The sequence below is a fragment of the Variovorax sp. SRS16 genome (assembly GCF_901827165.1).
Lineage (GTDB): Bacteria > Pseudomonadota > Gammaproteobacteria > Burkholderiales > Burkholderiaceae_C > Variovorax.
The window spans coordinates 2,684,186-2,909,843 of record NZ_LR594666.1; the positions used below are offsets into that span (position 1 = coordinate 2,684,186).

At 66.8% G+C, this 225,658-nt stretch carries 216 protein-coding genes and 1 tRNA gene (1 of these 217 only partly in view); 89 read left to right on the forward strand and 128 right to left on the reverse strand.

What is annotated here, in order from left to right:
* Nucleotides 1–304: 304 nt before the first annotated feature.
* The 11 genes from E5P2_RS13040 to argA form a co-directional block, all read right to left on the reverse strand.
* Nucleotides 305–1,207: a LysR family transcriptional regulator gene (locus E5P2_RS13040; protein WP_162567579.1), complete on the reverse strand. Its 903-nt coding sequence runs from the start codon at nt 1,205–1,207 to the stop codon at nt 305–307.
* A gap of 100 nt (nt 1,208–1,307) precedes the next feature.
* Complete coding sequence (locus tag E5P2_RS37730; protein ID WP_232080683.1) at nt 1,308–1,532, reverse strand: hypothetical protein; 225 nt, start codon at nt 1,530–1,532, stop codon at nt 1,308–1,310.
* A 186-nt stretch (nt 1,533–1,718) separates the two neighbouring features.
* A complete protein-coding gene (locus tag E5P2_RS13050) occupies nt 1,719–2,291 on the reverse strand; it encodes a hypothetical protein (protein WP_232080684.1) in 573 nt (190 codons plus the stop codon).
* 28 nt (nt 2,292–2,319) lie between these two features.
* Entirely contained in the window at nt 2,320–4,350 is a 2,031-nt protein-coding gene (locus E5P2_RS13055; RefSeq protein WP_162567581.1) for an ABC-F family ATP-binding cassette domain-containing protein, read from the reverse strand.
* On the reverse strand, nt 4,347–6,101 hold the full coding sequence (locus E5P2_RS13060; RefSeq protein ID WP_162567582.1) for a peptidase M14: 1,755 nt from the start codon (nt 6,099–6,101) through the stop codon (nt 4,347–4,349). Before E5P2_RS13060 ends, E5P2_RS13055 begins: the two co-directional genes overlap by 4 nt.
* A 48-nt stretch (nt 6,102–6,149) precedes the next feature.
* Complete coding sequence (gene prmB, locus E5P2_RS13065; RefSeq protein WP_162567583.1) at nt 6,150–7,025, reverse strand: 50S ribosomal protein L3 N(5)-glutamine methyltransferase; 876 nt, start codon at nt 7,023–7,025, stop codon at nt 6,150–6,152.
* Complete coding sequence (gene dapE, locus E5P2_RS13070; protein ID WP_162567584.1) at nt 7,022–8,200, reverse strand: succinyl-diaminopimelate desuccinylase; 1,179 nt, start codon at nt 8,198–8,200, stop codon at nt 7,022–7,024. The genes prmB and dapE overlap by 4 nt, the downstream gene beginning before the upstream one ends.
* Nucleotides 8,201–8,213: 13 nt before the next feature.
* On the reverse strand, nt 8,214–9,362 hold the full coding sequence (locus E5P2_RS13075; RefSeq protein ID WP_162567585.1) for a PilT/PilU family type 4a pilus ATPase: 1,149 nt from the start codon (nt 9,360–9,362) through the stop codon (nt 8,214–8,216).
* Between the two features lie 29 nt (nt 9,363–9,391).
* The gene (gene dapD / locus E5P2_RS13080) at nt 9,392–10,216 is read right to left on the reverse strand and encodes a 2,3,4,5-tetrahydropyridine-2,6-dicarboxylate N-succinyltransferase (RefSeq protein ID WP_162567586.1); all 825 of its coding nucleotides are present in this window, start codon (nt 10,214–10,216) and stop codon (nt 9,392–9,394) included.
* Nucleotides 10,213–11,424: a succinyldiaminopimelate transaminase gene (gene dapC, locus E5P2_RS13085; protein ID WP_162567587.1), complete on the reverse strand. Its 1,212-nt coding sequence runs from the start codon at nt 11,422–11,424 to the stop codon at nt 10,213–10,215. The genes dapD and dapC overlap by 4 nt, the downstream gene beginning before the upstream one ends.
* 28 nt (nt 11,425–11,452) lie before the next feature.
* Complete coding sequence (gene argA, locus E5P2_RS13090) at nt 11,453–12,799, reverse strand: amino-acid N-acetyltransferase (protein ID WP_162567588.1); 1,347 nt, start codon at nt 12,797–12,799, stop codon at nt 11,453–11,455.
* 135 nt (nt 12,800–12,934) lie between these two features.
* Here argA and hrpA point away from each other — a divergent pair, with 135 nt between their 5' ends.
* Together hrpA and E5P2_RS13100 are read left to right on the forward strand one after the other, a co-directional pair.
* Entirely contained in the window at nt 12,935–16,792 is a 3,858-nt protein-coding gene (gene hrpA / locus E5P2_RS13095; RefSeq protein ID WP_232080909.1) for an ATP-dependent RNA helicase HrpA, read from the forward strand.
* Nucleotides 16,793–16,916: 124 nt separating this feature from the next.
* Entirely contained in the window at nt 16,917–17,987 is a 1,071-nt protein-coding gene (locus tag E5P2_RS13100) for an acyltransferase family protein (protein WP_162567590.1), read from the forward strand.
* A gap of 84 nt (nt 17,988–18,071) precedes the next feature.
* Here the strand turns inward: E5P2_RS13100 and E5P2_RS13105 are convergent, their stop codons facing one another.
* The 6 genes from E5P2_RS13105 to lptF form a co-directional block, all read right to left on the reverse strand.
* A complete protein-coding gene (locus tag E5P2_RS13105; protein WP_162567591.1) occupies nt 18,072–18,230 on the reverse strand; it encodes a DUF3309 family protein in 159 nt (52 codons plus the stop codon).
* A 110-nt stretch (nt 18,231–18,340) separates the two neighbouring features.
* A complete protein-coding gene (locus E5P2_RS13110; RefSeq protein ID WP_162567592.1) occupies nt 18,341–19,507 on the reverse strand; it encodes a pyridoxal phosphate-dependent aminotransferase in 1,167 nt (388 codons plus the stop codon).
* Entirely contained in the window at nt 19,504–20,445 is a 942-nt protein-coding gene (locus tag E5P2_RS13115) for a CysB family HTH-type transcriptional regulator (protein WP_162567593.1), read from the reverse strand. The genes E5P2_RS13110 and E5P2_RS13115 overlap by 4 nt, the downstream gene beginning before the upstream one ends.
* A 64-nt stretch (nt 20,446–20,509) precedes the next feature.
* A complete protein-coding gene (locus E5P2_RS13120; protein WP_162567594.1) occupies nt 20,510–20,878 on the reverse strand; it encodes a sirohydrochlorin chelatase in 369 nt (122 codons plus the stop codon).
* A gap of 5 nt (nt 20,879–20,883) precedes the next feature.
* A complete protein-coding gene (gene lptG / locus E5P2_RS13125) occupies nt 20,884–21,993 on the reverse strand; it encodes an LPS export ABC transporter permease LptG (RefSeq protein ID WP_162567595.1) in 1,110 nt (369 codons plus the stop codon).
* Nucleotides 21,990–23,099: an LPS export ABC transporter permease LptF gene (lptF, locus tag E5P2_RS13130; protein ID WP_162567596.1), complete on the reverse strand. Its 1,110-nt coding sequence runs from the start codon at nt 23,097–23,099 to the stop codon at nt 21,990–21,992. Before lptF ends, lptG begins: the two co-directional genes overlap by 4 nt.
* Nucleotides 23,100–23,120: 21 nt before the next feature.
* Between lptF and E5P2_RS13135 the strand changes: the two genes are divergently transcribed.
* From E5P2_RS13135 to E5P2_RS13150, 4 genes are all read left to right on the forward strand, one after another.
* Nucleotides 23,121–24,623: a leucyl aminopeptidase gene (locus tag E5P2_RS13135; protein WP_162567597.1), complete on the forward strand. Its 1,503-nt coding sequence runs from the start codon at nt 23,121–23,123 to the stop codon at nt 24,621–24,623.
* On the forward strand, nt 24,620–25,060 hold the full coding sequence (locus E5P2_RS13140; RefSeq protein ID WP_162567598.1) for a DNA polymerase III subunit chi: 441 nt from the start codon (nt 24,620–24,622) through the stop codon (nt 25,058–25,060). The genes E5P2_RS13135 and E5P2_RS13140 overlap by 4 nt, the downstream gene beginning before the upstream one ends.
* A complete protein-coding gene (locus tag E5P2_RS13145) occupies nt 25,060–25,482 on the forward strand; it encodes a hypothetical protein (protein WP_162567599.1) in 423 nt (140 codons plus the stop codon). The genes E5P2_RS13140 and E5P2_RS13145 overlap by 1 nt, the downstream gene beginning before the upstream one ends.
* 122 nt (nt 25,483–25,604) lie before the next feature.
* Nucleotides 25,605–26,813 (forward strand): branched-chain amino acid ABC transporter substrate-binding protein, encoded by a 1,209-nt coding sequence (locus E5P2_RS13150; protein ID WP_162567600.1) that lies wholly within the window; start codon nt 25,605–25,607, stop codon nt 26,811–26,813.
* A 44-nt stretch (nt 26,814–26,857) separates the two neighbouring features.
* Here E5P2_RS13150 and E5P2_RS13155 read toward each other — a convergent pair whose 3' ends face one another.
* From E5P2_RS13155 to E5P2_RS13180, 6 genes are all read right to left on the reverse strand, one after another.
* Nucleotides 26,858–27,244, reverse strand: a complete 387-nt coding sequence (locus E5P2_RS13155; protein ID WP_162567601.1) for a response regulator — start codon at nt 27,242–27,244, stop codon at nt 26,858–26,860.
* Nucleotides 27,245–27,351: 107 nt separating this feature from the next.
* Nucleotides 27,352–27,720: a hypothetical protein gene (locus tag E5P2_RS13160; RefSeq protein WP_162567602.1), complete on the reverse strand. Its 369-nt coding sequence runs from the start codon at nt 27,718–27,720 to the stop codon at nt 27,352–27,354.
* A 151-nt stretch (nt 27,721–27,871) separates the two neighbouring features.
* Nucleotides 27,872–28,555 carry a class I SAM-dependent methyltransferase gene (locus tag E5P2_RS13165; RefSeq protein ID WP_162570474.1) on the reverse strand — a complete coding sequence of 228 codons (684 nt, stop codon included), beginning with the start codon at nt 28,553–28,555 and terminating at the stop codon, nt 27,872–27,874.
* 342 nt (nt 28,556–28,897) lie between these two features.
* Nucleotides 28,898–28,988, reverse strand: a tRNA-Ser gene (locus tag E5P2_RS13170).
* Nucleotides 28,989–29,022: 34 nt separating this feature from the next.
* Complete coding sequence (locus E5P2_RS13175) at nt 29,023–29,946, reverse strand: SPFH domain-containing protein (RefSeq protein ID WP_162567603.1); 924 nt, start codon at nt 29,944–29,946, stop codon at nt 29,023–29,025.
* Nucleotides 29,947–29,975: 29 nt separating this feature from the next.
* Nucleotides 29,976–30,401 carry an NfeD family protein gene (locus tag E5P2_RS13180; RefSeq protein WP_162567604.1) on the reverse strand — a complete coding sequence of 142 codons (426 nt, stop codon included), beginning with the start codon at nt 30,399–30,401 and terminating at the stop codon, nt 29,976–29,978.
* Between the two features lie 110 nt (nt 30,402–30,511).
* Between E5P2_RS13180 and E5P2_RS13185 the strand changes: the two genes are divergently transcribed.
* Complete coding sequence (locus E5P2_RS13185; RefSeq protein WP_162567605.1) at nt 30,512–32,800, forward strand: arginine/lysine/ornithine decarboxylase; 2,289 nt, start codon at nt 30,512–30,514, stop codon at nt 32,798–32,800.
* A 13-nt stretch (nt 32,801–32,813) separates the two neighbouring features.
* On the opposite strand, the gene E5P2_RS13190 is transcribed toward E5P2_RS13185, so the two are convergent.
* Nucleotides 32,814–33,719 carry a DNA ligase gene (locus E5P2_RS13190; RefSeq protein ID WP_162567606.1) on the reverse strand — a complete coding sequence of 302 codons (906 nt, stop codon included), beginning with the start codon at nt 33,717–33,719 and terminating at the stop codon, nt 32,814–32,816.
* An 83-nt stretch (nt 33,720–33,802) separates the two neighbouring features.
* Nucleotides 33,803–34,594, reverse strand: a complete 792-nt coding sequence (fabI, locus tag E5P2_RS13195; protein WP_162567607.1) for an enoyl-ACP reductase FabI — start codon at nt 34,592–34,594, stop codon at nt 33,803–33,805.
* 37 nt (nt 34,595–34,631) lie between these two features.
* Between fabI and E5P2_RS13200 the strand changes: the two genes are divergently transcribed.
* From E5P2_RS13200 to E5P2_RS13255, 12 genes are all read left to right on the forward strand, one after another.
* A complete protein-coding gene (locus E5P2_RS13200) occupies nt 34,632–36,431 on the forward strand; it encodes an extracellular solute-binding protein (protein WP_162567608.1) in 1,800 nt (599 codons plus the stop codon).
* A 9-nt stretch (nt 36,432–36,440) separates the two neighbouring features.
* Complete coding sequence (locus tag E5P2_RS13205; RefSeq protein ID WP_162567609.1) at nt 36,441–37,469, forward strand: microcin C ABC transporter permease YejB; 1,029 nt, start codon at nt 36,441–36,443, stop codon at nt 37,467–37,469.
* A 19-nt stretch (nt 37,470–37,488) separates the two neighbouring features.
* Nucleotides 37,489–38,514: an ABC transporter permease gene (locus tag E5P2_RS13210; protein ID WP_162567610.1), complete on the forward strand. Its 1,026-nt coding sequence runs from the start codon at nt 37,489–37,491 to the stop codon at nt 38,512–38,514.
* Complete coding sequence (locus E5P2_RS13215) at nt 38,511–40,127, forward strand: ABC transporter ATP-binding protein (protein WP_162567611.1); 1,617 nt, start codon at nt 38,511–38,513, stop codon at nt 40,125–40,127. Before E5P2_RS13210 ends, E5P2_RS13215 begins: the two co-directional genes overlap by 4 nt.
* A gap of 18 nt (nt 40,128–40,145) precedes the next feature.
* Entirely contained in the window at nt 40,146–41,348 is a 1,203-nt protein-coding gene (locus E5P2_RS13220; protein ID WP_162567612.1) for a YbfB/YjiJ family MFS transporter, read from the forward strand.
* Nucleotides 41,349–41,554: 206 nt separating this feature from the next.
* Nucleotides 41,555–42,166 carry a ribosome maturation factor RimP gene (rimP, locus tag E5P2_RS13225; protein ID WP_162570475.1) on the forward strand — a complete coding sequence of 204 codons (612 nt, stop codon included), beginning with the start codon at nt 41,555–41,557 and terminating at the stop codon, nt 42,164–42,166.
* A gap of 17 nt (nt 42,167–42,183) precedes the next feature.
* Nucleotides 42,184–43,668 carry a transcription termination factor NusA gene (gene nusA / locus E5P2_RS13230; RefSeq protein WP_162567613.1) on the forward strand — a complete coding sequence of 495 codons (1,485 nt, stop codon included), beginning with the start codon at nt 42,184–42,186 and terminating at the stop codon, nt 43,666–43,668.
* Between the two features lie 24 nt (nt 43,669–43,692).
* Entirely contained in the window at nt 43,693–46,602 is a 2,910-nt protein-coding gene (gene infB, locus E5P2_RS13235) for a translation initiation factor IF-2 (RefSeq protein ID WP_162567614.1), read from the forward strand.
* A 20-nt stretch (nt 46,603–46,622) separates the two neighbouring features.
* On the forward strand, nt 46,623–46,994 hold the full coding sequence (gene rbfA, locus E5P2_RS13240) for a 30S ribosome-binding factor RbfA (RefSeq protein WP_162567615.1): 372 nt from the start codon (nt 46,623–46,625) through the stop codon (nt 46,992–46,994).
* A gap of 2 nt (nt 46,995–46,996) precedes the next feature.
* Nucleotides 46,997–47,941 (forward strand): tRNA pseudouridine(55) synthase TruB, encoded by a 945-nt coding sequence (gene truB / locus E5P2_RS13245; protein WP_162567616.1) that lies wholly within the window; start codon nt 46,997–46,999, stop codon nt 47,939–47,941.
* Nucleotides 47,938–49,770, forward strand: a complete 1,833-nt coding sequence (typA, locus tag E5P2_RS13250) for a translational GTPase TypA (protein WP_162567617.1) — start codon at nt 47,938–47,940, stop codon at nt 49,768–49,770. Before truB ends, typA begins: the two co-directional genes overlap by 4 nt.
* Nucleotides 49,736–50,638 carry a DMT family transporter gene (locus tag E5P2_RS13255; RefSeq protein WP_232080685.1) on the forward strand — a complete coding sequence of 301 codons (903 nt, stop codon included), beginning with the start codon at nt 49,736–49,738 and terminating at the stop codon, nt 50,636–50,638. Before typA ends, E5P2_RS13255 begins: the two co-directional genes overlap by 35 nt.
* 64 nt (nt 50,639–50,702) lie before the next feature.
* Here the strand turns inward: E5P2_RS13255 and E5P2_RS13260 are convergent, their stop codons facing one another.
* From E5P2_RS13260 to smpB, 5 genes are all read right to left on the reverse strand, one after another.
* On the reverse strand, nt 50,703–51,089 hold the full coding sequence (locus E5P2_RS13260) for a COG4315 family predicted lipoprotein (RefSeq protein ID WP_162567618.1): 387 nt from the start codon (nt 51,087–51,089) through the stop codon (nt 50,703–50,705).
* A gap of 49 nt (nt 51,090–51,138) precedes the next feature.
* Complete coding sequence (locus E5P2_RS13265) at nt 51,139–51,870, reverse strand: anti-sigma factor family protein (RefSeq protein WP_162567619.1); 732 nt, start codon at nt 51,868–51,870, stop codon at nt 51,139–51,141.
* A 15-nt stretch (nt 51,871–51,885) separates the two neighbouring features.
* Nucleotides 51,886–52,395 (reverse strand): RNA polymerase sigma factor, encoded by a 510-nt coding sequence (locus tag E5P2_RS13270; RefSeq protein ID WP_162567620.1) that lies wholly within the window; start codon nt 52,393–52,395, stop codon nt 51,886–51,888.
* A 229-nt stretch (nt 52,396–52,624) separates the two neighbouring features.
* Nucleotides 52,625–53,224, reverse strand: a complete 600-nt coding sequence (locus E5P2_RS13275; RefSeq protein WP_162567621.1) for a putative colanic acid biosynthesis acetyltransferase — start codon at nt 53,222–53,224, stop codon at nt 52,625–52,627.
* Between the two features lie 11 nt (nt 53,225–53,235).
* A complete protein-coding gene (gene smpB, locus E5P2_RS13280; RefSeq protein ID WP_162567622.1) occupies nt 53,236–53,712 on the reverse strand; it encodes an SsrA-binding protein SmpB in 477 nt (158 codons plus the stop codon).
* Nucleotides 53,713–53,773: 61 nt separating this feature from the next.
* Between smpB and E5P2_RS13285 the strand changes: the two genes are divergently transcribed.
* Together E5P2_RS13285 and E5P2_RS13290 are read left to right on the forward strand one after the other, a co-directional pair.
* Nucleotides 53,774–54,220, forward strand: a complete 447-nt coding sequence (locus E5P2_RS13285) for a type II toxin-antitoxin system RatA family toxin (RefSeq protein WP_162567623.1) — start codon at nt 53,774–53,776, stop codon at nt 54,218–54,220.
* Nucleotides 54,220–54,552 (forward strand): RnfH family protein, encoded by a 333-nt coding sequence (locus E5P2_RS13290; protein WP_162567624.1) that lies wholly within the window; start codon nt 54,220–54,222, stop codon nt 54,550–54,552. Before E5P2_RS13285 ends, E5P2_RS13290 begins: the two co-directional genes overlap by 1 nt.
* 134 nt (nt 54,553–54,686) lie before the next feature.
* Here the strand turns inward: E5P2_RS13290 and E5P2_RS13295 are convergent, their stop codons facing one another.
* Nucleotides 54,687–55,196: a DUF4124 domain-containing protein gene (locus E5P2_RS13295; protein ID WP_162567625.1), complete on the reverse strand. Its 510-nt coding sequence runs from the start codon at nt 55,194–55,196 to the stop codon at nt 54,687–54,689.
* A 164-nt stretch (nt 55,197–55,360) separates the two neighbouring features.
* On the opposite strand from E5P2_RS13295, the gene guaB reads away from it, so the two are divergent.
* Complete coding sequence (gene guaB, locus E5P2_RS13300) at nt 55,361–56,830, forward strand: IMP dehydrogenase (RefSeq protein ID WP_162567626.1); 1,470 nt, start codon at nt 55,361–55,363, stop codon at nt 56,828–56,830.
* A 9-nt stretch (nt 56,831–56,839) separates the two neighbouring features.
* Nucleotides 56,840–58,453: a glutamine-hydrolyzing GMP synthase gene (gene guaA, locus E5P2_RS13305; protein WP_162567627.1), complete on the forward strand. Its 1,614-nt coding sequence runs from the start codon at nt 56,840–56,842 to the stop codon at nt 58,451–58,453.
* A 195-nt stretch (nt 58,454–58,648) separates the two neighbouring features.
* Here guaA and E5P2_RS13310 read toward each other — a convergent pair whose 3' ends face one another.
* The gene (locus tag E5P2_RS13310) at nt 58,649–59,848 is read right to left on the reverse strand and encodes an IS256 family transposase (protein ID WP_162566345.1); all 1,200 of its coding nucleotides are present in this window, start codon (nt 59,846–59,848) and stop codon (nt 58,649–58,651) included.
* A 303-nt stretch (nt 59,849–60,151) separates the two neighbouring features.
* Nucleotides 60,152–62,401: an arylsulfatase gene (locus E5P2_RS13315; RefSeq protein ID WP_162567628.1), complete on the reverse strand. Its 2,250-nt coding sequence runs from the start codon at nt 62,399–62,401 to the stop codon at nt 60,152–60,154.
* 83 nt (nt 62,402–62,484) lie between these two features.
* On the opposite strand from E5P2_RS13315, the gene E5P2_RS13320 reads away from it, so the two are divergent.
* The 7 genes from E5P2_RS13320 to E5P2_RS13350 all read left to right on the forward strand — a co-directional run bounded on the left by E5P2_RS13320 (nt 62,485) and on the right by E5P2_RS13350 (nt 70,897).
* Entirely contained in the window at nt 62,485–63,183 is a 699-nt protein-coding gene (locus E5P2_RS13320; RefSeq protein WP_162567629.1) for a Crp/Fnr family transcriptional regulator, read from the forward strand.
* Between the two features lie 109 nt (nt 63,184–63,292).
* Entirely contained in the window at nt 63,293–64,306 is a 1,014-nt protein-coding gene (locus E5P2_RS13325; RefSeq protein ID WP_162567630.1) for a tripartite tricarboxylate transporter substrate binding protein, read from the forward strand.
* Between the two features lie 313 nt (nt 64,307–64,619).
* A complete protein-coding gene (locus tag E5P2_RS13330) occupies nt 64,620–65,918 on the forward strand; it encodes a Rieske 2Fe-2S domain-containing protein (protein ID WP_197908495.1) in 1,299 nt (432 codons plus the stop codon).
* Nucleotides 65,915–66,685 (forward strand): SDR family NAD(P)-dependent oxidoreductase, encoded by a 771-nt coding sequence (locus E5P2_RS13335; RefSeq protein WP_162567631.1) that lies wholly within the window; start codon nt 65,915–65,917, stop codon nt 66,683–66,685. Before E5P2_RS13330 ends, E5P2_RS13335 begins: the two co-directional genes overlap by 4 nt.
* Before the next feature lie 98 nt (nt 66,686–66,783).
* Nucleotides 66,784–68,433, forward strand: a complete 1,650-nt coding sequence (locus tag E5P2_RS13340) for a GMC family oxidoreductase (RefSeq protein WP_162567632.1) — start codon at nt 66,784–66,786, stop codon at nt 68,431–68,433.
* Nucleotides 68,434–68,481: 48 nt separating this feature from the next.
* Entirely contained in the window at nt 68,482–69,960 is a 1,479-nt protein-coding gene (locus tag E5P2_RS13345; RefSeq protein WP_162567633.1) for an aldehyde dehydrogenase family protein, read from the forward strand.
* Between the two features lie 193 nt (nt 69,961–70,153).
* On the forward strand, nt 70,154–70,897 hold the full coding sequence (locus tag E5P2_RS13350; RefSeq protein ID WP_162567634.1) for a FadR/GntR family transcriptional regulator: 744 nt from the start codon (nt 70,154–70,156) through the stop codon (nt 70,895–70,897).
* A gap of 104 nt (nt 70,898–71,001) precedes the next feature.
* Here E5P2_RS13350 and E5P2_RS13355 read toward each other — a convergent pair whose 3' ends face one another.
* Both E5P2_RS13355 and E5P2_RS13360 read right to left on the reverse strand, forming a co-directional pair.
* Nucleotides 71,002–71,253, reverse strand: coding sequence for a hypothetical protein (locus E5P2_RS13355; RefSeq protein WP_162567635.1), 252 nt, complete (start codon nt 71,251–71,253; stop codon nt 71,002–71,004).
* Nucleotides 71,237–71,398, reverse strand: coding sequence for a hypothetical protein (locus E5P2_RS13360; RefSeq protein ID WP_162567636.1), 162 nt, complete (start codon nt 71,396–71,398; stop codon nt 71,237–71,239). Before E5P2_RS13360 ends, E5P2_RS13355 begins: the two co-directional genes overlap by 17 nt.
* A 147-nt stretch (nt 71,399–71,545) precedes the next feature.
* Between E5P2_RS13360 and E5P2_RS13365 the strand changes: the two genes are divergently transcribed.
* The 9 genes from E5P2_RS13365 to E5P2_RS13405 all read left to right on the forward strand — a co-directional run bounded on the left by E5P2_RS13365 (nt 71,546) and on the right by E5P2_RS13405 (nt 81,071).
* Nucleotides 71,546–72,838, forward strand: a complete 1,293-nt coding sequence (locus E5P2_RS13365) for a Rieske 2Fe-2S domain-containing protein (RefSeq protein WP_162567637.1) — start codon at nt 71,546–71,548, stop codon at nt 72,836–72,838.
* Nucleotides 72,835–73,791 carry a PDR/VanB family oxidoreductase gene (locus E5P2_RS13370; RefSeq protein WP_232080686.1) on the forward strand — a complete coding sequence of 319 codons (957 nt, stop codon included), beginning with the start codon at nt 72,835–72,837 and terminating at the stop codon, nt 73,789–73,791. Before E5P2_RS13365 ends, E5P2_RS13370 begins: the two co-directional genes overlap by 4 nt.
* Nucleotides 73,792–73,804: 13 nt before the next feature.
* Nucleotides 73,805–75,073 carry a CaiB/BaiF CoA transferase family protein gene (locus tag E5P2_RS13375; protein WP_162567638.1) on the forward strand — a complete coding sequence of 423 codons (1,269 nt, stop codon included), beginning with the start codon at nt 73,805–73,807 and terminating at the stop codon, nt 75,071–75,073.
* 56 nt (nt 75,074–75,129) lie between these two features.
* A complete protein-coding gene (locus E5P2_RS13380) occupies nt 75,130–76,119 on the forward strand; it encodes a Bug family tripartite tricarboxylate transporter substrate binding protein (RefSeq protein ID WP_232080687.1) in 990 nt (329 codons plus the stop codon).
* Nucleotides 76,120–76,180: 61 nt separating this feature from the next.
* Nucleotides 76,181–77,347, forward strand: a complete 1,167-nt coding sequence (locus E5P2_RS13385; RefSeq protein WP_232080688.1) for a thiolase C-terminal domain-containing protein — start codon at nt 76,181–76,183, stop codon at nt 77,345–77,347.
* A complete protein-coding gene (locus E5P2_RS13390) occupies nt 77,344–77,793 on the forward strand; it encodes a Zn-ribbon domain-containing OB-fold protein (RefSeq protein WP_162567639.1) in 450 nt (149 codons plus the stop codon). The genes E5P2_RS13385 and E5P2_RS13390 overlap by 4 nt, the downstream gene beginning before the upstream one ends.
* Nucleotides 77,790–79,511 carry an FAD-dependent oxidoreductase gene (locus tag E5P2_RS13395; RefSeq protein WP_162567640.1) on the forward strand — a complete coding sequence of 574 codons (1,722 nt, stop codon included), beginning with the start codon at nt 77,790–77,792 and terminating at the stop codon, nt 79,509–79,511. The genes E5P2_RS13390 and E5P2_RS13395 overlap by 4 nt, the downstream gene beginning before the upstream one ends.
* Before the next feature lies 1 nt (nt 79,512).
* Nucleotides 79,513–79,956, forward strand: a complete 444-nt coding sequence (locus tag E5P2_RS13400; protein ID WP_232080689.1) for a hemerythrin domain-containing protein — start codon at nt 79,513–79,515, stop codon at nt 79,954–79,956.
* On the forward strand, nt 79,953–81,071 hold the full coding sequence (locus E5P2_RS13405) for a CaiB/BaiF CoA transferase family protein (protein WP_162567641.1): 1,119 nt from the start codon (nt 79,953–79,955) through the stop codon (nt 81,069–81,071). Before E5P2_RS13400 ends, E5P2_RS13405 begins: the two co-directional genes overlap by 4 nt.
* A gap of 77 nt (nt 81,072–81,148) precedes the next feature.
* On the opposite strand, the gene E5P2_RS13410 is transcribed toward E5P2_RS13405, so the two are convergent.
* Genes E5P2_RS13410 through E5P2_RS13420 form a run of 3 tightly spaced genes read right to left on the reverse strand, consistent with a single transcriptional unit; the run spans nt 81,149 to nt 83,153 of the window.
* Complete coding sequence (locus E5P2_RS13410; RefSeq protein WP_162567642.1) at nt 81,149–81,910, reverse strand: molybdopterin-dependent oxidoreductase; 762 nt, start codon at nt 81,908–81,910, stop codon at nt 81,149–81,151.
* Entirely contained in the window at nt 81,907–82,521 is a 615-nt protein-coding gene (locus E5P2_RS13415; protein ID WP_162567643.1) for a cytochrome b/b6 domain-containing protein, read from the reverse strand. Before E5P2_RS13415 ends, E5P2_RS13410 begins: the two co-directional genes overlap by 4 nt.
* Nucleotides 82,522–82,523: 2 nt before the next feature.
* The gene (locus tag E5P2_RS13420) at nt 82,524–83,153 is read right to left on the reverse strand and encodes a hypothetical protein (protein WP_162567644.1); all 630 of its coding nucleotides are present in this window, start codon (nt 83,151–83,153) and stop codon (nt 82,524–82,526) included.
* 133 nt (nt 83,154–83,286) lie between these two features.
* On the opposite strand from E5P2_RS13420, the gene E5P2_RS13425 reads away from it, so the two are divergent.
* Together E5P2_RS13425 and E5P2_RS13430 are read left to right on the forward strand one after the other, a co-directional pair.
* Nucleotides 83,287–83,958: a heavy metal response regulator transcription factor gene (locus tag E5P2_RS13425; protein WP_162567645.1), complete on the forward strand. Its 672-nt coding sequence runs from the start codon at nt 83,287–83,289 to the stop codon at nt 83,956–83,958.
* On the forward strand, nt 83,955–85,364 hold the full coding sequence (locus E5P2_RS13430; RefSeq protein ID WP_162567646.1) for a heavy metal sensor histidine kinase: 1,410 nt from the start codon (nt 83,955–83,957) through the stop codon (nt 85,362–85,364). Before E5P2_RS13425 ends, E5P2_RS13430 begins: the two co-directional genes overlap by 4 nt.
* A 53-nt stretch (nt 85,365–85,417) precedes the next feature.
* On the opposite strand, the gene E5P2_RS13435 is transcribed toward E5P2_RS13430, so the two are convergent.
* On the reverse strand, nt 85,418–86,494 hold the full coding sequence (locus E5P2_RS13435; protein WP_162567647.1) for a DUF72 domain-containing protein: 1,077 nt from the start codon (nt 86,492–86,494) through the stop codon (nt 85,418–85,420).
* A 48-nt stretch (nt 86,495–86,542) separates the two neighbouring features.
* A complete protein-coding gene (gene bglX / locus E5P2_RS13440) occupies nt 86,543–88,813 on the reverse strand; it encodes a beta-glucosidase BglX (protein ID WP_162567648.1) in 2,271 nt (756 codons plus the stop codon).
* 68 nt (nt 88,814–88,881) lie between these two features.
* Here bglX and E5P2_RS13445 point away from each other — a divergent pair, with 68 nt between their 5' ends.
* Genes E5P2_RS13445 through E5P2_RS13460 form a run of 4 tightly spaced genes read left to right on the forward strand, consistent with a single transcriptional unit; the run spans nt 88,882 to nt 91,779 of the window.
* The gene (locus tag E5P2_RS13445) at nt 88,882–89,529 is read left to right on the forward strand and encodes an FMN-binding negative transcriptional regulator (protein ID WP_162567649.1); all 648 of its coding nucleotides are present in this window, start codon (nt 88,882–88,884) and stop codon (nt 89,527–89,529) included.
* 7 nt (nt 89,530–89,536) lie between these two features.
* A complete protein-coding gene (locus tag E5P2_RS13450) occupies nt 89,537–89,758 on the forward strand; it encodes a hypothetical protein (protein ID WP_332107544.1) in 222 nt (73 codons plus the stop codon).
* An 18-nt stretch (nt 89,759–89,776) separates the two neighbouring features.
* Nucleotides 89,777–90,853, forward strand: a complete 1,077-nt coding sequence (gene tadA, locus E5P2_RS13455; RefSeq protein WP_162567651.1) for a tRNA adenosine(34) deaminase TadA — start codon at nt 89,777–89,779, stop codon at nt 90,851–90,853.
* Nucleotides 90,850–91,779: an LD-carboxypeptidase gene (locus E5P2_RS13460; protein WP_162567652.1), complete on the forward strand. Its 930-nt coding sequence runs from the start codon at nt 90,850–90,852 to the stop codon at nt 91,777–91,779. Before tadA ends, E5P2_RS13460 begins: the two co-directional genes overlap by 4 nt.
* Nucleotides 91,780–91,821: 42 nt before the next feature.
* Here E5P2_RS13460 and E5P2_RS37735 read toward each other — a convergent pair whose 3' ends face one another.
* Entirely contained in the window at nt 91,822–92,079 is a 258-nt protein-coding gene (locus tag E5P2_RS37735) for a hypothetical protein (protein ID WP_232077055.1), read from the reverse strand.
* A 372-nt stretch (nt 92,080–92,451) separates the two neighbouring features.
* Between E5P2_RS37735 and E5P2_RS13470 the strand changes: the two genes are divergently transcribed.
* A complete protein-coding gene (locus E5P2_RS13470) occupies nt 92,452–93,402 on the forward strand; it encodes an adenylate/guanylate cyclase domain-containing protein (protein ID WP_162567654.1) in 951 nt (316 codons plus the stop codon).
* Between the two features lie 32 nt (nt 93,403–93,434).
* Here the strand turns inward: E5P2_RS13470 and E5P2_RS13475 are convergent, their stop codons facing one another.
* Together E5P2_RS13475 and E5P2_RS38285 are read right to left on the reverse strand one after the other, a co-directional pair.
* A complete protein-coding gene (locus tag E5P2_RS13475; RefSeq protein WP_162567655.1) occupies nt 93,435–93,659 on the reverse strand; it encodes a TOBE domain-containing protein in 225 nt (74 codons plus the stop codon).
* Nucleotides 93,660–93,731: 72 nt separating this feature from the next.
* Nucleotides 93,732–94,130 carry a substrate-binding domain-containing protein gene (locus tag E5P2_RS38285; RefSeq protein ID WP_162567656.1) on the reverse strand — a complete coding sequence of 133 codons (399 nt, stop codon included), beginning with the start codon at nt 94,128–94,130 and terminating at the stop codon, nt 93,732–93,734.
* Nucleotides 94,131–94,472: 342 nt separating this feature from the next.
* Between E5P2_RS38285 and E5P2_RS13485 the strand changes: the two genes are divergently transcribed.
* Nucleotides 94,473–96,398 (forward strand): potassium transporter Kup, encoded by a 1,926-nt coding sequence (locus tag E5P2_RS13485; RefSeq protein WP_162567657.1) that lies wholly within the window; start codon nt 94,473–94,475, stop codon nt 96,396–96,398.
* Here E5P2_RS13485 and E5P2_RS13490 read toward each other — a convergent pair.
* The 5 genes from E5P2_RS13490 to E5P2_RS13510 form a co-directional block, all read right to left on the reverse strand.
* Complete coding sequence (locus E5P2_RS13490; RefSeq protein WP_162567658.1) at nt 96,395–97,378, reverse strand: Bug family tripartite tricarboxylate transporter substrate binding protein; 984 nt, start codon at nt 97,376–97,378, stop codon at nt 96,395–96,397. The genes E5P2_RS13485 and E5P2_RS13490 overlap by 4 nt on opposite strands.
* Before the next feature lie 37 nt (nt 97,379–97,415).
* Nucleotides 97,416–99,671 carry a DUF3604 domain-containing protein gene (locus E5P2_RS13495; protein ID WP_162567659.1) on the reverse strand — a complete coding sequence of 752 codons (2,256 nt, stop codon included), beginning with the start codon at nt 99,669–99,671 and terminating at the stop codon, nt 97,416–97,418.
* An 11-nt stretch (nt 99,672–99,682) separates the two neighbouring features.
* On the reverse strand, nt 99,683–100,471 hold the full coding sequence (locus tag E5P2_RS13500) for a GntR family transcriptional regulator (RefSeq protein WP_162567660.1): 789 nt from the start codon (nt 100,469–100,471) through the stop codon (nt 99,683–99,685).
* A gap of 156 nt (nt 100,472–100,627) precedes the next feature.
* Entirely contained in the window at nt 100,628–101,023 is a 396-nt protein-coding gene (locus E5P2_RS13505; protein WP_162567661.1) for a DUF3693 domain-containing protein, read from the reverse strand.
* A 2-nt stretch (nt 101,024–101,025) separates the two neighbouring features.
* Nucleotides 101,026–101,373 carry a hypothetical protein gene (locus E5P2_RS13510; RefSeq protein WP_232080690.1) on the reverse strand — a complete coding sequence of 116 codons (348 nt, stop codon included), beginning with the start codon at nt 101,371–101,373 and terminating at the stop codon, nt 101,026–101,028.
* 358 nt (nt 101,374–101,731) lie between these two features.
* Here E5P2_RS13510 and E5P2_RS13515 point away from each other — a divergent pair, with 358 nt between their 5' ends.
* The 15 genes from E5P2_RS13515 (at nt 101,732) to E5P2_RS13585 (ending at nt 111,118) form a co-directional block, all read left to right on the forward strand.
* Nucleotides 101,732–101,932 (forward strand): hypothetical protein, encoded by a 201-nt coding sequence (locus E5P2_RS13515; RefSeq protein WP_162567663.1) that lies wholly within the window; start codon nt 101,732–101,734, stop codon nt 101,930–101,932.
* A 34-nt stretch (nt 101,933–101,966) separates the two neighbouring features.
* Nucleotides 101,967–104,234 carry a replication endonuclease gene (locus tag E5P2_RS13520; RefSeq protein ID WP_162567664.1) on the forward strand — a complete coding sequence of 756 codons (2,268 nt, stop codon included), beginning with the start codon at nt 101,967–101,969 and terminating at the stop codon, nt 104,232–104,234.
* Nucleotides 104,206–104,367 carry a hypothetical protein gene (locus tag E5P2_RS13525; protein ID WP_162567665.1) on the forward strand — a complete coding sequence of 54 codons (162 nt, stop codon included), beginning with the start codon at nt 104,206–104,208 and terminating at the stop codon, nt 104,365–104,367. Before E5P2_RS13520 ends, E5P2_RS13525 begins: the two co-directional genes overlap by 29 nt.
* 280 nt (nt 104,368–104,647) lie before the next feature.
* A complete protein-coding gene (locus E5P2_RS13530; RefSeq protein ID WP_162567666.1) occupies nt 104,648–105,139 on the forward strand; it encodes a hypothetical protein in 492 nt (163 codons plus the stop codon).
* Nucleotides 105,123–105,767: a hypothetical protein gene (locus E5P2_RS13535; RefSeq protein WP_162567667.1), complete on the forward strand. Its 645-nt coding sequence runs from the start codon at nt 105,123–105,125 to the stop codon at nt 105,765–105,767. Before E5P2_RS13530 ends, E5P2_RS13535 begins: the two co-directional genes overlap by 17 nt.
* Nucleotides 105,768–106,022: 255 nt before the next feature.
* Nucleotides 106,023–106,865 carry a major capsid protein P2 gene (locus E5P2_RS13540; RefSeq protein WP_162567668.1) on the forward strand — a complete coding sequence of 281 codons (843 nt, stop codon included), beginning with the start codon at nt 106,023–106,025 and terminating at the stop codon, nt 106,863–106,865.
* Between the two features lie 78 nt (nt 106,866–106,943).
* The gene (locus tag E5P2_RS13545) at nt 106,944–107,336 is read left to right on the forward strand and encodes a hypothetical protein (RefSeq protein ID WP_162567669.1); all 393 of its coding nucleotides are present in this window, start codon (nt 106,944–106,946) and stop codon (nt 107,334–107,336) included.
* Nucleotides 107,337–107,343: 7 nt separating this feature from the next.
* A complete protein-coding gene (locus E5P2_RS13550; protein ID WP_197908499.1) occupies nt 107,344–107,796 on the forward strand; it encodes a hypothetical protein in 453 nt (150 codons plus the stop codon).
* Complete coding sequence (locus E5P2_RS13555) at nt 107,769–108,152, forward strand: hypothetical protein (protein WP_162567670.1); 384 nt, start codon at nt 107,769–107,771, stop codon at nt 108,150–108,152. The genes E5P2_RS13550 and E5P2_RS13555 overlap by 28 nt, the downstream gene beginning before the upstream one ends.
* Nucleotides 108,149–108,685, forward strand: a complete 537-nt coding sequence (locus tag E5P2_RS13560; RefSeq protein WP_162567671.1) for a hypothetical protein — start codon at nt 108,149–108,151, stop codon at nt 108,683–108,685. Before E5P2_RS13555 ends, E5P2_RS13560 begins: the two co-directional genes overlap by 4 nt.
* Entirely contained in the window at nt 108,682–109,428 is a 747-nt protein-coding gene (locus E5P2_RS13565; RefSeq protein WP_162567672.1) for a hypothetical protein, read from the forward strand. Before E5P2_RS13560 ends, E5P2_RS13565 begins: the two co-directional genes overlap by 4 nt.
* Nucleotides 109,428–110,150, forward strand: coding sequence for a glycoside hydrolase family 24 protein (locus E5P2_RS13570; protein WP_162567673.1), 723 nt, complete (start codon nt 109,428–109,430; stop codon nt 110,148–110,150). Before E5P2_RS13565 ends, E5P2_RS13570 begins: the two co-directional genes overlap by 1 nt.
* The gene (locus E5P2_RS13575; RefSeq protein ID WP_232080691.1) at nt 110,147–110,599 is read left to right on the forward strand and encodes a hypothetical protein; all 453 of its coding nucleotides are present in this window, start codon (nt 110,147–110,149) and stop codon (nt 110,597–110,599) included. The genes E5P2_RS13570 and E5P2_RS13575 overlap by 4 nt, the downstream gene beginning before the upstream one ends.
* An 11-nt stretch (nt 110,600–110,610) precedes the next feature.
* Nucleotides 110,611–110,784: a hypothetical protein gene (locus tag E5P2_RS13580; RefSeq protein ID WP_174262666.1), complete on the forward strand. Its 174-nt coding sequence runs from the start codon at nt 110,611–110,613 to the stop codon at nt 110,782–110,784.
* 163 nt (nt 110,785–110,947) lie between these two features.
* Nucleotides 110,948–111,118 (forward strand): hypothetical protein, encoded by a 171-nt coding sequence (locus E5P2_RS13585; RefSeq protein ID WP_174262667.1) that lies wholly within the window; start codon nt 110,948–110,950, stop codon nt 111,116–111,118.
* Here E5P2_RS13585 and E5P2_RS13590 read toward each other — a convergent pair.
* The 7 genes from E5P2_RS13590 to mltG form a co-directional block, all read right to left on the reverse strand.
* Complete coding sequence (locus tag E5P2_RS13590; RefSeq protein ID WP_162567675.1) at nt 111,105–111,455, reverse strand: hypothetical protein; 351 nt, start codon at nt 111,453–111,455, stop codon at nt 111,105–111,107. The two genes, E5P2_RS13585 and E5P2_RS13590, sit on opposite strands and share 14 nt — an antisense overlap.
* Before the next feature lie 219 nt (nt 111,456–111,674).
* Entirely contained in the window at nt 111,675–112,340 is a 666-nt protein-coding gene (locus E5P2_RS13595) for an ankyrin repeat domain-containing protein (RefSeq protein ID WP_162567676.1), read from the reverse strand.
* Nucleotides 112,337–113,143, reverse strand: coding sequence for a TatD family hydrolase (locus E5P2_RS13600; protein WP_162567677.1), 807 nt, complete (start codon nt 113,141–113,143; stop codon nt 112,337–112,339). Before E5P2_RS13600 ends, E5P2_RS13595 begins: the two co-directional genes overlap by 4 nt.
* A gap of 118 nt (nt 113,144–113,261) precedes the next feature.
* Nucleotides 113,262–113,636: a PilZ domain-containing protein gene (locus tag E5P2_RS13605; protein WP_162567678.1), complete on the reverse strand. Its 375-nt coding sequence runs from the start codon at nt 113,634–113,636 to the stop codon at nt 113,262–113,264.
* The gene (locus tag E5P2_RS13610; RefSeq protein WP_162567679.1) at nt 113,633–114,652 is read right to left on the reverse strand and encodes a DNA polymerase III subunit delta'; all 1,020 of its coding nucleotides are present in this window, start codon (nt 114,650–114,652) and stop codon (nt 113,633–113,635) included. The genes E5P2_RS13605 and E5P2_RS13610 overlap by 4 nt, the downstream gene beginning before the upstream one ends.
* Nucleotides 114,649–115,311 carry a dTMP kinase gene (gene tmk, locus E5P2_RS13615; protein WP_162567680.1) on the reverse strand — a complete coding sequence of 221 codons (663 nt, stop codon included), beginning with the start codon at nt 115,309–115,311 and terminating at the stop codon, nt 114,649–114,651. Before tmk ends, E5P2_RS13610 begins: the two co-directional genes overlap by 4 nt.
* Nucleotides 115,308–116,327, reverse strand: coding sequence for an endolytic transglycosylase MltG (gene mltG, locus E5P2_RS13620; protein ID WP_162567681.1), 1,020 nt, complete (start codon nt 116,325–116,327; stop codon nt 115,308–115,310). The genes tmk and mltG overlap by 4 nt, the downstream gene beginning before the upstream one ends.
* 83 nt (nt 116,328–116,410) lie before the next feature.
* Here mltG and ygfZ point away from each other — a divergent pair, with 83 nt between their 5' ends.
* Nucleotides 116,411–117,334: a CAF17-like 4Fe-4S cluster assembly/insertion protein YgfZ gene (gene ygfZ / locus E5P2_RS13625; RefSeq protein WP_162567682.1), complete on the forward strand. Its 924-nt coding sequence runs from the start codon at nt 116,411–116,413 to the stop codon at nt 117,332–117,334.
* A 4-nt stretch (nt 117,335–117,338) separates the two neighbouring features.
* Here ygfZ and E5P2_RS13630 read toward each other — a convergent pair whose 3' ends face one another.
* From E5P2_RS13630 to E5P2_RS13640, 3 genes are read right to left on the reverse strand one after another with little or no spacing between them, the layout of a single operon-like run.
* A complete protein-coding gene (locus E5P2_RS13630; protein WP_162567683.1) occupies nt 117,339–118,220 on the reverse strand; it encodes a YbgC/FadM family acyl-CoA thioesterase in 882 nt (293 codons plus the stop codon).
* Nucleotides 118,217–119,194, reverse strand: a complete 978-nt coding sequence (locus E5P2_RS13635; protein ID WP_162567684.1) for an alpha/beta hydrolase — start codon at nt 119,192–119,194, stop codon at nt 118,217–118,219. The genes E5P2_RS13630 and E5P2_RS13635 overlap by 4 nt, the downstream gene beginning before the upstream one ends.
* 50 nt (nt 119,195–119,244) lie before the next feature.
* Entirely contained in the window at nt 119,245–120,141 is an 897-nt protein-coding gene (locus E5P2_RS13640) for a LysR family transcriptional regulator (protein WP_162567685.1), read from the reverse strand.
* Between the two features lie 98 nt (nt 120,142–120,239).
* Between E5P2_RS13640 and bla the strand changes: the two genes are divergently transcribed.
* Nucleotides 120,240–121,106, forward strand: a complete 867-nt coding sequence (bla, locus tag E5P2_RS13645) for a class A beta-lactamase (protein WP_162567686.1) — start codon at nt 120,240–120,242, stop codon at nt 121,104–121,106.
* 13 nt (nt 121,107–121,119) lie between these two features.
* On the opposite strand, the gene E5P2_RS13650 is transcribed toward bla, so the two are convergent.
* The 3 genes from E5P2_RS13650 to E5P2_RS13660 are packed head-to-tail and all read right to left on the reverse strand — an operon-like array spanning nt 121,120 to nt 124,822.
* Nucleotides 121,120–121,341, reverse strand: coding sequence for a hypothetical protein (locus tag E5P2_RS13650; RefSeq protein WP_162567687.1), 222 nt, complete (start codon nt 121,339–121,341; stop codon nt 121,120–121,122).
* 46 nt (nt 121,342–121,387) lie between these two features.
* A complete protein-coding gene (locus E5P2_RS13655; RefSeq protein ID WP_162567688.1) occupies nt 121,388–122,458 on the reverse strand; it encodes a phospholipase in 1,071 nt (356 codons plus the stop codon).
* Nucleotides 122,459–122,467: 9 nt separating this feature from the next.
* Entirely contained in the window at nt 122,468–124,822 is a 2,355-nt protein-coding gene (locus tag E5P2_RS13660) for a Tex family protein (protein ID WP_162567689.1), read from the reverse strand.
* A 108-nt stretch (nt 124,823–124,930) separates the two neighbouring features.
* Here E5P2_RS13660 and E5P2_RS13665 point away from each other — a divergent pair, with 108 nt between their 5' ends.
* From E5P2_RS13665 to E5P2_RS13675, 3 genes are all read left to right on the forward strand, one after another.
* Nucleotides 124,931–125,422, forward strand: a complete 492-nt coding sequence (locus E5P2_RS13665) for a hypothetical protein (RefSeq protein ID WP_232080692.1) — start codon at nt 124,931–124,933, stop codon at nt 125,420–125,422.
* Between the two features lie 62 nt (nt 125,423–125,484).
* The gene (locus E5P2_RS13670; RefSeq protein WP_162567691.1) at nt 125,485–126,063 is read left to right on the forward strand and encodes a DUF2239 family protein; all 579 of its coding nucleotides are present in this window, start codon (nt 125,485–125,487) and stop codon (nt 126,061–126,063) included.
* 146 nt (nt 126,064–126,209) lie between these two features.
* Entirely contained in the window at nt 126,210–127,559 is a 1,350-nt protein-coding gene (locus E5P2_RS13675; protein WP_162570482.1) for an MATE family efflux transporter, read from the forward strand.
* 7 nt (nt 127,560–127,566) lie between these two features.
* On the opposite strand, the gene E5P2_RS13680 is transcribed toward E5P2_RS13675, so the two are convergent.
* The 14 genes from E5P2_RS13680 to E5P2_RS13745 form a co-directional block, all read right to left on the reverse strand.
* On the reverse strand, nt 127,567–128,874 hold the full coding sequence (locus tag E5P2_RS13680; protein WP_174262623.1) for a DUF3443 domain-containing protein: 1,308 nt from the start codon (nt 128,872–128,874) through the stop codon (nt 127,567–127,569).
* Nucleotides 128,858–129,313: a DUF2844 domain-containing protein gene (locus E5P2_RS13685; RefSeq protein ID WP_162567693.1), complete on the reverse strand. Its 456-nt coding sequence runs from the start codon at nt 129,311–129,313 to the stop codon at nt 128,858–128,860. Before E5P2_RS13685 ends, E5P2_RS13680 begins: the two co-directional genes overlap by 17 nt.
* 84 nt (nt 129,314–129,397) lie before the next feature.
* Complete coding sequence (locus tag E5P2_RS13690) at nt 129,398–130,048, reverse strand: DUF3299 domain-containing protein (RefSeq protein ID WP_232080693.1); 651 nt, start codon at nt 130,046–130,048, stop codon at nt 129,398–129,400.
* A 49-nt stretch (nt 130,049–130,097) separates the two neighbouring features.
* Nucleotides 130,098–131,327: a hypothetical protein gene (locus E5P2_RS13695; RefSeq protein ID WP_197908501.1), complete on the reverse strand. Its 1,230-nt coding sequence runs from the start codon at nt 131,325–131,327 to the stop codon at nt 130,098–130,100.
* Nucleotides 131,324–132,823, reverse strand: coding sequence for a Dyp-type peroxidase (locus E5P2_RS13700; RefSeq protein WP_162567694.1), 1,500 nt, complete (start codon nt 132,821–132,823; stop codon nt 131,324–131,326). The genes E5P2_RS13695 and E5P2_RS13700 overlap by 4 nt, the downstream gene beginning before the upstream one ends.
* Nucleotides 132,820–134,142, reverse strand: a complete 1,323-nt coding sequence (locus E5P2_RS13705) for a hypothetical protein (RefSeq protein ID WP_162567695.1) — start codon at nt 134,140–134,142, stop codon at nt 132,820–132,822. Before E5P2_RS13705 ends, E5P2_RS13700 begins: the two co-directional genes overlap by 4 nt.
* A gap of 4 nt (nt 134,143–134,146) precedes the next feature.
* Nucleotides 134,147–134,578: a hypothetical protein gene (locus tag E5P2_RS13710; protein ID WP_162567696.1), complete on the reverse strand. Its 432-nt coding sequence runs from the start codon at nt 134,576–134,578 to the stop codon at nt 134,147–134,149.
* A 61-nt stretch (nt 134,579–134,639) separates the two neighbouring features.
* Nucleotides 134,640–136,535, reverse strand: a complete 1,896-nt coding sequence (locus tag E5P2_RS13715; RefSeq protein WP_232080694.1) for a GMC family oxidoreductase — start codon at nt 136,533–136,535, stop codon at nt 134,640–134,642.
* Nucleotides 136,532–139,057 (reverse strand): hypothetical protein, encoded by a 2,526-nt coding sequence (locus tag E5P2_RS13720; protein ID WP_162567697.1) that lies wholly within the window; start codon nt 139,055–139,057, stop codon nt 136,532–136,534. Before E5P2_RS13720 ends, E5P2_RS13715 begins: the two co-directional genes overlap by 4 nt.
* Before the next feature lie 92 nt (nt 139,058–139,149).
* The gene (locus tag E5P2_RS13725) at nt 139,150–139,362 is read right to left on the reverse strand and encodes a hypothetical protein (RefSeq protein ID WP_232080695.1); all 213 of its coding nucleotides are present in this window, start codon (nt 139,360–139,362) and stop codon (nt 139,150–139,152) included.
* Entirely contained in the window at nt 139,359–140,597 is a 1,239-nt protein-coding gene (locus E5P2_RS13730) for an O-succinylhomoserine sulfhydrylase (RefSeq protein ID WP_162570486.1), read from the reverse strand. The genes E5P2_RS13725 and E5P2_RS13730 overlap by 4 nt, the downstream gene beginning before the upstream one ends.
* Nucleotides 140,598–140,616: 19 nt before the next feature.
* Entirely contained in the window at nt 140,617–141,861 is a 1,245-nt protein-coding gene (locus E5P2_RS13735) for an MFS transporter (protein ID WP_162567699.1), read from the reverse strand.
* 2 nt (nt 141,862–141,863) lie between these two features.
* Entirely contained in the window at nt 141,864–142,589 is a 726-nt protein-coding gene (locus E5P2_RS13740) for a TenA family transcriptional regulator (protein ID WP_162567700.1), read from the reverse strand.
* Nucleotides 142,582–143,175: a GNAT family N-acetyltransferase gene (locus E5P2_RS13745; protein ID WP_162567701.1), complete on the reverse strand. Its 594-nt coding sequence runs from the start codon at nt 143,173–143,175 to the stop codon at nt 142,582–142,584. Before E5P2_RS13745 ends, E5P2_RS13740 begins: the two co-directional genes overlap by 8 nt.
* A gap of 229 nt (nt 143,176–143,404) precedes the next feature.
* On the opposite strand from E5P2_RS13745, the gene E5P2_RS13750 reads away from it, so the two are divergent.
* A complete protein-coding gene (locus E5P2_RS13750) occupies nt 143,405–144,382 on the forward strand; it encodes a GlxA family transcriptional regulator (RefSeq protein ID WP_162567702.1) in 978 nt (325 codons plus the stop codon).
* Between the two features lie 22 nt (nt 144,383–144,404).
* Here E5P2_RS13750 and E5P2_RS13755 read toward each other — a convergent pair whose 3' ends face one another.
* The 3 genes from E5P2_RS13755 to E5P2_RS13765 all read right to left on the reverse strand — a co-directional run bounded on the left by E5P2_RS13755 (nt 144,405) and on the right by E5P2_RS13765 (nt 148,722).
* Nucleotides 144,405–146,018, reverse strand: coding sequence for an MFS transporter (locus tag E5P2_RS13755; RefSeq protein ID WP_162567703.1), 1,614 nt, complete (start codon nt 146,016–146,018; stop codon nt 144,405–144,407).
* A gap of 65 nt (nt 146,019–146,083) precedes the next feature.
* The gene (locus E5P2_RS13760) at nt 146,084–147,439 is read right to left on the reverse strand and encodes an MFS transporter (RefSeq protein WP_162570487.1); all 1,356 of its coding nucleotides are present in this window, start codon (nt 147,437–147,439) and stop codon (nt 146,084–146,086) included.
* A 65-nt stretch (nt 147,440–147,504) separates the two neighbouring features.
* On the reverse strand, nt 147,505–148,722 hold the full coding sequence (locus E5P2_RS13765; RefSeq protein WP_162567704.1) for a multidrug effflux MFS transporter: 1,218 nt from the start codon (nt 148,720–148,722) through the stop codon (nt 147,505–147,507).
* Nucleotides 148,723–148,815: 93 nt separating this feature from the next.
* Between E5P2_RS13765 and E5P2_RS13770 the strand changes: the two genes are divergently transcribed.
* The 4 genes from E5P2_RS13770 to E5P2_RS38290 all read left to right on the forward strand — a co-directional run bounded on the left by E5P2_RS13770 (nt 148,816) and on the right by E5P2_RS38290 (nt 151,296).
* On the forward strand, nt 148,816–149,748 hold the full coding sequence (locus E5P2_RS13770; protein WP_162567705.1) for a LysR family transcriptional regulator: 933 nt from the start codon (nt 148,816–148,818) through the stop codon (nt 149,746–149,748).
* Nucleotides 149,749–149,901: 153 nt separating this feature from the next.
* Nucleotides 149,902–150,213 (forward strand): serine hydrolase domain-containing protein, encoded by a 312-nt coding sequence (locus E5P2_RS37740; RefSeq protein ID WP_232080696.1) that lies wholly within the window; start codon nt 149,902–149,904, stop codon nt 150,211–150,213.
* 29 nt (nt 150,214–150,242) lie between these two features.
* Nucleotides 150,243–150,419: a serine hydrolase gene (locus E5P2_RS37745; protein WP_232080697.1), complete on the forward strand. Its 177-nt coding sequence runs from the start codon at nt 150,243–150,245 to the stop codon at nt 150,417–150,419.
* Nucleotides 150,420–150,465: 46 nt separating this feature from the next.
* Nucleotides 150,466–151,296, forward strand: a complete 831-nt coding sequence (locus E5P2_RS38290) for a hypothetical protein (RefSeq protein ID WP_332107545.1) — start codon at nt 150,466–150,468, stop codon at nt 151,294–151,296.
* Here E5P2_RS38290 and E5P2_RS13785 read toward each other — a convergent pair.
* The 4 genes from E5P2_RS13785 to E5P2_RS13800 are packed head-to-tail and all read right to left on the reverse strand — an operon-like array spanning nt 151,191 to nt 155,815.
* Nucleotides 151,191–152,570 carry an MmgE/PrpD family protein gene (locus E5P2_RS13785; RefSeq protein WP_162567707.1) on the reverse strand — a complete coding sequence of 460 codons (1,380 nt, stop codon included), beginning with the start codon at nt 152,568–152,570 and terminating at the stop codon, nt 151,191–151,193. The two genes, E5P2_RS38290 and E5P2_RS13785, sit on opposite strands and share 106 nt — an antisense overlap.
* A gap of 1 nt (nt 152,571) precedes the next feature.
* Nucleotides 152,572–153,750: a CaiB/BaiF CoA transferase family protein gene (locus tag E5P2_RS13790; protein ID WP_162567708.1), complete on the reverse strand. Its 1,179-nt coding sequence runs from the start codon at nt 153,748–153,750 to the stop codon at nt 152,572–152,574.
* A gap of 6 nt (nt 153,751–153,756) precedes the next feature.
* Complete coding sequence (locus E5P2_RS13795) at nt 153,757–154,923, reverse strand: acyl-CoA dehydrogenase family protein (RefSeq protein ID WP_162567709.1); 1,167 nt, start codon at nt 154,921–154,923, stop codon at nt 153,757–153,759.
* Nucleotides 154,924–154,942: 19 nt separating this feature from the next.
* Nucleotides 154,943–155,815: an FAS1-like dehydratase domain-containing protein gene (locus tag E5P2_RS13800; RefSeq protein WP_162567710.1), complete on the reverse strand. Its 873-nt coding sequence runs from the start codon at nt 155,813–155,815 to the stop codon at nt 154,943–154,945.
* A gap of 185 nt (nt 155,816–156,000) precedes the next feature.
* Here E5P2_RS13800 and E5P2_RS13805 point away from each other — a divergent pair, with 185 nt between their 5' ends.
* From E5P2_RS13805 to E5P2_RS13820, 4 genes are read left to right on the forward strand one after another with little or no spacing between them, the layout of a single operon-like run.
* A complete protein-coding gene (locus E5P2_RS13805; protein WP_162567711.1) occupies nt 156,001–157,302 on the forward strand; it encodes an aromatic ring-hydroxylating dioxygenase subunit alpha in 1,302 nt (433 codons plus the stop codon).
* Nucleotides 157,299–157,784, forward strand: coding sequence for an aromatic-ring-hydroxylating dioxygenase subunit beta (locus tag E5P2_RS13810; RefSeq protein ID WP_162567712.1), 486 nt, complete (start codon nt 157,299–157,301; stop codon nt 157,782–157,784). The genes E5P2_RS13805 and E5P2_RS13810 overlap by 4 nt, the downstream gene beginning before the upstream one ends.
* A complete protein-coding gene (locus E5P2_RS13815) occupies nt 157,781–158,374 on the forward strand; it encodes a cysteine hydrolase family protein (RefSeq protein ID WP_162567713.1) in 594 nt (197 codons plus the stop codon). The genes E5P2_RS13810 and E5P2_RS13815 overlap by 4 nt, the downstream gene beginning before the upstream one ends.
* Complete coding sequence (locus tag E5P2_RS13820) at nt 158,371–159,153, forward strand: SDR family oxidoreductase (RefSeq protein ID WP_162567714.1); 783 nt, start codon at nt 158,371–158,373, stop codon at nt 159,151–159,153. The genes E5P2_RS13815 and E5P2_RS13820 overlap by 4 nt, the downstream gene beginning before the upstream one ends.
* Nucleotides 159,154–159,191: 38 nt before the next feature.
* Here the strand turns inward: E5P2_RS13820 and E5P2_RS13825 are convergent, their stop codons facing one another.
* From E5P2_RS13825 to E5P2_RS13935, 23 genes are all read right to left on the reverse strand, one after another.
* A complete protein-coding gene (locus E5P2_RS13825) occupies nt 159,192–159,764 on the reverse strand; it encodes a methylated-DNA--[protein]-cysteine S-methyltransferase (protein WP_162567715.1) in 573 nt (190 codons plus the stop codon).
* Nucleotides 159,752–160,381: a PqiC family protein gene (locus E5P2_RS13830; RefSeq protein WP_162567716.1), complete on the reverse strand. Its 630-nt coding sequence runs from the start codon at nt 160,379–160,381 to the stop codon at nt 159,752–159,754. Before E5P2_RS13830 ends, E5P2_RS13825 begins: the two co-directional genes overlap by 13 nt.
* Nucleotides 160,378–162,039, reverse strand: coding sequence for a PqiB family protein (locus E5P2_RS13835; protein ID WP_162567717.1), 1,662 nt, complete (start codon nt 162,037–162,039; stop codon nt 160,378–160,380). The genes E5P2_RS13830 and E5P2_RS13835 overlap by 4 nt, the downstream gene beginning before the upstream one ends.
* Nucleotides 162,036–162,713 carry a paraquat-inducible protein A gene (locus E5P2_RS13840; protein ID WP_162567718.1) on the reverse strand — a complete coding sequence of 226 codons (678 nt, stop codon included), beginning with the start codon at nt 162,711–162,713 and terminating at the stop codon, nt 162,036–162,038. Before E5P2_RS13840 ends, E5P2_RS13835 begins: the two co-directional genes overlap by 4 nt.
* A complete protein-coding gene (locus E5P2_RS13845) occupies nt 162,710–163,333 on the reverse strand; it encodes a paraquat-inducible protein A (RefSeq protein WP_162567719.1) in 624 nt (207 codons plus the stop codon). Before E5P2_RS13845 ends, E5P2_RS13840 begins: the two co-directional genes overlap by 4 nt.
* A 259-nt stretch (nt 163,334–163,592) precedes the next feature.
* Nucleotides 163,593–164,072, reverse strand: a complete 480-nt coding sequence (locus tag E5P2_RS13850; RefSeq protein WP_174262668.1) for a nuclear transport factor 2 family protein — start codon at nt 164,070–164,072, stop codon at nt 163,593–163,595.
* A 104-nt stretch (nt 164,073–164,176) separates the two neighbouring features.
* A complete protein-coding gene (locus E5P2_RS13855; RefSeq protein ID WP_162567720.1) occupies nt 164,177–164,536 on the reverse strand; it encodes a DUF1428 domain-containing protein in 360 nt (119 codons plus the stop codon).
* A gap of 99 nt (nt 164,537–164,635) precedes the next feature.
* Nucleotides 164,636–165,541 carry an SDR family oxidoreductase gene (locus tag E5P2_RS13860; RefSeq protein ID WP_162567721.1) on the reverse strand — a complete coding sequence of 302 codons (906 nt, stop codon included), beginning with the start codon at nt 165,539–165,541 and terminating at the stop codon, nt 164,636–164,638.
* 88 nt (nt 165,542–165,629) lie between these two features.
* Nucleotides 165,630–166,568: a glutathione S-transferase family protein gene (locus E5P2_RS13865; RefSeq protein ID WP_162567722.1), complete on the reverse strand. Its 939-nt coding sequence runs from the start codon at nt 166,566–166,568 to the stop codon at nt 165,630–165,632.
* Nucleotides 166,569–166,593: 25 nt separating this feature from the next.
* On the reverse strand, nt 166,594–168,270 hold the full coding sequence (locus tag E5P2_RS13870; protein WP_162567723.1) for an isovaleryl-CoA dehydrogenase: 1,677 nt from the start codon (nt 168,268–168,270) through the stop codon (nt 166,594–166,596).
* A gap of 21 nt (nt 168,271–168,291) precedes the next feature.
* Nucleotides 168,292–169,308: an NADP-dependent oxidoreductase gene (locus tag E5P2_RS13875; RefSeq protein ID WP_162567724.1), complete on the reverse strand. Its 1,017-nt coding sequence runs from the start codon at nt 169,306–169,308 to the stop codon at nt 168,292–168,294.
* A gap of 26 nt (nt 169,309–169,334) precedes the next feature.
* Nucleotides 169,335–169,784, reverse strand: a complete 450-nt coding sequence (locus E5P2_RS13880) for a PaaI family thioesterase (protein ID WP_162567725.1) — start codon at nt 169,782–169,784, stop codon at nt 169,335–169,337.
* 1 nt (nt 169,785) lies between these two features.
* Nucleotides 169,786–170,580, reverse strand: a complete 795-nt coding sequence (locus tag E5P2_RS13885) for an SDR family oxidoreductase (RefSeq protein WP_162567726.1) — start codon at nt 170,578–170,580, stop codon at nt 169,786–169,788.
* Nucleotides 170,577–170,783, reverse strand: a complete 207-nt coding sequence (locus E5P2_RS13890) for a hypothetical protein (protein ID WP_162567727.1) — start codon at nt 170,781–170,783, stop codon at nt 170,577–170,579. The genes E5P2_RS13885 and E5P2_RS13890 overlap by 4 nt, the downstream gene beginning before the upstream one ends.
* The gene (locus E5P2_RS13895; RefSeq protein ID WP_162567728.1) at nt 170,783–172,669 is read right to left on the reverse strand and encodes an acyl-CoA dehydrogenase; all 1,887 of its coding nucleotides are present in this window, start codon (nt 172,667–172,669) and stop codon (nt 170,783–170,785) included. The genes E5P2_RS13890 and E5P2_RS13895 overlap by 1 nt, the downstream gene beginning before the upstream one ends.
* A 25-nt stretch (nt 172,670–172,694) precedes the next feature.
* Nucleotides 172,695–173,870, reverse strand: coding sequence for an acetyl-CoA C-acyltransferase (locus E5P2_RS13900; RefSeq protein WP_162567729.1), 1,176 nt, complete (start codon nt 173,868–173,870; stop codon nt 172,695–172,697).
* Nucleotides 173,871–173,903: 33 nt separating this feature from the next.
* Nucleotides 173,904–175,373 carry a M20 family peptidase gene (locus tag E5P2_RS13905; protein ID WP_232080698.1) on the reverse strand — a complete coding sequence of 490 codons (1,470 nt, stop codon included), beginning with the start codon at nt 175,371–175,373 and terminating at the stop codon, nt 173,904–173,906.
* Between the two features lie 19 nt (nt 175,374–175,392).
* Nucleotides 175,393–177,498 carry a 3-hydroxyacyl-CoA dehydrogenase NAD-binding domain-containing protein gene (locus E5P2_RS13910; protein ID WP_162567731.1) on the reverse strand — a complete coding sequence of 702 codons (2,106 nt, stop codon included), beginning with the start codon at nt 177,496–177,498 and terminating at the stop codon, nt 175,393–175,395.
* Nucleotides 177,499–177,644: 146 nt separating this feature from the next.
* On the reverse strand, nt 177,645–178,340 hold the full coding sequence (locus E5P2_RS13915; RefSeq protein ID WP_162567732.1) for an ABC transporter ATP-binding protein: 696 nt from the start codon (nt 178,338–178,340) through the stop codon (nt 177,645–177,647).
* 4 nt (nt 178,341–178,344) lie between these two features.
* Entirely contained in the window at nt 178,345–179,115 is a 771-nt protein-coding gene (locus E5P2_RS13920; RefSeq protein ID WP_162567733.1) for an ABC transporter ATP-binding protein, read from the reverse strand.
* Entirely contained in the window at nt 179,112–180,407 is a 1,296-nt protein-coding gene (locus tag E5P2_RS13925; protein WP_162567734.1) for a branched-chain amino acid ABC transporter permease, read from the reverse strand. The genes E5P2_RS13920 and E5P2_RS13925 overlap by 4 nt, the downstream gene beginning before the upstream one ends.
* Nucleotides 180,408–180,410: 3 nt before the next feature.
* A complete protein-coding gene (locus tag E5P2_RS13930) occupies nt 180,411–181,364 on the reverse strand; it encodes a branched-chain amino acid ABC transporter permease (protein WP_162567735.1) in 954 nt (317 codons plus the stop codon).
* Between the two features lie 72 nt (nt 181,365–181,436).
* On the reverse strand, nt 181,437–182,672 hold the full coding sequence (locus E5P2_RS13935) for a branched-chain amino acid ABC transporter substrate-binding protein (protein WP_162567736.1): 1,236 nt from the start codon (nt 182,670–182,672) through the stop codon (nt 181,437–181,439).
* A 263-nt stretch (nt 182,673–182,935) separates the two neighbouring features.
* Here E5P2_RS13935 and E5P2_RS13940 point away from each other — a divergent pair, with 263 nt between their 5' ends.
* On the forward strand, nt 182,936–188,785 hold the full coding sequence (locus E5P2_RS13940) for a CHAT domain-containing protein (protein ID WP_162567737.1): 5,850 nt from the start codon (nt 182,936–182,938) through the stop codon (nt 188,783–188,785).
* Between the two features lie 18 nt (nt 188,786–188,803).
* Here E5P2_RS13940 and E5P2_RS13945 read toward each other — a convergent pair whose 3' ends face one another.
* Nucleotides 188,804–190,447 carry a 3-(methylthio)propionyl-CoA ligase gene (locus E5P2_RS13945; RefSeq protein ID WP_162567738.1) on the reverse strand — a complete coding sequence of 548 codons (1,644 nt, stop codon included), beginning with the start codon at nt 190,445–190,447 and terminating at the stop codon, nt 188,804–188,806.
* Between the two features lie 117 nt (nt 190,448–190,564).
* Between E5P2_RS13945 and E5P2_RS13950 the strand changes: the two genes are divergently transcribed.
* The 5 genes from E5P2_RS13950 (at nt 190,565) to E5P2_RS13970 (ending at nt 194,155) form a co-directional block, all read left to right on the forward strand.
* Nucleotides 190,565–192,046, forward strand: coding sequence for a protein adenylyltransferase SelO (locus E5P2_RS13950; RefSeq protein WP_162567739.1), 1,482 nt, complete (start codon nt 190,565–190,567; stop codon nt 192,044–192,046).
* Nucleotides 192,043–192,471 carry a peptide-methionine (R)-S-oxide reductase MsrB gene (gene msrB, locus E5P2_RS13955; RefSeq protein ID WP_162567740.1) on the forward strand — a complete coding sequence of 143 codons (429 nt, stop codon included), beginning with the start codon at nt 192,043–192,045 and terminating at the stop codon, nt 192,469–192,471. Before E5P2_RS13950 ends, msrB begins: the two co-directional genes overlap by 4 nt.
* A complete protein-coding gene (locus E5P2_RS13960; RefSeq protein WP_162567741.1) occupies nt 192,468–193,007 on the forward strand; it encodes a septation protein A in 540 nt (179 codons plus the stop codon). Before msrB ends, E5P2_RS13960 begins: the two co-directional genes overlap by 4 nt.
* On the forward strand, nt 193,007–193,267 hold the full coding sequence (locus E5P2_RS13965) for a BolA family protein (RefSeq protein WP_162570489.1): 261 nt from the start codon (nt 193,007–193,009) through the stop codon (nt 193,265–193,267). Before E5P2_RS13960 ends, E5P2_RS13965 begins: the two co-directional genes overlap by 1 nt.
* Nucleotides 193,268–193,369: 102 nt before the next feature.
* Entirely contained in the window at nt 193,370–194,155 is a 786-nt protein-coding gene (locus E5P2_RS13970; RefSeq protein WP_162567742.1) for a foldase protein PrsA, read from the forward strand.
* A gap of 143 nt (nt 194,156–194,298) precedes the next feature.
* Here E5P2_RS13970 and purL read toward each other — a convergent pair whose 3' ends face one another.
* Nucleotides 194,299–198,408 carry a phosphoribosylformylglycinamidine synthase gene (gene purL / locus E5P2_RS13975; RefSeq protein ID WP_174262723.1) on the reverse strand — a complete coding sequence of 1,370 codons (4,110 nt, stop codon included), beginning with the start codon at nt 198,406–198,408 and terminating at the stop codon, nt 194,299–194,301.
* Between the two features lie 126 nt (nt 198,409–198,534).
* Here purL and map point away from each other — a divergent pair, with 126 nt between their 5' ends.
* Nucleotides 198,535–199,359, forward strand: coding sequence for a type I methionyl aminopeptidase (map, locus tag E5P2_RS13980; protein ID WP_162567743.1), 825 nt, complete (start codon nt 198,535–198,537; stop codon nt 199,357–199,359).
* A 29-nt stretch (nt 199,360–199,388) separates the two neighbouring features.
* On the forward strand, nt 199,389–201,977 hold the full coding sequence (locus tag E5P2_RS13985; protein WP_162570491.1) for a [protein-PII] uridylyltransferase: 2,589 nt from the start codon (nt 199,389–199,391) through the stop codon (nt 201,975–201,977).
* Nucleotides 201,978–201,983: 6 nt separating this feature from the next.
* Here the strand turns inward: E5P2_RS13985 and E5P2_RS13990 are convergent, their stop codons facing one another.
* Genes E5P2_RS13990 through E5P2_RS14000 form a run of 3 tightly spaced genes read right to left on the reverse strand, consistent with a single transcriptional unit; the run spans nt 201,984 to nt 205,074 of the window.
* Nucleotides 201,984–203,042 (reverse strand): amino acid ABC transporter permease, encoded by a 1,059-nt coding sequence (locus tag E5P2_RS13990; RefSeq protein WP_162567744.1) that lies wholly within the window; start codon nt 203,040–203,042, stop codon nt 201,984–201,986.
* A complete protein-coding gene (locus E5P2_RS13995) occupies nt 203,039–204,043 on the reverse strand; it encodes an amino acid ABC transporter permease (protein WP_162567745.1) in 1,005 nt (334 codons plus the stop codon). The genes E5P2_RS13990 and E5P2_RS13995 overlap by 4 nt, the downstream gene beginning before the upstream one ends.
* Nucleotides 204,040–205,074, reverse strand: coding sequence for an amino acid ABC transporter substrate-binding protein (locus E5P2_RS14000; RefSeq protein ID WP_162567746.1), 1,035 nt, complete (start codon nt 205,072–205,074; stop codon nt 204,040–204,042). The genes E5P2_RS13995 and E5P2_RS14000 overlap by 4 nt, the downstream gene beginning before the upstream one ends.
* A 148-nt stretch (nt 205,075–205,222) precedes the next feature.
* On the opposite strand from E5P2_RS14000, the gene E5P2_RS14005 reads away from it, so the two are divergent.
* Nucleotides 205,223–205,627: a DoxX family protein gene (locus tag E5P2_RS14005; protein ID WP_162567747.1), complete on the forward strand. Its 405-nt coding sequence runs from the start codon at nt 205,223–205,225 to the stop codon at nt 205,625–205,627.
* Nucleotides 205,628–205,747: 120 nt separating this feature from the next.
* On the opposite strand, the gene def is transcribed toward E5P2_RS14005, so the two are convergent.
* The 5 genes from def to smc form a co-directional block, all read right to left on the reverse strand.
* Nucleotides 205,748–206,287, reverse strand: coding sequence for a peptide deformylase (gene def, locus E5P2_RS14010; protein ID WP_162567748.1), 540 nt, complete (start codon nt 206,285–206,287; stop codon nt 205,748–205,750).
* Between the two features lie 44 nt (nt 206,288–206,331).
* Nucleotides 206,332–206,757: a hypothetical protein gene (locus tag E5P2_RS14015; protein ID WP_162567749.1), complete on the reverse strand. Its 426-nt coding sequence runs from the start codon at nt 206,755–206,757 to the stop codon at nt 206,332–206,334.
* Between the two features lie 95 nt (nt 206,758–206,852).
* Nucleotides 206,853–208,928 (reverse strand): NAD-dependent DNA ligase LigA, encoded by a 2,076-nt coding sequence (ligA, locus tag E5P2_RS14020; protein ID WP_162567750.1) that lies wholly within the window; start codon nt 208,926–208,928, stop codon nt 206,853–206,855.
* A 27-nt stretch (nt 208,929–208,955) separates the two neighbouring features.
* The gene (locus tag E5P2_RS14025; protein WP_162567751.1) at nt 208,956–210,053 is read right to left on the reverse strand and encodes a cell division protein ZipA C-terminal FtsZ-binding domain-containing protein; all 1,098 of its coding nucleotides are present in this window, start codon (nt 210,051–210,053) and stop codon (nt 208,956–208,958) included.
* A 19-nt stretch (nt 210,054–210,072) separates the two neighbouring features.
* Nucleotides 210,073–213,588 carry a chromosome segregation protein SMC gene (smc, locus tag E5P2_RS14030; RefSeq protein WP_162567752.1) on the reverse strand — a complete coding sequence of 1,172 codons (3,516 nt, stop codon included), beginning with the start codon at nt 213,586–213,588 and terminating at the stop codon, nt 210,073–210,075.
* 115 nt (nt 213,589–213,703) lie between these two features.
* Between smc and E5P2_RS14035 the strand changes: the two genes are divergently transcribed.
* The gene (locus E5P2_RS14035; RefSeq protein WP_162567753.1) at nt 213,704–214,453 is read left to right on the forward strand and encodes a hypothetical protein; all 750 of its coding nucleotides are present in this window, start codon (nt 213,704–213,706) and stop codon (nt 214,451–214,453) included.
* A gap of 65 nt (nt 214,454–214,518) precedes the next feature.
* Nucleotides 214,519–215,211, forward strand: a complete 693-nt coding sequence (locus E5P2_RS14040) for a mobilization protein (RefSeq protein ID WP_162567754.1) — start codon at nt 214,519–214,521, stop codon at nt 215,209–215,211.
* Here the strand turns inward: E5P2_RS14040 and E5P2_RS14045 are convergent.
* The 8 genes from E5P2_RS14045 to E5P2_RS14080 all read right to left on the reverse strand — a co-directional run bounded on the left by E5P2_RS14045 (nt 215,181) and on the right by E5P2_RS14080 (nt 221,866).
* On the reverse strand, nt 215,181–215,705 hold the full coding sequence (locus E5P2_RS14045; RefSeq protein ID WP_162567755.1) for a disulfide bond formation protein B: 525 nt from the start codon (nt 215,703–215,705) through the stop codon (nt 215,181–215,183). The genes E5P2_RS14040 and E5P2_RS14045 overlap by 31 nt on opposite strands.
* Before the next feature lies 1 nt (nt 215,706).
* The gene (locus E5P2_RS14050; RefSeq protein ID WP_162567756.1) at nt 215,707–216,816 is read right to left on the reverse strand and encodes a sulfate/molybdate ABC transporter ATP-binding protein; all 1,110 of its coding nucleotides are present in this window, start codon (nt 216,814–216,816) and stop codon (nt 215,707–215,709) included.
* On the reverse strand, nt 216,813–217,730 hold the full coding sequence (gene cysW, locus E5P2_RS14055; RefSeq protein ID WP_162567757.1) for a sulfate ABC transporter permease subunit CysW: 918 nt from the start codon (nt 217,728–217,730) through the stop codon (nt 216,813–216,815). Before cysW ends, E5P2_RS14050 begins: the two co-directional genes overlap by 4 nt.
* Complete coding sequence (cysT, locus tag E5P2_RS14060) at nt 217,727–218,623, reverse strand: sulfate ABC transporter permease subunit CysT (protein WP_162567758.1); 897 nt, start codon at nt 218,621–218,623, stop codon at nt 217,727–217,729. Before cysT ends, cysW begins: the two co-directional genes overlap by 4 nt.
* Complete coding sequence (locus E5P2_RS14065) at nt 218,624–219,625, reverse strand: sulfate ABC transporter substrate-binding protein (protein WP_162567759.1); 1,002 nt, start codon at nt 219,623–219,625, stop codon at nt 218,624–218,626.
* Nucleotides 219,622–220,200, reverse strand: a complete 579-nt coding sequence (locus E5P2_RS14070; protein ID WP_162567760.1) for an RBBP9/YdeN family alpha/beta hydrolase — start codon at nt 220,198–220,200, stop codon at nt 219,622–219,624. Before E5P2_RS14070 ends, E5P2_RS14065 begins: the two co-directional genes overlap by 4 nt.
* A 6-nt stretch (nt 220,201–220,206) precedes the next feature.
* Nucleotides 220,207–220,848, reverse strand: coding sequence for a peroxiredoxin (locus tag E5P2_RS14075; RefSeq protein WP_162567761.1), 642 nt, complete (start codon nt 220,846–220,848; stop codon nt 220,207–220,209).
* 100 nt (nt 220,849–220,948) lie between these two features.
* Nucleotides 220,949–221,866, reverse strand: a complete 918-nt coding sequence (locus E5P2_RS14080; protein WP_162567762.1) for a LysR family transcriptional regulator — start codon at nt 221,864–221,866, stop codon at nt 220,949–220,951.
* 128 nt (nt 221,867–221,994) lie between these two features.
* On the opposite strand from E5P2_RS14080, the gene E5P2_RS14085 reads away from it, so the two are divergent.
* Nucleotides 221,995–222,642, forward strand: coding sequence for an FMN-dependent NADH-azoreductase (locus E5P2_RS14085; protein ID WP_162567763.1), 648 nt, complete (start codon nt 221,995–221,997; stop codon nt 222,640–222,642).
* A 20-nt stretch (nt 222,643–222,662) separates the two neighbouring features.
* Here the strand turns inward: E5P2_RS14085 and E5P2_RS14090 are convergent, their stop codons facing one another.
* Nucleotides 222,663–223,139: a carboxymuconolactone decarboxylase family protein gene (locus E5P2_RS14090; protein WP_162567764.1), complete on the reverse strand. Its 477-nt coding sequence runs from the start codon at nt 223,137–223,139 to the stop codon at nt 222,663–222,665.
* Nucleotides 223,140–223,201: 62 nt separating this feature from the next.
* On the opposite strand from E5P2_RS14090, the gene E5P2_RS14095 reads away from it, so the two are divergent.
* A complete protein-coding gene (locus tag E5P2_RS14095; RefSeq protein WP_162567765.1) occupies nt 223,202–223,669 on the forward strand; it encodes a MarR family winged helix-turn-helix transcriptional regulator in 468 nt (155 codons plus the stop codon).
* A gap of 17 nt (nt 223,670–223,686) precedes the next feature.
* Here the strand turns inward: E5P2_RS14095 and E5P2_RS14100 are convergent, their stop codons facing one another.
* The 4 genes from E5P2_RS14100 to ssuE form a co-directional block, all read right to left on the reverse strand.
* Entirely contained in the window at nt 223,687–224,238 is a 552-nt protein-coding gene (locus E5P2_RS14100) for an NADPH-dependent FMN reductase (RefSeq protein ID WP_162567766.1), read from the reverse strand.
* A gap of 85 nt (nt 224,239–224,323) precedes the next feature.
* A complete protein-coding gene (epsC, locus tag E5P2_RS14105; protein WP_162567767.1) occupies nt 224,324–225,238 on the reverse strand; it encodes a serine O-acetyltransferase EpsC in 915 nt (304 codons plus the stop codon).
* 76 nt (nt 225,239–225,314) lie between these two features.
* Nucleotides 225,315–225,530, reverse strand: coding sequence for a TOBE domain-containing protein (locus E5P2_RS14110; RefSeq protein WP_162567768.1), 216 nt, complete (start codon nt 225,528–225,530; stop codon nt 225,315–225,317).
* An 80-nt stretch (nt 225,531–225,610) separates the two neighbouring features.
* Nucleotides 225,611–225,658 carry the final stretch of an NADPH-dependent FMN reductase gene (gene ssuE, locus E5P2_RS14115; protein WP_162567769.1) on the reverse strand. 537 nt of this gene lie beyond the right edge of the window, so 48 of the gene's 585 nt are visible here — the last part of the coding sequence; the start codon falls outside the window, past its right edge; it ends in the stop codon at nt 225,611–225,613.

The window sequence follows — 225,658 nt, forward strand, 5'->3', positions numbered from 1 at the left end:
TTCCACGTCACGAAGAAGGCCCCGAAGAGCCTGTGATCATCATCATGCGCTTTTCTTCTCAGCCTTGCGCCCCGCGTGCGCTTGGGCTTCTTGATCGGCTTGCGCGGCTCACCTTCCCTTGAGCTGCTATGACGCGAATCGTGCGGACTACAACATCTTCACGGGCTGGCCGGAAGAGTCATAGATAAAGAGAGGGCGGCGTCGATCACCGGCCCGGCCGAATGCGACCCGGATTCGAAATTGGGCATCGGCGGGTTGCGTCGAATGCGAGGCGTCCCCGGCAGACGACCCGCATCCCTGCGCTTCAGCGCCCTGCGACATCCTTCACGCCGATCCGCGTCTGCAGGAAATCCAGCAGTGCCCGCAAGGCGGCGCTGTTGTGGCGTCGCTGCAGGTAGGCGGCGGAAAGCCACATGTCGTTGCGAACATGGTCCTGCAGCACAGGCACCAGATCGCCATGGTCGATGTGCGATTGCACCATGAGGGCCGGCATATAGACCACGCCGAAGCCCTGCAGCGCCACCTGGACCAATGCGGCGTTCTCGGTCGCATCCATCCGGCTTTTGACAGCCACGTCGAGCGGATGGCCATCGACTTCGAAGCGCCACTGCGGATGCGGGCCGGAACGCGAATGGGTGAGCGCCTCGTGGTCGGACAGCTCGGCAGGATGCAGCGGCGTGCCGTGCTTCTTCCAGTAGGCCGGCGATGCGCAGACGGCCAGCTTGACGAGCGCCAGCTTGCGCACGATCAGGTTGTCGTCCTCGATCGGGCCGAAGCGCAGCGCCAGGTCGATGGCTTCTTCGGCCATGTCGATCGTGCGGCTGCTGAATTGCACGCTGAGGCTGACTTCAGGGTAGTGCCCCATGAATTGCCCGAGCAGCTTGGGCAGATCGCCCTGTCCCATACCGTGCGGTGCCGCGATGCGCAGGCGGCCGGTGGGCCGGCTCGCATGCTCCTGGAGTTCGGCCTGGGTGAGCTCCACCATTTCGAGAACGGGCTTGCTTCGCTCGAGCAGCAGCACGCCGGCATCGGTCAGGCTCACGGAACGTGTCGAGCGATTGAGCAGCCGCACGCCGAAGCGGGTTTCCAGCTCGGCCACGTACTTGCTCACGGAAGCCTTCGACATGTCGAGCTTCTTGGCGGCGCGCGAGAAGCTGCCGTGCGCGGCAACTTCGCAGAAGGTCTTGATCAGGTCGAGGCTGTCCACTGCGGTCGACTCTAGCGCACCGTGTTCGCCAGCGCACCGGCCGGTGCGGGACGAGCCCAATCAGCGTTGCAAGGACTGCTTGCAGGCTTCGGCAGCGGTGTCAGGGGGTTTCGTCGTCCAGGGCGGAAGCGCCGGCGGTGGTGATGGCAGACACCATGCCGACTGCGCTGGCGCGCAGCAGTTCCTGCCTCAGCGCTGCTTCGAGCAGGTGGCGCGCGGTATCCGGCCGATCGTGGTCGTACTCTTCGTCCAATTCGCAGTGCAGGTAGTAGTCGACTCGGGCCATGAGCCTTTCTATCGCTGCTGCAAGGTCTGTCTCATTCATCTTCCGCTCCTCCGATTTCGCCGTGCGGAACGACGTCACCTTGATCTGTCTCGTGTCGTCTTTGCCGGTCGTCTCCGCATCCGTACCCGGAGTTTGGTGATTATGACCCTCTTGGCCAATTGTCCAGGATCGCGTGTCGTGGTAGGCCAACAGCCTGTGGGGGCAAATGGCCTGCGATGGTCGGCCTCATCGCAGCCGCAGGCGATCCCATGTTCGAGTGAGGCGCGAAGGGGTTCGCGGCCTGTCCGGCTCTCCTGCCTCGGGGGGCGGAGGCGAGGGAAGTCTGCGCCCGACGGATTGCGCGACCTTGACGCAATCCCGGATGTGCAGCTCGCCCAGCGTGCGCAGCGCGGCGTAGCCCAGCGAGGCAGACACCACCTGGCCCGCGACCGGGACGTATTTGGCTGCCTGCTGGGCCGTCAGCCGGATCCCGGCATGGCGCGCCAGCCTGAGCAGCAGCTCGCGCGTCACGAATTTGCCGACCAGCAAGGCGCCGACCGCCGATGCCGCTTTCTGGATCCGGTCGCGCTCGTGCGGCGCCAGGCGTTCGATCTGGGTCACCGAGAGGCCGAATTCGGCGCTGATCTGCGGAACCAGCCGCGTGAGCAGGGCAGCGTCGGCGGCCCAGTCGACACCCGGCAGCGGGACCGCGCTCGCCGCGGCAGCGATGAGCGCCTTGCGCCCGAGCAGGCGCCGGCTGCGCCGGATCGCGGCAATGAGCTGGGGATCCCCCTGGGCGAGTTCGATGGCCGAAGGCATGCTGGGTGCAGCCTATCACGCCTATTCGTTATGCGGCGAGCGCCTCCAGCTGATCCGACAGGGCCAGCCAGCGCTCCTCGAGTTCGCCGATCTCGTCGTTCAGGGCCTTGAGCCGCTTGCCGGCCTCGGCAATCTCCGCCGCTGCAAGCGGCGCGGCCAGCCGGGCTTCCAGCGAGGCCTTCTCGGCGCCGGCGCTGGCGAGTCGCTGATCGATCTGCGCGAGCTCGCGCTTGAGCGGCTTGGCCTGGTCGCTGCGCAACTGGCGGTCCTGCGCGTCGGCCTTGCGCTGAGTCCTGCCGGACGCCGCCTCGGGGGCCGTGGGCGCCGGCGTCTTCGCTGCCTGGACGGCAGGCGGCGGCGCTTCGGCCACGGCGACAGCGGCGATCGCGTCGCGTGTGGCCGCCTTGGCCTCTTCGCGCTGGCGCTTGGCCTCGTCCAGCAGGTAGCGCTGGTAATCGTCGAGATCGCCATCGAAGTCGGCGACGACGCCACGTCCGACCAGCCAGAATTCGTCGCAGACCGAGCGCAGCAGCGCCCGATCATGGCTCACCAGCATCAGCGTGCCTTCGAACTCGTTGAGCGCGACGGCCAGGGCCTCGCGCGTCGCCAGGTCCAGGTGGTTGGTCGGCTCGTCGAGCAGCAGCAGGTTGGGGCGCTGCCAGACCATCATGGCCAGCACCAGGCGCGCCTTCTCGCCGCCGCTCATCGTGCCGACCGGCTGCTTGACCATGTCGCCGCTGAAATTGAAGCTGCCGAGGAAGCCGCGCAGGTCCTGCTCGCCGGTGCGCTCCTTGACGCTCGCGCCGAGCTCGCGCGCCATGCGCACCATGTGCTCGAGCGGCGTGTCCTGCGGGCGCAGCACGTCGAGTTCCTGCTGCGCGAAATAGCCGATGTTGAGGCCCTTGCCCTCGGTCACCGTGCCGGCCAGCGCGCCCATTTCGCGCGCGATGGTCTTGACCAGCGTCGACTTGCCCTGTCCGTTCGCGCCCAGGATGCCGATGCGCTGGCCGGCCAGCATCGAGCGGCTCACGCCGCGCAGGATGGTCTTCGGCGGCTCGCCCTCGGCCCGGTAGCCGAAGCTCGCATCGCTGATCGAGAGCATCGGGTTCGGGATGTTGCCCGGCTCCTTGAATTCGAAGGTGAAGTCGGCTTCGGCCAAGAGCGGCGCCACCTTTTCCATCCGCTCCAGCGCCTTGACCCGGCTCTGCGCCTGCTTGGCCTTGCTGGCCTTGGCCTTGAAGCGGTCGATGAATTTCTGCAGGTGCGCGATCTTGTCCTGCTGCTTGGCGAAGGCGGACTGCTGCAACTCCATCTGCTGCGCGCGCAGCGTTTCGAAGGCGCTGTAGTTGCCGCCATAGCGCGTGAGCTTGGCATGCTCGATGTGCAGCGTGACGTCGGTCACGGCGTCGAGGAATTCGCGGTCGTGGCTGATCACGATCATGGTCCCGGCGTATTTCTGCAGCCAGGACTCGAGCCAGACCAGGGCATCCAGGTCCAGGTGATTGGTGGGTTCGTCGAGCAGCAGCAGGTCGCTCGGGCACATCAGCGCGCGCGCCAGTTGCAGACGCATGCGCCAGCCGCCCGAGAAGCTGTTGACCGGCTGGTCGAGCTCGTGCACCTTGAAGCCGAGGCCGAGCACCAGCGCCTGGGCGCGCGGCAGCGCATCGTGCTCGCCCGCATCGGCGAGGTCGGTGTAGGCATGGGCCAGGGCCATGCCCATGTCGTGATCGTCGGGGTCGGTCTCGTGCGCCGCTTCGGCCGCGGCCAGGGCCTGGCGCAGTTCCACCAGCCGCGTGTCGCCGCCGACCACGAAATCGCTGGCGCCTTCCTCGGTTTCGGGCATGTCCTGCGCGACCTGGGCCATGCGCCACTGGCGTGGCAGCGAGAAGTCGCCGCCGTCCTCGTGCAGCGTGCCGTTGAAGAGCGCGAACAAGGTGGACTTGCCGGCGCCGTTGCGTCCCACCAGCCCGACCTTCTCGCCGGGGTTGATGGTGACGCTCGCGCCGTCGAGCAGCACTTTGGCGCTGCGGCGCAGGATGACGTTCTTCAGGGTGATCATGGACTCGGCGAAATCAGGCCTATGGCTTCGACCGCGGCCAGCACGGCGGCGGTCTGGGTGTCGTGGGCAAATACGAAGGAATCACCGTAGATCGTTTCGTCCGGAAACTCGGTGATCAGGGTCAGGGCGGGTCCGGGGCGGTCGACCTCGCTGAGGGAGCAGGCCGTGCCGCGGATGACTTCGAAGGGAAGCGCGCCAGCATGCGTATTGTAGGTGGCGAGCTGGGCCGCGTTGAAGGCCATGAGTTCGGGCCGCTCTGCCAGCCGGCCGCAGACATGCTTGGCGAGCCGCCGCGCCGTGTCCGCCCATCCCTTGCGGTAGCGCAGGACCAGGAAGAAGCCCTTGGGCATCGTCCACAGCGCGAAGCCGCGCGGAATGTAGCCGGTCAGCGGACGCGTCCACTCGTGCGCGGCGTAGCCGTGCAGGTTGATGTGCAATGCGGCGCCCGACAGGCGCAGCGCTTCGTGCCGCGCCTCGCGCTCGTGGAAGGGCGCATGTTCGCGGTATTCGACGTCGTCGCCCAGCGCCGTGTAGCGCGCCGCATGATGCATGTGCTGTGGCGAGTGCGCGCAGAGCTCGCGGTGCAATGCGTAGCCGTCGGGGTTCTCGAGCGCGATCAGCGCGAAGTGCGCGTCCGGCTGCGCGGCCAGATGCCGCGCCGCGCGCAGCGCGCCCACGACGCCCGAGGTCTCGTTGGCATGCTGGCCGCCGCTGACGATCACCGCCGGGCCGGCGCCTGGATGGTAGATGCCGACCACGGCCCGGCCTTGCCGGCTCGTGGCTTCGAAGCGCTCGCCCGGAATCGCTGCAAGTTCCTCCGCGATGCGCGCAAAGCCGAGCGGGGCCGCGATCCTGTCGAGCGGGATGTCGTTCGCGGCCCCCTCATCGGCGATCGGTGCCGGGTATTCGCGCAAGCCGATGCGCAAGCCCACTTTGCCTTCACTCACGCGCACGTCCGGCACGATCTGGCCCGGCTGCAAACGGCGATCGCCGGGCGGCCGTCCGCTGCGCTGCTGGAACAGCTCCAGCAGCGAGAAGTACAGATCCTCGTGCAGCGCCTCGTGAAGATCGACCCAGGGTGCGCCGCTCTCCGCCGTGGCCGCGACGCCCGGCAGATCGACGCGGATGTCGAGCCGTTCGAAATAAGGTTCCGTGACCGGCCAGGGATGCTGGTGCAGCGTGTCCATCGCGAGCCGGAACAGCGCTTCGTAGTCGGAGGGTCGCGCGCCGTCCGTCACCGGCGCTTCGCCTTGCGTGATCTTCATCCAGGCGCAGGGCGACAGCAGGGTGTTGCCGAGCACATCCTGGTGCACCCGGTTGGGTGCGAAGACCGCGTCGGTGCGCTGCCTGCCGTCATGCCAGCGCAGTTCGATTTCGTGGCGCGGCGTGGCCTCGGACGGTGGCTGCGGCACGAGCTGCAGTTCGATGCCCGTAAGCATCTCCGCGAGCGGATAGGCCTCCAGCGCGAAGCGGCGCGCCGATGCCATCGGATGCACCGGGCAGTGAACCGTCACGCTGGCCAGCCCGGCAAGGTCGACCTCTTCCTGGAAGTGATGGACCAATGGCTTGTAGGCGCTGCGAAAGCGTGCCGCGATGCCGGCCTCCGCGAGGCGTTGTTCGGCGGCACGTCGTGCGGCCAGCCCTTCGAACAGCCACGCATCGATGCGAAGGCCGGGGCGGCCGTCGGCCAGCATCGACTGCACCCAGGCGTCGAGCGTGCGCGGCAATCGGGTGTCGAGAAGGACGTTCATTCTTTGCGTCTGCAGGTCGGCGCGAGCACGGTCATGCCGCGCGCCCGTTCAGCCGGCCAGGGTCGCCAGCGCGTCGCGGGTCAGCAGCAGCACCTGGTCTTCGCCGGCCGAGGTTTCGAGCCACACGGCCTCGACCGCGGGGAACGCGGCCTCGAAGTGGGCGCGCTCGTTGCCGATCTCCAGCACCAGCACCGCCGCCTGCGTCATGCATCGGGGTGCATCGTGCAACAGCTGGCGCACGAAGTCCATGCCGTCGGCACCGCCGGCCAGTGCCAGCGCGGGCTCGGCACGGTATTCGGCGGGTAGCGCGGCCATGCTTCGTGTATTGACGTAGGGCGGGTTGCAGAGGATCAGGTCGTAGGGACCGCGCACGCCGGCGAGCCCGTCGGACGCGAGCAGCGTGATGCGCGCATCGAGCTGATGGCGCGTCACGTTGATGGCCGCCACTTCGAGCGCCTCGGCCGACAGATCGGCGGCGTCGACCGCGATCTCCGGATAGGTCAGTGCCGCCAGCACCGCGAGGCTGCCGTTGCCGGTGCACAGGTCGAGCACGCGCCGCGTGTGCTCGCCGAGCCACGGATCGATGCCGCCGTCCGCCAGCAGCTCCGCGATGAAGCTGCGCGGCACGATGGCGCGCTCGTCGATGTAGAAGGGCACCCCCTGAAGCCACGCTTCTTTCGTGAGGTAGGCCGCCGGCTTGCGCGAAGCGATGCGGGCCGCGAGCAGTTCGGCGACGCGCACCGCATCGGCCGGCGAGACCGGGCGATCGGCCACCGCGTCGAGTTCGTGCAGCGGCAGCTGCAGCCGCCACAGCACCAGCCAGGCTGCTTCGTCGAACGCGTTGTCGGTGCCGTGGCCGAAGGCGACGCCGGCGTCGCTCAGCTGCCTTGCGCCGGCTTCGATCAGCTCGATCACGCTGCTCATGTCGGCAGCAGCGCGTCGAGCCGTTCCAGCGTGCGCCGGTAGATGTTCTTCAGCGGTTCGATCTCGGCGACCGCGATGTGCTCGTCGATCTTGTGGATGCTTGCGTTGACCGGGCCCATCTCGATCACCTGCCTGCAGATCCTGGCGATGAAACGCGCGTCGCTGGTGCCGCCGCTGGTCGACAGCTCGGTCTCGATGCCGGTCTCGTCGCGGATCGCCTGCTGCACCGCTTCGACCAGTTCGCCAGGCGTCGTGAGGAAGGGCAGGCCGCCGAGCGTCCATGCGAGCGTGTGGTCGAGCCCATGGCTGTCGAGCACCGCCTGCACGCGCTGTTGCAGCGACTCGGGGGTCGATTCGGTCGAGAAACGGAAATTGAAGTCGACCACCGCCGAGCCCGGAATCACGTTGCTGGCGCCGGTCCCCGCATGGATGTTGCTCACCTGCCAGCTGGTCGGCTGGAAGAACGCGTTGCCGGCATCCCAGCCGCCGGCCTCGTTGATGGCGACCAGCTCGGCCAGCGCCGGCGCCAGCGCGTGCACAGGATTTTTCGCCAGGTGCGGATAGGCGATGTGGCCTTGCACGCCCTTCACGGTCAGCTTGCCGCTCAGCGTGCCGCGCCGGCCGTTCTTGATCATGTCGCCGCAGCGCTCGACCGAGGTCGGTTCGCCGACGATGCAGTAGTCGATGCGTTCGCCGCGCGCGGCCAGCGCGTCGCAGACCACCACCGTGCCGTCGCGCGCGGGGCCTTCCTCGTCGCTGGTGAGCAGCAAGGCGAGCGTGAGGCGCGGGTCGGGCTTGGCGGCGAGGAACTCCTCGATAGCAACGACGAAGGCCGCCAGCGAGGTCTTCATGTCGCAGGCACCGCGGCCGTAGAGCCGGCCGTCGCGATGGGTGGGCGTGAACGGATGGCTGCGCCACTGCTCGATGGGGCCGGTGGGCACCACGTCGGTGTGGCCGGCGAAGGCCGCGGTCCGCGCCGACGTCGCGTCGGCGGTGCCCGGGCGCACGGCCCAGAGATTGGTCACGCGGAAGTCGGCCGGCCCGCCCTCGATGGTTTCGAGCCGGAAGCCGAGGGCCGCCAGGCGCTCGCCGAGGATCTGCTGACAGCCCGCATCCTCGGGCGTGACAGAAGGGCGGGAGATCAGTTGTTCGGCAAGCTGCAGCGTTCGCGACATCGGGGGTTCAGTTCTACAACCGGACGTCGAGCGTGATGTCCGTGAAGGTCGGCTCTTCGACCTGGTCGAGCAGGGCGCGGTCCTCGTTGCGCGCGGGCGGCGCCGTGCGGTTCTGCAGACGCCACATGAGGTTGGTCGGCGAGTCGGCCTGCGACAAGCCTTCCTCACGCGTGACCACGTTGCCCACGACCAGGCGCGCGATGTCCTCCTCGAAGGTCTGCGAGCCTTCGGCCATCGACTGCTCCATGGCCTCCTTCACGGCCGAGAAGTCGCCCTGGCCGATCAGGTCGGCCACCAGGGCCGTGTTCAGCAGCACTTCGAGCGCCGGTACGCGCGTGTTCGCGGGCGTGCGCAGCAGGCGCTGCGCGACGATCGCACGCAGTGCGCCGCCGAGATCGCCCAACAGCGTGGCACGCACCTCGACCGGATAGAAGCTCAGGATGCGGTTCAGCGCGCGGTAGCTGTTGTTGGCATGCAGCGTGGCCACGCACAGATGGCCCGACTGCGCATAGGCGATCGCGGCCGTCATGGTCTCGCGGTCGCGGATCTCGCCGATCTGGATCACGTCGGGCGCCTGTCGCAGGGCGTTCTTGAGCGCGATCTGCAGCGACTGCGTGTCGCTGCCCACGTCGCGCTGGTTCACCATCGACTTCTTGTTGGTGAAGGTGAATTCGATCGGCTCTTCGACCGTCAGGATGTGGCCGGTGGCGTTCTCGTTGCGGTAGTCGAGCATCGACGCCAGCGTGGTGCTCTTGCCGGCGCCGGTGGAACCCACCATCAGGATCAGGCCGCGCTTTTCCATGATGAGCGTCTTGAGGATCTCCGGCAGATTCAGCTCGTCGAAGGACGGAATGATCGATGCGATGTGCCGCACCACGACCGCGTAGCTGCCGCGCTGGCGCATGGCGCTGATGCGGAAATTGCCGGCGCCGGGCAGCGCGATCGCCATGTTCAGTTCGCCGCTGCGTTCGAGTTCGGCGATGCGGCTTTCGTGCACCACCTCGGCCAGCAGGTTGAGCGGCGCCTCGGGCGGCAGCACCTGTGCATTGACCGGCAGGCAGTTGCCGTTGATCCGGATCAGCGCCGGCGAGTTGGCCGAAAGGTAGATGTCGGAGGCCTTGCGCTCGGCCATCAGGCGAAGAATTCGCTCCATCGTGTTCATCGGTCCACTCCTCGGCGTCAGGGTTGAGATCAGTCTCGCAGCAGGTCGTTCAGCGAGGTCTTGGCGCGGGTCTGGGCGTCCACACGCTTCACGATGATCGCCGCGTAAAGGCTGTAGCGTCCATTGTCCTTGGGCAGCGTGCCGCTGATCACCACCGAGCCCGCAGGCACGCGGCCGTAGCTGACTTCGCCGGTCGCGCGGTCGTAGATCGGCGTGCTCTGGCCGATGTACACGCCCATCGACAGCACGGAGTTCTCTTCGACCACCACGCCTTCGACCACTTCGGAGCGCGCGCCGATGAAGCAGTTGTCCTCGATGATGGTCGGGCCGGCCTGCAGCGGCTCCAGCACGCCGCCGATGCCGACGCCGCCCGAGAGATGCACATTGGCGCCGATCTGGGCGCAGGAGCCGACCGTGGCCCAGGTATCGACCATCGTGCCTTCGCCGACGTAGGCGCCGATGTTGACGTAGGAAGGCATCAGGATCGCACCCTTGGCGATGAAGCTGCCGCGGCGTGCCACGGCGGGCGGCACGATGCGCACGCCGGCTTCCTGGAGTTCGTTGGCCGACAGGTGCGAGAACTTGGTCTGCACCTTGTCGTAGAAGCCCAGCGCGCCGGCCTGGATCTGTTCGTTGTCCTTGAGGCGGAACGACAGCAGCACGGCCTTCTTGATCCACTGGTGCACGGTCCACTGGCCTACGCTCTCGCGCGTGGCGACCCGCAGCTTGCCGTTGTTGAGTTCGACGATCACGTGCTCGACGGCATCGCGGATTTCCTTCGGCGCGCTGCTGGGGGAAATGCTGGCGCGGTCTTCCCACGCGGCGTCGATGATCTGCTGAAGTTGTTGGGTCATGAGAAAGCTCGGTTCTGGATGAAGTTCACGATGCGCTGCGCAGCCTCGGTGCATTCGGCGGTATCCGCCACCAGCGCCATGCGGATGCGTCCGCGGCCAGGGTTGATGCCGCCGACCTCGCGGGCGAGATAGCTGCCGGGCAGCACGGTCACATTGTAGTGAGCGTGGAGCGCGCGGGCGAAGGCCTGATCGTCGCCCTGCCATGAAGCCGGGATGCCGGCCCAGAGGTAGAAGCTGGCGTCGGGCAGCCGAACGTCGAGCACCGGTTCGAGCAGCGGCGTCACGGCGGCGAACTTGGCACGGTACTGCGCGCGGTTGTCGACCACGTGCACCTCGTCGTTCCAGGCCGCGATGCTGGCCGCGGCGACCGCGCCGCTCATCGCGCTGCCGTGGTAGGTGCGGTACAGCAGGAAGGACTTGATGATGGCGGCATCGCCCGCCACGAAGCCGCTGCGCAGGCCCGGCACGTTGCTGCGCTTGGACAGCGAGGTGAGGGCGATCAGGTTGCGGAAGTCGTGGCGGCCCAGCTTGGCCGCAGCCTCGAGCCCGCCGAGCGGCGGCTCGTCGCGGAAATAGATCTCGCTGTAGCACTCGTCGGCGGCGATCACGAAGCCATGCCGGTCGGACAGCGCGAACAGCTTGCGCCATTCGTCGAGCGGCATCACGGCGCCGGTCGGGTTGCCGGGCGAGCAGACGAACACCAGCTGCGTGCGGCGCCACACGTCCTCGGGCACGCTGTCCCAGTCGACGGCGAAATTGCGCCCGGGCACGCTCGGCACGTAGTGCGGCTCGGCGCCCGCGAGCAGGGCCGCGCCTTCGTAGATCTGATAGAAGGGATTGGGCGACAGCACCACCGGCGCCGGCACCTTCGTCGCGTCCACCACCGTCTGCGCCAGCGCGAACAACGCCTCGCGCGAGCCGTTCACCGGCAGCACCTGCGTGGCCGGGTCGAGCTGCAGGTCGTAGCGCCGCTTCAGCCAGCCGGTGAAGGCCTCGCGCAGCCTGAGTTCGCCGGCCGTGGCCGGGTACGCGGCCAATGCGCCGAGGCTGGCACACAGGGTGTCCTTGATGAATTGCGGCGTCGCGTGCTTGGGCTCGCCGATGCCGAGGCTGATCGGCTTGAAATCGGCATTGGGCGTCACGCCCGCAAAGAGTTGTCGCAGCCGCTCGAAGGGGTAGGGCTGCAGTTTGGCGAGCAGGGGGTTCATGGCCTGGATTGTCGTGTGTGCGTCAGGGCTACAGCCGCTTGACCAGCACCTGGCTCTTGCGGTCCCAGTTGTACTTGCGCTTGCGCGCTTCGGGCAGCCAGTCGGGGTTGACCTGCTGGAAGCCGCGCTTCAGGAACCAGTGCATGGTGCGCGTGGTCAGCACGAAGATGCTTTCGATGCCCAGCGCCCTGGCGCGCTGTTCGATGCGCTTGAGGATGCGCTCGCCGTCGCCCTGCGACTGCGATTGCGGCGACACGGTCAGCGCCGCCATCTCGGCGGTCTTCGCCTCCGGATAGGGGTACAGCGCGGCGCAGCCGAAGATCACGCCGTCGTGCTCGATCACCGTGTACTGGCCGATGTCGCGTTCGATCTCGGTGCGGCTGCGCTTGACCAGCGTGCCGTCGCGCTCGAAGGGCTCGATCAGCTGCAGGATGCCGCCGATGTCGTCGGCCGTGGCCTCGCGCAGCGATTCGAGCTTCTCGTCGATCACCATCGTGCCGATGCCGTCGTGCACGTAGACCTCGAGCAGCAGCGAGCCGTCGACGGAGAAGGGCAGGATGTGGTTGCGCTCCACGCCCGCCTCGCAGGCCTTGACGCAGTGCTGCAGATAGAACGCGGTGTCGGTCGGCCGCTGCGCCGGCGCGAGCGAGGCCAGCAGCTTCTTCGCGGTGTCGAGCGGCAACTCGGTGTCGATCGGGTTGTCCTCGCCGACGGGCCGGCTGGTGTCGAGGGGGATGCCGGGGATCTCGGTCAGGAAGATCAGCTTGTCGGCCTGGATCGAGATCGCCACGCTGGTCGCGACCTCTTCCATCGTGAGGTTGAAGGCCTCGCCGGTCGGCGAGAAGCCGAAGGGCGACATCAGCACCATGGCGCCGAAATCCAGCCCACGGCGGATGCCCACCGCATCGACCTTGCGCACCAGGCCCGAATGCTGGAAGTCGACGCCGTCGACCACCCCCACGGGCCGCGCCGTGATGAAGTTGCCCGAGATCATGCGCACGGTGGAGCCGGCCATCGGCGTGTTCGGCAGGCCCTGGCTGAATGCGGCCTCGATCTCGTAGCGCAGCTGGCCGGCGGCCTCCTGGGCGCAATCGAGCGCGACCTCGTCGGTGATGCGCATGCCATGCGAGTAGCGCGCCGCATGGCCCTTGGCGCGCAGCTGCTCGTTGACCTGCGGGCGAAAGCCGTGCACCAGCACGACCTTGACGCCCATGCTCTGGATCAGCGCCAGGTCCTGCGCGATGTTCGGCAGCTTGCCCGCCGCGATGGCTTCGCCCGCGATCGCAACCACGAAGGTTTTGCCGCGGTGCATGTGGATGTAGGGCGCCACCGAGCGGAACCAGGGGACGAAGGTGAAGTTGAAAACGGTGGACATGGGGAGGGTGGGAGCGGCGGAAAGGCCGGCGCAAGATAATCGGCGATTTTCCCCGAACTGCCCGCCTTGTCTTCGTCTCCTCTTCGAATCGAGTTTCCCGAGTCCTTGCCGGTGTCGGCCCGGCGCGACGAAATCATGGCCGCCATCGCCGCGAACCAGGTGGTGATCGTCTGCGGCGAGACCGGTTCGGGCAAGACCACGCAGCTGCCCAAGATCGCGCTGGCGCTTGGGCGCGGCAAGCTCAACGCGCCGCCTGGCAAGGGGCGGCTCATCGGCCACACGCAGCCGCGGCGCATCGCGGCGTCCTCTGTCGCCAAGCGCATCGCGGAGGAACTGAAGACGCCGCTGGGCGAAGTGGTCGGGTTCAAGGTGCGCTTCCAGGACCGGCTGTCGCGCGACGCTTCCGTCAAGCTGATGACCGACGGCATCCTGCTGGCCGAGACGCAGACCGATCCGCTGCTCAAGGCCTACGACACGCTGATCATCGACGAGGCGCACGAGCGCTCGCTCAACATCGACTTCCTGCTCGGCTACCTGCGCGAGATATTGCCGCGACGGCCCGATCTGAAGGTGATCGTGACCTCGGCCACGATCGACGCCGATCGCTTCGCGCAGCACTTTGCTTCTGCCAAGGGACCGGCGCCGACGATCATGGTGTCGGGGCGCATGTTCCCGGTCGAGCAGCGCTATCGGCCGTTCGAGGAGTCGCGCGACCACGACCTGAACGATGCCATCGCCGAAGGCGTCGATGAGCTCTGGCGCGATCCGCACCACGCGGGCGACATCCTGGTCTTTCTCCCCGGCGAGCGCGAAATCCGCGAGGCCGCCGATCACCTTCGGCGGCACCTGAGCCATCAGCCGCTGATGCGCAGCGCCGAGGTGCTGCCGCTGTTCGCGCGCCTGTCGCAGGCCGAGCAGGACCGCATCTTCGACGGCCACACCGGCCGCCGCATCGTGCTGGCCACCAACGTCGCCGAAACCTCGCTCACCGTGCCGGGCATCCGCTACGTGATCGACACCGGCACCGCGCGCGTCAAGCGCTACAGCTTCCGCAGCAAGGTCGAGCAGCTGCTGGTCGAGCCGATCAGCCAGGCCGCGGCCAACCAGCGGGCCGGGCGCTGCGGCCGGGTGGCGGACGGGATCTGCATCCGGCTCTACGACGAGAAGGATTTCGAAGGCCGCCCGCGCTTCACCGACCCCGAGATCCTGCGCTCCTCGCTCGCGGGCGTGATCCTGCGCATGAAGTCGCTGCACCTGGGCGACGTGGAGCGATTTCCCTTTCTTGAAGCACCGCAGCGGCGCGCGATTGCCGACGGCTACCAACTGCTCAATGAACTGGGCGCGGTGGACGATGCGAATGAACTCACGCCGACTGGCGTCGAGCTGGCCCGGCTGCCGCTCGATCCGCGCGTCGGCCGCATGATCCTCGAAGCGCGCACGCGCGGCGCGCTCGAGGAAGTGCTGGTGATCGCCAGCGCGCTCAGCGTGCAGGACGTGCGCGACCGGCCGATGGAAGCGCAACAGCAGGCCGACCAGGCGCATTCGCAGTTCGACGACGAGAAGAGCGAGTTCAGCGGCTACCTGCGATTGTGGAAATGGATCCACGATGCGCGCGGCTATTCACCCTCCACCGCTCGGCGGGGAAGGGCGGGGGAGGGGATGCCTCATGCGTCACCCGTGGGTGAGGCCGAAGGCCACATCCACAAGCTCAGCAACCGCCAGTATGAGCAGTTGCTGCGCCAGAACTTCATCAACATCCGCCGCGTGCGCGAATGGCGCGACATCCACTCGCAATTGTTGACCGTCGTCACCGAGCACAAGTGGCGCATCAACGCCGAGCCGGCGGGCTACGAACCATTGCATCTGTCGATGCTGGCCGGTCTGCTCGGCAACATCGGCTGGAAGCCCGAGGATGACGAGGCCTACCTCGGCGCGCGCGGCATCAAGTTCTATCGCCATCCCGGCGCGCATCTGAAGAAGAAGCCGGGCCGCTGGATCGTCGCGGCCGAACTGGTGGAGACCACGCGGCTCTTCGGCCGCGGCATCGCCAACATCGAGCCGCAATGGCTGGAGCAGGTCGGTGGCCATCTGCTGAAGAAGCAGCTGCTCGATCCGCACTGGGAAAAGAAGAGCGCCCAGGTCACGGCGCTGGAACGTGCGACGCTCTACGGGCTGGTGGTGTACAGCGGACGGCGCGTCGACTTCACCAAGGTCGATCCGGTCGCTGCGCGGGACATCTTCATTCGCGAAGCGCTGGTCGGCGGGCAGTGGGAAAGCAGGCTGCCGTTTCTGGCTGCCAACCGCAAGCTGGTGCGCGAGGTCGAGGGGCTCGAACACAAGTCTCGCCGGCAGGACGTGCTGGTCGACGACGAGCTGATCTATGCGTTCTACGATGCCCAGCTGCCGGCCGACGCGGCCAGCGGTGTCATGTTCGAGAACTGGTACCGGCGCTTGTCGAAGGAACAGCCGCGGCTGTTGTATCTCACACGCGACGAATTGATGCGGCACCAGGCGGCCGGCATCACGACCCAGTCCTTCCCGGCGACCGTGCGCCTCGGCGGCGTCGATTGCGCGGCAAGTTATCTGCACGAGCCCGGCGATGCGCGCGACGGGCTCACCGTCACGGTGCCGCTCTTCGTGCTGAACCAGGTCAGCGAGGAGCGTTGCGAGTGGCTGGTCACCGGCATGCTGAAGGACAAGATCCAGGCGCTGCAGAAGAGCCTGCCGCAGAAGCCGCGCGCGCGGCTGGTGCCGTTGCCTGAATCCGCGGCGCGCTACGCCGAACAGCTGTCGGCGCCCGAGGTCTTCGGTGCCGGCTCGTTGACCGATGCCGTGCTCAAGCGCGTGCGCGACGAGACCAGCCTCGACGTGAAGCGCGCCGACTTCAAGCTCGACATGCTGCCGCCGCATCTCTTCATGAACCTGCGCGTGGTCGACGAGCATGGCCGGCAACTCGGCATGGGGCGCAATCTGGGGGCGCTGAAGGCGGAGCTCGGCGCGCAGGCGCGCGGCGCATTCCAGGCACTGGCCGTCCTGAATGTCAGGGCTTCGGTGCCGCCCGCAGGTGCCGGAGGGCCGGAAAGATCGGTCGCCGATGCCGGCGTTGCCCGGTCCGCGGAACCGGCCGCAGCCGCGCCGCCCGCGGGACAGCGCTATACCGCCTGGACCTTCGGCGAACTGCCTGAACTCATGGAAGTCCGGCGCGGCGCGCAATCGCTGATCGGCTTTCCGGCGCTGATCGACGGCGGCGACGCGGTCACGATCGAAGTCTTCGACGAGCCGGCCGTCGCGGCAGCGAAGCATCGCGCGGGCCTGCGGCGGCTTTTCGCGCTGCAGCTCAGGGACGCGCTGAAATACCTCGAGAAGAACATCCCCGATCTGCAGAAGATGGCGGTGCTCTACATGCCGCTCGGCACGCTCGAGGACCTGCGCGCGCAGATCATCGATGTCGCGCTGGAGCGTGCGTTCCTGCAGGATCCCTTGCCGGCCGACGAAGCCGCATTCAAGCGCCGCGTCGAGGAAGGTCGCGGCCGCCTCACGCTGATTGCCAACGAGGTCGCGCGGCTGGCCGGCGTGATCCTCGTCGAGTACGGCACGGCGCTGCGCAAGATCAGGGATTCGAAGGCCTCGCCCGATACCGCGGCGGATGCGTCGCAGCAGCTGCAGCGCCTGATCGGCCGAGACTTCATCATCGGAACGCCGTGGCCGCAGCTGCAGCACTTCGTGCGCTACCTCAAGGCCATCACGTTGCGGCTGGACAAGCTGCGCGCCGATCCCGCGCGCGATACGCAGCGGATGACCGAGCTGCGGCCGCAGGAGCAGCGCTACTGGCGCCTGGTGGCCGAGCGCAAGGGCAAGGTCGACGAGCGCATGAGCGAACTGCGATGGCTGCTGGAGGAGTTGAGGGTCAGCCTGTTCGCCCAGGAGCTGCGCACGCCGCAGCCGGTGAGCGTCAAGCGGCTGGACAAGCTCTGGGCACAGCTATCGATGTAAATATGCCGTTTGGGCGAGAAAATATTCGCATACAAAAGTATGCATTGCGTTACGATTAGGATCCAGCCCGCCTCGCCGTGTGGGGTCGATGAAATTGGGCCCCCCGTCAGCCTAGGAACACGTGATGCAACTGCCGCAGTTCGAGAAATGGAGCCTGTTGGCCGCGCTCAGGTTTCTGCTCGCCTCCATCGTTGCCTTCGACCACCTGCGCGAATACGTTCCCATCGGCGCCTGGAGCCTGATCCCGAAGTTCGGTGCCTTCGAAGCGGTGCTGGGCTTTCTGCTGATCAGTGGCTACTCCATCGGTGCTTCCTTCATCAAGGTGCCGGACGGTTTTCTGATTCGCAGGGTCAAGCGCATCTACCCGGTCTACCTGGCGAGCATCGTCCTTGCGTACGTCGTGTTCGTGATGGAGCACGGATCGCATCCCCCCGTGCTGGCGCTGCTGGCCAACGTGCTGTTCCTCAATCAGATCGTGACCGCGACCTCCTTCGTCGGGCCTGCATGGAGCCTCGCGCTCGAGTTCTGGCTCTACAGCCTCACGCCCCTGTTCTTCACGCTGAAGGACTCGACCTTGCGAAAGCTCGTGTTCGTGTCATTCGGCTGCTACGTGGCGTACACCTGCGGACGCACGTTGTTCCATCTGGACTACTATGCCGGCCTCGGATACGGCGCCAATTTGTTGCTGCTGGCGTTCATCTGGCTGGCCGGGCTGCGGCTGGCGAGGAATTTGCAGAACCCAGTGCCGGTCCTGAAAGACATCGCACTCATCTTCACGGTGCATATCCTGCTCGCGGCGGCCATTCAGTTCGGCTGGCGCTGGAAGCACGGCGGGGTGCCCGATTTCTTCACGCACGACGTCTTCGACAACCTTCTGCAAGCCTGCACCCTCGCGCTGGTGCTCTGGGCCTTCGTGCGCCTGGCGCGCAGGCCGATCCAGAACGCGCGCGCATCCGCAGTCCTGCGTTTGCTGGGTGATATTTCCTACCCGCTCTACCTGGTTCACATGTCGGTCTACTTCCTGCTCAAGCAGACGGGTCTGCGCTCGCCAATTCTTTTCTATGCCTCGGCGGTCGCTGTGTCGTTCGTCATCTATTGGGTGCTGGACTTCTATTCGCAGCGCCGCCATCTGCGGCCCGCCGCGACTGCAGGAGGCAGCCGTCTGGCGACCGGCGTGCCGCGCGGCGAGAGCTGAGCGGGCATCATCGAACCGAGCAGGCAAAGAAAAACCCGCTGAAGCGGGTCTTTCTGCAGGGGTATCGAACGACGCCTGGGGGCTCTATATGCGGCCCATCACGAGCAACACGATCACGATGACCAGCACCAGACCGAGGCCGCCGCTCGGACCATAACCCCAACTGCGGCTGTAGCCCCAGCTCGGCAGCGCGCCGACCAGAAGCAGGATCACGATGATCAGCAGGATCAACGACAGGGACATGGAGTTCTCCTAGGGCGGAATGTTTGGAAGAGCCGATGCTCGACGCCTTCCTTCGGCACCCTCGACGGAAGGCGCGCCTTCCCGCGGTCAGGACTCTCCTACCGCGGATGTCAGAGCCGCGCCAGTCGGTCGATGGCCGCCTGCAGCGTTTCGTCCTTCTTGGCAAAGCAGAAGCGAACCACGCGCTGGTCGAATCCATCGCCGTAGAAGGCCGACAGCGGGATGGCCGCGACGCCGATCTCGCTCGTCAGCCACTGACAGAAGTCGGCTTCGCCCAGGTCGCTGACTTCGCTGATGTCGACGCACTGGAAGTAGGTTCCCGCGCTGGGCAGCAGCTTCAGCCGCGTGCTGGCGAGGCCGGCCGCGAACAGATCGCGCTTGTGCTGGTAGAAGGCCGGGAGTTCGAGGTACGGCGCCGGATCGGCCATGTAGCTCGCCAGCGCATGCTGCATCGGCGTGTTGACCGTGAACACGTTGAACTGGTGCACCTTGCGGAATTCCGCCGACAGCGGCGCCGGCGCGGCCACATAGCCGACTTTCCAGCCCGTCACGTGATAGGTCTTGCCGAAGCTGCTCACGATGAAGCTGCGTGCGGCCAGGTCCGGGAATCGGCTCGCGCTTTCGTGGCGGGCGCCGGCATAAACCATGTGCTCGTACACCTCGTCGCAGATCACCAGCACATCGGTGGGTGCGAGCAGCGACTCGAGCGCGCGCATCTCGGCTTCGGTCCACACCGTGGCGCTCGGGTTGTGCGGCGTGTTGACGATGATCGCGCGCGTGCGCGGCGTGAGGGCGGCCGCGATCTTGTCGAAGTCCGGGCGGAAGGTGCCCGGCGTCAGGGGCACGCGCACCACGCTGCCGCCGGCCAGTTCGATGTTGGGCACGTAGCTGTCGTAGCAGGGTTCCAGCACGATCACTTCGTCGCCCGGCCGCACCACGGCCAGGATGGCGGTGATGATCGCCTGCGTGGCGCCGGCGGTGATGGTGATCTCGGTCTGCGGGTCGTAGCCGTGGCCGTAGAGGGTCTCGATCTTCGAGGCGATCGCCTGGCGCAGCGCCGGGATGCCGGGCATCGGCGGGTACTGGTTGTGGCCGGCCGCCATCGCGCGCGTGACGGCTTCGAGCAGCCTCGGATCGCAATCGAAATCCGGGAAACCCTGGCCGAGATTCACCGCATTCTTCTCGGCGGCCAGTGCCGACATCACGGTGAAGATGGTGGTGCCGACCGCAGGCAGCTTGGTCGTGACGGCGGGCGTGCGGGCAAGGGCGGAGCTCACAGTTCGTAGTCCTGGTTGTGACCGGCCAAGGCCTTGGCGATCAGGTTGCGGTCGAGCCGGTCCGACAGCAACTCGGCGAATTTGAAGACGAAGTTGCGCAGGTAGGCGCTGCGCTTGAACGCGACACGCGCGATGTTGACGCCGAACACGTGGCCCATCGGACGCACGACGAGATCGGCATTGGAATCGTCGCGCACCGCCATCTCAGCCACGATGCCGACGCCGAGGCCGAGCCGCACATAGGTCTTGATCACGTCGGAATCGATGGCTTCGAGCGCGATGCGCGGCGTGAGCTTCTTCTGTGCGAACGCATGGTCGATGCGCGTGCGGCCGGTGAAGGACGGGTGGTAGGTGATGATCGGCTCGTTCGCCAGGTCGTCGAGCGAGATGCGTTCCTTGTCCGCCAGCGGATGGGTCTTGGGCAGCACCAGCACGTGCTGCCACTCGTAGCACGGCATGGTCACGAGCTCGGCGTAGTCGGCCAGCGATTCGGTGGCGATGCCGATCTCCGCGATCTCGTCGATCACCATGCGCGCGACCTGATCGGGCGAGCCTTGGTGCAGGCTCACGTTGACTTTCGGATAGGCCTCGCGCAGCCTGGCCACCGGCACAGGCAGCACGTAGCGCGCCTGCGTGTGCGTGGTGGCGATCGACAGGGTGCCGCTGTCCTGCGCGCTGAACTGCTCGCCGATGCGCTTGAGGTTGCCGACCTCGCGCATGATGAGTTCGATGCTCGCGAGCACGTGCTGGCCCGGCTCGGTCACGCGTTTGAGGCGCTTGCCGTGGCGCGCGAAGATCTCGACACCCAGTTCCTCCTCGAGCTCGATGATGGCCTTGGACACGCCGGGCTGCGAGGTGTGCAGCGCCTTGGCCGCCTCGGTCAGATTGAGGTTGCGCCGCACCGCTTCCTGCACAAACTTGAACTGGTGAAGATTCATAACAAATTCCGTCTTAATTCGGTTTTTATTATGCCTTCGGAGTCTATGTCGGATCGGCGTCCGGTCATCGGCCCAAGGCCTTCAACGCCAGCAGTTCGATCACGTCCGGCTCCTCGCCGACGGCCCTGGCCAGCGAGAACGCCACATTGGGATAAAGGCTGCGCATCTCGTCGACCAGATGTGGCAGGTCTTCGCGCGCGTGCCTTCCCATGCCGAGAAAAAGCGGCACGATGCGAATGGCGGTGGCGCCGCCGGCAGTCAGGCTGGCGGTGGCTTCGCGCAGATCGGGCGCGACCAGTTCGAGGTAGGCGCAGGCCACGCGGACGGACGGGTCCAGCGCCTGAACGCGTCGGGCCACGGCCTCCACCGGCAGGCGCCAGCGCTCGTCGCGCGAACCGTGCGCGAACAGCACGATGCCGGCGATTGCAGCCATCGTCGCTAGCGCCTCAATACCAGCCAGGTGAATGCGGCCAGCGACATCACCGAATAGATCATTCCCGGCGCCGCCGCCGTGAACCACGGCACCCAGTTGCCCAGGTTGCCCAGGTACCCGAACACGTTGTTCAGCAGGAAGAAACTGATGCCGATCATCACGCCGCCGAACACGTAGCTCGCCAGGCCCGCCTGGCGGAAGTGCAGGTAGGCGAAGGGCAGGGCGAGCACGACCATCACGAGGCACGACAGCGGATAGAACACCTTGCGCCAGAACTCGATCTCGTAGCGCTGCGCCGTCTGGCCGTTGGCATCGAGGTGGCGGATGTATTCGAACAGGTCGAGCGTGCGCATGCGGTCCGGGCGCAGCAAGGCGACCGACACCATTTCGCTGGACAGGGAGCTCGGCCAGACGAGGGTCGGCAGCGTGCTCGTGACGACACGCGCCTTGTCACCGGTTCCGCTCGTTTCGTACTGCTGGCGCTCGACGCCGAAGAGCCGCCATTGGCCGTTCTCGATGCGCGCGAGCGATGCCGAGGTCTGTGCGGCGAGAAAGCCCTTGGCATCGAATTCGAAGATGCGCGAGTCCTTGAGGGTGCCGTCGCGGCCCATCGAGATCACGTTGACCGCATAGGACTTGTCGCCTTGCTTCTCCTTCAGCCAGGCGCCGGTATTGCCGGCCAGCGCATAGACGTTCTGATAGCGCGATTTGAGCAGCTGGGCCGTGCGATCCGAAATCGGCGAGACATAGTCGCCCACGGCGAAGGTCAGCACCACGAAGCCGAGACCCAGCAGCAGAAGCGCCCGCAACGCCCGCCAGGGTCCGAGGCCGCTGGTGCGCAGGATCGTGTATTCGGAACTCTGGGCGAACCTCGCCATCACGAAGATGGTGCCGATCAGCACCGTGATCGGCAGCAGCTCGTACAGGTGGCTGGGGATCAGCAGGGTGACGTAGATCAGCGCCTGGCCGGCCCCGTAGCCCAGGCTCGTGGGCTTGCCGATCGATTGCAGCTCGTCGACGAAATCGAAGAAGAAGAACAGGCTCAGGAAGCCGAGCGTGACGAAGGCCACCGCCTTGATCACCTCGACGTAGATCAGTCGACGGATGGTTTTCACGCGTGGGATTCGTTCGCGGGTGACCTGCTGGCGCGACGTGGCAGCAGGCTCCAGTTGTAGTGTCGCTTGGCAAGCCAGGCCAGGCCGATCAGCAGGGTCCCGCCATGCAGCGCAAGCAGGAAGCCGCCCATGCCGTAGCGGCCGGTCGACACCCAGCTCTGGCCGAGGTTGATCATGTTGTAGTAGATGACGAACGCGAACAGCGCGAAGAGCAGGTTGCCGCTGCGGCCGACCCGGGGATTCACGCTGGACAGCGCAAGCGCCAGCAGCACGAAATTGGCCCCCGCCAGCACCATGCCGAAGCGCCATGCCAGCTCGCCGAGGTTCATCAGGGTCGGCTTCCGCAGCAGCGAGAGCGTGGTGAGCGAGCGGGCCGGCTCGGCGTCGCCCGAATTGCCCGAGTCGCCGCCGGTCCTGGCACCGTAGGTCTGGAATTCGCTGATCTTCAGCTCCGTGCTGGACAACGGCCGCTCGACGCGCTGGCCGTTGCTCAGCAGCAGGTAGCGCGCATCGCCGATGGTCTCGACATGGCCGCTGCGGGCCGAGGTGGTGATCTGCAGGTTGCGCTCGACCGAGGAGATGAAGACGTTCGATGCCGTGGCGCCATCGGGCGTGTCCTTGTCGATGAAGAACACGCGGTTGCGTCCGGCCGACTCGCGGAATTCGCCCGGCGCCACGCGCTCGATGTCGCTGCGGTGCTCGTACTGATTGCGCATGCCCTGGGTCTGCGAATTGGCCCACGGCCAGCCGATCAGCGCGAACATCGCGATCAGCACCAGCACCGGCCATGCGAAGCGGAACACCGGTTCGACGAAATCGGCCAGGCCGCGCCCGCTGGAGAACCAGATCACCATTTCGCTGTCGCTGTACATGCGCGACAGCGTGCCGACGATGGCGATGAACAGGCTGAGGCTGAGGATGGTGGGCATGTAGCCGAGCACCGTGTAGGTCATCACCAGGAAGACCTCGGAGGGATTGACGCTGCCCTTGGACGCCAGGCCCAGCGTGCGGATCAGCATCATCGTCATGACGATGGTGACCAGCACCACGAGCGTGGCGCCGAAGCTGCGCGACAGCTCCTTGCGTAGAGAGGAATGGAATAACATCGTCGAGGGAAAAAAAGGATTATGGACTTTCAACTCAAGACCCTCTCCATCGCTCAGGCCGCGGCCGAGAAAACCGACGCGCTGATCGTCCTCGTGGCGTCCCAGGCCGGCACCTCCAAGGATGCGCTCTCGGCGTTGATCGCCGAAGCCCGCAAGGCCGGCGACCTGCCCGACAAGGCCGGCAAGCTGCTTTCGCTCTACCGCCCGCCAGGGATCGCTGCGCCGCGCGTGCTGCTGGTCGCGGCGGGCGACGGCAAGCCCACGTCGGTGCGAAGCGCAGTGACGGCGGCCGTCAACGCAGCCAAGGCCGCCAACCCCAAGCGCCTCGCGATCGTGTTCGCCAGCGCCATGGACGCTGCCTGTCTGCGCAGCGCTGTGGTGGCGGCGGCCGATGCGAGCTATGTCTACACCACGACCAAGTCGAAGGCCGAGCCCCGCACGATCCGGCAGCTGGTCTTCGGCGTGGCCGATTCGGCCGCGCAGCGCGGCGCCTTCGACCAGGCCGCCGCCACGGTGGCAGGTGTGGAGCTGGCCAAGGAATGGGGCAATCGTCCGGCCAACTACTGCACGCCTTCGCTGTTGGCCGATGCCGCCGGCAAGCTGGCCGCGCTGCCGCGCGTGAAGTGCGAGGTGCTGGGCCCGAAGGAGGTCGCGAAGCTCGGCATGGGCGCTTTCGCTGGCGTGGCCCAGGGGTCCGCCGAGCCGCTGCGCTTCATCGTGCTGCGCTACCAGGGCGCGCCCAAGGACCAGGCCCCCGTGGTGCTGGTCGGCAAGGGCATCACCTTCGACACCGGCGGCGTCTCGCTCAAGCCGGCGGCCGAGATGGACGAGATGAAGTTCGACATGTGCGGCGCAGCCAGCGTGCTGGGCGTGTTCCGCGCGCTCGGCGACATCCAGCCCGCGATCAACGTGATCGGCCTGATCCCGAGCTGCGAGAACATGAACGACGGCCGAGCGCTCAAGCCGGGCGATGTGGTGACGAGCATGAGCGGGCAGACCATCGAGGTGCTCAACACCGACGCCGAAGGCCGCCTGATCCTGTGCGACGCGCTCAACTACGCCAAGCGCTTCGAGCCGGCCGCGGTGATCGACATCGCGACGCTGACCGGTGCCTGCGTGATCGCACTGGGCGGTGTGCGCAGCGGTCTTTTCGCGACCGACGAAGCGCTGGCGAGCGCGTTGCAGGCCGCGGGCGAGGAGTCGCTGGACCGCTGCTGGCGCATGCCGCTCGACGAAGACTATGCGGAGGGCCTCAAGAGCAACTTCGCCGACGTGGCCAACATCGCCGGCCGCGCAGGCGGTGCGATCACCGCGGCCAAGTTCCTGCAACGCTTCACCGCCGACTTCCCCTGGGCGCATCTCGACATCGCGGGCGTGGCGTGGAAGAGCGGGCAGGCCAAGGGATCGACCGGTCGGCCAGTCGGACTGCTGCTGGCCTACCTGCTGGGCCGGGCTTCCTCGGACAACGCGAAGACTGCGTCGCCCAAGGCGCGCAAGGCTCGCAAGACTGCGTCGGCGAAGTGACGGAGATCGACTTCCACTTCAACATGCCGGACAAGCTGGGCTATGCCTGCCGGCTATTGCGCAAGGCGGTCGGCGGCCGCAATGCGCGCGTGGTGGTGGTCGCCGACGGCGCGACGCTGGATGCGCTCGACCAGATGCTGTGGACCTTCTCGCCGCCGGAATTCATCGCCCATTGCCGCAGCACCGCCGAGCCGCAGACCGTGTCGCGCTCGCCGGTCGTTCTGGCGGACAGCGCCGATGCGCCATCGCCCCACCGCCAGGTGCTGCTGAATCTCGGCGCCGAACTGCCCGCAGGCTTCGAGCGCTTCGAACGCTTGATCGACACGGTCAGCGGCGACGACGACGCCGATCGCTCCGCAGCCCGCAAGCGCTGGCGGCACTACGCGGATCGCGGCTATGCCATCCAGCGCCACGACTTTGCAGGAAGCTCCAGCTGATGGCCGGCACGCAGCGCACACCGCCTCGCTTCGTTCCCACCTTGACGACGGTTCTCGAGCTGCCGCCGGAGGCCGCGCCTGTCGCCGAGGCGACCTTGCCTGCGGATGTGCCGCCGCCAGCGGTGAGCGAGCCGTCGCGCGCCATCGCGCTGGACCCACAGGCGCAGCGGTCCGAAGCCGAGATCTTCCGGCTCGAGGAGCAGTTGCTGCATCGCGTGCTGCAGCGCGTCGACCTGTCCCTGGAGGAGCATCTGAGCGACGCGGTGTCAGCTGCCGTTCAGCAGCAACTCGATGCCCTGATCCCCAGATTGCGCAATGAAATCGAGACTGTTTTGCGTGCGTTGGTGAGTGAAGCGCTGGCCCACGAGCTTTCGGACAACACAGGGTCTACGCCAGCGCTGCGCGCGCAAACCTTGGGCTAAACTGCGCGCCGGGTCGAAAGCGCGAGGGCGCTGTGCATCCTCGGCGCGGTACTTGCTCGGCGGCTGTGCCCGGATCGAAAGACCGGTTTTCAACTCTATTCATCAATGTTCTGGAGGTTCCCATGCAATTGAAATGGACTGCGGTCGCACTGGCTGCTGCTATCACCCTCGCGGCCTGCGGCAAGAAGGAAGAAGCTGCTGCGCCCGCGGCGGCTCCCGCACCCACTGCAGCGGCACCTGCGGCTGCGCCTCCCGCCGATGCACTGGTCGTCAAGATCGGACACGTCGCGCCGACCAGCGGCCCCATCGCCCACCTCGGCAAGGACAATGAATTGGGTGCACGCATGGCCATCGAGGATCTGAATGCCTCGGGCGTCAAGATCGGCGACAAGGTTGCCAAGTTCGAGCTGCTGGCCGAAGACGATGCAGCCGATCCGAAGCAGGGCACGGCTGTCGCTCAGAAGCTGGTCGACAGCAAGGTCAACGGCGTGGTGGGTCACCTGAACTCGGGCACCACGATCCCTGCTTCCAAGATCTACAGCGATGCCGGCATTCCGCAGATCTCGCCCTCGGCGACCAACCCCAAGTACACACGCCAGGGCTTCAAGACGACCTTCCGCGTGGTGGCTGACGACACGCAGCTCGGCGGCACGCTGGGCAAGTACGCGGTCGAAACGCTCAAGGGCAAGAACATCGCCGTGATCGACGACCGTACCGCCTACGGCCAGGGTGTCGCAGAAGAATTCGAGAAGTCGGCCAAGGCCGCTGGCGCCACCATCGTCGGCCACGAATTCACGACCGCCAATTCGACCGACTTCAATGCCATCCTGACCAAGCTCAAGGGCGCCAAGCCTGACGTGCTGTTCTTCGGCGGCATGGACGCCGTCGGCGGCCCGATGCTCAAGCAGGTCAAGCAGCTCGGCATGGATGTGAAGTTCATGGGCGGCGACGGCCTGTGCACGGCCGAGCTGGCCAAGCTGGCCGGCGATGCGATCGGCGAAGACAAGGTTGTCTGCGCCGAAGCCGGTGGCGTCGAAGGCGACTTCAAGGCGCCGCTGGAAGCCTGGAAGCAGAAGTTCAAGGAAAAGAACGGCGTCGAAGTCCAGATCTATGCACCGTACGTGTACGACTCCGTGCAAGTCCTGGCCGCCGCGATGGTGAAGGCCGGCTCGGCCGATCCCGAGAAGTACCTGCCTGAAGTCGGCAAGATCCAATACAAGGGCCTGACCGGTCCGATCGCATTCGACGAAAAGGGCGACATCAAGAACGGTGCGCTGACGCTCTACACCTACAAGGGTGGCCAGCGCGTGCAGATCGCCGTCGTGCGCTGAGCACATCGCGCCAAAAGACGAGGGGCCTTCGGGCCCCTTTTTCGTTAGGTGCTGCCGGTCCGCGCGGCGTCGCTGTTGCAATAGTCGAAGAAGGCTTCGAGATCCCTCGACTTGTCGAACACGGCGTCGGCACCCAGTGCCTTGCAGCGCGAACGAATGTCGGCATTGACGTAGTTGCTGAGCACCACCGCGCGCTGTTGCGGTGCGCGCCTGGCACAGCTCCTGAGAACGCCCAGGCCGGAGCCTTCCTTGAGGAAGAGGTCCACGATCAGGAGTTGCCATTCGTCGGCATGGGCGGCGAGCCACTCGGTGGCGGCGGCCTCCGTTTCGGCGCAACCGACGACTTGCACGCCTGCCAGATCTTCCAGTGCGGGGATCAGGTTTTCTCGGATGGTCCTGTTGTCTTCGACAAGGAACGTGAAGAGGGCCATGCGTCTGGATGCCTACGAAACTAGCTGCGCAGCTTAGTCTTTGTGTCCGGGCAGTGCCCAGGAGCCGGCAGCGCGCTATCGCGTAGGAGAAAGCAGACGGCCGTGCGTCAATCCTCGGTCAATGCGCCGCGGGACGATCGGGCTTTGGTATTCAGCTTGTCGATCATGGCCTGGTTTTCGTCGCGCTCGGCCGTGACCTCGACGCGCCGCTCGATCTCCTGGGTCAGGGCGGCATTGACTTCGGCCAGCGTTTCCGCCGACTGCGCCAGCTTCTTTTCGAGCTGCCCGGTATGTTCGATGGCCTGAGCCACCTCGCCCACCTGGATGTCGTCGGGCAACTCCTGCTCCAGCACGGTATTGATGACCGCGAGGTTGTCGGATGCGCGTTGCACATCGGCTGCGACCGCTTCCGTCTTGTCGAGGGTTTGATCGAGCGATGCCGGCGCTCGATCGCGGGATGTGTGAGGTCGGGCCATCCAGGCTCCTGGAAAGATTGAAGAACGACAGGGGGAGGATGGTAAGCCCGGCTGACCTCACTGCGATAGTCCCGCATGAAAAGTCCCTGCGAGAGTCTCCGGCAGCTTCCGGCTCTGGCCGGGGCAGGCCGAAGGCGATCGCTGAGGTTTTTCAGTCCTTGAGCGCTGCGAAGGCAATCGCTGCAGGATACGCAAGCGCATGGATTGAGATTTTCGTGAATCCAGCCTGCATGACATAGGTCCACGCATCCGCACCGAACTCGGTCTGGACCGCATAGTCGTCGGCGGCCGTGGCCGGGCTGCCGTGAAAACTCTTCGACAGGCCGCTGCGATCGCGGCTCATGCGGCCCACGATGATCGGCACCGTGAAGCACAGCGCGCCGCCGCGTTTCAGAACGCGCCGACATTCCGCGAGCGCGTGAACCGGATGGGGAACGTGTTCCAGCGTGTCCGAGTGCACCACGACGTCGAAGGTCTCGTCGGCGAATGGAATCGAGTGCATGTCGACCTCTGGATAGGCGCCGAATGCGTAACCGCCAAACGCGCGGAGGACCGGGCTCAGGTTGCCGGCCTCGTTCAATTCCAGCAGGCGCAGCGCCTGGGCCGCCGCCACTTGGGTTGCTTGGCGCAAGGTGCCGCCGAAGCCGAGGTAGGACAGCAGGGCATCGGACAACGAGATGGAGCGCAGGTTCGAACCGCATCCGTTGCACGTCTCTCCCTGTTGGCGGTCGATGTAGGCAGCTTCGACATCGGAGAGCTGCCACTCATTGATCAGGGCCGGCCAAAGCACTGGGTGCGCGGTGAAAGACTGCCCGCCACAGACACTGCATCGCATGGGGTTCTCGTGGATCTTTTGCAAAGCCGAGAGCGTACTGCATGCAGGGTCGAACGAACGCGCTAGTTGCTGCCGGCACCCTCGCGCTCCCGCGGGAAAGTGCCGGCAGTGATCTCCACCATGCGCTCCACCCGGAGATACTTCCTGAGCACGGCATTCACTGTGTCGGCCGGACATGTGTTCTCCTCTCGGCGCGCAATTTGCACCGGAGGACTGGACCGGCCCGGGTCGCGCATCAAGAGGGTGGACATCCTGTCACGGAAGCCGCACGCGAAAAAGCCCCGACTGGCGGGGCTTTCAAGAGGTTTTTGGATTGACCTGACGCGATCTGAAGCGTCCATCTGGCGGAGCAGGCGGGATTCGAACCCGCGGAGGGCTGTTAACCCTCACACGCTTTCCAGGCGTGCGACTTAAACCGCTCATCCACCGCTCCGAAGCTCGCGATTGTAGCAGCGGGCGCTTCGTCCTCAGCTCGTCGCAGCCGGCTTGCCGGCCTGCACCATCCGCATCGCCGACGCGATGAGCGCGGCAGTCTCGGTCATGTTGCTCGGCACGATCAGCGTGGTCTTGGCATCGGCCGCGACCTTGCCGTAGGCATCGACCGCACGTTCCGCCACCTTGAGCTGGACGGCCTGTTCGCCGCCCGGCTGCCGGATCGCGGCCGCGACGAGTTCGATCGCGCCCGCAGTCGCCTGCGCCACCGCGGTGATCGCGGCGGCCTCGCCCTGGGCGTTGTTGATCTGCGCCTGCTTCTCGCCCTCGGAACGGGCGATGAAGGCTTCGCGCTCGCCGGTGGCAATGTTGATCTGCTCCTGGCGCCGGCCTTCCGACGCGGCGATCAACGCGCGCTTTTCGCGCTCCGCAGTGATCTGGCGCTGCATGGCCTGCAGGATCTCCTTGGGCGGCGTCAGGTCCTTGATCTCGTAGCGCAGCACCTTCACGCCCCAGTTGAGCGCGGCCTCGTCGATCGCGGCCACCACCTGGGCGTTGATGATGTCGCGTTCCTCGAAGGTCTTGTCGAGCTCGAGCTTGCCGATCACGCTGCGCAGCGAGGTCTGCGCGAGCTGCGTGACGGCGACGATGTAGTTGGACGAGCCGTAGCTCGCGCGCATCGGATCGGTCACCTGGAAGTAGAGGATGCCGTCGACCTGCAGCTGCGTGTTGTCGCGCGTGATGCAGATCTGGCTCGGCACGTCGAGCGGAATTTCCTTCAGGCTGTGCTTGTAGGCCACGCGGTCGACGAAGGGGATCAGGAAATTGGCGCCCGGCGTCATGGTCCCGTTGTACTTGCCCAGGCGTTCCCTGACCCAGGCGTGCTGCTGCGGCACGATCTTGATGGTGAGCCAGACGAAGATGACGGCGATGACGAGGATGGCGACTGCGATTTCCATGGAGATCCCTTGTTTCCTGAATGACGGGGTCAGATCTTGTCGACCACCAGGCGGCTGCCGACGACCTCGACCACACGGTAGGCGCCGCGCACCGGCGCGCCGCCCGGACGCTGCAAGACCGTCCATTGCGCGCCACGATACCGCACGCTGGCCGTGCCGTCCGGGTTCCACAGGTCGACGTAGACGGTTTCGCCGATATCGAGGTTGACGTCGCGGTTGGCGCCGGCTTTCGGCTCGGCCGGGCGCCGGCGACGGATCGCATACCAGACCAGCATCGCGCCGACGCCGACGACGGCGGCGACGACAAGCTGCAGCGTGAGGCCGGCACCCGCCGACGCCGCGAGCGCCGCAGCCGCGAAGCCCGCACCCAGCAGCAGCAAATAGACCGTGCCGGACAACAGTTCCAGCACCACGGCAGCCGCCGCGATCAGCCACCAGACGGTGGAATCCGCCATGACGTTTCCTCTCCAAGTTGAAGCCTCGACATTCTGAGTCAAAAGCTGACCGGATCCTTCATCTGAATTCCGTACACTTCGCGCCTATTTGCCCGTCCGGAGCCCTGCTCATGAAATTTCGCTTTCCCATCGTCATCATCGACGAGGATTTCCGCGCCGAGAACACGTCGGGCCTCGGCATCCGCGCGCTGGCGCAGGCCTTCGAGAGCGAGGGCTTCGAGGTGCTCGGCGTCACCAGCTATGGCGACCTGAGCCAGTTCGCGCAGCAGCAAAGCCGCGCCAGCGCCTTCATCCTGTCGATCGACGACGAGGAATTCACCGTCGGGCCCGACCTCGATCCGGCCGTGCTGAACCTGCGCAACTTCATCGGCGAGGTGCGCCGCAAGAATGCCGACGTGCCGATCTACATCTACGGCGAGACCCGCACCTCGCGCCACATCCCGAACGACATCCTGCGCGAGCTGCACGGCTTCATCCACATGTTCGAGGACACGCCGGAATTCGTGGCGCGCCACATCATCCGCGAAGCCAAGAGCTACCTCGAAGGCGTGCAGCCGCCGTTCTTCAAGGCGCTGATCGACTACGCGGAAGACGGTTCGTACTCGTGGCACTGCCCGGGCCACTCGGGCGGCGTCGCCTTCCTCAAGAGCCCGGTCGGCCAGATGTTCCACCAGTTCTTCGGCGAGAACATGCTGCGCGCCGACGTCTGCAACGCGGTCGAGGAACTCGGGCAGCTGCTCGACCACACCGGGCCGGTGGCGGCCAGCGAACGCAACGCGGCGCGCATCTTCAATGCCGACCACTGCTTCTTCGTGACCAACGGCACCAGTACCAGCAACAAGATGGTGTGGCATCACACGGTGGCGCCGGACGACGTCGTGGTGGTCGACCGCAATTGCCACAAGTCGATCCTGCACGCGATCGTGATGACGGGCGCCATTCCGGTCTTCATGAAGCCGACGCGCAATCACTTCGGCATCATCGGCCCGATCCCGAAGAGCGAGTTCGAGCCGGCCGCGATCCGGGCCAAGATCCGCGCCAATCCGCTGCTCTCGCACGTGGACGCCGACAAGGTCAAGCCGCGCGTGATGACGCTCACGCAATCGACCTACGACGGTGTGATCTACAACACCGAGACGATCAAGGGCATGCTGGACGGCTACGTCGACACGCTGCATTTCGACGAGGCCTGGCTGCCGCACGCTGCCTTCCATCCGTTCTACGGCGCCTACCACGCGATGGGCAAGCGCCGCGTGCGGCCCAAGGAATCGCTGGTGTTCGCGACGCAGTCCACCCACAAGCTGCTGGCCGGCATCAGCCAGGCCAGCCACGTGCTGGTGCAGGACTCGCAGAACCGCGCGCTCGATCGCGACCTGTTCAACGAGGCCTACCTGATGCACTCGTCGACCAGCCCGCAGTACGCGATCATCGCCAGCTGCGACGTGGCGGCCGCGATGATGGAGCCGCCCGGCGGCACCGCGCTGGTGGAAGAGAGCATTCTCGAGGCGCTCGACTTCCGTCGTGCGATGCGCAAGGTCGAGGAGGAGTTCGGCAAGGACGAGTGGTGGTTCAAGGTCTGGGGCCCCGAGAAGCTGGTCGACGAGGGCATCGGCCGCGCCGACGACTGGATCATGAAGGGCGAGGGCAGCACCGAGCGCAAGACCAAGCACTCGGCGCGCAACTGGCACGGCTTCGGCAAGCTGGCCGACGGCTTCAACATGCTCGACCCGATCAAGTCGACCATCGTGACGCCCGGCCTCGACCTCAACGGCAAGTTCGCGCCGACGGGTATTCCCGCCAGCATCGTTACCAAGTTCCTGGCCGAGCACGGCGTGATCGTGGAGAAGACCGGCCTCTACAGCTTCTTCATCATGTTCACCATCGGCATCACCAAGGGCCGATGGAACACGCTGCTCACGGCGCTGCAGCAGTTCAAGGACGACTACGCGCGCAACCAGCCGATGTGGCGCATCCTGCCCGAGTTCTGCCAGCAGCATCCGGGCTACGAGCGCCTCGGGCTGCGCGATCTGTGTCAGCACATCCACCAGCTCTATGCCCGCTTCGATGTCGCGCGGCTCACGACCGAGATGTACCTGAGCGACCTGACGCCGGCGATGAAGCCCAGCGATGCCTTCGCCCACATCGCCCACCGCAAGACCGAGCGCGTGGAGATCGACGAGCTCGAGGGCCGCGTCACCACCAGCCTGATCACGCCGTATCCGCCCGGCATCCCGCTGCTGATCCCGGGCGAGGTCTTCAACAAGAAGATCGTCGACTACCTGAAGTTCGCGCGGGAATTCAACACCGAGTGCCCGGGCTTCGAGACCGACATCCACGGGCTGGTCGGACGCGTCGACGAGACCGGCAAGAAGCGCTACTACGCGGACTGCGTGCGCTGAAGCGCGCAGCGGCTCAGGACTCGACGTCGTCGCGCACGCGCATGAAGCGCGCGAACCTCGGCACGCCACCGGGGTTCGTTCCGTTGTAGCGATAGGTGACCCAGCTGCCGATCGCGGGTGGGTCATCACGCTCGGCATCGCTGAAGCCGCTGCCGATCTTGAAGCGCTTGCCGTCCGGCATCTCGAGCAGGAGCGCGCCCAGCCGACCGGCGTACTTGCCCCGGCCGGCGACGTGCGCGACCACGCGCGCCTCGGCATCGTCGTAGGGCTTGAACTTGAGCAGGTCGGCCGTGCGTTCGCCGCGGTAGGGCGAAGCGCCGCGGTGCAGCACCAGGCCTTCGCCACCCATCCGGACCGTCTTGTCGAGCAGCGCCTGCAGCGCTTCGGGCGTGGTCGCGCGTTGCTGCGGAACAAGCACCAGCCAGGGCGCTGCCGTGATCGGCAGCACTTTTCGCAGCACGTCGAGGCGTGTCGTGAAGTCACCGGGTTCGGTGGGCAGATCGAACACCATGAAATGCATCTCGCGCCAGGCCGCATCGACCGGCGTCTCGCTGCGCACCGCGGAGACTGCGTGCGAGAAACGGCCGCGGCCTGCCCAGAGTTCGCCGTCCATCGGCATTGCCGGCAACGCGGCGGTGAACCACGCGGGCGGCGTGACGCGCTCGCCGCCGCGCGTCCACAGTTGCTTGCCGTCCCAGTAGCCGCGCACGCCGTCGTATTTTTCGCTCACCCATTGGTCGTTCAGCGCGAGGCCGGGGCGGTAGACCTCGGGCCGCATGAGAGCAGGGGCCGTGGCGGCATTGCGGGCCTGGGCCTCGGGCAGGGCCGACAGGGTGCAGGCGGCGCCGATGGCGGTGAAGAGAAGGGCCCGGCGAGACACGGGCCGGCTGGCCCCGGGCGAACGGATGCTTGAACTCATGGTCGACTCCCCGACATTTTTTGATATGCCGGAGATTATGAAAGATCGGCGACCGGGTCCGGCCCGCCGCCGCGCGCTTCGCCTCAGGCCGCCGGTTCGGCCATCCCGCCGACGACCTGGCTGAAGCCGCCATCGACATAGGTGATGCCCGCCGTCACGCCGCTGGCGAGGTCGCTCAGCAGGAAGGCGGCCACGTTGCCGACTTCCTCGATGGTCACGTTGCGGCGGATCGGCGACACCTCGGCCACGGCCGCAAGCATCTTGCCGAAGCCCTTGATGCCGCTGGCTGCCAGCGTCTTGATCGGGCCGGCGCTGATCCCGTTGACGCGCATGCCGCGGGGGCCGAGCGACTCGGCCATGTAGCGCACCGACGCTTCGAGCGAGGCCTTGGCCAGGCCCATCGTGTTGTAGTTGGGCAGCGCGCGCAGGGCGCCCAGGTAGGTGAGCGTCAGCAGCGCCGACTTGTCGTTGAGGTAGGGCAGTGCAGCCCGGGCCATGGCGGGGAAGCTGTAGGCGCTGATGTCATGCGCGATCTTGAAGCCTTCGCGCGACAGGCCCTCGAGGAAGTCGCCGGCAATGGCCTCGCGCGGCGCGAAGCCGATGCTGTGGACGAAGCCGTCGAACTTGGGCCAGGTCTGCGCGAGATCGGCGAAGAGCTTGTCGATCTGCGCGTCGTCGCCGACGTCGCAGTCGAAGACCAGCTTCGAATCGAAGTCCGCCGCGAACTCGGTGATGCGGTCCTTGAAGCGCTCGCCGACATAGCTGAAGGCCAGCTCTGCGCCCTGCGCGTGGCAGGCCCTGGCGATGCCGTAGGCGATGGAGCGGTTGCTCAGCACACCCGTGATCAGAAGTTTTTTGCCGGAAAGAAAGCCCATAAGACGACCTCGTGAAAATCTTGTGCAGAATTCTCGCATGCGGGTTCTCTGGGTCTGTTGGCTGATGTGGTGTGCGATGCCCGCCTGGGCCGCGCATGGCTACGCGCTCTGGGACGACCTCAAGTACCCGCCGGGCTTCACCGCCTTCGACTACGTCAATCCCGAGGCGCCCAAGGGTGGTGAACTGCGCCTGGTCAGCAATGAGCGCTATTCGACCTTCGACAAGTACAACCCCTTCACCATCAAGGGCGCGCCGCCGGCCTACCTGGCGACGCTGATGTTCGATACCTTGCTCGCCACATCCATGGACGAGACCGCGTCGGCCTACGGCCTGCTCGCCGAGGACGTGGCCGTCGCGCCCGATCGCCTGAGCGCGACCTTCAGGCTGCGGCCGCAGGCGCGCTTCCACGATGGCACGCCGGTCGAGGCGGGCGACGTCAAGCACAGCTTCGACACGCTGGTCGGTCCCTTTGTCTCGCCGTCGTACAGGACGACGCTCGAGGACGTGAGCGGCGCCGAGGTCATCGATGCCCGGACCATCCGCTTCACCTTCAAGAAGCCGAATCGCGAACTGCCGCTGCTGGTCGGCGCGCTGCCCATCTTCAGCCGCCGATGGGGCATGGAGAACGGCAAGGCCAAGCCTTTCGACCAGGTGGTGATGGACATCCCGATCGGCAGCGGGCCCTACAAGATCGGCCCGGTGCGCTTCGGCAAGGACATCACCTATGTGCGCGATCCGAACTACTGGGCACGCGATCTGGGCGTCAAGCGCGGCAGCGCCAACTTCGATCGGATCACGGTCAAGATCTACCAGGACAACACGGCCCGCCTCGAAGCGCTCAAGGCCGGTGAGTTCGACATGATGAGTTTCTATTCGGCCGGCGATTGGGCGCGGCGCGTGAAAGGCAAGCGCTTCGACACCGGTGAGCTCGTCAAGCACGAGTTCGCCCACAAGCTGCCGTCGGGCTTCCAGAGCTACGTGCTGAACAGCCGCCGTCCCAAGCTGCAGGACCCGCGCGTGCGCGAGGCGCTGGGCCTGGCGCTGGACTACGAGTGGATGAACCGCCAGATGTTCTACGGCGGCTATCCGCGCGTTTCGGACCTGTTCGGCAACACCGATTGCGAGACCCACGGCCTGCCGTCGCCCGAAGAGCTCTCGCTGCTGGCGCCGTGGCGCGGCAAGATCCCCGATGCGACATTCGGTCCGATGTACGTGCCACCGACCACCGAGGGCCCGGGCCAATCCCTGCGCAACAACCTGCGCCGCGCGCGCGATCTGCTGAAGCAGGCCGGCTGGGAATACCGCGACGGCGCATTGCGCAACGCCCAGGGCGAAGCGATGGTGCTCGAATACCTCGACAGCAAGGAAGGCGGCGTGCGCACGGTGTCGCCCTGGCTGCGCAACCTCGACAAGCTCGGCATCCGGCTCAACTTCGCCACGGTCGACTTCGCGCTGTACCAGCAACGCCTGGACAAGTTCGAGTTCGACATCACGAGCATCAATTTTCCGGGCACCAACGATCCGGGGCAGCAGCTGGCGGACATCTTCGGCAGCAAGGCGGCGAAGACGGAAGGCTCCGGCAACTACATGGGCGTGAGCAGTCCGGCGGTCGACGCACTGCTGACCGATATCGCGGGCGCCCACAGCAAGTCCGAACTGCTGCCGGCCTGCCATGCGCTGGACCGCGTGATCATGCACAGCCACTACATCATTCCGCAGTGGACGCTGACGGTGCACCGTGTCGTCTACGACGCGTGGCGCCTCGCCTTCAAGGCGCCGATGCCGCCTTACACCCAGGCCGAGGACTGGGTCATGTCGACCTGGTGGGCCAGATAGGAACGTCCGATGCTGGCCTACATCGTCAAGCGCCTGCTGCTGTTCATCCCGACGCTGCTCGGCGTGCTGCTGGTGACCTTCGTCGTCATCCAGTTCGTGCCGGGCGGCCCGGTGGAGCAGTACCTCGCCGAGGCGAAGAGCGGTGGCCGCGGCGGCTTCGAATCCGGTGGCGCGAACTACCGCGGCAACCAGGGTGTCGATCCGAAGCGCCTGGCCGAGATCAAGGCGCTCTACGGCTTCGACAAGCCGGCGCCCGAGCGGCTGTGGCTGATGCTGCGCCAGTTCGCGCACTTCGACCTGGGCCGCAGCTTCTTCCAGAACAAGGACGTGTGGACGCTGATCCTCGAGAAGCTGCCGGTGTCGATCAGCCTCGGCCTGTGGACCTTCTTCATCAGCTACGGCGTGGCCATTCCGCTCGGCGTGGCCAAGGCGGTGCGCGCCGGCACGCGCTTCGACCTGGTGAGCACGCTGCTGATCCTGGTCGGCTACGCGATTCCGGGCTTCGTGCTCGGCGTGGCGCTGTTGGTGATCTTCGGCGGCCAGCTGCAGTGGTTCCCGCTGCGCGGCCTGACCTCGGCGAACTGGGACGACATGGGCTGGGGTGCGCGCATCGTCGACTACCTCTGGCACATCACGCTGCCGGTGACGGCCATGGTGCTCGGCAGTTTCGCGGTGACGGCCATGCTCACCAAGAACGCCTTCCTCGAGGAGATCCGCAAGCAGTACGTGCTGACCGCGCGGGCCAAGGGGCTGGGCGAGCGGCAGGTGCTGTGGAAGCACGTGTTCCGCAACGCGCTGATCCCGATCATCACCGGCCTGCCGTCGGCTTTCATCGGCGCCTTCTTCACCGGCGCGCTGCTGATCGAGACGCTGTTCTCGCTCGACGGCATGGGCCTCCTGGGCTACGAGAGCGTGATCCGGCGCGACTATCCGGTGGTGCTCGGTACGCTCTACCTCTTCACGCTGATCGGCCTGGTGACCAAGCTGATCTCGGACCTTTGCTATGTCTGGGTCGATCCGAGGGTGAAGTTTGACTAGCGCGCTGCCTGCCGCCCCGATGTCGCTGAGCCCCGGCCGCCGCGCGTGGCTGCGTTTCAAGCGCAACCGGCTGGGTTACTGGAGCCTGGTGCTGTTCGTGCTGATGGTCGTCACGAGCCTGTTTGCCGAAGTGCTGTCGACCGACCGCCCGCTGGTCATGCGCTACGAAGGCAAGCTGTATTTTCCGGTGCTGCACGACTATTCGGAGAAGACCTTCGGTGGCGACTTCGAGACGCCGGCCGACTACCTCGATCCCTTCATACGCGAGCGCATCACCCGGGGCGGCAACTGGGCGGTCTATGCGCCCAATCCCTACGGCCCGACGACGCTGAACTACTTCGCCAAGTCGCCGAGCCCGGCCGCACCCACGCGCGACAACTGGCTGGGCACCGACGACCGCGGCCGCGATCTGCTGGCCCAACTGCTCTACGGCTTTCGGGTCAGCGTGCTGTTCGGGCTGGCGCTCACGGCGATCGGCACGGTGCTCGGCATCGCAGCCGGCGCGGTGCAGGGCTATTTCGCCGGCAAGACCGACCTCGCATTCCAGCGCTTCATCGAGATCTGGGGCTCGATGCCGGAGCTGTACCTGTTGATCATCTTCAGCGCGATCTTCGCGCCCAGCGTCGCGCTGCTGCTGGTCCTGCTGAGCCTGTTCGGCTGGATGGGCCTCGCGGACTATGTGCGCGCGGAGTTCCTGCGCAACCGCCAGATGGACTACGTGCGCGCGGCACGGGCGCTCGGCGTCGGCAACCTGCAGATCATGTGGCGCCACATCCTGCCCAACAGCATGGTGCCGGTCGTGACCTTCCTGCCGTTTCGCATGAGCGCGGCGATCCTCGCGCTGACCTCGCTCGATTTTCTCGGCCTCGGCGTGCCGCCGGGCACGCCCTCGCTCGGCGAGCTGCTGAGCCAGGGCAAGGTCAACATCGATGCCTGGTGGATCTCGCTGTCGACCTTCGGCGTGCTGGTGATCACGCTGATGCTGCTGACCTTCATGGGTGATGCGCTGCGTGACGCGCTCGATCCGCGGAAGGCCGAGCTATGAGCGGCGTGCTGCTGGCCGTCGAGGGACTGCGCGTCGCATTCGGTGGCAAGGAAGTGGTGCACGGCATCGATTTCGCGATTCGCGAGGGCGAAAAGCTGGCGCTGGTCGGCGAGTCGGGCTCGGGCAAGACCGTGACCGCGCTGAGCCTGCTGCGGCTGGTGCAGAACGCCGAGCTCTCGGGGCGCGCGACCTTCGCCGGCGCGCAGGGTACGGGTGCACGCGACCTGCTCGCGATGCCCGAGCGCGCGCTGCGCGGCATCCGCGGCAAGGAGATCGCGATGATCTTCCAGGAGCCGATGACGGCGCTCAACGCGCTCTACACGGTCGGCGACCAGATCGCCGAGGTGCTCGAACTGCACCAGGGCCTGCCGGCGCGCGCGGCGCACGAAGCCGCCGTGCAGCTGCTGGCCGACACCGGCATTCCGGAGCCGGCGCGGCGGGCGAGGGCGTTTCCGCATCAGCTGTCGGGCGGCCAGCGCCAGCGCGCGATGATCGCGATGGCGCTCGCCTGCAGGCCGCGGCTGCTCCTGGCCGACGAGCCGACGACGGCGCTCGATGTGACGGTGCGGGCGCAGATCCTCGATCTGCTCGCCGATCTGCAGCGCAGGTACGGCATGGCCGTGCTGCTGATCACGCACGACCTCAACCTCGTGCGCCGCTTCGCCGACCGCGTGGCCGTGATGGAGAACGGCGACATCGTGGAACACGGCGAGGTCGCGCGCGTGTTCGAGGCGCCGCGGCATGCCTACACGCGCAAGCTGATCGATAGCCGCCCGGCGCGCGACGTGGCGCCGGCCGCGGTCGAGCCGAGTGCGGCGCCGGTGCTCGAGGCCAAGGGCCTGCGCGTGAGCTATCCGATGGCGCGGCCCGGCATGGCCGGCTGGTTCCGCAAGGGCGAGTTCGTGGCGGTGCAGGGCGCCGATTTCCGCATCGCGCCGCGCGAGACCCTGGGCGTGGTCGGCGAGTCGGGCTCGGGCAAATCGACCCTCGCGCTCGCGGCGCTCGGCCTGTTGCCGCACCGGGGCCTGCTGGATGTCACCGGCCGTCAATGGGGTGGCGCGCGCGGTGGCGACCGCGCGTTGCGCCGCGTGATGCAGGTCGTGTTCCAGGATCCGTTTTCCTCGCTCTCGCCGCGCATGACGGTCGAGCAGATCGTGGGCGAAGGCCTCACGGTGCACGCGCCCGAACTCGACACGGCCGCGCGCCGCATGCGCGTGCTCGCGGCGCTGGCCGACGTCGGCCTGGCCGAGGCGCAATTCCCGTCGCTGCTCCAGCGCTATCCGCACGAGTTCTCGGGCGGCCAGCGCCAGCGGCTGGCGATCGCACGGGCATTGATCGTCGATCCGCAGCTGCTGGTGCTCGACGAGCCCACCAGCGCGCTCGACGTCACCATCCAGAAGCAGGTGCTCGGCCTGCTGCAGCGCCTGCAGCGCGAGCGCGGCCTGAGCTATCTGTTGATCACCCATGATGTCGAGGTGATCCGTGCGATGGCGCGCCAGGTCATCGTGATGAAGGACGGCGCCATCCTCGAGTCGGGCCCCGTCGAGCGCGTGCTCGACGCACCCGAGCACCCCTACACGCAAAAGCTGGTGGCCGCAGCGCTGGCCGATTAGAAAAACGTGGAGAGACGAATGTCGCAGATCGGATACGACCCGCGTGGCGCCTGGCGCGCCGCGCTGGCCTGCATGGTGGCCCTGGCCGTCGCGATGGGCCTGGGGCGCTTTGCCTTCACGCCGATGCTGCCGATCATGCTGCACGAGGGCAAGCTGGACCTGCAGGGCGGCGGCGTGCTGGCATCGCTCAACTACCTCGGCTACTTCGTCGGTGCGCTCGTCTGCGCGGCGATCCACATGAAGGCGGCCAGCATGGTGCGCTGCGGCCTGATCGCCACGGCCGCGCTGCTGATCGGCATGGGGCTGGTGCAGGACTTCACGCTGTGGGGCATCCTGCGCACGGCCGCCGGGGTGGTGAGCGCCTGGACTTTCGTCTTCGCTTCCGGATGGGGCCTGCGGCGGCTGGCGGAAACCGGAGCGCCCGCCTTGGGCGGCGTGATCTACGCGGGTCCGGGCATCGGCATCGTGGCGACCGGCGTGCTGGGTGGCGCCGTCGGACGCTGGGGATCGGAGGCGGGCTGGATCGGGTTCGGATTGCTGTCGCTGGTGCTGATCGCGGTGATCTGGCGCATCTTCGGCGACCGCGAACCGGCCGGTGCCGCGAACATCGGGCAAAGCGCGCCGCCGACGGCCGCCGAAGCGGCCGCGGCGCGCAGCGATGCGGGCTGGCTCGTCGCGCTCTACGGATTGGCGGGTTTCGGCTACATCATCACCGCCACCTTCCTGCCCGTGATCGCGCGGCAGGCGCTGCCGGGCTCGCCCTGGCCCGACCTGTTCTGGCCCCTGCTCGGGATCGCGGTCGTGGTGGGCGCGCTGATCGGCGCCCGTGCGCCCGTCGAGTGGGACAACCGCTTGCTGCTGGCCTGCGCCTACATGCTGCAGGCATCCGGCATCCTGCTCTCGATCGTGTGGCCGACGATCGCCGGCTTCGCGCTGGGCAGCCTGCTGGTCGGCCTCCCATTCACCACCATCACCCTGTTCGCCATGCGGGATGCGCGCCGCCTGAGGGGAAATGCATCGGCCGGGCTGATCGGCTATGCGACCGCATCCTATGGGGTCGGGCAGATTCTCGGACCGCTGTTCGCCGCGCCGCTGGCCCAGCGCACCGGTTCGTTCACCGTGCCTTTGCTGGTTGCGGCGGCGACCCTGGGGCTCGGGGCGGCACTGTTCGTGCATGTCTGGAGCCGCTCCAGGCTTGCGCAAGGCCGATTGCCCACGTAGAAACCCCTGCCGGGTAACGCGTTTGGCATATAATTCGAGGCTCACGACCAAACGGGCGGGTACCAACCGCCCGTTTTTTATTGGTCGAAGCATTCTTGGGTATTCTTGATTTCGCAGGCGAATTCAGGCGGGTGGATTCGGGCGGGGCGGAATGCAGCGAGCAGTTCAGGCGGCGGCTGGGCAACATCAAGGGCGCATACAGACACGTGGCATTGCAGCAGACAGTGGAACAAACCGTGGCCGGACTCGGCTACGACCTGATCGAGGTCGAACGCTCGGCCGGGGGACTGCTGCGCGTGACGATTGATTTGCCATGGAATGGCCCCAATTCGGAAGCTGCGGCCGCCGGCGCACCGGAGCCCTTCGTCACTGTCGAAGACTGCGAGAAGGTGACCCGGCAGCTGCAGTTCGCGCTCGAAGTGGACGGCGCCGATTACAAGCGGCTCGAAGTGTCGTCGCCAGGTATTGACCGGCCGTTGCGCAGTGAGCAGGATTTCGAACGTTTTGCGGGCGAGGTGATCGACATCACGCTCAAGGCACCGATGGGTGCGGCGGCCGGCGGCCAGGTGTCCGCCAGCCGCAAGAAGTTTCGCGGCACGCTGGAGCGGGTCGCCGGGGCCGACGGCTCGCAGGGCTGGCAGATCGTCTGGACCGACGAACCGCAGCCGAAGCCGGGTCAGAAGATCAGCAAGAAGCGCGCGCCTGCAACCCTGCAGGCGCTGGGTTTTGCGCTGGACGAGCTGCGCGAAGCGCGGCTGGCCCCGATAGTGGATTTCAAGGGGCGCAGGCCCAAACCTGGCACGGTGGTGTCGGACTGAACGAGGAGCGTAGTGGCATGAATCGCGAAATGTTGATGTTGGTGGATGCGATCTCGCGCGAGAAGAACGTCGAACGCGACGTCGTCTTCGGCGCGGTCGAGTCCGCCCTGGCGCAAGCCACCAAGAAGCTCTATCAGGGCGACGTGGACATCCGCGTCGCGGTCGATCGTGACAGCGGCGACTACGAAACCTTCCGCCGCTGGCACGTGGTGCCCGACGAAGCCGGCCTGCAGCTGCCCGACCAGGAAATCCTCCTGTTCGAAGCCAAGGAAGAAATGCCCGACATCGAGCTCGACGAGTACATCGAGGAATCGGTGGAATCGGTGCCGATCGGCCGCATCGGCGCGATGGCGGCCAAGCAGGTGATCCTGCAGAAGATCCGCGATGCCGAGCGCGAGATGCTGCTCAACGACTTCATGTCGCGCGGCGAGAAGATCTTCACCGGCACCGTCAAGCGCCTGGACAAGGGCGACATCATCGTCGAGGCCGGCCGCGTCGAAGGGCGCCTGCGTCGCAGCGAGATGATCGCCAAGGAAAACCTGCGCAACGGCGACCGCGTGCGGGCCATGATCATGGAGGTCGACCTCACGCTGCGCGGCGCGCCGATCATCCTGTCGCGCTCCGCGCCCGAGTTCATGATCGAGCTGTTCCGCCAGGAAGTGCCCGAGATCGAGCAGGGCCTGCTCGAGATCAAGAGCTGCGCCCGCGACCCTGGCTCGCGTGCCAAGATCGCCGTGCTCTCGCACGACAAGCGCGTCGACCCCATCGGCACCTGCGTCGGCGTGCGCGGCACCCGTGTCAACGCCGTGACCAACGAGCTCGCTGGCGAGCGCGTCGACATCGTGCTGTGGAGCGAAGACCCGGCGCAGTTCGTGATCGGCGCGCTGGCGCCGGCCAACGTGTCGTCGATCGTGGTCGACGAGGAAAAGCATGCGATGGACGTGGTGGTCGACGAGGAAAACCTCGCGATCGCCATCGGCCGCGGCGGCCAGAACGTGCGGCTCGCTTCCGACCTGACCGGCTGGAAGATCAACATCATGGACGCCAACGAGTCGGCCCAGAAGCAGGCGACCGAGACCGATGCCAGCCGCAAGCTGTTCATGGAGAGGCTCGATGTCGACGAGGAGATCGCCGACATCCTGATCTCCGAAGGCTTCACCAGCCTGGAAGAAGTGGCCTACGTGCCGATTTCCGAACTGCTCGAGATCGAGAGCTTCGACGAAGACACGATCAACGAGCTGCGCTCGCGCGCCAAGGATGCGCTGCTGACCATGGAGATCGCCAAGGAAGAGAATGCCGAAGGCGTCTCTCAGAACCTGCGCGACCTCGAAGGGCTCGACCCGGCGCTGATTCCCAAATTGGCCGAGGCGGGTGTCCACACCCGTGACGACCTGGCCGACCTTGCGGTCGATGAACTCACCGAGATCACCGGCCACAGCGCCGATGACGCCAAGAACCTCATCTTGAAAGCCCGCGAACACTGGTTCGCCGGCCAAGAGTGACGGTCATGGAGGCACGAAACCAATATGTCCAGTACCACTGTCGCCGAGTTCGCGAACGAGCTCAAGAAGACTCCCGAAATCCTGCTTGACCAGCTCAAGAGCGCAGGCGTGGCCAAGGCCGCGCCGTCCGATGCGCTCACCGAGGCCGACAAGCAGCGCCTGCTCGGCTTCCTCAAGGCCAGCCACGGCACGATCGAGCCCGAGCGCAAGAAGATCACGCTGACCAAGAAGTCGACCAGCGAGATCAAGCAGGCCGATGCCACCGGCCGCGCGCGCACGATCCAGGTCGAGGTGCGCAAGAAGCGCACCTTCATCCAGCGCGACGAAGGCCATCCCGCCACGCCCGAGCTGGCACCGCAGGCCGAGGCGCCTGCGGCCGCGCCGGCCGCGCCCCGCATCGACGAAGCCGAGCTCGCACGCCGCGAGGAAGAAGCGCGACGCCAGGCCGAGCTGATCCGCCGCCAGGAAGAAGAGCTGGTGGAAAGGCGCCGCGTGCGCGAAGAAACCGAAGCCCGCGAACGCGAACAGGCCGAGCGCGCCGAGAAGGCCGAACAGGAAGCCAGGGCGGCCCGCAAGCAGGCGGCCGAAGCGCCTGCCGTCGTGACCGAAGGCGCGCCGGAGCCCGTCGCCGAAGCGCCGGCCGTGGCCGATCGCAAGGCGGCCGCCGAAGCTGCCGCCACGCAGGCCAAGGACGATGCCAAGGCGGATGCCAAGGCCAAGGCTGCTGCCGAATCGAAGGCCCGTGCCGACGAGGAAGCCGCGCGCGCCAAGGATCTCGACGAGCGCCGCCGCAAGGCACTCGCCGAGGCGGAAGCCATCCGCGCCATGATGAATGCGCCTGCGCGCGTTCTGGTGCCCCACAAGGCGCCGGAAAAGCCGGCACCTGAAGCCAAGGCGGCCGTCAAGGGCACGCTGCACAAGCCGGCCGCGCCCGCGGCCCGCACCGCGGCGCCCGCCGCGCCCGGCAGTACGGCGCCCGGCGCCGGCAAGGAAGTCAAGTCGGCCAAGCTCTCGTCGAGCTGGGCCGGCGACACCGCCAAGAAAAAGGAAATCAAGACCCGTGGCGACGCCAGCGGTGGCGTCGGCCGGGGCAACTGGCGCGGCGGTCCGCGCGGGCGTCGCGGCAACGACCGCGGTGGCCAGGAAGAGCGCGTGCAGGCCGCACCGGTCGAGGCGCGCGTGCTCGAAGTGCACGTGCCCGAAACCATCACGGTCTCGGAGCTCGCGCACAAGATGGCCGTCAAGGCGTCCGAGGTCATCAAGCAACTGATGAAGCTCGGCCAGATGGCGACCATCAACCAGTCGCTAGACCAGGACACCGCGATGATCATCGTGGAGGACATGGGCCATACCGCGGTGGTCGCCGCGTTGGACGATCCGGAAGCCTTCACCGACGAGGACGTGTCGGCGCAGGAAGCCGAGGCGCTGCCGCGCGCACCGGTGGTCACCGTCATGGGTCACGTCGACCATGGCAAGACCTCGCTGCTCGACTACATCCGCCGCGCCAAGGTCGCAGCGGGCGAGGCCGGCGGCATCACGCAGCACATCGGCGCTTACCACGTCGAGACGGCGCGCGGCATGGTGTCCTTCCTCGATACCCCGGGCCACGAGGCGTTCACCGCCATGCGTGCCCGCGGTGCCCAGGCCACCGACATCGTGATCCTGGTGGTCGCGGCGGACGACGGCGTCATGCCGCAGACCAAGGAAGCCATCAAGCACGCGAAGGCGGCCGGCGTGCCGATCGTGGTCGCGATCAACAAGATCGACAAGCCCGATGCCAACCTCGACCGCGTGAAGCAGGAGCTGGTGGCCGAGGAAGTCGTGCCCGAGGAATACGGCGGCGACGTGCCTTTCGTGCCGGTCTCCGCAAAGACCGGAGAGGGCGTGGACAACCTGCTCGAACAGGTGCTGCTGCAAGCCGAAGTGCTGGAGCTCAAGGCGCCGGTGGATGCCGCTGCCAAGGGCCTGGTCATCGAGGCGCAGCTCGACAAGGGCCGCGGCCCGGTTGCCACCGTGCTGGTGCAATCCGGCACGCTCAAGACCGGCGACGTGGTGCTGGCCGGCTCGACCTATGGCCGCGTGCGCGCCATGCTGGACGAGGACGGCAAGACCATCAAGACCGCGGGTCCGTCGATTCCGGTCGAGATCCAGGGCCTGACCGAGGTGCCGCAGGCCGGCGACGAGTTCATGGTGATGGGCGACGAGCGCCGCGCGCGCGAGATCGCGACCTACCGTGCCGGCAAGTTCCGCAACACCAAGCTGGCGAAGGCCCAGGCCGCGAACCTGCAGAACATGTTCACCGACCTGTCGGCGGGCGAAGTGCAGACGCTGCGCATCATCATCAAGGCCGATGTCCAGGGCTCGCAGGAAGCGCTGGCCCAGTCGCTGCTCAAGCTGGCGACGGAGGAGGTCAAGGTGCAGATGGTGTACGCCGGCGTGGGCGGCATCAGCGAAAGCGACATCAACCTCGCCATCGCTTCGAAGGCGATCGTGATCGGCTTCAACGTGCGGGCTGATGCCGGTGCGCGCAAGCTGGCCGAAGGCAACGGCGTGCAGCTGCACTACTACAGCATCATCTACGACGCGGTCGACGAGATCAAGGTCGCGATGTCCGGCATGCTGGCACCCGAGCGGCGCGAAGAGGTCATCGGTTCGGCCGAGATCCGCACCGTGTTCGTGGCCTCCAAGATCGGCACGGTCGCGGGTTGCATGGTCACCGCGGGTTCGGTCAACCGCAGCGCGCATTTCCGCCTGCTGCGCGACAACGTGGTGATCTACACCGGCGAGATCGATTCGATCAAGCGCCTCAAGGATGATGTGCGCGAAGTGCGCGAAGGCTTCGAGTGCGGTATCAAGCTCAAGAACTACAACGACATCAAGGAAGGTGATCAGCTGGAGTTCTTCGAGATCAAGGAAATCGCCAGAACGCTCTGAGCGTCTGCTGAGTCTTTGACATGCCCAAACGCAAAGCCGCCACCCCCAACCGCGCCTTCAAGGTCGCCGATCAGATCCAGCGCGATCTGACGGAGCTGATCGCGCGCGAGTTGAAGGATCCGCGGGTGGGCATGGTCACCATCCAGGCGGTGGAGGTGACGCCGGACTACGCACATGCGAAGGTCTTCTTCAGCCTGATGGTGGGCGATCCAGTGGAAACCACCGAGGCGCTCAACCAGGCTGCAGGCTTCCTGCGCAACGGCCTGTTCAAGCGCCTGCACATCCACACGGTGCCCACGCTGCATTTCCAGTTCGACCGCACGACCGAGCGCGCCGCCGACATGAATGCGCTCATCGCGCAGGCCGTCGCCTCGCGTTCCAAAGACGACTGACGATGAATGCGCCACGCACACGGGTGCAGCGGCGCCCTGTGCACGGGGTGTTGTTGCTCGACAAGCCGCTGGGTCTTTCCAGCAACCAGGCCTTGCAGAAGGCCAAGTGGCTGCTGCGCGCCGAGAAGGCGGGCCATACCGGCACGCTCGATCCGCTCGCGAGCGGCGTGCTGCCGCTGTGCTTCGGCGCGGCCACCAAGTTCAGCCAGCTGCATCTCGATGCCGACAAGACCTACGAAGCCACGGCGCGGCTCGGCGTGAAGACCTCAACCGGCGATGCCGAAGGCGAGGTGATCGACGAGCGGCCGGTCGCGTTCACGCCAAGTGATCTCGCGCGCGTCGCGGCGAAGTTCACCGGGCCGATCCGCCAGGTGCCACCGATGCACAGCGCGCTCAAGAAGGACGGCAAGGCGCTCTACGAATACGCCCGCGAAGGCGTCGAGATCGAGCGCGCGGCGCGCGATGTGGTGATTCACAGGCTCGCGCTCTCGGCCTTGTCAGCGTGCGACATCCGCATCGATGCGACGGTGAGCAAAGGCACCTACATACGCACCCTCGGCGAGGACATCGGCGAAGCGCTCGGCTGCGGCGCCCACCTCACCGGATTGCGGCGCACCGCCACGGGCATGTTCGACATCGCGCAATGCGTGACGCTGGAAGCGCTCGAAGCCATGGACGAAGAGCAGCGCCTCGCGCAACTGCTGCCGACCGAGAGCCTGGTCGCCGGCCACACGAGCGTCACGCTCGACACCGAAGATGCGGCACGCTTTCTTTCGGGTCTGCGCCGCCGCGGCGGCTGGCCCGATACGGCGCAGGTCGCCGTGTTCGGCCGCGAGCCGCACGCCTTTCTCGGCACGGCGCACGTCAGGGCCGGCGAACTGATTCCGGGGCGCTTGCTGAACCCCATCGAAATCCAGCAGACACTTTTGACCGAAGCGACACCATGAGCAACACACAGATCCGCAACATCGCCATCATTGCCCACGTGGACCACGGCAAGACCACGATGGTCGACCAACTGCTGCGGCAGTCCGGCACCTTCGCCGAACACGAGAAGGTGGTCGACACCGTGATGGACAACAACGCGATCGAGAAAGAGCGCGGCATCACGATCCTGGCCAAGAACTGCGCGGTGACCTGGCAAGGCACGCATATCAACATCGTCGACACCCCCGGCCACGCCGACTTCGGCGGCGAAGTGGAGCGCGCCCTCAGCATGGTGGACGGCGTGGTGCTGCTGATCGATGCGCAGGAAGGCCCGATGCCGCAGACCCGCTTCGTGACCAAGAAGGCGCTGGCGCTGGGCCTGAAGCCCATCCTGGTGGTGAACAAGGTCGACAAGCCCGGCGCGCGGCCGGACTACGTGGTCAACGCCGCGTTCGACCTGTTCGACAAGCTTGGCGCCACCGACGAACAGCTGGACTTCCCGGTCGTCTATGCCTCGGGCATCAACGGCTGGTCGTCGCTCGAAGAAGGCGAGCACGGCGAGCAATGGGGTCCCGACATGTCGGCCCTGTTCGACACCATCCTCAAGCACGTGCCGGCCCACGCAGGAGACGCCGACGCGCCGCTGCAGCTGCAGATTTCCGCGCTCGATTTCTCGAGCTTCGTGGGCCGCATCGGCGTCGGCCGTATCAACGCCGGCACCATCCGACCCATGATGGACGTCGTGGTGATGGAAGGGCCGGACGGCAACGCCGTCAAGGGCCGCGTCAATCAGGTGCTGACCTTCCAGGGACTCGAGCGCGTGCAGGCCACCGAGGCCGGCCCGGGCGAGATCGTGCTGATCAACGGCATTGCCGACATCGGCATCGGCGTCACCGTCACCGACCCGGCCAATCCGGCGCCGCTGCCGATGCTCAAGATCGACGAGCCGACGCTGACCATGAACTTCTGCGTCAACACCAGCCCGCTGGCTGGCCGCGAAGGCAAGTTCGTCACCAGCCGCCAGATCTGGGACCGTCTGCAAAAGGAGCTGCAGCACAACGTGGCCTTGCGCGTCAAGGAAACCAGTGAAGAGGGCATCTTCGAAGTCATGGGCCGCGGCGAACTGCACCTGACCATCCTGCTGGAGAACATGCGCCGCGAAGGCTATGAACTCGCGGTGTCCAAGCCGCGCGTGGTGTTCCGCGAGGTCGACGGCGAGCGGCACGAGCCGATCGAGCTGGTGACTGCCGACATCGAGGACCAGCACCAGGGCGGCGTGATGCAGGCCCTGGGCGAGCGCAAGGGCGAACTGGTCAACATGGAGCCGGACGGCCGCGGCCGTGTGCGCCTCGAGTACCGCATTCCGGCGCGCGGCCTGATCGGCTTCACCAACGAATTCCTGAACCTGACGCGCGGCTCGGGCCTGATCTCCAACATCTTCGACAGCTACGAGCCCTACAAGGGCGAGATCGGCAGCCGCAAGAATGGCGTGCTGATCTCGATGGACGACGGCGAGATCTTCACCTACGCGCTGGGCAAGCTGGACGATCGCGGCCGCATGTTCGTGCGCGCGAACGACCCGGTGTACGAAGGCATGATCGTCGGCATCCACAGCCGCGACAACGACCTGGTGGTCAACGCCACGCGCACCAAGCAGCTGACCAACTTCCGCGTCTCGGGCAAGGAAGACGCGATCAAAATCACGCCGCCGATCGAGCTCACGCTGGAGTACGGCGTCGAGTTCATCGAGGACGACGAACTGGTCGAGATCACGCCCAAGAGCGTGCGCCTGCGCAAGCGCCACCTGAAGGAACATGAGCGCAAGCGCGCGAACCGCGAGACCGCCTGAGCCTGCGCTGACCCACGGCCGCGCGGCCTGGCTGATGGTCGTCGTGACCCTGATGTGGGCCACGGCCGGCGTCGTGACGCGCCAGCTCGAGCAGGCGAACAGCTTCGAAGTGACCTTCTGGCGCAGCTTCTTCACCTCGCTGTCGCTGCTCGTGATCCTGCCGCTGTGGCAGGGCCGCGCCGTGTTCTCGAAGATCCGCCGCGGCGGGTGCGAGCTCTGGATCTCCGGCCTGTGTTGGAGCGTGATGTTCACCGCCTTCATGGTCGCGCTCACGCTGACGCGCGTGGCCGACGTGCTGGTCACGATGGCGGTGAGCCCGCTGCTGACGGCGCTGGCCGCGCGGATCGCCATCGGCCACAAGCTGGCACCGCGCACCTGGTTCGCCATCGTGCTGGCCGGGCTGGGCATCGGCTGGATGTACGGCAGCCAGCTGGGCGAGGGTGTCCTGCTGGGCACGCTGGTCGCCCTGTGCGTGCCGCTGGCCAGCGCCGCCAACTGGACCGTCGCCCAGCATGCGCACGCGAAAGGCCGCGAGATCGACCTGGTGCCCGCGGTGCTCATCGGCGCCATGCTCTCCGCGGCGGTCGCACTGCCGCTGGCATGGCCCTTTCAGACGAATGCACACGATCTGGGACTGCTGGCCTTCCTCGGCCTGTTCCAGCTCGCGATCCCGTGCGTGCTCGCCATGGTGTGCGCGCGCGTGCTGAAGGCACCGGAGGTGGCCCTGCTGGCGCTGCTCGAAGTCATCTTCGGCATTGCGCTGGCCTGGGTCGGTGCGGGCGAAGCGCCGACCGCCAGCGTGCTGGCCGGCGGCACGCTCGTCATCGGGGCGCTGGTGCTCAACGCACTGCTCGGTCTGCGCCCATGAAAAAGGCCGGCGCGAGGCCGGCCTTGTCGTGTCGAGGCCCGTCGCATGACGAGCCTTCGCGGGTTCAGGGCCGCGCGAGCTTCCAGATCTTGTTGAAGCCGTCGCCCGTCTTGTCGCCGGCCTTGGCGTCCTTCGAGTAGTAGTAGAGCGGCCAGCCCTTGTAGGCCCACTGCTTCTTGCCGTCGTCGCGCATGAGGATGGTGTAGCCGCCCATCGGCTTGGCGGTGTCGGTGGCCGTGAGCGGTGGCCAGGCCATGGCGCAGGGCCCGTTGCAGGCCGACTTGCCGCTGCCCGCCGCATCGCGGTCGAAGGTGTAGAGCGTCATGCCCGAGGGCCCGATCAGCACGCCGTCGGCGGTGCGGGTCGGGGTGTCCGGAGCCGAAGACATGGACATGCTTCCGCAGCCGGCGAGCAGGGCAGCAGCGAGGATCGAGGCACTGATCAGTTTCATGGTGAAGTTTCTCCTTCGGGTTAAAAAACAGGAACGCGGACGCGGCAGTCTATCCTTCGGCCTTCTCGAGCTGGCGGTACACCGCGGTCGCGAGGCTCATCAATTGATCTCGCGGCAGGGCGCCTGCGAGCGCATAGCCGAAGCCGTGGTCGACCCAGTAGAAGCTCGGCACCGGACCGTCGGACGAGAAGCGGAACGCGGTCTCGCCGGCGCGTGCCGGATCGGCCGCGGCGCCCAGGCTGCCGATGTAGAGCGTGACCCGATCGCCGCCCGCCCGCTCGAACATGAACTGTGCCCGTGCGCCTTCGCTGCCCGGCAGCAGACGACCACCGACCAGCGCGTAGCCCTGCGCCGACAGATCGGGCACCTTGAGCGCCTTGTCGAGCCGTTTCGACAGCCATTGGGCCAGGTGCTGCTGTTCGGCCGCGGCCACCTCGACCGGATGCCGCTTCTCGGGCGCATAGACCACGTGCGCGACCTCCGCCGCATGCACGAATTCGCGCGTGGCCGGCGCGCGCGCCAGCAGCGTGCCGCTTGCCGTCGACCATTGGCCATTGGCCAGCCAGCCGGCGCCGAAGGCGATCGCCACGCTGGCCGCCATGCCGCCCCAGCGCATCCAGCGCGCCTGCCGGGCGTGATGTTCCGCCGCCAGGCCCGCGGCAGCCAGCAGGGCCGGTGGAATCGCTTCGTCGAGGACTTCGCTATGCAGCTGGCGCAAGGCGTCGCGCTGGGCCCGCCAGGCGGGCAGGTCGGTGTCGATGGGCGGCGTGGGATGGTTCATGGCGGCTCGGGTCGGTTACTTGAGGCGGCGCAGGCCGGACTTGCTGGTCATCGACGGCGGCGCGCCTTCCATCAGATCCTGCAGGCGAACGCGCGCGCGGGAAAGGCGCGACATCACGGTGCCCACCGGAATCGCCAGCACCTTCGCGACCTGTGCGTACGAGAGGTCTTCGAGCGCCACCAGCAGCAGCACCGCGCGCTGGTCCTCGGGCAGCAGCAGCAGGCAGCGCTGCAGATCGATGGCCTGGTCGTGATGCCCTTCGACGCTGCGCAGCTCATGCGCGACCTCGTCGACATCGACCGTGCTGCGCGGCCGTGCGCGCCGGAGCTGGCTGGCGAACAGGTTGTGCATGAGGGTGAAGAGCCAGGCCCGCAGGTCGGTGCCCACGATCCACAGGCGCCACTTGCTGCAGGCGCGTTCCAGCGTGTCCTGCACCAGGTCGTCGGCCGACCAGGCGTCGCCCGTCAGCGCGCGGGCATAGCGCCGCAGCGAGGGGATGTGGTCGACGAGCGAGCGGACGTCCATGCCGGATGTGCGCTCAGCGCTGGGGCGCCCTGCAGATCGGCGCCGCGGCCGCGGGATCGCAAATGGCCAGATAGCCGCTCACGAAGGTGAGATAGGCGACCAGCAGGGCGGTGGGCAGATGGACGGACGACATGGAGAAACTCCTCAGGGCTCGTCGCCCTTCATGGGCAACTGCCTGCACAAACGCCGGCGCCCGGGTGTTTATTCCATCCGCGCCCAAAAAAAAGATTCAGGGCCGGTCGCCGGCGGCGCTGCCCGACTCGGCGCGCAGCACGCGCGCCTTGAGCCGCTGGGCCGGATTGCCGCTGTAGACCGTCCACGGATCGAGCGACCGGAATGCGACGCCGCGCGCGCCCAGCACTGCGCCTTCCCCGACCGTCACGCCCGGCCCGACGAAGGCTTCGGCCGCGATCCAGGCCCCGGCGCCGATGGTGATCGGCTGCGCGGTCAGCTGGAAGGCGGCGGACGTGATGTCGTGGCTGCCGGCACACAGGTGGGCGCCCTGCGACACCAGCGCCGCGCGGCCGAGCGTGATCGGCGCCATGTTGTAGCAGATCACGCGTTCGGCCAGCAGCGCGCGATCCTCGAGGTGCAGGTGCGGCGGATACCAGACGCGCGCGCTGCCGCGCACGTCGCTCGACACGCCCAGGCGTGCGCCGAAGAGCTTGAGCAGGAAGCGGCGCCACGCACGCATCTGCGGTGGCGTCCACGAGGCCAGCAGCGCCCAGCTCAGGTTCCATGCCGCACGGTGCAGCCGGTTCGCGAGCGTGAAGCTCGGGCCGCCTTCGAGCGGATTGACACGGGTCGCGTCCAGCGGTTGAAGCGCCATGGTTCTTTCCTTCAGCGACTGCGGCTCTTCATGGCCCGCTCGACTTCGCGTTTGCCTTCGCGATCCTTGATGGTGTCGCGCTTGTCATGCTCGGCCTTGCCCTTGGCCAGCGCGATCTCGCACTTGACCTTGCCGGCCTTCCAGTGCAGGTTGAGCGGGACCAGGGTGTAGCCCTTCTGCTCGACCTTGCCGATCAGCCGCCGGATCTGCTCCTTGTGCAGCAGCAGCTTCTTGGTGCGCACCGAATCGGGCGTGATGTGGGTCGAGGCCGAACGCAGCGGATTGATCTGGCAGCCGATGACGAAGAGCTCGCCGTCGCGGATCACCACGTAGCCGTCGGTCAGTTGCACCTTGCCCTCGCGCAGCGATTTGACTTCCCAGCCCTCCAGCACCATGCCGGCCTCGAAGCGTTCCTCGAAGAAATAGTTGTAGGCGGCCTTCTTGTTGTCGGCGATGCGGGTCGAAGGGTCTTGTTTTTTCGTGGCCATGGTGAATCAGGTGAGGCTGCATGGCTTCAATACAATCCGTCGCGCACGCTGTGTCCATTCTATGAAAACAGTCCACAAGTCCGTCCTGATCTGGTACAGCGCCGAAGAGATGTACGCGCTCGTCACGGATGTGGCGAAGTATCCCGAGTTTCTGCCCTGGTGCGACAAGTCCCGCGTGATCGAGCAGGACGAGGCCGGCATGACGGCCGAAGTCGGCCTCGCATTCAGCGGCTTCCACCAGAGCTTCACCACACGCAACACCCATGTGCCCGGGCGCGAGGTGCACCTGAAGCTGGTCGATGGACCGTTCTCCAACCTCGACGGGGTCTGGAAATTCACCCCCGTCGGCGAGCCCGGCGAACGCGCCTGCCGCGTCGGCCTCGATCTCAGCTACGGCTTCAGCAACTTCGCGCTGCAGGCGCTCGTCGGCCCCGTGTTCGACAAGATCGCCTCCAACCTGGTCGAGGCCTTCGTCAAGCGCGCCGAGCACGTCTACGGCAAGGTCTGATGCTGCGCGTGACGGTGGCGTATTCGCCGGCTCCGCGCGAAGTGTTCGAGGAGACGCTGAGCCTCGCGGCGGGCTCGACGGTGCAGGACGCCGTGGCATCCAGCACCCTGGCGCAGACCTTTGCGCAACTCGACTGGCAGGCACTGACGCCGGGCATCTGGGGCAGGGCGGTCGCATGGGACGAGGTGCTAGCCGATCTGGATCGGGTCGAGCTGTGCCGGCCGCTCGCCGTCGACCCCAAGGTCGCGCGCCGCGAGCGATTCCGCCAACAGGGCGCCAGAGGCACAGGCCTGTTTGCCAACCGCCGCAAGGGCGGTAAAGCCGGTTATTGAGAGCATGCCCCCAAAAGGCGCCGGGGGACCCCCTTCGCGAAACACCGCGGATCCGGCTCAGCCGGTCCGCCAGTGTTGCCCCCGGCAGGGGGTAGGCGCAGCGACACGAAGTGCGCGAAGCCTGGGGGCGAGCCCTATTTACAGTCGGAGTCGATGACCGACTGCAGGCGCTGCTGCTCCGCCGCGCGTGCGCTGTCGTCCATGATCTCGCGTTCGCCCTGCGCATTGAGGCGGGCCACGCGCATGCCGCTGTCGAAGGTGGCCTTGCCCTGGCGTGCGCGGGTGCAGTTCTCGGCCTTGGCCTGCGCGACCTTCTGCGCTTCGGCCGCCTTTTGGGCCTTTTCCGCTTCCTCGGCCTTGCGCGCTCTTTCCGCGAGGTCCTTGTCCACGCCGCTGGGCTTGGCAGGGCTGGCCGCGCTGGCCGCCGACGCGGCGGCATCGGGCGCCGCTGGTGCGGTGCTGAAGCGCACGCGCGGCGTCAATCCGGTGGGCCGGCGCAGGATGTTCTTGTCGGGCACCTCGGGCGGCGGCGCCTGGTCGCTGAAGACTTTCTTGTTGTCCTTGTCGAGCCACTGCCATTGGGCGCTTGCGGCCAATGGCAAGCAGCAGGCCACTCCCAGGACGAGCAGGTGCGCGATTTTCATGGCGGAAGTTTAGCCTGCCCTTACGTTTTGCAACCCGGCGCGGGCACATTTGCGACGCCCGAGCGTGATCCGGAACACATTTCGCCGCGAATGCGCAACGCGATTTCCCTGCGTCCGGGTAAGTACCGAGCCGTCGTTACAATCCGTCTTTTGGAGCTTCACCCATGCGCCTTCTCGGCAAAGCGCTCACCTTCGACGACGTGTTGTTGGTGCCAGCGTTCTCCCAGGTCCTGCCCAAGGACACCTCCCTTGCCACCCGACTCTCGCGCAACATCACGCTGAACCTGCCCCTGGTTTCGGCCGCGATGGACACCGTGACGGAAGCGCGTCTTGCGATCGCCATGGCGCAGGAAGGCGGCATCGGCATCGTGCACAAGAACTTCACCGCGGCCGAGCAGGCGGCGCAGGTCGCCAAGGTGAAGCGCTACGAATCCGGCGTGCTGCGCGATCCCGTGGTCATCACGCCGACCCACACGGTGCGGCAGGTGATGGCACTGTCGGACCAGCTGGGCATCTCGGGCTTTCCGGTCTGCGATGCGGGCAAGGTCGTCGGCATCGTGACCGGACGCGACCTGCGTTTCGAGAACCGCTACGACGTGCCGGTGAGCGAGATCATGACGCCGCGCGAGAAGCTCATCACCGTGCCTGACGGCACCACGCTGGCCGACGCCAAGGCGCTGCTCAACAAGTACAAGCTCGAACGCCTGCTCGTGATCAACGGCGCCTGGGAGCTCAAGGGCCTGATCACCGTCAAGGACATCACCAAGCAGACCAGCTTTCCGAACGCCGCGCGCGATGCCAGCGGCCGCCTGCGCGTGGGCGCCGCAGTGGGCGTGGGCGAGGGCACCGAGGAGCGCGTCGAGGCGCTGGTGAAGGCCGGTGTCGACGCCATCGTCGTCGATACCGCGCATGGCCACAGCGCCGGCGTGATCGAGCGCGTGCGCTGGGTCAAGAAGAACTACCCGCAGGTCGACGTGATCGGCGGCAACATCGCCACCGGCGACGCCGCGCGCGCGCTGGCCGATGTCGGCGCCGACGCGGTCAAGGTCGGCATCGGCCCCGGCTCGATCTGCACCACGCGCATCGTCGCCGGTGTCGGCGTGCCGCAGATCATGGCCGTGGACAGCGTCGCGACCGCGTTGCAGGGCACCGGCATTCCGCTCATCGCCGACGGCGGCATCCGCTATTCCGGCGACATCGCCAAGGCCATCGCGGCGGGCGCCAGCAGCGTGATGATGGGCGGCATGTTCGCCGGCACCGAAGAGGCGCCGGGCGAGATCGTGCTGTTCCAGGGCCGCAGCTACAAGAGCTACCGCGGCATGGGCTCGATCGGCGCCATGCAGCAGGGCAGCGCCGACCGCTACTTTCAGGAATCGACCACCGGCAATCCCAACGCCGACAAGCTGGTGCCCGAGGGCATCGAAGGCCGCGTGCCGTACAAGGGCTCGATGGTGTCGATCGTCTACCAGATGTCGGGCGGCTTGCGTGCCAGCATGGGCTACTGCGGTTGCGCCACCATCGAGGACATGAAGAACAAGGCCGAGTTCGTCGAGATCACCACGGCCGGCATCCGCGAGAGCCATGTGCACGACGTGCAGATCACCAAGGAAGCCCCGAACTATCGGGCGGAGTGATTGGCGTCGATGTCACATCAAAAAATCCTCATCCTCGATTTCGGCTCCCAGGTCACGCAGCTGATCGCGCGTCGCGTGCGCGAGGCGCATGTGCTGTCCGAAGTCCATCCGTGCGACGTTAGCGACGAATGGGTGCGCGAGTACGCCAAGGACGGCACGCTCAAGGGCGTGATCCTGTCGGGCAGCCATGCGAGCGTCTATGAAGACACGACCGACAAGGCGCCGCAGGCCGTGTTCGAACTCGGCGTGCCGGTGCTCGGCATCTGCTATGGCATGCAGACCATGGCGCACCAGCTCGGCGGCAAGGTCGAGGGCGGGCACAAGCGCGAATTCGGATTCGCCGCCGTGCGCGCGCGCGGCCACACCGCACTGCTGAAGGACATCGCCGACTTCACGACCGAGGACGGCCACGGCATGCTCAACGTCTGGATGAGCCACGGCGACAAGGTCACCGAGCTGCCACCGGGCTTCAAGCTGATGGCCTCGACCGACAGCTGTCCGATCGCCGGCATGGCCGATGAAGACCGGCATTTCTACGCCGTGCAGTTCCATCCCGAAGTCACGCACACGCAGCAGGGCAAGGCGATCCTCGAACGCTTCGTGCTCGGCATCTGCGGCGCGAAGCCCGACTGGGTGATGCGCGACCACGTCGCCGAAGCCGTCGCGAAGATCCGCGAGCAGGTCGGCGACGAAGAGGTCATCCTCGGTCTGTCGGGCGGCGTCGATTCGTCGGTTGCCGCGGCGCTGATCCACCGCGCGATCGGCGACCAACTCACCTGCGTCTTCGTCGACCACGGCCTGCTGCGTCTCAACGAAGGCGACATGGTGATGGACATGTTCGTCGGCCAGTTGCACGCCAAGGTGATCCGTGTCGATGCGAGCGAACTGTTCCTCGGCAAGCTCGCCGGCGTGAGCGACCCCGAGGCCAAGCGCAAGATCATCGGCGGCGAGTTCGTGACCGTGTTCAAGCAGGAGGCGGCCAGGCTGACCAGCGCCGGTGCCAAGGGCGCGAAGTGGCTGGCCCAGGGCACCATCTACCCCGACGTCATCGAGTCGGGCGGCGCCAAGAGCAAGAAGGCCGTCACGATCAAGAGCCATCACAACGTCGGCGGCCTGCCCGAGCAACTGGGCCTGAAGCTGCTCGAGCCCTTGCGCGATCTGTTCAAGGACGAGGTGCGCGAACTCGGCGTGGCGCTCGGTTTGCCGCCCGAGATGGTGTATCGGCATCCGTTTCCCGGCCCGGGCCTGGGCGTGCGTATCCTCGGCGAGGTGAAGAAGGACTACGCCGACCTGCTGCGCCGCGCGGACGCGATCTTCATCGAGGAACTGCGCAATTTCAAGGACGAGGCCAGCGGCAAGAGCTGGTACGACCTCACGAGCCAGGCCTTCGCCGTGTTCCTGCCGGTCAAGAGCGTCGGCGTGATGGGCGATGGGCGCACCTACGACTATGTCGTTGCGCTGCGTGCGGTGCAGACCAGCGACTTCATGACGGCGGATTGGGCCGAGTTGCCTTATGCGCTGCTCAAGAAGGTGTCGGGACGGATCATCAACGAGGTGCGCGGGATCAACCGTGTGACCTATGACGTGAGCAGCAAGCCGCCGGCGACGATTGAGTGGGAGTGAGGTGAGGGGTCCTTGGGGGCCTTCAGCATTTCTCATGCTTGCTCTGGCGTGCTCGGAAGGGCCGTGCAGTGTCTCGGTTGCGCGATCAGCCGCGCCAGTTGCAAGCCACCCTTGAACAACACGTACCACTGAGTGGGTCGCGTCCCATTCCGTGGTGTAGGTTCACAGCCCGGAGAAGGCTGAGATACACGGTACTCAGCGAGCCACTGCGGACAGCCGAGTGGGCGCAGTATCGCTCAGGGTCTGCAAGCCCTCCAACTGCATGTAGCGCCGATTGAGCGACCACTCGTCGTTCTGCTCGAGCATCATCGCGCCGACGAGCCGCGTGATCGAGGCGTCGTTGGGGAAGATGCCCACCACGTTCGTGCGTCGCTTGATCTCGGCGTTCAGGCGCTCCAGAGGGTTCGTGCTGTAGATCTGCGTCCAATGCGCTCGTGGGAATGTCATGAAGGCCAGCACGTCGTTCTCCGCGTCGTCCATCAGGGCGCCAAGCTTGGGGAACTTGTCTCTGAGCTGATCGGCGACCGAGCGCCATTGCGCTCGCGCTGCATCGGCCGAGTCCTGCACGAACACCGTGCCGATGGCGGCCGAGACCATGCGCCGTTGCGTCTTGCCGGCGTGCGCCAGGGCGTTGCGCATGAAGTGGACCCGGCAACGCTGCCAGGTGGCCTTCAGCACCTTCGCAGCCGCCGCCTTGATGCCCTCGTGGCTGTCGCTGATCACGAGCTTCACGCCGCGCAAACCCCGGCGGTTCAGGCTGCGCAGGAAGTCGGTCCAGAAGGGCTCGGCCTCGGAGGCTCCGACCTTCAGGCCCAGCACCTCGCGCTGGCCGTCGGTGTTCACCCCCACGGCCACTATGACCGCCACGCTCACGATGCGCCCAGCCTCGCGGGTCTTCACGTAGGTGGCGTCGATCCACAGGTAGGGCCAGTCGCCCTCGATCTGGCGGCCCAGGAACGCGTTGACGCGCTCGTCGAGCTCGCCGCACAGGCGGCTGACCTGGCTCTTGGAGACGCCGCTCATGCCCAGCGACTTGACCAGGTCGTCCACCGAGCGGGTGGAGATGCCTTGCACGTAGGCTTCCTGGATGACGGCGGTGAGCGCCTTCTCGGCGGTGCGCCGGGGCTCCAGGAACTCGGGGAAGTAGCTGCCCTGGCGCAGCTTGGGGATCTTCAGCTCGACGCTGCCGGCACGAGTGTCCCAGGTCCGTTCGCGGTAGCCGTTGCGGCTGTTGAGACGTTCGGCGGGATTCTTCTCGTCGTAGGCGGCGCCGCAGCGGCCCTCGACATCGAGCTCCATGAGGCGCTGGGCCATGAACTGCACCATCTGGCGCAGGACGTCGACGTCGGCTCCCTTTTCGGCGAGCTCGGCCAATGCCATAGTGGCGGTGGTCATTGTGATTTCCTTTGTGGACAGGTTTGGTGGGTCGCACCTCAAACTTATCCGGACTTCACGATGACCACCCCCGAAGAGAGCGGCCGTTGCACGGCAAGCCGCTTCGGGCTACGCCCTACGCGCCTTGCCGTGCAACGAGTGAAAGAAGACTTACACCACTTCCTGGGACATCACCACTGAGTGATGGCCGAGAGCTCTCCTCGGCAGCGGCAGCGGCGACCGATGGCACCGGCGCCGAGGGTATCGGGATCAGCGGCGGATGCCAGGCGGGAGCGATCTCGCCCTCGCCGAAAATCAGAACTCTTACTGTTCAATCTCTGCCGCCCGTCCCGGGAACGTGCTATCCGGTTGCCCGTCAGGAGCGACTTCCATGGTGACCTTGTGGATTTCGCCGGTGAAAGTAAACGGTGATTCGTACTCGGCACTGACCGGTAGACCCGAATCCCGGCCGCATGTCAATCCAGTTTGAACGGCGCGATGAGGCCAGGTACGTTCAACGGAAACGGTGCCGACTATCGCACCGTCAATCGAAAGGCGGCCCACGCCTCGATTGGGTCCTCGCCTCGAAAATTCGTAGCGAATGACACGGCGCCCCGGCTGGATTGCGACTGCCGATGTCGCGACGTACTTTTCGTTCTCGGAGAACACATATTCATGTACCACGTGCTCGTTCTTCAGGTACAGCGTATAGCCTGCAAGAGCAGTGCCGAAGGCCACCAGTACTCCTTCTGCCCCCCGGGGCGGGATATTGACTTCGGCGGTGATCGAATATGAGCGATCGCTCAGATCAGGTGCACTCAGCCGATCGATCCGGCCTTGGCCTGCGTGGTAACGATAAACCTGGGTTACGGTGCGCGGCGCTTCTGTGGGCAGCCGACCCCATTTCCGATCGTCGAGCGGACACACATCGAAGGCGCGCGCTTCGGACCACCAGAGGTCGATCATCTCCTGCAGCTTTTCCGGCTGTCGCGCTGCCAAGTCGTGGCACTCGGAAAAATCGTTGTCCAGGTTGTAGAGCTCCCAACGATCTTCATCGAAATCCGTGCCCTGTTGGTGAAGCGTGACCGCTTTCCAACCGCGGTGCCAGATGGCGCGATCTCCATTGAGCTCGAAATGCTGCGTCACCTTGACAGTCGGCGCGTTCGGCATTGCGAATGTGTATTTGAGGCTTGTGCCTTGAACGGGAACCTGTTCGATACCCTGGTGGACAGCGAGCGGCTCCACACCGAGAACATCAAGTACCGTCGGAAAGAGATCGATGACATGGTGAAACTGCTTGCGCAATCCCGGTGCGTCGATGCCCTTCGGCCAGTGCATGAGAAGCGGCGCCCGTACGCCGCCGCCGTACGAATTCATCTTGTACCACTTGAGCGGCGTATTGCTGACCTGAGCCCAGCCTGCGGCGTAGTGAGGATAGGTGTTTGCGCCGCCCAGCGTGTCGAGCGAAGCTTGTCGCTGCTCCGCCGTCTCGGGTCCATGGTAGATCGCCTTGCGCATGTTGAGCGACACGGATCCGAGGGGGCCGCCTTCCGGGCTGGCGCCGTTGTCGGAAATCAGCACGATCAGCGTGTTGGCGAGCCGGCCCTCGCGGTCGAGGTAGTCGATCAGGCGTCCAATCTCCTGGTCCGTGTGCTCGAGGAATGCGGCGTAGACTTCCTGGGAACGCTCCAGAAATTGCTTGTCCTGATCATCGATCTCGGCCCATGGCCGAACTCCCGGATTGCGCTCGGGCAGCGTCGTGTCCGGCGGAACGACACCCAACGCTTTCTGCCGCGCCAGCCGCTCTTCGCGCACGGCGTCCCAACCTTTTGCATACCGGCCCTTGTACTTGGCGACGATGTCGGCGGGGACGTGGTGAGGAAAATGGCACGCGCCGAATGCCAGATACATGAAATAGGGGCGGGTGTCGCTGGCGACGCGATGGTCGCGCACCATGGCGATGGATTCATCCACGAGGTCGCACGTGAGGTGATAGTCCGGACTCGGCGTCAGATCGACAGGATGGTTGTCGCGAAACAACTCGGGATTCCATTGATCCGTCATTGCACCCTGGAATCCGTACCAATGGTCGAAGCCCCTGCCGAGCGGCCATTGAGTGAAAGGGCCGGCTGCGGAAATTTCCTGCATCGGCGTCAGATGCCACTTGCCGACCGCGAGCGTGCTGTACGCATGTTCGCGAAGATTCTCCGCCAGCGTGGCGGCACGCTTGCTGATGTTGCCCCGATAGGATGGATAGCCGCCAGACCACTCTGCGATAGCCCCCATGCCGATGGAGTGCGCGTTGCGCCCTGTCAGCATGCACGCGCGGGTCGGAGAGCACATCGAAGTCACATGGAAGTTGGTGTACTGGGCGCCGTCGCGTGCCAGCCGATCCATGTTCGGGGTCGTGATCTCCGAGCCGTAACATCCAAGGTCGGAGAAGCCGACATCGTCCAAAACGATGAAGATCACGTCAGGCGCATTGTGCGGCGCGGCTGCGGCCGGTGGCGTCCATGGCGTGGAATCTTTGTAGGTGCGGCCAATCGTGCCGGCAAAATGGGTGTCGTAGTTCATGGTTGGCTGGTGTTTGAAGGAGAACCGGCTTCATTGGAGGCCCGGCTGCCAGATCAGATTTACGCAATGGAGACAATCCAAGGGTGATTACCGATGCCAGCCTTCGTCGTCCCGCAGCAGATGCATTTGCGACAGCAATGGCCCGGTTGCCGGCCTCTACTGCCAACGCGATTCGATCGCTCGGTCAGCTATGCCGCTTTCGTGAGGGCGACTCGATGTTGCGCGGCGGGGTCGCTGTGGGGTCTGTGTTTCTTCTGTTGAACGGGCGTGCACGGCTCGCCGGCATCACGCAGGACGGCGAAGAAGTGCTGCTGCGCTGGTTCTTGCCCTGCGAGTTCGTCGGGCTTGCCTCATTGCTTGGACAGCTTCCTTTTTCCGTCGAAGCGACGGCGTTCGGGGACGTCGAGGCCGTTCAGATCGATGCTCTGGCGCTACGTCATCATCTGGAGACCGATCCTCAGGGAGCGCTGTTCTTTGCGGGCATCGTCAGTGCCTTCGCGTCGGAGTTCGTGGAGCTTTTCATTCACTTTGCAACCGGCCGGCTGGAAACCAGAATCCTGCTGGTGCTCAGGCGCCTGGCGGCGCACGAGTCACCGACGCTCGAATCCGATGGCGTCCGCCTCCAGGTTTCGCAGCAGGAAATTGCCCACGCAGTCGGCGCGTCGCGTCAGCGCGTGAGCGTCGAACTCGGAAAGCTTGAGGCGGAGGGCTTCATTCGTCTTGGCTACCGCCATCTCGTGGTGCTCAAGGCGAATCCGGGCATTGATGGCTCGTCAGCGTGATTGCCGCTGCATGCACGTCTGATGGGGCATACCCGTAGTTTGTCGCAATTGTGGCAAGCGCGAAGGGGCTTTCAAACTTCAATTCGGGTCCCTGCGGATCGGAGCTTGAATGACAACGAAATATCGGTACTCTGGCGCGCGTTCACGCACGCTCGCAACGGCTCTTCGAGCCTTCCATGCGCTGTGGATAGGCGCCAGTCTTGGAGCCGTTTCACCGAGCTTTGCTCAAGGGGCACCGTACCCCGACAAGCCGGTGCGGATCGTCCTGTCCTCCACTGCCGGAGGAACCTTGGATACGTTGGGCCGCACCATCGCCGAACACATGACAAAAGACTGGAAGCAGCCGGTCGTCGTCGAGTCAAAACCTGGAGCGGCCGGCATGCTGGCGGCCACCGCAGTCGCCAAGGCGCCGGCAGACGGCTACACCGTGCTCTTCAGCCTGGCGTCGGTCCTGCAAAACACGGTCCTGCGGCGGACACCACCGTACCGAATGGCGGAATTGAGTCCCGTGTCCTTGGTTGCGACAATGCCGGTCGTGCTGGCGGTCAAGGCCGATAGCCCGGTCAAGAACCTGGCGGATCTGATCCGGCTGTCGAAGTCATCCAAACGCGGCGTCAGCATTGCATCCTGGGGCAACGGCTCGACGGGCCACATCATCAGCGAAGCGATCAATCAGGCTTCCTCCGCCGGATTTGTTCATGTGGCCTACAAAGGCGAAGCGGAGCCGTATTCCGATCTGGTCGGTGGACGCGTGATGGCCGCAACCGGTTCACCGGGCTTCTATCTCAACCACCTGAAAGATGTCCGGATCATCGCCGTCGGTGCGCCGCAGCGCCTTGGCAGAATTCCGGACGTGCCGACGTTCTCGGAAGCAGGCTTTCCACTGGCGAATCTCTCTGGCTGGGGCGGATTTTTCGTTCCCGCGTCTACACCGGCAGCGATCACGGCCAAATTGTCGAGCGAGATACAGCGCATCGTTGCTTTGCCGGATGTCATCGAGCGCATCCGCTCGATGGAATACGAACCGGTCGGCAGCAACAGCGCAGACTTCGCGCGTTTCATCGAAAAGGATTCAGCGCTATGGACGAACGTGGTTACAAAAGGAGGGCTTTCGCTCGAATGATTTCCTCCTTTGCCGACTGACGACGCGACAAGCTGGCGCGCTGGACAGGGTCGACCCGTTTCAACTCAAGCCGCGGCATCCGAGATGTCTTTCTGACCGCATGCGAACTGGAAAGCGTCAGCGCGGCGGCCTTCGAAAGCGGCCCTGCAGGCGCAACAGCGCCGCATCCAGGACTTGCCGGACATGCCGTTCGTCGGTATTGCCAGCGACGGCGCAGTGAACAGGGTGCGAATGGTCCTGGCGCAGATGCAGGAGGCCGAACAGCCTTCAGCCACGACGGCGTAACGCGCCCGCAAAACCAACAGGAAGCATGATGAAGGCTGAAGACAGCATCGACCTCACACGCGTGGGCCCCGGCACAGTGATGGGCGAATACATGCGGCAGCACTGGTTGCCGGCCGCCTTGTCGTCGGAGGTCGCCACAGACGGCGACCCGATGCGGTTGCTGATACTCGGCGAGAAGTTGCTGGCGTTCCGCGACAGCGAGGGGAGGGTGGGCATCCTGGACCACCGGTGCCCGCATCGCTGCGCATCGCTGTTTCTCGGCCGCAATGAAGAGAGCGGCATTCGCTGCGTCTATCACGGCTGGAAATTCGACGTGAACGGCAAGTGCTTGGACATGCCCAACATGCCAGAACAGCGCGACTTCAAGGAGAAGGTACGCGCCAAGGCCTACCAGACCGCGGAGCGCAACGGCTTGATCTGGGTCTACATGGGCGCCGATCAGAAATCACCACCGGCATTGCCCCACATCGAGGCCAACCTCATTGCCGACAGCGAGATCTGGTGCCTGCAGCGCGAGTGCAATTGGCTGCAGGCACTTGAAGGCGACATCGACACGTCCCACGTCGGCTTCCTGCACGTGGGCTCTCTCAAAGCCGAAGACCTGCCCGACGACCATCCCATGCGCCCGACCGTCCTGCACCGCGCGCCGGAGTACGAAGTGCGCGCGACCGATTGGGGCGCGATGTACGGCGGCTACCGCCCCAACGACGACGGGCAGACTTCATGGCGCGTGGCACATTTCATGTTCCCCGTCTGGACCCAGACACCCAACACCAAGTTCGCCAGTCGCGCCATCGCGCGTGCGTGGGTTCCCATGGACGACAACCACAGCATGCTGTTCGATATCTCGGGCGGTACCGACGAAGGAAACCCGGCCTACATCGCCACGCGAAGGACAGGTGAGCCGCTGTTCGAGAAGTTCGAATACGCGCCGCGCACGACAGACTGGTACGGTCGTTGGAAGTGCCGCGACGACGCGCACAACGACTGGGGCATCGACCGCGATTCGCAGCGCAACCATGTCCAGTTCACCGGCATCGCGAACATCACGATCCAGGACCAGGCGGTCACGGAGAGCATGGGGCCCATCACCGACCACGCGCACGAACACCTCTCGCCCAGCGATCAGATGATCGCCCGCACGCGGCGCCTTCTACTCAGCGCCGCCCGCGCATGGCGACAGAACGGCGAGCAGCCGCCCGGATCGAAACGGCCGGAGGTCTATATGGGCGCGCGCTCGGGCTCGTTCCTGGAAGACCGGTCGATCAAGCTCGAGGACGCCTACGACGTGCAACTGAAGAAGGCCACGCGATGGACAGGCGCATGAGCACGGCACTCCCAGCCATCGGGTTCAGGTTCGATGGAAAGACCTGCCTCGTCACCGGTGCCGGGCGTGGCGTGGGCGAGGTGATCGCGCGAGAGTTCCACGCGGCCGGTGCGCGCGTCGCCCTGAGCGACATCGACCCTGACAGCGTGAAACGCGTGGCCGATTCGCTGGGCACGTCGGGCCAGAGCGCCATGGCGCTCGTGCTCGACGTGCGGCGCAAGGAACATTTCGAATCGGCGCGCGACCGCATGACTGCGGCGTGGGGCCGCGTGGACATCGCCATCAACAACGCCGGCCACGCCAAGCGCACGCCGACACAGGACATTTCGCCGGAAGAATTCGACGACATCGTGGCGGTCAACATGCGCAGCGTGTTTCTCAGTTGCCAGATCTTCGGCGAACACATGCGCGCCAACGGCTACGGTCGCATCGTCAACGTGACCTCGCTCGCAGGGCAGAACGGGGGCACGGTGGCCAGCGCGCACTACGCGGCGTCGAAGGCCGGCGCCATCATGCTGAGCAAGTATTTCGCGCTCCAGCTGGCGGGCAGCGGTGTCGTGGTGAACGCCGTTTCGCCAGGGCCGATCTCGACGGCCAAGGGGCGGCTCTCGGCCGAACAGATCGCGAGAGTGGAGTCGCTGGTGCCCGTCAAACGCTTCGCGGAGGCGTCCGAGATCGCGGCCGCTGTTGCGCTACTCGCGTCCGACCAGGGCGGCTTCATCGTCGGCGCGACGCTCGACATGAACGGCGGTCTGCACATGCGATGAGCGAACGTTTAAGGGTTTATATGGACCAACCAAAGTGGTCCTACCAATAATAATGTTGAACGATCAACAAAGAAGAAGATGCGCCTCGCGCACCCCACATGAAAGCATTCGACTACATCATTGTTGGCGGCGGTTCGGCCGGCTGCGTGTTGGCGAATCGTCTGTCGGCCGATCCCGCGATCCGGGTTGCGCTCATTGAAGCGGGCCCGTCCGACCTGACATTCCCGACGAGCGTGAAAGCGGCGTTGCCCATCGGCAATATCTTCTTGCTTCCGCACGCCAAGTACAACTGGCAGTACGAGTTCTCCGGCAATTCCGGCGTCGACGAGCGCATGATTCCTTGTCCACGGGGAAAGATGCTCGGCGGCTGCAGTTCGGTCAACGGCTCGGTCTACATACGCGGCCATCGAAAGGACTACGACGACTGGCGTGCATTGGGCAACGAGGGCTGGTCTTACGACGACGTGCTGCCTGTGTTCAAGCGACACGAGCGGCGCGTGGAAGGCAATGCGGCCTATCACGGGCGCGACGGCGAACTCGATGTCTCGGTCCCTCGCACCACCAACGCGTTGACGCGAGCCTTCGTCGATGCCGCCGTGACGGTCGGCCACGACGCCACTGACGACTTCAACGGCGAACGGCAGGACGGTTTCGGCGTGTGGGATGTCAATCAGCGAAACGGCGTGCGGCTGTCGAGTTCGCGCGCGTTTCTCCATCCCGTCATGTCGCGGCCGAACCTCACGGTTCTTACCGACACCTTCGTGGAGCGCATCGATATTGCATCGGGCGTGGCCAAGGGTGTCACCGTCGTGCGCCAAGGCCGGCGCGCATCCTTGCAGGCCGCGACCGAAGTCGTGCTCAGCGGCGGCGCCATCAATTCGCCGCACCTGTTGATGCTGTCCGGCATCGGCCCGGCCAGCACGCTGGAAAGCCACGGCATCCGGACGCTCGTCGATCTTCACGGGGTGGGTGCCAACCTGCAGGACCACGCGTCGGTGCCCATCGCCATGCCCGATCCCAGTTCGACGGCGTACGCCTTGTCGTGGCGTTCGATGCATCGCGTGATGGCCAGCCCGTTCGAATACCTGCTGTCGCGCCGGGGCATGCTGGCGTCGAACGCGGCGGAAGGCGGCGGCTTCATCCGCACGCGCGCCGACCTCGACCGCCCGGATGTTCAACTGACGCTGTTGGCGGGCCTCAAGGGCACCGCGCGCGCCATTCCGCGCGAGCACGGCATCATGATTCTCGTGTCGCTGTTGAGGCCGGCCAGCCGCGGCTGGCTGACGCTGCGCTCCGGCCGCGCCGACGACAAGCCCGTGCTTCATCCCGAGTTCCTCGCTTCGCGTGCGGACTTGGCGCCGCTGATGGAAGGCGTGCGAGAAACACGGCGCATCCTCGCGGCCTCGCCGATCGGCGAACTACTGGGCCGCGAGCGACTGCCCGGTGCGGATGTTCAATCCGACGCCGAGCTCGAAAAGGCGATCCGCGCGACGCTGACGACCGTCTATCACCCGGTCGGCACTTGCAGGATGGGCCTCCCCAGCGATCACGACGCGGTGGTCGACGCATCGCTTCGCGTGCACGGCGTTGCCCGCCTTCGCGTTGCCGACGCCTCGGTCATGCCGAACATCGTCGGCGGCAACACCAGCGCGCCCGCAATGATGATCGGCGAGCGGGCCTCGGAATTCATCCTCCGGCCGCAACCAGCGCGCACGCAGGCCACGACTCCGGAATTTGCGGTGGCCTAGGTTTCGCCGGCCATTGCCTCCAGCCCCTCCACCATATTTCGGACAACCATGAGCAAACTCGCGCTTCCCGCTTTCCTTCACAACCGCACCAAGGGCCTCTTCATCAACGGCCGCGAAGTGCCGGCCGCTTCGCGCCGCACGTTCAAGACCATCAATCCTGCCACCGGCGAAGTGATCGCCGAAGTCTCCGCGGCGGATGCGGAAGACGTCGACCGTGCCGTGCAGGCGGCGCGCAAGGCCTTCGAGGGCCCGTGGTCGAAGATGAAGCCGTTCGAGCGGCAACAGCTCATGCTGAAACTGGCCACGCTGGTGGACGCCAATTTCGACGAACTCGCGGCCCTCGACACGCTGGACTTGGGCGCGCCGATCGGGCGCACAGTGCTCGGCCGTCGCCGTGCCGTGGGTTTGCTGAGCTTCTACGCCGGTCTTGCGACCAGCGACCATGGCCTCACGATTCCCAACTCAACGCCCGGCGAAGTCTTCACCTACACGCTGCGTGAACCCGTCGGCGTGGTGGCCGCGATCAACCCGTGGAACGGCCCGATCGGCATGGCGATCTGGAAGCTCTGCCCCGTGCTCGCCAGCGGCTGCACACTCGTTCTGAAGCCTGCAGAGGAGACGCCGTTGTCCTCGCTGCGGCTTGCCCAGTTGTGCGTGGAAGCGGGCGTGCCGGAGGGCGTCGTCAACGTAGTGACGGGCGATGGCGCCGTCGGCGCTGCGCTGTCCGCCCATCGCGGCGTCGACAAAGTTTCCTTCACCGGCTCGACCGACGTGGGCCAGAAGATCATCCAGGCCTCGGCGACCAACATCAAGCGTGTCTCGCTCGAACTGGGGGGCAAGTCCGCCAACATCGTGTTCGCGGACGCGGATCTCGACAAGGCGGTGCCAGGCTCTGCGATGGGCGTGTTCCAGAACTCCGGACAGATCTGCAGCGCGGGAACCCGGCTGTTCGTGGAGCGCCGCATCCATGACGAATTCGTGGAGCGTCTTGCGGCCTTCGCGCGTGGCCTGCGCGTGGGCGACCCGGCCGACGAGGAAACGCAACTCGGCCCGGTGGTCTCGCGCAAGCAGATGGACCGGATCCTGGGTTATTTCTCGGCAGGACGGGAGGAGGGCGCGTCGCCGGCTTGCGGTGCGGAACGCCTCGAAGCCGGCGCGCTCAAGAACGGCTATTTCCTCGCGCCCACCGTCTTCACCAACGTGACGGACGACATGCGCATCGCGCGGGAGGAGATCTTCGGCCCCGTCATCTCCGTGCTCCCGTTCGACGATGTCGACGAAGTCGTCCGCCGAGCCAACCAATCCGAGTACGGGCTGGCGGGCGGTGTGTGGACGCGCGACGTGGGCACGGTGCATCGCGTGGCGCACGGACTGCGCACCGGCACGGTGTGGGCCAATTGCTACCAGGTGATGGACCCCGCCGTGCCTTTCGGTGGCTTCAAGATGAGCGGCTACGGCCGCGAGTCGGGCGTGGAACACATGAACGAGTACATGCAGACGAAAGCGGTCTGGATCAATACCCACTGAGCCCGATCTCAAGAAGACGAGGAGGCAAGGAGACGCCCGCTGCAGAGATCCGCGTCAATGACCATCTGCTTGCCGAGCACCTGGGAGTGTGAACCTGCTGCGTGTAGGATGCCGGATACAGCCAATGCCGCGTCGCCAGCGTGAGGTGATTCGCAACCTCTGGGCAGTCCGCGGTACGCTGCGCAAGGACTGAATGAGGACCGAATCCGACACCGCCGAAGTCCGCGAAACCGGCTCTTCCGCCGTCATCGCCGGCATCATCGACTATCTGAAGGAGCGCCGTCTCCAACCCGGCGACCGGCTGCCTTCGGAGCGCGATCTGGCCGAGCGCCTGGGCACCGGCCGCAATGCCGTGCGCGAAGCGCTGGCAACGCTCGTCACGTTGCGCATGATCGAGTCGCGGCCCAACTCCGGCATCTATCTTCGCCATGTCGAGCGCGAAAGCAGTTTCGAGGCCATGGTGATGCTCGCCGACATGGGCGCCACGCCCACGCCGACGGAAGTGGCGGAGACCATGGAAGTCCGCGCGAACCTGGAGGCGCTGGCTGTCCGCCTCGCGTGCGAGCGGCGCGCCGATGAAGATCTTGCGCGCCTCGAAGTGATCCTCCAGCGCACCGATGACGTCCTTGCCGCCAACGGCAACATCGCCAAGGTCGACACCGAGTTTCATATCGCGCTCGTCGATGCAACGCACAACTCGGTGCTTGTGCGGGTGTTGAATGCCTTCTACCGGTTCACCGCCAGGCGGCGCGAGGTGCTGTTCTCGGACCGGGGGCACGGCATGGCCTCCGCGCGCGACCATCGCATGCTCGTGAAGCACATTCGCAACCGCGACGCCGAAAAGGCTGAAGCGCTGATCCTGCGCCACATGAAGCGCGCGCGAAATTACTGGTCGTCGGTGCTTGGCGAAAAAGACAAGGCGCTCAAGTCGCGATAACCGGACTGGGCGTCGTCATCCAACCGTTCGAGGCACACGTCGCTCCAGCGGTTGTAGACGCGAGCTTCCGGCGCCGCAGCGATTCTCGCGGATCGGGGCACCCCTCAGCCGGGACGGCCACCCCGTCGCCGTCGCGCCGGCGCATCCTCGGACATGCCCAGCGCCTGGCGTTCCTGTTTGATGAAGTCTGCCGACGCCGTCTCCACCGCCGGCAGGCTGGCATGGATGCGGCGCAGCAGGTTGCGAAAGAGGTCGACCTCCGCGTCTGAAAGGGCCGAAAGCGCAACGGTCTCGCGCAGCAGCGCGAGCCGGATGATCCGGTCATGCAGCGACCGGCCCTCATCGGTGAACACCACGTAGCGCAGATGCCGGCATGACCATCACGCGCCACGTTTCGATGCCGACCGCGTACAGCGAAAGATAGGCCGCCGACGCGCCGCCGGAGAGGTTGCTGGCGATCAGCGTCAGCCAGGGTGGGTCTTCTGTTTGTGGCGGGGCCAATTCATGATTTTTAAGTTGATATATCAACAATGAAAGTGCGCTCTCATGGGTTAACCACTAGGAAGAGCCCAAAGCAGGCGGTTGCCAAGCATGAAACAGGTCTTCTAAAATTGGTCCCTCCACTTTGGTTATCCACTTCCAGAAATCATGACTTCCCACGACGACAACGAAACTCTGGTGCGAGTCGGCCCCGGCACTGCCATGGGCCAGCTGATGCGGCTGTACTGGATCCCTTTCCTCACTTCGTCCGACGTCGAGCGCGACGGCCAGCCGTACCGGGTGCGCCTGCTCGGTGAAGACTTGGTTGCGTTCCGCGACAGCAGCGGCAAGGTCGGCCTGGTCGACCACGCGTGCCCGCATCGCGGTGCGCCGATGGCCTTCGCCCGCAACGAAGAGGGCGGCATCCGTTGCATCTATCACGGCTGGAAATTCAGCACCGACGGTCAATGTCAGGAAATGCCCGCAGAGCCGCCCAACAGCCCGATGTGCAGCCGCATGGCGATCAAGTCGTATCCGGTGCAGGAGCGCAACGGCGTGCTGTGGGCCTACATGGGCGTCGAACGCGACGCGCCGCCGCTGCCGCAACTCGAGTGGAACATGGTGTCGGAGGAGAACTGCGTGGTGACGCTGCGCGTCCAGGAATGCAACTGGCTGCAGGCGCTGGAAGGCGAGGTCGATTCCGCGCACGCCGCGATCCTGCACGGACGCCGCGATGGCAGCACGATCACGCAATGGCGCCAAGGCCAGGACCTGACGCCCACGTTCGAAATCCAGCAACACGACGCCGGGATCAGCGTGGCGGCGCGGCGCAAGGACGGCACCGAACGCAACTATGTGCGCGTCAACCAGTTCCTCATGCCGTTCTGGACGCTGGTGCCCCCGCAGACGCAATACCCGGAACTCAGCGGCCATGCCTGGGTTCCGATCGACGACCATCACACGCTGGCGGTCATGTTTTCCTATACGCCCGATCAGCCCTTCTACGAGAAGTCGCGCAAGCTTTTCAAGGAAGGCTACAAGGGGCGTGAAACGGGCCACCATTCGGCCGTGGCCTATGAAAAGACGCGGCCCATGACCGATCCGTACCCGACGTACTGGAGCCGCTTCAACCGCGGCAATTCATATGAATACGACTACAAGTCGGGCATGCCGGGTCTCTGGCTCGAGGATGCTGCCTGCCAGTCCGGCGTGGCAGCCATCTACGACCGCACTCAGGAGCATCTGGGAACGACCGATGCCGGCATTGCACGCGTTCGCCGCATGCTGCTGGAGAACACCCGCAAGTTGGCGCAGGGCGCCGCGCCGGTGTCGGCCACGTCGCCTTCGTCGTTCATGAAGCGTGCAATTTCGATCACGATCCCGGCCGGCGCGGACTGGTCCGACATCGGGCGCGACTACCTGACGGCCGAATTGGGCAAAGGCTTCGGATACAAGCCGTGACTGTCGCTCCGATCGAGTTGAGGCTTCGCCAGATCCGGCTGGAAGCCGAGAACATCTGTTCCTTCGAGTTCGTCCCGTCAGGCGGCGGGCGCCTTCCTTCATTCAAGGCTGGCGCACACCTCGAGCTTCATCTGCCGGGTGCGCTCGTCAGAAGCTACTCGCTGGCCAACGCCCCCGGTGATCACGAGCGGTATCTGGTGGCCGTGCAGCGGGAGTCGGATGGCCGCGGCGGCTCGGCGTGGATGCACGACAGCCTGCGTGTGGGCCAGGTCGTGCCGGCCGGCATGCCCGTCAACGACTTCGAGCTCGACGAGTCGGCGGAGCATTCCGTTTTCATTGCGGGCGGCATCGGCATCACGCCGGTTCTCTCGATGGTCGCGCGCCTTGATTCATTGAATCGCTCGTGGCGGCTTCACTATGCAAGTCGCTCACCGGATGTCACCGCGTTCAGGGAGACGCTGTCGGCGCTGGACAGAGGGCGCGGGTGGGTGACGCATCGATTCAATTCCGATGAATCGGAGCGCCTGAACATCGACCGCCTTGTCGGTGGCGCCGACGCGCATACGCACCTCTATTGCTGCGGTCCGACGCGGATGATCGATGCATTCGTCGACGCAGGTCGCACGCGTCCCAAGGGCACGGTGCACTACGAGCGTTTTGCGGCGGCCGAAGCGCCGGCCGTGGAGGGCGGCTACACCGTGGTTCTGCATCGCAGCGACAGGCGTGTCGCAGTCGAAGCCGGCAAGACGCTGCTCGACGCGCTGCTCGACGAAAACGTTTCTGTGCCCTATGCGTGCTCGAACGGCATCTGCGGCACATGCATGACGCGCGTGATCTCGGGCGTTCCCGATCATCGCGACGAGTTCCTCAGCGAAGAAGAAAAGAAGGCGGGCAACTGCATGCTCGTTTGCTGTTCCGGGTCGAAGTCGCCCGAGTTGGTCCTGGATCTTTGACATCGGATAAGAAATGCTTGAAAACTTCGAAACTGAATTTCCGGAACACACGCCTCGCACCGACGGCGCGCCGCATCCGCTGGACGGCACGCTGGTGGTTGATTTCTCCCACTTCATCGCCGGCCCGCTGGCCACGATGATCCTGGCCGATATGGGTGCGCAGGTCGTGAAGGTGGAAGCTCCGGCGCGCGGCGACGACCTGCGGCGCTACCCGCCCATGCATCCGCAACTGGACCAGGGCGCACCGTTCCTCTGGAGCAACCGCAACAAGCAAAGCGTTGCCCTCGATCTCAAATCGCCCGAAGGCATCGAACTCGTGCGCCAGTTGATCCGCAAGGCCGACGTGCTGGTCGAGAACTTTTCATCGGGCGTGATGGGGCGCCTCGGGCTCGACTACGAGACATGCCGGGCCCTGAACCCGCGACTCGTCTATTGCTCGGTTGCTGCCTACAGCCGCGAAGGAAAGTTCGCCGACCGGCTGGGTTTCGATCCCATTGCGCAGGCGGAAAGCGGCTTCGTCTCGATGAACGGCTACGCCGATCGTGACGGTGTGCGCGCACTGTCCCCGGTGATGGACATCAGCACCGCGATGATGGTGAGCAACGCGGTGCTTGGCGCGCTTCTGGCGCGCGAGCGCCTGGGTACGGGCCAACGTGTCGAGGTCTCGCTGTTCGACACCGCCGTGCTGATGACGGGCTACGCGAGCATGCAATCGCTGTTCACGGGCAGCGACCCCAAGCGCAGCGGGAATACGAGTCCGGACACCTGCCCCTCGGGCGCGTTCCACGCCAAGGACCGCACCTTCTACATCAACAGCGGCAACGACAACATCTTCCAGCGCCTCATGATCCAGGTGCTCGAACGCCCGGACCTTGCCGCACACGCCGACTACGCGAGTGGCCCGCTGCGGTCGAAGCACAGGGAGCGCCTGTTCGGCGTGTTGAACGACGCGTTCGGCAAGGAAGAGTGGTCGCTCTGGCAGGGGCGGATGCGCGCTGCGGGTGTTCCTTGCGGGCTGGTGCGAACGGTCGGCGAAGCCATCCGCTCGCCCGAAGCGCGCGACCACGAGCTGGTGACGCGAATTCCGCATCCCGTGCTGGGCTCGGTGCCGAATGTGCGCCTGCCGATCCGCTATGCGACCACGCCCCTGGCCGATCCGGTCGCAGCGCCGTGCGTCGGTCAGCACACGCGCGAAGTACTCAAGACAGTGCTCGGAATGAATGAAAACGTGATCGATGCTGCTGCCAAAGCCGGCGCGTTCGGGCTCGCGCCCACGAACTGATTTTCCCCCGGCGCAGGCCCACGACGAACGGCACGCCTTAACAACAGGAGACGCAGATGAAATCTCTCACACGACGACGCGCCTTGCAGATCTTCGCCGCCGGCGGTGCAGCCGCCACGGTCGCACGCATGCCCGTACTCGCACAGTCCGGCGACGCCTTTCCATCCAAGCTCATCCGGATCATCGTCCCGTACCCGGCAGGCGGCACCACCGATCAGCTGGCGCGCGCCATTGCGCAACCGATGCGCGATATCCTGGGCCAGGCCGTCATCATCGAGAACAAACCCGGTGCCGGCGGCACGCTCGGCGCGGACTACGTCGCTCACCAGCACGGCGACGGCTACACGCTGCTGTTCGGCAACAGCGGGCCGAGCGCGACCGCGTCGATGATGCGCACGCTCCCCTACGACATCCACAAGGACTTCAGGCCACTGTCGGGTGTGGTGAAGGTGCCGCTCATTCTTGCGGTGGCTGCCGACTCACCCCACAAGACCGTGAAGGACTTCGTCGCGTGGGCGCGGCCGCAAGGCACGGCGCTGAACTACGGTTCGACCGGCGTCGGCGGCAGTTCCCATCTGGCCAGCGAGTACTTCAACGAACTTGCGGGCACGAAGCTGCAGCACATCCCCTATTCGGGCGGCGCTCCCCTCGTGACCGCATTCGCCGGCGGCCAGGTCCAGGCGGCCTTCGTGACGGGGATGGACGGCGCGGCCATGGTGCAGGCAGGACGCATCAGATACCTCGCGGTGGCATCGCCCAAGCGCACCGAGGTCTTGCCTGGCCTACCTGCCATCGCCGAAGACGTGCCCGGCTTCAACGCAGTCGTCTGGTTCGGCCTGCTGGCCCCGAAGAACGTGCCCGATGCCATCGCCGACAAACTGAACGCGGCCATCGTGGCGGCGGTGAGGAAACCCGAAGTGCGCAAGTTCTTCATCGACCGCAACGTCGAGCCCTGGGGCAGCACGCCGCAGGAACTCGCAAGCACCATCGATGCCGAAGTCGCGCAGTGGGGGCCGATCATCAAGAAAGCCAACATCACGATGTGATGCGGAGTCCTTCATTGAACGCCGGAACAACACCATGAGCGCACGAACGCTGAAGGGCCGCGTGGCCATCGTCGGCATTGGCGAGACAACGTACTACAAGCACGGACAGTCTCCGGACTCAGAATTCAAGCTCGCCCTGCAAGCGATCCTGAACGCGTGCGGCGATGCCGGAATGGATCCCCGCAAGATCGACGGCTTCGCGTCCTATGGCGACGATCGCAGCGAGGCCACGCGCCTGGCTGCCGCCCTCGGCCTGCCGCGACTTCGCTCCGCCACCATGCAGTGGGGCGGCGGCGGCGGCGGGTGCTGTGCCGCAGTGGCCAATGGTGCCGCGGCGATTGCGACAGGGCAGGCCGATTGCGTCGTGGTGTTCCGCGCGCTCGCGCAGGGCCAGCACGGTCGCTTCGGCCAGAGCACGGCGGCCGGGACCATCTCCGGCGAACGCGCCTATCTGGTGCCCTACGGCGTGATTTCGCCGCCGCAGCGCTTTGCGATGCGTGCTCAGCGCTACATGCACGAACACGGCGTGCGCCAGGAGGCACTGCGAGCCGTTGCGCTCGCCTCGTCATACCATGCGCAGGCCAATCCGCGAGCCGTCATGTACGGCAAGCCGCTGGATGCCGACACGTACGACGCATCGCGCTGGATTGCGGAGCCGTTCCATCTTTTCGACTGCTGCATGGAGAACGACGGCGCGGCGGCGATCGTCATGGTGGACGCCGCACGCGCCGCCGAATTCTCGAAAAAGCCGGTCTATCTGCTGGGAGCGGCCTCGGGGTCGAGCTACCGCTTCGCGACCCACGCGCACAACTCGCCGGCCTACGCGTCTGCCAACTTCCAGACCGTCGCCGAAGACCTGTATCGCATGGCAGGGCTCACGCCAGCAGACGTCGGCGTCGTGCAGAGCTACGAGAACTTCACCGGTGGCGTGGTCATGGCGCTCGCCGAACACGGCTTCTTCCGGCCAGAAGAAGCGAACGATTTCCTCACGCTCGACAACCTCATCGCGCCCACGGGCCGGCTGCCGCTCAACACGAGCGGCGGCAATCTGGCGGAGTGCTACATGCACGGGTTCGAACTGGTGCTGGAAGCCGTGCGCCAGGTACGGGGCGTCTCCACGTCGCAGGCGACACGCAACGACGTGGCATTGGTGATCGGCGGCCCCATGGTGGCCCCGGCAAGCGATTTGCTGCTGGGTTCCGAGGCCGCACTGGGAGCGCGAACATGACAAGCGAGAACGCATCGTACTTGCCACCCGGCCTGCCGACGGCGGTGGCCGAGCCCGACGGTGTGTCGGCACCGTACTGGAGCGGCCTGCGCGAAGGCGTGCTTCGCGTCCAGCGCTGCAGGCATTGCCGGACATGGCAGTTCGGCCCTGAATGGATCTGCCATTCCTGCCTGCAGTTCGATCCCGCCTGGGTGGACGTGGAACCCACCGGGCGCATCTACAGCTGGGAGCGCGTGTGGCATCCGGTGCATCCGGCGCTCAAGGGACACGGCCCTTACATCGCCGTGCTGGTCGAACTGGAACACGCCGGAAACGTGCGCATGGTGGGGAACTTGTTGGGCGATCCGATGCAGGATGTGCGCATTGGCGCGCAAGTGCAGGGCGTGTTCGAGCACCATCCGCAGTCGCCGCACCCCCATTCGCTTCTGCAGTGGCGCTATCGATGAGGCCAACGCGCGACGCCGATGGGCGCAGCGAGACTTTCGATCTGGTCGTCGTCGGTGGCGGCGCGGGCGGCATGACGGCGGCGCTCGTGGCCGCGCTGGAAGGACTGCGCGTCGTGCTGTGCGAGGGATCGGAACAACTCGGCGGCACGACCGCGACATCGGCGGGCACGCTGTGGATTCCCGGCAACCGCCAAGGGCGAGACGCCGGGCATGCCGATTCGATCGAAGCTGCGCAACGCTATCTCGAAAACCTGGCTGGCCCCGACGACGAACGCGGATGCCGGCGCGCGTTCCTCGAGACCGGCGACGCCGCCATTGCCTACCTTGAAGCGCGAACCGACGTTGCGTTCGTCAGTGCCGGCCTGCATCCCGATTACCTCGTGCGACCCGGCGCAGCCACGACGGGGCGGGCACTGGCGCCCAGGCCCTTTGATGGCCGCCTGCTGGGAGAGCGGTTCGACCGCGTGCGCCCGCCAATCCCCGAGTTCCTCCTGCTCGGCGGGATGATGGTGGGCAAGGCGGACATTCAGGCGCTGCTGCAACGCTGGCGCTCGTGGCCTCATTTTCTGCAGAGCGCGCGCCTCGTTGCGCGCTACGCGTTCGACCGCCTTCGTTACCGACGCGGCACACGGCTCGTGATGGGCAATGCGCTGGTGGCGCGCCTCTACACGAGCCTCATCAAGGCAGGCGTCGACGTGCGCTTCGGCTGGGCATTGAAGGAGGTCGACACCCATGGCGGAAGGGTCGTGGGCGCAAGCTTTGGCGTGACCGGAGGAGTCGCGCGTCTCGCCTGCACGCGTGGCGTCGTTCTTGCCACGGGCGGCATCGGCCACAGCGAATCACTGCGCAGGGAATTTGCACCGCAAGGCCCGGCATTCGCGACGCTTGCGTGCGCAAGCGTCGCGGGCGATGGCATTGCGGCAGCGCGTCGCGCAGGCGCGGGCATCGAGCGTCACGCAGCAGGAGATTTCTTCTGGCAGCCCGTGTCCCGCGTGCCACGCAAAGGCGCAGGAGAGGGCCTGTTCCCGCATCTGTTTCTCGACCGCGCAAAACCAGGGCTGGCGGCCGTCGATGCGCGCGGCGAGCGCTTCGTGAATGAGGCAAGTTCGTACCACCACTTTGTCGCCGGCCTTCGGCAGCGCGAAATCCTCATCGGTCAGCGCGGTGCCTGGCTGGTCTGCGACGCTGCATTTGTTCGCCGCTACGGGCTGGGCGTGATCGCGCCGGGGACGAAGAATCTCCGCGCATGGGACCGGCGTGGCTACGTGATGGTGGCCGACTCGCTGCTGGCGCTGGCGACTCGCGCCGGTATCGATCCCGAAGGGTTGTCGCGGACTGTCGAGCGACACAACGCTGACGCCGTGGCCGGCAACGACGCCGAATTCGGCAAGGGCATCGCGCCGCTCGACCGCTTCAACGGGGACTCTTCGCACCGCCCAAACCCCTGCCTCGGCCCCATCAGCAAGCCGCCATTCATCGCCCTGCGAATCGACGCCGCAGACGCCGCGTCCAGCGCAGGCCTGGCGACCGACCGCGACGGGCGCGTCATGAGCCAGGACGGAGACATCGTCCAAGGCCTCTACGCATGCGGCAACGACGCCGCTTCGGTCATGCGCGGCACTTACCCCGGGCCCGGAACGACGCTCGGCCCGGCGGTCGTTTTCGGGTATCGCGTGGCGATGCACGCACGCTCTCAACTCACCTCGCAGGCAGGCTGACGTGAATAGCACGCTCATTTTTCAAGAACCCACTCAGGCAGTCGTCCTCGGCTATGCGCCGATGGACGACGTCCATGCCGAGTTTGCCGACGTCATCGCGCGGGCCGCCGCATGCAATGACGCGGATTTCATGTCCTGTCTCGATGAAGTCATCAGGCACTTGCGTTCTCATTTCGAAGCGGAGGACGCCTGGATGCGGGCGAGTGACTTTCCGCCCAAGGATTGCCACATGCAGGAGCACGCCGCGGTGTTGCGTTCTGCGGATGAAGTCTGCGCATTGCCCGCCGAGCGCCAAGTCGATGTCGGGCGTGCCTTCGTTCGTGAGTTGGCCGACTGGTTTCCCGGCCATGCCGACTATCTCGATTCGGCGCTGGCCGCCTGGATGTGCAAGCGCGCGCACGGCGGCAAGCCGATCGTCTTGCACCGGCGGGAGAAGTCCGAATGAACGAAACGACGAAGAATCAACCAGGCCGCCGCGGTCCGCTGAAAGACCTGCGTGTGGTCGAGTTCGCCGGCATTGGCCCAGGACCGTTCGCCTGCATGCTGCTGTCCGACATGGGCGCCGACGTCGTCACGGTCGATCGGCCCGGTGCGCGCATGGCCGACGCGCGCCAGGTCGTCCAGCGTGGACGGACGGTCGTTCATGCCGACCTGAAGGATGCCGCCGACATCGAACGGGTGCTGACCCTGCTGGAGAACGCAGACGTGCTGGTCGAGGGCTTTCGCCCTGGCGTCATGGAAAGACTCGGGCTGGGGCCGGACGTCGTTGCGCGGCGGAATCCCCGGCTCGTTTACGCCCGGATGACGGGATGGGGGCAGACGGGACCGCTGGCCCTAGCGGCCGGTCACGACATCAACTACATCGCCATCACCGGCGCGCTTCACGCCATCGGCACTGCGGAGCGCCCTGTGCCCCCGCTGAACCTGCTGGGTGACTACGGGGGTGGCAGTCTCTATCTGGTCGTGGGCGTACTCGCGGCCGTGCATGAGGCGCGGCTGTCGGGGCGGGGGCAGGTGGTCGACGCGGCGATCAGCGATGGCGTCGTCAGCCTGATGGCCCAATTCATCAGCCAGGGCCAGCGAGGCACGTTCAAGGAGTCGCGCGAGAGCAATCTGCTCGATGGCGGGACGCCCTGGTACGGCGTATATGAAACGGCGGATGCAGGTCACGTGAGCATCGGGGCACTGGAGCCCCAGTTCTTCGCGCGCTTCTGCGAAGTCGCTGGCGTTGCGCCGGAGTGGCATGCGGTGCAGAAAGAGGAGGGCCGGTGGCCCGCGTTCCGGGACTATCTGTCGGGGCATTTTCGCCAGCGGACGTTGGCGGATTGGCAGTCGATCCTGGAGGGCAGCGACAGCTGTTTCGCTCCCGTTCTGCCACTGAGCGAGGCCATGCGGCATCCTCACATCAAAGCGCGGGAAGCATTTGTTAGCGTCGAAGGCGTCGTGCATCCCGCGCCGGCTCCCAGATTTTCCAGAACACCAAGTGCTGTTCAGTCGCCCCCAGCCTCGACAAAAGCGAACCTCGGGAGCGTCGTTACAAGCTGGCTTCCAACTGATTGAAGGTTGCGGCCGTCGTCGGTGGTGGCTTTATGTTCAGGTCACTGCGTGCCACATCGAGTTGAAGAATCGCCCGGCGCCTACACCCCACTGAACCAGTTGTACCCCTGGTCTTCCCAGTACCCGCCGGGATACTCATTCGTCACGAAGACCGCCGCAATGTGCTTCGGATTCTTGAACCCCAGCTTGGTCGGCACGCGCAGTTTCAACGGAAAGCCCAAGGGCGTCGGCAGCGGCTCGCTCCCGAAGTCCAGCGCGAGCAGCGTCTGCGGATGCAGCGCCGTTGCCATGTCCAGGCTGGAGTAGTAGCGGTCGGCGCATTTGAAGCCGACGTATTTCGCCGTCAGATCGGCACCGATGCGCTCGAGAAAAGTCCGCAACGGCACGCCGCGCCAATTGCCGATCGCGCTCCAGCCTTCGATGCAGATATGGCGCGTGATCTGACCCTGCTGTGGCAGGGCACGCAGTTGCTCGACGGTCCACGGGCTCTTGTTGCGTACGAGTCCCGACACCTCCAGCCGCCAGGTCGAGACATCGATCTCGGGCGCGTCGAACTCGGCATAGAAGGCGTTGAAAGGGAAGGGCTGGGTGATCCGACTGGCCGCATAGGTCGGCGCCAGTTTCGTGCGGCTGAACAGGCGCGCCTGCACGCGATCGTTCCAGCGCGACACGGCCCACAGGACCTTGTCGACCGCATCGTTGTCCTGCAGGTTGCAACCCGACAGCATCGCCAGCGCGCCGAGCGAAAGCGAGGAGCGCAGCAGCAGCCGGCGTTCGAGCTTGACCAGGCCGCTGCGATGGTCGGCCAGCCGGATCGCCGGCTTCTTTTCGCGTGCGCTCATGGCGAGGCGCGCTCGCTGCGCATGGCGCGGCCCGTGAACATCGGCAGCAAGGTCTTCGGCACGATGATCACGAGCAGCAGGTGCACGACGATGAAGGCCACGATCCCGGCCATTGCGAAGAAGTGCACGCGGCGCGCGAAGTCGTAGCCGCCGAACACATCGACCAGCCCATCGAATTGCACCGGCTTCCAGATCGACAGCCCCGACGCCACCACCAACACGCCGAGTGCTAGCACGCCGAGGTACGAGACCCGCTGGACCGCGTTGTACGAACCCATCTTGTGCGGCAGCTTCAACCTCGCCGCGAGCTTCAGGTCATGCGCCACCGCGGCCGGATGCACGGGCAGCAGATGCCGCCGGAAATGCCCGCTGGCCAAGCCATAGGCTATGTATACCAGCCCATTCACCGCCAGCAGCCACATCGCCGCGAAGTGCCATGCGATCGAGCCGCCGAGCCATCCGCCCACCGTGGCCCAGGCCGGGAATCTGAATCCGAACAGCGGCGAGGCGTTGTAGATCGCCCAGCCGCTCATCAGCATGCAGCTCATCGCGAACACGTTGATCCAGTGCGTGGCGCGCACCGCCGGCGGATGAATCACCGCACGCTTCATGCTCACATCGGTGGCGTCACGCCGTTCTTGCCGGCGGAGATGAAGCCTGCGGACAAGCTCGAGTCGGCCTCCTTCTTCGCGAACAACACGACCTTGGTCCCGACGGCAAGCAGCGAGCGATCACCGGGCTCGAGATTGACGATCGGCACGTCGTCCGGCACGACGACCTTCTGCTCGCCGCCCTTGTACTTGAGGGTCAGGGTGCGGCCGTTGGCCATCACCAGGTCGCCCACGGTGCCGTTGGTCATCGAACTCTTGGGGCCGAGATCCCAGGCACGGTGGCCGTCGCCGGTGCCTGCCATCGCGGGCGGGAACACGTGCACTTCCAGCGCCTTCAGCGAGCCGTCGGGCAGCGTGATCGCCGCGGTTCCGATGTAGCTGCCGGGCTTGATGTCGGTGACCTTGGCCAGCGTGACCGCGCGCACCTGGGTGTCCTTGTTGATCTTGATGCTCAGGTCCTCGCCGCGGTTGGTGTGGACCTTGATCGCGTCATCGCTGACCGCGGTGATCGCGCCGCGCACGCCGACCGGCGGTGTCTGCGCCAGCGCGCCGTGGCTGAGACCGAGCAGGCCGACGGCCATCGCGGCAGGGGCGGCGAGGGACCTGAGGAGTTTTCCGAATCCGATGTTCATGCGCATGTGCCAGAGAATGAAGACAAGTCCACTCTAGGCACCGCGCCAGCTCGCAGGCATGACATTCGAATGACAAAAGCGTCATGAAGCGGCACTGCGCTGCGCCACGCGAGAAAATGGTCGCCACATTCCCATGAGCATCCTCGTTATCGAAGACGACCCGAAGACGGGCGACTACCTCAAGAAGGGCCTGAAGGAAAGCGGCTACGCGGTCGACCTCGCGCGCACCGGCACCGACGGCCTTCACATGGCGCTGGAGAACGCGTACGACCTCGTCGTGCTCGACGTGATGCTGCCCGGCATCGATGGCTGGCAGATCATGCAGGCCTTGCGCGACAAGCGCGATCTGCCGGTGCTCTTCCTCACGGCACGCGACGGGCTGGACGATCGCATCCGGGGACTCGAACTCGGCGCCGACGACTATCTGGTCAAGCCGTTTTCCTTCACCGAACTCGTGCTGCGGATCCGCACGCTGCTGCGGCGCGGCATCGTGCGCGAAGCCGAGTTCTACGAGTTCGCCGATCTCAAGCTCGACGTGCTGCGCCGCAAGGTCACGCGCGAGGGCATCGAGATCGTGCTGACGAACAAGGAATTCCTGCTCCTGCAGTTGCTGGTCAAGCGCGAGGGCGAACCGCTCTCGCGCACGCTGATCGCCTCCGAGGTGTGGGACATGAATTTCGACAGCGACACCAACGTCGTCGATGTCGCGATCAAGCGGCTGCGCGTGAAGGTCGACCAGCCCTTCGACAAGAAGCTGATCCACACGGTGCGCAGCATCGGCTATGCGTTCGGGGATGCGCCATGAAATGGCTGCCGCGCTCGCTGGCGGTGCGTGCGACGCTGCTGCTCGGGCTGATCGCGTGCGCGGTCACCGGCGTGCTCGGCGCCTATTTCTTCTACACCGCGCGCACGGCGGTGATGGAACACCTCGACACGCAACTGATCGGCCGCGTCGAGCACTTCCGGCGCCTGGTCGGCAATGTGCAGACCATTGCCGACCTGCACGACCGGCCGCTGCTGTTCGAGACCATGCTTGGCGCCGAGAACGATGTCCTGCTGCTGCGCCGGCCCGGCGAGGCGCCGTTCATCGACGTCAACCCCGCACATTTTCCGGTGCCCGGCGCGCTCGCCGCGGCGGCGCCCGAACGCGAACTGACGGTGGGCGACGTGCTGCGCGTTCCGCCCACCGCAGACATGCCGATGCACTGGGTCGCTGCGCTCGCGCGCTCGGGCCGCGACGGCGACATGGTCGAGGTGGTGGCCGGCCATCCGCTGACCAACGAAGTGAGGATGATCCGCGCCAACCGGGACCGCGTGGTGCTCGGCGCCATCGTCGCGATGCTGGCCTCCACGCTGCTGGCGTACCTGGTGCTGCGGCACGGGCTTCGGCCGCTGCGACGGGTGGCTGCGAAGGCGGCGCTGATCAACCCGATCAACCTCGCCATGCGGCTGCCCGAGCACGATGCACCGCGCGAGGTGCAGCACATGGTCGTCGCCTTCAACGCGATGCTCGATCGCATCGCGACGGGCTACGAGCGCCTGTCGCAATTCTCGGCCGACCTCGCGCACGAGATCCGCACGCCCATCGGTGCGCTGATCGGGCAGACGCAGGTGGCATTGCATCGCGCACGCAGCGTCGACGAATACCAGCACCTGCTCGAGTCGAACCTCGAGGAACTCAACCGATTGCGGCTCATCGCAGAGAACATCCTGTTCCTGGCGCAGGCCGATCATGCGGCGCTGACGATCGAACGCGCGCCGCTCGGGCTGGGCGACGAATTGCAGAAGATTGCCGACTACTTCGAAGGCCCGGCCGAGGAACGCGGCATTCGGTTCGACGTGCAAGCGAGCGGCACTGCGTTCGTCAATGCGACGCTGTGCCGGCGCGCGGTCAACAACCTCGTCGTCAATGCGGTGCGCTACGGTGCAGAGGGAACGAAGGTGCGGCTGATCGGCGTCCAGGATGGCGACACGGCGACCATCGCGGTCGAGAACGAGGGATCTCCCGTGCCGACCGAACAGCTCGCGCGCCTTTTCGATCGCTTCTACCGCGGCGACGCGGCGCGCAGCCGCGATACCGAATCCAACGGCCTGGGCCTCGCGATCGTCAAGGCCATCATGGCGCTGCATGGCGGCGAAGCGTGCGCCACGAGCCCGACGCCGGGCTCGATCCGATTCGAGCTGCGCTTTCCCGCGCCCGCACGCGCGTAGCGCTGCTGCCTGCACGCGATCCCGATTTTCCAGGAGCGGCGAAGCGCACGCAGTCAATCCGGCGCAGGATCGGCCTGCGGATTTCGCAGACGCCGAAGTTCGTCGGCCAGCGCCTGCACGGTCAACGGCGCCGAGCCCTCGGCCTTGTTGTTGACCGTCACGTAGGCATGCTGTCCGGCGCCCGTGGTGCCGGCGATCACGCGGGCCAGCGCGGCGCGCGTCTCCAAGTCCGGATCGACCAGCTTGTCGAAGGGTTCGTAGAGGGTCTTGGCTTCTTCGTAGCCGTAGGCGCCATGCCGGCGGTTCAGGTTCCAGCGGCAAACCAGCGGTCCGGGCCAGAGCGCGCGCAGCAGCGGCAGTTGCTCGGCGATCGGCGGCATCTTCGGATGCAGGCCCAGGCAGTAGGTCGCGCCGGCCTCGCGCAGGACGTCGACAAAGGCGGGGATCAGGAATTCGGGGTTGCGTGTCTCGACCGCGATCACGCCCTCCGGTGCGATGGGACGCAAGGCGGGCAGGGCGCGCAGCATGGCGCCGAGGCGCCGAAGGATGTCGGGCAACTGCGCCAGCATCGGCCCGGGCAGCGGACTGAGCTGGAACACCAGTGCGCCGATCTTGTGCCCGAGGCCGTCGAGCGCGGGCTGCACGAATTCGGCGGCCGCCAGCAGCGGATCGAGGAAGGCCGGGTTGGGCTCCATGGCGCGGCCGTTCTCGCCGCGGACCATCGCATCGGCCACGAGGCTGGGCGCTTTCACGACGAAGCGGAAGTCGTCCGGAACCTGTGCCGCGTACACAGCGAACTGGCTGGCGGACAGCGGCTTGTAGAAACTGCGGTCCACGCTCACGGTGCGAAGGAGCGGATGCTGTGCATAGGCAGCGAGGCCGTGTTTCGAAAGTGCCGAGGATTCGTAGTCGCCGTCCCAGACCATGCCGGCCCAGCCGGGGAAATGCCAGGACGAAGTTCCGAGGTGCAGGGTCCGTGGCAGCGTGTCGGCCAGCGCGTGCTGCGCCGCGCCGGGCTGCGCCGGCTGGACCTTGGCCACGCGCGCGGCCGCGCGCTTGGCTGGCACGGGAGCGCGGGCCGGCGCGGGGCCGTCCGGCTCGTGCGGGTCGTCGAAGAGAGATTCCTGCATGGCGTGTGCGTGCGGGTCCTTGTGAGAGGCGGATCGGCGAGCGCGATCCTATTCCGGCGCGAGGACGAAGCTGGTCTTCAGGCCCTGGGTCGCCGACGGCCCGACCCACAGATCGAAGCGGCCCGATTCGACGGTGGGCTTCATGTCCTGCCCGATGAACATCAGGTCGGTGCGCGAGAGCGTGAAGTCGACGTCGACCGTCTGCCCCGCGCCGATGCGGACCTTCCGGAAAGCCTTGAGTTCGCGCACCGGCCGGGTGACGCTGGCGGCGCGGTTGCCGATGTAGAGCTGTGCCACTTCCTCGGCTTCGCGTTGTCCGGTGTTGCTGATGCGGGTGTGGACCTTGATCGTGCCATCCCATGCCATGCGTGCCGGCGTCGTCTCGAGCGCGTCGTAGTGGATGTGCGCATAACTAAGGCCATAGCCGAAGGGGTAGAGCGCTTCGTTCGTCGCATCCAGATAGCGCGTCTTGTAGGCAAGGTTCGGATTGCCTGCGAGCTCGGGCCGGCCGGTGCGCTTGTGGCTGTAGTAGTAGGGCACCTGGCCCGGCGTCTGCGGGAAACTCACCGGCAAGCGGCCGGACGGATTGACGTCGCCGAACAGCACGTCGGCGATCGCCGGGCCGGTCTCGGAGCCCAGGAACCAAGTGACGAGCAGTGCGCGCGCCTGCCGCACGCCGCCCTTGAGCGCGAGCGCGCGGCCGTTGCGCAGCAGCACGACGACCGACTTGCCCGTGGCGACGACGGCATCCGCAAGCTCCTGTTGCGCGCGGGGAATCTCGATGTCGGAGCGCGATCGGGCTTCGCCGGACATCTGTTCGTTCTCGCCGATCGACAGCACCGCCACATCGGCTGCCCGTGCCGCGGCGACGGCGGCGGCGATGCCGCCGGGGATCGCCGCATCGACGTCCGAACCGCGCACCACCGCGAGCGCATCCGGCGAGGCCAGCGCGTTGCGAAGCGCCTGCTCGATGCCCACGGGCGGCGCCTGATCGGGAAAGATGCGCCATGGTCCGAACAGATCGGAGGTGCCCGCGAACGGGCCGATCAGCGCGATGCGGGTGCCCGACTTCGGCAGCGGCAGCAGGTCGCCGTCGTTCCTGAGCATCACGATGGAGCGGTCGGCCGCCTCGCGCGCCAGCGACTCGTGCGCGGCCAGGTCGAAGCCTGGACCTTCTCTCTTGTCGTCCAGGCCGCTGAAGGGGTGGTCGAACAGGCCGAGCCGCTGCTTGACCCGCAGCACGCGCCGGACGGCATCGTCGAGCCGCGACATCGGCACCTCGCCCGACGCCACGAGCTCCGGCAGGTGGCGCATGTAGAGGCCGCTCTGCATGCTCACATCGGTGCCGGCGAGGAAGGCGCGCTGGGCGGCCTGGCGCTCGTCGGCGGCGAAGCCGTGCGCGATGAGTTCCTCGTCGGCCGTGTAGTCGGAGACGACGAAGCCCTGGAAGCCCCATTCGCCGCGCAGGATGTCCGTCAGCAGTGCGTGGTTGGCGTTCGACGGGATGCCGCCGATCTCGTTGAAGGCGCTCATGATCGACAGCGCGCCGGCATCGATCGCCGCGCGAAAGGGCGGCAGGTAGACTTCGCGCAACGTGCGTTCGGAGAGGTCGACCGTGTTGTAGTCGAGCCCGCCTTCCGCGGCGCCATAGCCGGCGAAGTGCTTGGGCGTGGCCAGCATCGCGTCGGGCCGCGACAGATCGCTGCCCTGGAAGCCGCGCACGCGGGCAGCGGCGAACTGCCGCCCGAGGTAGACGTCCTCGCCAGCGCCTTCGACGCCACGGCCCCAGCGTGCATCGCGTGCGATGTCCACCATCGGCGCGAAGGTCCAGCGAAAGCCGTCGGCGCTGGCCTCTTCGGCCGCGGCGCGCGCAGTGCGCTCGGCCAGCTGCGGCTCCCAGCTGGCCGCCTCGGCGAGCGGCACCGGGAACACGGTGCGAAAGCCGTGGATGATGTCTGCGCCGAAGATCAGCGGAATGCCCAGGCGCGATTCGTTGACCGCCGCCTGCTGCGCGCGGCGCTTGCCTTCGCGACCCTCGTTGTTGAAGAGGCCGGTCACGCGGCCTGCGCGGATGTCGGCCAGCTGTTGCGCCTGGCTCTGGCGCGCGGCCTGCGGATTGGCCACGATGTCGATGCCGGCAGGGGCGTAGAGGCTCAGCTGGCCGACCTTCTCTTCGATCGTCATGCGCCCGATGAGCGACTCGATGCGCGCGGCGGCCACCGGATCGAAGCTGCCCGGTCCGCGACCGGCGACGCAGCCCGCCAGGCCGACGAGGAGCGGAAGGACGAGACCGGGAAGGAACAATCTTCGAGCGCGCATGGGCTGCGATTCTGGCGCGGGACTCAAGGCTCGGGGACAATCGGGCAATCCCTTTGCAGGAAGCACCCATGTACATGCCGCCGCAATTCGACGCCAAGGACCGCACGCTCGCTGCGGAGCTGATGCGTTCGCACCCGTTCGCCAACCTGATCTCGAACGACGACGAGGGCCTGCCTTTCGTGACGCACCTGCCGCTGGTGCTGGAAGAGCGCGGCGAGGGCGCGTTGGCCTTGCTCGGCCATTGCGCCAAGCCCAACCCCCACTGGCGCTATCTGCGAGCGCGGCCCACCGCGGTCGTGAGCTTTCTGGGGCCGCATGCGTATCTGTCGCCGTCGGTCTACCCGGACCTTGCGCGAGTGCCGACGTGGAACTATCTCGCGGTGGACTGCACCGTGCAGGCTCGGCTGATCGAGGAGCCGGCCGAGAAGGACGCGCTGCTCAAGCGGCTGATCGCGCAGCACGAACCGTCCTATGCGCAGCAATGGCGCGAACTCGGTGAGGAGTTTCAGCTCAGGATGCTCCAGGGCATCGTCGGTTTCGAGCTGGAGGTGACGGCGCTGCAATGCAAGCTCAAGCTGAACCAGCATCGCCGCGAGGCGCACGTCGCGATGTACGCGGCCTACAGCCAGGGTACGCCCGACGAGCAGGCACTGGCAGGCTGGATGCAGCGGCTCGGCATGGCCACCACCGACGCCGCGCGCGTGGAAGGAGCCTGAGATGCGCATGGGGGCGCTGATCGGGCTTGTGCTGGCACTGGTCATCGTCGGGCTGCTGGCGAAGCGGCAACTGAGCACGATCGCCGCGCCCGTCGCACCTGCCGGCCAGGCGGCGGCGGGTGCGCAGCCCGGCGACGTTCGCGCGCAGAGCCAGCAGATCCAGCAGCAGTTCAAGAAGTCGCTCGACGCCGCGATGCAGCAGTCGCAACGGGTGCCGGATGATCAGTGAGGCGCGGCGCGGGCCGGGATGACGAGCGACGAGCACTGGATGCAGCTGGCGCTGGCGCAGGCGCGACAGGCGTCCGAAGCGGGCGAGGTGCCGGTCGGCGCGGTGCTGGTGAAGGATGGCGTGCTGATCGCTTCGGGGCGCAATGCACCGATCGGCCAGCGCGATCCCAGCGCCCATGCCGAGATCAATGCGTTGCGCGCCGGCGCGGCAGCACTCGGCAACTACCGTCTCGATGGCTGTGAACTGTTCGTGACGCTCGAACCTTGTGCGATGTGTGCGGGCGCGATGCTCCATGCGCGCCTGGACCGCGTGGTGTTCGGCGCGGCAGACCCGAAGACGGGCGCCGCCGGATCGGTGCTCGATCTGTTTGCGCAAACGCAGCTCAATCACCATACCCGGGTTGTCGCAGGTGTGTCGGCGCAGGCGTGTCAGGATCTGCTCCAGGCATTCTTCCAGCAGCGCCGCAGCGCCGCGCGAGACGTGGCCGAGCCGCTGCGCGACGATGCGTTGCGCACGCCCATCGAGCGCTTCGGCATGCTGGCCGACTATGCGTTCGCACCGCACTGGATGAGTGATCTCCCGAGCCTGAATGGCTGGCGCATGCACTACCTGGATGAAGGCCCGCCAGATGCCGCAGCGGCCTGCCTGTGCCTGCACGGGCCGGGCGAGTGGAGCTACTTCTTTCGCCATCTCGTCGGCGCGAAAGGCATGCGCGTGCTGGCGCCGGACCTGATCGGTTTCGGTCTCAGCGACAAGCCGAAGCGCGAGGCGGTGCACCGGCTCGACTGGCATCGCGACGTGCTGCTCGAATGGCTGGATCGGCTGCAGCCGGGGCCGCTCGTGCTCGTGCACAGCGCGGCCGCTCGGGCGATCGCTTCGCTGCTCGAGGATTCGGCGCCACGTCGATTCGTGGCCGTGCTCGCCGCGCCCGATGGCGGGCAGGATGCGAACGCCGCCTGGCGAGCGCCGTTTCCCGATCGCGGGCATGAAGCCGCGTTGCGGGCCCTGGGGTCGATCCCGAAGGGCGTTTCCGGTCCGACCGCGGCGCAGGCCGCGCAATTGGTCCGGGAGGCAATGGGATACTTCGCTTCGTGACAAAGCACATCTACATCTACTCGCCTTCCAGCGCCGTGCGCGACAAGGCGGCGTTCCGCCGCGGTGTGGCGCGGCTGCGGTCGCTCGGCCACGAGGTCGAAATCGACGAAGCAGCGCTCACCAGCCATCAGCGCTTTGCCGGCGACGATGCCACTCGACTGGCGGCTATCACCCGCGCCGCAGGCAGCGGTGCCGACGTGGCGCTGATTTCGCGCGGTGGCTATGGCTTCACGCGCATCCTCGATGCCGTTCCCTACAAGGCCGTGGCCAAGGCCATCGACCGAGGCACCGATTTCATCGGACTGAGTGACTTCACTGCCTTGCAATGCGCCTTGCTGGCGAAGACGGGCGCAACCACCTGGGCCGGGCCTGCGGTCGGCGAAGACTTCGGCGCTGAATCGGGGGCGGATGACATCATGGAAGCCTGCTTCGACGATCTGCTGAGTGGGCAGGGCGAGGGCACCGGATGGCGCATGCCTGCGCAACGCGGCGCGGCCGTGCCGGCGCTTCGGAGCATCCATGGGGCAACGCTCTGGGGCGGCAATCTTTGCGTGCTGGTGAGCCTGCTAGGTACACCTTACTTTCCTGCGATCGACAAGGGCGTGCTCTTCCTCGAGGACGTGAACGAGCATCCTTATCGCGTCGAGCGGATGCTTGAGCAGTTGCGTCACGCCGGGGTGCTGGCGCGCCAGAAGGCGGTCGTCCTCGGACACTTCACGGGGATCAGGAAAGTACCGCATGACCGCGGCTTCGGCATGCAGACCGTGGTGGCACGGCTGCGCGAGCTGATCAAGGTTCCGGTGCTGACCGGCCTACCGTTCGGTCATGTTCCGACCAAGGTACTGCTGCCTGTCGGCGCGCAAGTCGAACTGGCCGCGGATGGCCGCGATGTCTTCATGGTCTGGGGACATCGGCACGCGCATTGAGCATGCCGCAGACCTGGGACCGATGCAATGGACGCGCCGCGCTCAGGTCGTGATGCGATGATGGTGGCGCGGGCCCATCGCGCCTGGCAGACCGCCTTTGAACAGGCGATTGATCTGCTGCATCTGCTCACGGGCAGCGACTTCGCCATCGACGGCGCTGAGCGCGGTCAGGACGTCCTGGCGCAGGTACCAGAGTGCTTCGAGGTCGCCCGCAAAGCGCACGCGCTGGGCAACCCGCTGAACTGCATGGCCGCCGTGAACCTGCAGCAGCGACAGCATGGCAGCGCGGATCTGGCCCATCTGACGGTCCGACGACCGGCGAAAGCCGCGCATCGAGGAAGACAGAAAGCGAAAGAAACTGCTGGTGGACGCCATGGAGAAAAGCGATTGCCGGAAGCCTGGGTGCCGCTACGTTAAGACGGGGGGTGAGGCGACACAAGCCCGGAAACAAGATTTCATGTTCAAAAACAACATTCTTCACGAAATTCTTCAAGCGCCAAACGAACATTGATACCTTAGTGGTACTTGCTCTGTCTCACTGTGGAGACGCGATGTGTCTGAATGAAAAAGCAACAGCTTTTGTTGTCAGTGAGCCGATTTGAACCCCTTGCGCGGCGCTCTTCTGCCGCTTTGCCATAATCCACGCGAGAGAGCTACCAAAAACTTCACAACATGGCCGCGCAATCCACTGTCGTATTTGCTGATTTGACGGGGAGTACCAGGGTCTTCGAGGCCATGGGCAACGCGCGTGCGACGGAAACCGTCACCCGGCTGATCCAGTGGATCGGCGGCGTGTGCGAGTCACACGGCGGCCGCGTCGTGAAATCGCTGGGCGATGGCGTCTTTGCGATATTCGAGAATGGCACCACGGCGACGCGTGCCGTCCTCGAAATGCAGCGCAATCACCAGAAACGATTGCAAACCTGGCCGGCGCCGCTGCGAATGGAATTGCAGATCGGTGTGGCGAGCGGGGAAGTCGTCGAAGTCGATGGGGACTGCTATGGCGACGCCGTCAACCTGGCTTCCCGCCTGAGCGATCTCGCCGGCCCCAGCCAGATATGGGCCACGGAATCGGTGATCGATCAATTGCACGGCGGCGAGGTTCGCCACCGAAGCCTCGGTCCGATCAACATCCGCGGCAAGAACGAGATGCCGACTGTCCATCGAATCGATTGGCAGGACGAAGTCTCGGAATTTCTCACGATGCCGGCATCGCTCGTCCCAGCGGCTCGAAACGCCGCCGATTCATCGTTCGGGCAGATCGAACTCGCGTGGCTCGATGTCCGGTCGATGTTCCGCGCCGAAGAACTGCCGATCCATCTGGGCCGCGTCGATGAGGCGCAGTTCGTCGTCAACGATCCGAGGGTATCGCGCTTGCACGCGAGGATCGAGGCGCGCCAAGGCAGTTGCGTGCTCGTCGATGTCAGCACCTACGGCACATGGGTGCGCTTTCATGGTACCGCGGGCGCAAGCGGCGAGATTGCGCTGCGGCGCGACGAATGCGTGCTGCACGGCAGCGGCGAGATCGGCCTCGGCGCGCCGCTGAGCGATTTCAGCGCGCCGACGATCTCGTTCAACACCACCGGCGGCAACGTGCTGCTGGCGCGTCGGGACATCCGCTAGAAAGATCGACTCGCGGCCGCACGCGCGACGCGTCAGTCGGCGCCGACCGTCACGCTGGAAGCCTTGATCACCGCGTAGGCCTGCGCACCTTCAGCGAGCTTGAGCGACTCTGCGGAGTGACTGGTGATGGTCGAGACGATCTGCACACCGGGTGCGATCTCCAGGGTGACCTCGGTGGCCACGGGGCCGCGAAAGATCGAGATGATCTTGCCATTGAGGGCATTGCGAGCGCTGATTTTCCTGGGGACCCCCGTCAAAGACCGCAGTCTATCCGGGCCGCCCGCCAGCAACGAAAGCCAGGGCTCCCGAGCGCGTGCCTCAGCCGTGTCTCAGACAGATCGGCGGGGCAGGGCGCTCTCCGCCGCCGTCGCCCTCGGTGGCGAAGGCCGACAGCGCCGCTGCGAAGCATCCCGCGCCGGCATTGCGCAGCGGAAGGTAGGCGATGCGATGCCGTCGACGGGTCCGCTGCGTGCGGGTACCGGGAAGCACAGCGTGTTCTGCGCGAACAGCGCCATGACGCTGGCCCGACCTTCATCGACGAGCTTGCGCGCATGGCCCACGTCTGCCGAAGTGAAGACATCGACTCTCTCACCGGCCTCGATCCGCTCGCGCATGCGTCCCGAGGCGCCGAACTTCGTTGCGCTCGGACCGCGGCAATTCAGAGACTCCCGCGACATCGAGGACGTCGACCAGACGCGTCCCCGCGTAGCTCTCCACCTGCGCGACATGGCGCCCGGTGAAGCAGAGGATCTGTGTCGGCCCGAGCGCCTGCCTCGGCAAGTGTTTGAGAGCCTGCAGACTGAAGCTGCAGGCCATGGGCATGTTGCCTGCCACCTCGAGTGCGACCGTTGCCGGGTGGCGCGGGGCAGGTGGTGGCATGGCCAAAGTCAGGCCTGAATCAGGCTCAAGCACATAGCGAGGCGCGCCACTTCATTGCGGATCGCGTATGGGCACCATCCGGCGGGATTCATGTCTCGCACCTTGTCGGCGCCAGCCCTGCACAAGGCCATTTGAACGGCTCATACTACGCACGAGAGAGTGGTCTTGGCGAGATCAAAAAAGGGCGAGACATGACGACACCTGCAGCCACCCACACGACCGGCGCGACCGCCGGCCACGCATCGCCGCACCGGACGGCCCTGCCAGGGCTGGCGCTGGCCGCCATCGGCGTGGTCTTCGGCGACATCGGAACCAGCCCGCTCTACACCATGAAAACGGTGTTCGATCCGGCGAACGGCCTGTCTCTCAATGCCGCCAATCTGGTCGGAGTGATCTCGCTGATCTTCTGGTCGCTCATGATCGTCGTCTCGCTCAAGTACGTGACGCTGATCATGCGGGCCAACAACCACGGCGAGGGCGGCATCATGGCGCTGCTGGCGCTGGCCTCGTCATCGGTGGCCCACCGGCCGCAGTTGCGCCAGGTCCTGCTGCTGCTCGGCGTGTTCGGCGCCGCGCTGTTCTATGGCGACGGCGTCATCACGCCGGCGATCTCCGTGCTGAGCGCGGTGGAAGGGCTCGAGATCGCCGCTCCCAAGCTCACGCCGTACGTCGTGCCGATCACCCTTGCCGTGCTCGTCGGCTTGTTCGTTGCGCAGAAGTGGGGCACGGCGGGCATCGGCGCGGTGTTCGGCCCGGTCATGGTGGCGTGGTTCGGCGTGCTTGCGGTCGTGGGCTTGATCCACCTGCTGCAGACACCCGCCATCCTGGCCGCGCTCAATCCTTTCGAAGGGCTGGGCTTCTGCATGCGCCACGGCTGGCTTGCCTTCATCGCGCTCGGTTCGGTGGTGCTGGCGCTCACCGGTGCCGAAGCGCTCTACGCGGACATGGGTCATTTCGGCGCGGCGCCGATCCGCCTGTCGTGGTTCATGCTCGTCTTTCCGGCGCTGGCGCTGAACTATCTGGGGCAGGGCGCCTTGCTGCTGCGCGATCCCCCGGCGCTGGATAACCCGTTCTTCCACATGTTCCCGGCATGGGCCCTGGTGCCGATGGTGGTGCTGGCGACGGTGGCCACCGTGATCGCATCGCAGGCCGTCATCTCGGGCGCCTATTCGATGACCAAGCAGGCGATCCAGCTCGGCTTCCTGCCACGCATGAGCGTGACACACACGTCCGACCGGCAGATCGGGCAGATCTACGTGCCCGCCATCAACTGGATGCTGCTGGCCGCCGTGCTGGCGGCGGTGATCGGCTTCGGGTCGTCGACCAATCTGGGCGCGGCCTACGGCATCGCGGTGACCGGGACCATGCTGATCACCACTTGCCTCACCTTCTACGTCATACGCTACGCCTGGCACTACAACTGGCTGCTGTGCGTGCTGGCGACCGGCTTCTTCTTCGTGATCGACCTGACCTTTTTCTCCGCGAATCTTCTGAAGATCGTGCAGGGCGGCTGGTTCCCGCTGCTCATCGGGATGCTGATCTTCACCGTCATGGCGACCTGGGGCCGTGGGCGCCAGATGATGCTGGACGAGGCGCGCGTGCGCGCCGGCACGACACCGCTCAAACCCTTCCTCGAATCCCTGCTCGCGCGCTCGCCGGTGCGCGTCGTCGGCACGGCCATCTTCATGTCGATCGAGGCCGATGCGGTGCCGCACGCGCTGCTGAACAATCTCGAACACAATGCGGTGCTGCACAACCGGGTGCTGTTCGTCACCGTCATGAACCGGGAAATCCCGCGCGTGCCGGTGTCCGATCGGGTGAGCGTGAGGGAGGTGGCGCCCGACTGCTACCAGGTCACGATTACCTACGGATTCAAGGACGAGGTCGACGTGCCGCTGGCGCTCGAGGGCTGCGGCGCGCACGGGATCATGCTCGAGCCGGCACGCAGCTCCTACTTCCTGAGTCGCGCAACGGTGGTGCCCACGCTGGGCGAGGGCATGCCGATATGGCGCGAGAAACTGTTCGCAGCCATGGCCCACAACATCGGCAATGTCGCCGATTACCTCAAGCTGCCCGCCAACCGGGTGATCGAGCTGGGGACGCGGGTCGAGATCTAATCCACCTTGGCGCCCGAGGCCTTGATGATGGGCGGCCACTTGGCGAGGTCATCGTGGATTAACGCCGCGAGACTCGATGGCGGCTGCAGCGGCGCCAGGTCGAAGCCTTGCGCGGCCAGCTTCTCGCGCACGGTCGGTTCGGCGAGGATCTTGCCGATCTGGTCGTGCAGACGGGTAATCACCTCCGGCGGGGTGCCGGCCGGCGCGACGAAGCCGAACCAGGTGTTGACCTCGTAGCCCTTGATCCCGCTGGCATCCAGCGTTGGCAGCTCCGGAAGCAGCGCCGAGCGCTCGAGACTGGTCACGGCCAGTGCCTTCAACTTGTGGTCGCGGATCTGGCTGATCACGGTGGGCGTGTTGTAGAAGCCCATGTCGACTTCGCCGCTCATCACGGCCAGGATGCCCTGCGGCGCGCCTTTATAGGGCACATGAAGCACCTGGGTGCCGGTGAGCTGGCTGAACAGCACGCCCGACAGGTGATGGCTGGTGCCGCTGCCGCCCGAAGAGAAGGTGAGCTTGCCCGGATTTGCCTTGGCTGCCGCGACCACGTCCATCGCGCTCTTCGCGCTGCTGCCGGGTGGCACCACCATGACGTTGGACACGCCGCCCACCAGCACGATGGGCGCGAAATCCTTCTGCGAGTCGTAGCCCGGCTTGGCATAGAGGGAGAGGTTGAACACCAGCGTGCCCTGCGAGGCGAATGCGATGGTGTAGCCGTCCGGTGCCGCGCGCGCAAGCTCGGCCATGGCGATGGTGCCGCCTGCGCCGGCCTTGTTCTCCACCACGACGGCCTGCCCCCAATTCTTGGAGAGCTCGTTGCCGATGGTGCGCGACAGGATATCCGCCGTGCTGCCCGCAGCCAGCGGAACCAGCAGTCGGATCGAGCGCGATGGATAGGTTTCGGCATGAGCGAGGGCGGGCGCTGCGGTCGCCAGGGTGAGGGCGAGCGCGGACAGGAGGCGGGTGCAGCAGGTGTTCAAGCGGACCTCTCGGGGGGTGGGAAATGGGTGCCCGCGCTCAGCGCAGGAGATAAGTCGGGCTGGACCAGATCCGATGGCCGTCCTCCAGCGTGATGCAGACGTAGAGCGCGTCTTCGGCTTCACTGCGCCGGATGCGCCGCGAGAACTGCGCGCTGTGCTGGTCGTTGCGATCGGGAAGCCGGAACACGCGCATCTGTCGCTGGATCCCGCCGCCCGTGGAGAGCACTCGGTCCTGCAACCCGATGTCGCCGATCGCCAACTCGGCCTGCACCAGCGGTGTGTCCAGACGCAGTGTTCCCGCGTTGGCATCGGCCAGCATCAGGTCGGCGCCACCGAAGCCACCGGTGGTCAGGGCCGACCACGCAAGCCGGTCCGGCCGCGGCAGCTGCAGCGGTTTGTCGATGTTCCAAAGATTGATCGGCTTGAACGACTCGAAGCGGTTGCCTTCGAGCGTGGCCGATCCGTCCCATACGCTCTGGCGGCCGCGGCCGCGGTATTCGGAACCTTCCCAGATGATCCGGATGCGGTGGCCCAGGGCATCCTGCGTCCAGGGCCGCCAGGTTTCGAGCACAGTGCTGCGATTACGGATCTCGATGCGCTCGATCGGTGCGCCCGCGGACACGTCGATGTCCAGGGTCACGCTGTCATCCGCACTGCGCAGGATGTCGCCCATGCGAGCCTCGCGCACCCGGCCCGTGATCCGGCCGCCCATGGCGGGATCGTCGCCATAGAGTTCGGCCGGCTGATCGAAGCGCACGCGCGCATCCAGGTGGGCGCGGCAGCCCGTGGTCGCGTAGTGGTGACGCCTGCGCAGCGCGTCGAACAGGCCGTCGCGCGTGAGTTCCGTCGCCAGCAGGCAGGACAGGCCGCCATAAGCGCCGAACAGCGATGCGCCTGGATGGCTGGCACCATGCCGCCCCTTGTGCCCGTCGGAGTTGGCCAACACGCCGACGCGGTAGCCCTGCGCGAAGGCCTCGTCCAGCAGCCACTCGAAGGTGCCCCAGTCGGAGTGGATCTCAACCGAGCGCTCGATGCGTCCGTCGTGTGCCGCCGTGATGTCCGCGTACCGACCGCCGATATGGGCGAACACCACGCAGTTCTCACCGGCCAGCGCCTCGAACAGGTCACGCGCGCTGTGGGCATCGGTCGCCACGTCGCTCAGGTCTTCCACGAGTGCGTGATGCGAACGATGGATCTGCCGGCCCTCGTCGCGGAACATCACGTTGCGGTCGCCGCCCAGACCGGTGTTGCCCGACCACTCGTAGCCCGGAAAGATCACGAACTCGCCGTCGCGGTTGTATTCGGCCGTGAGACGGTTCAGCTCTTGCCAGAACGGCGTGGTGATCTGGAAATCGTTGCCCTGGTGGCTCATGGCGTCGAGAAACGCTCGGTCGCGCGCGAACTCGATCAGCTCACGTGCCGAGTTGGTGCCGATCGTTTCTTCCGACTGGCCGTGCAGGTCGGCCCAGTAGGGCGAGAGTTCGAGCGTCGATACCACGCGCAACGGATTGCTCGCGCACAGCACGCGGCCCGCTTCGTCGCGCACGGTGATGCGCAGCTCGCCTGGCTCGGCCACGCTCAGACCGGACAGCGTCGTGGCCAATGCGCCTTGCTTCAGGTCCAGATGCGTGGGAAGGCCATCGACCGGCATCGACGGTTCGAGCGTGAAACGGCCCTCGACGCGATGACTCGGATTGCCCCATCGATCCTCGCCCTTGAAGCCGAGCGCGAACACCTCGCCGACGCGGCGCTGGGTCGGCAGGATCGCCTTGTAGAGCACCGGTGGACCGGCGACCACCGGGATCGTCGGCTGGATCGGCAGCTCGACGAAGTTGTATGTCGCGAAGGCGTCGACCAGCACCTTGAATTCGAAGGTAGGCTCGGTGAAGGTCTGAATGCGGATGCCGGGCGAGCCCTGGCGGGTATCGCCGATGCGCACTACGATCCGGTCGCCCTCGCGCAGGAAGCCGCGCTGCACGCGGATCGACAGTGTCTTGTCCCAGGGGCGGATGTTGCCCTTCTGGTCATAGCGCAGCTCGAGCACGGCGTTGTTGCTGGCCTCGGCCGTGACGTAATTCGGTGCCGCGGGATCGGTGAACTGCATCTTTCCCATGTCGCTCGCGAAGCGGTGGACGATCTTGAGTCCGCCCGTGTCGTCGATGCCGAAATAGCCGGCCGTATAGGTCAGCGTGAGCGCCGCGAAGGCGCCCGCTTCGAAGGGCGTGACCGGCGTGATCGAGGCATGGCCGGCGCGGTCGTTGAGATAGGTCGAGTGGAAGGCGTTGTTGCGCATGGAGCAATGGATCAGGCAGGAGGGGTTTCGGGCAGCGGCGGGTTGAAGTCCAGCTTCAGCGCGTAGCTCGTCGGCGGCACGCTCATGCGCTGGAAGCTGATCGGCGTCCTGCCGAAGCTGCGGCAGGTGATGTGGACTTGCAGGCCCCAGGTGCCGGGCGCGATGCCGATCAGCATGGCGTCCTCGTGGCTGAGCCGGCCCAGCTGCGCCAGGCCTTCCGAATGCAGTGTGGGGGCCGAGAACTCGCTCGCCAGCACGGCCTTGAGGTTGGTATCGGCGAGCCTTTTTTCTGCCATGCGCACCAGGCGTCCGAAGCGGCTGGCCGGCAGGTAGAGCTGGCTGGCGCAATTGAACTTGCCGCCGATGTCCAGCCTGCGCCGCACCATCACATAACCCTTGGGATCCGGGCCGAGGGCTGCGGACCAGGGACCATCCTGCAGCTCGAGGCGGCGCTCGATGATGGTGGCGAAAACCGGCAGCTCGGGCCCGCCATCTACGGCGGCGAATCGGAAATGCCAGGAACCGGCGATGGGCTGGCGCACGCTCCCGACAAAGGTGCCGTGGCCTTGGCGGCGTACCAGGAAGCCTTCGTCCATTAGGCGGCCCAGCGCCTTCTGCGTGGTGCCCAGGCTCAGCCCAAGTGCTTCGCTGAGTTCGCGCTCGCCGGCCAGCTTGGTACCGGCCGGAAGTTCCCCGGCCTCGATGGCCTCGATGACCGCATGCCGAAGACGGGCGTGCTTGGGCATGGTCGCCGCCGCAGCCTGGAAGCGGATGACGACCGGGGAGGGAGCTGCTCGCATCAGCGCAGTCTAAGGAGCCGGATTTGCACGGTCAATGGCATTAGAGCTATAGAGCTTTACGAATGCTGTCGGCCGTCCGGCCCGTTCATCCGGCGCTCGCTTCGATGGGCAGCAGCAGCGTGCTCAGCTTCTTGGCCATTCGCCGCACATGTAATTTTACATAATATACAGACTGGAACTGTATGAATTTACAGTGCCCAGTGTGCCAGCCTGCGCGCCGTCAGGGGAGGGCGCTAGCGAAATCATAGCAACGCCGATTGTCATCATGACAACGGCGACGGCATGCCGAAGCTGGCTCGCCATGCGCATCCAAAGCGCCCGAACCTCGGGCGTCTTAGCGCGCTCGGCATGCAGCTCGGCAATGACGGAAGAGGGGTCTTGGCCGGCCAGCTCGGCCAGCCGGGCGGCTACAGCGTCGTCGGGGTGCGAGCGGCCGGCGCGGTAGTTCGTCACTGCCGAGTTCACGACACCGAGCACCTGCGCGAGGCGGTAGTCGCTCTCGATGCCCTGGGCCTTTTTGGCTCGATCCAGTAGCTGCTTCGTGGTCTGCATGATCACTCCTTGGGGATGGTGAATTCGAGGGCATGGCCGCTCTGGCGGCGGTACTGGACGCCATCGGGGCGGGTGGCGGTGACGCGTATACACGGCTCTCCGTCAAACATACACCGATCAGGGCCGAAAGAAACGGAGTGGGAGACCCGGTTGTACGGGGTAACGATCACGTCGGCGCCGCCAGCGCCGGTCTGCTTGAAATCGACGATACAGCCGCCGTCATAGATGCGCTCTGCGTCAGCGCTCCATGCTGTGCACATGGCGACCCATCGGGGCGGCAGATCGGCGGCGGCTACGCCTGTCACGTACAGCGCGGCGGCGGCGAGAAAAAGGGCAGTTCTTGAGCGCATTCCCGTAACGTACGGCAAAACCCTTGATGCAACAAGCGTTAGGAGGCTTGCAGCATGCATGGGTCTTGCAGTACATTGCGCCTGCCGGTGCAGGGTTTCAACCTCTTTCCCTCCCACCTCGCTCTGCGCCGGCCTTCGATTGAGGGGCGGGGAGGGTAGAGGTGGGCTCTATGAAAAGTTCGGTAAAGGCTCAGCCCAGCGCGGCGGAGCGAGAGGCCAAAGAGGCCGTACAGCAGGCGATCTACGCTCTCCGACTCGCGAAGAAAGCGGGCGAAAAGGCGGGCTACGGCGATCAGTTCATGGCGGCGCCCACTGAGGCGCAGGCGGCAACGATCCACGTCCTCTCGGCGTACCTCCGATGAAAACGACCGTCAAGCTCGACAACATGCGCGCGCTCGTGATAGAGCCGCAGGGCAAGGGGGTTTCCCTCTCCATCCGCGTCGGCTCCGTCACGGTCGGGACCATGGTCCTCGATCAGGACAAATGCGGCGCCGTCCTCTTCGGCATCGAACAGGCGGCGGAACAGGCCGAAGCGACGGGCAGGAGCCCGCTGCTGTGAACCTCGCCGAGCTGCTGCCGGTGTTCTCGATGTGGTGGGCCTGCGCCTGCGTCGTCGTCTGGCGCGTATCGGAGTCGCGCCGTGGCTGACGCGCTTTTGGCGTTGTTCGCGCGCATCGTCGGCGATCTGCATCCGTGGCCGTGCGACTGATGCGGCAGGCCATCGTCGCTCCGCACCTGGGCGTCTGGTCGGCGCTTCCGCCGTCCACGGACAACCCGGCCGCGCGCCGGCCACCATGCCCGCAGCACCTGCGCGCGCACCTTGCCGTGCTGCGCGCAGAGGCGCATGCGCGCTATGCAGAAGCGGTGCGCCGCGCGCCGCACGTGTGGCACTGGGGCCGATGATGCGCGCCGGCCACGTCAGCCGCTACGCGGCAAAGAATCCGGGCGCGTTCGATCTCTACGAGCGCATCAAGCTCAATTCGGTTGTTGACCGTTTCCCGCTGTCGTGGCGAGAGCGCATGGTGCGCGCCCTCGGCAAGCTCAAGCGCGAGACATTCGACGTGTGGCGCGAGCGCGTTTCGCAGCTGGTGGATGCGGAGCGGGGAGGGCTGCGGCCTGATGCCGGCGATGCGGACATATGCACGGCTGCGGACCTCGCGGCGCGCGACATGGGCGCGCGGCTGAAAGACCTTGAAGCGGTCTGGATCGGGCGCCAGCGTGCGGAAGCGCACGGCCCTGACTACATCGAGGCCATGCAGGCGCTGATGTGCAAGGCGCTGCTGGATGAACGCGGCATGCTCGACCTGTGGCCGGTCGGCGCCAGCGTCACGCGCTCGGGCGCGATCAAGCGGCTGTGCGATGCGCGCTGGTGGCGCCGTACGTTGCGAAAGCTCCACGCCCGTACGGTTGAAGCCTGCGCCATCGGCATCGGCTTGGTCAGCCGGGCGGCGGGCCTGTATGCCAGCAATGAGGCCGTCAAGCGCAGGGCAGGGCAGAACGCGCGCAACGCGGCGGCGCTCGAATCCGTCACGGCGGTCAATGACCTGATGCAGGCGCAGACGCTCGCCGAGCTGGCGGCGAAGGGCACGGCGAACAAGGCAATCCGGCGCATGGAGCTGCTGACGCGCATCGCCGGTTTCGAGCTGATCGCGAAAGACCTCGGGCACATCGGCTTCATGGTCACGATGACGTGCCCGAGCCGCTTCCACAAGATGACTACTCGGGCCGATGGCCGGGTGGTCCCGAATCCTCGATATGACGGGAGCACGCCGCATGACGCGCAAAAGTACCTCTCGGGCCAGTGGGCTAAGTGCCGGGCCGCAGCGGCCCGCGATGGCCTCGGCTGGTACGGGTTCCGGATCGCCGAGCCGCAGCATGACGGAACCCCGCATTGGCACAGTCTTCTCTTCGTGTCCGAAGGCGGGGCGCTGTCCAATGTGGGGCCGGTGTCCTGTGCCTGGGAGCTTCGTAAGCTGGTGCGGCGGTATTTCCTCGACGCCGACAGTCCCGACGAACCCGGCGCACAAAAGCACCGCGTAGATTTCGAGCGCATCGACTGGGCGAAGGGCTCTGCGGTCGGCTACGTCATCAAGTACGTCTCGAAGAACATCGACGGCCACGGCGTGGGCCTCGACCTGTTCGGCAATGACGCGATCACATCGAGCCAGCGCGTGGAAGCCTGGGCCTCGACGTGGCGCATTCGCCAGTTTCAACAGATCGGCGGCGCACCGGTCGGCGTGTGGCGCGAGCTGCGCCGGATCAACGTGGACAACATCGGCGCGCATGTGCCAGAGGCGCTGCGCGTGGCCGTGTCGGCCGTCAACGCGAAGGGCGAGCCGGGCGTCCAGTCCATCGCCTGGAAGCGCTACACCGCTGCGCAAGGCGGCATCGGCACAAAGCGCAAAGACATGGCGTTGAAGCTGATGACAGAGGACCGTGGCGACTTCGCGCAGTCGGGCCGCTACGGCGAGCCGCTCGCGCCCAAGCTGCTCGGCGTGGACGCTGCCGGCGTGCAGCTCTTTCGCAATCACATCCATGTGATGAACCCGGCCGCGCCGGACTTCAAGCGCCCGTCCTTCGCGTCCGTCGAATCGGAGCGCTGCGCCTGGGTCGTCACGCACGGATCGCGCGACGAAGCGGAGCGAGCTGCGCGTGTGGTGTTTGAGCGCAGCGGCGAAGCCGCGAGCACTCGGATTCATGTCAATAACTGTACGGGCCGGGATCTATCGCGAGTCAGCGAATGGGCTCCCGTTCGCACGTACGCACCGAGATTGCGGCGCTTTGTCGCAAGACCGAAGCCACCGGAACCCGTGGCGCCCCTGGAACCTTTATATGGACTCGACGAATACCCCCCTTACTGACGCGCAGTTGGCCGAATCGCATCCGGCCGTGCTCGTGCTCGTCTCGAAGCTCGACGACATCGCGCGCCGCGAGCCGGGCGGCGTCGCGGCCCTCGCCCAAGCGATGGCCGAGTACTTCCGCACTCCGGACTGATGGCGGCGGAAAAGCTCGGCGACGGCCGCTGTCCGCTTTGCGCGGGCAGCGCGCGTGTGTCGCTCTCCAAGAATGGCCTCGCGGTCATGACGTGCAACGCCTGCAACATGCAGCTATTCACACGGTCAGGCCGCTCCGATGAGCTGGTGCGCTCGCGTATCAAGCTCTCAGACGGCCCGGCGCCTGTTGTCGCACCGGAACCCTCAACCGTGCCCGTTGCGCCCGCTGTTGCGGCGCCAGTGCCTGCGCCTGCGCCGAAGCGCGGCTTTGGAATGATGAAATGGTGAAAACTGTTGATGCGCCGGCCGCTGATGCGCCGGCCTCGGGCGCCGCTGCGCCCGAAAGCCTCGCATCGCTCGCGGCCGAAGCGACCCTGCTCGATACCTCGCCGGAACGCGAGGCGCAGGCCGGCCAGATGGCCCAAGCGGCAGAGCTGGTGCAATCGAACGAAGCGGAGCTCTACGGCACGCTGCAAGCCATTCGCGCCATGGCGTTCCCGATGCTCTCGATGGTGGTTGATGCGCAGCGCATGGCGCAGCTCGGCGCCGTGTGGAATGACGGCGTGCTGCAATCGACGGCGAGTGCTGGCGCGGCCGTGCTGGAACGTCACGGGATCACGATGGGGCAGGTGATGGGCCAGTTCGGGCCGTACATCATGCTCGTGGCGGCGGTCGCGCCTCCGGTGATGCTCACGAAAAAGATTCTCTCGGCGCCGAAGGACAAAGCGCCAGGTCAAGCGCCAGAAAAGCTCGCCGATGGACAACAGCAATAAGCCGAATCTCAGGCTGTATTGCGGGGCCACCGGAAGCGGGAAGGGCGTCAGCCTGCGCGAGTACTTGAGCGGGCTGAAGCCGTCGCGCCTGCTGGTGTGGGATCCGCTCGGCGAGTACGGCGATCTTGTGTCGGGTGCGACCTCTCGGCTTGCGGACGTGGCGAAGCTCGCGGCCGGAAAGTCGTTTCGCGTGGCTTTCTATCCGGGGCCGGACGTTGGCACCTACAAAGAGAAATTCGCGATGTTCTGCCGCATCGCGTTCGCGGCCGGAAACCTCGTGATGCTGGTCGAAGAGCTGGCCGATGTGACGTCGCCAACGTATGCGCCGATGGCCTGGAAACAGTGCACGAAAAAGGGCCGGCATGCGGGCTTGCAGATCATCGCGGCGACGCAGCGGCCCGCCGACATCGACAAACATTTTCTCGGCGGCTGCACCTATATCCGATGCTTCACGCAGCGCTTCCCGGCTGACGCGAAGGCCATGGCCGGCGCGATGAAGTTGCCATTCGACACCATCAATGCATTGGAGACGCGCGAAGAGGGCAGCGTCACGGTATTGAGCTGGATCGAGAAAGACTTTCGCACCGGAAAAACAACGCCCGGCAGCAAAAGGATGCAAGGAAAGTGAGCCGGCTACATAGCACCTACGTACGGCCGCAAAGCCTATGCACGTAACGGCGCCGGGGGTGGAATGCAGGCTCTTTCCCTTCCATCATTCACCTCGGAGCAACCATGCAATCCAAGATCAAAGACGCGCTCATCTCGACCGCCGCTGTCCTCGCCACCATCTACGTGTTGAACCAAGTTTCGATCACGCGCGGTCTGGTGCAAAAGGCGCTGGCCGGCTGATCGCTGACCCTTTCGCAACTACAAGGAATCGACCGTGACTCGTAAAGTCCAGCTCAACCAAATTCAAAACGTTGGCCCGAATCAACGTGCCACGGTGCGCCTTCCCCTCGGCGTCACGTACAACAAAATCACGCTCCAGATGGCGGGCAACATCACGGCGGCGCTGCTGTCGGGCATCGTGCTCAAGGTCAACGGCTCGGAGCGCATGCGCTGGAAGACGCAGGCCCACATGCAGGCCCGCAACAGCTACAACCTCGGCGCCTCGGATGCGAACTTCTTGGAGTTCGATTTCCTAGAGCGCAACGGCAAGGACGAAGCGTCGATGACGCTCGGCACCTACGCGGCGACCGCGGAAGCCGGCGTGCAGGACATGACGCTCGAGTTCGACATCGCGAACTACACCATCACGGCAGGCAGCGTCATCAAGGCGATTGCCGAAGTCGATGTGCCGTCGAAAAACCGCCTGATCGTGCGCAACCGCTACTTTCAAAAGACGCTCGCGGGCGCCGTGGAAGAACAGATCATCATCCCGTTCGGCATGAACGGCGAACAGCTCAAGCGCCTGTATGTGTTCGGCACCTTGGCGAGCATCGATTCGATCCGCATCCGCCGTGAGGGCGCCGACGAATACGAAGCGCTGTCGCAGCTGCAAAACGAGTTCTTCCAGAAGACCTACGGCAAGGTGCCGCAAGCGGGCCTGTGGGTGGTCGACTTCACCGAGCACAACCTGATGGGGCATCTGCTGAACACCGCGCAGATCATCGGCGGCGACGGAAAGCCGGTGCCGATCCAAAACCTCGACATCCGCTTGAAGACCAATGCGGCCGGCACCTTCGATGTCTACACCGAATCGATCACGCTGAACGACCGTCCCTGATCGTCGGCACCAACACAAGGAGCCGCTATGGCATGGGGTGATGGCATCACTGGAAATGTTTTCGATGCGGGGGGCGTCATGAGTTTGGGCACTGGCTACAGCGATGGGTTCGGCGGAAACGGCGTGTCGCTCGCGGAGGCGCAAGACCTCTCGAACGGCTCGTACGACTACGCCGGCACGCCGGGCGGAATCGTCAATTGGCAAAACGATGCGCAGGAACAGGGGCGCCTGGGCGCCTTCTATCCGAACACGTCCACCACGCCGTGGTGGGACAGTGCGGCGACTGTTGGCGTCACGCGCGCCATCGACAGCCTCGCGCGCTCCTATGCGACCGTGAAGGGCGCGCAGGCCGCAACCTATGCGGGGCAGAACGGACTCACGTTCACGAACGGGCGGCAAATGCTCGGTGTCGGCGGCAACATGCTGCCGCTGCTGCTGATCGGCGGCGCTCTGCTGCTGCTCATGAAGTAGGCCGGCGATGGCTGGTGAACTGTCAGGCGCAGCGCAAGGCGCGGCCATCGGGACGACGATCATGCCGGGGTGGGGGACAGCCATCGGCGCGGTTGCCGGCGCCTTGATGGGCGGGTCCAGCGTGGCCGGGAGCGCCTCGGGCGGTGGCGCGGCGGCGAACCCTGCGGCCACGCAAGCGGCCGTGTTCGGCTCGGGCCTCGACGGCTCGGGATGGCAAGTCAATTTCGGCGCGGGCGCCACGCAGACGCTCAACAACGCGCAGGACAAGACGATTCGCAGCGAAGGGCCGATCGCATCGGCGAACCCTTCGGCGGGCGCGCAAAGCCCGTACAGCGGATATCTCGCCACGGGCGCGGATCCATTGGGCATGTCCTCTCTTGGCCTGGGCGGCGTGCCGCCCGTGGTCTGGTTGATCCTCTTCGGGGCGGTCGCGTGGAAGCTCTCGAAGTCAAAGAAATAACGGCCGTCGATGCGGCGGCAACGATGCGCGCAGCGGGCCTGCGCGCGCCGCTCGCGTGCGACACGCCGGAAGACATCGCGGCCTATGGGCAGTGCTTCCAGCTGCGCACCGGGACGGGCGTCGGCGTGTTCGTGCTGCGAAAGCAGGGCGGTGTGATGTGGATCGACGGGGCCGGCGCCAGGGTGCGCGGCTCGGGCCTGACGGAATCCGGCTTGGCCCTTTTCGATCACATCGCGCGCCAAGCGGGGTGCACCGAGATTGCCTTTGAAACGAACCGGCCTGGGCTGGTCAGGAAATCGAAACTCGCCGGCTACGTGGTGGCCGGCTACATCATGAAAAAGGCGGTGACTCCGTGAACCTGTTGCGAGAGAAACTTCGCGCCCGTGGCATCCATTGCCCGCACAAGGGCGGCGGTGCGCCGAGCACGAGCGCCACGCTTCAGACGACGACTGTCAATGCCGACAGTCGCGCGGTGCTGCAAGACGCGGTGCAGGTGGGCGCCGGCTCATCGTCCAGCGTCACGATGAACAGCTACACCGAGCAAGCCGATGCGGCCGTGATGCAGGCGCTTGCCTCGAACATCCCCGATGCCATGGTGGCGCTCGGGCAAGCCGGCGCAACCGTCATCAAGGATGCAGGCGGCTCGGTGATCGACTTGAACCGCGACAGCATCGCGGCCAACTCGAAGGCATGGGACGCCACGCTGCAAGCCGGCGCGGCAATCGTTGACAAGGCAATCGATTCGATCAGCGCGGGCTACGGGCTGGCCGGCAAGGCCATCGACAAATTTCAACCAACGGACAACGCGAATGCCGACATCGGCAAATACGCGATGCTCGCGGCGGCTGCGGTCGCGGCGGCGGTCCTGCTCTCGAAGGGCTCGAAATGATCGAAATCATCGGCGGCGCATGGGCCGCAGGCGAGACGAAAACGTTCGTCATCAATGGCGAGTATCTGGAAATTCTCGAAGCGCAGTACCCGTGCGACGTGATGCTGATGGATAAATCGGGCGCGCAGCTCTCGATCATGCGCAGCTCCGAAGCCTCGTTCTTTTCGCGGCCGAAGGAGGGCTTTCAAACCATCCAGATCACGAGCGCGACCGCGCAATCCATCCGCGTCTTCATCGGCTCGGGCGACGCCGGCACGCGGCGCATTTCCTCGACGGTGCAAGTGGTCAACGGGGAGCGCGCGCGTTCGGTGGCGGGCGGCGCCTACGCATGGCGCCCGAATGTGTCGGCGGTGGCGGGGCAAGTGGACATTGCGCAGCTCTGGAATCCGGCCGGATCGGGAAAGCGGCTGATCGTTGACGCGATGCTGCTCTCGACCAGCATCGCGACCGGCCTCGCCTTTTGGCTGAACGCTCTCCCGCTCACCACCGTCGCGACGGGACAACCGCAGAACATGCTGAGCGGTGGCCCTGCCATCGTCGGCACGCAAGCCCGGTATGAGAACGACCCGGCATTGCCGGTGGTGGCGTTTCACGGCGGCTATACGTCGCAAGCGAACGTCGCGTTCGCTGTGCCGATGGTGCGGCCGTTCGTCGTCCTGCCGGGCTGTGGGCTGCTGATCGCAACGGAGCAACAAAATTGCGTGCTCGCGGGGCTCGTGCAGTTCTTTGAAGAGGCGCTCTGATGCTCGGTCGCGCCGTCGCCATCGTCGCAGTCCTGGGCCTGGGCTACTACGCCTGGACTCAGTACGCGAGTGCCGACGAAGCGCCTGCGCCCGTGGTGGGCGCCGACATCACGGACCCGACAACCTGGGGCGCCTACACCGATGACATCGCCGATGCCGTGTACGACCTGGGCCAGGAAGTCGGCCTCACTCAAGCCGATCAATCAACCTTGCAGAACCTCGACATGAACACCAATGTCCGCGCGCTTCTCGAAACGATCAAGCTCTGCGAGGGCACGAAAAACGCCGGCGAGTACTCCTGCCTGTATGGCTCGACGCCGGGCAACCCGCGCACCTTCGCCGGCTTCGCGGACCATCCGCGCATCGCGTCGCGAATCAGTGCGAACGATCAGCGTTGGACCTCGGCGGCGGGCGCATATCAGATGATGGCGGTGAGCCAGATACCGGGCGGTGGCTCGACGCGGGTCAACACCTGGGACACGCTCAAGGCGCGGCTCGGCCTGCCCGACTTCTCGCCGGCATCGCAGGACGCGGCGGCTGTCGAGCTGCTGCGCGAGTGCGGCGCGCTCGGGCGCTTGCAAGTTGGCGACCTCGCCGGGGCAGTTTCTCGAGCCCGCGGAATTTGGGCCAGTCTGCCGGGGGCGAACTACGCAGGGCAGGGCATGCGCTCCATGGATCAAGTGGCGCAGTGGTTCGCTGCGAACGGGGGGGTTACGGCATGAAAAAGTCCACCCATGCCGACATCCGACTGATGGTGGCGCTCGTCGTCGCGGGCGGCGCGGCGCTCTACCTGCTCAAGCAAAACCTGTCGTTCAGCATGCCGAGCCTGGGTGATTACGTGCCGTCGCCTGACACGGTGCGAACCGGCATCGGCGACCTCGGCGGCTATGTCGGCGCGGCCGGTGTCGGCGCCGTGGAAGGCATCGGCCTTGCTGTCGGAATTCCGCGCACGAGCGCATCGCAGTGCGCGGCCGACAAGGCGGCGGGGCGCTGGTGGGATGCGTCTTTCTCGTGCCCGGCCGGCGACTTCATTTCAAGCGGCACCAGCGCTGCATACAACGGCGTCTTCGGCTCGACAACCACCAGCCAGGCGCAACAGGCAGACGTGCGGCGCGTAGACAACGCGCTGGACTTCGCAGCAACCGGGTATGACTCCCGATATCTCATCTGAAAGGAAACAACATGAATGCACTTTTCTCTCGGCTCCGTGAGCCCTCCACGTGGGCCGGCTTCTCGGCGCTGGCCGTCCTGTTCGGCCTGCCGGTGGCGCCTACCACCATCGGCCTCGTGCAACAGGTTGTCGTCGGCGTGGCCGGCCTTGCTGCGGTGTTCGTTCCCGAAAAGCCGGCGTCGTGAACATGTCCCCGGAGCTGCTCCTTGCGATTGGAAGCGTCATCGTGAATGGTGCGGTCACCTGGGGCGTTCTCTCAACCAAGCTCGACTTCCTGCGGCGTGACGTGGACCATGCGCATAAGCGCCTGGACAGCTTGAGCGACCGTATGCACCTCAGGCAACACCAATGAAATCAATCATCCCTTCATGGGGCGAAATCGGCCGTGAGACGGTGATCATCATGGCCGGGGCGCTGCTCGCGGCCGTGATCCTCTCGCGCCTGCCGGCCGTGCGTGACTTCATCCAATCGAACACCGCATTCGGCGGCTGCAACTGCGACGGCACTACGCCACATTGAAGACCGGGGAGTTTGCGGACTCCCATCCCTCGGCGCTTTCCAGCTTGGCGATCACGCCGCGCAGGCGCTCGCATTCCCGTTCCATGGTTGCCACCCACGAGCGCGCGTGCTGAGCCTCGTTGATGGCGTCCGTGTGCAGATGGGCGATGCCCCATTCGCTTTCCCAGTACAGCGCCAGCATGACGGGGCGCGGAGCCTGCTCATCGGCCCGCCAGCGCGCCAACGTCCGTTCGCTGATGCCCAGGTAGCGGGCAATGCTTTGCGGCGTGTTGGCGGAGCTGCGGATGCTCGACAGCAGGTATTCAAGGGGCGGCAGGGAACGCGGGGCACGGAACATGACGGCCGCGATTCTCGCGAATGGTCAGGGTCCGGTCAGGCCGGGACTGAGTACATTCGTTTTCATCGTCGGCAGGGCGCAAGCGCTGCCAGGAACGAAGAAGCCAAGACCGTGCATTACGTCCAATCGAGCGAAGACGCCTGCGTGCTCGATTTAACATAATATACATTGTATTATTTTCAAGCCCAGCCAAGCTCGTGCAAATGATCCCGTCGACCCTCACCATTTCCCATCCGCAGGCGGCTTCTTGCCACGCATGGCAGCGGTCAGCAGTTCGACCGCATCCGGACGCTGCCCCCGTTGCGCGAAATCGAGCGCCGTCATGCCTTGCTCGTTCTTCATTTGCGTGTCGGCGCCTTCGTCCAGCAACAACTTCACGGCCTCGGCCGAGCCGTACATGGCGGCCATCATCAACGGCGTGGTGCCGTTGGGCGACTGCGCGTCGATGAATGCATAGTGGTCGAGCAATTGCTTCATGATGGTCAACTGCCCGGAGGTCGCCGCGTAGTGAAGCGGCGTCCAGCCGGGCTTGTTGACGGCGGCATCGCGCTCCAGCAGCCGCGTGACGACAGCCTGCTCGCCCTTGATCGCTGCCAGCATCAACGGGCTCTCGTCCTTGGAATTCCCCGCATCGACGTCGGTCTGCGGCGATTCCAGAAGCACCTGAATGACCTTGGGCGACGGCTCGCGCAAAGCGATCAACAAGCCCGTCTGGCCCTGCGCATCCCGCGTGTTGGGGTCGAATCCACGATTCAGCAACGTCCTGATGCCGCTGGCGTTGTCGCTGCGAACGGCCCGGAAGAAATCATCGAAAGAACCTGCATGTACTGCAAAAGAGCAAATAAAAACAGAAAGGTAGATGATTTTCTTCAAGTGATTTCTCATATTTTCGCCCCGGTAAAGAGGGCTTCGAAGTTGGTGCTGGTGGCCTCGGCGATCGCTTCGACCGGCAGCTGGCGCACTTGGGCGATCTGTTGCGCGACAAAAGGCACATAGGACGGGTTGTTGGTTTTGCCCCGGTACGGGACAGGCGCGAGATAGGGACTGTCGGTTTCGATCAGCATCCGGTCCAGCGGAACGAACCCGGCCACGTCACGCAGATCCTGTGCCTTCTTGAAAGTCAGAATGCCGGAGAAGGAGATGTAGAACCCGAGATCGAGGGCCGCACGCGCCACCTCCGCGGTTTCGGTGAAGCAATGGAAGACGCCGCCGGCCGCGCGGCCCGCGCCGTCCTCGCCCTCCTCCTTGAGGAGCGCCAGCGTGTCGCCCGAAGCGTCCCGCGTGTGAATCACGAGCGGCTTGCGCGTCTCTTGCGCAGCGCGAATGTGCACCCGGAACCGGTCGCGTTGCCATTCCATGTCCGCGATGCTTCGGCCGCCCTTTCGCTCCTCCATCTGGTAGTAGTCCAGCCCGGTTTCGCCGATCGCGATCACCTTGGGCAGCGCCGCGCGCCGGACCAGATCGGCCACGGTCGGCTCGGCGATGTCTTCGTTGTCTGGATGCACGCCGACGCTGGCCCAGAAGTTGTCATAGCGCGCCGCCAACGATTGCACGTCGCCGAATTCCTCGAGCGTCGTGCAGATGCACAGCGCCCGATCGACTTGCGCCGCCGCCATTGCGGCACGGATCTGCGGCATCTGATCCGCAAACTCGGGAAAAGTAAGGTGACAGTGGGAATCGGTAAACATCGTGGTTTAGTGCCCGCACCCCAGTGCAGAGATACCGCGGATCCGGCTCAGCCGGTCCGCCGGTGTCGCCCCCGCAGGGGGTTGGCAGCCACACGAAGTGGGCAAGCCTGGAGGCGAGTCAAATAGTTTGTGTTGGGCGGTCGGACGCCATCGTGCCGCCCAGCGCCTCTTCGATCCGGGCCTTGAGCTGGCGTGACTTCTCGTCGGCCGGGAAACGGATGCCGACACCCGGTGCACGATTGCCAGCGGCGCGCGCCGGCGTGATCCAGGCGACCTTGCCGGCCACCGGATAACGCTGTGGATCTTCAGGCAGAGTGAGCAGCACGTAGACATCGTCGCCGAGGCGGTATTCGCGCGAGGTCGGGATGAAGATCCCACCCTCGGCGAACAGCGGGATGTACGCTGCATAGAGAGCCCCTTTTTCCTTGATGGCCAGCTGAATGACGCTGGGCCGGGCGGGTGCGGGGGGCGTAGGTGGTGCAGGTGTGTTCATGGGCGACGACCCGCCGAGTTTAGGGTGGTTCGCGCTTCGCTCACAAGCGCCTCGAGCATCAGCCCTGCATTGAACGGATGTTCTGCGGTTTTTGCCGCGTTTGCGAGCGACTTCGACCAGCGGGCCAGCGCAACCCGCGAAGGGGCTGGCGGCAGATCCGCGGCTTCGAAGAAGCGCGGCGCGGCGCCATTGCCCGCCGCCATCAGGTCATGGCACAGCTTCTGCAGCACACCGATGGCCTGCGATGGCGCATGGTCCGCCAGGGCGCTCGCATCGCCGCGCGACATGGCCTTGGGCAGCAAGGCCCAGGCCTTGGGCGATTGTCCCTGGCCCGCCAATCGCAGCGCATCGCTGGGCCGGCCGCCGGCACTGCGCAGCAAGCCGAGCGCATCCGCTGGCGGCACGCCTTGTGCCACCAGCCAGTCCCGCGCTTCCGCGCTCGCAGGCCACGGCAAGGTGAACCCCAGACAACGGCTGCGAATCGTCGGCAGCAGTTGCCACGCGGCCTCCGTGGCGAGCACGAAACGCACATCGCCGACCGGCTCTTCGAGCGTCTTCAGCAGCGTGTTCGCGGTGATGGTGTTCATGCGCTCGGCCGGATAGACCAGCACGACCTTCCCTCGCCCTCGCCCGCTGGTGCGCTGTGCGAAGCCGACCGCATCGCGCATCGCTTCGACACGGATCTCTCGGCTGGGCTTGCGCTTCTTGTCGTCGATGTCGGCCTGGGCCTTTTCGTCGAGCGGCCAGCCCAGTTCCTGCATGGCCACCTCGGGCATGAGCATGCAGAGATCGGCGTGCGTGCGCACCTGGATCGCATGGCAGCTGGGACAGTGGCCGCAGGCGCCCTCGCCCGTTTCCTCGTCCCGTTGCTCGCACAGCCAGGCCGCTGCGAGCGCCAGGCCGAGTTCGTATTGCCCCAGGCCGGAAGGGCCTTGCAGCAGCCAGGCATGGCCGCGCTGACGCAGCAGTTCGACCAGCGGCTCGCGCAACCACGGCGACAGGGCGGACGCGTTCATGATGCCCTCCCGATCCGCGACGCGACCAAGCCGCGCCCGGCCAGGGCAGCCTCGACCTGTTGCCAGACCTGATCGCGCGACTGGCTCGCATCGATCCGAAGGAAACGCGATGTCCCTGCGGCCCGTTGGGCATAGCCGGCCGCGACCTGCCGGAAGAATTCGACAGGCTGCGACTCGAACTTGTCCGGCAGCCGCGCACCGGCCAGCCGCTCGGCCGCCAGCTCCGGCGCCAGATCGAACCAGAGCGTGACGTCGGGCTGCAGCAAGGCCTCGGGTCCGGCGCTGCGCCCTCCTCCCTGCACCCATTGTTCGAGCATCGACAACACGGCCGGGTCGAAGCCTCGGCCCGCGCCCTGGTAGGCGAAGGTGGCATCGGTGAAGCGGTCGCACAGCACGACGTCGCCGCGCGCCAGCGCGGGTTCGATGACCCGCACCACGTGATCGCGACGGGCCGCGAAGACGAGCAGCGATTCGGTCAGCGGGTCCATCGGCTGCTCCAGAATCATCGTGCGCAGGATCTCGGCGATCGGCGTGCCGCCCGGCTCGCGCGTGCGCGTGACCTGCCGGCCCTCGGCCTTGAACAGCGCTTCGAGCGCATCGATGTGACTCGACTTGCCGGCGCCGTCGATGCCCTCGAGCGTCAGGAACAATCCCTTCATTGGCCGCTCCGCTGACTGGGGTCGCCGCCCCGCTGATAACGATTCACCGCGCGGTTGTGCTCGTCGAGCGAGTTGCTGAACTGGCTCGAACCGTCACCGCGCGACACGAAATAGAGCGAGTTGCTCTGCGCCGGCTGCACCGCCGCCAGCAGCGCCGCCTTGCCGGGCATCGAGATCGGCGTCGGCGGCAGGCCGCCGCGCAGATAGGTGTTCCACGGCGTGTCGGTCTGGAGATCCTTCTTGTGCAGGTTGCCGTCGAAGCGCGTGCCGAGGCCATAGATCACCGACGGATCGGTCTGCAAAGGCATCCCCGCACGCAGGCGATTGACGAAGACCGCTGCGATCTCGGCACGGTCATTGGCCTTGCCTGTCTCCTTTTCGACAATGCTGGCCAAGATCAGCGCCTCATCGGGCGTCTTGAGCGGCAGGCTGGACGCTCTCGCAGCCCAGGCGGCATCCAGCTTCTTGTCCATCGCGCGCATGGCACGCTGCAGCAGCGCCACGTCCGTCGAACCCTTGGAATAGGTATAGGTGTCCGGGAAGAAGCGGCCTTCGGGGTGCAGGCCCGGCTTGCCGAGCAGGGCCATCACCTCCTCGTCCGTCCGGCCGACGGTCTCGGGCTTCAATTGATCGGCCTTGGCCAGGGCGGCGCGCACCTGGCGGAAGTTCCACCCTTCGACCAGCACTACGCTGCGCGTGGCTTCCTCGCCGCGCACCAGCATGTTCAGCAGCAGGCGCGGCGTGACGCCGCGCTCCAATTCGTAGCTGCCGGCCCGGATCTGCCGCGCCTGCCCCGAGAAGCGGAACCATCCATAGAGCAATGGCGCGGGCGCACCCACGCCGGCGTCCGATATGGCCTGTGCGATGCCGCGCGGCGTGGTGCCGGGTTCGACGGACAGATCGACGGCCGGCGCAGGCAGCTTCAGCGGCTGGTTCACCCACCACAGACCTGCCGCGCCGGCGCCGAGCACAAGCACGGCAGCCAGGAGAAAGAGCTTGAGAAAGAAGCGGCGCACGGATTCCGATGGAGAGAGGCGGACACAGAAAACAGGTAGCCCTGCGGGTCGAACGGAACGAAGCCGACCATGATAATTCAGCGATGACCTCTGTCGTTCTGAATGGCGTCACCGCCCTCCCTCACCTCGGTGTGATTCGCGCCGAAGGCCCCGATGCCGCCGACTTCCTGCATGGCCAGCTGACCCAGGACTTCGTCCTGCTCGGCGCCTCCGAGGCGCGCCTGGCCGCACTGTGCACGGCCAAGGGCCGCGTGATCGCGAGTTTCATCGGTATCCGGCCGCAACCCGATCGGATCCTGCTGGTGTGCAGCCGCGACATCCTTCCCGCCACGCTGAAGCGGCTGTCGATGTTCGTGCTGCGCGCCAAGGTGAAGCTGAGCGATGCCAGCGAGGAGTTCGCGCTCCATGGCCTGGCAGGGACTGCGCTGGCCGCCAATGGCATCGATGCCGGCTCGGCGCCGGGCCGGTGCAGCGTGGCCGGCCAGGCGCAGGTGGTCGCGCTCTATCCCTCCGACGGCGTGCCGCGCGCGCTATGGATCGCACCGGCCGGCAGCGCGGCGCCCCAGGGTGCCGACCTCGATCTCGCGCTGTGGCAATGGAGCGAGGTGCGCAGCGGCATCGTCACGCTGACCCAGCCGGTGGTCGAGGCCTTCGTGCCGCAGATGCTCAACTACGAATCGGTCGGCGGCGTGAACTTCAAGAAGGGTTGCTACCCGGGCCAGGAGGTGGTGGCGCGCAGCCAGTTCCGCGGCACGCTCAAGCGCCGCACCTACCTCGTGAAGGCGGATGCCGCCTTGACCGCGGGCCAGGAAGTCTTTGCCGCCCACAACGCCGAACAGCCCGTCGGTACCGTGGCCCAGGCCGCCGCGGCACCGGGCGGCGGATGGGCCGCGCTGATCTCGATCCAGATCGCGGCCCTGGAAACCGGCGGCCTGCACGCCGGCGCGGTCGATGGTGCTGCACTCACCATCGAGCCGCTGCCCTACGCGCTGCTCGAGGACATCTGAGGGCTTAGAGCGCGTCCTGGAGCGGCCGCCGCATCTCGATGTGCGCGATGTCCGCTTCCTCGAAGGGCTCGCCGTGCGGCGCATAGCCGAGCCGCGCGTAGAAGGGCTGCGCGCTGCGCTGGGCATGCAGCGTGACTTCGCGATCGCCGCGTGCCCTCGCCGCTTCTTCGAGCGCGCGCATCACCGCGGCACCATGGCCACCGCTGCGCAGTGCGCGGTGAACCGCCACGCGGCCGATGCGGCCGATGCCCGAACCGTCCGCGATCAGCCGCCCGGTGGCGATCACCTGGCCCAGCCGGTTGCGTGCGACGCAGTGCAAACCGATGGCATCGTGCGCGTCCCATTCGAGTTCGTCCGGGATCCTCTGCTCCTCGATGAACACCGCGCGCCGCAGCGCAGCCGCGCCCTCACCGAGCGAGGCCCACGTCCCTGTGACGATCTCGCGCATGGAGCCTCCCGCTTCGTAGTCTTCGAAGATCGCGCGCAGCACCTGCGGCACCGGCCTGGAGGTCTGCGTGGCCGGATCGGCAAAGACATAGACCAGCTCGCAGCTCACCAGCAGATCGTCGCCGCGGAACAGCCCGCCGTGAAAGACGATCGACGAGTTGCCCACGCGCACGCACTTCATGCCGACGTCGAGCAGATCGTCCACGCGGGCCGAGGCGTTGAATTCGATGGTCGCCTTGCGCACATAGAGGTCGCCCGCCAGCGACTGCATCGCCTCTTCATACGGCAGCGCCAGCGCGCGCCAGTAATCCGAGATGGCGGTGTCGAAGTACATCAGGTAGTGCGCGTTGAAGACGATCTTCTGCATGTCCACCTCGGCCCAGCGCACGCGCAGGCGATGGAAGAATCGGAAGTCGGATTTCTGCTGGCTGTCGGTCATGGTTGCAAGGCTTCTTTCAGTGCACGGGCCGCATCGGCGTGCGCCTGCAGCGCCTCGGGGATCGCGCGGCCCATCTTGACGAATTCGTGGATCACGCCGCGGTAGATCTCCAGGTCGACCGCAACACCTGCAGCGCGCAGCTTGTCGGCATAGGCGATGCCTTCGTCGACGACCGGATCGCATTCGGCCAGGCCGAGCCAGGCCGGTGCGACACCGTCCACGTCCTGGGCATTCAGCGGCGCGAAGCGCCAGTCGTCGCGCTCGGCACGATTGTGGACGTACTGGGCGAAGAACCACGTGATCAGCGGCTCGCCGAGCAAGGGCCCGGCGGCGAAGCGGCGGTGCGAGGGCGTGTCCTGATGCGCCGTCATGCCCGGGTAGAAGAGCAATTGCAGCGCCAGCCGCAGCCCGGCGTCGCGCGCCAGGATCGCGCAGACCGCAGCCAGCGTGCCGCCCGCGCTGTCGCCGCCGACCGCGATGCGCGTGCCGTCGAGGCCCCATTGCGCGGCGTTCTTCGCCAGCGCGGCCAGTGCGTCCCAGGCATCGTTCGGGGCGATCGGAAACTTGTGCTCGGGCGCGAGGCGATAGTCGAGCGAGACCACCGCGCAGCCGCTCTGGCGGCTCAGCACGCGGCACAGCGTGTCGTGCGTCGCGATGCTCCCGACCGTGAAGCCGCCGCCATGAAAGTACAGCAGGAACGGCAGCACTTCATGCGAAGGCGCATAGAGCCGCGCCGGCAAGGCATGGCCATCGCGCGCGGGCAGCGTGAAGTCTTCGACGCGCTCGAGCGCGGGCTTCGGCACCTCGAGCACGCCGGCGCCTTTCTCGTAGGCGGCCTTGGCCTCTGCGGGTGTCAGCGTGTAGAGCGGCGGATTGCGCGCGCGTGCCATGCGATCGACCACGCCGGCCATCGTGGGCGTGAGCGGCGGCATGCCTGCGTGATGGGCCGCGACTGCGGCAAGGGTGGGGTTCATGTCCGAGACGGCACGGGTTGGATTCGAAGCTCCGGATCGTACAGTCGGCGTCACGCCGGCCGGCCCTTCGGGGCGCCGATGGCGGCGGTCTGCTCCAGCAACCATTGGCGAAAGGCCTGCATCGCCTGGCTCTGCGGCCTGGACCGCAGGCGGGTGAGCCAATAGCTCCCGGTCATCACTTCGATCTCGAGCGGCCGCACCAGCCGTCCATCGTCCAGTTCCTGCGCGAACATCGAGGCCGGCGCGAGCGCCGCGCCGGCGCCCTGCATTGCGGCCTCGACCATGAGCCGCGAGGAATCGAAGACCGGCCCGCGAATCGCCGGGCATGCCATGCCGGCCGCAGCGAACCAGCCCGGCCAGTCGTCCGGGCGGTACGAACGCAGCAACGTCTCGTGGGCGAGGGCCAGCGGCCGCGCGATGCGTGCCGCGACGGCGGGTGCGCACAGGACCGTCAGCGGTGCATCCATCAGATGCTCGGCCTGCATCCCCTGCCAGCTCCCGTCGCCGAACCGGATCGCGAAGTCCAGACCCTCGGCGGCGAGGTCGACGACATTGTTGTGCGTCATCAGCCGCAGGTCGATGAAGGGGCAGCTTTCCTGGAACAGCCGCAGGCGCGGCATCAGCCATCCGACCGCGAAGGTGCCCACCACGCCGACCGTGAGGACTTCGAAGAAATGGCCGTTGTCGAATTGCTGGATCACTGCTTCCATGCGGCCGAAGGCATCGACCAGCACCGGCAGCAGTGCATGCCCTTCGTCGCTGAGCGCGAGGCCGCGCGGCAACCTGCGAAAGAGCGCAACGCCCAGTCGCGCCTCCAGCCCGCGGACCTGCTGGCTCACCGCGGCCTGGGTCACGTTCAGCTCCGACGCCGCCAGCGTGAAGCTCAGATGGCGTGCGGAGGATTCGAAGGCGCGCAAGGCATTGAGCGGAAGGTGCGGGCGCGTCATCGTCGAGCTGGTAGTTTTTCTGGGGCGAGGCAACAAATACTATCGTTTGTGCCGTCGATGCGGATCGCCGAAAGTCATTCGCTTTTCAGGACCCTTCCATGATTCATCGACGTCAGTTCTCCGCCGCACTGTTCGCATCCCTGGGCATGTCATCGCTCGCTCGCGCCGAATCGCCGGCCGATCTGCCGGCGCAGCTGGCAGAGATCGAGCGCGGCAGCGGCGGCCGGCTCGGCGTCGGCGTGCTCGACACCGCCACCGGACAGCGCGCCGGCCATCGCGAGGACGAGCGCTTCCCGATGTGCAGCACCTTCAAGCTGCTCGCTTCTGCGCTCGTGCTCGCGCGCGTCGACCGGCATGAAGAACGGCTGGAGCGCCGCGTGCTCTTCGGTGCGCGCGATCTGGTCGATGGTTCGCCGATCACCGGCCAGCACGTCGGCGGCAACGGCATGACGATGGCCGAACTCTGCGAAGCCGCCATCACGCGCAGCGACAACACGGCCGGTAACATGCTGCTCGCCAGCTTCGGCGGACCGAAGGCGTTCACGACCTATGCGCGCTCGCTGGGCGACACGCTCACGCGGCTCGACCGGAACGAGACCTCGCTCAACGAGGCCCGCCCGGGCGACCCGCGCGACACCACCACGCCCGCCGCCATGCTCGGCAACCTGCAAAAGATCCTCGTCGGCGATGCGCTGTCGCCCTCTTCGCGCGCGCAGCTGCTGCGCTGGCTCGACGCCAACAAGACCGGCGATGAACGGATGCGTGCGCGCCTGCCCGCGGGCTGGAAGGTCGGCGACAAGACCGGCTCCGGAGAACGCGGCGCGACCAACGACATCGGCATCCTGCGGCCGCCGGGTCGCGCGCCGATCCTGGTCACCATCTATCTCACGGAAACGGAGGCGCCGGCCAATGCGCGCAATGCCACGATCGCATCGGCCGGAGCGGCCATCGCAGGCTGGGTCTGACGTCGCGCCGGACTCAGCCCTTCTTGCCGCCGAACACCAGCAGCGCGCCGCCCACGACGATCGCCGCCACCCCGGCCCAGACCGGGAAGTCGACCTCCTGCTTTTCCTGCAGCGAGAGCTCGATCGGCCCGATCTTGGCCTGATGCGTTTCCTTGGTGAAGCTGAAGCCGCCCATGCCGAGGGCTGCAATGCCGGCCACGATCAGCACGAGGCCGACGATTCGAGTTGCATTCATGAAGATCCTCCGTTGATGCACGCCCGACTGTAGCCGCGGCGCGCCCTCACAAGGGCAGCACGTCGCGCGCGCTGCCCGCATGCAGCCATTGCGCGAACTCGTCGGCCAGCCGGCGCGATGCGTCGGCTGCCGTACGCCAGGCCTTCATGCGCGCGGGCGCATCGTTGCCGTAGCGCAAGAAGTCGTTGCGGTCCGGGAGCTTGCCGTTAGGCAGGCTCCTCACCCATGCGGGGTCGGGGGCCAGCAGCACCATGCGATCGAGAAAGCGGGTCGCGCCGTGGCGCCACTTGAGGCTCTTGTCGAGCCAACCCGGCACCACGGCTTTCTGGAAATGGGGATAGAGCACGATGCCGTCGGCGTCGCCGTAGTCCAGGTGCAGGTGGTAGTCGGTGATGCCGCCGTCCCAGTACGCGCCACGGGGCGCGCCGGGGATGTCGTGCACGGCCTCGAGCATGAAGGGGATCGAGCACGAGGCCTGCAGCGCGAGCTCGAAATTCAGGGGCATCAGTTCGACCTGCCGCGTGCGGAAGTCCCGTGTGCCGAAAGGCAGCGCCGCACCCGGGCTGGAGAACACCACGCGTTCGAGCCATGCGCCCAGGCTGCGGCGATGCACGCTGTTGGAGAGAAAGGCGCCCAGGTAGCCGACCGGCGTGCGCGCCCTGCCCTCGCGCCCGAGGATGTGCCGCCCGCGCGAGGTGATCACATGCAGCCGATAGCGCGGATGACGCAACACCTCGTCGACGCGGCCGCCGTAGAAGCTGCGCAGCCCTTCGCCGAACTGCGCGCTGACCTCTTTCGCGCTCAGGCGCTTCTGGCCCGGCGGCACTTCGAAGTGCTGGTGGATATAGCCGTGCTCGAACTGCTCGAAGGCCGTCTTCGGATCGTCGAGGCAGGCATTGGCCAGCCGCCAGGCGCCGATCGATGCGCCGACCAGATCGATGGGCTGTGCCGATTGCGGCAGCCATTCGGAAAAAAGAAAGCGATCGATCGGCCCGAGGATCAGGCCCTTGGGTCCACCCGCCGCACCCGGAACGATGCGCACATCCTCCGGTCGCAGCCCACGGGCCTCGATGTGCGCGCGCGCCGCGGGGCCGGCGTAGATGCGCAGCGCCTTCATGCGCCCACTTTACTTGCGCAGGCCCTGCAGCTTGGCAAAGGCAGAAGCCATCTGCCCCGCGGGCTGCGGGCTGTTGTCGCGGCGCGGTCCCTGCTGCCCGCGCCCTGCCCCTTCGAAGCGGTTCTCGCGCGGACCATCGCGCCGCGATGGCGCGGCATCGAGCTTCATCGACAGCCCGATGCGCTTGCGCGCGACGTCGACCTCCATCACCTTGACCTTGACGATGTCGCCCGTCTTGACGACCTCGCGCGCGTCATTGACGAACTTGTGCGAGAGCTGGCTCACGTGAACCAGCCCGTCCTGGTGCACGCCGAGGTCGATGAAGGCGCCGAACTGGGCCACGTTGCTCACCGTGCCTTCGAGCACCATGCCTTCGACCAGGTCCTTGATGTCGTCGACACCGTCGTTGAAGCGCGCCACCTTGAAGTCGGGGCGCGGGTCGCGGCCCGGCTTCTCGAGCTCGCCGAGGATGTCCTTGACGGTGATGACGCCGAATTTCTCGTTGGCGAACAGCTCGGGCCGCAGCGTCTTGAGCATCTCGGCGCGGCCCATCAGCTCGGCGATCGGCTTGCCGGTCTTCTCGATCATCTTTTCTACCACCGGGTAGGTTTCCGGATGCACGCCGGTCACGTCGAGCGGATTGGCGCCGCCGCGGATGCGCAGGAAGCCCGCGCTCTGTTCGAAGGTCTTGGCACCGAAGCCGCTCACGTCCAGCAATTGCTGCCGGCTCGCGAACGCACCGTTGGCCTCGCGCCAGCGCACCACCGCCTTGGCCACGCTGGCCGACAGGCCCGAGACGCGCGACAGCAGCGGCACGCTCGCGGTGTTGAGGTCGACGCCGACCGAGTTCACGCAGTCCTCGACCACCGCATGCAGCGTGCGCGCGAGCTCGCTCTGGTTCACGTCGTGCTGGTACTGGCCGACGCCGATCGACTTGGGATCGATCTTCACCAGCTCGGCCAGCGGATCCTGCAGCCGGCGTGCGATGCTCGCGGCACCGCGCAGGCTGACATCGACGTCGGGCATTTCCTGCGACGCGAATTCGCTCGCCGAATAGACCGAGGCGCCGGCCTCGCTGACCACCACCTTCTCGACGTTCACCGCCGGCGCGCCGGCCTGCTGCGTCATCTTTGCGAGCAGCTTGATCAGGTCGGCCGCCAGCTTGTCGGTCTCGCGGCTGGCGGTGCCGTTGCCGATCGCGATCAGGTTCACGCCGTGCTTGGCGCACAGTTTGCCGAGCGTGTGCAGCGAGCCTTCCCAATCCTTGCGCGGCTCGTGCGGGAACACGGTGGCGGTCTCGACCAGCTTGCCGGTCGCATCGACCACCGCCACCTTGACGCCGGTACGGATGCCCGGGTCCAGCCCCATCACGACGCGCGGGCCGGCGGGCGCCGCCAGCAGCAGGTCGCGCAGGTTGTCGGCGAAGACCTTGATCGCGACCTTCTCTGCCTCTTCGCGCAGCCGCGTGAAGAGGTCGCGCTCGGTCGACAGCGCGAGCTTGACGCGCCAGGTCCAGGCCACGCACTTGCGGATCAGGTCGTCGGCCGGCCGGCCCGCATGGCTCCATCCGAGGTGCAGTGCGATCTTGCCTTCGGCGATCGACGGCTTGCCCGGCTCGGGCTCGACCGGCAGCACCAGCTTGGCATCGAGGATGTCCTGCGCGCGGCCGCGGAACACGGCCAGCGCACGGTGCGAAGGCACGCGGCCGATCGGCTCGTCGTAGTCGAAGTAGTCGCGGAACTTGGAGACGTCGGCGTTGTTCTCGTCCTTGCCGCTCATCAGGCTGGACTTGAGAAGGCCCTCGGCCCACAGCCATTCGCGCAGGCGCTGCACCAGCGGCGCATCTTCGGCCCAGCGCTCGGAAAGGATGTCGCGCACGCCGTCGAGCACCAGCGCGACGGTCGAGAAATCGAGGCCGTCTGCGGCCGGCTTGACGAAGGCAGCGGCTTCTTCCGCGGGGTTCAGCGTCGGCTCGGCGAAGAGCCTGTCGGCCAGCGGCTCGATGCCGGCCTCGCGCGCCATCTGGCCCTTGGTGCGGCGCCTCGGCTTGTAGGGCAGGTACAGGTCTTCGAGCTCCTGCTTGGTCGGCGCGGCCTCGACCGCGGCGCGCAACTCGGGCGTGAGCTTGCCCTGCTCCTCGATGCTTTTCAGCACGGCGGCGCGACGGTCTTCGAGTTCGCGCAGATAGGACAGGCGCGCTTCGAGTTCGCGCAGCTGGATGTCGTCGAGGCCGTCGGTCGCCTCCTTGCGATAGCGTGCGATGAAGGGCACGGTGGCACCTCCGTCGAGCAGATCGACGGCGGCCTTCACCTGGTGCTCGCCGACCTTGATCTCGGCCGCGAGCTGGCGAATGTTTTTCTGCATGTCTGGAGGAGCGTTCCTGGAGCGCGCCGCCGACGGGCCGGCGACGCAGGGCGGGTAAAGCGCGGAAGTTTGCCATAGGGCCCGCGGCGACAATGGCCCGGCATGCGCATGCTCAAGAAACTCCTGGCCGCACTCGCCGCCGTCCTCCTCGTTCCGATCCTGCTGTTCGAGGAATGGGGTTGGGAACCGCTGGCCCGTGTCGTGGCGCAACTGACCCGCCTGCCCTTGTGGGCGCGCTTCGAACGCTGGCTCAAGTCCCTGCCGCCATGGGCTGCGCTGCTGGCGTTTTTCGTGCCGATGGGGGTGTTGTTCCCGATCAAGCTGCTCGGGCTGTTCCTGCTCGGCGAAGGCCACGGACTGAGCGCGCTGTTGCTGCTGTTGGCGGCCAAGGTGATCGGCACCGCGATCGTGGCGCGGCTGTTCCAGCTGCTGGAGCCGACGCTGATGCGCATTCCGCTGTTCGCGCGCTGGTATCCGCGCTGGAAGACCTGGAAGGACCGCATGCTCTCGATCGTGCGCGCGAGCGCGACCCGGCGTGTGGTGCGCCGCCTGAAGGACGGCGCACGCCGCCGGTGGCGCCAATGGCGCGGCACCGCCTGATCCGCTGAATTTTCACCCGGGTAGATTGCCAAGGAGTTTTTGTCCGGGTATTATTCGCGCCCATGTCATCCCCCGCACCCGAATCCACCCTCACCGCTTTCGCGGGATTCCGGCGCATCGCGTCCGGCCCGCGCGCCGAAGTGATCGCCAAGCTGCGCAAGCTACGCCGCCATGCCGAGGACGCGGCACCCTTCGTGTTCGACGACGCCACGGGCGACCGTCTCGACCTCGATCTGCGCCACGGCCCTGCGCCCGCAGCGGCCGCCACGCCATCCGAAGAACAAACGGCGCGCAGCGTCGGCCGCCCACGCCTGGGCGTGGTGGCGCGCGAGGTCACGCTGTTGCCGCGCCATTGGGAATGGCTCGGCCGTCAGCCCGGCGGCGCCTCGGTGGCGTTGCGGCGCCTGGTCGACGAGGCCCGCCGAGTGCATGCCGGCCGCGACGCCGAACGCGGCGCGCGCGAAGCCACCTACCGCTTCATGACCGCGATCGCGGGCGACCTGCCGGGTTTCGAGGAAGCGACCCGCGCGCTCTTCGCCGGCGATCGTTCGCGTTTCGATGGACTCGTCGCGCCCTGGCCCCAGGATCTGCGCACTCACCTTCACAAGCTAGCCGCCGCGGCCTGGAGCGCTGCGTCATGAAAGGACCCACCCTGACCCCCGACGCCGCCCTCGACCCCGAAGACATCCAGCACGCCGGCGAGATCGCCGCACCGCCCGCGACGGTGGCCGACCCCGTGCCGCCGCCGATCGCGCCGCAAGCCAACGCCAACCGGCGCGCCGCAGCGATGGCGTCCAACAAGCCGCTATGGCAGACCTTCCTGCTGTTCCTCGCGCCCATGCTGCTGAGCAACATCCTTCAATCGCTGTCGGGCACGCTCAACAACGTCTACCTCGGTCAGATGATCGGCGTCGGCGCGATGGCGGCGGTGTCGAGCTTCTTTCCGATGATGTTCTTCTTCATCGCCTTCACCATCGGTCTCGGCGCCGGTGCGTCGGTGCTGATCGGCCAGGCCTGGGGCGCGCGCGAACTCGACAAGGCGCGCGCGGTCGCCGGCACCACGCTCACGGTGGGCGTGCTGTTCGGCCTGTGCGTGGCGGTGTTCGGCGGCGCCTTCACGCAGCCGATGCTGGCCGCGCTGGGCACGCCGGCCGATATCCTGCCGGACGCCACGCGCTATGCACGCATCATCCTGATCGCGATGCCGGGCCTGTTCGTGTTCCTGCTTTCGACCGCGATGCTGCGCGGCGTCGGCGACACGGTGGCGCCGCTCTACACGCTCTTGATCTCGACCGGGCTCGGCGTCGTCATCACGCCGGCGCTGATCCGCGGCTGGTTCGGCCTGCCGCAGCTCGGCGTGGCCAGCGGTGCCAGCGCGACCGTGGTCGCGTTCGTGGTGGCGACCACCTGGCTGGCCTTCCATCTGCGGCGCAAGAAGAGCCCGCTCGCGCCCGATGCCGATTTCGTTCGGCACCTGCGCGTGCGGCCGAAGCTGCTGCTGGCGGTGCTCAAGGTCGGCGTGCCCACCGGCGTGCAGATGATCGTGGTGTCGCTGGCCGAACTCGTGCTGCTGTCCTTCGTCAACAGCTACGGCTCGAATGCCACGGCAGCCTATGGTGCGGTGAACCAGGTGGTGGCCTACGTGCAGTTCCCGGCGATCTCGATCGCGATCACGGCCTCGATCCTCGGTGCGCAGGCCATCGGCGCCGGACAGGTGCAGCGCCTGGGCGCCATCACGCGCACGGCGCTGCTGATGAACCTGGTGCTCACCGGTGCGCTGGTGCTGCTGGGCTACCTGTTCTCACGTTCGCTGATGGGCTTCTTCATCACCAGCGATCCGGTGATCGAGGTCGCGCAGACGCTGCTGCACATCATGCTGTGGAGCACGGTGATCTTCGGCATGGGCTCGGCGTTGTCGGGGATCATGCGCGCCAGCGGTTCGGTGCTGGTGCCGACCTCGATCTCGATCTTCTGCATCGCGCTGATCGAGGTGCCGGTGGCGTGGTGGTTCAGCCATCGCATCGGCCTCAACGGCATCTGGATCGCCTACCCGGCGGCCTTCATCTCGATGCTGACGCTGCAGGCCTGCTACTACCGCTTCGTGTGGCGCAAGAAGGCGATCCGCAGGCTGATCTGAGGAGCGCTCAGTACGCGACGTAGGGCCCGGTCCCGCCGGCGGTCGAGGCGCCTTCCAGCGCCGTGAACACGTTGCGTCCGAAGAAGAAGGACAGGCCCCAGTCGAAGCCGTCGATCCCCGGGATGTTGCCGCCGATGTTGTCGAATGCCGTCGCGGTGGGGTTGCCGGCGAGCAGCGCCTGGGCGTTGCCGATGCTGAAGTTCACCGTGCCGTTGGTGCCGTTGGTGCCCTGGTTGAGCGCGCTCAGCGACTGCGCGGCAGTCGGGCAATAAAGACCCGCTTCGCCCGCGTTGGTACACCCCGGCAGCGTGCTCGAATCGAAGAAGAAGAAATTCGAGCCGCTGTCGATGAAGCTCTGCGCGTAGGCGTGCCCGTTGAAGGTGGTGCTGAAATTGCCGAAGCGGTCCAGGCCGTAGATCTGCGCGTTGCCCAGTGCGTTGTTGCTGCGCGTGCCGATGCCGAGCACCAGGGAGCCGGCCACGGCCTTGGCACCGGCGGCGGCGATCGCCGGAAGCTGGATCAGCACGCCGTTGTTGTCGGACGCAAGCAGCGCCACCGGATTGGCGACCTGCCGCGCGAGCGTGATGGTCGACGAAGTGCATGACCCTGCGGATGGGCACACGTAGTAGGTGCCGGGGATGGCATTGCCGACGCAGGCGCTGCCGCAGTCCTGCCGGAACACGCTCACACCCAGCAAGCCGTTGCCGCCGAAGCTCGCGACCGTGTCGGCCTGCGCGCCGCTGGTCGAGCAGGACGACGGCACCACGCCGAAGTCGGGGTCGCCGATGATCTGCACCGGCACCGAGGGCGCTGTCTCGCCCGCCAGACTGACGTCGGCCAGCCTGACCGAGCCCCAGGCATAGCTGCTGACGAACTGCACGCATTCCCCGTAGGGCGCGCTCGAGCCGTCGATCTGCGGCGTCAGCCCGGTGCGGATGTTCAGGGCCGAGGCCAGGAGGCGCAGTCCGCTCGACCCGGTGTCCAGGATGACGTGGTCGATGGTCTGACAGACGGTGGTGCTGCCGGGCGCGCACACCCTGACGCTGACAAAGGGGAAGTTGACCGTGCTGGCCGTGCCGGCCGGGCCGACGTCCACGCTGATGGCGGCCACGTTGGAGCCCGACGTGCTCGCCGTCGTGCTGCCGGACGTGGTGGTGCCGGCCGCCGTGGTCGTGCCCGTGATGGCGGGAAGGACCGGCAGCGCACCGCCGCCGCCACCGCCCCCACCGCCGCATCCCGTGGCAAGAACGCAAAGGCCGGCCGCGAGCGCGGCCCGCAGACGTCGGAGGCCGATGCGGTCAGCGAATGTCTTCAACGTGAACTCCCGCCGGCAACTGGCCGGGCAGATAGGCCTTGCCGAAAAACGCGCGCATGTGTCCGCCCGAATGCACCACCAGTCCGGGCCGGTTGACCAGCACATTGCTGCGCCGAAGCCCGGCGCTGCCCGCGGCCTGGACGAAAGTATCGAACTGATCGCCCAGGACTTGCTTCAGGTCGGGCATGAAGGGCCCGTGCCATGCCACCGCAAACACTTGCCCGGTGGCGGACGACACGAACTCACGGACCGCGGTTCCCGAGGGCAGCGTGATCTCGTGCACGGTGTAGGCCCCTGCGGCCGTCACCTTGCGCGCGGCATGCATGTGGATCTGGTCGGCTTCGACGGACGAGACGAGGCCGCCCAGCGCGGCATTGGCTTGCAGCGGCGCCAGTGCCGCGAGCAGAAGAACGAGCACGATTCGGCAATCGGCCGGCATGGTGGCCCTCCCGGTGTGACGGTGCCGATCCACGGCACCCCTCGCGCTTGTAACCCGCCGACCTTGACCTCCAACTGACCACGTTCATTGCGGCTTGGGGGCTGTGTAGGGTTCGACCGTGGCCTCGGCCATCCGGTAGCCGCTGACACCCATCTCGGAATTGGAGCGGACGCTCTGCATCGTTCCGCTGACCCAGACGGTGTCCATGGCATGAAGTCCTTCTTCAGGCTTGGCAGTGATCACGTGGACGATCTGGTTGGCCGGCGGCGGTGGCGTGTGGATGCAGGCGCCGAAGTACGGCACCAGCAGGAATTCCTTCAGCTTGCCGTCGACTTCCTCCAGCGGAACCACGTAGCCGGGCAACTTGACCGCCGCGCCTTCCAGGGCGCTGACCGTCGGCGCGCTGTCCCAGACCGCCCGCAGGTCCGCGAGCAGTTTCTTCGCCTTGGGATCCGAGTCGCTCAACGCATTCAGGTCGGCATTCTGGAAGCGCTTCTGGGGATCCCAGTCCTTGGGCACCAGCGCATCCCATTCGATCTTCCTGAAGTTGGCCGGCGCGGCGGCCGGAGCCGGGGCCGCCGCAACGACCGGGGCCGCCGGCGCGGCTTGCGGGGCAGCGTCTGCGACCGGTGCGGCCGAAGATCCGGGGCTCATGACCACCGATGCAATTTCCGCGCCGATCACGGCCGCTCCGCAATAAGCCACCACGGCCATGGCAATCCAGCGCTTTTTCATTCGATGTACCTCTCGCGGCTTCGACAGGGGTCCGCTGCCGAGGTTCCATCTATTCGAACACTTCGTCGCCCGTCGGCTCGTAGTGCGGTACCGCATTCATCGAATGCCGCAGCTTCGACAGCTCCCAGTACATGCGCTTGCGCGCCCGGCTCTGGTTGCCGAGCGGCCGGTGTTCGGCGATGGTGTGCCACGGGTTGTACGACAGCCGCTTGGCGAAGTCCATCTGCAGCGGTGAATCGAAGGTCTGACGCGGCAGGCGCAGCGTGGCCACCGTGACGCGCGGCGACAGCTTCTCGGGCCACAGCACCCCGGCGTTCTCGATCGGCATGAGGTGCGGATGGGTCTGCATCTGCAGACGGATGTCGAACTCGACATCCCCTTCGGCCAGCGAGGCGACCATCGCCTGGCGCAGGTAGTCGTCCGGCGGGCGCAAGGGCAGCCGCGGTATCGGCGTGCGCTTCGTCGACCTCGGCCACACCGAGTACTGCATCGCCTGGCCCTCCCCCATCAGGTAAGGCACGCAGCTGAAGTAAGGCGCTTCGAAGGGACTGCTCTGCGTCTTGATGAAGAGCGACTGCATGACCAGGTCGAGCACGTGCGAATCGTGCAGGTTGACGAAGTAGAAGATCTGCGCGTTCTTCACGCTTTCGATCTGCAGCGCCGCATTCGCCCTGGCATCGGGCGTCACGAAGGTCGGCGTGGAGACGCCGAACATGTCCAGCGTGTGCTGCTCGTCGTCCATCAGCTTCGGCCCCGGCACGCCCATCAGCTTGATGCTGATGCTCATGAAGCCGACGTCGTCGATGTCGGGCGTGATGTAGGGACCGGGGCCCGAGAAGCGCACCCAGGCGCGAAAGGTCTGCGGCTGCGCATAGATGCCGCGGCGCATCGGTTCGGGGATGCCGTCGTGCACGATGAACTCGCCGCGCACGATGCCCTGCGTCTTGGTGTTGCCGCCGCGCTCGAAGCCGCCGGGCTTCCAGAGGTCGCTCATCTGGCGCGTGAAGCTCTGCACGATCGAGTCGGTGAAGCTCTCCTCGTCGGGCATCAGCCTTTCCTCGGCGATGCCGAGGCCTTCGTCCTTTCGCTTGCTGTTGATGAGCGCCGTCGTGAAGCGCGCCAGGGGATCGCGCAGCAGCGCGTCGAAGGCCGGCCGCACGAAGGGATCGAAGCGCCGCTCCAGGCGCAGCAGCGCCATGCCCGAGTCGCTGATGACGTTGCGCAGCACCGAGCCTGTGTTGGCCCTCGGCGCGGGACGGCTGACATTGGAATTCGTCATGGCTGGACCTTCGACAGATAGCGCAGCGCACGCAGGCCGGGCAGGAAGAAATAGGCGCCGCCCCGCACGGTGACGAACTGGGGCAGGCCCGCGATCCGCTCGTCGGGTCCCGAGGCCATGGGCATCGAGAAGGCGTCGGTGCGCGTGCCGTCGGGCCGCGGCAGATGGGTGGCGATCAATGGATCGCTCTCGTCGCGTGCGCCGTCGAAGCGGATGCCGGCGAGCCATGCGCCCTGCACGAATTCGAACTGGCGCGCGATGTTGGCACCCAGGCAGATGAAGTGCAGTCCGGTGTCTTCGCCCTCCGCCGCGCCGCCCAGCGCCTCGCTCATCGACATCGCCTTGCCGTATTCGCGTCCGCGGCGCAGCACGCGGTGGAAACGTGTCGAAGCGATCAGGTCACGGGCGAGCGCATCGGCGTCGAATCCCAGCGTGCGCCGGGCCCACGAGATGAAGCCCTCATCGCCCGGCGGCAGGTCGGCATTGCGCGGGTTGCTGCGGCGGATGTGGGCGCCGAACGGACAGCGCAATCCCGACGGATCCTTGTCGTAGGTGAAGGTGTTGCGCAGTTCGTCTTCGCCGTCGATGCGCTTGTCGGCGAAGTCGACGAGCGGCGCGCCGTCCATCGTGCGGCCGACCATCGCCTGGGCCAGCTGCACGCGCCGCGCTGCATCGCCGCCGGCCTGTGCGTCGAGAAAGCGCCAGAAGCGGCCGACATCCTGGCGCAGCGTGCGCACGATCAGGTAGCTGCCGTTGCGCCCGAGGTCGGCCTTGCCGGCGTCGTCCTCGGCGCGCGCGAGCATCGCCTGCGGATCGCGTTCGGCATCGAGCAGCGGACGATCGGTGTACTCGCCGTATTCGTTCGGGTAGCCGAGCAGGAATTCGCCGAGGCAAGACAGGTTGGTGTAGGTCGGCAGCTCCTGGTCACGCGCCTCGCGCGTGCGCTTCCAGTCGAGCATGGGTTCCGAAATGCCGTCGGCAAAACCGAAGGGCTCGAAGCCTTTCATGTCGGAGGTCGCGAGGCAGCCGATCCGGTCGAAGCCTGCGGCAAGCGCAGCGCACACGTCGTCCTGCCACGGCTGCAGCCTGTGCGGCATCGCATAGAGCATCACCAGCACATGCGGCAGGCGCTGCGGCGCACCACCCCATGCCCATTCGGCAGGCGCATTCGGGCCGAGGTCGCCGAGCCGGCGTGCGCGGCTCGGGTCACCGTTCATGCCGGCAATGAATTCCGGCGAGAAGCCTTGCACGATGTCCTCGGCTACGCCGAGCGCACGCAGGCCTTCGCTGGTGAAGGCGATCTGCATCGCGGTTTCGGGCGCGCGTTCGCAAGCGGCCGCATTGGCAACCGGCGCGCCCGCAAGCCAGGCGCGCGCAGCCGCTGGGTCCTTGATGCGCAGCAGCAGGAAGCAGGCTTCGGTGAGCTTGCCGTAGCCGAAGCGCATCAGGCCCTGGATGTCCTCGTACTCGACCGATCGCATCGTGCTCGCGCTCATAGCAACCCCAGCCATTCGAGCGCTTCGGCATCGTTCATCGCAGCCCGCTCCAGCCCGTCGCGAATGCGCCGGTTGCGGTCGAGATCGGTCAGCGTCAACCCGGGGTAGGCCTTGTACCAGACCTGGGTCGGCACCTGGTGCCGCCGCTGGTAGTGCTTGAAGCGCAGCTCGTGCCGGGCACCCTGCTTGATCAGCCATGCGGTGCGCGGCCAGCCGAAGCCGTTGCTGAAGACCAGGTTGAGACCCCAGCCCGCCTTGTTGATGAAGTCATCCATATAGCTCTCGTGGCTGCCGTCGTAGCTGCTCGCGAACACCATCCGGGTCTTGTCGTCGAGAAAGACCCAGCGTGCGAAATGGATGGTCTGCACGCGCGCGAGATGGCCGCGTGCGAAGAGATGGCGCGCGGCATAGTCGATCAGCACCAGGACGAGTTGCACCAGCGCGCGCCGAAAGCGGCCGGGCTTGACGGCGCCCACGGCCGTGAAGCTGTTGCTGAGGTCATGGTCCTCGAGCTGCTGCATCGCGAGCACGGCGGCCGCGTCGGGACGCGGGCAGTATTCCGGATCGCTTCGCTCGTGGCGGCGAAGCGTCACGGCAGCCCATACCGCCAGCACGATCGCCAGCGGCAGCAGCGCGATCGCGAGCACGGCCAGCACGAGCCCGATCGCCGGGATGCCGATCAGGTGCAGCAGGTTGCGCAGTTGCCATCCCGGCGGCGTCGGCTCGGGTGGCGTGAGCGCGAGGCGGCCGGCGGCCTGTTCGGCGCGCACGAAGGCGACCAGCGCATCGCGCGTGGCTTGCGGATCGGCCTGCGCGCCACCCGTCGCAGGCCGTGGCACCCGCAAAGACAGTGCGCGCTGCAGCGCGGCCTCCTCGTGCACCTGCCGCACCGTGCGGCCGATCCAGTTGACATAGCGGGTCGCCACGGGCAGGTCGTGCGCCACGAGCCAGCCGAGCAGATCACCTGCCGCATCGAAGCCTTCGCAGTGGGAGAAGATCCGGCGCAGCCCTTCGCCCGCACGCTGCACCAGCTCGGCCAGCTGCGCGCGTGCCGGGCCATCGCAATCGCCCATGAACGACAGGTACTGCGGCAGCACGGGACGCGGCAGGCCGAACACTTCGAGGTCGCCCATGGTCATGTCGTCGAGGATGACGAAGCGCGCGAAGTGCAGCCGCTCGAAGGCAGCGAAAGGCAGCAGCGCATTCGCGGCGTCGACCACGCCGGGTTCGGTGTTCATCGTGTCGAGCATCGCCCTGAGGCCGGGTTCGCGGCCCGGAGCGATCGGCGCGACCACCGTGAAGTGGGATGGAGGCGTCACCGCATCAGAACTGGAGGCAGAAGTCGATCAGCCGCTCCTTGCCCCAGTAGACCTTGCCCAGGTAGAAGTTCGGGGAGATGAGGCGGATCTCGTCCCGGATCCAGTGCGCGACCAGCGAGGTCTCCGAATAGTCGAGCACGATGCACTCCTTGCCGTCGAGCCAGCTGTCGCCCTTGTAGACCTTGGCCACGATAGCCTTGACGCCGAAGGGCGTGACCTTGTTCTTCAGCACGCCGTTCTCCGCATCGAACACTTTGCCCTGCCAGCCGAAGTAGCTGATCGTCTTCGCGATCGACAACGTGTAGCGCGTGCCGGGCGCGATGATGGCGGTGCCGTCGGCCTCGCCGGAGGGGACGTCGCCCGGCGGGCTGGTGCGGAACAGGTCGTCGAGTTGCTGCTGCGACATGTCGAGCAGTTGTTGTACGTCGTAGGCCATGCACGTTCTCCTCTGGTGAAACCTCGTTGCCGGCAAAGTGTCTGCCCCTGGCAAGGGGGCGTCAATTTGCCGAAAGTGGTGTCTGCGACGCTGTGTGCAGCAAGGCATCGGCGGCCTTCTCGGCCACCATGTAGATCGCACCGGCGACGAAGAATCCGGGAATGCGCGGAAATACCGAGGCATCGACGACGCGCAGCCGCGGCACGCCGTGCACGGTGAAGACGCTGTCGAGCACGCCGCCCTGCCCTGGCGGCCCGATCGGGCACGAGCACGAGGCGTGATGCCCCCAGGCCGTGTGGCGTACATAGTCGGCCAGCGCCTCGTCGCTCTGCACCTCGGCACCCGGCGCGAGTTCCTCGGCGATCCAGCCGCCGGCGATCAGCGGCGCCGTCATGACGCGCACCTGGCGGATTGCCTGCACCACGGCGCGCAGGTCCTCGCCGGCCTGGTCGTCGCCCTCCTCGAAGTAGTGGAAGTCGACCCGCGGCATGTCGCGCGGATCGGCCGAGCGCAGGCGCACGGTGCCGGCGCGGTTGCGCGTGTGGGCCTTCAGCACGGCCCAGGTCATCTGGTCGGCCTGGTCGCGGATGCGCGCCGAGAAGCCGGGGAAATAGCCTTCGAAGCGCGCCAGCAGCGCCATGCAGAAGAGGTCCGGATCGTGCCCCTGCTGCTGCGCGCCGTCGGAGCGGCTGACCACGCCGAGCGCGGCGCCGTTCGATGCGTACATGCCCTCGCGCTCCAGCTGCCATCGGCGCCAGAGCGTGTCGTCGCGATCGAAGCGGGCGCCCTTCAGCACCCGCCAGGGCTCGCGCATGCGGTGCGTCACGGCGACCTCGTAGCGGTCCTGCAGGTTGCGGCCGACACCCGGCAGGTCGGCGCGCAATGCGATGCCATGCGCCTGCAATTCCGCGGCCGCACCGATGCCGGACAGCATCAGCAACTGCGGCGTGTTGAACGCGCCGCCGCACAGCACGACCTCGCGCCGCGCGCGTGCCGTGCACCGATCGCCCGGCTTCTCGCTGGGCACGGCATGGGCCTTGTAGAGGTGCGCGCCTTTCAGGTATTCGACACCGCAGGCCGCGCCGTCGGCATCGAAGAGCACGCGCGTCGCCAACGCATTGAGTTCGATCTGCAGCCGGCCCGGATGCGCCGCGGCCACTGCCAGCAGGCGCTCCCGCACGCCGGTGCGCTGGTGCGAGGACGTGGCGAGCGGCGTGTAGCACAGGCCCTCGAAGCTGCCGGGCCGAAAGTGCCGCGCATTGGGATCGCCGAGCCCGCCGCGCACCCAGCGCAAGGCGCTGCGCAGCGGCGCGGGCAGGCCGCGCGTGAAGGCGCCGGCACTGTCGATCAGCAGACGCAGCAGGCCCTCGTCGCCCAGCACGGACAGCGGCATGGCCTTCTCGGTGCGCAGCCAGCCGTTCCAGCCGTGACCGGTGGGATCGAGTCCGACATGGCGCAGCAGACGCCACAGCGGCCGATGCCGGCAGTCCTCGACGCGATGCGCATAGCGGCGCAGCTGCGAAGCCGCCCACGAACGGTCGCCGGTGAGCTGCGCGATGTGGTCCCAATCGCTGTCGTGCGGCAGCATGAAGATCATCGCGTTGTGCGAGGTGCAGCCGCCCAGCGTCGCGGCCCGCGGGTACAGCACGCCCTGCCCCGCCTGGTATTTCCAATCCTTGGACTGCTGCGCCTCGTCGGCGTAGTGGCGGACATGGAAGTCCCAGCGCATCGCCGCGTCCTCGCAGGCGAAGGGATGAAAGGCCGGCACGTCGTAGTCGTCGGGCAGGCGCCCGCCGCCGGCGCGCGGATCGCCGCCGGCCTCGAGCAGCAGCACCCGCATGCCCGATTCGACCAGCCGCGCCGCCAGCGTGCCGCCGCCCGCGCCCGAGCCGACGATCACGTAGTCCCACCGGGGCGCGTCGGCGCCGGCCATCGGTGCGTCGGAGGTCGAGGTCAAAAGGTCTTGAGGAAGGCGATCAGCGCGCGCTTGTCGTCGTCGCTCAGCTCCGGCTCGCGGCCGAAGGCCTTTTCGTCGGCGCTCAGATCCTCCTGCCGGTTGAACTGCGCGGTGCCGAAGTAGTGCCCGCGGTTGACCACCAGGTCGGGGCACTTGCTGAGCTTCAGCATCGGCTCCTTGAGCGACGCGAAATGCTGGCGCAGCTCGGCGTCGGTGGCATTGGCCGGCGCGCTGGCGAGCGCGAGCTTGAGCTTGAGCAGCAGGTCGCCCGCGTCGCGCACCTGCTGGGCCTTGTCGCCGAGATCGTCGCTTTCGGCGCGCAGCTTGAGATTGGCGAGCAGGCCGATCGGCACGCCCTGCGGAATCGGGCCGAGCGTGACATCGTCGCCGCGGCCGACCAGCCATGGCAACCAGCGATGCAGCGCGCCCTGCAGCGGCTGCAGCGGTTCGGGCAGGAAGCCGGGCGCGATGATGATCGCGCTGCGCTCGGTCGTGCGGTCAATGGTGCCGCCGACCTTGTCGCCCAGCACCGCGTCCTGCTCGCGCTTCTCGGGCCACAGCATCTGCGTGATCGCATCGTCGAACACCTTCATGCGGGATTCGACCGAGGGATTGCCGTCGAACTTGCCGACCGTGTTGTTGAGCAGGAAAGGCGCGGTCGACCACAGGCTGATGAGCGAAGGCACGCGCGTGTAGCCGCGCCCGCCGGCCGGCATGACGTAGGACCGCGGCGCACCGGTGAACGGATCGCTCAGCGTGACGGTGCCGACCGACGGCAGGCTCTTGTAGGTGTCGGATGAGAAGTTGTCCCAGATGTTGCCGGCCAGCGCATTGGTCGCGAGCGGGCTGCAGATGTTGGTGCGCAGCAGCGTCACGGGGATGCGTGCGTCGCTCGACAGGTAGTTGCCTTGCAGGAAGTCCGGCGCCTGCACGATCTTGCGCATCTGGGCCTTGAATTCATCGGTCTGCGTCCAGCCCCAGTAGCGCTTGAAACAGTCGACGTAGCCGGGACCGGCGCACTTCTCGGGACGCAGGTCGAGCGCCTGCGGCGGCGGCGGGCCCTTGCTCGAATGACAGCGTGCGCAGGTGTCGGCGAAGACCACCTTGCCGCGGTCGAGCGCGGCCGAGTCCGCATTCAGGTACTTGCTGCCGCCGGGCGCATCCTTCAATCGATCGGGCTGGGCGGCCTTCAGGAAGAACAGCGCGGTGTCGGGCGTGCCGGCTTCGGTCGCCTGCCAGTAGACCGAGTTTTTCTGCGCCGACGCGATCTTGATCGGCGTGATGGTCTTGCCCCCGATCACCGGATTGAAATGCAGCAGCCACTCCTCGCTGAAGAGGCCGATGTTCAGGTAGACGCGGTTGAGCGCGCCCAGCAGGCCGACCGAATCGGCGCCGTCCTTCAGCACATGGGGCGTGTGGACTGTGCCGTCGGCCTTGGAGAAGAATTCGAGCAGCGGCCCGCTGGTGAGATAGTCGTTGAACTGCTTGTTGTCGAGCTCGCCGCCGCCCAGTTTCTCCTGGCCGATCCGCTTGGCCATGCCCATGCGGCCGACGAACTCGTAGACCGCGTTCATGGTGCGCGGATTGTTGATGCTGTCGGTGGAGACCAGCGAGGTGTCCATGGTGCCCGGCCGGTAGGTGTGGGCGAGCTGGTACATGTAGTTCCGGCGGCCTTCGGGCTTGTTCGAATTGAAGATGAAGAGCCGGTCGACCCACATGTATTGCGCGCCCACCGACGAGCTGAGGTTGGCGAACTTCGGGTTCGCGGGATCGGCCGGCGGATTCACCGGACTCGGCCCCAGGTGGCAGAAGCCGCAGGACATGCCGACGCGGTAGGGACGCACCAGGTCCTTGCGGTTGTAGTAGCTGGGGTCGGTGTAGTACCTGTCGGCGTCCCAGGCCTTGGCCGCCTTCGCGTCGAAGTCCGGATTGGGAAAGAGGCGCAGGCCGGCAATGCCCGTGCCCCAGCCGTAGAAGGATCCGATGGGCTGCGTGGTGCCGTCGCCCAGGGGCTTGCCGCGCGAGCCGATTGCGACGCCGGGGTACTTGCCTTCGTTCTCGAAGGGATCGGCCGGGCAGTTCTTGCTGCGCACGTCCAGCCAGAGGCCACGGCGCGCCTTGTCGGGGCCGGTCGACTTCTCGAAGCAAGGCTCGTTCACGAGGCCGAAATAGTCCCAGCGGTTGGTCCTCGAATAGCCGAGGCTCGGGTGCGAGCTGATGATCTTCAGCAGGTCGAAGGCGCCGAAGGTGTAGTCGGTCATCTGGTTCCAGAAGCGGTCGTTGCCGCCGCTCCAGACCAGCCACATGTTGCGGCCCCTGATCTCTTCCTGCGTGAGTGCCACGCCGCCATCCATGTCGTGGAAGTAGTCCTCCGAGGCCTGCGTGAACGACGCCGCGTCGCGGCCGGCCAGCTTGGCCTCGTCGAGCACTTCGCCGGGCTGCTGCGCGCTGGAACCCACCGCGAAGATCATGCATGCGAGAAGCGGCAACAGCCTTGCCGCGCGCCAGCCACCTTGGGTCATTGCCATTCCTCCGGGATCGACCGCCCGGGTGAACGGTCCATCGACGCGCAGTGTGGATGGCGGCCGGCACTTTTGGCTATCGGCCATGCGCGCTAACGCGAAGGGCGTAGGCCAATCCCGCAGACGCCGCGAAACAGCGCCTCGTCGACCTGCAGCGAGCCGACGGCGAGCGGGTCGACCCGCGTCTGGGCAAGGACGAACAGCATCAACGCGATGCCGCAGATCCCGAGGGCCATCCTCCGCGACGAATGCCCGATGGCTGCGATCATCGGCGCGGCGACGCAGGCGAAGAACAGCAGCTTCAATGCGGTCTGCATGGCGCGTGCGCTGTGGAGAGATCGTCGGCCGCGCGTGCCGCGGCATCGAAGTCCGGCAGCGTGGACAGTGCCTGGTCGAGGTCCGCCAGCAGGTCGTCCTGGTGCTCCAGGCCAACCGACAGGCGCACCAGCCCACTGGTGATGCCGCAGAGCTGGCGTTCTTCGGGGGTGAGCCTGCCATGCGTGGTCGTGGCCGGATGCGTCACCATGCTGCGCGTATCGCCCATGTTGGTTGCGATCGACACCAGCCGCAGCGCATCGATCAGCTGCCATGCAGCTTCGCGGCCACCGGCGATCTCGAAGCCCAGCACCCCGCCGCAACCCGTCTGCTGACGTTGCACGAGGGCGCGTTGCGCATGGCCCGGCAGGCCCGTGTAGTGCACCTTGGCGACCTTCGGATGGGTTGCCAGCCAGCAGGCCAGCCGACCGGCCGTCTGGTTGATCGCATGCACGCGCAGTGCGAGCGTCTCGATGCTCTTGAGCAGCAACCACGCGTTCATCGGGCCGAGGCTGGATCCGAGCGTGCGCAGCACGCCGCGCAGTTCGCCCATCAGCCGCTCGCTGCCCAGCGCCGCGCCGCCGATCGACCGCCCCTGCCCGTCGATGTACTTGCCGGCGGAGTGAACGACGATATCGGCACCGAAGCGCAGCGGCTTCTGGCAGACCGGGGTCAGCATCGTGTTGTCTACGACGACCCATGCGCCGGCCGCATGCGCGATGGCGGCGATCGCGCCGATGTCGGCGACCTGCTGCAACGGGTTGGAGGGCGTTTCGAGAAACACGAGCCGCGTGCGCTCGTCGATGGCGGAATGCCAGCTGTGCAACTGCGTCAGGCCGACGGCACGCAGCTCGATGCCGAGCTTGCCGAAGTAGCGGCGAAAGGCGGTCAGCGTGGTGCCGAACACGTCGCGCGAACAGACCACGTTGCTGCCCGCCGCCAGGCAGGCATGCGCGATGGCCACGATGGCCGCCATGCCAGACGCGAAGGCGGCGCAGTCTTCGGCCTCCTCCAGCGAGGCGAGCCGTTGCTCGAAAGCGCGGACCGTGGGATTCGTGAAGCGCGAATACACGTTGCCAGGCACCGCGCCGCTGAACTTGCCCGCAGCATCGGCGGCGGACGCGAACACGTAGGAGGAAGTGAGTGCAATGGGTTCGCAATGGGCATCGGACAGATCCTGATGCTGTCCGACGTGAACGGCGCGGGTTGCGTCGCGGGCCTGCATCAGCGGCTGCCCCTGCGCATCAAGCACTTGCAACGAGCGCCGTGTCGCGCCCCAGGTCTCGCGACGGATGGCGCAGGCCGATCCAGCTGGCGATCGCGGCGAGGACGGTCAGGCTCGCCAACAGCATGATGGAGAGCCGGTAGCTGCCGGTGAGGTCATAGCACCAGGCACCGAATTGCACCGACGCGAATGCGCCGAGCTGATGCACCAGGAACAGCACCCCGAACACCCGGCCCTTGACCTGCGGGCCGTAGCGCTCGAAGCAATACATGGAGGTCAGCACCACCGTGCCGAGATAGCTCGCGCCGAAGACGGCGGCGAAACCCACGGTGTGGACAACGGGCACGCCACTCAGAAGCATGAGCATCGCCAGCGAACGCAAGGCATAGAAGGCGCCGAGCAGCATGCGTTTGCTGCAGCGCATCGCCAGCCAGCCGGTGGCAAGACCACTGGCGAGCTCGAGCACGCCCAGCAGGCTCATGCTCAATCCCATCTGCGCGCGCGGCGTGCCGGCGTCCTGCCAGTAAGGCACGAGGTGCACGTCGATGAAGGCCATCGTGGCACCACAACCCAGGAACCCCAGGGCCAGCGCATAGAAGCCCGGATCCGAGCAGACTTGCCGCCATGCGCCCGACTCCGAGGTGGAACGGCGCTCCGGCTCCGCCAGACCCGATGCCGCGGCAGCTTTCGACGCCCACGCCACGAGCGCAGCGACCGGGCCCGCAAGCACGAGCCCTGTCACCAGGAAGGCTGTCGTCCAGTCGACTTTCGGCTGCAGCCAGATCCAGAACGGCGACAGCACGATGAAGCCGACCGCGGTCCCGTTGGTGACGATGGCATAGGCCAATCCCTTCTTCCTTTGTTCGAACAGACGATCGACCAGCATGCCCATCGGGACGTAGGTCATCGCCGCGAGCGCGAAGGCCGCCCCGATGCCATAGATCAGCACGAATGCCGTCAGCGATTGCGGCGCCAAGGCCATGCCGACGAGCGCGGCGCCACCGGCCAAGGCGCCGGCGAGCAATGTGCGCAGCGGTCCGGCACGATCGCAGAGCGCACCGCAGAGCGGCGACATCAGGCCCGTGACAAGCATGAACAACGAACCGGACCAGGCCAAATCGGCTCGCCCCGTGCCGAAGTGCACGGCGAGCTGGCTGAAGTAGACCTGGTAGACGCTCTTGATGCTGGTCGAAAGGAACATCACCAGAAAGCCGAGCGCCACCAGCCGGTAGACCATCGCGCGTTGAAGGGTCGGGGACTGCATGGTCAGACCGTCATCGCGCGCGCCGCAGGGCGGCAGAATTCGACGTGCATGTTCTCGTACATCGCATGGAAGAGCCGGCAGGTGTGGTCGACTGCATCGCGTGCCTCGTCCTGCATGGCGCGCGTCGTGCACAGCTCGGCCACCAGACTCAGTCCCTGCTCGACGTGCCCGACATCTTCCTGCTGATGCACGGAAAAGAACTGCAGGTCGAACGGGCTCAATCCGTAGGCCTTGGCAAGCAGCTCGTGACGCGGCTCGCCGGCACGCGTCTCGAGGTTCTGTCCCTCGCTCGCGATCATCACCGCGGCAGCGCCGACGTGATAGCGGCCCGGGTCCCTGACCGCAGCCAGCCGATATTCGATGAGTTCGCGGGTCGCCGGCAGTGGCTGCGCCGCCTCGCGCGCAGCATCGGAAACGCCGAGTGCGGCAATGAAGTTCTGCATCAGCGCAACGTGATTGCCCGTCCGGGAGAGGCGCCCGGTCTCTTCCTCGTAGACATTGATCAGAAGCGCGCGCTTGAACCTCGGCAGCGGGCAATGGAAGTACAGGTGTTCGACATAGCTCAAGAAGTGCTTGGTCAGCTGGTATCCCTGCAACGCCACCTTGCGCAACAACTCCAGGTTCGGTCGCCTGGGATCGAACAGCTCCAGGAAGATGGGATGCGAAAGCGTCAGGTGGGTTTGAAGCAGGTGCTTCAGTTCGCTCTTGAATGCCGTTCTTTCAAGCATGGAGGTTCTCCGTTTCATTGATCCAATGGGTGTGTTTGTCCAAGCCGAGGCGTGTGCGCAGGGATCCGACCGCCTGGACCATGAAATGGCCGCGATAGGTACGCCCATCGATGCGCGCATAGTCGTGCAGCACGCCGTAAGTAGAGAAGCCGAATCGCTTCCACAGCGCATGCGCGCGGCTGCCTTCCCGGACATCGAGAATCAGCTGCTCGATGCCGAGCGACTCGGCGCGCTTCACGAGTTGCTTCAGCGCCATCTCGACGAGTCGACGGCCCCGAAACGACGGATGCACGATCCCCTTGCAGATCTCGGCGCGATGGCGGCAGTTGTGCATTCCGTTCAATGCAAGCACCGCCATCATGGCGGGAACGCCACAGACGCGGCCCAGCAGGACATGCGCCTCGCCGGCTTCCACGCGGCGGCGCAGGTTGGCGACGAAGCTTGCCGCTTCGTCGGGTGTCAACGGCTCCGAATAGCCGAGTGTGCCGCCATCGTCGACCGCGCAATCGACCAGTGAAACGAGCGCCGCGGCGACCTCGTCATCGAACAGCGTGACCCAATGGGCAGTGACGTCGAGCTCGATCATGAAGCGACCGCGGCGCGGCCTGAGATGTGTGACATGCCCTGGAATTTAACGATTTGCGCCCATCGTTTCGAGCAAATAAGCGGATCAAAATAGCAAATATTCAGACATCCCGTTACCTCACTGCCTTTTCTCTTTCTATACTGGAAAAAAAGGGAGCGAACAAATGTTAGGCAAGAAACACGTCACAGGTACTTATGCGTTCTCATCCGATTTTGGAGGTCCGGGAACGTTGAGGAGAGTCTTCTTCCTCGTCGTTGCCAATGCGCACCTGCTCGATCTGGCAGGCCCGCTGCAGATCATTACGACACTGAAGGAACTCGGCATTGCGAGGGTGCCCGTGGAATGCGTCGGCCCGCGAACGACGCTGCGCACTTTCCAGAAAGTCATGCTGTCGGACATCGGCGCGCTGCCGCCGCGGCTCGCCGATGGCGACGTGCTGTTCGTGATCGGAAGCAAGCTCGACGAGACGCTGATGCAGTCGGCCCCGTGGGCCGAGGCCGTGGCCTGGTTGCGCAGCGTGAGGACCAGCGGGTCCCCGGCGCTGCAATTGTGCGGCGTGTGCACCGGCACCTTTCTGCTCGCGCAGGCCGGACTGCTCAGCGGCCGTGTCTGCACGACACACCATCGATTCGTGCGCAAGCTGCGCCATTGGTGTCCCGACGCGCATGTCGTCGACAACCGGGTGCTCGTTCGCGACCGCGACGTGTGGACCTCGGCCGGCGTGGCATCGGGCGTGGACCTGGCCCTGCACGTGGTCGCCCATGCCTACGGCGACGACGCTGCCGTCCAGGTGGCGCGCGAGAACGTGGTTCACTTCCGCCGTTTCGGCAGCGACCCCGAACTCAACGTGCCCTTTCGCTACCGGTCTCATGGCAACCAGCTCGTGCATTCGGTCCAGGATGCCATCGGCAAGGGTCTCGCATCGAACGACGGCTGCGAGATCCTGGCGCAGCGCTTCGGCTTGAGCGTGCGGCATCTCTCGCGCCTGTTCTCTGCCGAGACGGGCATCAGCATCAAGCGCTACCAGATCGAGATGCGCATGGAACTCGCGCGCCGCCTGCTGCTCGATTCCGGATTGACGCTGGAGAACGTGGTGGAGCGCTGCGGCTTCAGCAGCGTGCAGGCGTTCCGCGCGAACTGGAACAAGCGCGAGAAGCTTTCTCCTTCCCGGCTGCGGCAGGAGCCCGACAGCCATCTGCTGCGTTGATCGCCGCGCGCAGGGCCGGCGCTCAGCGAGATTCCGGCAAGCCCTGCTCGCCCTGCCCCGCCGCCGGCCGTTTCTCGATCAGCATCCACGCGCTCAGCGCGCTCAGAAGCGCCAGGCCGGCACCGAGCAGCATCACCCAGCGAAAACCGGCGACAAAGGACTCGGCGACGATCTTGCGCAACGCGGCCGCTGCCGCCGCATCGAGTCCCGCCGGCAATTCGGCACCCGCGAGCCTGCTTCGCTGGCCTTCCAGAAAGGCGCTGGCCTCGGTTGATGCGCCTGCCGCGTGCAGGCCATCGGCCAGCGCTGCGTCGAAGGCCCAGGCCATCACGACACCGAAGACCGCGATGGCCAGTACTGAGGCCGTGCGCGACACCGCGTTGTTGACGCCCGACGCAATGCCCGCGCGATCGGGCCCGACCGCATTCATCACCGTCGTCGTGAGCGGCGCGACCGTCACCGCCATGCCGAGGCCGAGCACCACCACCGCCGGAAAGAACGCCGTCCAGTAGCTGGCGCCGACACCCGGCACCGCGAACAGCGCGAAACCCGCCGCCGCGATGGCCGGCCCGATCACCAGCGGCAGGCGCGGCCCGAAGCGGTCGACCAGTTGCCCGGCCCAGCCCGACAGCGCGAACAGGATCAGGATGAAAGGCAGCAGCGCAGCGCCGGCCACGGTGGCCGAGTAGCCCTGCACCTGGATCAGGTTCAGAGGGAAGAAGTACAGGCTGCCGCCGAGCGCCGCATACAGCAGCAGCGTCAGCAGGTTGGCACCACCGAAATTGCCGATGCGCAACAGCGCCAGAGGCAACATCGGGGAACGCACGCGCAATTCGACCGCGACGAACGCCACGCTGCCCGCCACGCCTGCGATCAGCGCCGCAAGCACGGCCGGCGAGGTCCATCCTTGCGTGGGTGCCTCGATGAACGCGTAGACGATGCCTCCCAATGCGAGCGTCGCGAGGACCGCGCCCCAGAGGTCCAGCGCACCAGAGGCCGCCGGGCCGCCGCGGCTCTCGGGCACGTGGCGCCACGTGATCGCCAGCACCGCGATCGCCATCGGCACATTGATCAGGAATGCCCAGGCCCAGGAATAGTGATCGACCAGGTAGCCGCCGAGCACCGGCCCGATCGCCGCGGTGATGCCGCTGAATCCCGACCAGGTGCCGATCGCGCGCCCGCGCTCCTTTTCGGGGAACGAAGCGCTGATCAGCGCCAGGCTGCCCGGCACCAGCAAGGCGCCGCCGACGCCCTGCACTGCGCGCGCCGCGATCAGCTGCTGCACCGAGGCCGCGAGCGCGCAGCCGACGGAAGCCAGCGCGAAGATGCCGATGCCGAGGGCGAAGATCCGGCGCCGCCCGAAATGATCTCCCAGCGAACCGCCGACCAGGAGCAGCGCGGCGAGGAAGAGCGCATAGGACTCCACCACCCACTGCGCCTGGAAGGCCGTGGCATGCAGCGCATGCTGGATGGCGGGCAGCGCCACGTTGACCACCGTGCCGTCGATGAAGGCCATGCTCGATCCGAGAATGGCCGCGGTCAGCACCCAGGGCCTGGAGGCCGGCGGACAGGTGACGGCTTCGCAGCCGTGGCGGATCAGCGCGTCGTCTCCCGGTGGTTTGCCGATCTGGCTCATCGCCCCAGTATGGACGCCAACCCGCATCGCCCGCAACGCCTGTCGGCACAGCGGCCGAGCACGGTTCAGGCGTGCCGTGCGGCCGGCGCGCGCGTACGCAGCGTGCTGAACACTGCGGCCACGGCCGCACAGCAGGCAGCCAGCCCGAGCGCCACCACCGGCCCCTTGCCTTCGCTGGGATGCCAGAAGCTGAAGATGCAGGCGATCATCACCGCGCCGAGCGTCTGCCCCGTGAGTCGCGCGGTACCGAGCATGCCGCTCGCCGCGCCGCTGCGATGCGGCGGCGGCGAGCTCACGATGGTGTGGTTGTTGGGCGACTGGAACAGGCCGAAGCCCAGGCCGCACAACACCATGCGCCAGACGATGTCGAGGTCGCTCGGATGCGCCGGCAGCGCCGCGAGCAGCGTCAGGCCGGTGGCCAGCATCGCCAGCCCGACGCCGCCCAGCAGGCCGTCGGGATAGCGCCCGATCAGGCGGCCCGCGATCGGCGCCATCACCACGATCGCCAGCGGCCATGCGGTGATCAGCAGGCCGGCCGCGAAGTGCGAGCGCCCGTAGGTCTCGAGCAGCAGGAAAGGCAACGCGATGAAAGACAGCATCTGCGCACAGAACGCGCCGACCGAGGTGCCCATCGAGAGCGCGAACACCGGGATGCGCAGCAGGTCGACCGGAAACAGCGGCAATGCGAGCCGGCTCTGGCGCCGCAGGTAGAAGAAGCCGACCGCCACGCCCGCGAGCAGCAGCGCCCACGCCAGCGCATCGCCGCCACTCTGGGCCGACGCGCTGTGCACGCCCAGCCGGTCGGCGCCGACGAAGATCAGCGAGAACATCAGCATGTTGAGCACCACGTCGGTGACCGAGAAACGCGAGCCCGCCGCGGCGGCCACGCGATTGACGGGCAGCGAACGCCAGCCCAGCACCATCACCAGCGCGCCCAGCGGCACATTGACCGCGAACAGCCACGGCCACGAGGCCACCGACAGGATCGAGGCCGCCACCGACGGCCCGGCCACCGAGGCCGTCGCCACCACCATCGAATTGATCGCCATGCCGCGCCCGAGCTGCGAGGACGGATAGATCAGCCGCACCATCGCCGCGTTGACGCTCATGATGCCGGCCGCGCCCAGGCCCTGGATCGCGCGCGCCGCGATCAGCGTGCCGAGCGAATCCGCCAGCGTGGCGCCGAGCGACGACAGCGTGAAGAGCGCCATGCCCACCAGGTACACGCGCCGATAGCCCATCAGGTCGCCGAGCGAGGCCAGCGGCAGCAGCATGACCAGCGTGGCGATCTGGTAGGCGTTGACGACCCAGATCGAGTGCGAGGCGTCCGCATGGAGCTCGTGCGCGATGCCAGGCAGCGCGAGGTTGACGATGGTGCCGTCGAGCACCGCGATCGCGATACCCAGGATGATCACCAGCATCGCGTGCCAGCGCTGCGGCAGCGGCAAGCCGTCGGTCGGCGGGCCCAATGCCGGCTTCACCGGCTTCACCGGCTCGCCTCCGCGGCCCGGCGTGCGGCCGTTCGCGGACCACCCAGCGTGAGCCAGACCAGGAGCACCGAGATCAGCGCACCGGCCGTCATGCCCGCCACCATCGGCAGCGGGCGGCCATCGGTGAAGAGGCCGACCACCGCCATCACCAGCGCGCCCGTCAGCATCTGCAGCGTGCCGAGCAGCGCCGACGCCGTGCCCGCGATGGCACCGTGCTGTTCCAGGGCCAGCACCGACGTGGTCGGAATGACGAAGCCCATGAACGCGCTGGCGATGAAGTACAGCACGATCAGCACCTCCAGCTGGTCGCCGCCGCTGGCGAAATAGCCGAACATCGCCAGCATCACCAGGCCGCAGGCGCCGACGCTGAACTTGACCAGCCGCACCAGGCCGAAGCGCTCGCCCAAGGCGCCGTTGAACTGCGAGGCACCGATGAAGGCCGCGGCGTTGACGCCGAAGGCCACGCTGTAGAGCGTCGGCGACAGGCCGTAGTGGTCGATCATCACGAAGGACGAATTCGCCAGGTAGGTGAAGAAGCCGGCCATCGCGAAGGCGCCGATGAACACCAGGCCGAGGTAGTGCCCATCGCGCAGCAGCAGGCCGTAGGCCCTGGCCGCGCTGCCGAGGCTGCTTTCGACCCGCTCCTGCGCCGGCCGCGTCTCCTTCAGGAAGGCGCCGGTCGCCAGCAGGCCCGCGCCTGCGGCCAGGGTCACCGCCCAGAACACGCCGCGCCATCCGGTGAAGGCGATCACCGCGCTGCCGACCAGCGGCGCCAGGATCGGCGAGACGCTGAACACCAGCATCAGCAGCGACATCAGCCGCGCCGCGTCGTTGCCGGTGTGGAGGTCGCGCACCACCGCGCGCGGGATCGCCATGCCGGCGGCCGCGCCCAGGCCCTGCACGAAGCGCAGCGCGATCAGCATGTGGATGTCGGTCGCCAGCGCGCAGCCGACGCTGGCCAGCGCGAACAGCCCGAGCCCGAAATACAGCGGCGGCTTGCGCCCCACCATGTCCGACACCGGACCGTAGAGCAGCTGGCCCACGCCGAGCGAGAGGAAGAAGGCCGTCAGGCTCATCTGCACCGGACCGATCGCCGCACCGAGGCTGCTGCCGATCTCCGGCAGCGCCGGCAGATACATGTCGATCGCGAACGGCCCGACGGCCGACAACAGGCCCAGCACGAGCGCGATCCTGAAGAAACGCGAGGAAGTCATGCCCCGATTGTCGCCAACGAGGCAATGGACGTTGCGCAGCGCAGGACGGGTCGCTGTGCTAGGCGGATCCACGCGCCGGCTACAGTTCGTCCCATGCCGATGCATTTTGATCTGGTCGACCTGCAGCTGATCGTCCACATTGCCGAAACCGGCAGCCTCACGAAGGGCGCCCAGGCCCTGCACATCTCCGTTCCAGCCGCCAGCACGCGGATCAAGAACCTGGAGGAGAGCTTCGGCGTCAAGCTGTTCTACCGCACCAGCCAGGGCGTGACGCTCACGCCGCCCGGCGATGCGCTGGTGCACCACGCCAGGCTGCTGCGCGGCCAGGTCGACCATCTGCGCGGCGACATGCTGGAGTATGCAAAGGGCGTGAAAGGGCACCTGCGGGTCTTCGCCAACACCACCGCCATGGAGTTCCTGCCGGCGGTGCTGCGCACCTACCTGCACACCCATCCCGACATCAACATCGACCTCAAGGAACACCTGAGCCACGACGTGGTCAAGGCGGTGGGCGAAGGCCAGACCGACATCGGCATCGTCGCCGGCGACGTGCGCACGGAAAAGCTGCATGTGATCCCCTTTCGCATCGACCGGCTCGTGCTGGTCGTGCCGGCCGGCCATGCGCTGGCGGATTCGCAGGGCGTGTACTTCGAGGAGACGCTGGAGCTGCAGCACATCGGCCTGCACGAGGGCGCGGCCATCCACGGCTTCCTGCGGCGGATCTGCGAAGCGCTCAACCGCCCTTTTCCGCTGCGCATCCAGGTCGGCAACTTCGAATCGGCCTGCCGGATGATCGAGGCGGCCACCGGCGTCGGCGTGATGCCGCACGCGGTGGCGATGCGCCATGCCCAGCGGCTCGACATCCGCACGGTGCCGCTGCGGGACGAATGGGCGCTGCGCGAACTGAAGATCTGCGTGCGCAGCCTCGCCTCGCTGCCCGCCTTCGCGCGCGACCTGATGGACCTGCTGGCGGCTGACGCCGCGACCGCGCGCGACGACGGCGAAGCGCCTCCACTCCGGCGTTGAGCGCGGCCGCGATCGCGCCATTTCCTGCCAGCGCGAGACAGCGGCTCGCCAGATCCGGACAACTCTTTGCGGCGCGGCGGCCTAGATTCGCCACAGCCGGCGGCCCCTTGGAATCGACCCGACTGGCTCAACGCGATTCACAGGAGACCACAGATGACGAATTCCACGATCAGGCCCATGCTGGACGCTGTCCTCGCCCAGACCACCCAGCGCCACGGTGGCGCCCCTGGCGTGGTGGCCATGGTCAGCGACCGCAACGCCAACTTCTACGAAGGCGCCGTCGGCACCCGCGAGCTCGGCCAGGACCGGCCGATGACCACCGACTCGGTGTTCGCGATCTTCTCGACCACGAAGGCATTGACGGGCACCTGCGTGATGCAGTTGGTCGAGGAAGGGCGCATCCGGCTGGACGAGCCCGCTGGCAAATACGTCCCCGAGATCGACCAGCTCCAGGTGCTGATCTGAAGTACCGCACTGCCAAGGGCATCCCGACCGTGGTGGCCTGCAACTTCGACTCGATCCGCACGGTGCTGCTGCACGACCCCGGCGCGGCCTGGACCTATGGCGTGAACATCGACTGGCTCGGGCGCATCGTCGAACAGCATCGCGGCCAGCGCCTGGGCGCCGTCATGGCCGAACGCATCTTCGGCCCCCTTTACACTCACCGTTGAGCCGCTCCCCACCGGGGCATTCGCGCATCACGAGGAGGCCGTCGAGATGGAAGCGATCCGCAACGTCCTGGTCACCGATGCCACGGGTGCACCGAGCACGCGCCACCGCCTGGTGGTGTCGACCGACTGGGACGAGGTGCAGCACTGGTGCCGACAGGTCTACATGCCCTGCAACGCCGCGCCGGTGGGGTCGTATAGGACACCCGACTCCGTGCTCGACGCGATCCGGCACTGGTCCAGCGGGCGGGAACACAGCGACACCGGCGTCGGCGAGGCCTTTCTCGTCGACAACTCGCGCACGCACTACTGGCTGGACGCCGACCGGGATCACCTGCAGGTGAACCTGACGTTCCAGCACGACGCGATGGCTGCGCTGCACGAGCGCTGGTTCGGCCAGCCGGCCGACGAACGCATGTGGACGCACAAGTTCCGCTTCGGTGGTGCGCAATCGAGCTGGATCAGCCTGCTGTCCTACGTGTGCCGTTGCATCACCGAGATGCCCGACGCGGTCGAGCACGGACCGCTGGGCCGACATCTCGAGGAGTCGATCGGCCTGCATCTGCTGACGCTTTGGCGGCAGCAGATGCACACTGCTCGTGGCGTCGGCGGGCACCACGGTGCGCGATGTGGCCGAAGCCTGGAGCTACGTCAACCTCGGCATGTTCGCGGCCGCCTATCGCCAACGGTTCGGAGAGTCGCCCTCTGCCACGCTGGCAGGGCGCTAGTTCTGCGCAGCGACCGATCACGCCACCCGGAGGGTGACGCTCGCGTTCATCCGTGCGCTGCCAGAAAGTGCTGCACCGACGCCGCATGCGCGATCGACCAGATGCGCTCGGTCACCTGCCGCATTTCCTCGGCGCTCGCGGCCTTGCCGTAGAGCGCGAGCCGCAGCGCCTTCTGTTCGATCTCGTCGCGCGACAGCGTGTTGCCCGGGTCGCCCTTCGGCTCGTCGACGCGGCCTTCGAGGCGGCCGCCTTCGCGGGTCTCGACCACCACCTTGCCGATCCAGCGCGCGGGATAGGCGCCGTCCACCTCCGCGTCCAGCGCCATGTCGACCCGATCGCGGAAGGCGGTCACCGCCGGATCGCGGTAGTGCGCATCGAACGCATCCAGATCCGCCCGTCCGTGCACGGCCACCAGGCCGAGCACCGTGCCCATCGAGAACTTTGCCTGGTGCACCGTCTGCGGATCCGTCACCGGGCCGAGCACGTCGATGGCGCCCTGGTGCACGAGCGTGGTCACGCGCCGCACGTCGCCGGCGGCGAGCGAATGCCGCCGCATCACCTGCTGCAACGCGTCGGCGGCCGGATGCGTGTGCCGGCACGAGGCATGGAACTTGAACGAGGTCTCGGCAAGGCACCAGCGCGTGCCGAGGCCGTCGACCAATCGGGCCGGATCGGCATCGCTCGACATGCCAGCGGCGATGCCCTGCATGCCGTCGAGGATGCGCCGCGCGCCGGTGAAGCCATCGCGCGCCAGGTAGGCCGCCGTGAGGCCTGCGCCCGCCGCGTGCGCGGTATGCAGTTGCTTGGAATCGGCCGCATCGCGCAGGAATTCCCAGAGACCCGCCGACTGGGTGCCCGCGGAGCCGAGGGCGTGCAGCATCTGCCCGGGTGTCAGCCCGAGCAGCGAGCCGACGGCCGCCGCGGCCGCGAAGGTGCCGGCAGTGCCCGTGGTGTGGAAGGTGCGGTAGTGCGAGCGCCCGAGGAATTCGCCGACGCGGATGCCCACCTCGTAGCCGGCGACCACGGCCACCAGCAGTTCGGCACCGCTGGCACCGACGGCCTGCGCCACCGCCAGCGCCGGCGGGAACACCACCGCCGCGGGATGGAACACCGAGCCGTTGTGCACGTCGTCCTGTTCCGCGAAATGCGAGGAGGCCGCGTTGGCGATCGCGGCGACCAGCGGGCTCGTGCGCCTGCGGCTGGTCAGCACCTCGCTGGGTCCATCGGCCGGCCCCATGCTCTCGATGAAGCGCACGATGGATTCGACCGGCCGCGCATTCCTGCCAGCGAGCGCGGAGCCGAACCAGTCGAGCATCAGGTCCTCGGCGCGCCGCAGCACCGGCTGCGGAATGGCGTCGATGCGCAGGGTCGCGGCGAAGTGCGCCAGGCTTTCGCCGGGATTCGATGAGGTCACGAGAGTCTCCATGTCAGATCGCCTTGTGGGCACGCAGGCCTTCGATGTCGCTGCCCGTGTAGCCGAGCTCCATCAGCAGGGCCTCGCTGTGCTGGCCCAGCGCCGGCACGGCGTCCATGCGCACCTGGTCCGCATCGCGCATGCCGGGCGGAAGCAGCGCCGGCACGGCGCCTGCCGGCGTCTGCACCTCGACCCAGCGCCCGCGCGCCTGCAGCTGCGGATGCGCCCACACGTCGGCCATCTGGTTGACGTTCGCATTGGCGATCGAGGCGTCGTCCAGCCGCGCCACGACCTCTGCGGCCGTCATGCCGGCGAAGGCGTCGGCGATGATCGCGCGCAGCGCCTCGCGCGCCGCGGTGCGCCTTGCGTTGGACGAGAAGCGTTCGTCCGCGGCGAGTTCGGGCCGGCACAGCACCCGGTCGCAGAAGGCCTGCCACTCGCGCTCGTTCTGCAGGCCCAGCATGACCGTCTTGCCGTCGCCGGTGGGGAACGGTCCGTAGGGATAGATGGTGGCGTGCGCCGCGCCCGCGCGCGGCGGCGGCGCGGCGCCCTCGAAGGCGTAGTACATCGGGTAGCCCATCCACTCGACCATGCTCTCGAGCATCGATACGTCGACGTGCTTGCCGACGCCGGTGCGGCCGCGCTCGATCAAGGCCGCCAGCACGTTCGAATAGGCGTACATGCCGGCTGCGATGTCCGCGATCGAACAGCCGGCCTTGGCCGGCTCGTCGGCCGATCCGGTGGTCGAGACGAAACCGGATTCGCTCTGGATCAGCAGGTCGTAGGCCTTCTTGTCGCGGTACGGGCCGTCGTCGCCGTAGCCCGAGATGTCGCAGACGATCAGGCGCGGGTATTTTTCGTGCAGCGCCTCGAAGGACAAGCCCATGCGCGCCGCGGCGCCCGGCGCGAGGTTCTGCACCAGCACGTCCGCCTTCGCCAGCAGGCGAGCTAGAACTTCCGGCGCCCGCGCGTGCTTGAGATCGAGCGCGAGACTTTCCTTGGAGCGGTTGGTCCACACGAAGTGCGAGGCCAGGCCGCGCACGCGCTGGTCATAGGCGCGCGCGAAGTCGCCGACCCCGGGCCGCTCGACCTTGATGACCCGCGCGCCCAGGTCGGCCAGCTGCCGCGTGCAGAACGGCGCGGCGATCGCGTGTTCAAGCGCGACGACGGTAATGCCTTCAAGTGCCTTCATTGCATTTCATCCAAAACTCCTTGGCATGCCGAGGATGTGTTCGCCAACGTAGGCAAGGATCAGGTTGGTCGAGATCGGCGCCACCTGGTAGAGCCGCGTCTCGCGGAACTTGCGCTCGATGTCGTATTCGTGCGCGAAGCCGAAGCCGCCGTGGAATTGCAGGCAGGCGTTGGCGGCCTCCCACGAGGCCTTGGCCGCCAGGTACTTCGCCATGTTGGCCTCGGCGCCGCAGGGCTGGTGCGCATCGAAGAGCTCGCAGGCCTTCCAGCGCATCAGGTTCGCCGCCTCGACCTCGATGTAGGCCTCGGCGATCGGAAACTGCACCCCCTGGTTCTGGCCGATCGGCCGGCCGAAGACGATGCGCTCGTTGACATACTTGGTCACGCGGTCGATGAACCAGTAGCCGTCGCCGATGCATTCCGCCGCGATCAGCGTGCGCTCGGCATTGAGGCCGTCGAGGATGTACTTGAAGCCCTGCCCTTCCTCGCCGATCAGGTTCTCGGCCGGGATCTCGAGGTTCTCGAAGAACAGCTCGTTGGTCTCATGGTTGACCATGTTGGCGATCGGCCGCACCGTCAGGCCGTTGCCGATCGCCTGGTGCAGGTCGACCAGGAAGATCGACATGCCCTCGGACTTCTTCTTCACCTCGGCCAGCGGCGTGGTGCGCGCCAGCAGGATCATCAGGTCGGAATGCTGGATGCGCGAGATCCAGACCTTCTGGCCGTTGACCACGTAGCGGTCGCCCTTCTTCACGGCGGTGGTCTTGATCTTCGTGGTGTCGGTGCCGGTGCTCGGCTCGGTCACGCCCATCGATTGCAGGCGCAGCGCGCCGCTCGCGATCTTCGGCAGGTACTGCCGCTTCTGCGCTTCCGAGCCGTGGCGCAGCAGCGTGCCCATGTTGTACATCTGCCCGTGACACGCGCCGGAATTGCCGCCGCTGCGGTTGATCTCCTCCATGATCACCGAGGCCTCGGTCAGGCCCAGGCCCGAGCCGCCGTAGGCCTGCGGGATCAGCGCCGCCAGCCAGCCCGCCCGGGTGAGCGCATCGACGAAGGCTTCGGGATAGGCCCGCTCGGCATCGACCTTGCGGTGGTATTCGTCGGGGAATTGGGCGCACAGGGCGCGCACCGCATCGCGGATTTCGGCGTGGCGGTCGGGAGCGTGGGAGGGCATGCGTGTCTTCGTGGTCGGGTCAGAGGAGTTCGGCTTCGGCCTGCATGGCGAGGTAGCCCTGGTGGTCGCGCGCCCACAGCGCCAGGCGGCCTTCGCCGTCGGGGCGTCCGCAGACGGTGAAGGGATGGATGTCGAACAGCGGCCGCACCGCCTTGAACTTGAAGCGGTGCACGCGCGCATCCGGCCGCTCGCGGTCGACCAGGTCGAGCAGCAGCGTGGCGATCAGCGGGCCATGGACGACCAGGCCCGGATAGCCCTCGACGCGCGTCACGTAGTCGCGGTCGTAGTGGATGCGGTGGCCATTGAAGGTCAGCGCGGAATAGCGGAACAGCATCACCGGGTCGGGCCGGATCTCGCGCGAGAAGGCCTCGTCGGCGGGCGCCGCAAGGGGCGCGGGTTCGGGCGCGCCGGGCACCGGTGCGCTGCGATAGACGATGTCGTGCTCTTCCGTCACCGCGGTGCCCTCGGCATTGGCGATGCGGTGCAGCACCTTGACGAAGACCAGTTCGCCCGAACGTCCTTTCCGGGCATCGATCGAGACGATGCGCGACGCGCGCGTGATCTCGTCGTCGACCCGCAGCGGATGGTCGAACTGCAGGCTGCCGCCCGCCCACATGCGGCGCGGCAACGGCACCGGCGGCAGGAAGCCGCCGCGCTTCTCGTGTCCGTCATCGCCGATCTCGCTCTGCCGCGCCCGGGGCGTGAAGTACAGCCAGTGGCGCAGCGGCGGCAGCGCGCTGCCCGGCAGCAGCCCCGGGTCTTCGCGGTCGAGTGTCGCTGCCAGCGCCGCGGCCGACGCGGCGCTGGCCATGTCGGTGCGCTGCTCGGTGCGGCCTACCCAGTCCTTCCAGGCGTCGGTCGATGGCGCCGATTCGGCGCGGGAGGATGGCATGGCGTGATGTGGTGTAGTGTGGCGTGATGCCGATATGAAAAGTATGCAGCCGCATGCGCCGATTGGCCATTCGCGATCGATGAAGGTCGCCTTAGCCGCCCGTTAAGCGACGCGCTTCGCGGGTTTTGGCAAGATGCACGCTGCAGTCACAGCCAAAGCTCACCTTTGACCTGAAAGCCGACGCCATGGACATCGACCCGAGCCGACTCGTGCAGCCCGACCGCGTGCACAAGCGCGTCTACACCGACCCCGCGATCTACGAGCTGGAGATGGACCGCCTCTTCGGCCGGGCCTGGCTCTATGTGGGCCACGAGAGCCAGGTGCCGAAGCCCGGTGACTACTTCACCACGCGCCTGGGCCGCGAGCCGATGGTGATGCTGCGCCACACCGACGGCTCGGTGCAGGTGCTCTACAACCGCTGCGCACACAAGGGCGCGCGGATCGTGCCCGAAGGCAGCGGCAGCGTCGGCAAGTTCATGCGCTGCCTCTACCACGGCTGGGCCTACCACTGCGACGGCACCCTGCTGTCGGTGCCGCTGCGCAGCGGCTACGAGGACACCGCGCTCGACCTCCAGGCCCCGCAGTTCTCGGTGCGCAAGGCCGCGCGCGTGGCGAGCTATCGCGGCTTCGTGTTCGCCAGTCTCGCGGCCGACGGCCCGGACCTGGAGACCTTCCTCGGCGGCGTCGCCACCTCGCTGGACAACTTCTGCGACCGCGCGCCCGACGGCGAGGTCGAAGTGGCCGGCGGCGTGCAGCGCGTGATCCAGCGCAACAACTGGAAGATCTTCTTCGAGAACCTGCACGACACCCTGCATGCCGTCGCCACGCACGAATCCTCCTGGCGCGCGGCCAAGGAAGAGTACGAATCCATGCCACCCGGCACGCCCAAGCCCTTCGAGATCGTGATCGTCGACGGCAACGGCGAGCCGCTGGAGTTCTGGGAGAAGCTCGAACTCAAGGGCTACGACCGCGGCCATGGCTACATGGAAGGCATCTTCACGCCGCCGACCGACCCGGTCAGCCTGGCTTATGTCGCGGCGCTCAAGGACAAGCAGGGCGAGGCGCGTGCCGATCAGATCCTGCGCGTGAACCGCCACAACACCATCGTCTACCCGAGCTGCTCGCCGCACACCTCCTTCCAGCAGATCCGCGTGATCCGCCCGCTGGCGGTGGACCGCACGCTGGTCGAGATCTTCACCTTCCGGCTCAAGGGCGCGCCCGACGCGACCTTCCAGCGCGCGCTCAAGTACACCAACGTGGTCAACTCGCCCTCCTCCAACGTGATGCCGGACGACCTCGAGGCCTACAACCGCGTGCAGGAAGGCCTGGGCTCCGACGGCGGCGACTGGGTCAGCCTGCACCGCGCCGCCGGCCGCGAGCAGCCGATCGAAGGCGGCCGCGCCTCCAACGGCAACAGCGAGATGCCGATGCGCAACATGTTCCAGGCCTGGGCCGGCTACATGCGCGATGCAGGAGAAGCGTCATGAACTTCGCGAGCTGGCAGGAGCAGCAGCAGATCACGCAGTTCCTGCACCACGAGGCGCGCCTGCTCGACGAGCACCGCTGGGCCGAGTGGCAGGACCTGTTCACGCCCGACGGGCTCTACTGGGTGCCGCTGGTCAAGGGCCAGACCGACCATGTCAACCATGCCTCGCTGTTCTGCGAGGACCGCATGCAGCGCTCGGTGCGCGCACGCCGGCTCGAACAGGCGCGCGCCTATTCGCAGCAGCCCGCCACGCGCACGGCCCACGTGATCGGCAACATCGCACTCGAATCGCAGGAGGATGCGGCGCTGGTGGTGTATTCGACCTTCCATCTGCTCGAATGGCGCAAGTTCGAGCAGCGCATGTTCGGCGGCACGGTGCTGCACACGCTGCAGCGCGAGGGCGACGACTTTCGCATCCGCATGAAGCGCGTCGACCTCATCAACTGCGATGCGCCGCACGAGGCGCTGCAGGTGTTCCTGTGAAAGCCGCGCTGCTGGCCATGCATTACCAGAACGACGTGCTGCATCCCGAGGGCAAGGTGCGGGTCGGCATCGCGGCCGACGATCCGAAGCGCAGCGAGCTCATCGACGCGGCGCTGCGGCTGATGCAGGGTGCGCGCGAGCACGGCGTGCCGGTGATCTCGGTGCGCATCGCCTTCGCGCCCGACTATTCGGATTGCCTCGTCAACTGCGAGCTGTTCCGCCGCACGGCGCAAGGCGGCGCGGTGCAGGAAGGCCACTGGGGCTCGGCCTTCTTCGATGCGCTCGCGCCGCTGCCCGGCGAGGCCGTGGTCACGCACAAGCGCGACAACCCGTTCTGGGCCACCGATCTCGACGAGGTGGTGCGGCGCACCGGCGCCACGCGGCTCTATGTCGCCGGCATCGCGACCAACTACGTGGTCGAGCACGGCGCGCGCCATGCGAGCGACCTCGGCTATGACGTCGCGGTGGTGGCCGACGCGTGCAGCACCGCCAAACGGCATCTGCACGAGGCCAGCCTCGAAACCCTTTCGATGCTGGCGAGCATCGTGAGCGTCGATGAGGCCCTGAAGCAGATGGCGGCGCACGCATGAGGCTGGACGGCAAGCTCGCCATCGTGACCGGCGCCGCCGCCATGCTCGGCAGTGCGATCGCGCGCACCCTGGTCGAGGCCGGCGCGCAGGTGATCGCCGCCGACATCGACGTCGATCGCGGCCGCGCGCTGCACGCATCGCTCGGGCCGCGCTGCCGCTTCGTCGCTTGCGACATCGCGTCCGATGCGGCGCTGGATGCGCTGATCGCCGAGGCGCTGCACGTCGGCGGCCGCATCGACTTCGTGGTCAACAACGCGGTGCTGTACGGCGACCGCGGCATGCAAGCCACGCGCGCCGAGTGGCTGCGCGCGCTCGATGTCAACCTCGTCTCCGGTGCGATGCTGGTGCAGAAGGCGGCCGATGAATTGGCGCGGCAGGCCGGCGCGGTGGTCAACTTCGGCAGCGTCGGCGGCAAGTTCGGCACGGTCGGCCGTGCGCTCTACCCGGCCGCCAAGGCCGCGATCCTGCAACTGACGCGCAACCAGGCCGCAAGCCTCGCGCCGCGGCGCGTGCGCGTGAACTCGGTGTCGCCCGGCTGGACCTGGTCGGATGCGCTCTCGCGCATGGCGGGCGGCGATCGCGCGCACGCGGACGCCGTCGCGGCGCGTTTTCATCCGCTGGGGCGGGCCGGCGATGCGCAGGACGTGGCGAAGGTCGTGCTGTTCCTGTGCTCCGACGCCGCGCGTTTCGTCACCGGTGCGGACATTCCGGTCGATGGCGGGTTCTCGATGCTGGGGCCGGACCAGGGGCGCTCGGCGGGTGACTGGTTCTCGGATTAGGTGCGGGTCGGCCAGGTGGTCACGGTTTGTGACCACCCCTAGAACAACGACCCGCTCTCGCTGTCCCGCCGCGCTCCCTCGATCGCCAGCATCCTGATCTTCGACGCCGCACCGCCATGGGCCGAGAAGCCGCCGAACTTGCTGCCGGCCGCCAGCACGCGATGGCAGGGCACGACCGCCGCGAAAGGATTGAGCCCGAGTGCCTGGCCGACCGCGCGCGACAGGCCCTTGTCGCCGAGTTCGAGCGCGATCTCACCATAGGTGCGGACCTGGCCGGGCGGGATGCGGCGCGCGATCGCGTAGACCTGCCGGTGGAATTCGCTGACGTGCTCGACGTCGAGCACGATCTCCATCAGGTCGCGCGGCTCGCCGTCGAGCAGCGCGCGGATCGCGGCCATCGCCTGCTGCACCTCTGCCGGCGGCGGCAGTTCGGGCAGCAAGGGAAAGCGCCCCTTCATGCGGCGCCGCGTGGCGGCTTCGTCGGCCTCGGGCAGCTGCACGCCGACCAACCCGCGCGCGCCCCATGCGATGCCGCATGGCCCGATGGCCGTGTCGAACAGCGCGAAGCCGATGCCGTTCACGGCACCCGGTTCGTTGATCAGGCGGGACATGCCACCGCCGGCTGCGAAGACATCGCCGACACGCTGCGCGCAATGGCATCGGCCAGCTTCGCCGTCACGCGCTGCGCGCCCGCCGCCAGCGCATCGAGGCCGCGATCGACCGGCTCGGACAGCGACAGCTGGCAGGTGGTCGACGGACCCTCGTCCGCACGGCGCACGGTCCAGCTGAAGCCGGCATCGACGCGGCTGTTCTCGACCGCGTCGAACTGGCGCAGCTGCACCGCGATGCGGACCACCGGCCGGCCGCGCGCCAGCCCAGACCTGGTGGCATCGACCGCGCCGAGCCGCCCGGCGATGCCGCTGGCCAGCGCATCGCGCAGCTCGTTCTCGAACGAGGACGACCAGCGATGTTCCTCGAGGATGTCGACCTGCGGGCTGTCCGCCGCGCCCTTCTGCCGCACCACCATCTGCGGGCGCGCAAGGCGTTCCGGCATCGCCACCGGCGCGAGTTCGATGAAGAGCGGCGCAGCGCCGGCTGCGGCCGGGGCGGATGCGGGCCGCAGCGTGTCGTCGGCCAGGCTGTAGTACTGCGGCGGCGGGCTGGCGCAGCCCGCCGCCAGGACCAGCACGGCGATCAGCGCCGCGGCGCGAGAGAGCATGGCTTTCATTTCTGCTTGTCCTCCGGCTTGCCGCGCAGCAGCGATTCGGGATGCCGTTCCAGGTAGTCGGTGAGCACGCGCAGCGAGCCGGCCGCGCGCGTGAGTTCCTGCAGCGTCTGGCGCAGGTCCTGCTGCAGCGGCGCGTCCTCGGCGACCGCCCTGCCCGCCGAGTCCAGCGTCTTCTGGGCCGAGTCGAGCGTCTTGCGCACGTCCTTCATCGCGGCGGTCATCTCCGGCGCGACGTCGTTGTTGAGGCTCTTCGTCAGCTGCTCGGCGCTGACCAGCGTGGTGTTGAGCGTGCCCAGCGCACGGCGCAGGTCGGCGCTGATCTGCTCGAAGGGCACCTTGTTGATCTTGGTCGCGATCTCGGCCACCTGCGACTGGATCTCGTCCAGTCCGTTGTTGGGCTCGGTCGGCAGTTCGATCGGGTTCTGCGCGATGTCCACCTTGGCCGGCTTGGCCTTCGGAAAGAAGTCCAGCGCGACATAGACCTGGCCGGTCAGCAGGTTGCCGGTGCGCAGCTGCGCGCGCAGGCCCTTGCCGACCAGGAACTGCAAGCGTTCCGCCGCCGTGAATTTCAGGTCGGCCGGCATGTTGTGCGCCTGGCGCCGCAGGCGGTCCGGGTAGACCTGCACCAGCACCGGCATCTTGAACTCGCGCTCGCTGCGATCGAACTCGACGCCGATCGACTTGACCTCGCCCAGCACCACGCCGCGGAAGTCGACCGCCGCGCCCGGCGACAGGCCGCGCAGCGACTGGTTGAAGTACAGCAGCAGGTTCTGCGCGGGCCCGTCGGGCTCCTTCATCGCGGTGGTCTCGTCATCGGCCAGCGCGAAGGCGGTGTTCTCGGGCGCGACCGGCCCCATCTCGTCGTCGGGCGACTGGAAGGCGATGCCGCCCAGCAGGATGCTCACGAGCGACTGGGTGCGCAGCCTGAGGCCGCCCGCGTTCAGCTCGACGTCCACGCCGCTCGCATGCCAGAAGCGCGTGTTGGCGCCGATGAACTTGTCGTAGGGCGCGTTGATGAACACGCGCAGCGTCACGCCGCGGCCGTCGCCGTCGAGCTCGTAGGCTGCGAGCTGGCCGACCTTGACGCGCCGGAAATACACCGGCGAGCCGATGTCGAGCGAGCCGACGTCGCGCGCACGCAAAAGGAACTGCCGCCCCGACGCATCGCGCGTCACGATCGGCGGCACCTCGAGTCCCTGGAACTCGTCGGCGGTCTCGTCGGAGCTGCCGGCGTCGGCACCGATGTAGGCGCCCGACAGCAGCGTGTTGAGGCCGGAGATGCCCGAGGTGTCGAGCCGAGGCCGCACCACCCAGTAGCGCGTGTCCCGCGCCGTGAAGCTCTTCGCCTCCTTCTTGAGCTGCACCTGCACGTGCACCTCGGAGCGATCGTCGGCCAGCCGGATCGACTGCACCGTGCCGATCTGCACGTCCTTGTACTTGACCGCCGTCTTGCCGGCTTCGAGGCCTTCGGCGGTCTTGAAACTCAGCTGAATCTCGGGCCCGCGGTCGATCAGGATGCGCGCGATCAGCGACACGCCGACGATGGCCGCCACGATGGGAATCAGCCAGATCAGCGAGGGCACCCAGTCGCGCCGCCGCGCGATGACCGGCCCGAGCAGCGGCGGCTCGGCCTGTGTCGTCTTGTCTTCGTCGCTCATGCGGTTCTTTCGGTTTCGTTGATTCCGGCCGCGTTCATGGCGTCCTGCGCCACGGGCGCGCTGTCCCAGCTGAGCCGCGGATCGAAGCTCAGCGAGGCCAGCATGGTCAGCACCACCACCGCGCCGAAGGCCGCGATGCCGACGCCCGCCGTGACCTCGGCGAAGCCCTGGATGCGCACCAGCCCCGCCAGCAGCGACACCACGAACACGTCGAGCATCGACCAGCGGCCGATCACCTCGAGGATGCGGTAGAGGGTCGCGCGCTCCTGCTGGCGCCAGTCGCTTCGCCGCTGGGCCATGAGGGTCATCAGCGTCAGCGCGCTCAGCTTGAACAGCGGCACCAGGAAGCTCGCGACGAAGACGATGGCGGCCAGCCCGTAGGCACCCGAGACCCAGAAGTAGATCACGCCGCTCAGGATGGTGTCGTACTGCGCGCCGAACAGGCTGCGGGTGATCATCACCGGCAGCAGGTTGGCCGGCAGGTACATGACGGCGGCCGCGATCAGCAATGCCCAGGTGAACTGGATGCTGTGCGGCTTGCGGATGTGCAGGCGCGTGCCGCAGCGCCCGCAGGCTGCGCCTTCGGCGGCGCCCTGCCACACGGTGCCGCAGTGGCGGCAGCTCATCAGCCCGAGCTGCGCCGCCGTCGTGACATGCGTGGGGCCATCGCTCATTCGCGCCGCTCCGTCTTCGGCCCGAAGGCCATTTCCCAGAACGTGCGCGGATCGAAGGACAGGATCGCCGTCAGCAGCACCGTGAGGCCCATGAAGGCCCAGAGCGCCGGACCCGGCAGGACTTTGGCCATGCTGCCCAGCTTGACGATTGCCACCAGCACGCCGAGCAGGAAGACCTCGATCATTCCCCACGGACGCAGGGCCTGCAGCCCCCTCACCAGCAGGCCGAAGCCGGCCGGCCGGCGTTCCCGCGCCAGCGGCACCAGCAGGTAGAACAGGATGCACAGCTGCAGCAGCGGAAAGAGGATGGTGGTGGCCAGCACCAGCAGCGCCACCAGCGACATGCCTTCGCTGCCCAGTGCCATCACGGCGCCGAGCAGCGTGGTCTGGCTGCTCAGGCCCTGCAGTTCGATCTCGACGATCGGGAACAGGTTGGCGATGGCGAACAGGATCAGGCTGGCGACCGTGAGCGGCAGCACGCGCGTGCTCTGGTCGCCCGGATGGCGGTCGAGTTCGGTGCCGCAGCGCGCGCAGTGCGAGACCTCGCGCGGACGCAGCGGCGTGCGGCGCCAGACGGCGTCGCAACCCTGGCACACGATGGCCTCTGGAACTTCCTTCATAAACCTCCATGTCGATGGCCGGCGAGCTGCGTGACCGGAAAATCCAGCGGCGTACGCACCCGGGCCGGCAGGCGTCCCGCGTCGATGTCGACCTGGCTATGGTAGAGGGTAGAGCGACAGCCGGCCCGACACCGGCCATCGTCAGGGGCGGAGCACGACGTCGAGCCCGGCCAGCACTTCGGCCACGGCGACGGAACGCATCAGGGCTTGTCCGTTCGGCGCGCCAGGCAGCGTTGTGCGGCGCCGAGGCACCGTCGACCTACTTCTCCGGCATGGCCGATGAATGGTGGCTGGTGATCAGCCATTGGTTGCCATCCCAATGGTAGGTGTACGTGTACCGCGCCTCGACGACAGCGCCGGTCTTGGCGAATTTGAAGGTATACAGGCCGGCATCTACGGCCGTGTTGCACCCTATCTCGATGGTCCTGAAATCAATGCGGCCGAACGGCTTGTTTTCAAGAAAGTGTTCGAAATAGTCCAGCTTCTGCGCCGCATTGAGACGCGGCGTGTTGGAAACGGTGGGAAGCAGGATGGATTTTTCCGCGTAGTTCGCGACCACCTTGTGGGCGTCGCCAGTCTGCAAGGACTGGTTCCAGCGGTCGAACAGCGCGGCAACTTCCGGCTCGCTGGTTGCCTTGCAGACCTCGGTTCGCGCCGATGTGGAACCCGGTGGACCTGAGGCGCATCCCGCAAGCAAAGCGCCCGCAGCCAAAAGCGAACATGCGACAGCTTGCTTCACGGCAACTCCTTTTTGGTCTGGGAGTCCGACTGTAGATGAACAGGAGGGAACGTGGTGACTCTTCAGTCCCAGTATTTGACGGGAAGCCGATCGCCGTCCGAAGCCTAGAGCGTGACCAGCGGGTTGAAGCCGCCCCAGAACATGCGCTTGCCGTCGAAGGGCATCTTCGTCAGGTCCATCATGTCGGCCAGCCGCGGATCGCTCATCACCTTGGCATTCACGTCGTCGCGCTGCTCGCGCGATTCGTAGAGGATGTAGGTGAACACCACGATCTCGTCGTCCTTCAGCTGCACGCTCTGCGGGAACGAGGTGAGCTTGCCGGAGGGGACATCGTCGGCGATCCATTCGCGGTATTCGAGCGCGCCGTGCTCGCGCCAGACGGTGCCGGCGCGGATCGCCAACTCGCGATAGGCCTCCACCTTGTCTTTCGGGACGGGAATGACGAATCCATCGACGTAGGCCATGCGACGATCTCCTTCGGGCGGATTGCAGATGCGGATGCCGACGCCTCAATATAGGCAGCGCCTCGTTCGCCTGCAAGCCCGCACGGCGGCGGGGCCGGGTCAGCCGGCGCGCAGTTGCGCGCGCAGGGTCGCGCCGATCTCGGGCCGCTCCAGGAACGGATCGGCCGGGTTCGTCAGCGACACGATGTTCTCCATGCGGCTCCGCACGTTGCCGAGCGCCTTCGGATGGCTGAAGACGTAGAACTGGTTCGCGCTGATGGCCTCGAACACCTTGTGCGCGACCTCGGCCGCGGTCACCTTGCCGCTGCTGACGGCCTTGTTGGTCATCGCCTGGCCGATCAGCTGGCTCTTCGTCAGCTCGCCGGCCGCAAGCGCGCCGGGCCGGTTGCGCTCGCTGCTCGTGATGCCGGTCGGCACGAAGTACGGACACAGCAGGCTGGCGCCGACCTGGTCGGTGATCAGGTTCAGGTCCTGGTAGAGCGTCTCGGTCAGGCTCACCACCGCGGCCTTGGCAGCGTTGTAGATGCCCATGTTGGGCGGTGTGAGCAGGCCCGCCATGCTGGCCGTGTTGACGATGTGGCCGCGCCAGGCGGGATCCTTGGCGGCAGCTTCGAGCATCATCGGCGTGAACAGGCGCACGCCGTGGATCACGCCCCAGAGGTCGACGCCCAGCACCCATTCCCAGTCGGCGACCGTGTTCTCCCAGACCATCCCGCCTGCGCCTACGCCGGCATTGTTGAAGACGAAATGCGGCGCGCCGAAGCGCTGCTGCACGGCCCGGGCGAGTGCCTCCATCTGTGCGGCGTCCGACACGTCGACCTTGCGCGCCAGCACCTGGGCGCCCGCGGCCTCCATCTCGGCCTGCGCGCGGTCGAGCGCATCCTGCTGCACGTCCACCAGCACCAGGTTCATGCCGCGCGCCGCGCCGATGCGCGCGCATTCGAGGCCGAAGCCGGAGCCGGCGCCGGTGAGAACGGCCGTGGTGCCCTTGAAATCCTGAATCATTTGCGCGTGTCCTTGGGTCTCGTTGCAGGAGACGCCATTGAAATACGAAAAACTCGCCGACGCAGTCGCAAAGGTGCTCGCGCGACCTTCAGCCCTCGACCTTGCGCAGCGTGAAACCGATGCGCGGGAAGTGCACGTGGACGGTGCCGGCTCGCTCGTCCGTGCGGCGCAGCGTGTAGTGGGTGCGCGTGGCGGCCATCAGTTCGCCCTCGGTCGGCTCGGGGCCGAAGCTCTCGGCCGCGACCGTGACGCGCGCGCCGAGCGGAATGCCGTGCTCGTCCTGGAAGGTGCTGTCGGACAGCAGCGTGTGCGGCGTCGACGCCTTCGCGACGGCGATGGCCTGCGCGGCATCGAAGCTTTCCATCGTGCCGTGGCCGATCGCCGACATGCGGTCCATCCAGTCCTGCACGGCCGGCGTGAGCTGCAGGATGCCGGCCATCGACGGCGTGCGCTTGCGCGTGAACCACAGCGGGTGGTAGCAGGCGAAGTCGGCCACCGTCGGATACGCACCCATGAGGAAGTCGCCATCGTCCAGCATGTCCGACATGCGGCGCAGATAGGACTTGTAGGCCGCCGCGGCATCGGCCGGGCGATGCCGCACCATGTTGACGCTCATCGCGCGGCGGTCGTCGGCAAAGGCCTTGGCCGCCTCGGGCGGCGCATTGGCGAACATGTCGGCCGCGCCCTTGGGGCTGAAGCTGTAGCCCATCGCGGCCCAGAACAGGCTGCTGTCGGCCCATTGCGCGATCACGCGCGCGAGGCCCTTGCCCGGTTCGGGATAGAGCGAGGGCACCGGCGCGAGATGCTCGAGCACGTCGCAGATCAGCGCCGTGTCGCAATAGATGTCGGCGCCGATCTGCAGCACCGGCGTCCGGCGGTAGCCGCCGGTGAGCGCGATCACGTCGGCCTTGGGCATGATCGCCGGGATGATCACCGACTTCCAGGCCAGCTTCTTGTAGCCGAGGATGAGGCGCAGCTTCTCCGAGAAGGGGGAGGTCGCGTAGTGGTGGAGGATCAGGTCTGCCATCGTGTTTCCTTGCGGGTGTTGCGGCTCAGTGCGGCCGGGCGCGCGTGATGATCGCATCGACATCGGTGCCGGCGCCGAGCGTGCCGAAAGCCTGGCCCCAGTCGCCGCCGAGGCGGGAGGCGCAGAACGCGCCGGCGACGGCGGCCGGCGCGGTCTGCACCAGCAGTGCGGCCTGCACCGCGAGCGCGACATCCTGGGCGAGGCGGCGTGCCTCGATCTCGGTGGCCATGGCCTCGACGCGTGCGGGCAGCGCATCGGCCAGCCGGTCGAGTGCCTGGTCGACACCGCGCGCCGGGGCCAGTTCATGCGCCAGCGCAGCGACCGCATCGCCCTTGCGCAGCCCGCGCAACAGGTCGAGCGCCATGATGTTGCCGGCGCCTTCCCAGATCGAGTTGAGCGGCATCTCGCGGTAGATGCGCGCCATCACGCCTTCGCCGCCCTCTTCCACATAGCCGTTGCCGCCGAGGCATTCCATCGCCTCCTGCGCGAAGTGGCTGCCGCGCTTGCAGATCCAGAACTTGGCGACCGGCGTCAGGAGGCGCGCCATCAGGCGTTCATGCTCGTCGTCCGGGTGATCGAAGGTGCGCGCGAGCCGGATCGCGAGCGCGGTCGCGGCCTCGCTTTCGAGCGCGAGATCCGCCAGCACGTTCTTCATCAAGGGCTGCTCGATCAGCGGCTTGCCGAAGGCCTGGCGCTCGGCGGTGTGGTGCAGCGCGAGGCTCAGGGCCTGGCGCATCAGGCCGCTGGTGCCGAGCGCGCAGTCCAGGCGTGTCATCGTGCCCATCTCGAGGATCTGCGGAATGCCGCGGCCCTCGTCACCGACCAGCCATGCGCTCGCGCCCTGGAACTCGACCTCGGAACTGGCATTGGCCTTGTTGCCGAGCTTGTCCTTCAGGCGCTGGATGCGGATCGCGTTGCGACTGCCGTCGGGCAGCACGCGTGGCATGAAGAAGCACGAGAGCCCGGCGGGCGCCTGTGCGAGCACCAGGAAGGCATCGCACATCGGCGCCGAGAAGAACCACTTGTGGCCGGTGATCTCGTAGCGCTCGCCCCAGGCGTCGCTGTCGGCGCGCACGGCACGCGTCGTGTTGGCGCGCACGTCGGAGCCGCCCTGCTTCTCGGTCATGCCCATGCCCATGGTCACGCCGGGCTTGTCGCGCCAGGGCTTGAGCGCCGGGTCGTACCAGCGGCTCGCGAGCTTCGGTCCCCAGTCGGCATGGATCGCCGCGTTGCCGCGCAGCGCGGGCGTGACGGCGTAGCTCATCGAGATCGGGCACAGGATCGAGGGCTCGAGCTCGGTGAAGAGCATGAAGCCGGCGGCGCGCTGGACGTGGGGCGAAGGCATGGCCCCCTCTCCCTCCGGGAGAGGGTTGGGGTGAGGGCTCCCCCACGGCGTCCCATGCAACCCAGCTCCAACAGCTTCCGTCATCAGCGCGTGATAGCTCGGATGAAACTCCACCTCGTCGATGCGCCGCCCGAAGCGGTCGTGCGTATGCAGCACCGGCGTGTTCGTGTTTGCGAGCCGCGCATGCATCTGCATCTCGGCCGTGCCCGCCAGCGCGCCCAGGTGCTCGAGCGGCGCCGGTTGCAGTGCCGGCGCGTTGAACTTCAGCGCGTCGCGCAACGGCCGGTTGGTTTCGAACAGGTTGTAGCCGACCAGCGGCGTTGGCTGGTTGAAGACCTCGTGCGTCGTGTCGTTCATCGCCGGTCTCCTGGGTCGGCCTCAGATCAATTTGACGAGCTGCTTGCCGAAGTTTCTGCCCTTGAGCAGCCCGAGAAAGGCCTCGGGCGCCGACTCGATACCCTGCGCGACCGACTCGCGCGGCCGCAGCTTGCCGCTGCCCACGAGCTGGCCCAGTTCGGCCAATGCCTCGGGCCACACTTCCATGTGCTCGCTGACGATGAAGCCTTCGATCTTCATGCGGTTGATCAGGATCAGCGCGGGATTCGCGAGCGGCAGCGGCTGCCCGTCGTAGCCCGCGATCATGCCGCACAACGCGACGCGCGCGAAGGCATTGGCACGCAGCAGCACCGCGTCGAAGATGTAGCCGCCGACGTTCTCGAAATAGCCGTCGATGCCCTGCGGGCAGGCTTCCTTGAGTGCCGCGCTCATGCTCTTCACGTCAGGATGCTGCCGGTAGTCGATGCAGGCATCGAAGCCGAGTTCGTCGGTCACGTACTTGGATTTGTCCGGACCGCCCGCGATGCCGACCACGCGGCAGCCGCGCGCCCTTGCCAATGCACCGAAGGCACTGCCGACCGCGCCGCTGGCGGCGGTGACGACGACCGTCTCGCCGGCCTTCGGCGCGATGATCTTCACCAGCCCGTACCAGGCCGTCACGCCCGGCATGCCGACCGCGCCCAGGTAGTGCGACAGCGGCACGTGCGTGGTGTCGACCTTCTTGAGCGCGCCGGGCTGCGAGGCATCGACCACGCTGTATTCCTGCCAGCCGCCGAAGCCGACGACCTTGTCGCCCACCGCGTACTTGGGATGCCTGCTCTCGACCACCTCGCCGGCCGTGCCGCCCTGCATCACCTGGCCGAGCGGCTGCGGCTGTGCGTAGCTCTTGGCATCGTTCATGCGGCCGCGCATGTACGGGTCCAGGCTCATGTAGTGGTGGCGCACCAGCACCTGGTTGTCCTTGAGCGCAGGCGTCTGGACGCTCACGAGCCTGAAATTGCCGGCGACGGCTTCGCCCTCCGGCCGGTTGTCGAGCAGCTGCTGGCGATTGGTGGGCATGGTTGTGTCTCCTCGATGGAATCGGGTCAGTCGGTGGATGGCGGACGCATCGCGTTGGCGCTGCCCGGACCCGTGGGCAGGCGGCGCTTCACGTACTTGAAGGTGCCGGTCGCATGGGCGCAGGCGCGCTCCTGCGCGTCGTAGATCGTGGCCTCGGTGAAGGCCAGCGTGGCGGTGCGGTGCATGAGGCGGCCGCGCGCATGCAGCGGACCCACGGAAGGCTGCATGAAGGTGGTCTTCATCTCGATCGTGACCACGCCGGTCTCGGGCGTCTGGCTGCGCGCTGCCGCGGCCATGGTGATGTCCAGCAGCGTCATGCAGGCGCCGCCGTGCGTGACGTCGAAGGTGTTGAGATGCTCGGGCTTCGCGGTGTAGCGGATCTCCGATTCGCCGCCTTCGAACTTCACGAGCTCGAAGCCCAGGTGCACCGCGAACGGGATCTGGCTGGTGTAGGAACGGACGTTGATGTCGTCCACGTCAGGCGCCCAGCACGACGCTCACGCCGCCGTCGACGGCCAGCCATTGCCCGGTGATGTGCTTGCCGGCGTCGCTCGCGTAGAGCAGCGCGATGCCCTTCAGGTCCTCGTCGTCGCCCAGCCGGCCGAGCGGCGCATGCGAGGCCATCTTCTCCTCGCCCATCGACTTGATCAGCCCAGCCGCCAGCTTGGTCATGAAGAAGCCCGGGCAGATCGCATTGACGTTGATGTTGTACTTGCCCCATTCGGCCGCCAGCGTGTGGGTGAAGCCGATCACCGCGCTCTTGGAGGTGTTGTAGGCCAGGGTCTGCATCTCGGGCGGGTTGCCGTTGAGGCCGGCGATGGACGCGATGTTGATGATGCGCCCAGACTTCTTCGGGATCATGCAGCGCTTGGCGATCTGCTGCGACAGGATGAAATAGCCGCGCACGTTGAGGTTCATCACCTTGTCCCAGGCTTCGACCGGATGGTCCTCGGCCGGCGCACCCCAGCTGGCGCCGGCGTTGTTGACCAGGATGTCGACGCTGCCCATGCGTTCCAGCGTCTCGTCGGCCAGGCGGCGCGTGTCCTCTTCCCTGGAACAGTCGGCCGCGATCCAGCGCGTGTCGATGCCGGCCGCCTGCAGCTCGGCCGCGGCCTCTTCGAGATCGGCGGCCTTGCGCGAGCTCAGCATGATCTTCGCGCCGGCCTCGCCGAGCGCATGGGCCATCTGCAGGCCGAGGCCGCGCGAGCCGCCGGTGATCAGCGCGGTCTTGCCGCCGAGGTCGAACAGTTTCTGGATGCTTCTTGCGGTCATGGTTGTTTCTCTTTCAGGCGGGAACGGACATAGATCAGCACGACGCCGACCGCGGCCAGCGCCACGCCCGGCACGGCCATGGACCAACCCAGACCCGGGCTCGTGCGGCCGGTCGCGATGCCGAGGATGAGCATGAAGAGGCCACCATAGATCAGCACCCAGATCCATGCCTCCAGCGTGGCGTGTGCGCGGGGCGCGGCCATCAGAAAGCCTCCTCGGGCAGCGCGGCGCAGGTCGGGTCGCGGCGTTCGACCACGTTCAGCCAGGCGCCGATGCGGGGCAGTTCGTAATGGAAGAAATAGTCGGCCGCGCCGAGGCGGCCCACGGTGGCCGGCAACGCCTTGGCGGCATCGCGTTCGAGCGCGCGCTGCGCGACATCGAGCCAGATCCATGCGAGCACCATGTGGCCGAAGGCCTGCATGTACGGCACCGCATTGGCCAGCGCCTCCTGCGGATGGCCGGTCGCCCAGGCCTCGCGGGTCGCAGCGCCGACGCGCTCCAGCGCCTCGCCGAGCGACTTCGCATGCGCCGCCAGTGCGGGCACGGCCGCCGCGCGCCGCATCGTCTCGGCGATGCGCGCGGCCAGCAGCGTGAGGCCGCGGCCCTCCTCCATCAGCACCTTGCGGCCGAGCAGGTCGGCCGCCTGGATGCCGTGCGTGCCTTCATGGATCATGTTGAGGCGGTTGTCGCGCCAGTACTGTTCCACCGGGAAGTCGCGCGTGTAGCCATAGCCGCCATGGATCTGGATGGCGAGCGAATTGGCTTCCAGGCACCATTCGCTCGGCCAGCTCTTGGCGATCGGCGTCAGCACTTCGAGCAGCAGCCGCGCGTCGTCCGCGGCCTCGGCATCGCCGGTCTTCTGTTCGTCGACCAGGCGTGCGCAATAGAGCTCCAGCGCCAGCGCGCCCTCGCAATACGACTTCTGCGCCAGCAGCATGCGGCGCACGTCCGCGTGTTCGATGATGCGCACCTGCGGGCTGGCGGCGTCCTTGCCGGCCGGCCCCTGAGGCCGGCCCTGCGGCCGGCTCTTCGCGTAGTCGAGCGAGGCGTAATAGCCGGCCATGCCGAGCATGGTGGCCGCGGTGCCGACGCCGATGCGCGCCTCGTTCATCATGTGGAACATGCAGTGCAGGCCCTTGCCGGGCTGCCCCACGAGGTAGCCGACGGCACCCGCCTTGCCGTCCACCGGAAACCGGCCTTCGCCGAAGTTGAGCAGCGTGTTGGTGGTGCCGCGCCAGCCGAGCTTGTGGTTGAGGCCGGCCAGGGCGACGTCGTTCCTGCTGCCCAGCGTGACTGTCACGCTGCCGACCTCCCCCTCTCCCGCTCGCGGGAGAGGGCCGGGGTGAGGGCTCTCCACCTTCACCAGCCACTTCGGCACGATGAACAGCGAGATGCCGCGCGTGCCCGGCACCAGCTTGCCGTGCGCGTCGGGAATCTTGGCCAGCACGATGTGAACGATGTTCTCGGTCAGCTCGTGGTCGCCGGCCGAGATCCACATCTTGTGGCCCGTGAGCCGATAGCGCGGGCCGAGCGGATCGTCCTGGAAGCCGTCGCCGTCGGGCACCGCGCGTGTCGCGACGTCGCTCAGGCTGGAGCCGGCCTGCGGCTCCGACAGGCACATGGTGCCCGCCCAGCGGCCGGAGAATTCGTTCTTCGCGAAGACCGCCTGCTGCATCGGCGTGCCGTGCACCATCAGCAAGTTGGCGTTGCCGCTGGTCAGCATGTTGGCGCCGATGCTCACCGAGGCCATCGCGAAGAAGCTACCGGCGGCGGCCTGCACCGTGTAGGGCAGCTGCATGCCGCCGATCTCGTAGTCCTGCGCGGCACTCAGCATGCCGGACTCGGCGAAGGCCTTGTGCGCATCGTGCGTGGCCTGCGGCAGGATCACGCGCTCGCCGTCGAACTGCGGCTCCTGCGTGTCGACGGTGCGGTTGTGCGGCGCGTACTTCTCGCGCGCGATGCGCTCGCAGGTATCGAGCACCGCATCGAAGGTCTCGCGCGAGTGGTCGGCAAAGCGCGCACGCGCATTGAGCGACTCGGCGTGCAGCCAGTCGTAGAGCAGGAAGTCGAGGGTCGGGCGAAGGCTCATGGGTTGCTGATGCGAAGCCTGTCCGTCACAGGACTTCAAAGACGCCGGCAGCGCCCATCCCGCCGCCGATGCACATCGTGACCACGACCTTCTTCGCGCCGCGCCGCTTGCCCTCGATCAGCGCGTGGCCCGTCAGCCGCTGCCCGCTCACGCCGTAAGGATGACCGACCGCGATCGCGCCGCCATCGACGTTGAGCAGCTCGCCCGGGATGCCGAGCTTGTCGCGGCAGTAGATCACCTGCACAGCGAAGGCCTCGTTGAGTTCCCACAGGTCGATGTCGCTGATCTTGAGGCCGAGGCGCTTGAGCACCTTGGGGATCGCGAACACCGGGCCGATGCCCATTTCGTCGGGCTCGCAGCCCGCGACCGCGAAGCCGAGGAAGCGGCCGAGGGGCTTCAGGCCCTTCTGCTCGGCATACTTTTCCTCGACCACCACGCAGGCGCCGCCGCCGTCGGAGAACTGGCTGGCGTTGCCGGCCGAGATCAGGCCGCCAGGCACGGCGGAGCGAATGCCGCTGATGCCTTCCTTGGTGGTGCCGGCGCGGATGCCTTCGTCGTTCTCGACGGTGACTTCCCTGGTGCGCAGGCCCATCACCGCATCGGCCACGCCGGCCGTCACGGTGATCGGCGCGATCTCTTCCTTGAAGCGGCCGGCCTCGAGCGCGGCAGTGGCCTTCTGCTGGCTGGCGGCGCCGTATTCGTCCATCGCATCGCGGCCGATGTTGTAGCGCTTGGCAACCTGCTCGGCCGTCTGCAGCATGTTCCAGTAGATCTCGGGCTTGTGCTTGACCAGCCAGGGATCGGCCAGCATGTGCTTGTTCATCTCGTTCTGCACGCACGAGATGCTTTCGACGCCGCCGGCCACATAGACCTCGCCCTCGCCCGCGACGATGCGCTGCGCCGCGGTGGCGATGGTCTGCAGGCCCGAGGAGCAGAAGCGGTTGATGGTCATGCCCGAGGTGGTGATCGGCAGGCCGGCGCGCAGCGCGATCTGGCGCGCGATGTTGGCGCCGGTCGCACCTTCGGGATTGGCGCAGCCCATGATCACGTCGTCGACGGTCGCGGGATCGATGCCCGCGCGCGCGACCGCATGCTGCACCGCATGGCCGCCGAGCGTGGCGCCGTGCGTCATGTTGAAGGCGCCCTTCCAGCTCTTGGCGAGCGGCGTGCGGGCGGTGGAGACGATGACGGCGCTGGTCATGATGGAGTCCTTTGGAGAGAAGAATGAAGGAGGTTACTGGGGCTGTGCCGTGTTGCGCAGCAGCTGGTGATAGAACTGGATCATCTCGACGTAGTTGGCGATCGAGACGCGCTCGTTGGTGCCGTGGAAGCGCCCCAGATCCTCGGGCCGCGCACGCACCGGCTCGAAGCGGTAGACGCTGTCGGCGATATCGACGAAATGGCGCGAGTCCGAAGCGGCGATGTACAGGCCCGGCACCACGATTGCATCGGGGAAGGTCTGCTGCACCGTCGTCTGAAGCATTCGGTAGCTGTCGCTCGTCGACGATGCCACCGGCGTCGGCTCCGCGTTGCCGGGATAGGCCTTGATCGTGATCGCCGGGTCGTCGACGGTCTTGCGGATGTGTTCCTGCACCGAGGCCAGCGTATCGCCCGGCAGGATGCGGAAATTGACCGCGGCCTCGGCCCGGCCCGGCAGCACGTTGTCCTTGTTGCCGGCGCGCACGATGGTCAGCGCCGTGGTCGTGCGCAGCACCGCGCTGGTACTCGCGGACTTCTCGAGCTCGTGGCGCACCAGCGGGCCGAACAGCCAGAGGTTCGACATGAAGACCCGGTTGGCGCCATGCATCTCGGGTGCCAGCGCGTTGAACATGTCGGCCGCGACGCCGCCGATCGACGCCGGCATCGGGTTCGCTTCGAGCTTCGCGAGTCCCGCGCTGAGGATGCCGATGGCGCTGCGGCTCGGCGGCATCGAGGCGTGGCCGGGTTGCGTGTCGACCGTGAGGAAGAAGGTGCCGTAGCCCTTCTCGGCCATGCCGATCAGCGCGGCCGGCTTGTCCAGGCCTGCAAGCACGCCTTCGGTGACCAGCAGGCCTTCGTCGAGCACCCAGTCGAGCCGCACGCCGCGCGACTTCAGGAGCTGCGCGATCGGCAGCGCGCCGCGCAACCCATTGACTTCCTCGTCGTCGCCGGAGATCAGGTAGACCGTCTGCCGCGGCTGGAAGCCGCTGGTGACCAGCATCTCGATCGCCTCCATCTGCGCCAGCAGGTTGCCCTTGTCGTCCCAGGTGCCGCGACCCCAGACGAAGCCGTCCTTGATCGCGCCGCTGAAGGGATCGGCGGACCAGGCCTTCTCGGTGCCGGGCGCGATCGGGACCACGTCCTGGTGCGCCATCAGCGCGACCGGCCTGGCCGACGGATCGCTGCCGGTCCAGGTGTAGAGCAAGGCGTTGTCGCCGATGACTTCCTTCTTGAGCGTCGCATGCAGCCGGGGAAACTGCTCGGCCAGGTAGGCCTGCAGCTTCCTGAACTCCTGGCCGTTGCGCTCCATGCCGTCGAAGCTCGACACCGTGCGGAACGGGATCGCGCCCGAGAGGCGGCGGGCCGCGGCGTCCGGGTCGACCGCGATCTTCTCGATCGCATCCACGCGCAGCTGCCGCGAGGGCATGCGCCAGGTGTTGACCGCGACCACCGCTGCCAGCGCGAGCAGCGCCAGCAGGACGACGAGCAGGACCCGTTTGATCACCGTCGGCACCGCCGTGTGCTCAGCTGAACTGCTTGCCTTCGGCCACCAGTGTCTGGATCAGCGGTGCCGGCTGCCAGAAGCTCGCGTCGTCGCGCGGGTTCTTCGCGAAGCGCTTCATCGCCTCGGCCACGTTGTAGAGGCCGACCTGGTTGGCATAGTGCATCGGGCCGCCGCGCCAGAGCGGAAAGCCGTAGCCCGTGAGGTAGACCATGTCGATGTCGCCGGACTTGCTGGCGATGCCGTCCTCGAGGATGTGGGCGCCTTCGTTGACCAGCGAATAGACCAGGCGCTGCACGATTTCCTCGTCGGAGATCTTGCGCGGCGTGATGCCCTCGTCCTTGCGGTGCTTCTCGATCAGTTCGGCCACCACCGGGCTCGGGATCGCGTCGCGCTTGCCGGGCAGGTAGTCGTACCACCCTGCCCCGGTCTTCTGGCCGAAGCGGCCCAGTTCGCAGAGCTTGTCGGCGGTCTTGCTGTACTTCATGTCGGCGCGCTCGGTCGCGCGGCGCTTGCGGATCGCCCAGCCGATGTCGTTGCCCGCGAGGTCGCCCATGCGGAACGGACCCATCGCGAAGCCGAACTTCTCGACGGCGCGGTCGACCTGCTGCGGCGTCGCGCCTTCGTCGAGCAGGAAGCCGGCCTGGCGCGAGTACTGCTCGATCATGCGGTTGCCGATGAAGCCGTCGCAGACGCCGGAGACCACGGCCGTCTTCTTGATCTTCTTGGCCACCGCCATCACGGTGGCCAGCACGTCCTTGCCGGTCTGCTTGCCGCGCACCACTTCGAGCAGCTTCATCACGTTGGCCGGGCTGAAGAAATGCATGCCGACCACGTCCTGCGGGCGCTTCGTGAAGGCCGCGATCTTGTCGACGTCGAGCGTCGAGGTGTTGGACGCCAGAATGGCGCCGGGCTTGGCGATGCGGTCGAGTTCCTTGAACACTTTCTCCTTGACGCCGAGCTCCTCGAACACGGCCTCGATGATCAGGTCGGCGTCCTTCAGCTCGTCGTAGTTCAGCGTGGTGCTGAGCAGCGCCATGCGCTCGTCGTACTTGGCCTGCTTGAGCTTGCCCTTCTTGACCTGGGCCTCGTAGTTCTTCCGGATGGTGGCGACGCCGCGGTCGAGCGCTTCCTGCTTCATCTCGAGGATCTTCACCGGGATGCCGGCGTTCAGGAAGTTCATCGAGATGCCGCCGCCCATGGTGCCGGCGCCGATCACGCCGACCGACTGGATCGTGCGCTTGGGCGTGTCCTCGGGCACGTCGGGGATGCGGGATGCGGCGCGCTCGGCCACGAACAGGTGGCGCAGCGCGATCGACTCGGGCGTGAACATCAGCGCCATGAAGGTCTTGCGCTCTTCGGCCATGCCGTCCTCGAACTTCATCTTCGTCGCCGCCTCGACCGCGTCCACGCACTTGAGCGGCGCCGGGTAGTTCTTCGACATGCCCGCGACCATGTTGCGCGCAAACTGGAAGTAGGCATCGCCCTGCGGATGCTTGCACGGCAGGTTGCGCACCAGCGGCAGCGCGTCGCCGGTCTTGCCCATGACGGACTTGGCGAACGCGAGCGCGTCGTCGAACAGGGATTCGGGCGAGGTGGCCAGCTTGTCGAACAGCTTCTGGCCCGGCAGCGAGGCCAGCAGTTCGCTCTTGACGGCTTCGCCGCTGACGATCATGTTGAGCGCGGTTTCCACGCCCAGCAGACGCGGCAGGCGCTGGGTGCCGCCGGCACCGGGCAGGAGGCCCAGCTTGACCTCGGGCAGCGCGACGCTGGTGCCGGGCGCGGCCACGCGGTAGTGGCAGCCCATGGCGAGTTCGAGCCCGCCGCCCATGCAGACCGAATGGATCGCGGCGACGATCGGCTTGTCAGAGGCTTCGAGCGCGCGGATCACGCTCAGCAGGTTGGGCTCCTGGATCGCCTTGGGCGTGCCGAATTCCTTGATGTCGGCGCCGCCCGAGAAGGCCTTGCCGGCGCCGGTGAGGACGATGGCCTTGACGGCCGGATCGGCCGCGGCCTTGGACAGTCCGTCGGTGATGCCGACGCGCGTCGCGTAACCGAGACCGTTGACCGGGGGATTGGTCAGGGTGATCACGGCGACATCGCCGATCACTTTGTATTCAGCCGTCATGCTGCGTTCCTTTGGAATGGGAGGGGATCGGAAAAATCCAGCTTCGCGCCAAAAAGCACGAGTGTTCTTTTTTATTGAATTCTAGGCGTTTCGCATGACCCCGCAACGACCTCGCAGTCGCTGCCGAGACAAACGGCCCGAAGCGTTCAGACTTCGAGCCACTCCTTGCGGGTGGCCGCATCGGCGCGCAGGCTGTCCGGCGTGCCGTCGAACACGATGCTCCCATGGCCCATCACCAGGGCGCGGTCGGAGATCTGCATCGCGATCGTCAGCTTCTGCTCGATCAGCAGCACCGAGATGCCCTTGTCCTTGAGCGTACGCAGATATTCGCCGACCAGTTCGACGATCTTGGGCGCGAGGCCTTCGGTCGGCTCGTCGATGATGATCAGGTCGGGGTCGCCCATCAGCGTGCGGCACAAGGTCAGCATCTGCTGCTCGCCGCCGGAGAGCACACCGGCCTCGGTGTGCTGGCGTTCCTTCAGGCGCGGGAACATGCCGTACATGTCCTCGAACTGCCAGCGGCTGCCGGTGCCCTTGCCCTTCTGCCCGAGCAGCAGGTTCTGATGCACCGTGAGCTTGGGGAAGATGTCGCGGTTCTCGGGCACATAGCCGATGCCCAGGTGCGCGATCTCGTAGGCCTTGCGGCGCAGGATGTCCTGCTCCTTCCAGCGCAGCGTGCCTTCGGCATGCACCAGGCCCATGATGGCCTTGGCGGTGGTCGAGCGGCCGGAGCCGTTGCGGCCCAGCAGCGCGACGATCTCGCCCGGACCGACGTCGAAGGAAACGCCATGCAGCACATGGCTCTTGCCATAGTAGGCGTGGATGTCTTGCAGCTTGAGCATGTCGTCAGTGTCCCTGCCCTTGCGCATCGGCCACAGAGGAGCCGAGGTAGGCCTCCTGCACGCGCGCATTCGCGCGCACTGCGGCCGGCGTGTCGAAGGCGATCACCTCGCCGTAGACCACCACCGCGATCTTGTCGGCCAGGCCGAACACCACGCCCATGTCGTGTTCCACCGTCAGCAGCGTCTTGCCGACGGTGACCTGCTTGATCAGCGCGATGAAGTGCGCGGTCTCGGTCTTGCTCATGCCGGCGGTCGGCTCGTCGAGCAGGATCACGCTGGCGCCGCCGGCGATGGTGACGCCGATCTCCAGCGCGCGCTGCTCGGCATAGGTGAGGTTCACCGCCAGCACGTCGCGCTTCTTCTCCAGGCCGACTTGGCGGATCAGCGCCTCGGTGCGCTCGTTGGCATCGTCCAGGCGCGACAGGAAGCGCAGGAAGGTGTAGCGGTAGCCCAGGCTCCACAGCACGCCGCAGCGCAGGTTCTCGAACACGCTGAGCTTGGGGAAGATGTTGGTGATCTGGAAGCTGCGCGACAGGCCGAGCCGGTTGATCTCGAAGGGCTGCTTGCCATTGATGCGCTGGCCGTTGAGCAGCACCTCGCCGCTGGTGGGCGCGAGCCGGCCGCTGATCAGGTTGAAGAGCGTGGACTTGCCGGCGCCGTTGGGTCCGATGATCGCGATGCGGTCGCCGGCCTCGACGGCGAGGTCGACGCCGCGGATGATCTCGGTCTTGCCGAAGGTCTTGCGCAGGCTCTTGAGTTCAAGGGCAAGGGTCATGCCACCTCCCTGCGCTTGAGTTCCAGCTCGATCTCTTCCTGCGCATGCCCCCAGGTCCGCACGAAACGCCGACGCACGATCTCCAGGAGGATCAGCCCGACCACCAGCATGGCGGTGCAAACCGACCAGCTCGTGGGCGCGGAGGTATCGAGCGTGATGCCGGCGAAGGCGAGTTCCGGCCCGAGGGCGGCATCGAGTTGCATGTGATAGATCATCTCGACGATGGCCGCAGCGCCCGCGATGACGAGCGCGCCGGTCGCGATCAGGCCCGCGTAGAGCACCCAGAAGCGCTTGAACTTGCCGAATTTCGCGACCCGCAGATTCATCATGATCAGGCTCGCGACGCCGCCGGGCGCGAACATGACCATGAAGAGAAACACCAGGCCGACGTACAGCAGCCAGGCCTTGCTGAGTTCCGACAGCAGCACCAGCGCGAACACCAGGAGCGCCGCGCCGATGATCGGCCCGAAGAAGAAGGTCGCGCCGCCCAGGAAGGTGAACAGCAGGTAGCTGCCCGAGCGCAACCCGTTCAGGCTGTCCGATGCGTTGACGATCTCGAAGTTGATGGCGTTGAGCCCGCCGCCGATGCCGGCGAAGAAGCCCGCGATGATGAAGGCGAAGTAGCGCACGCGCTGGGTGTTGTAGCCGATGAAGGCCACGCGCTCGGGGTTGTCGCGCACCGCGTTCAGGATGCGGCCGAGCGGCGTGCCCGTGAAGGCGTACATCAGCGCCGTGCAGACAAAGCAATACACGGCGATCAGGTAGTAGACCTGGATCTGCGGGCCGAAAGTCAGGCCCAGGAAGGGCGTGCCGTAGACCCGGTTGGTCGTGATGCCGCCCTCGCCGCCGAAGAAGCTCGGGAACATCAGCGCCATCGAAGCCACGAGCTCGCCGATGCCGAGCGTGATCATCGCGAAGGTGGTGCCGGATTTCTTGGTCGTCACGAAGCCGAACAGCACCGCGAAGAACATGCCGCCGATCCCGCCGGCCAGCGGGATCAGCACCAGCGGCACCGGGAGGTGGCCGGCGGTGGCCAGGTTCATGGTGTGGATGGCGATGAAGGAGCCCAGCCCGACGTAGACGGCATGGCCGAAGCTCAGCATGCCGCCCTGCCCCAGCAGCATGTTGTAGCTCAGGCAGATGATGATGAGGTAGCCGATCTGCGACAGCATGGTCAGCGCGAGGCTGCTCCTGAACAGCAGCGGCGCGACGATCAGCGCGATCGCGAACAGCGACCAGATCGCGATGCGCCCGATGTTCCAGGGCTTGAAGCGGTAGTACTGCGTGGCCATGCGTCAGTCTTCCCGCGTACCGAGCAGGCCCTTGGGCCTGAAGATCAGGATCAGCACCAGGAACAGGTAGGGCAGGATCGGCGCCACCTGCGAGATGGTGAGCTTGAGCAGCTCGTAGCCCGGCGTCTGCTCCGTCACGGCGACGCCGAGCGCCTGCAGCCCGGTCGCCAGCGACTGGTCCATCGCCACCGCGAAGGTCTGGATGATGCCGATCAGCAGCGAGGCCAGGAAGGCGCCCGCCAGCGAGCCCATGCCGCCGACCACGACGACGACGAAGATGATCGAGCCGACCGAGTTGGCCATGGCCGGCTCGGTGATATAGGTGTTGCCGCCGATCACGCCGGCCAGTCCCGCCAGCGCGGCGCCGCCGCCGAACACCAGCATGAAGACGCGCGGCACGTTGTGGCCGAGCGCCTCGGCCATCTCCGGATGCGTGAGCGCAGCCTGGATCACCAGCCCGACGCGGGTGCGCGTGAGCAGCAGCCAGACCGAGATCAGCATCAGCACGGCGACCAGCATGATGAAGGAGCGCGATTTCGGGAACTGGGTGCCGAACAGCGTGAAGAGCGGCCCCTGCAATTGCGTCGGCAAGCCGTAGGGCACGGTCGAGCGGCCCCAGATCAGCTGCACCAGTTCGAGGATCAGGTAGGACAGCCCGAAGGTCACGAGCAGCTCGGGCACGTGGCCGAACTTGTGCACACGCCGCAGGCTGTAGCGCTCGAAGGCCGCGCCGAGCGCGAACACGATCAGCGGCGCCAGCACCAGCGCCGGCCAGAAGCCGACGACGCCCGAGATCGTGTACGCCAGGTAGGCGCCGAGCATGTAGAAGCTGGTGTGGGCGAAGTTCAGCACGCCCATCATGCTGAAGATCAGCGTGAGGCCGGAACTCAGCATGAACAGCAGCAGCCCGTAGCTCACGCCGTTGAGCAACGAGATGACGAAGAATTCGACGTTCATCGGTCCTCGGGATCGGATGGAAAAGAAAAAGGCCCGAGTGTTGAAGTCGGGCCTCGACCGGTCAAGCTGCCATCAGGGGCTGGGCCGCTTCATCTGGCACGAGGTGGGCGTGCTGGCCACGTAGGCGTCGTAGTACTTCACCGGCACCAGCGTGTAGCCGGTGTTCTCGGGGCTGTACGGGTACTTGGCGCTGGCCTTCTCCCAGCGGGCGATGTACAGGCCCTGCTGCATCTGGTGATCGCTCTTGCGCAGTTCGACGTCGCCGTTGAAGCTCTTGAACTTCATGCCTTCCATGGCAGCGGCGACCTTGACCGGATCGGTCGACTTGGCCTTGACGAAGCCGTCCACCAGGGCCTGGAACACGGTGTAGACGTCGGAGGTGTAGAGGTCGTCGTTGAACTTCTTCTTGAACTCGTTGGCGTAGCGCTGCATGTCGCCACCCATGTTGTAGTGGGCATAGCCGACCTGGTAGACCTTGCCGTCGGACGCCGCACCCATGGCGGTCGGCGTGCCGGTGGTCACGGCGTAGTAGGTATAGAACTTGACGTTGAGGCCGGCGTCGTTGGCCGCCTTGATCAGCAGCGCCAGGTCGGAGCCCCAGTTGCCGGTGATCACGGTGTCGGCGCCCGAGGCCTTGATCTTGGCGATGTAGGGCGAGAAGTCGCGCACCTGCGCCAGCGGATGCAGGTCGTCGCCGACGATCTGGATGTCCGGCCGCTTGGCCTTCAGGTCTTCCTTGGCGAACTTCGACACCTGCTGCCCGTGCGAGTAGTTCTGGCCGATGATGTAGACCTTCTTGATGTCCGGCTGCTCCTTCATGTAGGTGGTCAGCGCTTCCATCTTCATGGAGGTGTCGGCGTCGAAGCGGTATTGCCAGTAGCTGCACTTGCTGTTGGTCAGATCGGGGTCGACGGCCGCGTAGTTCAGGTAGAGCGCCTCCTTGCCCGGGTTGCGCGCGTTGTTCTTTTCGAGCGCGTCGATGATCGCGAGCGCCGCACCCGAGCCATTGCCCTGCGCGACGTAGCGTGCGCCCTGGTCCATGGCCGAGCGCAAGGCGCTGGTGGTTTCCTGCGGGCTGAGCTTGTTGTCGATGCCGATGATCTCGAACTTCACGCCGGCCGCGTTCTTCTTGCTGAATTCCTCGGCGAAGAACTGGAAGGTCTTGAGCTGGTTGGTGCCGACCGAAGCCATCAGGCCCGACAGCGGATCGATCCAGGCGATCTTCACGGTTTCGCCCTTCTGTGCAAAGGCGCCGGTGGCGCTGGCGGCCAGAACGGCGGCGGTTACGAGTCTCAGGTGAAAGTTCACGATGTATGTCTCCTGGTCTGCTGTCAAGGCGGGATGAGGTTACAAGCCTTTGGCACCTCGCCCGTCAGGGAATGCCCGTAAGCGCCCTGCCGCCGGAGCGGTTCCTATCACCCATGCGACAGCGCCACCCGCGCCGTTCTACCGGGCGGTAGGACGAGCCATCGCGGCCGATGCCATGGGCGCGCCGGCGCGCTCCCACCTCGTTTGGCGTATTGACGAAGCCCGACCGCCGGCGCTACATCGCGGCACGAGGAGGGAACGCCATGCCACCCGAGACACGGCCCGCAGAGATGAACGCGTTCGACCTGCTGATCCGCAGCCACCTGGACGAGATCGCCACCGTGCAGCAGGGTGCCCGCGGCGCCGGCGCGGGCGACGGCTTCGACCCGGACCAGTACGCTGCGGCCGACGTGCTGAGCGTCCATTTCTCGGACGGCTCGGTGCTGCACACCTCGCCCGCCGAATTCGCGGCGCGCCATGCGTCCGCAGCATCCCTCGCCGCGGTGGTGGAAGCGCGCGGACGAGGCGCCGACGGGCCGGCGCCGGCGCGTGCCGAGCACCGGCCCCGCGTGGTCCTTCCGTTCGAACTCCGGCGCCCGGCCGAGGCGACCCGCAGCGGCGGCGCCGGCCCGGCAGCGACGCCCGTCGAGATGTACAGGATCGCCCGGCTGACGCCGCCGACGCTGCTCGACCGTCTCTACGACACCGGCGCGATCGCGACCGATGTCATCGACCGCTGGCTCGGTGCCAGGCCGATGCACGCCGGCGCATGGGTCGCGGCCGGGCTCTGCGCGACCTACGAGGACGCGGTGCTCGACGCCGGCGTGGGCCGCGCCGGCGGCTGCCTGCTCGAATGGTCGTCGACCGAATGCGACTGGAGGCCGCGCGAGCTGTCGCAGGCGGCGCCGCGCGGCAGGATCCTGCTGTTCCTCCACGGCACCGCGTCGAGCACGCGCGGCAGCTTCAGCCGACTCTGGATGCCGGATGCCAAGGCGGACAGCGCGGAGCGAAAGACGGCCGCGCCGGATTTCCTGGCGCTCTGCAGCCGCTACGACAGCCTGCTCGCCTGGGAGCACCGCAGCCTCACCCGCAGCCCGATCGACAACGCCATCGAACTGCTCGAGGCGCTCGATGCCATGCCCGAGGCGGGCACCATCGATCTGGTGTCGCATTCCCGCGGCGGCATGATCGGCGAACTGCTGTGCCTCGCCGGTGCCGGCAGCATCACGACGACGCAATGGACGCAGCTCGAGGCGCTGTTCAAAAGGGCTTACGAAGGCGGCCACCCGGACGGCACGCCGGCCGACGGATCCCGGGTGGAGCGCCTCTTCGCGCTGCTCGCCAAAGGCGCGCGCTTCAGGATCGGCACCTTCGTGCGGGTCGCCTGCCCGGCGCGCGGCACCTTGCTGGCCGACCGCCGCACCGACCTGTACCTGTCGCTGATGCTGCGCGCCATCGGGCTGGCCTTCGGCACCAACGGCGTGCCGATGTACGAGCGCTTCAACGGCTTCGTGCGTTCGCTGGTGGCGGCGCGCGGCGATGCGCGCAGCATCCCCGGGCTGGAAGCGATGATCCCGGGCTCGCCGCTGACCCTGGCGCTGAACGGCTGCACGCTGGTGCTGCCCGAACGCCTGCGCGTGATCGCCGGCGACAGCGACGGCCTCGGCTGGGGCGGCCTCACGACGATGTTGGGCGACCTCTTCTACGGCCTGCACGATCACGACTTCGTCGTGCACACCCATTCCATGTTCGGCGGCTTCGAGCGCGCCGATGCCAGAAGCCTGCGCGTGGCCGACAAGTCGGTCACCCACTTCGGCTATTTCAAGGCCGACGCCCTGTCGCGGCGGCCCTTGATGGGCGTGCTGGCCGGGCAGGACGACGGCTGGCTGTCGCTGGCCGAGGACGAGCGGCGCACGCGCGGCCTGCTGCAGGCGCTGACCGCCGATCCGCGTTCGCGCTGGCCGCGGCAGCGCTGGCTCGCAGCGATCGGCCAGATGCCGGCGCGGCCCGTGCTGGTGGTGCTGCCGGGCATCATGGGCAGCGAGCTGAGCCTGGACGGCCAGCCCGGGGAACTCGTCTGGCTGTCTCCCTCGGCCGCGCTGAAGGGCGAACTCGCGAAGCTCGAGTGGCTGACGCAACCCGCGCAGGCGCTGGGCGCCTCCGGCCTGGTGGCGATCGCCTATGAGCGCCTGCTGGAGCGCGCGAGCGCGCAGTTCAACGTCGTGACCTTCCCCTACGACTGGCGCGCGCCGATCATGGACAGCGGCCGCGCGCTGGCCGGGCTGCTGCGCGACATCCGGCAGCTCGCGCCCGCGAGCCCCATCCACCTGATCGCGCATTCCATGGGCGGGCTGGTCGCACGCGCCGCGCTGTTCCAGGATTCGCCCGCGCTCTGGAGCGAGCTCAAGCAGCGCGGCAGCCGCCTCCTGATGCTCGGCACGCCCAATGCGGGCGCCTATGCGCCGGTCATGCTGCTGATGCAGCAGCATCGGCTCGGCCAGTGGCTGGCCATGGCGGCCCGCAAGGTCACGCCGGAGGACCTGGCCGGCTGGGGCGGCCGCTTCGAAGGCCTGATGGACATGCTGCCGCACGAGGCCGATCCCACCTTCGGCGACTGGTTCGTCCCCGCGACCTGGGACCGGCTGCTGCGCGAGGACCGCCGCGCGCACGCGCCCGACCCGGACACGCTGGAGCGCGCCGGCCGGTTCCGAGCGGCCATGCAGGGGAGCTTTGCCGACCTGAAGAAAGATCCGAACGTCCTCTACGTCGCCGGCCAGGGCGACACCCCGGTGGCGCTGGTGAAGGTCGAGCCGCAAGCCTGGGCAGGCTTCGGCGAGATCGCACAGACCGACACCGCCGGCATCGCCTTCGGCTACCGGCGCGAAGGCGACGGCACCGTCGGCTGGAACTCGACGCTCGACGGCCAGCGCACCTGGTACGCCGCGTGCGGGCATGGCGACCTGGCCGACCATGTCTCGGCCTTCGAGGCGTACTTCGAGCTGCTCCACACCGGCCGCACCGCGGCGCTGCCGCAGCAGCGGCCGGTGTCGCGCGCAGCGCCCGATGCGGCCTCCGATGCGCCGCCGGCGCCGATGCTTCGCCCCGCCGAGGAAACGCTGCCGAGCCTGCCCGCCGATCCGATGGCCTTCCTGCTCGGCATGCGCTCGCAGGCGCCGGCTGCCACGGCGCCGCAGCCGATCGAGGTCCGGGTGGTGCACGGCAGCCTCGACTACGCACGCTTCCCGCTGATCGTCGGCCACTACCTGAACGAGCGGCTGATCGGCGCCGGCAAGCGCGTCGACGAGAAGCTCGGCGGGATGCTGCAGCGGATGCTCGACCTGCACCTGTTCGAGGGCGCCTCGCGCACCGGCATCTACCTGCGTCCGAGGACCGAGGACGGCAAACCGCCCTCCTATCCCGGCACCCTGGTGCTCGGCCTCGGCACGGTGGGCGAACTCACGCCGGCTTCGCTGGCCGACACCGTCACGCGCGGCCTGCTGCGCTTCGCCTTCGAGCATGTGCATGTCGATCCCTTCGTCGACCGGCACGACCCGGTGCAGCTGCGCCTGTCGACGCTGCTGATCGGCACCCACGTGCATGCGATCTCGGCGCGCGACAGCCTGACCGGCGTGCTGAACGGCATCTGGCGCGCCGCCCAGCTGCTGGCGCGCGACGCGCCGATCGGGCGGCCCGTGTGCCTGGCCGAAGTCGAGATCGTCGAGATCATCGAATCGGTCGCGCTCGATGCGGCCTACGAACTGCGCGACCTGCTGCGCCGCCCCGAATGGCGCCAGCGGCTGACCTGGCGCAAGCAGGTGCTCGAGATCCGCGACGGCGGGCTCAGCGGCTACCGCCCGCGCTACTCGAACACTGTGTGGCAGCGGCTGGTCGTGCAGAAGCAGGAAGGGCTGGCCGGGCTGCACTACTCGCTGATCGCCGAGCGCGCACGGGTCGAATCGACGCGCACCTTCTCCGACATCGGCAGCCTCGCGCCGTACATCGCGCGCGTCAGCAACGAAGAGGCCCTGCGCAGCGCCAGCGAAGGCAGCGGCACCGACCTGGGCCGCGTGCTGTTCCAGCTGCTGCTGCCGCAGGATCTGAAGAGCCGCATCGCCAACTTCGAGAACACGATCCTGGTGCTCGACGACGAGGCGGCCAGCCTGCCCTGGGAACTGCTCAGGCCGCCCGCGCGCGATGCCGGCCGGGTCGAGGAAGCCTTTCCGCTGGGCGTGCAGGCCGGCCTGATCCGGCAGCGCAGCACCGAGGATTTCCGCCGCCTGCCCAACATTTCCGACGGCTGGGATGCGCTGGTCGTCGGCGCGACGAGCACCGAGGGCTGGAAGAACGCGCAGGGCCAGCCGCTCGCCTATGCGCCGCTGGCGGGCGCGCTGCGCGAAGCCGAACTCGTGGTCGACGCGCTGACCGGTGACGATCGGCCCTGGCGCATCAAGCCGCTGATCGGCCCGCTCGTGACCTTCGAGCAGGTGCGCACCGAATTGCTGGCGCGGCCTTGCCGCCTGCTCCATCTGTGCGGCCATGGCGTGGTCGACCAGTGGGTGGCGAACGAGACCGTCCGGGGCGGAGAGCGCCGTCCGGTGACGAAGACCGGCATGGTGCTGAGCCACCAGCAGATCCTGACCGCGGCCGACGTGGACCAGATGGACCCGGCACCCGAGTTCGTCTTCATCAACTGCTGCTACTCGGCGCGCGATTCGGCGGCCGATGCGGCATCGGCCGAAGGCCGGCGCAACTACCCCGTGCTGGCCGCCAGCCTGGCGCTGCAGTTCATCCGCATGGGCTCCAAGGCGGTGGTCGCCGCGGGCTGGCAGATCGAGGACGACGCCGGACAGGCCTTCGCCACCTCGCTCTATCAGAGCCTGCTCGACGGCAGCACCTTCGGCGAAGCGGTCCATCGCGCGCGCAGCCATGTGTGGGACAGCAGTTCGCAGCGCGGCAACACCTGGGGTGCGTACCAATGCTATGGCGACGCCGAATGGCAGCTGGCCAAGAGCGAGGCGCGCGCCGGCGCCGCCGTCCGGCGCGAAGGAAGCTCGCGGCTGCGCGGCATCGAAAGCTGCATGAGTCCGCGCGAGCTGGCCCAGCGCGTGATGCAGGCGGTCGCGCTGGCCGGAGACAAGCCGCAGGCGGAGCTGAAATGGCAGCTGTCGGAGCTGGAGCGCAGCCTGGCCGACGATCCGGACCGCAAGGGCTGGCTCAATGCCTCGGTGGTCCACACGGCTTTCGGCGAGGCCTATCGCGAGCTCGGCGCGCACCGCGATGCGCTGCGCTGGTTCCAGAGCGCTGCCCGCATCGCCTACTCGAAGCTCCAATTGCGCCAGATTGAGCTGATGGCGAATTCACTGTCCCGCATCGAGCAGGGCGATGGCGCGCCCGATCCGCACAACACCTCGGCGGCGCTGCTGAAATGGCTCGACGGCCTGGCCGACGAGAGCACGCGATGGCCGCTGCCGGCCGACGTTCCCGACGAGCAGGCGGTGAACGAGAGCGCCGCCTCCGAACATCTGTGCCTGCTCGGCGGCGACAAGCTGCGCCAGGCTGCGAAGGACGGTGCGCAGCGCACCGCGCTGCTGGACCAGGCTGCGGATTGCTTCCGGCGCGGCTACGAGAACAAGTGCGGCAAGCCGCGCGACAGTGCCGACCGGCGTGCCTTCGCGCTGTCCAATGCCTTGCTGGCGGGCGCGCTCGCCGATCTGTCGCGCGGCGATACGGCACCGGATGCGCAGCTGCATCGAGCGCTGCAGGAGGCGGTGTCCGATCTCATCGCGGAGATCGACGCCGAAAGCCTGTCGACGCGCTTCTGGCACTACACCAACACGCTCGAACTGCTGACGGCCAGCAACCTGCGCACGGCGGTCGACGGCGGTGCGACGAAGACCGATGAACTGGACCGCGCGCGCCGGCTGCTGCAAGGCGCGATGGAGCGCTGGCCTTCTCCCGCCGAGCGCGAAAGCCTGGAGCATCGCTTCCAGCTCATGAAGCAGGTCCTGGCAGCGGCCGAGCGCAGCGCCAGGGAACCCGAACTCGCGAAGCTCGCGCGCTGGGCCGACGATGCCCTGGCGTGCATTGCCAAGCCGCGGGCCGAGCGCCTCTGACGCGCGCCGCCGCTGTTCTCAGACGCCCGGCAGCTTGTAGTCGCGCAACTGCTCGCGCAGCCGGGTCTTGAGGATCTTGCCGGTCGCGCCGAGCGGGATCGATTCGACGAACACCACGTCGTCCGGGATCTGCCACTTGGCGGTCTTGCCCTGGTAGAAAGCCAGCAGTTCGTCGCGCGTGACTTGCGCGCCGGGCTTCTTCACCACGACGACGATCGGGCGCTCGTCCCACTTCGGATGCGCCACGCCGATGCACGCCGCCATCGCGACCGCCGGATGGGCGACGGCGATGTTCTCGATGTCGATCGAGCTGATCCATTCGCCGCCGGACTTGATCACGTCCTTGCTGCGGTCGGTGATCTGCAGGTAGCCGTCGGCATCGATGGTGGCGACGTCGCCGGTGGGGAACCAGCCTCGGCCCTGGTCGTCGGGGATCAGCGGATCGCCGCCTTCGCCCTTGAAGTATTCCTTGACGATCCACGGGCCCTTGACCAGCAGGTCGCCGTAGGCCTTGCCGTCCCAGGGCAGCTCCTCGCCCTCGCCGTCGACGATCTTCATGTCGACACCGAAGATCGCCCGGCCCTGCTTCATGCGGATCGCGGTCTGCTGCGCCTGCGGCAGGCCGAGGTGCTTGTTCTTGAGCGTGCACAGCGTGCCGAGCGGGGACATCTCGGTCATGCCCCAGGCATGCAGCACCTCGACGCCATAAACCTGCTGGAAGGTGTTGATCATGGCCGGCGGACAGGCCGAGCCGCCGATCACCGTGCGCTTCAAGGTCGAGAACTTCAGCTCGTTGGCCTGCATGTGGCCGAGCATCATCTGCCAGACCGTCGGCACGCCGGCGGCAAAGGTGACCTTCTCGGACTCGATCAGGTCGAACACCGATTTGCCGTCGAGCGCCGGACCCGGAAACACGAGCTTGGCGCCGACCAGCGCGGCCGAGTACGGAATGCCCCAGGCGTTGACGTGGAACATCGGCACCACCGGCAGCACCGAATCGCGCGCCGACAGGCACATCACGTCGGGCAGGGCGGCGGCATAGGCATGCAGCAGCGTCGAGCGATGGCTGTAGAGCGCGGCCTTGGGATTGCCGGTGGTGCCGCTCGTGTAGCACATGCTGGAGGCGGAATTCTCGTCGAAGCTCGGCCAGGCGTAGGTGGTGGAACGCTGGCCCATCCAGGCCTCGTAACTGACCAGATTGGGCACGCCGCTGTCGGCCGGCAGCTTGTCGGCATCGCACAGCGCGATCCACTTGCGGATGGTGGTGCACTTGGCATGCATGGCCTGGACGATCGGCAGGAAGCTCAGGTCGAAGCAGAGGATCTGGTCTTCGGCATGGTTGGCGATCCAGGCGATCTGGTCGGGATGCAGGCGCGGGTTGATGGTGTGCAGCACGCGGCCGGTGCCGCTCACGCCGTAGTAGATCTCGACGTGGCGGTAGCCGTTCCACGCCAGTGTCGCGACCCGGTCGCTGAACAGCAGCTGCTCGTCGTCCAGGGCGTTGGCGACCTGCCGCGAGCGCGCGGCGATCTGGCGCCAGGTGGTACGGTGAATGTCTCCTTCGACACGCCGCGAGACGATCTCGGCATCGCCATGATGGCGCTCCGCGAACTCGATCAGCGACGAGATCAAGAGCGGTTGGTCCTGCATCAAACCCAGCATCGCGAAAACTCCTCGAATTGGTAAAAAAGCGTTGCCATCAGTATTGCGCAGCGCAGCAAGCGGGCGATGGGGGAATGCCCGCGGTGCGGCCTTTCGAAGTGCCGGACAATCGGGGGCATGACCCTGATTTCAGAGGCTGCGCTGGCGGCCGACACCGGCCTTCAGTGGAACCACCGCTTCGCGACCCTGGGTCCGGCGTTCTACACGCGGCTGCAGCCGACGCCATTGCCGGAGCCCTACTGGGTCGGCCGCAGCGAAGGCCTGGCGCGCGAGCTCGGTCTGGATGCCGGATGGTTCGCCTCGGCCGAGGCGCTCGAAGTCTTCACCGGCAACGAACTCCCGCCCGGCAGCGATCCGCTGGCCAGCGTCTACAGCGGGCACCAGTTCGGTGTCTGGGCCGGGCAGCTGGGCGACGGCCGTGCCATCCTGCTGGGCGAGATGCGCAGCGGCTGGGAGCTGCAGTTGAAGGGCGCGGGCCTGACGCCCTATTCGCGCATGGGCGACGGCCGCGCGGTGCTGCGCTCCAGCATCCGCGAGTTCCTGTGCAGCGAGGCCATGCATGCGCTCGGCATCCCGACCACGCGCGCGCTGTGCGTGACGGGTTCGGATGCGCGCGTGCGGCGCGAGGAGATCGAGACCGCGGCCGTCGTCACGCGCGCCGCGCCCAGCTTCATCCGCTTCGGCCACTTCGAGCATTTCGCGGCCAACGGGCGCGACGCCGAATTGCGGACCCTGGCCGATCACGTCATCGACCACTTCTATCCGGCCTGCCGCACCACGTCCCGCTTCGACGGCAACGCCTATGCCGCGCTGCTCGAAGCGGTGAGCGAGCGCACCGCCGCCCTGCTCGCGCAATGGCAGGCGATCGGCTTCTGCCATGGCGTGATGAACACCGACAACATGAGCATCCTCGGCCTCACCATCGACTACGGGCCGTTCCAGTTCCTCGACGGCTTCGATCCGCGCCACATCTGCAACCACAGCGACACCGCCGGCCGCTATGCCTTCAACCAGCAGCCCAACGTGGCCTACTGGAACCTGCATTGCCTGGCCCAGGCGCTGCTGCCGCTGATCGGCGACCAGGAGATCGCGCTCGCTGCGCTGGCGTCGTACCGGACCGTGTTCCCGGACGCCTTCGAGGCCCGCATGCGGGCCAAGCTCGGGCTCGCGGATTCGGCCCCTGCTGACCGCGTGCTGATCGAGGACGCGCTCAAGCTGCTGGCCAAGGAAAAGGTCGACTACACGATCTTCTGGCGCAGGCTGTCGGCCTCCGTGGCGGACGGCAATCCGGAGCCGGTGCGCGACCTGTTCCTCGACCGGGCCGGGCTCGACGCCTGGCTGCTATCCTTTTCAGAGCGGCGAGCCCAGACGCCATCGGAGCTGGCCGCCGAGCTCATGCGCCGGACCAATCCGAAGTTCGTGCTGCGGAACCACCTGGGCCAGCAGGCGATCGAATCGGCGCTGCAAAAAGACTTCTCGGGCGTCGCCACCTTGCTCAGGCTGCTCGAATCCCCATTTGAAGAACATGCCGGCCACGAGGCTTTCGCCGGCTTCCCGCCCGACTGGGCTTCCACCATCGAGATCAGCTGCTCATCATGACCGCACCCCTGCCCCGAACCGATGCCGAATGGAAGGCGCTGCTGGCCGAGAAAGGCGCCGAGCGCGGCGCCTTCGAGGTCACGCGCCACGCGGCCACCGAACGTCCCTTCACCGGCAAGTACGAAGCCCACTGGGAAGACGGCACCTACCACTGCATCTGCTGCGGCGCCAAGCTGTTCGAGTCGGCCACCAAGTTCGATGCCGGCTGCGGCTGGCCCAGCTTCTCGCAGGAGGCCGTGCCCGGCGCGATCAGGAACATCGTCGACCGTTCGCTCGGCATGACGCGCACCGAGAACGTCTGCGCCAACTGCGGCGCCCATCTGGGCCACGTGTTTCCCGACGGCCCGACCGAGACCGGCCTGCGCTACTGCATGAACTCGGCCTCGCTCGATTTCCAGAAGAAAAGCGGTTCGGACGGCACATGAAACTGATCCTCGACTTCTTTCCGATCCTGCTGTTCTTCGGCGCGTTCAAGCTCTACGACATCTACATGGCGACCGGCGTGCTGATGGCCGCGACGGTCGTGCAGATGGCGATCATCTGGTTCATGCACCGGCGACTGGAGCCGATGCAGAAGGCGACGCTGGTGCTGATCCTGCTCTTCGGCGCGCTCACGCTGGCGCTGCACGACGACCGCTTCATCAAGTGGAAGCCGACGGTGCTGTACGGCGCGATGGCCGTGGCACTGGCGGTCGCGCTGTGGGGATTCAGGAAGAATTTCCTCAAGATGCTGCTGGGCGCGCAACTCGAATTGCCAGCGCAGATCTGGGGTCGGCTCAACGTCGCCTGGATCGGGTATTGCCTCTTCATGGCCGTCGTCAACGGCTATGTGGCGGCGTATTTCAGCACCGAGGCCTGGGTCAATTTCAAGCTCTGGGGCTATGCGTTCCCGATCGTCTTCCTGGTCGCGCAGGGCCTCTACATCTCGCCCCACCTCAAGTCGGACGAGCCGGCCGCATGATGCCGCCCACCGCCACCCAACTCGAGGGGCGCCTGCGCGATGCGCTTGCACCCACGCTGCTCGAAGTGATCGACGAAAGCGCCGCACACGCCGGCCATGCGGGCGCCGGCCCGCAAGGCTGGGGCACCCATTTCCGGGTCCGCGTCGCCTCGCCGCTGTTCGCCGGAAAGGCCCGCGTGGCGCGGCATCGGCTTGTGTATGATGCGCTGCAAGTTTTCATCGCACAGGGCCTTCACGCGATTGCCATCGAGACGCTTTGAAGCGCTTCCTTTGACTCACCGCCGCCATTGCGGGCGGCGCATCCACTCCCCTCTTTTTCATTCCAGCGCTTTTCCACGGCGCGCATCCCCCGGAGTCTTCTCATGAAAAAACAACTCTTGCAAGGCATTGCCGCAGCCGTTTTCTTCGGCGCGCTGCCGGTCGCTGCGCTGGCGCAGAACGTCGCCGTCGTCAACGGCAAGCCGGTGCCCAAGGCGCGCATGGACGTGCTGGCCCAGCAGCTGGCCAGCGCCGGCCGGCCGGTCACGCCCGAGATGCAGCCGCAGCTGAAGGAAGAAGTCATCGCGCGTGAAGTCTTCATGCAGGAAGCGCAAAAGCAAGGCCTCGATGCCACCGACGACTACAAGAACCAGCTCGAGCTGGCACGCCAGGCCATCCTGATCCGCACGCTGTTCGACAACTACCGCAAGCAGAACCCGATCTCGGACGCCGACGTGAAGGCCGAGTACGACAAGTTCGCCGCCGCCAACAGCGGCAAGGAATACAAGGCACGCCACATCCTGGTCGAGACCGAGGACCAGGCCAAGAAGATCCTGGCCGACCTCAAGAAGGGCGCGAAGTTCGAGGACATCGCCAAGAAGCAGAGCAAGGACCCGGGTTCGGGCGCCAACGGCGGCGACCTCGACTGGGCCGCACCGGGCAGCTTCGTGCCCGAGTTCTCGGAAGCGATGATCAAGCTCAAGAAGGGCGAGACCACGACCGTGCCGGTCAAGTCGCAGTTCGGCTACCACATCATCCGCGTCGACGACATCCGCCAGGCGCAGATGCCCAAGCTCGAGGAAGTCAAGCCGCAGATCGTGCAGCAGTTGCAGCAGCAGCAGTTGCAGAAATACCAGGAAGAGCTGCGCGCCAAAGCAAAAGTAGAGTAACCCCCAGGCTTGCCCACTTCGTGTGGCCGCCTTCCCCCTGCTGGGGGCAACACCGGCGGACCGGCGGAGCCGGATCCGCGGTGTTTCTGGAACAAGAAAGCGGCCCATGGGCCGCTTTCTCATTGGCGTCGGAGCTGCAGTTCTCAGCCCACCCACTTTCTTGCGTTGCGCCAGATCCGCATCCACGGGCTGAACTCGCTCTTGTCGCCCGAAGTCCAGCTCATCTGGACATTGCGGAACACGCGTTCGGGATGCGGCATGGTCGCGGTGAAGCGGCCGTCGGACGTGGTCACCGCAGTGAGGCCGCCGGCGCTGCCGTTCGGGTTGAAGGGATAGGCCTCGGTCGGCTGGCCGTGGTTGTCGACGAAGCGCATCGCGGCAATGGCCCGGGCCGGATCGCCGCGACGCCGGAAGTCGGCATAACCCTCGCCATGCGCCACCGCGATCGGCAGGCGGCTGCCGGCCATGCCGGCGAAGAAGAGGCTTGGTGAGTCGAGCACCTCGACCATCGCCAGCCGCGCCTCGAAACGCTCGCTCTGGTTGGTAGTGAAGCGCGGCCAGGCCTCGGCGCCCGGGATGATGTCGGCCAGTTCGGCAAACATCTGGCAGCCGTTGCAGACGCCGAGCCCGAAGGTGTCGCCGCGGCCGAAGAAGCGCGCGAACTGATCGGCCAGCCTCGGATTGAAGGTGATGCTGCGCGCCCAGCCGATGCCGGCGCCCAGCGTGTCGCCGTAGCTGAAGCCGCCGCAGGCGACCACGCCCTTGAAGTCGGCCAGGTCCGCCCTGCCCGTCTGCAGGTCGGTCATGTGAACGTCGAAGGATTCGAAGCCCGCCTCGGCAAACGCATAGGCCATCTCGACATGCGAGTTGACGCCCTGCTCGCGCAGGATCGCGACCCTGGGCCGGGCCAGGTTCAGGAAGGGCGCGGCGACGTCGTCGGTGGCGCCCGGCGCCAGCAGCACGTGCGCGCCGGGATCGACCGGATCGCCGGCGGCCGCGTGCTCGGCATCGGCGCAGGCGGGGTTGTCGCGCTCGCGGCAGATCTTCCAGCTCACCGCGTCCCACACTTGGTGCAGGTCGTGCAGGCTGGCGCTGAAGACCGCCTTGGCATCGCGCCAGACCTCGAGCTTGCCCTTGCCCGCATCCATCGCGGAACTGGCCGGCCGGGTCTTGCCGACGAAATGGCTGTGGGTGCTCAGGCCGTGCGCGCGCAAGGTCTGCATGACCTCGTTGCGCTCGGCGGTGCGCACCTGCAGCAACATGCCCAATTCTTCGTTGAAAAGCGCCTTGAGCGTGAGTTCCTCGCGCCGCGCGCTGACTTGCCCGGCCCAGTTCTTGGCGTCGCCGTATTCGGCGCGGCTGTCGCTGATGCCGTCGCCTTCGGTCACGAGCATGTCGACGTTGAGGGCCACGCCCACGTGGCCGGCAAAGGCCATCTCGCAGGCGGCGGCGAACAGGCCACCGTCGCTGCGGTCGTGCAGCGCGAGGAGCTTGCCCTCGGCGCGCAGCGCGTTCACCGCGGCCACGAGATTCACCAGGTCTTCGGGATGGTCGAGGTCGGGCACCACGTCGCCGCTCTGGCCCAGGGTCTGCGCCAGGATGCTGGCCGCCATGCGCTGCCGGCCGCGGCCGAGGTCGACCAGCACCAGCGTGGTGTCGGGCTCGACGGCATCGAGCTGCGGCGTGAGCGTGCCCCGCACGTCGGCCAGCGTGGCGAAGGCACTCACGATCAGGCTCACGGGCGAGGTGACTTTCTTCTGCACGCCATCGTCCTGCCACTGAGTGCGCATCGACAACGAGTCCTTGCCGACCGGGATCGACACGCCGAGCGCCGGGCACAGTTCGAGGCCGACGGCCTTGACGGTTTCGTAGAGCGCCGCGTCCTCGCCCGGTTCGCCGCAGGCGGCCATCCAGTTGGCCGAAAGCTTGACGCGCGAGAGTTCGATCGGCGCTGCCAGCAGATTGGTGATGGCCTCGCCCACCGCCATGCGGCCCGAGGCCGGCGCGTCGATGGCGGCCAGCGGCGTGCGTTCCCCCATGCTCATCGCCTCGCCGGCGAAGCCCGCGTAGTCGGCCAGGGTCACCGCACAGTCCGCCACCGGCACCTGCCACGGGCCGACCATCTGGTCGCGGTGACTGAGGCCGCCGACCGTGCGGTCGCCGATGGTGATGAGGAAGCGCTTGGAAGCGACCGTGGGATGAGACAGCACGTCGATCGCAGCCTTCTGCAAGTCGACGCCGGTCAGGTCCAGCGGCTTGAAGCGGCGCGCGAGGGTCGTGACGTCGCGCAGCATCTTCGGGGGTTTGCCGAGGAGAACGTCCATGGGCATGTCGACGGCCGGCTTGCCCTCACCCCAACCCTCTCCCGGAGGGAGAGGGGGAAGGTCCGTCTGGCTCCCTCTCCCCTCCGGGGAGAGGGTTGGGGTGAGGGGCACGCCCTCCGCCACGACCAACTGCCGCGCTTCGGTCGCAACGCCGACGACCGCGAACGGGCAGCGCTCGCGCTCGCAGAACGCGCGGAACTGCGCGAGCGAATCCGGCGCGATCGCCAGCACGTAGCGCTCCTGGCTCTCGTTGCACCAGACCTCCTTGGGCGCCATGCCCGACTCCTCGAGCGGCACCGCGCGCAGGTCGAAACGTGCGCCGCGGCCGGCGTCGTTGGTGAGTTCGGGGAATGCATTCGACAGGCCGCCCGCGCCGACGTCGTGGATCGCCAGGATCGGGTTCGCGTCGCCCTGCTGCCAGCAGTGGTTGATGACCTCCTGCGCACGCCGCTCGATCTCCGGGTTGCCGCGCTGCACCGAATCGAAATCGAGTTCGGCCGCATTGGCGCCCGTGGCCATCGAGCTGGCGGCGCTGCCGCCCATGCCGATGCGCATGCCAGGGCCGCCGAGCTGGATCAGCAAGGCGCCGGCCGGAAAGCGGATCTTCTTTGTCTGCGTCGCATCGATGCTGCCCAGGCCGCCGGCGATCATGATGGGCTTGTGATAGCCGCGCTGCAAGGTATCGACGTCGCTCACGATCGACTGCTCGTACTCGCGGAAATAGCCCAGCAGGTTCGGCCGGCCGAATTCGTTGTTGAAGGCGGCGCCGCCGAGCGGCCCCTCGGTCATGATCTGCAGCGGGCTCGCGATGTGCGCGGGCTTGCCGAAGCCGTTCTCGGCGGGCCACAGCGTCGACACGGTGAAGCCGGTCAGGCCGGCCTTGGGTTTCGAGCCGCGGCCGGTCGCGCCCTCGTCGCGGATCTCGCCGCCGGCGCCGGTCGAGGCGCCCGGAAAGGGCGAGATGGCGGTCGGATGGTTGTGGGTCTCGACCTTCATCAGCACGTGGCTGTGGGCCTGCGCCTTGCCATAGCGGCCCGATCCGGAGGCAGCGACGAAGCGCTCGATCTGCGTGCCCTCCATGACGGAGGCGTTGTCGGAATAAGCGATCACCGTGTGCTGCGGGTTCTGGCGCTCGGTGTGGCGGATCATCGAGAACAGGCTCTGCGGCTGCGCCACGCCGTCGACGATGAAATCGGCGTTGAAGATCTTGTGCCGGCAGTGTTCGCTGTTGGCCTGCGCGAACATCATCAGCTCGACGTCGCTCGGATTGCGGCCGATGCGGGTGAAGGCGTCGACCAGGTAGTCGATCTCGTCCTCGGCCAGCGCCAGGCCGAAGGTGGTGTTGGCCGCCACCAGCGCCGCGCGGCCGCCGCCCTGCACGTCGACCTGCGCCATCGGCTGCGCCGGCAGCTCGGCGAACAGGCTGGCGGCCTGGTCGAGCGTGGCCAGCACGGACTCGGTCATGCGGTCGTGCAGCAGCGCTGCGACGGCGGCCAGTTGGTCTCCTTCGAGCGTCGGCGACTTGCCGAAGGCCTTGTCCAGCAGGGGCGCCTTGAGCACCAGGTGGTACTGCGTCACACGTTCGACACGGCGCAGCGCGAGGCCGCAGTTGTGGGCGATGTCGGTCGCCTTCGAGGCCCAGGGCGACACCGTGCCCAGGCGCGGGGTGACCACGACCGTCGGACCGGCCTTTCCGGGCGCGGCTAAGGGTTCGCCGTAGCTCAGCAGCGCCTCGAAGCGCGCGCGGTCCGCATCCGCGAGCGCCGCGTCGGTCACCACCAGGTGGACGTGGCGGGCGCCGATGCCTTCGATGCGCGGCTCGATGGCCGAAAGGCGCGGCAGCAGCTGGCGCGCCCGGAAATCGCTGAGTGCGCTGCCGCCCTCGAAGAAGGTCACCACGGGGACGACGGGATGGGCAGACGGGTTCACGGGCAACGTCACGTTCGGATCGGCCGGCAGGCCGCGTTGGGAGTCAAGCAATGAGGCGGCGGCCGCTGACTGGGGCCATCCGCGATAACCCTGAAGTTTAACGGGCTCGATGGGATAATTCGGGGCATGAGCATTACCTACAAAGACGCCGAAGGCGTGGCCGGCATGCGCGTCGCGTGCCGCCTCGCGTCCGAGGTGCTGGACTACCTGACCCCGCACATCCAGCCCGGCGTGACCACCAACCAGATCGACAAGCTCGCGCACGAGTACATCACGCAGGTCCAGGGCGCGATCCCGGCGCCGCTCAACTACATGGGCGCCAGCAGCACGCCCTACCCCAAGTCGATCTGCACCTCCGTCAACCACGTGGTGTGCCACGGCATCCCGAACGACAAGCCGCTCAAGAAGGGCGACATCGTCAACTGCGACATCACCGTCATCAAGGACGGCTGGCACGGCGACACCAGCCGCATGTTCGTGGTCGGCGACGCCTCGATCGCAGCCAAGCGCCTGTGCGCCTTCACCTACGAAGCCATGTGGCACGGCATCGTCAAGGTCAGGCCCGGCATCCACCTGGGCGACATCGGCTTCGCGATCCAGCGCTTTGCCGAGAGCAACGGCTTCTCGGTGGTGCGCGAGTTCTGCGGCCACGGCATCGGCCGCGGCTTCCACGAGGAGCCGCAGGTGCTGCACTACGGCAAGCCCGGCACGCTGGAAGAACTCAAGCCCGGCATGACCTTCACCATCGAGCCGATGATCAACGCCGGCAAGCGCGACATCAAGGAAGACGCCAAGGGCGGCCAGTACGACGGCTGGACCATCGTCACGCGCGACCATTCGCTGTCGGCGCAATGGGAGCACACGGTCCTGGTCACCGAGACCGGCTACGAGGTGCTCACGCTGTCCGCCGGCAGCCCTCCGCCGCCCGCTTTCGTCAGCGCCGCGGCCTGACGCCGTATCGGCCGCCCGTGGCTGCCATCATGGTCGACATCCCGTCGCTGCGTGACGCCTATCGCGCGCGCAAGCTCGCGCTGTTCGACCAGTTGCGCAGCGCGCGCGCGCCGACGCGCAGCGTCCACACCGCATTGCGGCAGCTGTCGGCGCTGGCCGATGAAACGCTGGGCGCACTGTGGGCCGAGGCCGGATTCGCGCACGCGTTCGCGCTGGTCGCGGTCGGCGGCTTCGGGCGCGGCGAGCTGTTCCCCTATTCGGATGTCGACGTGCTGCTGCTGCTGCCCGACGATCATGCGGCCGACATCGCGCCCGAGCGGCTCGAAGCCTTCATCGGCCAGTGCTGGGATGCGGGCCTCGAGATCGGCTCCAGCGTGCGCACGGTCGATGAATGCCTGGCCGAGGCCTCGAAGGACGTCACGGTCCAGACCTCGCTGCTCGAATCGCGGCTCGTGGTCGGAGACAAGCGGCTCTATGCGGGATTTCGCAAGCGCTTCCTCGCTGCCATCGACCCGCAAGCCTTCTACGCCGCCAAGTCGCAGGAGATGCGGCACCGCCACCAGAAGTTCGACAGCACGCCCTATGCGCTCGAACCCAACTGCAAGGAATCGCCCGGCGGCCTGCGCGACCTGCAGACCATCCTGTGGATGAGCAAGGCCGCGGGCTTCGGCAACCGCTGGGACGACCTCGCGAAGTCCGGCCTGGCCACGCCCTTCGAGGTGCAGCAGATCAAGCGCAACGAGGCGCTGCTGAGCCTGATCCGAGCGCGCCTGCACGTGATCGCCAACCGCCGCGAGGACCGGCTGGTGTTCGACCTGCAGACCGCCGTCGCCGCCAGCTTCGGCTATGCCGGCGAGTCCCAGCGCAGGGCGAGCGAAGCGCTGATGCGCCGCTACTACTGGGCCGCCAAGGCGGTGTCGCAGCTCACGCAGATCCTGCTGCTCAACATCGCCGAACGCCTGCAGCCGCAGGCCGAGGAAGCGACGCGCATCAACGACCGCTTCTTCGAGAAGGCCGGGCTGATCGAGGTGGCGAGCGACGATCTCTACCTGAAGGATCCGCACGCGATCCTCGAGACCTTCCTGCTCTACCAGAAGACGATCGGCGTCAACGGCCTCGCGCCGCGCACGCTGCGCGCGCTCTACAACGCGCGCCACGTGATGGACAGCAAGTTCCGCAACGACCGCGTGAACCACATGACCTTCATGCGCATGCTGCTGGAGCCGCGCGGCATCACGCATGCGCTCAGGCTCATGAACCAGACCTCGGTGCTGGGGCGCTACCTGCGCGTGTTCCGCAGCATCGTCGGGCAGATGCAGCACGACCTGTTCCACGTCTACACGGTCGACCAGCACATCCTGATGGTGCTGCGCAATGTGCGGCGCTTCTTCATCGCCGAGCATGCGCACGAGTATCCGTTCTGCTCGCAGCTCGCCGCGGGCTGGGACAAGCCGTGGATCCTGTACGTCGCCGCGTTGTTCCACGACATCGCCAAGGGCCGTGGCGGCGACCACTCCGAGCTCGGTGCGCGCGACGTGCGGCGCTTCTGCCGCCAGCACGAGATCGAGCGCGAGGACAGCCGGCTGATCGAGTGCCTGGTGGCCGAGCACCTGGTGATGAGCCAGGTCGCGCAGAAGCAGGACCTGAGCGACCCGGAGGTGATCGGCGCCTTCGCCAAACGCGTGGGCAACGAGCGCTACCTGACGGCGCTGTACCTGCTGACCATCGCCGACATCCGGGGCACCTCGCCGCGCGTGTGGAATGCCTGGAAGGGCAAGCTGCTCGAAGACCTCTACCGATCGACGCTGCGCGCGCTGGGCGGACGCATGCCGGATCCCGGCGCCGAGGTCGAGGCGCGCAAGCGCGACGCGCTGATCCAGCTGGCGCTGTATGCGCAACCCTTCGAGGCGCACAAGGCGCTGTGGGAGACGCTCGACGTCGGCTACTTCATGCGGCACGATGCGTCGGAGATCGCGTGGCACACCAAGCAGCTGTCGCGCCACGTGCCGCCGCGCGGCATACCGGTCGATCCGCATGCGCCGGCCCTGGTGCGCGCCCGGCTGTCGCCGGTGGGCGAAGGCCTGCAGGTGGTCGTGTACACGCCCGATCAGCCCGACTTGTTCGCACGCATCTGCGGCTACTTCGACCAGGCCTCGTTCAGCATCCTGGATGCCAAGGTCCACACCGCGAGCAACGGCTATGCGCTGGACACCTTCCAGGTCGTCGCGACCTTCATCCCCGAGCATTATCGCGACCTGATCAGCATGGTCGAGACCGGGCTGGCGAAAACGCTCGGCGAAGCCGGCCCGCTGCCGCCGCCGAGCAAGGGCCGCGTCTCGCGCCGGGTGCGGAGTTTTCCGATCAAGCCGCGCATCAGCCTCCTGCCCGACGAGAAGGCGCAGCGCTGGCTGCTCAACATCTCGGCCAGCGATCGCACCGGCCTCTTGTATTCGGTCGCACGCGTGCTGGCGCGGCATCATCTGAATCTTCAGCTCGCGAAGGTGACGACGCTCGGCGAACGGGTCGAGGACACCTTCCTGATCAGCGGACCGGAATTGCAGGGGCAGCGCGCGCAGCTGGCGATCGAGACCGAACTGCTCGAGGCGCTGGCGGCCTGAGCGTCGCTAGTCCCTGCCGGCAGCGAGTCGCCGCTCCAGCCACCCGGCGTACCTCGCCAACCCGAAGCACATCACCCAATACACCAGCGCCAGGAACAGGTAGCCCTCGAGGTAGAACGGCCGCCATGTCGGATCGCCGCCGAGGGCCAGCCCCAGCGCGCCGGTCAGTTCGAAGAGGCCGACCACGGTCACCAGCGAGGTGTCCTTCAGGGTTCCGACGACGGTGTTGGTAATTGCCGGAACGACCAGTCGCAGCGCCTGCGGCAGCACGATGTCGCGCTGCACCGCCCAGCGGCCGAAGCCGAGTGCCATCGCGGCATCGATCTGGCCGCGCGGCACGGCCTGCAGGCCGCCGCGGATGATCTCCGCCAGGTAGGCCGCGACGAACAGCGCAAGGCCGGCCAGCACGCGCACCAGCACGTCCGGCTGCCAGCTCGCGGGCCACAGCAGCGGCAGCAGGAACGAGGCCATGAACAGCACCGAGATCAGCGGCACGCCCCGCACCAGCTCGATGTAGGTGGCGCTGAGCGTGCGCGCCACCGGCCATTGCGAACGCCGGCCCAGCGCCAGCAGCAGCGACAGCGGAAACGCGAGCGCCAGCCCGACCACCGCGAGCCCGATCGTAAGCGGCAGGCCACCCCAGCGGCTGGTCGGCACCATGGCCAGGCCGAGCACGCCGCCGCGCATCAGCACCACGAACAGCGCGAGCACGACGACCCACAGCGGCAGCAGCCAGACGCGCCAGCTGCGCGGCCAGGCACTCAGCATGGTGGTCGCCGACAGCACGCCGACCGCGATCGCCGGGCGCCATTGGTCTTCATAGGGATAGCGGCCGAACAGGAAGGGTCGCCACTTCTCCGCGATCACACCCCAGCAGGCGCCATGCCGCAACGCGCGGCAGGCTTCGGCATCGGGGCGGAACACGGCGTGCACCACGCCCCAGTCGAGCGCGTGCAGGGCCACCCATACGATGAGCAGTGCCAGCACCAGCGTCGCGAGCGCCCGCAGCGGCGAACCCCAGAGGTCCCTGCGCCACTCGATGGCCGGCCGCACCGTGCGGTTCATTGCCACCCTCGCAGCGCGACACGCGCGTTGTAGCGGTTCATCGCCCCAGAAATCAGCAACGACATCAGCAGGTACACCGCCATGATCACCGCGATGCATTCGAAGGCACGGCCGGTCGAGTTGAGCGAGGTGTTGGCGATGGAGACCAGCTCGGGGTAGCCCACCGCGACCGCGAGCGAGGAATTCTTGGTCAGGCTCAGCAACTGGTTGGTCAGTGCCGGCACGATCACGCGCAGGGCCTGCGGCATCACCACGATGCGCAGCTGCTGGCGCGGCGAAAGCCCGAGCGCCTGCGCTGCCAGTTTCTGGCCTTGCGAGACCGACGCGATGCCGGCGCGCACGATCTCAGCCACGAAAGCGGCCGTGTAGAGCGCGAGCGCGATCACCACGGCCAGGTATTCCGGGCTCAGCGCCGCACCGCCGCTGACGTTGAAACTGCCACGTTCGGGCCAGTCGAAATGCGTGGGCCAGAAGCCGCCTTCGCCGGCCACGGGCCAGGGCATCGACAGGCCGCCCTTGCTCAGCCAGAAGCTGGGCGCGAGTTCGAGCGGTTCGGTCGAATCGGGCAGCAGCTGCGTGAGTGCGAAGTACAGCATCAGCAGTTGCACCAGCAACGGCACGTTGCGCACCGTCTCCACGTAGGCCGCGCAGATGCCGCGCACCAGCACGTGCGGCGCCAGCCGGCCGATGCCCAGCAACGTGCCGAACACGACGGCGATCACCGCCGCGGGAATGGAGGCGCGAATGGTGTTGATCAGCCCGGCGAGGAATGCGCGCCAGAAAGGCTGGCTGGCGTCGAAGTCGAGCCAGCCTTCGGAGATCTCGAAGCCGGCCGACTGCAGCAGAAAGTCGAAGCCCGAGCGCACGCCGCGTGCGCGCAGCACCTCCAGCGCATGGTGGCCCAGCCAGAGCACGCCGCCCAGCACGGCCGCCAGCAACAGGGCCTGCACCGCCCAGGCGAGCCAGACGGCACGACGCCCGCCCGGCGCCGGCCGACTCATCTGACGGGCAATCCGTACATCAGGCCGCCCTTGCTCCAGAGATTGTTCGCGCCGCGCGGCAGCTTGAGCACCGACTTCGGACCGACGTTGCGCTCGAAGATCTCGCCGTAGTTGCCCACCGCCTTGATCGCGCGGTACGACCAGTCCTTGTCCAGTCCGAGCAGCTTGCCCAGATCGTCGCCGCTGCCGACCAGGCGCTGCTGCGCCGGGTCCTTGCTGTTGGCCTTGAGGTCGTCGATGTTGGCCTGCGTGATGCCGGCCTCTTCGGCCTCGATCAGCGCGTTGGGCACCCACTTGACGATGGCGAACCACTCATCGTCGCCGCGGCGCACCAGCGGCGCGAGCGGCTCCTTGGAGATCAGCTCGGGCAGGATCACGTAGTCATCCGGATTCGGCGCTTCCTTGTTGCGCAGGCCTGCGAGCGCCGAGGAGTCGGTCGTGAAGGCCTGGCAGCGGCCCGCGAAGAAGGCCTTGAACGAGGCCTCGAAGCTTTCGAACACCACCGTCTTGACTGGGATGTTCTGCGCCTTGAAGTAGTCGGCGACGTTCTTCTCGTTGGTGGTGCCGGACTGCGTGCAGATGGTGGCGTTCTTGAGCTGTTTGGCGCTGGTCACCTTGAGCTTCTTCGGCACCAGGAAGCCCTGGCCGTCGTAGTAGGTGATGGTGGTGAAGTTGAAGCCGAGCGAGGCATCGCGCGTCAGGTTCCAGGTGGTGTTGCGCGCGAGGATGTCGACCTCGCCGGCCTGCAGGGCCGAGAAGCGCTGCTGCGAATTGAGCGGCACGAAATCGACCTTCTTCGCATCACCCAGCACCGCGGCCGCGACGGCACGGCAGGTGTCGACGTCCAGACCCGACCAGTTGCCCTGCGTGTCAGGCGCCGAGAAACCGGCGACGCCGTTGGTCACGCCGCACTTGACGGTGCCGCGCTGCTTGACCGCGTCGAGCGTCTTGCCGGCGAAGGCGGGGGCGGCGACGAAGGCCAGGGCGGCGGCTGCGGCGGCCAGTGCGGGTCGGATGCGTTGGTTGTTCATTCTCGGGTTCCTCTGGGAATTGACGGCAGCGGGCAGTTTACGGTGGCGCCCCGGACTCTGCCAAAGAACCAGCAGTTGGAAGCTCATTCCGGCAAACGCCGCCGGCTTCGACCACAATCGCGCCTTCAAACAAGAAAGGCGATTCGACATGATCCGTTCCGACGACACAGGCAAACTCGTTCTGCGCGTCACGCTGGGCGTCCTGCTTCTGCTGCACGGCATTGCCAAGCTCCATACCGGCGTCGCCGGCATCTCCGGCATGCTGGCCGGCCAGGGCCTTCCGGGTGCCGTCGCCTATCTTGTCTATGTGGGCGAGATCGTCGCGCCGGTGCTGCTGATCATCGGCCTCTACACGCGGCCGGCGGCGTGGATCGTCGTGATCAACATGCTGTTCACCTTCTGGCTCGTCCATGGCAACAACCTGTGGTCGCTCGGCAAGAGCGGCGGCTGGGTGCTGGAACTGGAAGGCCTCTACCTGTTCGCCGCCTTGGCAATCACCTTCCTCGGCGCGGGCCGCTTCAGCATCGGCGGCGGCAGCGGAAGACTGAACTAACCCCCAGGCTTGCCCACTTCGTGTGGCCGCCCACCCCCTTGCAGGGGCAACACCTGCGGACCGGCAGAGCCGGACCCGCGGTGTTTCCCGAAGGGGCCCGGCTGCGCCGGCCAATTGCTCTCAATCGTCCTCGCTCGCATCGAGGCCCGGAAACAGGATCTCGGTGTAGCCGAAGCGTGAGAAATCGCGCACCCGCATCGGGTAGAGCTTGCCCAGCAGATGATCGACCTCGTGCTGCACCACGCGGGCATGGAAGCCCTCGACGGTGCGGTCGACGGGATCGCCATAAGGATCGAAGCCGGTGTAGCGGATGTGCGCGAAGCGCGGCACGACGCCGCGCAGGCCGGGCACCGACAGGCAGCCTTCCCAGCCCTCTTCCTCCTCGTCGCCCAGCGGCGTGATGACGGGATTGAGCAGCACGGTGCGCGGCACCAGTGGCGCATCCGGATAGCGCGGATTGACGGCGTCGGTGCCGAAGATCACGAGCTGCTGGTCGACGCCGATCTGCGGCGCCGCGAGCCCCGCGCCGTGGACGGCCTGCATGGTCTCGAACATGTCGCGCACCAGCAGATGAAGCTCGTCAGTGTCGAAGGCGGCGACGGGCTGCGCGATGCGCAGCAAGCGCGGGTCGCCCATCTTGAGAATTTCGCGAATGGCCATGGCGGGATTATCGCGATGGCCCCATCACGCGGTCGGCCGTGGGGTCAGGGTCCGTCGCCGTGCTGACCGCCGCCACGCGGCATGCCCGTGGGTGGCAACCGCAGGCCGCCCGCGCCTGCACCGGGTGCTACACCGCCACGCGGGAAGCCCGGCCTCGGCCCCACGCCCGGACGTGGCCCGACGCCCGGGCGCGGCACGAAGCCGGGATGGGGGCCGTAGTAACCCGGCCTGCCGTAATAGCCCGGGCGCCCGTAGTAGCCGGGCCGTCCGTAATAGCCGCCGCCTTCGATGTACACCGAGGGCGGCGACACCACGACGGGCGCCGGGTCGTAGTAGGGTTCCGAATACACGGGTCCACCCGAATAGACCGCCCCGCCGTAAGCCGGCCCCGCGGGGACCGCGACGCAGCCGCTCAGGACGGCGACGCCGCCGAGCGCAATGCAAGTACCGAGTAGACGAATTCTGTTCATGATGGACTCCTGGTTCTTTCAACGGACGGTTGTAGGCGCTGTTGACCGCGCACGTGTGAAGCCTGCGTAACGTCCGGTAAAGACAGGTGCGACGCTCAGAGTCCGCTCCGAAGAATCTCCAGCATGCGCGCCTCGTCGATCACGGCCACGCCAAGATCGCGCGCCTTGTCGAGCTTGCTGCCGGCGTCCTCTCCCGCCACCACATAGTCGGTCTTCTTGCTCACCGAGCCCGCCACCTTGGCGCCGGCCGATTCCAGTTTGTCCTTCGCTTCGTCGCGGCTGAGCGTAGGAAGAGTACCGGTGATGACGAAGGTCTTGCCCGCCAGCGGCTTCGGGATGCGCGCGGCCGGCTCGCCCTCTTCCCAGTGCACGCCGCAGGCGCGCAGCTGCTCGACCACCTCGCGGTTGTGCGGCTGATCGAAGAAGGTGCGCAGGCTCTTCGCTACCACCGGCCCGACGTCGTTGACCTCCAGCAGATGCTCCTCGCTGGCATCCATGATCGCGTCCAGCGTGCCGAAGTGCTTGGCCAGGTCTTTCGCGGTGCTCTCGCCGACATGGCGGATGCCGAGGCCGAACAGGAAGCGCGGCAACGTGGTCTTCTTCGACGCCTCGAGCGCATCGACGATGTTCTTGGCCGACTTGTCGGCCATGCGGTCCAGGCCTGCCAGCGTGGTGAAGCCGAGCTTGTAGAGATCGGGCAAGGTCCGGATCAGGTCGGCATCGACCAGCTGCTCGACCAGCTTGTCGCCGAGGCCTTCGATGTCGAGTGCACGCCGCGCGGCGAAATGAAGGATGGCTTCCTTGCGCTGGGCCGCGCAGAAGAGGCCGCCCGTGCAACGGTGATTGACTTCGCCCCGCTCGCGCACGACGTCGCTTTCGCAGATCGGACAGTGACGCGGCATGCGAAAGTTCGGAACATAGGACTGACGCGAATCGCCCACGATGCCCACCACTTCGGGAATGACGTCGCCCGCTCGCCGCACGATGACCATGTCACCCACGCGCACCTTCTTGCGCCGGATGTCGAACAGGTTGTGAAGCGTCACGTTAGCCACCGTGGTGCCGCCCACGAATACCGGGTCCAGCCGCGCGACCGGCGTCAGCTTGCCGGTCCGCCCGACCTGCACGTCGATGCCCAGCACGCGCGTCATCGCCTCCTGCGCCGGGTATTTGTGCGCGACGGCCCATCGCGGCTCGCGCGAGACGAAGCCGAGTTGCCGCTGCAGCTCGAGGCTGTCGACCTTGTAGACGACTCCATCGATGTCATAGGGCAAGGTATCGCGCTCACGTCCCATCGTCTCGTGGAACTCGATCAGCTCGCTCGCGCCACGGGCGCGCGTTCTCTTCGTCGAAACCGGAAAGCCCCAGATATCGAACTGGGTCAGCCAGTCGAATTGCGTCGCGCAGTCCGGCCCGCCCTGCTCCGGCGGCGTGACCTCGCCGAGGCCGTAGGCGAAGAAGCTCAGGGGCCGGTCGGCCGCGATCGCCGGATCCAGCTGGCGCACAGCGCCGGCCGCGGCATTGCGCGGGTTCACGAAGACCTTCTCGTTCTTCTGGCCGGCAGCGATCTTCTCGCGCTGCCGCTCGTTGAGCTTCTCGAAGTCGTCGCGCCGCATGTAGACCTCGCCGCGCACCTCGACCACCGGCGGCAGCGCCGAAGCCTCGCCATGCAGGCGCAGGGGGATCTGCTGCATCGTGCGAATGTTCTGTGTCACCTCTTCGCCGATCTCGCCGTCGCCGCGCGTCGCGGCCTGGACCAGCACGCCGTGCTCGTAGCGCAGATTGATGGCCAGGCCGTCGAACTTGAGCTCGCACACGTACTCGACCTGCGGCGCGTCCTCCGCCAGGCCGAGCTCCTTGCGCACCCGCGCATCGAAGGCGCTCGCGCCCGCGGGCGTGATGTCGGTCTCGGTGCGGATCGACAGCATCGGCACCTTGTGGCGCACCTTGACGAAGCCGTCGAGCGGCTTGCCGCCGACGCGCTGCGTGGGTGAATCGGGCGTGCGCAGCTCGGGGTATTCCGCTTCGATGGCTTGCAGGCGCTGGAACAGCTTGTCGTACTCGGCATCGGGCAATTCGGGCGCATCGAGCACGTAGTAGAGATGCGCGTGGTGGTGCAGCTGTTCAGCCAATGCAGCCGCCTCGCGAGCCGCCTTCTCTCGCGTTGTCATGAAAGTCTCCTGAACAAGCCGGACAGCTTAGCTGAACAAGCGCCGCGCCAGCGGTGAGCCGGCCGAGAGATCGCGCGTATCCAGCGTGTCATAAAGCTGCTCGAGATCCGCACCGATCACGTCCATCGTGTCGTCGCGCAGCAGCTGGCCATCGCTGTCGGTCACGACGCCGTCCATCTCGCGCGCCAGCGTGGCCGCGGCCTCGCGCATGCGCTCGAAGGGCCGCTCGCCGCGATCGACCTGCGGCACGTCGAGGCTCAGCGCGAGTTCGCGGATCGCCGACTGCGCCGGATCGTCGGCCAGCGCGGCCTGCGTGTCGAAGGACAGGCCCAGGATCGGCGGCAGGCCGATCTCGCCCGCGGGCAGCACCATGCGGCCCGGAATGATGCCCGCCACGAAGCCCAGGCGCGCTGCGTTCTGCTGCACGTAGCCGGGACTCCATGCCGCATGCAGCGCGCGCAGCACGAAACTCAGCTGCGCATCGTGCGAACTCGCGAACTGATCGAGCTCGCGGGCGCGCGCCACCTCGTCCAGCATCTCGGGAAACTCGGGCGCGCCGTTGAGCGCATCGGCAAAGGCCTGGGCCTTGACGACGAATTCGGAGTACTCGATCTCGTTGAGCGCGCCGGTGCGATTGGCCAGTTGCACGCCGACCTGGAAGGCACCGTAGCGCTGACCCGGCGCCGGCAGTTCCCATTCGCCTGTGTGTTCGTTGAGGCCCTCGATCGCAACCGGCTTGCTGCCGGCGCGCCGCGTGGCCGGCATGGCCGCAATGGCCGCATCGCCCGAGGCGAGGCCATCGAGCGACACCGGCGCGATCACGTCGATCAACGGATCGAGCCCGCCGCGCCGCTCGGCCGTCGGCATGGGCAACGCGCTGGGCGCCGGCAGGTCGGGGTCGAACAGCGGCTCGTGCCGCTCGGTGCCGTGCATCAATTGCGGCTCGACATGCAGCACCGGTTCCTGGTCCTGCGTCGACTCCGCCCGAACAGTGTCGGGCGCTTCGCTGTCTCGCACATCGGGCTGGCGCGGCTCGTTGCGACGCGACATCCACGTGTTGAAGCCGACGACTGCGGCCAGCACGAGGCCGCCGAGGATCGCCAGCGCGACGGTGAGGCTGCTCATGCGCGGTCCATGTCCCTGTTCAAGCGGCTTCGACCATGGACACCGCAGCTTCCATGTCGACCGCCACGATGCGTGACACACCCTGTTCCTGCATGGTCACGCCGATCAGCTGTTCGGCCATCTCCATCGCGATCTTGTTGTGGCTGATGAAGAGGAACTGGGTTTCGCGGCTCATGGCGGTCACGAGTTTGGCATAGCGCTCGGTGTTGGCATCGTCCAGCGGCGCATCCACCTCGTCCAACAGGCAGAAAGGTGCCGGATTGAGCTGGAAGATCGCGAACACGAGCGCGATGGCCGTCAGCGCCTTCTCGCCGCCCGAGAGCAGATGGATGGTCTGGTTCTTCTTGCCCGGCGGCTGCGCCATGACCTGCACGCCCGAATCGAGGATCTCGTCGCCGGTCATCATGAGCCGCGCATTGCCGCCGCCGAAGAGCTCGGGGAACATGCGGCTGAAGTGCTCGTTGACGATCTTGAAGGTGCCGCCCAGCAGGTCGCGGGTTTCGGCGTCGATCTTGCGGATCGCGTCCTCGAGCGTGGTGATCGCCTCGTTCAGGTCGGCCGACTGGGCGTCGAGGAAGGTCTTGCGCTCGCTGGCCACGGCGAGTTCGTCGAGCGCGGCGAGGTTGACCGCACCGAGCGAAGCGACCTCGCGGTTCAGGCGGTCGATCTCGCTTTGTAGGCCGCCGAGCCGCACCTTGTCGGTCTCGATCGACAGCGCGACCGCTTCGAGATCGGCCTGCGCATCGGCCAGCAATTGCTGGTACTGCTCGAAGCCCAGGCGCGCAGCCTGTTCCTTGAGCTGGAAATCGGTGATGCGCTGGCGCAGCGGATCGAGTTCGCGCTCGAGCTGCAGGCGCCGTTCGTCGCTGGCGCGCAGCTTGAGCGTGAGATCGTCGTACTGGCTGCGCGAGCCGCCGAGCGCAGTTTCGCGTTCGAGCTTGAGCGCCAGCGCATCCTGGAGGCCGGCCTGTGCGGCTGCGTCGGACAGGCGGCCCAGTTCGGCACGCGCGCGTTCGTCCTCTTCGGTGAGCGAGGTGGTCTGCTGCACGGCGGTCTCGATGGCGCGGCCGAGTTCGCCGCGCCGCGCTTCGAGCGTGCGCTGGGCGAAGGTGGCCTCCTGGGCCTGGCGCTCGAGGCTGCGATGCTGATCGCGGCTGGCGGCCAGCAGGCGGGCGGCCTCGATCACGCGCTCGTCGAGCTGCGCATGGCGCTCCTGGCTGTCGGCCAGCTGCATGTCGAGTTCTTCGAAGCGGCTTTCGGCGGCGACGCGCTTTTCCTGCAGCTCTTCGAGCTGGGCGTCGACTTCACCGAGGTCAGAGGACAGCTGCTCGCTGCGCGCGCGGGTCTGCTCGGCCAATTGAGACAGGCGCAGCGTCTCGACCTGGAGCTCATGCGCACGCGACTGTGTCTCGGCCGCTTCGCGGCGCGCCGTGACGAGCCGCTGAGCCGCATCGCCGTACGCGGCCTCGGCGCGCGCCAGCGCGGTGCGCGACTCTTCGCTGATCAGCGTCTGGGCGCGCAGCTGGCGCTCGAGGTTCTCCATTTCCTGCTGGCGCGCCAGGAGGCCGGCCTGCTCGGAATCCTGCGCGTAGAAGCTCACGCTGTGCGCGGTGACGGCATGGCCGCTCTGGACGTAGATCACCTCGCCGGGCTGCAGCTTGTCGCGCTGGGCCAGCGCCTCTTCGAGCGTCGCGGCGGTGTGGCAGCCATGCAGCCATTCGGCCAGCAAGGCCTGTTGTCCGGCATCGCCGAGGCGCAGCAGATCCGACAGGCGCGGCAAGGCGCTGGGCGCTTGCGGCAGGCCCGCCACTGGCGGCGTGTAGAAGGCCAGCTTGGCCGGCGGTGCATCGCCGCCGAAGGCACGGACCATGTCGAGCCGGCTGACCTCGAGCGCGCCCAGGCGCTCGCGCAATGCGGATTCGAGTGCGTTCTCCCAGCCCTGCTCGATGTGGATGCGGCTCCACAGGCCTTGCAGGCTTTCGAGGCCGTGCTTGGCCAGCCAGGGCGCGAGCTTGCCGTCGGTCTTGACCTTTTCCTGCAGCGCGCGCAGCGCTTCCAGTCGTGCCGAGAGTTCGGCATGGCGCGCGCCTTCGGTGTTGACGGCCTGCTGGCGGTTGCGGCGGTCGTCGTCGAGCTGCGGCACGGCTTCCTGGAGCTCGTGCAGGCGGGCATCGGCTTCGATGGAGGCTTCCTGCGCCGCGGCCAGTTGCGCCTGCAGATCGCGCAGGCGGGTTTCGTCGGGGGCGGCAAGCGCGCTCTGGTCGCTGCGCAGGCGTTCGGCGCGCAGCGTGAGCTGCCGGCTCTGGTCTTCGATGTTGCGTTGATCGGCGGCCAGCACCTGGATCTGCTGCTGCACTTGGGCGACCGTGGCGCGCTGCGCATTGGCCTCGTCCTGCGCGCGCTGCTGCGCCTCTTCGAGCTCGGGCATGCGGGCGTCGTGCTCTTCGAGCTGCGCGGCCAGCAGCTCGGCCTGCTCTTCGGCATTGACGCCCTGGCCGGCCAGGGTTTCGATCTCGGCCTCGGCATCCTCGCGGCGCGTGCTCCATTGCGCGATCTGCTCGCGCAGCTGGCCGAGGCGCTGCTCGACGCGCTGGCGGCCCTCGACCACGAAGCGGATCTCGCCCTCGAGCCGCCCGACCTCGGCACTGGCCTCGTAGAGCTTGCCCTGCGCCTGGTTGACCTGGTCGCCGGCGGCGTAGTGTGCCTGGCGCACGGTTTCGAGTTCGGCTTCGATGTGGCGCAGGTCGGCGGTGCGCGATTCGAGGTCGTTGATCGCCTTCTCGGCGTCGGCCTTGATCTTGCCCTGGTCGGCTTCGCTTTCGCTGCGCTTCAGGAACCAGAGCTGGTGCTGCTTGCGCGTGGCATCGCCCTGCAGCGTGTTGTAGCGCGCGGCGACCTCGGCCTGCTTCTCGAGCTTCTCGAGGTTGCTGTTGAGCTCGCGCAGGATGTCCTCGACGCGCGTGAGGTTCTCGCGCGTGTCGCCCAGGCGGTTCTCGGTCTCGCGGCGGCGCTCCTTGTACTTCGACACGCCGGCGGCTTCTTCGAGGAAGAGGCGCAGCTCCTCGGGCTTGGATTCGATGATCCGGCTGATCGTGCCCTGGCCGATGATCGCGTAGGCGCGCGGGCCGAGGCCGGTGCCGAGGAACACGTCCTGCACGTCGCGCCGGCGCACCGGCTGGTTGTTGATGTAGTAGCTCGAATTGCCGTCGCGCGTGAGCACGCGCCGGACCGCGATCTCGGCGAACTGCGACCACTGGCCGCCGGCCCGGTGGTCGGCGTTGTCGAACACCAGCTCGACGCTCGAACGGCTGGCCTGCTTGCGCGTGGTCGTGCCGTTGAAGATGACGTCCTGCATCGACTCGCCGCGCAGCTCCGAGGCGCGCGATTCGCCGAGCACCCAGCGCACCGCATCCATGATGTTCGACTTGCCGCAACCGTTGGGCCCGACGACGCCGACGAGTTGACCGGGCAGCAGGAAGTTGGTGGGTTCGGCGAAGGACTTGAAGCCGGAGAGCTTGATGGAATTGAGACGCACGACGGGTCGGCCTTGAGCCTGGCTTTTGCCAAGGTGTTGATTTGTAAGAAAAATTCAGCGGCCCGTAGCCCGAAGACCGGCCGACACCCGAGGCGACGATGATAACGTGCGGCCCATGAGCGATTTCCCCGTTTCTCCTCGCGTGTGGCATCGCGCGCTGCTGTTCGGCGCGGCCGCGATGCTGTTGGGCCTTGCAGCCTGCACGACGACGGAGCGCGCGCAACCCTACGCCGGCAACGAATGGATCCAGACCAGCGCCAACCGCATCGCCAACCTCGCGCTGCGTGACAACCTGCAATCGATCCGCCGGGTGCAGCTGTCGCTCTATCGCCGCAACCCGCGCGAATGGCACAAATGGGCCGCGAGCGCGGAAGATGCCATTCAACGCACCTGGGCCGCCATCTCGCAACAGAGCTCCCTGCCCGACCTGCAGGGTGCGACCGGCATCGACGCGATCCGCATGGCTTTCGAGACCCAGCCGAAGCCCTATGCGGGCGACCGCGTCGCGGCGCTGGTGGTCGGCTGGGCGTCACTGCTCAAGCAGGCCAACGGCGGCACCTGGGAGCAGAGCATGCTCGACGGCGTGAATGCCGAGAACAGCTACCGGGCCGCGCGCAATGTCGAGATCTCGCTCTGGCTCATCGGCTCCAAGACCGGCCCGGACGGCCAGCCCTTGCTGCTGGCCACGGAGATCAGCGAGCGCGGCCGCAACCTGGTGGTCGACCGCGAGCTCTCCAAGGTGGTGGCGCGCCTCGATCTGCTGGCCGCGCAGGCCGACGAGAAGTACCGCCGTGCGGCGCTCGATTTCGGCCAGAACTGGTTTCTCGGCAGCCTCGGACCTTTCTTCTCGATGGTGCCGAGGTAGGCCGTGCGCGGCGCCGCACCTAGAATGCTTCGCACTTTTCCATCCCACTCTCTCCGAGGAATTCCATGAGTTCGATCAATTTCATCGGCGGCGAAAAGGGCGGTGTCGGCAAGTCGGTCACGGCACGGGTTCTGGCGCAGTACTTCATCGACCACAGCCGGCCCTTCGTCGGCTTCGACACCGACCGCTCGCACAACTCGTTCACCCGCTTCTACGAAGGCTTCGCCTCGCAGGTGGTGGTCGACAGTTTCGAGGGCCTCGACACGGTGGTGAACGGCTTCGAGGCCAATCCCCATCAAAGCGTGATCGTCGACCTCGCGGCGCAGACGCTGGCACCGCTGTCGCGATGGATCAAGGAGTCGGACCTGTTCGACGTGTTCGCCGAACTCGGCGTGGCGGTCAACTTCTGGCACGTGCTCGACGACGGCAAGGATTCGAGCGACCTGCTCGGCACGCTGGTCGACACCTTCGGCAACCGGCCCAACTACATCGTGGTGCAGAACTACGGCCGCGGCAACGACTTCGCGCTGCTGCTCGGCTCGCAGTCGCTCAGCAAGGCGATCACGAACGGCGCCCGCGTCATTGCACTGCCGCGCCTGCACGACGCCAGCATGCGCAAGATCGACGGGCGCAACACCAGCTTCTGGAAGGCGGTGAACGACCGCGAAGGCCCGCACGCGCTCGGGCTGCTGGAGCGCCAGCGCGTGAAGGGCTGGCTGGCGACGGCCTATGCCGCCTTCGACACCTTGCCGCTCTGACCTGCGCGGCGCAGCAGCAGCACGAGGAGCAGCAGGCCCAGCACCGTGAAGGCAATGAAGGACCAGTTCGCGATCGACAGGCCGAACAGGGTCCAGTCGATCTTGGAGCAGTCTCCGCTGCCGCGGAAGATCATCGGCAAGGCGCGCTGCAACGGAAAGGTCTCGATCATTCCGTAGATGTCGCGGCCGCAGCTCACCACTTCCGGCGGATGCCATTGCAGCCAGCTCTGGCGCGCAGCGGTGTAGGCGCCGCCGACGGCCATGACCAGTGCAAGCAAGGCGCCCGTCCACTGCAAGCCGCGACGGCGGCTCGTGGACGCCAGCCCGGCGAAAACCGCCAGCAGCACCAGCGCATAACGCTGCACGACGCACATCGGGCACGGCTCCAGGCCCACCACATGTTGCAGATACAGCCCGAAGGCGAGCATCGCCACGCAGGCGGCGCAGATCAGCGCCAACGCGCGCCGCGGCGCACCGAAATACCAGTCGATCAAGCTATGGTCCCTCCACGAACACACGGGCCCGGCGCGGCGTGGCGACCACTGTTTCGCCTTCCCGCAAGCCGAGATCCCGGAACTGTTGCGCAGGAAGTTGCGCCTCGATGATGGTTCCGGACCCCGGATTATCAGGATTCGATTCGACCGGTTCGAGTTCCAGCCTTGCGATCGGACCGACCACGATGGCACGGCTCAGCGTCGCGACGATGCCCTGGGTCCGTGCGGAGCCGTTCGCTGTCGTGGCCGGCACATAGCGCGCGATGTCGAGGTCGTGCGGCCGCACATAGGCCAGCGCCTTGCCGTCACGCAGCCCGCGGCTTTCCGGCGTATCGATGCGAATGCCTTCCACATGCACCTCGCCCTCGTGCGCACGGCCATGGAACAGGTTGACGTCGCCGAGAAAGCCATAGACGAAGGGGCTGGCCGGCCGGTCCCACACGTCCTGCGGCGAGCCGACCTGCTCGACGCGCCCGCTGTTCATCAGCACCACGCGGTCGGCCACTTCGAGCGCTTCCTCCTGGTCATGGGTGACGAAGATGCTGGTCACGTGCAGCTCGTCGTGCAGGCGGCGCAGCCAGCGGCGCAGTTCCTTGCGCACCTTGGCGTCGAGCGCGCCGAAGGGTTCGTCGAGCAGCAGCACCTTGGGCTCCACCGCGAGCGCACGGGCCAGCGCGATGCGCTGGCGCTGGCCGCCCGACAGCTGTGCCGGATAGCGGTCGGCCAGCCAGTCGAGCTGCACCAGCTTGAGCAGGTCGTGCACCTTGGTCTTGATCTGCGCCTCGCTCGGACGCACGCCGCGCGGCTTCACGCGCAGGCCGAAGGCGACGTTCTCGAACACCGTCATGTGCCGGAACAGCGCGTAGTGCTGGAACACGAAGCCGACCTGGCGCTCGCGCACGTGGACGTCGGTCGTGTCCTCGCCGGCGAACAGGATGCTGCCGGTGTCGGCGGTCTCCAGCCCCGCGATGATGCGCAGCAGCGTGGTCTTGCCGCAGCCCGAGGGGCCGAGCAGCGCGACGAGCTCGCCCGACGCCACGTCGAGGCTGACATCGCGCAGCGCGTGGAACTCGCCGAAGCGCTTGCTGACGTTGCGGATCTCGATGCTCATGATGTTCCTCCCAGGGCCGCGACGGCGGGTTGCGGCCGCTCCGGCGGCAGTTCTGCGATGGCCTTCATCTCGCGCTCGTGCCGCCACTCGATGAAGGACTTGATCACCAGCGTGACCAGTGCCAGGATGGCCAGCAGCGAGGCCACCGCGAACGCGGCCACCGACTGGTACTCGTTGTAGAGCACCTCGACATGCAGCGGCATGGTGTTGGTCTGGCCGCGGATGTGGCCCGACACGACCGACACCGCGCCGAACTCGCCCATGGCGCGCGCATTGCACAGAATGACGCCGTACAGCAGCCCCCATTTGATGTTCGGCAGGGTCACGTGCCAGAAGGTCTGCCAGCCCGTGGCGCCGAGCACGATGGCGGCCTGCTCCTCCTCGGTGCCCTGCGCCTGCATCAGCGGCACCAGTTCGCGCGCGATGAAGGGAAAGGTCACGAACACCGTGGCCAGCACGATGCCGGGCACAGCGAAGATGATCTTGATGTCGTGTGCGGCCAGCCAGGGACCGAACCAGCCCTGCGCGCCGAACACCAGCACGTAGATCAGCCCCGCGACCACCGGCGACACGGCGAAGGGCAGATCGACCAGCGTCGTGAGAAAAGCCTTGCCCCGGAATTCGAACTTGGCGATCGCCCAGGCCGCTGCCACGCCGAAGACCAGGTTGGCCGGCACGGCGATCGCGGCCGTGAGCAGGGTCAGGCGGATCGCACTCCAGGCATCGGGCTCCTCGAGCGCCTGGAAGTAGGCGCCGAATCCCTTGCGCAGCGCTTCGGCCGCGACAGCGGCCAGCGGCAGCACGAGGAACAGCAGCATGAAGGCCAACGCAATGCCGATCAATGTCCAGCGCACCCAGGCCGATTCGGTGGTGCCGGCCGCGGCGCGCCGGACCACGCTGGCTGGCGCGCTCATGACGAAGCCCCCGAGCGGCGCCGCTGCCAGGCCTGCAGGCCGTTGATGACCAGCAGCAGCACGAAGGACAGCACCAGCATCACCAAGGCCACCGCGGTGGCGCCCGCATAGTCGTACTGCTCGAGCTTGCCGATGATGATCAGCGGCGTGATCTCCGAGATCATCGGCATGTTGCCGGCGATGAAGATCACCGAGCCGTACTCACCGATCGCGCGCGCGAAGGCCATCGCGAAGCCGGTCAGCAGCGCCGGCATGATCGAGGGCAGGATCACCCGCGTGAAGGTCTGCAGCCGGGTCGCACCCAGGCTGGTCGCGGCCTCCTCGAGTTCCTTCTCGGTGTCTTCGAGCACCGGCTGCACCGTGCGCACCACGAACGGCAGGCCAATGAAGATCAGCGCGATCACGATACCCGCCGGCGTGAAGGCCAGCTTGATGCCGAGCGGTTCGAGGTACTGGCCGATCCAGCCGTTGCCCGCCAGGAGCGCGGTCAGCGAGATGCCGGCGACCGCGGTGGGCAGCGCGAACGGCAGGTCGACCAGCGCATCGACGATGCGCTTGCCCGGGAACTTGTAGCGCACCAGCACCCAGGCCACGAGCAGGCCGAAGACGAGGTTGACCAGCGCGGCGATCAGCGACGCGCCGAAGGTCAGGCGGTAGGACGCCATCACGCGCGGCGCGGTCACCGCGACCCAGAACTGGTCCCAACTCATCGTGAAGGTCTTGAAGACCAGCGCGGACAGCGGGATCAGGACGATCAGGCACAGGTACAGCAGCGAGAAGCCGAGCGTGATGTGAAAGCCGGGCAGCACGCGCCGCGACACGCCGGTATTGCCCGCACGCGCAAGCGGCGCCGCCGTGGCGGACGGCAGCGCCGACGAGACAACCCCAGCCATTTACTTGGCGCCAGGTGTGTACAGCTTGTCGAACTGGCCGCCATCGTTGAAGTGCACCTTCTGCGCTTCGCTGAGGCTGCCGAACAGTTCCTGCACGGTGAAGAGTTGCAGCGGCTTGAAGGTCGCGGCGTATTTCTTGAGCACTGCTTCCGAGCGCGGGCGCAGCGCGTGCTTGGCCGCGATCTCCTGCGCCTCGTCCGAATAGAGGTAGTCGAGGTAGGCCTTCGCGAGTTCGCCGGTGCCCTTCTTCGCCACCGTGCGTTCGACCACCGCGACCGGGTTCTCGGCCAGGATGCTGATCGACGGATACACCGCATCGACCTTGCCGGCGCCGAACTCGCGGTCGATCGACACGACCTCCGATTCGAAGGTGATCAGCACGTCGCCGATGTTGCGCTGCAGGAAGGCGGTCGTCGCATCGCGGCCACCGCGCGCGAGCACCGGCACGTTCTTGAACAGCTTGCCGACGAACTCGGCGGCCTGGGCGTCGGTGCCGCCCTTCTTCTTGACGTAGCCCCACGCAGCCAAGTAGGCGTAGCGGCCGTTGCCGCCGGTCTTGGGATTGACGACCACGACCTGCACGCCGGGCTTGATCAGGTCGTCCCAGTCCTTGATGCCCTTGGGGTTGCCCTTGCGCGTGAGGAACAGCATGGTCGAGGTGGTCGGCGCCGCGTTGTTCGGGAAGCGCTTGGCCCAGTCCTTGGCCACCACGCCGGCGTTGGCGAGGAACTCGATGTCGGTGGTGGTGTTCATGGTCACCACATCGGCATCGAGGCCGTCGGCCACCGCGCGCGCCTGCGCGCTGGAGCCGGCATGCGACTGGTCGATCTTGACGTCCTTGCCGGTGGTCGCTTTGTAATGCGCGACGAAGGCGGTGTTGTAGTCCTTGTAGAACTCGCGCGCCACGTCGTAGGAGACATTGAGCAAGGTGGTCTGGGCGGATGCGGCGCCGCTTGCGGCGAGCACGAGGGCGCCGAGGATCGTCTTGATTCTGGAAGTCATAGGGTTGCCAAAGGTTCGATATTGCTGCGGCCGGCCAGGAGGTTCGCGGGCTCGTCCGTCAGGGATTGGAGCAATGCGAGACCGAGGGGCCAGTCACCATGCCCCGATTCGAGGTTGATGTGGCCGGCATTTTGCATGCGAACGAATTCGCTGCCCCAGGCACGGGCATAGGCGCCGGCCAGCCGGACCGGGCAATAGGGGTCGTTGCCGCTCGCCACCACGATGCTGCGGTACGGCAGCTTCGCATGGGGAACGGGCGCGAAATCCGACAGCACCGCGCGGCGCTCGGGGTCGGCCGGCGCCACCAGCAGCGCGCCGCTGATGCGTGCGGCAGCGGCCTCGGGCAGATGCGCGGTCGCGATGCAGCCGAGACTGTGCGCGACGATCACCACCGGACCGGGGCATTCAAGCACGCGGGTCTCGAGCATGGATACCCACGCCGCGCGGCCCGGCGCGAGCCAGTCGTCCTGCACCACGCGCACCGCGCCCTGCATGCGCTCCGCCCACAGGCTCTGCCAGTGTCCCGGCCCGGAATCGCGCCAGCCCGGCACGATGACGATGGTCGGTTTCGTCACGCGGGCTTATTTATTGGGCTGCGGTGTCAATCGCAGATAGGGCCGGATGGCCTTGAAGCCCTTCGGGAAGCGTTGCGCGAGCTCCGCCGGGTCCTGGATGCTCGGGCTGATCACGACATCGTCGCCGTCCTGCCAATTCACCGGCGTCGCGACCTTGTGGCTGTCGGTCAGCTGCAGCGAATCGATCACGCGCAGGATCTCGTCGAAGTTGCGGCCCGTGCTCGCGGGATAGGTGATGGTGGCGCGGATCGCCTTCTTCGGATCGATGATGAACACGCTGCGCACGGTCGCCGTGGTCGAAGCGTTCGGATGGATCAGGTCGTAGAGGTCGGCCACCTTGCGGTCGGCGTCGGCCAGGATCGGAAAATCGACGGTGGTGCTCTGCGTGTCGTTGATGTCGCCGATCCATTCCTTGTGCTTGTCCGCCGGATCGACACTGATTGCGATCGGCTTGACGCCGCGCCTGGCGAACTCGCCCGACAGCGCGGCGGTCTTGCCCAGTTCCGTGGTGCACACGGGCGTGAAATCGGCGGGATGGGAGAACAGCACCACCCAGGCATCCCCGGCCCACCTGTAGAAATCGATCGGACCCTCGTTGGAGTCTTGGGTGAAATCGGGGGCGATGTCGCCGAGTCGCAGGGTGGCCATGGTTGCTCCGGAGAAGGTGAGTTGAGGATTGTCGGAATCCGCTCTTCATCCGTAAACGAATATCTACTTGTTTGAATATGGCGTTTTGCGCATAACGAGCTCAGCCGGCCAGCGCGTGAGGTTCGTCGCCGTTCAGGTTTTCGGCCAGGAAATCGATCAGACGCCGAATGGCGGGCACGAGCGCCCGGCGCGCCGGGAACATGGCGTGCGTAATACCCGGCGCCGGCCCCCATCCCGGCAAGACCTCCACCAGTTGGCCGGCCTTCAGTTCGCCGCGGCACATGTAGTCCGGCAGCACCGACGCGCCGGTCCCCTGCACCACGGCGAACTTGAGCGTCAACAGATCGTCGGCCACATAGCGAGGCGTGTGCGAATGCGTCTCCACGGCGCCGTCGGGCCCTTCGAGGCGCCAGTGAGTGCGTCCCTCGCCGCTCGACATCGAGACGGTGTCGAGCTTCGACAGATCGGCCGGCGTGCGCACGGGCCCCTGCTTTCGGAGCTGCTCCGGGTTAGCGACCAGGATGCCGCGGCTGACGCCGAAGGTCTTGGCCACGAGCGTGGCGCTGTCCTCGATCTGCGGCCGCACGCGCAGCGCCAGATCCACGCCCTCCTCGACCGGATCGACCGGCCGGTTCAGCACCCGCATCTCGATCCGCACGGCCGGATAGCGCTGCATGAAGATCGGCAGCAGCGGACCCAGCGCGCTCTGCGCCAGCGTCACCGGACAGCTCAGGCGCACGGTGCCGCGCGGCTCGGTCTGCACCTGCGCGACCGCTTCGGCGGCCGCCTGCGCCGCGTCGCGCATGGCCGCGCAATGGCGCAGGTAGAGCTCGCCAGCCGGCGTGAGCGACAGGCGCCGGGTGCTGCGCTGCATCAGCTGCACGCCCAGTTGCGCCTCCAGGTCGGCCACGCGCCTGGACAGCCGCGACTTGGGAATGCCGAGCGCGCGGCTCGCGGCAGCAAAGCCGCCGTGTTCCGCGACCTCGGCAAAGAAAACCATGTCATTCAGGTCTTGCATCGATCGATTGTCCTGTTATTGGGACGATATGACCTAATTTTACCGACTTATCAAGCAATCACATCAAAAATAGAATTCACCCATGCCGACCGATTTCCGTGCCGGCCCTTTCAAGGAAAGCATTGATCATGAAGCTGCTCCACGTCGATTCCAGCATCCTGGGCACCAACTCGGTATCCCGCCAACTCACCGCCGAAGTGGTGGCCGACTGGCGTCGGGCCCATCCCCACACGACGGTCGACTACCTCGATCTCGCGGTCGAGACCCCGAACCATTTCAGCGCCGACGCGCTCGGCATCAAGGTCGGCATCCAGGCCGAACCCACCGACGCCCAGCGCCGCGAGAACGAAGTGTCGGAAAAGCTGGTGAGCCAGTTTCTCGCCGCCGACGTGATCGTGATCGGCGCGCCGCTCTACAACTTCACCGTGCCGACCCAGCTCAAGGCATGGATCGACCGGCTCGCGCAGGCAGGCCGCACCTTCAAGTACACCGACAAGGGCGCGGTCGGCCTCGCCACCGGCAAGACCGTGATCGTCGCACTGGCGCGCGGCGGCATCTACTCGACCAGCGAAGGCGGCCAGGCGATGGAGCATCAGGAAAGCTACCTGAAAGTCATCTTCGGCTTCTTCGGCATCACCGACGTGCGCTTCGTGCGCGCCGAGGGCGTGGCGATGGGCGAAGCGGCGAAGGCAGCCGCACTCAGCGTCGCGCGGGCCGACATCGCGACCGCGACCGGCCACGCAGCCAATCAGGACGTCGCCTCGCTGGCGGCCTGAACGCCCGCCCGCTTCGCGGGTTATGCAGCGCTTCCCTCTGCAATCGGCGGTGCGAAGCGCAGGGCCACGGCGATCCGGTTCCATTGGTTGATGGTGCCGATCGCTACGGTGAGGTTCATTGCCTCCGATTCACTGAAGTGAAGCCGCAGCGCCTGCCAGGCCGCGTCGTCGGTGTGGCGCTGCGCCATCAACGTCAGCGTCTCGGTCCATTCGAGCGCGGCGGCTTGGCGCGCCGAGAACACGCCGGCGTCGCGCCAGGCCGCGACCAGATCGAGCCTCGGCGCCTCCACGCCCAGCTTGCGCAGCACATTGAGATGGAATTGCAGGCAGAAGGCACAGCCGTTGATCTGCGATGCACGCAGCTTGATCAGCTCGGTCAGCGACTTTTCCAGCCCGGAATCGTCGACGGCCTTGCTCATTGCGCGCAGTGCCGAATGCACGGCGGGCGCTTGCCTGGCGAAGTCCGGATAGTCGATCCGGGGCGGCAACGTGCTCATGGAATGCGAGTCCTTCATGGTTAAATATCAGAGTACGAACATGTTATTCGAGCCCTGACATCATGCGCAAGACCACGATTCCGGATGGGCCTTCGATCCCGAAGATCGGCGAAGGCAAACGCGGTCCCGAAGGCTATCTGGGCTATCTGCTGCGGCAGGCCGGTGCGGCGCACGCACGGCGCATGGAGCGCGCCCTGTCCGACCTCGGCGTGACGCCGCCGCAGTTCGTGGTGCTGACGATGCTGGTGGCCTATCCGGGCATCTCGAATGCCGAGATCGCCCGCCTGGCCATGCTGACACCGCAAACCGTGAGCGTGATCGTCTCGAACCTCGAGCGCTCGGGCGCGCTCGAGCGGCGCGCCCATGCGGTGCACGGACGCATCCAGCATCTCGATGTCACGGCCGAAGGCGAACGGCTGCTGGGCGCATCCCGCCAGCGCGTGCGTGCACTGGAGCGGCAACTGGCCGCCTCGCTCACACCCGACGAAGAGCAGATCGTTCGCCGATGGCTCGTGGCCGTCGCGCTCTAGGCGCGATCGGGATCAGCTCAGACCGAGTGGGCCTTGACCCAGGCCACGTACTTGTCGATCCATGCCTGCAGAAACTGCTTGCTGGCTTCCGCGATATGCCCCTTGTCGTCGAACAGCCCTTCCTTGTTCTGCAGGAAGACTTCGGGCTGGCCCATGGTCGGCACGTCGAGGTAGGCCAGGATGTTGCGCAGATGCTGCTGCGCGAGCGCGGTGCCGATGGCGCCGACCGACACGCCAATGACACCCGCCGGCTTGCCCGCCCATGCGCTCTGCCCGTAAGGCCGCGAGGCGTTGTCGATCGCGTTCTTGAGCACGCCGGGGATCGAGCGGTTGTATTCCGGCGTCACGAACAGCAGCCCCTGCGCCGCGGCGATCTCCGACTTGAGCCGCTTGACGGCCGACGCCTGGTTGCCGTCATCGTCCTGGTTGTAGGCCGGCAGGTCGTCGATGCGCACGTGCTCGAACGTGAAGTCCGCGGGCGCGAGATGCGCAATGGCAAGTGCCAGCTTGCGATTGAACGAATCCTTGCGCAGGCTGCCGACGATGACGGCGATTTTGGTCTGGCTCATGAAAGCTCCTTGGAACGGGTGGACGGGAAGCAAGATGGATTATGCGGAGCCGCCGAGGCTTTTTTCTGACTTCTGAAAGCTTCGCTCAGGCCGCCCTGTGCTGCGGCGCGTTCTGCAGGCTCGCCTGCGTCACGCTGGCGCCCGGCGGCACGTCGTCGGTGATCCACACGTTGCCGCCGATGGTCGCGCCCTTGCCCAGCGTCACGCGGCCAAGGATCGTCGCACCGGCATAGATCACCACGTCGTCCTCCACCACCGGATGGCGCGGCAGGCCCTTTTGCAGCTTGCCTTCGCCGTCGGTCGGAAAACGCTTGGCGCCCAGCGTCACGGCCTGGTAGATGCGAACGCGCTTGCCGATCACCGCGGTCTCGCCGATCACGACGCCCGTCCCATGGTCGATGAAGAAGCCGGCATCGATCTTCGCGCCCGGATGGATGTCGATGCCGGTCTGCCCGTGCGCGATCTCGGCCACGATGCGCGCGAGCAACGGCAGCCCGAGGCCGTAGAGCTGGTGCGCGAGCCGATGGTGAACCATCGCGAGGATGCCCGGATAGCACAGCAGCACCTCGTCGACGCTGCGCGCCGCCGGATCGCCCTGGAAGGCCGCGAGCACATCGCCGTCCAGCAAGCGCCGGATGCCCGGCAGCGCCGCGGCGAATGCGCGCACGGCGGCGGCGCCTTCGGCATCGATGGCCTCTGCATCGCGCGGGTTGTGGCGCGCGTTGTAGCGCAGCTCCAGCCTCGACTGCACCAGCAGGGACTGCAGCGCGGAATGCAGCGTGTGGCCGACGTAGAAATCCTCGCTCTCGTGCCGCAGATCGGGCGGCCCGAGACGCATCGGGAACAGCGCACCCTTGAGCGATTCGACGATGCCGGCCAGCGCATCGCGCGACGGGAACTCCCGGCTGCCGGGTTCGCGCGAGCGCCTTTGCGAATCGCGCCATTCGTCGCGCGCCTGGTGCAGCGCGAGCACGATGTCGTTGACATCGAAAAGGGACATGGGTTTTCTCCGGTGGTGCGGGGGTCCGACCTTGCACCATCGCACAAAACCCCGCCCCGGCGGGGTTTCTGCCAGCCTAGAGCTTCGCGATCGACACCTCGGTCGATTTCACCAGCGCCACGACATCGGAGCCGACCCTGAGCTGCAGCTCGTCGACCGAGCGCGTGGTGATGACCGAGGTCACGATGCCCCACGGCGTCTCGACATCGATCTCGGAGACGACGTCGCCGCGCACGATCTCGCGGACCTTGCCCTTGAATTGATTGCGGACGTTGATGGCTTGAATGGGCATGAAGAACTCCTGAAAGAAAACGAAAAAAAGATCGGACAGCCCAGTACGGCGCATGGGCCGGAGCGCCGTGCCAGCGGTCGTCAGACGCTACATCGCACGCGCGAGAACGCCACCGCCTCGAAGCCCGC

Excerpts from the sequence above, each read along its gene's own strand:
- E5P2_RS13145 (WP_162567599.1), top strand. The coding sequence starts at position 25,060 with ATGGCCGGCACGCAGCGCACACCGCCTCGCTTCGTTCCCACCTTGACG.
- guaA (WP_162567627.1), top strand. The coding sequence starts at position 56,840 with ATGTCACATCAAAAAATCCTCATCCTCGATTTCGGCTCCCAGGTCACG.
- E5P2_RS13720 (WP_162567697.1), bottom strand. The coding sequence starts at position 139,057 with ATGACCCAAGGTGGCTGGCGCGCGGCAAGGCTGTTGCCGCTTCTCGCA.
- E5P2_RS13925 (WP_162567734.1), bottom strand. The coding sequence starts at position 180,407 with ATGGCCACGCAGTACTACCGCTTCAAGCCCTGGAACATCGGGCGCATC.
- E5P2_RS13865 (WP_162567722.1), bottom strand. The coding sequence starts at position 166,568 with ATGGCAGACCTGATCCTCCACCACTACGCGACCTCCCCCTTCTCGGAG.
- E5P2_RS13590 (WP_162567675.1), bottom strand. The coding sequence starts at position 111,455 with ATGTTCCGTGCCCCGCGTTCCCTGCCGCCCCTTGAATACCTGCTGTCG.
- E5P2_RS13830 (WP_162567716.1), bottom strand. The coding sequence starts at position 160,381 with ATGAAAGCCATGCTCTCTCGCGCCGCGGCGCTGATCGCCGTGCTGGTC.
- E5P2_RS13605 (WP_162567678.1), bottom strand. The coding sequence starts at position 113,636 with ATGAACACACCTGCACCACCTACGCCCCCCGCACCCGCCCGGCCCAGC.
- E5P2_RS14050 (WP_162567756.1), bottom strand. The coding sequence starts at position 216,816 with ATGAGCATCGAGATCCGCAACGTCAGCAAGCGCTTCGGCGAGTTCCAC.
- E5P2_RS13415 (WP_162567643.1), bottom strand. The coding sequence starts at position 82,521 with ATGAAGCGTGCGGTGATTCATCCGCCGGCGGTGCGCGCCACGCACTGG.
- truB (WP_162567616.1), top strand. The coding sequence starts at position 46,997 with ATGAATGCGCCACGCACACGGGTGCAGCGGCGCCCTGTGCACGGGGTG.
- E5P2_RS13835 (WP_162567717.1), bottom strand. The coding sequence starts at position 162,039 with ATGAGCGACGAAGACAAGACGACACAGGCCGAGCCGCCGCTGCTCGGG.
- nusA (WP_162567613.1), top strand. The coding sequence starts at position 42,184 with ATGAATCGCGAAATGTTGATGTTGGTGGATGCGATCTCGCGCGAGAAG.
- E5P2_RS13535 (WP_162567667.1), top strand. The coding sequence starts at position 105,123 with ATGGACAACAGCAATAAGCCGAATCTCAGGCTGTATTGCGGGGCCACC.
- E5P2_RS38290 (WP_332107545.1), top strand. The coding sequence starts at position 150,466 with ATGGAAGCGATCCGCAACGTCCTGGTCACCGATGCCACGGGTGCACCG.
- E5P2_RS13160 (WP_162567602.1), bottom strand. The coding sequence starts at position 27,720 with ATGGCCCGACCTCACACATCCCGCGATCGAGCGCCGGCATCGCTCGAT.
- E5P2_RS13275 (WP_162567621.1), bottom strand. The coding sequence starts at position 53,224 with ATGGCGCTTCAACCGCTGGACGCGACCCGTGTCAATCCGCTCGAAGGC.
- E5P2_RS13875 (WP_162567724.1), bottom strand. The coding sequence starts at position 169,308 with ATGCCCACCAATCGCCAGCAGCTGCTCGACAACCGGCCGGAGGGCGAA.
- E5P2_RS37735 (WP_232077055.1), bottom strand. The coding sequence starts at position 92,079 with ATGGGCCAGATCCGCGCTGCCATGCTGTCGCTGCTGCAGGTTCACGGC.
- lptF (WP_162567596.1), bottom strand. The coding sequence starts at position 23,099 with ATGTTATTCCATTCCTCTCTACGCAAGGAGCTGTCGCGCAGCTTCGGC.
- E5P2_RS13060 (WP_162567582.1), bottom strand. The coding sequence starts at position 6,101 with ATGAACGTCCTTCTCGACACCCGATTGCCGCGCACGCTCGACGCCTGG.
- rbfA (WP_162567615.1), top strand. The coding sequence starts at position 46,623 with ATGCCCAAACGCAAAGCCGCCACCCCCAACCGCGCCTTCAAGGTCGCC.
- E5P2_RS13660 (WP_162567689.1), bottom strand. The coding sequence starts at position 124,822 with ATGCAGAAAAACATTCGCCAGCTCGCGGCCGAGATCAAGGTCGGCGAG.
- E5P2_RS13885 (WP_162567726.1), bottom strand. The coding sequence starts at position 170,580 with ATGACCGCAAGAAGCATCCAGAAACTGTTCGACCTCGGCGGCAAGACC.
- guaB (WP_162567626.1), top strand. The coding sequence starts at position 55,361 with ATGCGCCTTCTCGGCAAAGCGCTCACCTTCGACGACGTGTTGTTGGTG.
- E5P2_RS13215 (WP_162567611.1), top strand. The coding sequence starts at position 38,511 with ATGAGCGGCGTGCTGCTGGCCGTCGAGGGACTGCGCGTCGCATTCGGT.
- E5P2_RS14110 (WP_162567768.1), bottom strand. The coding sequence starts at position 225,530 with ATGCCCATTCAAGCCATCAACGTCCGCAATCAATTCAAGGGCAAGGTC.
- E5P2_RS13995 (WP_162567745.1), bottom strand. The coding sequence starts at position 204,043 with ATGAGTCGGCCGGCGCCGGGCGGGCGTCGTGCCGTCTGGCTCGCCTGG.
- typA (WP_162567617.1), top strand. The coding sequence starts at position 47,938 with ATGAGCAACACACAGATCCGCAACATCGCCATCATTGCCCACGTGGAC.
- E5P2_RS13740 (WP_162567700.1), bottom strand. The coding sequence starts at position 142,589 with ATGCTTGAAAGAACGGCATTCAAGAGCGAACTGAAGCACCTGCTTCAA.
- E5P2_RS37730 (WP_232080683.1), bottom strand. The coding sequence starts at position 1,532 with ATGAATGAGACAGACCTTGCAGCAGCGATAGAAAGGCTCATGGCCCGA.
- E5P2_RS13765 (WP_162567704.1), bottom strand. The coding sequence starts at position 148,722 with ATGACTTCCTCGCGTTTCTTCAGGATCGCGCTCGTGCTGGGCCTGTTG.
- dapC (WP_162567587.1), bottom strand. The coding sequence starts at position 11,424 with ATGAACCCCCTGCTCGCCAAACTGCAGCCCTACCCCTTCGAGCGGCTG.
- E5P2_RS13785 (WP_162567707.1), bottom strand. The coding sequence starts at position 152,570 with ATGGAGACTCTCGTGACCTCATCGAATCCCGGCGAAAGCCTGGCGCAC.
- E5P2_RS13255 (WP_232080685.1), top strand. The coding sequence starts at position 49,736 with ATGAGCGCAAGCGCGCGAACCGCGAGACCGCCTGAGCCTGCGCTGACC.
- E5P2_RS13960 (WP_162567741.1), top strand. The coding sequence starts at position 192,468 with ATGAAACTGATCCTCGACTTCTTTCCGATCCTGCTGTTCTTCGGCGCG.
- E5P2_RS13970 (WP_162567742.1), top strand. The coding sequence starts at position 193,370 with ATGAAAAAACAACTCTTGCAAGGCATTGCCGCAGCCGTTTTCTTCGGC.
- E5P2_RS13285 (WP_162567623.1), top strand. The coding sequence starts at position 53,774 with ATGAAAACAGTCCACAAGTCCGTCCTGATCTGGTACAGCGCCGAAGAG.
- E5P2_RS13565 (WP_162567672.1), top strand. The coding sequence starts at position 108,682 with ATGATCGAAATCATCGGCGGCGCATGGGCCGCAGGCGAGACGAAAACG.
- E5P2_RS13375 (WP_162567638.1), top strand. The coding sequence starts at position 73,805 with ATGCTTGAAAACTTCGAAACTGAATTTCCGGAACACACGCCTCGCACC.
- E5P2_RS13325 (WP_162567630.1), top strand. The coding sequence starts at position 63,293 with ATGACAACGAAATATCGGTACTCTGGCGCGCGTTCACGCACGCTCGCA.
- smpB (WP_162567622.1), bottom strand. The coding sequence starts at position 53,712 with ATGGCCACGAAAAAACAAGACCCTTCGACCCGCATCGCCGACAACAAG.
- E5P2_RS13690 (WP_232080693.1), bottom strand. The coding sequence starts at position 130,048 with ATGAAAAAGCGCTGGATTGCCATGGCCGTGGTGGCTTATTGCGGAGCG.
- E5P2_RS13670 (WP_162567691.1), top strand. The coding sequence starts at position 125,485 with ATGTCATCCCCCGCACCCGAATCCACCCTCACCGCTTTCGCGGGATTC.
- E5P2_RS13335 (WP_162567631.1), top strand. The coding sequence starts at position 65,915 with ATGAGCACGGCACTCCCAGCCATCGGGTTCAGGTTCGATGGAAAGACC.
- E5P2_RS13870 (WP_162567723.1), bottom strand. The coding sequence starts at position 168,270 with ATGAACGACACGACGCACGAGGTCTTCAACCAGCCAACGCCGCTGGTC.
- E5P2_RS13340 (WP_162567632.1), top strand. The coding sequence starts at position 66,784 with ATGAAAGCATTCGACTACATCATTGTTGGCGGCGGTTCGGCCGGCTGC.
- E5P2_RS13315 (WP_162567628.1), bottom strand. The coding sequence starts at position 62,401 with ATGAACTACGACACCCATTTTGCCGGCACGATTGGCCGCACCTACAAA.
- E5P2_RS13295 (WP_162567625.1), bottom strand. The coding sequence starts at position 55,196 with ATGAAAATCGCGCACCTGCTCGTCCTGGGAGTGGCCTGCTGCTTGCCA.
- E5P2_RS13410 (WP_162567642.1), bottom strand. The coding sequence starts at position 81,910 with ATGAGCGCACGCGAAAAGAAGCCGGCGATCCGGCTGGCCGACCATCGC.
- E5P2_RS13420 (WP_162567644.1), bottom strand. The coding sequence starts at position 83,153 with ATGAACATCGGATTCGGAAAACTCCTCAGGTCCCTCGCCGCCCCTGCC.
- E5P2_RS13135 (WP_162567597.1), top strand. The coding sequence starts at position 23,121 with ATGGACTTTCAACTCAAGACCCTCTCCATCGCTCAGGCCGCGGCCGAG.
- E5P2_RS14005 (WP_162567747.1), top strand. The coding sequence starts at position 205,223 with ATGATCCGTTCCGACGACACAGGCAAACTCGTTCTGCGCGTCACGCTG.
- E5P2_RS13270 (WP_162567620.1), bottom strand. The coding sequence starts at position 52,395 with ATGGACGTCCGCTCGCTCGTCGACCACATCCCCTCGCTGCGGCGCTAT.
- E5P2_RS13600 (WP_162567677.1), bottom strand. The coding sequence starts at position 113,143 with ATGTTTACCGATTCCCACTGTCACCTTACTTTTCCCGAGTTTGCGGAT.
- def (WP_162567748.1), bottom strand. The coding sequence starts at position 206,287 with ATGGCCATTCGCGAAATTCTCAAGATGGGCGACCCGCGCTTGCTGCGC.
- E5P2_RS13930 (WP_162567735.1), bottom strand. The coding sequence starts at position 181,364 with ATGAACGTCGAATTCTTCGTCATCTCGTTGCTCAACGGCGTGAGCTAC.
- E5P2_RS13265 (WP_162567619.1), bottom strand. The coding sequence starts at position 51,870 with ATGAACCATCCCACGCCGCCCATCGACACCGACCTGCCCGCCTGGCGG.
- E5P2_RS13210 (WP_162567610.1), top strand. The coding sequence starts at position 37,489 with ATGTCGCTGAGCCCCGGCCGCCGCGCGTGGCTGCGTTTCAAGCGCAAC.
- E5P2_RS13150 (WP_162567600.1), top strand. The coding sequence starts at position 25,605 with ATGCAATTGAAATGGACTGCGGTCGCACTGGCTGCTGCTATCACCCTC.
- E5P2_RS13180 (WP_162567604.1), bottom strand. The coding sequence starts at position 30,401 with ATGGCGGATTCCACCGTCTGGTGGCTGATCGCGGCGGCTGCCGTGGTG.
- E5P2_RS13730 (WP_162570486.1), bottom strand. The coding sequence starts at position 140,597 with ATGCAGGCCCGCGACGCAACCCGCGCCGTTCACGTCGGACAGCATCAG.
- E5P2_RS13155 (WP_162567601.1), bottom strand. The coding sequence starts at position 27,244 with ATGGCCCTCTTCACGTTCCTTGTCGAAGACAACAGGACCATCCGAGAA.
- ygfZ (WP_162567682.1), top strand. The coding sequence starts at position 116,411 with ATGACCTCTGTCGTTCTGAATGGCGTCACCGCCCTCCCTCACCTCGGT.
- E5P2_RS13655 (WP_162567688.1), bottom strand. The coding sequence starts at position 122,458 with ATGAAGGCGCTGCGCATCTACGCCGGCCCCGCGGCGCGCGCGCACATC.
- E5P2_RS14090 (WP_162567764.1), bottom strand. The coding sequence starts at position 223,139 with ATGAGCACGTTGCCGCCCCGGATCGACTATCCGGACTTCGCCAGGCAA.
- E5P2_RS13050 (WP_232080684.1), bottom strand. The coding sequence starts at position 2,291 with ATGCCTTCGGCCATCGAACTCGCCCAGGGGGATCCCCAGCTCATTGCC.
- E5P2_RS13760 (WP_162570487.1), bottom strand. The coding sequence starts at position 147,439 with ATGCTGGTGATCATCCTGGGTATCGCGATCGCGGTGCTCGACGGCACC.
- E5P2_RS13500 (WP_162567660.1), bottom strand. The coding sequence starts at position 100,471 with ATGCGAGCAGCTCCCTCCCCGGTCGTCATCCGCTTCCAGGCTGCGGCG.
- bglX (WP_162567648.1), bottom strand. The coding sequence starts at position 88,813 with ATGCGCGCTCGAAGATTGTTCCTTCCCGGTCTCGTCCTTCCGCTCCTC.
- E5P2_RS13650 (WP_162567687.1), bottom strand. The coding sequence starts at position 121,341 with ATGAATGCAACTCGAATCGTCGGCCTCGTGCTGATCGTGGCCGGCATT.
- E5P2_RS13260 (WP_162567618.1), bottom strand. The coding sequence starts at position 51,089 with ATGAAACTGATCAGTGCCTCGATCCTCGCTGCTGCCCTGCTCGCCGGC.
- prmB (WP_162567583.1), bottom strand. The coding sequence starts at position 7,025 with ATGAGCAGCGTGATCGAGCTGATCGAAGCCGGCGCAAGGCAGCTGAGC.
- fabI (WP_162567607.1), bottom strand. The coding sequence starts at position 34,594 with ATGGGCTTTCTTTCCGGCAAAAAACTTCTGATCACGGGTGTGCTGAGC.
- E5P2_RS13745 (WP_162567701.1), bottom strand. The coding sequence starts at position 143,175 with ATGATCGAGCTCGACGTCACTGCCCATTGGGTCACGCTGTTCGATGAC.
- E5P2_RS13105 (WP_162567591.1), bottom strand. The coding sequence starts at position 18,230 with ATGTCCCTGTCGTTGATCCTGCTGATCATCGTGATCCTGCTTCTGGTC.
- E5P2_RS13825 (WP_162567715.1), bottom strand. The coding sequence starts at position 159,764 with ATGTCCCGCCTGATCAACGAACCGGGTGCCGTGAACGGCATCGGCTTC.
- E5P2_RS13890 (WP_162567727.1), bottom strand. The coding sequence starts at position 170,783 with ATGGCCGCGCCCCGCGCACACGCCACGCTGGAGGCATGGATCTGGGTG.
- bla (WP_162567686.1), top strand. The coding sequence starts at position 120,240 with ATGATTCATCGACGTCAGTTCTCCGCCGCACTGTTCGCATCCCTGGGC.
- E5P2_RS13810 (WP_162567712.1), top strand. The coding sequence starts at position 157,299 with ATGAACTTCGCGAGCTGGCAGGAGCAGCAGCAGATCACGCAGTTCCTG.
- E5P2_RS13435 (WP_162567647.1), bottom strand. The coding sequence starts at position 86,494 with ATGCAGGAATCTCTCTTCGACGACCCGCACGAGCCGGACGGCCCCGCG.
- infB (WP_162567614.1), top strand. The coding sequence starts at position 43,693 with ATGTCCAGTACCACTGTCGCCGAGTTCGCGAACGAGCTCAAGAAGACT.
- E5P2_RS14015 (WP_162567749.1), bottom strand. The coding sequence starts at position 206,757 with ATGAACAGAATTCGTCTACTCGGTACTTGCATTGCGCTCGGCGGCGTC.
- E5P2_RS14065 (WP_162567759.1), bottom strand. The coding sequence starts at position 219,625 with ATGACTTCCAGAATCAAGACGATCCTCGGCGCCCTCGTGCTCGCCGCA.
- E5P2_RS13380 (WP_232080687.1), top strand. The coding sequence starts at position 75,130 with ATGAAATCTCTCACACGACGACGCGCCTTGCAGATCTTCGCCGCCGGC.
- E5P2_RS13860 (WP_162567721.1), bottom strand. The coding sequence starts at position 165,541 with ATGATTCAGGATTTCAAGGGCACCACGGCCGTTCTCACCGGCGCCGGC.
- E5P2_RS13910 (WP_162567731.1), bottom strand. The coding sequence starts at position 177,498 with ATGACGGCTGAATACAAAGTGATCGGCGATGTCGCCGTGATCACCCTG.
- E5P2_RS13855 (WP_162567720.1), bottom strand. The coding sequence starts at position 164,536 with ATGGCCTACGTCGATGGATTCGTCATTCCCGTCCCGAAAGACAAGGTG.
- E5P2_RS13665 (WP_232080692.1), top strand. The coding sequence starts at position 124,931 with ATGCTCAAGAAACTCCTGGCCGCACTCGCCGCCGTCCTCCTCGTTCCG.
- E5P2_RS13175 (WP_162567603.1), bottom strand. The coding sequence starts at position 29,946 with ATGGAAATCGCAGTCGCCATCCTCGTCATCGCCGTCATCTTCGTCTGG.
- E5P2_RS13895 (WP_162567728.1), bottom strand. The coding sequence starts at position 172,669 with ATGAGCCTTCGCCCGACCCTCGACTTCCTGCTCTACGACTGGCTGCAC.
- E5P2_RS13425 (WP_162567645.1), top strand. The coding sequence starts at position 83,287 with ATGAGCATCCTCGTTATCGAAGACGACCCGAAGACGGGCGACTACCTC.
- E5P2_RS13165 (WP_162570474.1), bottom strand. The coding sequence starts at position 28,555 with ATGCGATGCAGTGTCTGTGGCGGGCAGTCTTTCACCGCGCACCCAGTG.
- E5P2_RS13950 (WP_162567739.1), top strand. The coding sequence starts at position 190,565 with ATGACCCTGATTTCAGAGGCTGCGCTGGCGGCCGACACCGGCCTTCAG.
- E5P2_RS13550 (WP_197908499.1), top strand. The coding sequence starts at position 107,344 with ATGGCTGGTGAACTGTCAGGCGCAGCGCAAGGCGCGGCCATCGGGACG.
- E5P2_RS13920 (WP_162567733.1), bottom strand. The coding sequence starts at position 179,115 with ATGACCCTTGCCCTTGAACTCAAGAGCCTGCGCAAGACCTTCGGCAAG.
- E5P2_RS13695 (WP_197908501.1), bottom strand. The coding sequence starts at position 131,327 with ATGACGAATTCCAATGTCAGCCGTCCCGCGCCGAGGGCCAACACAGGC.
- E5P2_RS13390 (WP_162567639.1), top strand. The coding sequence starts at position 77,344 with ATGACAAGCGAGAACGCATCGTACTTGCCACCCGGCCTGCCGACGGCG.
- E5P2_RS13575 (WP_232080691.1), top strand. The coding sequence starts at position 110,147 with ATGAAAAAGTCCACCCATGCCGACATCCGACTGATGGTGGCGCTCGTC.
- E5P2_RS13610 (WP_162567679.1), bottom strand. The coding sequence starts at position 114,652 with ATGAACGCGTCCGCCCTGTCGCCGTGGTTGCGCGAGCCGCTGGTCGAA.
- tadA (WP_162567651.1), top strand. The coding sequence starts at position 89,777 with ATGACGAGCGACGAGCACTGGATGCAGCTGGCGCTGGCGCAGGCGCGA.
- E5P2_RS13735 (WP_162567699.1), bottom strand. The coding sequence starts at position 141,861 with ATGCAGTCCCCGACCCTTCAACGCGCGATGGTCTACCGGCTGGTGGCG.
- E5P2_RS13630 (WP_162567683.1), bottom strand. The coding sequence starts at position 118,220 with ATGACCGACAGCCAGCAGAAATCCGACTTCCGATTCTTCCATCGCCTG.
- tmk (WP_162567680.1), bottom strand. The coding sequence starts at position 115,311 with ATGAAGGGATTGTTCCTGACGCTCGAGGGCATCGACGGCGCCGGCAAG.
- E5P2_RS13115 (WP_162567593.1), bottom strand. The coding sequence starts at position 20,445 with ATGAATCTTCACCAGTTCAAGTTTGTGCAGGAAGCGGTGCGGCGCAAC.
- E5P2_RS13795 (WP_162567709.1), bottom strand. The coding sequence starts at position 154,923 with ATGCCCTCCCACGCTCCCGACCGCCACGCCGAAATCCGCGATGCGGTG.
- E5P2_RS13530 (WP_162567666.1), top strand. The coding sequence starts at position 104,648 with ATGGTGAAAACTGTTGATGCGCCGGCCGCTGATGCGCCGGCCTCGGGC.
- E5P2_RS13395 (WP_162567640.1), top strand. The coding sequence starts at position 77,790 with ATGAGGCCAACGCGCGACGCCGATGGGCGCAGCGAGACTTTCGATCTG.
- E5P2_RS13755 (WP_162567703.1), bottom strand. The coding sequence starts at position 146,018 with ATGAGCCAGATCGGCAAACCACCGGGAGACGACGCGCTGATCCGCCAC.
- E5P2_RS13185 (WP_162567605.1), top strand. The coding sequence starts at position 30,512 with ATGAAATTTCGCTTTCCCATCGTCATCATCGACGAGGATTTCCGCGCC.
- E5P2_RS13700 (WP_162567694.1), bottom strand. The coding sequence starts at position 132,823 with ATGAGCGCGAGCACGATGCGATCGGTCGAGTACGAGGACATCCAGGGC.
- E5P2_RS13055 (WP_162567581.1), bottom strand. The coding sequence starts at position 4,350 with ATGATCACCCTGAAGAACGTCATCCTGCGCCGCAGCGCCAAAGTGCTG.
- E5P2_RS13985 (WP_162570491.1), top strand. The coding sequence starts at position 199,389 with ATGGTCGACATCCCGTCGCTGCGTGACGCCTATCGCGCGCGCAAGCTC.
- E5P2_RS13990 (WP_162567744.1), bottom strand. The coding sequence starts at position 203,042 with ATGAACCGCACGGTGCGGCCGGCCATCGAGTGGCGCAGGGACCTCTGG.
- E5P2_RS13205 (WP_162567609.1), top strand. The coding sequence starts at position 36,441 with ATGCTGGCCTACATCGTCAAGCGCCTGCTGCTGTTCATCCCGACGCTG.
- E5P2_RS13190 (WP_162567606.1), bottom strand. The coding sequence starts at position 33,719 with ATGAGTTCAAGCATCCGTTCGCCCGGGGCCAGCCGGCCCGTGTCTCGC.
- E5P2_RS13445 (WP_162567649.1), top strand. The coding sequence starts at position 88,882 with ATGTACATGCCGCCGCAATTCGACGCCAAGGACCGCACGCTCGCTGCG.
- msrB (WP_162567740.1), top strand. The coding sequence starts at position 192,043 with ATGACCGCACCCCTGCCCCGAACCGATGCCGAATGGAAGGCGCTGCTG.
- E5P2_RS13595 (WP_162567676.1), bottom strand. The coding sequence starts at position 112,340 with ATGAGAAATCACTTGAAGAAAATCATCTACCTTTCTGTTTTTATTTGC.
- E5P2_RS14035 (WP_162567753.1), top strand. The coding sequence starts at position 213,704 with ATGAGCGATTTCCCCGTTTCTCCTCGCGTGTGGCATCGCGCGCTGCTG.
- E5P2_RS13770 (WP_162567705.1), top strand. The coding sequence starts at position 148,816 with ATGCCGATGCATTTTGATCTGGTCGACCTGCAGCTGATCGTCCACATT.
- E5P2_RS13450 (WP_332107544.1), top strand. The coding sequence starts at position 89,537 with ATGGGGGCGCTGATCGGGCTTGTGCTGGCACTGGTCATCGTCGGGCTG.
- E5P2_RS13945 (WP_162567738.1), bottom strand. The coding sequence starts at position 190,447 with ATGCTGGGTTTGATGCAGGACCAACCGCTCTTGATCTCGTCGCTGATC.
- argA (WP_162567588.1), bottom strand. The coding sequence starts at position 12,799 with ATGTCCACCGTTTTCAACTTCACCTTCGTCCCCTGGTTCCGCTCGGTG.
- E5P2_RS14100 (WP_162567766.1), bottom strand. The coding sequence starts at position 224,238 with ATGAGCCAGACCAAAATCGCCGTCATCGTCGGCAGCCTGCGCAAGGAT.
- cysT (WP_162567758.1), bottom strand. The coding sequence starts at position 218,623 with ATGGCTGGGGTTGTCTCGTCGGCGCTGCCGTCCGCCACGGCGGCGCCG.
- cysW (WP_162567757.1), bottom strand. The coding sequence starts at position 217,730 with ATGAGCGCGCCAGCCAGCGTGGTCCGGCGCGCCGCGGCCGGCACCACC.
- E5P2_RS38285 (WP_162567656.1), bottom strand. The coding sequence starts at position 94,130 with ATGTCGCGCAGGTGGAGAGCTACGCGGGGACGCGTCTGGTCGACGTCC.
- E5P2_RS37740 (WP_232080696.1), top strand. The coding sequence starts at position 149,902 with ATGACGAATTCCACGATCAGGCCCATGCTGGACGCTGTCCTCGCCCAG.
- E5P2_RS14025 (WP_162567751.1), bottom strand. The coding sequence starts at position 210,053 with ATGAGCAGCCTCACCGTCGCGCTGGCGATCCTCGGCGGCCTCGTGCTG.
- E5P2_RS14075 (WP_162567761.1), bottom strand. The coding sequence starts at position 220,848 with ATGGCCACCCTGCGACTCGGCGACATCGCCCCCGATTTCACCCAAGAC.
- E5P2_RS13200 (WP_162567608.1), top strand. The coding sequence starts at position 34,632 with ATGCGGGTTCTCTGGGTCTGTTGGCTGATGTGGTGTGCGATGCCCGCC.
- E5P2_RS13805 (WP_162567711.1), top strand. The coding sequence starts at position 156,001 with ATGGACATCGACCCGAGCCGACTCGTGCAGCCCGACCGCGTGCACAAG.
- hrpA (WP_232080909.1), top strand. The coding sequence starts at position 12,935 with ATGGCCGCCATCGCCGCGAACCAGGTGGTGATCGTCTGCGGCGAGACC.
- E5P2_RS13220 (WP_162567612.1), top strand. The coding sequence starts at position 40,146 with ATGTCGCAGATCGGATACGACCCGCGTGGCGCCTGGCGCGCCGCGCTG.
- E5P2_RS13570 (WP_162567673.1), top strand. The coding sequence starts at position 109,428 with ATGCTCGGTCGCGCCGTCGCCATCGTCGCAGTCCTGGGCCTGGGCTAC.
- E5P2_RS14095 (WP_162567765.1), top strand. The coding sequence starts at position 223,202 with ATGCGCAAGACCACGATTCCGGATGGGCCTTCGATCCCGAAGATCGGC.
- E5P2_RS13350 (WP_162567634.1), top strand. The coding sequence starts at position 70,154 with ATGAGGACCGAATCCGACACCGCCGAAGTCCGCGAAACCGGCTCTTCC.
- E5P2_RS13310 (WP_162566345.1), bottom strand. The coding sequence starts at position 59,848 with ATGACCACCGCCACTATGGCATTGGCCGAGCTCGCCGAAAAGGGAGCC.
- E5P2_RS13580 (WP_174262666.1), top strand. The coding sequence starts at position 110,611 with ATGAATGCACTTTTCTCTCGGCTCCGTGAGCCCTCCACGTGGGCCGGC.
- E5P2_RS13845 (WP_162567719.1), bottom strand. The coding sequence starts at position 163,333 with ATGAAGGAAGTTCCAGAGGCCATCGTGTGCCAGGGTTGCGACGCCGTC.
- E5P2_RS13585 (WP_174262667.1), top strand. The coding sequence starts at position 110,948 with ATGAAATCAATCATCCCTTCATGGGGCGAAATCGGCCGTGAGACGGTG.
- E5P2_RS13685 (WP_162567693.1), bottom strand. The coding sequence starts at position 129,313 with ATGCCGGCCGATTGCCGAATCGTGCTCGTTCTTCTGCTCGCGGCACTG.
- E5P2_RS13405 (WP_162567641.1), top strand. The coding sequence starts at position 79,953 with ATGAACGAAACGACGAAGAATCAACCAGGCCGCCGCGGTCCGCTGAAA.
- E5P2_RS13900 (WP_162567729.1), bottom strand. The coding sequence starts at position 173,870 with ATGACCAGCGCCGTCATCGTCTCCACCGCCCGCACGCCGCTCGCCAAG.
- E5P2_RS13505 (WP_162567661.1), bottom strand. The coding sequence starts at position 101,023 with ATGCAGACCACGAAGCAGCTACTGGATCGAGCCAAAAAGGCCCAGGGC.
- E5P2_RS13120 (WP_162567594.1), bottom strand. The coding sequence starts at position 20,878 with ATGGCTGCAATCGCCGGCATCGTGCTGTTCGCGCACGGTTCGCGCGAC.
- E5P2_RS13075 (WP_162567585.1), bottom strand. The coding sequence starts at position 9,362 with ATGAACACGATGGAGCGAATTCTTCGCCTGATGGCCGAGCGCAAGGCC.
- E5P2_RS13485 (WP_162567657.1), top strand. The coding sequence starts at position 94,473 with ATGACGACACCTGCAGCCACCCACACGACCGGCGCGACCGCCGGCCAC.
- E5P2_RS13495 (WP_162567659.1), bottom strand. The coding sequence starts at position 99,671 with ATGCGCAACAACGCCTTCCACTCGACCTATCTCAACGACCGCGCCGGC.
- E5P2_RS13515 (WP_162567663.1), top strand. The coding sequence starts at position 101,732 with ATGAAAACGACCGTCAAGCTCGACAACATGCGCGCGCTCGTGATAGAG.
- E5P2_RS13800 (WP_162567710.1), bottom strand. The coding sequence starts at position 155,815 with ATGCCATCCTCCCGCGCCGAATCGGCGCCATCGACCGACGCCTGGAAG.
- E5P2_RS13840 (WP_162567718.1), bottom strand. The coding sequence starts at position 162,713 with ATGAGCGATGGCCCCACGCATGTCACGACGGCGGCGCAGCTCGGGCTG.
- E5P2_RS13100 (WP_162567590.1), top strand. The coding sequence starts at position 16,917 with ATGCAACTGCCGCAGTTCGAGAAATGGAGCCTGTTGGCCGCGCTCAGG.
- map (WP_162567743.1), top strand. The coding sequence starts at position 198,535 with ATGAGCATTACCTACAAAGACGCCGAAGGCGTGGCCGGCATGCGCGTC.
- E5P2_RS13820 (WP_162567714.1), top strand. The coding sequence starts at position 158,371 with ATGAGGCTGGACGGCAAGCTCGCCATCGTGACCGGCGCCGCCGCCATG.
- E5P2_RS13345 (WP_162567633.1), top strand. The coding sequence starts at position 68,482 with ATGAGCAAACTCGCGCTTCCCGCTTTCCTTCACAACCGCACCAAGGGC.
- E5P2_RS13675 (WP_162570482.1), top strand. The coding sequence starts at position 126,210 with ATGGCGTCCAACAAGCCGCTATGGCAGACCTTCCTGCTGTTCCTCGCG.
- E5P2_RS13640 (WP_162567685.1), bottom strand. The coding sequence starts at position 120,141 with ATGACGCGCCCGCACCTTCCGCTCAATGCCTTGCGCGCCTTCGAATCC.
- E5P2_RS13330 (WP_197908495.1), top strand. The coding sequence starts at position 64,620 with ATGAAGGCTGAAGACAGCATCGACCTCACACGCGTGGGCCCCGGCACA.
- E5P2_RS13940 (WP_162567737.1), top strand. The coding sequence starts at position 182,936 with ATGCCACCCGAGACACGGCCCGCAGAGATGAACGCGTTCGACCTGCTG.
- E5P2_RS13790 (WP_162567708.1), bottom strand. The coding sequence starts at position 153,750 with ATGAAGGCACTTGAAGGCATTACCGTCGTCGCGCTTGAACACGCGATC.
- dapE (WP_162567584.1), bottom strand. The coding sequence starts at position 8,200 with ATGTCGCGAACGCTGCAGCTTGCCGAACAACTGATCTCCCGCCCTTCT.
- E5P2_RS13635 (WP_162567684.1), bottom strand. The coding sequence starts at position 119,194 with ATGAACCCCACCCTTGCCGCAGTCGCGGCCCATCACGCAGGCATGCCG.
- E5P2_RS13525 (WP_162567665.1), top strand. The coding sequence starts at position 104,206 with ATGGACTCGACGAATACCCCCCTTACTGACGCGCAGTTGGCCGAATCG.
- E5P2_RS13290 (WP_162567624.1), top strand. The coding sequence starts at position 54,220 with ATGCTGCGCGTGACGGTGGCGTATTCGCCGGCTCCGCGCGAAGTGTTC.
- E5P2_RS13545 (WP_162567669.1), top strand. The coding sequence starts at position 106,944 with ATGAGTTTGGGCACTGGCTACAGCGATGGGTTCGGCGGAAACGGCGTG.
- dapD (WP_162567586.1), bottom strand. The coding sequence starts at position 10,216 with ATGACCCAACAACTTCAGCAGATCATCGACGCCGCGTGGGAAGACCGC.
- E5P2_RS14000 (WP_162567746.1), bottom strand. The coding sequence starts at position 205,074 with ATGAACAACCAACGCATCCGACCCGCACTGGCCGCCGCAGCCGCCGCC.
- ligA (WP_162567750.1), bottom strand. The coding sequence starts at position 208,928 with ATGACAACGCGAGAGAAGGCGGCTCGCGAGGCGGCTGCATTGGCTGAA.
- epsC (WP_162567767.1), bottom strand. The coding sequence starts at position 225,238 with ATGTCCCTTTTCGATGTCAACGACATCGTGCTCGCGCTGCACCAGGCG.
- E5P2_RS13365 (WP_162567637.1), top strand. The coding sequence starts at position 71,546 with ATGACTTCCCACGACGACAACGAAACTCTGGTGCGAGTCGGCCCCGGC.
- E5P2_RS14085 (WP_162567763.1), top strand. The coding sequence starts at position 221,995 with ATGAAGCTGCTCCACGTCGATTCCAGCATCCTGGGCACCAACTCGGTA.
- E5P2_RS13965 (WP_162570489.1), top strand. The coding sequence starts at position 193,007 with ATGCCGCCCACCGCCACCCAACTCGAGGGGCGCCTGCGCGATGCGCTT.
- E5P2_RS14080 (WP_162567762.1), bottom strand. The coding sequence starts at position 221,866 with ATGCAAGACCTGAATGACATGGTTTTCTTTGCCGAGGTCGCGGAACAC.
- E5P2_RS13470 (WP_162567654.1), top strand. The coding sequence starts at position 92,452 with ATGGCCGCGCAATCCACTGTCGTATTTGCTGATTTGACGGGGAGTACC.
- E5P2_RS14040 (WP_162567754.1), top strand. The coding sequence starts at position 214,519 with ATGAGTTCGATCAATTTCATCGGCGGCGAAAAGGGCGGTGTCGGCAAG.
- E5P2_RS13510 (WP_232080690.1), bottom strand. The coding sequence starts at position 101,373 with ATGCGCTCAAGAACTGCCCTTTTTCTCGCCGCCGCCGCGCTGTACGTG.
- E5P2_RS13710 (WP_162567696.1), bottom strand. The coding sequence starts at position 134,578 with ATGGCCTACGACGTACAACAACTGCTCGACATGTCGCAGCAGCAACTC.
- E5P2_RS13915 (WP_162567732.1), bottom strand. The coding sequence starts at position 178,340 with ATGCTCAAGCTGCAAGACATCCACGCCTACTATGGCAAGAGCCATGTG.
- E5P2_RS13430 (WP_162567646.1), top strand. The coding sequence starts at position 83,955 with ATGAAATGGCTGCCGCGCTCGCTGGCGGTGCGTGCGACGCTGCTGCTC.